We start from the raw sequence: 202837 nt of genomic DNA, 5'->3' as shown, positions 1-202837 counted from the left end.
TTTGTGCTCCGGAGCACGGTTAAATGACGCCGGCCGCTTCCGTGGGGAAGCGGCCGGCGCGCACATCAGGGAGCGGGGCTCAGGAAGGCCATTCCCCGCGGCCCACCATGGGCTTGGGCAGGCGCAGCCGGCGGAACTGCATGGAGCGCATGCTGCCGTACCAGATGACGCCGGGATCAACGGAGCCGAACTTGGCGGCGATCTGGCGCTTGAGCCTGCGCGACATCAGCCACACGTCAACGGCCACACCGGCCACCATGACCCAGAACAGGCCGAAGACGATCAGCTGGGCATCGTTGGAGGTGCCATCGGCATTGCGGGTGGGAATAACGAGCGTCAGCAGGACGATGGCAAGGGCTGCGAACATGACGTATTCGCCGACGCTGAACCGTGCGTCAACGTAGTCACGGGCGTAGCGCTTCTGCGGACCCTTGTCGCGGATAGGCAGGAAACGCTCCTCGCCTGTGTCGAGGGCGCGGCGCATGCGGGCCTGCTCCTCACGCCGGGAGTCACGGGCGGCCACCTTGGCGGCGGCGCGGTCGTTGGGCACGAGCGGGCGCTTGCGGGCCTCTTCCTGCGCCTTGCGTGAAGGCGTAGGCACGCCTTTGGCCGATTGCGGGTCCTTGGACCGGGCAATCTGCTCGTCTGAGGCAGGCGTCACCTGCGGGTCGGGGGCTTGATCTTTCTTACGTCCAAACACCCGTATAGGATACCCCGAACCGGGCGGCTCCCTTGACCGGGGACAAATGCGCGCATGTAGTCTGTCAACCATGACCGATCACCATACATCCGCCCACACCGCGGCCGACGTAAATCCAGACATTTCCGACATCGCCTCCCGCGTTCCCGCTGCCGAGTTGCGCGGCAGCGTTTCCCGCAACTTCGAGGCGACTGTCGCCGAACTGGTCGACCTTGTCGCCATCCCCGGCATTGCATGGAACGCCTTCGACGCCGAGCAGCTTGAGCGCAGCGCCGAATCCGTTGCCGAACTTGTCCGTTCCACGGGCCTCGATGACGTGCAGATCCTGCGTGTTCCCAAGGACGACGGCGGCCAGGGGGGTCCCGCCGTCGTCGCAAGGAAGGTCGCCGCGCCGGGCATGCCCACCGTGGTGCTCTATGCCCACCACGATGTGCAGCCCCCGGGCGACAGCGCGTTATGGGACAGTGCGCCTTTCGTTGCCCGGGAACGCGACGGCCGCCTGTACGGCCGCGGCGCAGCCGACGACAAAGCCGGCATCATGGCCCACATTGCATCGTTCCGGGCCATCACCGAAACGCTGGGTGACACCTTCGGCGTCGGCGTCACGTTCTTCATCGAGGGCGAGGAGGAGGCCGGTTCGCCCACCTTCGCCCGTTTCCTTGAAACGCACCGCGACCTGCTCTCGGGAGACGTGATCATCGTGGCCGACTCCGCCAACTGGCAGGTGGGCATCCCCGCCCTGACCACCAGCCTGCGCGGACTCGTCGACGGCACAGTGGAGGTCCGGGTCACCGGGCATGCCGTGCACTCTGGCATGTTCGGCGGACCCATCCTTGACGCCCCCACCCTGATGGCGCGGCTCATCGCCACCTTCCACGACGACAAAGGTTCCGTCGCCGTCGAGGGATTGCACCGGGGAGGGGAGACCGAGGTCGATTACCCCGAAGCGGCTTTCCGTGCCGACGCCGCCGTGCTCGACGGCGTACAGCTGGCCGGGCACGGCAGCATCACCTCCCGCCTGTGGACGCAGCCGGCGCTGTCGGTCATCGGCATGGACATCCCGTCCGTGGACATGAGTTCGAACACACTTCTCGCCTCGGCCCGGGCGAAGATCAGCCTGCGCCTGGCGCCCGGCCAGGATCCGGCGTCGGCCATGGCTGCCCTTGAGGCGCACGTGCTCAGGCACGCCCCCTTTGGTGCCCAGGTCAGTTTCACCGCGGGCGAGGCCGGCCAGGCCTTTGCCACCGACACGCACGCCCCGGCGGCACGGACGGCGCTCTGGGCCCTGGGTGAGTCGTGGGGAGTGCCGGCCGTCGAGACGGGCATGGGCGGTTCCATCCCGTTCATCGCAGACCTGAAGGCCACCTACCCCGACGCCCAAATCCTTGTCACAGGTGTCGAGGACCCGGATTCCAGGGCGCACAGTGCCAATGAGTCCTTGCACCTGGGCGACTTCGAAAAGGCCATCGTGGCACAGTCGCTGTTGTTGGCGGCCATCAACCAGGGCGCCCTGGGGCAGCCATCGGGCGTGTCATAGGGAACAGACCACATGACTTTCGGGTTGAGATAAGTTAACGGCCCGCCCGGGCTCGACGTAGCATGTAGTAGTACCCCCACGTAAGGAAATGCCATGACTGAAAAGGTCCACGAAGAAACCTCATCCGCCGCTGTGGCGGAGGCTGAACTGCCCTCCCACGGTGTGCTGATCAGCGACGTTGCCGCCGGCAAGGTGCGCAGCCTGCTGGAGCAGGAAGGGCGCACCGACCTGCGTTTGCGTGTTGCGGTCCAGCCGGGCGGCTGCTCAGGCCTGATCTACCAGCTCTACTTCGATGAGCGCATGCTCGACGGCGACGCCGTTCGTGACTTTGACGGCGTCGAAGTTGTCATTGACAAGATGAGCGTGCCGTACCTCGATGGTGCCAGCATTGACTTTGAAGACACCATTTCAAAGCAGGGTTTCACCATCGACAACCCCAACGCCGGCGGCTCTTGCGCCTGCGGCGATTCGTTCCACTAAGTAAAGTCTGCTGCTCGATGTGGGGCTGCCCAAAAGAGTTTCTTGAGGGACATCCGACGCACGGAGGGTTTTGTGCGCATTTTGCGTGCCGTAGCGGTAAGCTCTACATCGAGTAGTAAAACCCATTTAGTTCCCGGCGGCCCATTAACCGCTGCGGGGCGCAGTAACAAGAGGAAGGGCCGTCTGTGAGTTCGCAGGACCGAACCGGCAGCCGACGCGCAAGAGTCATCCCCATCACAGGGTTGGCTGTTGCCGGAGCGTTAGCTTTGTCAGGATGCACGGCAGAGAGTAAGAACGGCTGGTTGCCAGCCGAACGTGACACCACCAATCACACGGCGGGAATCATCGATCTATGGGTCAACTCATGGATCACCGTCTTGATCATTGGTCTGATCACCTGGGCCTTGATCATTTGGTGCATCATCGCCTACCGTCGTCGCAAGGGTGCCACAGGCTTCCCGCGTCAGACCAGCTACAACCTCCCGTTGGAGGTTTTCTATGTGTTGGTGCCGTTGTTCATGGTGCTGGTGTTCTTCCACTTCACCGACGTGGAGCAGAAGTCCATCAACGCACGCGATGCCAACCCGGACGTGACAATCGACGTCCGCGCCAAGCAGTGGTCATTCGACTTCAACTACCTGGCCGGCAACGACGTCAAGGAGTCCGTGTACTCCGTAGGCGTCCAGGCTGAACTTGACGGCAAGCCGTTCGACAAGTCGAAGCTGCCCACACTGTATTTGCCCGTGAACCGATCTGTTGAGCTGAAGCTGAACTCTCGTGACGTGATTCATTCCTTCTGGGTTCCTGCGTTCCTTGACAAGAAGGACATGCTCCCGGGCAAGACTAATTACATGACCCTGACGCCCACGGCGCTGGGCGCGTACGATGGCAAGTGTGCAGAGCTTTGCGGCGAATACCACTCGGAAATGCTGTTCAACGTCAAGGTTGTGACGCAGGCCGAGTTCGACGCACACCTGGCTTCGTTGAAGGCCAAGGGCCAGACCGGCGAGCTTGGTGCGAAGTATGACCGCAATCCCAATCTCAATTCCAACACCAATAAGGACTAGGGGGGAAGGGGAAAGTGTCTACGCTCGAGTACTCGGCAACCGAAATTAATTCGGTTGCTCCCAGGGTGGTTCCGGTATCCAAGGGACGCATTGTCGTCAACTGGATCACCTCAACCGACCACAAGACCATTGGGTACATGTACCTGATTGCATCATTCATCTTCTTCTGCCTCGGTGGCGTCATGGCGCTCATCATCCGTGCAGAACTGTTTGAGCCTGGAATGCAGATCCTGCAGACCAAGGACCAGTACAACCAGTTGTTCACCATGCACGGCACCATCATGCTGCTCATGTTTGCAACACCCCTCTTTGCCGGCTTCGCCAACGTCATCATGCCCCTGCAGATCGGTGCTCCCGACGTCGCCTTCCCGCGACTGAACGCACTGGCTTTCTGGTTCTTCCTCTTCGGCAGCACCATTGCAGTGTCAGGTTTCATCACCCCGCAGGGTGCTGCAGCCTTCGGCTGGTTCGCTTACGCGCCGCTGTCAAACACGACGTTCAGCCCCGGTGTGGGCGGCGACTTGTGGGTCTTCGGCCTGGCGCTCTCAGGCTTCGGAACCATCCTGGGTTCCGTCAACTTCATCACCACGATCATTTGCCTGCGTGCCCCCGGCATGACCATGTGGCGCATGCCGATCTTCACCTGGAACACCCTCGTTACGGCCATCTTGGTCTTGATGGCGTTCCCGCCGCTGGCAGCAGCACTGTTCGCACTCGGTGCTGATCGGCGCTTCGGAGCTCACATATTTGATGCACAGTATGGCGGTGCCATGCTGTGGCAGCACCTGTTCTGGTTCTTCGGCCACCCGGAGGTTTACATCATTGCGCTGCCATTCTTCGGCATTGTCTCTGAGATCTTCCCCGTCTTCAGCCGAAAGCCAATCTTCGGTTACAAGGGCCTTGTCTTTGCGACGATTTCCATTGCTGCGCTGTCCGTAACGGTGTGGGCCCACCACATGTACGTCACAGGCCAGGTCATGCTGCCGTTCTTCTCCTTCATGACGATGCTGATCGCCGTACCAACGGGTGTGAAGTTCTTCAACTGGATTGGCACGTTGTGGCGGGGTTCGCTGACCTTCGAAACGCCGATGCTCTGGAGCCTGGGCTTCATGATCACCTTCCTCTTTGGTGGCCTGACGGGCATCATCTTGGCGTCGCCTCCGCTGGACTTCCACGTTTCGGATACCTACTTCGTGGTTGCCCACTTCCATTACGTGGTCTTTGGCACCGTGGTGTTCGCAATGTTCGCAGGCTTCTACTTCTGGTGGCCCAAGTTCACGGGACGCATGCTCAACGAGCGTCTGGGCAAGATCCACTTCTGGCTCCTGTTCCTTGGCTTCCACGGTACGTTCCTCATTCAGCACTGGCTGGGTGTCCTGGGCATGCCGCGCCGTTACGCCGACTACTTGGTTGAAGACAACTTCACGTGGATGAACCAGTTCTCCACCATCTCCTCGTTCGTCCTTGGTGCATCCATGATTCCGTGGTTCTGGAATGTGTACATCACCTGGCGCAGTGGCAAGAAGGTCGAAGTTGACGATCCCTGGGGCTTCGGTGCCTCACTGGAATGGGCAACATCCTGCCCGCCGCCGCGTCACAACTTCACCTCCTTGCCCCGTATCCGTTCGGAGCGTCCGGCCCTGGATCTTCACCATCCTGAGCTGGCGCCGCATTACGTGCCTGCCGCACAGCCGGTGGCTGCATCCTCGAAGGGAGCTACAAAGTGAAGGTAGAAGCTTGGCTCTTCCTGCTGCTGGGAGCATTCTTCGTCCCCGTGGCCATTGTTTACGGCTTCATGACAGACTGGCACGAACACGTCGGTTACCTGGCGATCTTCCTGCTGGCCGCCCTGTGCTTGATGATTGGCGTGTACGTCTACTACACAGGCAACCGCATAGGTCCCCGTCCCGAGGACCGTTTGGATGCTGAAGTCCATGAAGGTTCCGGCGAACAGGGTCACTTTAGCCCCTGGAGCTGGTGGCCGCTGGTCCTGGGTCTTGCTTGTGCATCAGGTTTCCTGGGCTTGGCCGTTGGTTGGTGGGTCTTCTTGTTCGGCGCCGGCCTGGCCGTCATCGCACTCGTTGGCTGGGTTTATGAATACAGCCGCGGAGACCACGCACACTAGGTTTTACTGTGGTTCTCAATGGTTTGGGCGGCTGCCACGGCAGCCGGCCAAACTCATGAATAGGGGATTGTCCCCACCGTCTGGTGGGGACAACCCCTTTTTTTGTGCCATTTGTCCTGGCCTGGCTCCACGCAGGGCATCCCACGGGACCCTGCGTGGGAGCCTGCGGGGCTAGGACGCGTCCGTCAGGTCCGTGACCAGAAGTGCCGCCAATTCGTCCACAGCGGCCTGTACTGCCTGCGCGTCGGCATTGCAGGCTCCGACGCCGATCTCAATCTCCTCGCCCTGCTGGAAGTCGGCGCTCATCACTGCCAGCAGCGAACGGCCATCCACCGCCGGCTGGCCGTCCTTGGCGAGGGTTACGGGCAAGCCGGTCCGGTTGACCGCTCTCACAAATACCGCGGCGGGACGGGCGTGCAAGCCTACGCTGGCCGCCACTGTGGCTTTGCGGGTGTACATGGTGGGACTCCTAGGCAGTTGATGTTTCTGTATAGAGAGTAGTCGTGTTTTAGGCTGGTACAGGTCAACAGAGGAGTTTCATGGGCTATTTAGTGCCGCCGGCGACAGACATTCCGGGGGAGTTGGACAGGGAGTCACCTGTCTCCGTCCACATTCAGTTGCGGGACCTGCTGCGCAACTACATCCTCAAGCACAGCAAGGCGGGACGGCAGCTGCCATCCGAACGGGATATGGCCACGCACTTTGGCGTGGCCCGCATGACCCTGCGCCACGCCGTCGAGGCCCTCGTCGAGGAGGAGCTTCTGGAACGTGTTGTCGGCATAGGGACCTTCGTGGCCCGCACCAAGCTGGATGTGACCCTCAAACTCACGTCCTACTCGGAGGAAATGGTCAGGCGCGGCATGCGTCCCTCGGCCAGGGTGCTGGCCTTTGAGCAGATCCCCGCCACAGCCCGGCTGGGGCGCGAGCTGCAGCTCGAAGAGGGCCAGCCGGTCATCCGCCTGCGTCGCCTGCTGCTCGCGGACGAGGAGCCCATGAGCGTGGACGAGAACTTCATTCCCGCCTGGCGGGTGCCGGGAATCCTTGACGCGGGTCCGCCGTCGTCACTTTATAACTTTCTGGGGGAACGGTACGGGCTGGTCATCGAATGGGGCGAGGACACCATTGAGGCCAATGCGGCCACACCCTCCATTGCCAGGCTGTTGATGATCGACGTCGGCGCCCCGGTGCTGCGGACCGAGCGGCACGCCTTCGTGAACAGGTCCTCCGTGGACTACTCGGTGTCGTTCTACCGGGCCGACCGCTACAAACTCAGGGTTCCCCTGCAGCGCCCCGGAGTCCGCCCGCGCCGCATGTACTAGTCCCCGCCGAGTCAGACCCGCCCCCCAAGTGAGCGGGGGAGCGGTAGCGGGCAATAAAAAGGCCGTGAGGTGATTCCCTTGCGGGAAGCGCCTCACGGCCTTTCTAGGTAAAGCTGTTAGTGCGGGAGTGCCTTCTCGGCCACATGACTGGCGTCGATTGCCTCGTGGTGGTGGCCGGCTTCAAGTTCTGAAGGGGTGGCCGGTGCCACGCGGTCCTCGAAGAAGAAGCTGCTGAGCTTGGCACGCAGGTTTTCCTTCTTCGTGACAATCCCGTTGTCGTTCGGGATGCCGTCCTCGGGCAGCGGAGACTCGTAACCAACCAGCTTGTAGCGCTTGTAGTCATCGAGCTGTGCGTGGATCTCCTGGAACTCACCGTGCGGCAGGCGCACAATGCGTCCGGTTTCCCGGCCGTGCAGGGCGATCTCGCGGTCCTTGCGCTGCAGCGCCAGGGCCACGCGCTTGGTCACGATGAAGCCGAGGATCGGGCCGATGAAGAACAGTGCACGCAACCAGTACGTCACGTCGTTGAGGGCAACCTCAAAGTGCGTGGCGATCAAGTCGGAGCTTGCTGCTGCCCACATGACGCAGTAGAAGATGAAGCCTGCAACGCCAATGGCGGTGCGGGTCGGAGCGTTGCGCGGTCGGTCAAGCACGTGGTGCTCGCGGTTATCGCGGGTGACCCAGCGTTCGATCCACGGGTACATGAACAGCAAGGTGAACACGATACCGGCGGGGATCAGTGCCGGTGCGAGAACGTTCAGCGTCAGTGTGTTCACGCCCCAGGGGAACGGGATGTGCCATTCCATCGGGATGTTGAACAGCCAGCCCGGCATGAGGCGCAGGGCGCCATCAACCCAACCGATGTACCAGTCAGGCTGAGTGCCTGCGGAAACGGGGGAGGGGTCATACGGGCCGTAGTTCCACACCGGGTTGATCTGGATGAACGCGGAGATGGCGGCGATGATGCCAAAGACGATGAAGAAGAAGCCGCCAGCCTTCGCTGCATATACCGGGCCGAGGGGATAGCCGACGACGTTGCGGTCGTTGCGTCCCGGGCCGGGGTACTGGGTGTGCTTGTGAATGACAACCATGAACAAGTGGATGGCGATCATCAACAAGATCATCGCAGGCACCAGCATGATGTGCATCATGTAGAGCCGGCCAATGATGGCCGTTCCGGGGAATTCGCCACCAAACAGGAAGAAGGAGATGTAGGTTCCAACGATCGGAATGGACTTCACCACGCCGTCGATGATGCGCAGGCCGTTTCCTGAGAGCAGGTCATCGGGCAGTGAGTAGCCGGTGAAGCCCGCAGCCAGCGAGAGGATGAGCAGGACACCGCCAACAACCCAGTTCATTTCACGGGGCTTGCGGAACGCGCCGGTGAAGAAGACGCGCAGCATATGCACGGCTACCGAGGCGACGAAGAGCAGTGCCGACCAGTGGTGGACCTGGCGCATGAACAGGCCGCCACGAATTTCAAAGGACAGGCGGAGTGTCGAGTCATAAGCGACTGACATTTCCACGCCCTTGAGCGGCACGTACGGACCGGTGTAGTGGGTCTCGGCCATTGACGGGTCAAAGAAGAACGTCAGGAAGGTGCCCGAGAGCAGCAGGATGACGAAGGAGTACAGTGCCACTTCGCCGAACATGAAGGACCAGTGGTCGGGGAAGACCTTCCGGCCGAATTCACGCAGGATTCCCGATCCGCCAACGCGCTCATCAACAAAGTTGGTGATGCGGCCGGCAGGCGTCTTGGGTTCAAACGGTGCTTGCGTTGCAGTAGTCATGTTTAGCCACGCTCCCAGAAGCTAGGACCAACAGGTTCATGGAAGTCGCTCTGGGCGACCAGGTAGCCCTCGGCGTCAACTGTGATGGGCAGCTGCGGCAATGGGCGGACGGCAGGGCCAAAGATGACCTTGCATTCCTGCGTCAAGTCAAAGGTCGACTGGTGGCAGGGGCACAGCAGGTGGTGCGTCTGCTGCTCGTAGAGAGCAACGGGGCAGCCCACGTGGGTGCAGATCTTGGAGTACGCAACGATGCCGTTGTAGCCCCAGTTCTCCCGGCCCTTGGAGGGGCTGAGGTCTTCCGGGTTCAGGCGCATGAGCAGTACAACTGCCTTGGCCTTTTCGTTCAGCTTGCCCTCGGTGAGCTTGTTCAGTGATTCTGGAATCACGTGGAACGCTGAGCCGATGGTGACATCTGAAGCCTTAATGGGCGTTCCGTCGGGATCGCGGGCGAGACGCTCGCCTTCCTTCCAGAGCGTGTGGCGCAAGGAGTTACCGGGCAGCGGGCCGAGGTCGCGGAAGATCGCTATGGCCGGCAGCGGAGCCAGGGCCACGGCGCCGATGAGGGTGTTACGGATCAACGGACGACGCTTGATGCCGGTTTCCTCGACGATGTCGTCAATGATCTGAACGGCTGCCAGGCGGTCTTCCTCGGTGCGCAGCTCGTGGCGGTCCTCAGCCACTTCATGGTCAGGCATGAGGGCGCGGGCCCAGTGAACGATGCCTGTTCCAATGCCGAGCATGGCAAATGCCACGCCTAGGCCCAAGAAGGTGTTCTGGATACGCAAGGTTGCGATGGTGTCATCGAGCCGGACGCCAAAGTAGCCAACGAAGAACACCAGCGTGCCAACGATGGAAATGATAAACAGCCATGCCACTTGGCGCTCGGCGCGCTTTGCCGCCTTGGGGTCCGTATCAGCCAGTCGCAGACGATGTGGAGGCAGTCCCGGATCTTGGAACTTATCCACCTCGTCGTGACCAGCCTTAGCTACGGCGTCCGAGCTTGTCGGCGAGCCGTCACTATGGTTGCCCATAATCCCCTCATCCTTCTCTTATCCCGGAACGGTCCCGGGGTCGTAATGTATGTTTCTCGCGGCTGCTACTGCAGCCAATAAATCTGGGGCTTCTTGTTGTTAGGAAGTCCGGGAAGTCAGCCAGATGGTGAAGCCAATGATGACGCCCAGGACGGCGGTCCAGAGGAACAAGCCCTCGGATACCGGACCCAGTGAGCCAAGCTTGGCGCCGCCGGGCGCTCCCTGGTTTTCAATGGTGTTCAAGAAGGTGATGATGTCGCGCTTGCCCTCAGGGGTGATGTTTGCATCGTTGAAGACCGGCATGTTCTGCGGTCCCGTGATCATCGCGCTGTAGATGTGGCTGTTGGACACACCTGCCAACGGCGGTGCGAACTTTCCACGGGTCAGTGCGCCGCCTGCTGCGGCAGCGTTGTGGCACATGGCGCAGTTCACGCGGAAGAGCTCGCCGCCGACTGCTGCGTCGCCCTTGCCATCGATGTACTGCTCTTCGGGCAATGCCGGGCCGTTACCCAAAGTGGCAACATAGGCTGCCAGTTCGCGTGTCTGCTCGGTGTTGAACTGCTCGGGCTTCTTGCGCGCCTGGGGTCCTTGCATCTGCATGGGCATGCGGCCCGTGCCGACCTGGAAGTCCACGGCTGCGGCGCCGACGCCGACCAGGGGCGGTCCTGCGTTCGTGCCGCTGGCGCCCATTCCGTGACAGGTGGCGCAGTTGGCGACGAAGAGCTTCTCGCCCTCGTTCACCTGCTGCGCCGTAAAGGTGGTGGTATCGGCCTTGGCCTCATTCACGGTTGTGACAACGGCGTATAGCCCACCTGTCAGCATGAGACCCAGCACTAGCAGCGCTAGTGCGGCCAGCGGATGACGTCGCTTCTGCGAAAGTGCCTTCACTTGGTGGTTCCTTTGATCTATATCCAGCAGCCCCTGGTGAGGGCCGCAAATGCTTGCTCTTACTTGGTTGAAACGAGCTTTTTTGTGAGCTTACTTCAGGACGTAGATGACCAGGAAGAGGCCAATCCACACGACATCCACGAAGTGCCAGTAGTAAGAAGTCACGATCGCGCTGGTGGCTTCGAAGTGTCCAAACTTCTTGGCCGCGTAGGCGCGCCCGACGATGAGAAGGAATGCAATAAGGCCGCCGAGGACGTGCAGGCCGTGGAAGCCCGTAGTCATGTAGAAGGCAGAGCCATAGGGGTTTGAGTTCAGGGTTACGTGCTCGGAGGTCAACATGGCGTACTCGGTCGACTGACCGGCCACGAAGATTGAACCAAGAACGAAGGTCAACAGGAACCACTCCGTCATTCCCCACTGGGAGAACTGGAAGAGGCGTCCGGTGCGGCGAGGCCGAAGGTTCTCCGCGGCAAACACGCCCATCTGGCAGCTGAATGAGCTGGAAACCAGGATGAGGGTGTTGACCAGGGCGAACGGGAAGTTCAGCTTGGCCGATTCTTCAGCCCACATTCCACCCGTGGTGGAACGCAGCGTGAAGTACATGGCAAAAAGGCCGGCAAAGAACATCAGCTCACTGGACAACCAAACAACGGTTCCTACAGAAACCATGTTCGGTCGATTCAGCGTCGGATGCGCCGGGGTACTGGGGGCATGGGTCGCAGTTGTCACATAGACATTATGTCTATAAAACGCCAGCAAACCCAATGCGAAACTCCGATTCGTGGATCTTTTTCTACAAACTTGCGAAATTCTGGTGTATTCACAGCTTAAACCCAGATGCGTATGCACAACACGCCACACGTGTCAATGGTCACAAACGGTGTTTGGGGCCCTGTTTCGACTAATCTTTGAGAGTGAATCCTCTCCAAAGCGCGTCCGCCGACTCCCACACCTGGCCAAACCTGATCGCCGCATTGATTGCTGGCGAGGACCTGAGCCAGGACGCAACGAACTGGGCGATGAGCACGATCATGGCGGGAAACGCCACCGACGTGCAAATTGCCGGGTTCCTCGTGGCCTTGCGCGCCAAGGGGGAAACGGTTGGCGAGGTCACCGGCCTGGTGGAGGCAATGCTTTCCAACGCCCGGCCCCTGCAGGTGCCCGGGGACGCCCTTGACATCGTTGGCACCGGCGGGGACAGGCTCAATACAGTCAACATCTCCACCATGGCAGCCCTCGTCTGCGCCGGTGCCGGCGCGATTGTTGTCAAGCACGGAAACCGGGCGTCGTCGTCGTCGGCAGGTTCCGCCGACGTCCTTGAGAAGCTCGGCGTGCGGCTGGACCTTTCCCTGGAAAAGGTCGCCCAGGCAGCCGCCGACGTCGGCATCACCTTTTGCTTCGCTAACTTCTTCCACCCGTCCATGCGCCACGCAGCCGTGGCCCGAAGGCAGCTTGGCGTCGCAACCGCATTCAACCTGCTCGGGCCGCTGACAAACCCAGCCCGCGTTGCCGCATCGGCGATTGGTGTTGCCGATGCCCGCCTGGCGCCCCTGGTCGCCGGGGTCCTTGCCGCACGCAACGTGCGGGCCCTGGTGTTCCGTGGCAGTGACGGCCTGGATGAATTGACCACGACGGGCACCTCCACCATCTGGGAGGTGCGAAACGGTGCAGTCACCGAAAGCTCCTTTGACCCCCTTGACCTGGGCATTGCCCGGGCGACGATTGAAGACCTGCGAGGCAAGGATGCCGAATTCAACGCCGGCGTGGTGCGCCGCATCCTCGACGGTGAACGTTCGCCCATCCGTGACGCCGTGGTCCTGAACGCCGCTGCCGGCCTCGTGGCCTACGACAGGGCCGCTTCGGGGTCGTTGCTGGCACGCATGAAGTTTGCCATGGCCCGGGCCGAAGCCGCCATCGACAGCGGTGCCGCATCGCACGTGCTCAAGAGTTGGGTTGCCCTCAGCATCGAGGCGTAAACGGGGCAGTTAAAAAGCGCGACCCGTTCCATCGGCCATCGCCGGCGGAACGGGTCGCTTTCGTCGTTTCAGGCCAGAGCCAGTGCGGCCTGTCCGGCCCGCTCGACCAACGCCGCGTCTGTGGCGAAGTAGCTGGGATCCTCGGCCAGCGCGGCCCCTGTCAAGGGGCCAGGTGGCTGCTGGCCGACTGTGCGCTTGGCCGAAAGGTGCACGTTGCGCAGCCCGGCGGCGTGGAAGGTTGCGAAGTCGGCGATCTGGACACCGCCACCGGCCATGATCGCCAGGCGGCCCTCGGCAGCGTCGTGCATGGCGATGAGCTGGGCGAGGCCATCGCCGGCCCGGGCTGCTCCGCCGGAGCTGAGGATCCGTTGCACGCCAAGGTCCGCCAAGCGCGGCACAGCGGCAACTGCTCCTGCAAGGCCCAGGTGGTCCACGGCCCTGTGGAACGTGATGTGCAGGCCGTCGGCCGCCGCCACCAGGGTTTCCACTGTTGCGTAGTCAATGGCGTCCCCGGGCGTCAAGGCGCCGATGACAACCCCTGTCGCACCGCTGGCGCGCAGTTCCTTGATCTCGGCAACCATGAGGGCAACGGCTGCACCGTCATAGACGTAGTTTCCGGGACGGGGACGGACAAGCGTGTGGATGGGCAGGGCAGGTTCGGCGTTTCGCACGCTCTTGAGCAGTCCGTGTGACGGTGTCAGGCCGCCAAGTTGCAGGGCACAGCAAAGTTCCACCCGCGCCGCGCCATTGGCGGCTGCGAGCCGGGCACCTGGGACATCCTGGACAGCTATCTCCAGCTGCATCTCGCGGCTCAGTGGTCGAAGCCGAGGGAGAACGCCGCATCCAGGTCATGTTGGGAATAGGCGCGGAAGGAGATTTGTGTCGTGGTGGATACGACGGACTGGACCTTGGAGAGCTTGTCGGCGATGACGTCGGCCAGGTCCTCGTGCTTCTCGACGCGGGCGATCGCGATCAGGTCCCATTCGCCCGTGACGGAGTACACCTCGCTGATTCCGGCGAGTTCGGAAATTTCTTGGGCGGACTCGGGGATCCGTGTGGCATCAGTTTTGATCAAGACAAATGCGGTGATCACAGGTGTGTTCCTTCTCGTGTGGCGTTGCTAGCGGGGGGAAAGGCCTCAGGTTGATCGTAACTCAGCCGTTGCATGGTTTACGTCCGCCTGGTGCGTCGCGCCACAATTGTTGCGACGAGCCGGTGGCCCAGCAAAAACGCGCCCAGCACAAGGGTGGCGACCACAACAAAAGGCAGTTCCGCTGTGCTTCCGGAGAGGATGCGCAGGGCCATGCCACCGGCAACGGTGATCAACCACAGGCATACGCCCTGGGGCCATATCCGCAGCGGCGCCCGCCACATGCGGCACACCAGCCAGCCGATGGCCAGGGAAGCAAGGAACGGCCAGGCGGTCGCGAACACGCCTGCCGCCGTCAGTGATTCACTGTGCGAGCTGCGGCCGGACAGGGCGAAAATCGCGACGAGCACAAGGTCTGCCGCGCCGGCGTAGATAACGGGCAGGGAAAGGGGGGAGGATTTCGTTTGTGTCACCTAAGAATTTTACCCGTAAACTTGCGCCGGGCCCTTCCCGCCCGGATGAGCTGCCGGCCGGCCGCACGTCGAAAAGAACAAAATCCCCAGGAGGGCCCATGGAACAAGCAGGTGCCTGGCTGGTGCGGATGCTCTTGCTGCTGGCTGGAGTGGCGGGAGCCCTGTTGTTCTTGACCGGGACGATTTTTCTAACCAGCGGACACGCCATTGCCGGGGTGCTCCCACCCACCCTGGCCATTGTCGCGGGCGTGCTCCTGTTCCTGCTGTGGTTCGTGATCCACCTCGTGGGAAGCGGCAGCGTCACAGCCAAGCCACGACGCAGGCCACGCTAGCGGACCCGGCCCGGCTGGCATACTGATCAGGCCGGCCCTACTGGTCCCATACAAGTGTCCGGCTGCCGCAGGCCGCCTCCTCGGCCGTGGCCAGGGCGAGAGCCAGCTCGGCGACGCCCTGGCGGTAGGAGGCAACGCCGTCGAACGTGTCAGGGGACGCTGCCTTGAGGTCGGCCGCGGAGGCGACGGCACGGATCAAGGCCGATGTTTCCGGGATTCGGATGTCAGTCATGGTCGGAAAGTCGATGCTGAGGGCCGGGTCCAGCTCGTAACGGCTCCACCTGGCGATGAGGGCATCGTGGTCGACGGCGATGGCCGCGAAGGCGGCGTCCACCCCGCGTCGAAGAGCGGCTGCGGAAAGGTTGGCGTTGTGGCGCCGGGCACACCTGTCCGTAGCGGTTGCGGAGGCTGTGGCGACGGCCAGCAACGCCACGGAGGCCGAATTGCTGCCATGTGCCGGGATCAGGATCATGGGGGCAAGGATGCAAAGACCGGCAAAGGCGTACCAGAAGGCTGCGTCGGGATCCTTCCGCCTGCGGGCGCCAGTGCGGACAAGCCAAAGAGTTGCCGCGGCCGTCACCGCAACAAGAACCCCAAGTACCAAATAAACCATGTCGGCACCTCCGCTCGCCACGTCCGGCCGGCGAATCCCGGATGAAATGGCCGACCAAACAGTGTGCATGGCCCTAATCCATTTCAGGCCCAATATCGCCGAAGGTCAAGGGGTGGCGGGGCGAGCAGGTGAAAGCTGTGGACCCTCGGGCCGCGGGAATGAAACGTGATCGTGCTCAAACCGCCCTCCGGGTCTCAAGCACGGGCAGATTGATACCTGGATGACGTTTTCCCACCGCCTGTGCGCAGGGGTAACGGTTCGGCGGAATTTCCCACCCGGCCGATGTACATGCACGGGAACCGTCCTAGCGTTGAATGTGCCGGATCCTACGGCATTTGCCACTTCCCATGAGAGGGTGTTTTCCATGAAGTTCGTCAAGACCTGGCTGGCAATTGTGGGGTTGCTTGCTGCGTTTATTCTTTTCGCCCCTGCGTCGGCCCAGGCTGCACCGTATTGCGGGATCACGTGGGGTTCGCTGGCCAAGGCGGCGGGCACCGGTTCCAGCGCTCCCATCACCAATGTACGGGCCGGTCGGCACGACTGTTTCGACAGGATGGTTCTCGACATCTCGGGCCACGCCACCGGTTACAGCGCTGCCTACGTATCCACGGTTCACCGGCAGGGCAGCGGCACGGCTGTCGCGTTGCGGGGCGGCGCCTTCCTTCAGGTGACGGTCAAGGCGCCGGCCTACTATGTTTCCACCGGCGTCCCAAGCTACCTGCCGGCCAATCCGGCTGAGCTTGTCAACACCGCAGGCTTCGCCACCTTCAGGCAGCTGGCGCTGGCCGGCAGCTTTGAAGGCAGCACCACGCTTGGCGTGGGAGTGAGGGCGCGGCTGCCCTTCACCGTCTCCGTGCTTGACGGACCTGGGTCCACAACGCGGATCATCATTGACGTCGCCCACAGCTGGTAGGCGTCCACCGCCGTCGCGGTCCATTGCCGCAAGCACGACGGCGTGCTCCCCACCCAGATGGGGAGCGCGCCGTCGAGCGCTGGCTGCCGGCACAAGTTGGGGGCCAACTCCCAGCGCCACGCTTGTGATTCGGGCGTAATCTGAAAGCATGACACTCACTGTTGGGCCGTGCTGGCCATGAACCGCCGCTGGGTGCGGTGGATTCCTGCTGTGGCCATGCCCGCCGTTGTGGCCGCCGTTGTGCTGGCCGGGCCGCTGCAGGCACAGACGCCCGTCACCCTTTCCACCAAGACCGGTGAGCAGGTGCTTCAGATGCTGGCTGGCAGCCGCGTCCAGGCCCTGTCCGGCACCTTGGCGCAAACCGTTGACCTTGGCCTGCCCCAGCTGCCAAGCGTGGGTCCCGGCTCGGCCCCGGCGACAGGTTCCGGAGCCGCTGTCGACCTCGGCCAGCTGGTGGAGTTCCTGGCTGAACCCCACACCGCGCGCATTTACGTGGACGGGGCTGGCAACGAGCGCCTGCAGGTCCTTGACAGCATGGCCGAACGTGACATTGTCCGCCGGGACAACATCGTCTGGACCTATGATTCCGCCACCAACTCGGCCACGCAGCTGACACTGCCCACAACCCCTGTGCTGGGGCCGGTATCGGCGGCCGGACCGATGGAACAGACCCCGGCCGTGATGGCCGCGAACATCCTGAAGAACCTTGACCCCGCCACCACGGTCAGCGTCGGGGCCAATGTGAAGGTCGCCAACCAGCCCGCCTACAACCTCCAGCTGGTGCCAAAGTCAGCAGATACCCTGATTGCCAAGGTCTCGATCGCCGTGGATGCCAACAACGGCATGCCGCTGCGGGTCACGGTGCTGGCCAAGGGGCAGGCGAAGCCCGCCATCGAGGTCGGCTTCAGCGAACTGACGCTGGCGGCCCCGCCGGCATCGATGTTTGACTTCACGCCCCCACCGGGGGCAACCGTCACGAAGCAGGCAGTTCCGAACCCGGCAGCCGGTGGCCCCTTGCAACCCGGGGCCGCCGCGCCCGGGACTGAATCCAAGCCGGTCGCGTCCAAGGCAGCCACCTCGGGGACCGGGTGGTCCGCCATCGTTCAGGCACCTGCCGGGACCGTCCCCGCCGATATGCTTGGCGCGCCGGCACTGGCCCGGGTGCTGCAAACCGTTCAGGGCGGCAGCGCGCTCTCCACCTCCTTGTTCAATGTCCTCATCACGCCCAGCGGTGCGGTCTATGCCGGAGCCGTCCCGTTGGCGGTACTGCAGCAGGCTGCGGCCGCGAAGTGAGCGCCGGCACTGCGGGTGGCGGCAGCGGCACCCTTGGTGCGCCGGCCATTGAAACCCGCGGCCTCAGCAAAAGTTTTGGCACCCAGCACGCCGTCGCAGGCCTTGACCTGATGGTGCCCTCCGGCTCCGTCTTTGGTTTCCTTGGCCCCAACGGATCGGGCAAGACAACCACCATCCGCCTGTTGCTGGGCCTGGCCAACGCCACAAGTGGAACGGCGGACGTGCTGGGCCTGCCCATGCCGCGCAGGCTCGATGCCGTGCTGCCACGAGTTGGCGCGCTCGTGGAGGGTCCGGCGTTTTACCCTTTTCTGTCCGGCCGGGCCAACCTGCACCGTCTGGACGCGGCGGATCCACACTCGTCACCGTCAACTCGCACGTCCCGCGTGGATGACGCGCTGGACCGGGTTGGCCTGGGTGCGGCTGCAGGCAAAAAGGCCAAGGCATATTCGCTGGGGATGAAGCAGCGGCTGGGCCTGGCCAACGCCTTGTTGCGCCCCCGCGAGCTCATGGTCCTTGATGAGCCGACCAACGGCCTTGACCCCCAAGGAACCCGCGAAGTCCGCAGCCTTATCCGCTCCCTCGCGGCGGAAGGGACCACAGTGTTTGTCTCCAGCCACCTGCTGGCCGAGGTGGAACAAATCTGCACCCATGCAGCCGTCATGCGTGCCGGGACCCTGGTGGCACAGGGCACCATGGCTGAGCTCAGGGCCGACGGAACACCCCGTGTCGTGGTCCTGACGCCCGACGCCGGGGCCGCCCGCAGCGTCCTGGTGCGGCTGGGGCTGGTCCCCGGTGCCGCGGATCGAGGCCATGCCGACGGGGAACTTGTCACGGCCGCGCTTCCGGCTGCCGTTGCGGCCGAGGACATTGTGGCCGCACTGGTGCAGGCAGGCGTGCGGGTCCGCGGATTCACCCTTGACGCCGGCAGCCTCGAGGACAGGTTTGTGGAACTGACGGGGGAGGGGTTTGAGGTTGCCCGCTGACCCAGCCCAGGCGAACCGGCACGAGGCAGGCCCGCAGGCACGCCAGCCAGCCAACCGCAGCCGGACGTGGCCGCTGCTGGCCTCCGAACTGTCAGTCATGTTCCGCCGGCGCCGCACCTGGGCCATGCTGGCAGCGCTAGCTGCAATTCCGGTGTTGATTGCCGTGGCCGTCAGGCTGACGAATCACGACCATTCCGGTCACGGCCCCGCCTTTCTCGACAGGATCACCGGGAACGGCCTGTTTGTGGTGCTGACAGCGCTGGTCCTGTGCACCCCGTTGTTTCTGCCGCTCACCCTGGGTGTCGTGGCGGGCGACACCATCGCCGGGGAGGCTGGCCTGGGCACGCTGCGCTACCTGTTGGCGGCCCCGGCCGGGCGCCTGCGCCTGTTGCTTGTGAAGTATCTGGGAGCCGCCGCATTCGCCCTCGCTGCGGTGGCCGCCGTCGTGCTGGCGGGGACGGCCATTGGGCTGCTGCTGTTCCCGGTGGGGCCCGTGCCGCTACTCTCCGGGAATCTGGTGGACCCGTGGACGGCCGAGGGGCGGATCGTGCTGGTGGGCGCCTACGTTTTTGTTTCCCTCTTGGGCCTCAGCGCGATCGGGCTGTTCATTTCCACCCTGACGGACGTGCCTGTTGGCGCCATGGCGGCCACCATTGTCCTGGCCATCGCGGCCCAGGTGCTCGGCGCGCTGCCCCAGCTTGACTGGCTGCACCCCTGGCTGTTCAGCCATTGGTGGCTTGGCTTCGCCGACCTCCTGCGCGATCCCATCGAGTGGTCGTCGTTCGCAAGCAACGCCCTGCTGCAGCTTGCCTATGTGGCGGTGTTCGGTGCGCTGGCCTATGGCAGGTTCGCCACCAAGGACGTGCTGTCCTAAACCCCGGCGCTACCGTTCGGGTTCACTGCCGAGTTCGAAGCGGATGCCACGGACACTCGTCGGCACGATCTCAACGAACGTGTATTTCAGGGTCTGCAGCCACGGGAACAACGGCAGCTGGCTCACGACGTCGATCTCCGTCTGGGATTCAATGACACGGGCGGTGCCCTTCAAAACGACGCTCCAGGCCTCGGCTTCGGCCAGGCCGTCAATTTCAAAGGCCACCCTGTCATTGACCGTCAGCTCGGCCAACTTGGTCCCCGGGTTGGTCCGCATGAGCAGCTTTCGCTCATGCGCCAAAAAATTGATGGGGAAGATGTCAGGTTCGTTGCCGACGCTGAGCGCGAGCCGCCCGAAGCGTGAGTGTTCAAGGTACGTCCACGCTTCGTCGAGGGTCATGTCTTCGCCGGGGTGCTCATCGCTGCTCATGCTGTCATTATGCCTCACATTGGCCCTGCCGCAACTACCGTGGCACGCCTGCGCTTTCGCGCAGAACCACCGAGCCGGTGACGCTTGCCGACTGCTTTGCGGCGGGGGTCAGGGCCAACTGCGCGGCGATGCGCCCGATCTCCTCCAACGGAAGCCTGAAAGTTGTCAGACCCGGAAAGTGGTCGCGCAGGGTCGGAATGTCATCAAATCCCGCCACCTGCACGTCCTGGGGAATTCGCAGCCCACGAGAACGCAGGGCGGTCATGGCTCCGAGGGCCATCACGTCGTTGGCGGCAAGGAAACACAGGGGGGACCCGCCGTCGGACAGGAGGGCTGCCGTGGGGGAGTCGAGGTACTCCACGGTGGAATCGTGGCCGCCCTTGCTGGTGAACGCGCCATGCACGACGGCGACGGGCGCGCCGCCGGCTGCGGCGATCCTGTCCGTGAAGCCGGCAACACGGACGCGGGCGGTGTTGCGCTCGTGGGGCCCGGCGAGGATGACAAAGCGGTCCACGCCCTGCTCCAGCAGCGCACCGACAAGGGCTGCTGCGCCGTCGTGGTTCTCGACGTGGACCACATGGGCGTCGGCGATGGCGGACGCGCCAAGCGTCACGACCCGCCCGCCGTTGGCGACGTACTGCGACAGTGCCTTGATCAGGCGGGGGTCCTCGTCCAACAGGCGGGAGGCGGCAAGGATGATGGCGTCCGTCCGGTAGGAAATGAACGCATTGACGGCGGCGAGTTCGGCGCCTGCGGGGGAGCCGGCGTCGCCCTCGATGTCTGTGCTGGCGAGGAGCACCTGGTGGTGGGCATCGAGGGCGGCCTGCTGGACGCCGTGGGCGATCGCGGAAAAGTAGGGGTCGGCGATGTCGTGGACAACAAGCCCCACCAGCCCTGTGGTTGACCGGGCGAGGGCCTGTGCCTGGGCGTTGGCAACGTAGCCCAGCTCCGTGGCGGCGGCCTGGACGCGTTCGGCAATGCCGGCGGCGGGCTTTCTGGCGGATCCGTTGAGCACGCGCGATGCTGTGGCGAGCGAAACGCCGGCGTGTCTTGCCACTTCGGTGAGTTTGACGGGCACGGGAGGGTCCTTGTCTGGAAAATGTCTCGGGTCACGGTGTCAAATATTGGTCCTTGACCCGGCGGTCTTCACAGCATATATTGGAAAGCGCTTTCCAAACCTGGGGCCACGCCGGAACATCCAGCACCGGCCCACAACTTGATCCCGGAGAAAACAGTGAATCCAACAGCCACCAGTGAGCAGACCGCTGCACCAATTGCGCAGGCCACGGCCACGGGCGAAGGCGCCGGCAGCAAGAAGGTCATCCGCATTGCCATGAACGGCATCACCGGCCGCATGGGATACCGCCAGCACCTGCTGCGCTCCATCCTGCCCCTGCGCGATTCCGGGCTCACGCTGGAGGACGGCACCAGGATTGCCATCGAGCCCATCCTGGTGGGCCGCAATGAAGCCAAGGTGCGCGAACTGGCGCAGCTGCACAACGTTGAGCACTGGACCACCGACCTGGACGCTGTCATCGCCGACCCCGCAGTCGACGTCGTTTTCGACGCCTCCATGACGAGCCTGCGAGCCGCCACCTTGAGGAAGGCCATGGCCAACGGCAAGCACATCTTCACCGAGAAACCGACGGCCGAAACCCTGGAAGAGGCCATCGAACTGGCACGCATCGGCAAGGAAGCAGGCATCACCGCAGGCGTCGTGCACGACAAGCTGTACCTGCCCGGCCTGGTCAAGCTGCGCCGCCTGGTCGATGAAGGCTTCTTCGGCCGCATCCTCTCCATCCGCGGCGAGTTCGGCTACTGGGTCTTCGAGGGCGACCACCAGGCCGCCCAGCGCCCCTCGTGGAACTACCGCAAGGAAGACGGCGGCGGCATGACCACCGACATGTTCTGCCACTGGAACTACGTCCTGGAAGGCATCATCGGCAAGGTCAAGTCCGTCAACGCCAAGACAGCAACCCACATCCCGGCCCGTTGGGACGAGGCCGGCAATGAGTACAAGGCAACCGCGGACGACGCCGCCTACGGCATCTTCGAACTGGTTACCCCGCAGGGCGACGCCGTCATCGGCCAGATCAACTCCTCCTGGGCCGTGCGCGTCTACCGCGATGAACTTGTCGAATTCCAGATTGACGGCACCCACGGCTCGGCTGTTGCCGGCCTGAACAAGTGCGTCGCCCAGCAGCGCGCCCACACCCCCAAGCCCGTCTGGAACCCGGATCTGCCCGTCACCGAATCCTTCCGCAGCCAGTGGCAGGAAGTCCCTGCCAACGCCGACCTGGACAACGGCTTCAAGCTGCAGTGGGAAGAATTCCTGCGCGACGTCATGGCAGGACGCGAACACCGCTTCGGCCTGCTCTCGGCGGCCCGCGGAGTCCAGCTCGCCGAGCTCGGCCTGCAGTCCTCCGAGGAGCGCCGCACCCTGGACATTCCCGAAATTGAGCTGTAGCCATGCCAACTCCCAATGAATGCATCACGCTGACGCTTCCGCTGGCGGATGGCGGACTTGAAGCACTGACACTGAATGAAACCGGCCCGTGGCGCAAGCCCACAGGTCTGATCCGTTCGCGCAAGGTGTATGCGGCAGCGCATGTCACCGCCAACGTCCTGGGCAATAATGTCCCAGGCGCCCCGGCAGACATCGACTGGGACTCCACCTTGAACTTCAGGCGCGAACTGTGGAGCTGGGGCGTGGGCATTGCCGACGCCATGGACACGGCGCAGCGCGGCATGGGCCTTGACTGGTCCGCCACTCGGGAGCTCATCAACCGCTCAGCCGCCGAGGCCGCGCTTTTCGCTTCCCCGGAGCGGACCGTGCGCGACCTTCTGGCCTGCGGTGCCGGAACAGACCAGCTGAACCTGGCCGACGTCGAACCCGGCGAGGCGGGACTGGAAGCAGTGCTTGCCGCCTATCGCGAGCAGATTGCCGTCGTCGAGGCCTCAGGCGCCAAGGTCATCATTATGGCCTCCCGTGCCCTGGCCAAGGTTGCCAGCGGCCCCGCGGACTACCTTGGCCTTTACGGCACCTTGCTGTCCGAGGTCAGGGAACCTGTTGTCCTGCACTGGCTGGGCACCATGTTTGACCCGGCCCTTGCCGGCTATTGGGGCAGCGATGACGTCGCCGCCGCAACCGCAACCTTCCAGATGCTCATCGATACCCATGCAGCGAAGGTCGACGGCGTGAAGGTTTCGCTGCTCGACGCCGGACACGAGGTTGCGCTGCGGGCAAGCCTCCCTGCCGGGGTGCGCCTGTACACTGGGGATGATTTCAACTACCCGGAGCTCATTGACGGCGCGGGTTCACATTACTCCGACGCCCTGCTGGGCATCTTCGCCGCGATCGCCCCTGCCGCGTCGACCGCGCTGCAGGAGTACGACGCCGGCCGCCCCGCCGAAGCCCGCGCCATCCTGGATTCCACCCGGGATCTTGGCCTGCACATCTTCGAGGCACCGACGTATTACTACAAGACAGGCATCGCCTTCCTCGCCTGGCTCAACGGCTACCAGCCCGGCTTCCAGATGATCGGGGGCCTTCACTCGGGGCGCAGCGTGAACCACCTGGTCACGCTGTTCCGCCTCGCCAACACCGCAGGACTGCTGCTGAACCCGGAATTGGCTGCCGTGCGCATGGCAGGCTTCCTCAACACGGCGGGCTTAGAGTCGGTCGCGACCATCACTGACGGTGCGAACGCATGAGCACGTTCGAGAAGCTCTCAATCAATACGGCAACCATCAAGAAGGCCTCGCTTGCCGAGGCGCTTGAGTTGACGGCAGCCGCGGGCCTGTCCCACATCGGCTTGTGGCGGGACAAGGTGGCCGAGGTCGGGCTGGCCGCGGCCGTTGAGATGGTCAGGGCCTCTGGGTTGCAGGTTTCAAGCCTGTGCCGCGGCGGCTTCCTGACAGCAGCCGACGGCCCCGGCCAGGCTGCCGCCCTGGCGGACAACAAGGCCGCAATCCTGGAGGCCAAGGCGCTGGGCACCACTGAAATCGTCATGGTCGTTGGCGGCCTGCCCGACTTCAGCGTCTCACCGGGCGCCGTTGACGGGGGAGGAACCGCGGTTGCCGTGGCCGGGGGCAAGGACCTTGTGCTGGCCCGCCAGCGCATGGCGGACCGCATCGCCGAGCTGGTGCCCTTCGCCCTTGAGCACGGCGTCCGCCTTGTCCTTGAGCCGCTGCACCCCATGTTCGCCGCCGACCGGGCCGTCCTCTCGACGCTCGGGCAGGCGCTCGACCTGGCCGCTCCGCACCCCGTGGAGGCCGTCGGCGTCGTCGTGGACACCTTCCACGTGTGGTGGGATCCGGCGCTGCGGCAGCAGATCGCCCGCGCTGGAGAGGAGGGCCGCATCGCCTCCTACCAGGTGTGCGACTTCAACCTGCCCATCGCCGCGGACGCGCTGCTGTCGCGCGGGTTCATGGGCGACGGCGTGATCGATTTCCCTGCGATCGGCCGGTGGGTTGCCGAGGCAGGTTACGACGGCGTGGTGGAGGTGGAGATCTTCAACGAGGACATCTGGAACCTTCCCTTTGCCGAGGTCATTGAAACCGTCAAGGCGCGTTACGCCGTCTTGGTTGCCCCGCAGTTCTCGCGCCGCTAGTTCCCGTTCCTCCCCGTCTAGAGCAAGCTCTTCCGGACTCCACGGAACGGGTGCGCTGGCCGTGGTCCACCCACCGCGCTAGGAATCCTGCACGGGGTCGTCAGCGCAGACGGGGGTCGAAACAAATCCCCGGACGACATGCAGCATGAGCGGTGAATAAGCCGCCACGACCGTGGCGAAGGCTGTTTCGTCGCTGGACAGCAGCCTAGCCACGATGTTAAAGTCCGCGTCCACGCCTGCCTTGGTGCCCTGACCGTGCGCCTGACGCGACACAGGGCCCGTCATCCGGCGACCCAAATTTCGGCCTTCGTGTGACGAATGGGCGCGCAGGCCCCCTGTCCCCTTCGACCCTCACGTTGAGCCTGGTTGGCGCAGTGACAGGGCTTCCCGCCGACAACGGTTCAGGAATCGAGGGAATCGCAGTCTTCTAGGGCAGCAATGCCGGCCTCCACAAGAGGACAACACCAAAAAGCGGCCCCCAAGCAATTGGTTGGGGGCCGCTCTTTTCATGCCTTTCGGCACGGTTGGCTAGATGCTACCGGCCCTTGACCATGATGCCGTTGCGCGTCATCGACTCCGCGTAGGCCTTTGCCGATTCCAGCAGCCACTGCTCCTGGCGCTCGGGGGAGCCGGCAAAGCTGCGCCCGGAGAGCGAGCGGACTTTGTAAATGCCGAAGCCGCGCTTGTACAACATGGGGCCCTGGGCCTTGAGCAGCTGGTCTGCCAGGCGGTGCGCCTCGGTGCCGTGGGCAACCAGTGCTGACGCACGGGGGACCATCGTGAGGAACTTGACCAGCGGACGCAGGCCCTGCTCGATCTGGGGCGCCGTCAGGCGGCCGTTGGCTTCGCCCGGGGTGAACCAGGGGTGTACGTTCCACGGCATGACATAGCTGGGGCGCAGGCCAAGCTGCCAGTGAATGCCGAGCAGGCGGGTTGTTGCCTGCTCGTCGCCTGCGGTGATGAAGCCCGAGGGGTCCATCTCGCCAACATTGGAGAACAAGCTGATGATCTTGCATTCATCGACATCGTGGACCGGATCCACGTAGGCCACCTGCTGCTCGGGCCGGGCTTCGGCCAGGGTGTCGCAGAGTTCGGTGATGGGGGCAATGTTCTCGTCATAACGACGATCCCAGAGCTGGTCACGCAGTGTTTCAGTGGCCACAGATGTCATTGAGGTTTAGATCTCCTTAGAGGGATGGGGTGAATGCGGCAGCTTCCCACCTAGGGGTATGTCCGACTTTCAACCATAGCAATTTCCCTTGTCCACCGCTCTGCCGGGCGTGTGCTAAGGAGAGGGAGAAAGTTCGGATTGTGAGAAAGACAACAGGACAAAACAAGCGGATTGGAGGCCCTTCAGCGGCTGCGATGCCCTCAGTCACCGCGCCTGGCGTCCCGGCGCCTCCTGGCGCGGATCGCCGAGACCGCAACCGCCGCCGCGCCAAAGGTGGCCAGCCACTTCAGGGCACGGGCTTCTGCTGACTTCCTGACCGGCTGGTCCCCGTCTTCAGCCTCGCCCTCAAATCCGGTTCGAAGCCGACGCCCCTGCTCAACGAGCAGAAGTTCCTTCTCCTTCTTCTTCGTGCTGGCCGTCGTTTCCCTGGGAGGCAGCTGCAGTTGTTCTTCCGCCCTGATGCCTGCCTGGAGTTCGCGCACGCGCTCCAATTCGGCGTCGACCTCGGCACCCAGGAGCAGCACGAGATTGATGATCCAAAGCCAGAGGAGCAGGATGATCATGCCGGCAATTGCGCCATAGGTTTTCTCGTATTTCGAGAAATTGGCCAGATACACACCAAATCCCGCCGATGCCAGGACGAGGGCCAGCAGGGCCAACGAGGCCCCCACGCTGATCCAGCGAAACCGCGGCTGCCTGACGTTGGGTGTGAAATAGTACAAAACGGCTATGAGAACCACGGCAAGGACTGCCACAACCGGCCACTTGGCAATGGACCACACGGTGATAGCCGCATCACCGAGTCCCACGGCGTTGCCGACGGCGGCGGCAACGGGACCGGACAAAACCAGCAGGAGGGCGATGGTGGCCACCAGCAGGACGGCAGCAAGCGTGACAAGCAGCAGTGCCGGGCGCAACTTCCAAACCGGCCGGCCCTCGTCGGTGCCATAGATTTTGTTCATGGCCCGGCTGAAGGCACCCACATACCCTGACGCCGACCAAAGGGCCGTCACAATGCCCAGTGCCAGGGTCCAGCCGGCTGCCCTTGAACCTGTCAACTGTTCGACAGGTTCCCTGATGGTTTCTGTGACGGAAGGGCCCGCGACCCTGCCCACCAGGTCCAGCATGAGGGCTGAGGTGTGTTCGGCCTGGCCCACGAGTCCCACAATGGAAACCAGGGCCAAAATGGCCGGAAAGAGCGACAAGATGCCGTAATAAGTCAGTGAAGCGGCCATGTCCGTGCCGGCGTCCGTGCCGAACTTGTTCATTGAGCGTTTGGCCACGTACTTCCATGACCTGGCAGGCAGCTGAGTCGGGTTTTTCGGCTTGCGCACGTCGTCGGGGGCAGGAGCGTCAGCTTTTGCGGCAGCGCTTCCTGCTCCGGCGGTGGTGTGCACTGCCTCTGCGCGGGTGTCCACAGACAACCCCGGCTAGGCCGAGTTCTTGCTGCGGCCAGTGATGGCTCCGACAGCACCCACGTCTAAGCCCAGAACTATCCAAGCGATGAAACCCATTGCTTCTCCTAAAAATTGAAAGTGCAGCTTCTCCGGCACCTTTGTCTCCCACAATGCCATAACCGCAAAGGCGGTGAAGCATTGTTCCACGCTAGAGATCTTCCGGCGGCCTGGCTACCCCGCGCGCTGATCCTGGGTGAGCCTGGCCTCATGGACACGGACCTGCCTGAACGCGCGTATTCGACACCGATGCGGCGTTGACGGCAAAATGGAACGATGCCGAACGTAGATCCGCAATCCCTCCAGCAGCCCTGGGTCACGAACTACCAGCCGGGCGTGCCCGCCGACATTGAGCTGCCAAGGGAGTCCCTCGTGGCAATGTTCGAGCGCTCGGTGCAGGAGGCCGGCGGCCTCCCGGCTATGGAATTCTTTGGTCGCCGCACCAGCTATCGGGACCTGGGGGAGGCGGTGTCCAAGGCCGCGGAAGGTCTGCGGCGCCTTGGTGTCAAGGCGGGCGACCGTGTTGCCTTGATCCTGCCGAACTGCCCCCAGCATGTGGTGGCGTTCTACGCCGTGCTGCGGCTGGGCGCCGTCGTGGTGGAACACAATCCGCTCTATACGTCCCAAGAGCTCCGGCACCAGTTCGAGGACCACGGCGCGCGGGTTGCCATCGCCTGGGACAAGACTGTGCCTGCGCTCCAGGGGTTCGCGGACGACGTCGTCATTGACAGGATTGTCTCGGTCAGCCTCCTCTCGGAATTTCCCGCCATCAAGCGACTGGCCCTGAACCTTCCGCTGAAGCGACTGCGCGAGACGCGTGCGGCGTTGTCGGGCCCTGCTTCGGGGGCCATGCCGTGGCAGGAACTGCTGAACAGCCCCAGCCTGGACTCCGCGCATCCCCGCCCATCGGTGCACGATCTCGCCGTGATCGGCTACACCTCGGGCACCACCGGTCAGCCCAAGGGCGCCATGCTCACGCACTTCAACCTCCATGCCAATGCCCTCCAAGGCGAGGCATGGATGCAGGGCGCCGAGCTCGGCAAGGAGGTCCTGTACGCGGTCCTGCCCATGTTCCACGCGTTCGGGATGACCCTGTACCTCACGTTCGGCATCCGCAAGCAGGGACTGCTGGTCCTCTTCCCGAAGTTCGACACAGACCTGGTGCTGGCAGCCATGAAGAAATCGCCGGCAACCATCTACTGCGCCGTCCCGCCCATCTACGAACGCACAGCGGTTGCGGCCAAGGAAAAGGGCATCTCGCTTCGCTCGTGCAAGTTCTGCATTTCGGGGGCCATGAACCTGCCAGACCATGTGGTCAAGCTGTGGGAATCTGTCTCCGGCGGGCTCCTGGTTGAGGGCTACGGCATGACCGAATCGTCCCCGGTAGCCCTGGGCAACCCGTTCCACCCCACGCGCAGGGCCGGCACGATTGGCGTGCCGTTCCCGTCGACCCTGATGAAGGTTGTCGACGTCGATGACCCGGCTACGGACGTGGAGCAGGGGGAACCGGGCGAGTTGCTGCTCAAGGGGCCCCAGGTCTTTCAGGGCTACTGGAACAATGCCGCTGAGACCGCAAAGACACTCACCGAAGACGGCTGGTTGCGCACCGGCGACATCGTCACTGTTGACACCGAAGGCTTCACCACCATCGTCGACAGGGTCAAGGAATTGGTCATCACCGGCGGGTTCAACGTCTCGCCGTCGGAAGTTGAAGACGTGCTGCGCCGCCATGAATCCGTTGTCGAGGCTGCCGTGTTCGGCAAGTCGCTCGAGCGGGGAGGTGAAATGGTTGTTGCCGCTGTCCAGCTGGTGCCCGGGGTGGTACTTGATGAGGCGGCCCTGCGGGACCACTGCAAGGAACATCTGGCCCGGTACAAGGTGCCCGTGCGGATCATCGAGGTCCCGGACATGCCCCGCTCCATGCTGGGCAAGATTCTGCGCAAACAGGTCAAGGATACGTTGCTGCCGGATTTGTAGGCGTTGCCCAGCCCAGGCCCTTCCGCCCGCAAGGCGACAGGTCCAAAAGGTTCGCCAAAACGCCGGAAGTCAGCACTATCATGATCGTCGCCAACACCACCAGCACAACACCGGCGATGATCGCGAGTTTCTGGGTTTCCGTCATCACGTCAGGATACGGCTTTGGGAGAGTCCGGGTCTGTGAAGCCCGTCCTTGACGTGACCTACCGTCGAATCAAGGAGGCAGGAGCTTGCTGGCCAAACGGGGAAGCGAACCCGACGGCCGCCCGGCCTTGCTGATGGGCGCCATTGGATCCTGCAGCCAGTACCTGAGTGAAAAGCCCTGGGTACTGGCCGTCAGCCAGGTCCAAGGATAATGCCTCGTCCAAACTCAACCAGCGCACGTCGTCATGTTGATCTGGTGCCGCATTGATTATGTCGCCATGCCATTCATCGACCCGCCATAGCTCCAGTGAAGGCAAGGTTCTTGACGAGTTAATAGCGCGTCCCCGTCGGGTGGGGTGATCCAGTAGTACGCCCGGGTAACCACATGCTCCAGTGGGGAGCCGGATGCACCCTCGAAAAATCCAGCAAGCAAACGGCCTTGTGGCTCGAGAACACGTGCAATCTCGGAGGGAGCCTGAGGTAGCTCCGCGGGGACCAGATGAATCAGTGACTACCGCGCGAACACGCCGTCCAGGCCCTCATTCGCCACGGCACATGAGGAATGTAGGGACAACTCCCATGGCCCACTGCGCTATACACAGCGGTGAGGCTCCGTTGATGAACCATCAGCGCGGCGCGTCTTTGCTACCTGTGTGCCTTGCATCGACGCCATGAGCCCCTCGAAGTGAGACTCGGACTGTCGCGAGCCCGGATGGCGCACAGGCGCACGCCCGAAAGTGGAACGGGTTTCCGGGCAGTGCCTGAGGGGTGCCGGTCAAAGTAATGCGTCGGCGGTTCCTTTTCGTTGGGTTAGTGAATTCATCACGATGCGATCATCATCCCGCAGTGGGCACCCAGTGCTATTTTGGCAGGTGAGTGCAGTGGTTGGTTCAGAGCTGTGGTTCGCAACGCTGGCCTGCTTGCCGCGCTGGCGGTCGTCATGACGTCGCTTGCCACACGGGCGCTCGAGGCATGCCAACGCTCGGTGTAGGCGCAGTGCCGTCCCGCAGCGGTGGCCCCGATGGCATCCTGGCCCTGTTGCATCCCGCGCCGGAAAACTACACTTGCGGGAGGGACCCAACAAAAGGAAGTGTCAGCCAATGTTTGGAAACAGCAAGGCCTTCAGCGGATTCTCGGTCGGTGACACGGCAACTGCCCGTGCCTTCTACGGTGAAAAACTGGGGCTGGAGATCACCGAGGCGAACGGCATGCTGACCCTGCACCTGGCCGGCGGCGGGAACGTAGTGGTGTACCCGAAGGGGGAGGCCCACGAACCGGCCTCATTCACCGTTTTGAACTTTCCTGTGTCGGACATCGAACGTGCCGTCGACGCGCTGGCGGGAACCGGCGTCGAACTTGAACACTATGCGGGCACGCCGATGGAGACCGATGCCAAGGGCATCTTCCGCAAGGGCGGGCCGTTGATTGCCTGGTTCAAGGACCCCGCCGGGAACGTCCTGAGCGTCATCCAGGAATGAATGGCGCACCCCGCGACGGCACGCGGATGCCCGGAATGTGGACAATTCGGCGTTCCGCCTCTGCCGTTGTGTGAAAATGGAATGCATGCGCCCCATGCAGCACTCAAGCAAACTAGCCAACGTACGGTACGAACTTCGCGGACCGATTCTCCACGCCGCACAAAAAATGGAGGCCGAAGGGCACCGGATTTTGCGCATGAACTTGGGTGACACCGCGCCGTTTGGGCTTGAGGCGCCGGAGTCGATCGTCGTGGATGTGATCCACCACCTTCGCGGAGCGCAGGGCTACAGCGACTCCAAAGGCATCTTCTCCGCACGCACCGCCATATCGCAGTACTACCAGACCAAGGGTCTGATGAAGATCGGCGTGGACGATATCTTCATTGGCAACGGCGTCAGCGAACTCATCTCCATGACTTTGCAGGCCTTCCTTGAAAACGGCGACGAGGTTCTCATCCCCGCGCCCGACTACCCGCTCTGGACCGCGTCCGTTACCCTGACAGGCGGCGTGCCCGTCCACTACCTGTGCGAGGAAGACAACCATTGGTGGCCGGACATGGCCGACGTCGAAGCGAAGATCACGTCGAAAACCCGTGCCATTGTGCTTATCAACCCCAACAACCCCACGGGCGCCGTCTACCCGCGGGAGATCCTCGAGCAGTTCGTGGACCTGGCCCGCAAGCACGACCTCGTCATCTTTTCGGATGAGATCTACGAGAAGATCCTCTACGACGGGCGCACCCACATCCACATGGCCACGCTGGCCCAGGACGTGTGCATCCTGACCTTCAGCGGCCTCTCCAAGGCGTACAGGATGCCCGGCTACCGCGCGGGCTGGGTTGCCTTGTCGGGTCCCCGTGCGGTCATGGCCGGCTTCAAGGAAGCCTTGGAGCTCATCGCCTCGCTGCGCTTGTGCTCGAACGTGCCGGCACAGCACGCCATCCAGACATCCCTTGGCGGCTACCAAAGCATCGACGACCTGACCAAGCCCGGCGGCAGGCTGCGTGAGCAGCGCGACCGCGCCGCCGAGCTGCTGAACGCCATTCCCGGCGTTTCCTGTGTGCCCGCGGCGGGAGCCATGTACCTGTTCGTGAAGCTGGACCGAACCCTGTATCCGATCGAGTCGGATGAGAAGTTCGTCATCGACCTGTTGCAGGACCAGAAGATCCTTGTCTCGCACGGCACGGCGTTCCATTGGCCCACCCCCGACCACTTCCGTTTTGTGATCCTGCCGTCGGTCAGCGACATCGAAGAGGCCATCCGTCGAATCTCCTCGTTCCTTGCCGTCTACCGTCGCAAGGCGGAGCTGGCAATGGCGTCCGCCGGCCGGGAATAGTTCAGCCCAATCTGAAGTTCCCCAACTAGATGCAAACGCATATTCATGAGAAGTGGATGGAACTCCCGTGGCAATTGAGAACATAGAGCTGGGCCTTGACACCTTTGGCGACATTACCCTGGGTGCTGACGGCGCCCCCAAGCCCGCCGCGCAGGTGATTCGCGACGTCGTCGAACAGGCCATTCTGGCCGACAAGCTTGGACTGGACTACTTCGGCGTCGGCGAACACCACCGCGACGACTTCGCCATATCGGCACCCGACATGGTCCTGGCGGCCATCGCCGGGCAGACCGGACGCATCCGTCTCGGATCGGCCGTGACGGTGCTCAGCTCTGATGACCCCATCCGCGTCTTCCAGCGCTTTTCAACGCTCGACGCCGTTTCCAACGGCCGCGCCGAGGTCATTCTTGGCCGGGGCTCCTTCACCGAGTCCTTCCCGCTCTTCGGCTTCGACCTGGCCAACTACGAGGAACTCTTCGAGGAAAAGCTCGAGCTGTTCAGCGAGCTGCGCAAGGAGGGGCCCGTCACCTGGAGCGGCAACACCCGCCCGCCGCTGACCGATCAGATGGTCTACCCGCACACCGCCTCCGGAAACCTTTCGTCTTGGGTTGCCGTGGGTGGCAGCCCGCAGTCCGTTGTCAGGGCAGCGCACTACGGCATGCCGCTGATGCTGGCCATCATTGGCGGGGAGCCGCTGCAGTTTGCACCGTTCGCCGAGCTCTATCACCGCGCGCTGAAGGAATTTGGCCAGCCTGAACTGCCCATCGGCGTCCACTCGCCGGGCCACCTTGCAGAAACCGACCAGCAGGCGAAGGATGAGCTGTGGCCACACTACGCAGCCATGCACAACCGCATCGGCCGCGACAGGGGCTGGCCGGCCCTGAGCCGCGAAGAATTCGACGTCACGGCAGGACCAAGAGGTGCGCTCATGGTTGGTTCACCCGAAACCGTGGCCACCAAGATCACCACCGTGGCCAAGGCCCTTGGCTTGTCACGCTTCGACCTGAAGTTCAGTCACGGCACCCTGCCGCACGAGTCAATGATGAAGAGCATTGAACTCTACGCAACCGAGGTGGCCCCGCGGGTCAGGGAAAACCTGCGCAAGGGCTGACCTGCCACACTATCTGTAACGACGCCTGACCCCGGTTCTCAGCCCGGGGGATTGGCCCTGGGGCGAAGCTCTACGCTGGGCAGCCGCGGCGCCGGCAGCGGCGCATCGCTTTGCCCGTCGGGGAGGCTGAAGGATGTCACCCCGTCGGGGACAGGCTCCGGTTCACGCCCAATGGCGCCCTGCCATGCCGCGCGGAACGCCACAATCTCCTCGTGGCTGCGGCCCACAAAGTTCCACCACATGAGAATTGACTCTTTCAAAGGCGCACCCCCTATGAACAGCAGCCGCACAGGGGCGTCGCCCGCCCGAAGCTCCACGGAGCTCCGTCCGGTGCCGAGGTAGGCCAGTTCGCCAGGCTCCACCGGCGTCCCGTCAACCGAGGGGTTGCCCGCATCGACAAGGACGCCGTGCTCAAAGCCGGCGTCGACCTCCAGCGTGAGGGATGCCCCGGCGTCGAGACTGATCTCGGCACCCACCAGCGGCGTGAACGTCACGACGGGGGATTGCTGCCCGGCAACAGTTCCCAGAAACACGCTCACGGCGGCCCCCGGACGGTGGACCGGGACGGGGCTGTAGTGCTCGAAGGCCGGTTCGGTGAAGCGGGCGGAGTCGGGCAGGGCAACCCAGAGCTGGACGCCGTGCAGGATGGTGGTGCCGGGCGCGGAGTATTCAGAATGGCTGATTCCCCGCCCCGCGGTCATTAAATTGAGTTGTCCCGGGCGGACGGTGGCGTGATTTCCAGCACTGTCGGCATGGTTGATTTCACCCGCGAACAGCCAGCTGATGGTTTGCAGCCCCGTGTGCGGATGGGGCGGCACGGCCATGCCCGCCGTGGTGCGCACGTCATCGGGCCCGTAGTGGTCCAGGAAGCACCACGCCCCGATCAGCGAACGGTTGCGTTGGGGCAGCGTGCGGCGCACCGACATGGCGCGGGGGCCGCCCAGAGGGACAATCCGTGGCGTGAGGACCTCGACGCCGCCCGGCGCACCGTTCGTGGCGCCGGAACAAAGCAGTTCCTGAGGGTCGGTTTCAACGTTGCTCATGGCGTCATTTTCCCTTCACGTCGCCTGGGATATGTGAAAACTCTCTCGTTCCTTCCATGCTAGCTGTGCCCCCGCAACGGCGCAGCCGCGCGGCCCAGGGCGGGCGTTTCGGTTTTTGTTCACCCGCTGTTTGCCTTCCGTTCACCTTCGGGTCGGCATAGGGTGGCTAAAAGGTGTCGAAGGGGCAAACATTGGATGTTAAATAGTCGTAGTATCGATACTGTTGCCTTTCGACCAGTGCGCCCGCGCACGTGTTCAACCGGACTTTTCGCAGTCTCGCTTTTGACCCCTTTAGATTGGATCGCGGGTGGATCTCACCTTCATGGTCGTGCTTGTCATAGCACTGGCCCTCTTTTTTGACTTTACGAATGGCTTTCACGACACAGCCAATGCCATGGCAACCCCCATTGCCACAGGTGCCATCAAGCCCAAGACAGCAGTGGCCCTTGCCGCCGTTTTGAACCTGGTGGGCGCGTTTCTGTCCACCGAGGTGGCCAAGACCATCTCCGGTGGCATCATCAACGAAAGCGGGCCCCATGGCATCGCCATCACCCCGGAGATGATCTTTGCCGGGTTGATGGGCGCTGTTCTGTGGAACCTGTTGACGTGGCTTTTGGGCCTGCCGTCAAGTTCTTCCCATGCGCTTTTTGGCGGGTTGATCGGCGCCGCCATTGTTGGCACCTGGTCCTTCGGGGCAGTGAATTTCGCGGTGGTTGTTTCCAAGGTTCTCCTGCCAGCCATCCTGGCACCGGCCATTGCGGGCCTTGTGGCGTACCTGTGTACCAAGTTGGCCTACGGCATCACCCGCCGTTCAGATCCTGACTCCGGCGACAAGCTGACCCAAAAGCGCGGTGGTTTCCGTCGCGGCCAGGTCTTCAGCTCCTCACTGGTAGCGCTGGCCCACGGCACGAACGATGCCCAGAAGACCATGGGTGTGATCACCTTGGTCCTGGTGGCCTCCGGCTTGCAGACCGCTGGAACGGGTCCACACATCTGGGTCATCACCGCATGCGCCATCGCGATTGCAGGCGGCACCTACGCCGGTGGCTGGCGCATCATCCGCACCCTAGGTTCGGGACTCACCGACGTGAAGCCGGCCCAGGGTTTCGCCGCGGAAACAAGCACCGCAGCGGCCATCCTTGCCTCAAGCCACCTGGGCTTTGCCCTGTCCACCACACACGTTGCCTCGGGCTCCGTCATTGGTTCCGGCCTTGGCCGCAAGGGATCGACAGTCCGCTGGGGCGCCATCGGCAAGATCAGTCTCGGCTGGCTGTTCACACTGCCCGCAGCCGCCATTGTTGGTGGCCTGGCAGCACTGCTGATCCGCACCGGCGTGGTCGGCATCACCGTCGTTGCCATCCTGGGCCTTGGTGCCATCCTGTTCATGTTCTACATGTCCCAGCGGGATTCGGTCGACCACAACAACGCCATCAGCGATGTTGACGCCGTGGGCGAGGCCATGCACATTCCCAGCAAGAAGGAACGTGACAAGCTCGCTGCCAAAGCGCGCCTCGCCCAGAAGGTGGCCGAAAAGGCAGCCAAGCGTGCCGCTGAAACCGATACCGCGCGTGCAGCAGCGCAGACCGCCCTTGACCGTGCGGATACGGCGGTCCTTAGGGCCATGACCAAGGCTGCCGCGGACGCGAAGGGCCCCAAAGCCAAGGCTGGCGCCAAGAAGGGAAAGAAATGATTGACTGGTTCGGATTCGTCGTTGTCGCCCTCGTCACCTTGATCGGTGCCGGTTTTGTCGTCACGATGTACTCGCTTGGCGTTCGCCTGGGTGCCGTCAGCGACGACCCCGATGCGAGCTCACCGGGCGTCGCAAAATTCGGCTCCATCGTTTGCTACGGCTTCAGCATCCTGGCCGTTGCGTCAGGCATCGTGCTGATCGTGCCGCCGTTCTACAAGTTCGCCATGCACCTCTTCGGTGTTGACGTGTAGTTCTTTTCAACGTACGACGCCGGGCACCCGCCTTCCGCATAAAACGGAAACGTGGGTGCCCGGCGTCGAACGTTAACGAAGAAGGTGCGGCGATCAGTTGGAGAGGATCATGTTCGTGATGCGGCAGGTGGAGAGGCGGCGGCCGGCGTCGTCGGTCATGAGCACCTCGTGCGTGGTCAGGGTACGGCCCAGGTGGATGGGTGTGCACGTACCCGTGACGAGGCCGCTGGCGGCGCCCCGGTGGTGTGTGGCATTGATCTCAATACCCACCACCTTCTTGCCGGGCCCGGCATGGAATGCGGCAGCGAAGGACCCCAGTGTTTCGGCCAGGACCACGTGCGCTCCGCCGTGGAGAAGGCCGGCCACCTGGGTGTTTCCCGCTACGGGCATGGTGGCAATCATGGATTCAGTGGTCATCGTGGTGAACACGATGCCCATCTTCTCCACGAGCGGCCCCACCCCGTGCGTGGACAGCATGTTGTGAATTTCGGGCGGGATGCCTGCAGCCACCAGTTGATTCAGGTGCGGATTCGGTGTGAAATTATCGCTCATGATGACTAGGCTGGCACTTGTGAGTGAATCTGCCAAAACGGCTTCCCAGTCCACTGCAACTTCCACCCCCGGTTCAGGGGTCCCCGAAGGACAGACCCCGCGCCTTTTGGTTATTGACGGCCACTCGATGGCTTTCCGTGCTTTTTATGCACTGCCGCCTGAAAACTTCGCCACCGACACCGGCCAGCATACGAATGCCGTCCACGGCTTCACCTCGATGCTATTGACGATGATCCGCCAGCAGAAGCCCACCCACGTCGTTGTGGCCTTCGACCTTGACACGCCGACGTTCCGCTCGCTGGAATACACCGAGTACAAGGGCGGGCGCAACAAAACGCCCGAGGAGTTCTACGGGCAGATCGATTTGATCATCAAGGTCATGGAAGCCATGCAGATTCCCACCATTTCCGTTGACGGCTTCGAGGCCGACGACATCATTGCCACGCTCGCTGCCCAGGGCGAGGCCGCCGGCTGGGAGGTGCTGGTGGTGTCCGGTGATCGCGACGCCTTCCAGCTCATCACCGACAACGTCTCGGTGCTGTACCCCAAGAAGGGCATCTCCGACATTCCGCCCATGGACGCCGCCGCGGTGGAGGCCAAGTACTTCGTGCCCCCGAACCGGTATTCGGACCTTGCCGCGCTCGTCGGTGAAACGGCCGACAACCTGCCCGGCGTGCCCGGCGTCGGACCGAAGACGGCCGCGAAGTGGATCAACCTCTACGGCGGCCTCGAGGGCATTTTCGAGAACATCGACGCGATCGGCGGCAAGGTGGGCGATGCCCTGCGCGCCCATGTCGATGACGTCAAGCGCAACCGGCACCTGAACCACCTGCTGCGCGACATGGAACTTCCCGTGGCCATCGAGGACACCGTCCTGCAGGCCCCTGACCGCGAGGCCGTTGAAGAACTCTTCGACGCGCTCCAGTTCAACACTCTGCGCAAACGTCTCTTTGACCTCTTCGGCGAGGAGGAAAAGGTCGACGACGGCGCCGGCCATGAGGTGCCGGCTCACCAGGTCATCACCGAGGCCGCCGCGCTGGAAGCATGGCTTGGCGACTCTGCCGCCAAGACAGCCGTCGACGTCATGTCCCAGCAGTTGGGCCTCCTGCGCGAAGCAACGGCTGTGGCGCTGGTGCGCGCGGAGTCCGCCGTCGTCGTCGACCTTGGCACAGCCGACGCCGGGCTCGACGCCGCCCTGGGCGGCTGGCTCGCCTCGGAGGCGCCCAAGGTTGTGCACGACTACAAGGAGGCGCTCAAGGCGCTCTCCCCGCGCGGGCTGACGCTGGGCGGGGTTGTCGATGACACCTCCATCTCTGGCTACCTGATCCAGCCCGACCGCCGCAGCTACGACCTTCCCGACCTGAGCCAGGTCCACCTGAAGGTCACGTTCGCCGCGGCCGGCAAGGAATCGAACGGTCAGCTGGACCTGGGCCTCGACGGAGAATCCGGATACGCCGACGCCGTCCAGCACGGCTACGTCGCCCTGCTGCTCAGTGACTTCTTCGAACCCATGCTCGCCGAACGCGGCGCCGCGCACCTGCTCACGGAACTGGAACTGCCGTTGGCCGGCGTACTGGCGAAGATGGAGCTCACGGGCATTGACATCTCATCCGAGCGACTGGCGACGCTCCTGTCGGATTTCACCGCCATGATGGACGCCGCCCAGGCTGCAGCATTCGCCGCCATAGGGCACGAGGTCAACCTTGGCTCGCCCAAGCAGCTCCAGGAAGTGCTCTTCGAGGAATTGGGACTGCCCAAGACCAAGAAGATCAAGACCGGGTACACCACGGATGCCGCGTCCCTGAAGGCGCTGCTGGAGAAGACCGGCCACGAATTCCTGGCCCAGCTCATGGCACACCGCGAAGCCTCAAAGCTCAAGCAGATGGTGGAGACCCTGAAGAAGTCGGTCGACACCGACGGGCGCATCCACACCACCTACGCGCAGAACGTGGCAGCCACCGGGCGCCTGTCCTCGAACAACCCCAACCTGCAGAACATCCCTATCCGCAGCGAGGAAGGCCGCCGCGTCCGCGACATCTTCGTCGTCAGCGAGGGCTACGAATGCCTCCTGGCAGCCGACTACTCGCAGATCGAGATGCGCATCATGGCGCACCTCTCGGGCGATGAAGGCCTGATCCAGGCCTATGCCGAGGGCGAGGATCTGCACCGCTACGTGGGCTCCCACGTCTTTGGTGTTGCACCGGAGGAAGTCACCTCCGCCATGCGCTCCAAGGTCAAGGCCATGTCCTACGGCCTCGCCTACGGGCTGACAAGCTTCGGCCTGTCCAAGCAGCTTGAAATCTCGGTCGATGAGGCGCGCACCCTCGTGAAGGACTACTTCGATCGATTTGGCGGGGTCCGCGATTACCTGCGCGGCGTGGTTGAACAGGCCCGCGTCGACGGCTACACCTCAACCATCGAGGGCCGCCGCCGCTACCTGCCTGACTTGGCGAGCACAGACCGCCAGCTGCGCGAACTGGCAGAACGTGTTGCCCTGAACTCGCCCATCCAGGGATCCGCCGCCGACATCATCAAGCACGCCATGCTCGGTGTTGCCGCCGAACTTGCGGCCCAGGGGCTGAAGTCCCGCATGTTGCTGCAGGTCCATGACGAGCTTGTCCTTGAAGTGTGGCCGGGGGAGCGAGACGCCGTCGAGGCCCTGGTCGTGGCCCAAATGGGCGCCGCAGCAGACCTGTTGGTCCCGCTCGAGGTCCAGGTCGGCGCCGGCACCAGCTGGAACGACGCCGGGCACTAGTCCCCACTTGCCGGCCCAACACTTGTCGGGCGTGGGGCGCAACGCTTTTCCGCTTTGGTTCGTATCGACGATTAAGGAATGCCAGTGAAATCTTCGCAACAATCCGGATCCTTTCCCTACGAGTTGAAGACCTTCCCCTCACGGCTAGTGGACGGGGAACTGTCCCCGGAGATAGCTCCGTGGATCCAAGCAGTAGCCATGGGATTCCACGGGGACGCCCCCACGCCAGAAATCTCCAAGCGTTACGTGGAGAGTGAACAAATTGACGGCCGAATGGTCACCGGCGCCTATCTGAGTCACGGGACGGCACCTGCCGGTGCGTGGGGTGCGCAATACCCCGTCGCCACGTACGCGTACCACCGCAAGACCCTGAATGTCGGCGTGGGCACGTTGCTTCCCGTCCACCAGATCACCGCCGTGACAGTGCGGCCAAGCCACCGCCGTCGTGGGCTGCTCCGTGCCATGATGAGCTCCGACCTGGCCCAGGCCAAGGCCGCGGGGATCCCCATTGCGGCCCTGACGGCGTCGGAAGCCACCATCTACGGGCGGTTCGGATTCGGCGTGGCCACACATGAGAGCGAGGTGGAGATCACCGTCAAGGGCGGGATCACCTTCCACAACCCTGCGGCCGCAGCGCACGGCACGGTCGAGGTCGCCGACGCCATCGTGGTGCGGGACCTGCACAATGAAATCTTCGCCCAGGTGCACGAAGCCACCTATGGCTCAATCGGCCGGCAGGACATGTACAGGCTTGCCGCATCTGGCCAGGGCAACTACGGAGCCATGGAGCCGGTGAAAAATATCCGCGCCGCACTCCACTACAACGCAGCCGGGGCAGTCGACGGGTACGTCACCTACAAACCCGTCGATGACGCGGCCCGGTCAGTGGTGGAGGTCGTGGACCTGCTCGCCACAACAGGGGAAGCCTACCTGGGGCTGTGGAACTTCCTTGGTTCCCTTGACCTCATCGACGTCATCAAGTGGGACAAGGCGCCCCTCGTTGATCCTCTTGAATGGGCCATGGCAGCCAAGCGCAACTACAAGCGGACCGCGAGTGAGGACCTGCTGTGGCTGCGCATCCTCGACGTGCCCGCGGCCCTGGCTGCCCGCGACTACAGGAGCGAGGGATCCATCACGATCCACGTCGGCGACCCGTTGGGCCACGCCTCTGGGAGGTTCCGGATCGACGTCGTCCATGGCAAGGCAACAGTGACGCGGCTTGCGGAGGACTTCTCCGCACCCGAGTCCGAGGACACGGATGGTCCCTTGCTGGACATGGGTGTGGCTGAACTGTCCAGCCTGTACCTCGGCGGGGTGTCCGCGCAGACACTCACGAAGGCGGGCCGAGTGCGGGAACTGCGCCCGGGGGCTGCTGCGGCCTTCGACGCACTGTTTTCCCCCGCCGAGGCCCCGCACTGCCTGACAAGCTTCTAGTTGAAGGGCCCTTTCCGGCTTATCCGTACCTTGCCCGCTCATGCGTTGTCGGGATACCGCGTAGGAGCTGGGAAGGTGCGTTTTTGTCGGCTGGCGAGGTGTGCCGGGCCGTGAAGTACGACGGCGGTCGTTCCTCCACAGCCGGTGGCCGGCCATTGCGTGTGCACAGTGGCGTATCGTGGCGGTTCTGTCCAAGGGTTTCCGGTTCAGGATTGACCATGGAGACTCGAGAACTCAAGCAACGCCTGGCCGACAGATGGCCGGCCACCAGCATTCACGGGGTTGCAACGTCGGCCATGCTTTACTCAGCAGACATCAGCGAAAAGGTGATCACGGCTGCGGTTGAGCGGTGTTTGCTGATTCGCCTACACCGTGGCGCCTATATCCAGTCCGCGGTGTGGGAACGCTTGAGAGCCTGGGAGCGGGAAGACGCAGTTCTTGCCGGGCATGTGCTGGCCTCGCACAGCCAGGGCGTCTATTCCCACGCCAGCGCCGCCCGGCTCCACGGTTTGCGGACCTGGGGTTGCGGTTCCGGGATACACCTTAGCCATGAGTTTTCGCCCGGTTCCACGGGACGGAGTTCGTTCATCACCGGACACCGTCAGGCATACCCGCCGGAGAGCATCATACTGAAACCTATGGGGCCCCTTCAGGTACCTGTGACAACAGTTGCGCAGACTGTGGTGGACTGTGCCCGCTTTTATGGCCTTGAACAGTCAACCGTGATTGGCGACCATGCACTGCGCGGAAGCGTCACGATTCAGCAACTGCGGAGCCTTCTGGAGTCCAGCACCGTCAAGCGCGGATCTGCCAGGGCCTCCCGCCTCCTTGAGTTCCTGGATCCGCGCAGTGAGTCCGCAGGCGAGTCGCGCACCCGGGTGTTTATGGCCACGTCAAAATTGCCCATGCCGGAGCTGCAGCTCGAGATTGCCACCCGCAACGGCACGTACAGGGCGGATTTCGCGTGGCCCGAGTACCGCCTGGTGCTTGAATTTGACGGTTGGGGAAAATATTTCGACTACCGTCCCACGGCCCAGGCGCTTGCCATGGAGCGGCAGCGGGAGAAGGACCTTATGGAACTGGGGTGGAGTGTGGTTCGGATCAACTGGAAAGACCTGAGTGATCCGGCAGCCCTCTACGGCAGGATCAGGGCCGCGCTCAACCGGGCAGGGGCTGGATTGCCTGTCACGAGGACACCAGTATTCGCGTAACACTCGCCGCGGCACATTTTGCGCATGACAGTACCTTCCCGGCTTGAACGGGGTTGTCCACCAACGAACAAGCGGGAAACGTGCGGATGAGCAACGAAGGGCGGTCATGCAGCCTTGACCCCTGGCACGGACCATCCGTCCAAAGCGCCAATCCACAGTGCGGCGGATGCAGTGACGGAATTCACCAACAGCAGGGAAATGAGCACCAACAGCTGGATGAGCCCTGCATCCAGGGGAGTGGCGCCGCCAAGGATCATGCCGACAAACGCCCCCGGCAGCGTTACAAGGCCGGCCGTGCGGGTCTGGTCCAGCGATGGCAAGATGGCTTCGCCCGCAATAGGTTTGGCCACGAGCATGCGGGCGACCGGCCACGTAAACCCTAGGGCGACCGCTGCCTCCACCTCGCCGTTGCGCAGCGCCAGTTCGTCCCGGATGCGCCGCCCGGCCAAGGTGACGGTGGACATGGACCCGCCAATTTGCTGGCCCAGCACGGCGATGATGGCCAGGGCGTTGAAAGGCAGCACCCCCGCGGCAAACATCATGATCGCGACGGGCGCAACGCCAACAGCAATGGGTGCCGCGGCGATCCACCAACGTCCCTGCGGGGCAACCCTGCGTCCGGAGGTCCACGCACCCACCACAAACATCAGCGCCACAAAGGCAAATGCCCACGCGCCCCGGTTCGACAGCCAGCCAATGACAAGGGCGACGGCGGCCAGCTGGACCAGCGCGCGAAGCCCGGCCACAAGCATCTGGACAGGCGGGCGGCCAAGGGCGGTGCGCCACACAACGGCGGCCATCACCAGCATGACGGCAAGCAGGATCCATGCGGTCGGACCCAGGTCCAGAAGTGTTGAATTCTCCACAATCGCCATTATGGCAAGCCGACGGTGTTCTTTTGCGCTCCTAGGTCCAAACAACTAGACTAAATGGGCATGTAGTGCGTGAATTGGACTGGCTAAAACCCGAAAAATCAGCGCATTGCAGGCATGAACCATCCGCAGGAACCCCTGCACCATAATAATTCCGGACCCTGTTGAGTGAAGTTGTGACAATTCACACTTTGCTGGGGTTCGGCGAAACCAACTATCCACATCGGAGCCCCTACTACATGACCATCACGACCCCCGAGAAGACTAGTACCACTCCCGTTGTTGCCATCAACGACATTGGTACTGCTGAAGAATTCCTCGCCGCAGTAGATGCAACCATCAAGTACTTCAATGACGGCGACCTCGTCGAAGGCATTGTTGTCAAGGTTGACCGCGACGAAGTTCTGCTCGACATCGGTTACAAGACCGAAGGCGTCATCCCCTCCCGCGAGCTGTCCATCAAGCACGACGTTGATCCCGGAGACGTTGTCTCCGTTGGCGATCAGGTTGAAGCTTTGGTCCTCACGAAGGAAGACAAAGAAGGCCGTCTGATTCTGTCCAAGAAGCGCGCACAGTACGAGCGCGCCTGGGGCGACATCGAGAAGGTCAAGGAAGAAGATGGTGTCGTTACCGGTACCGTCATCGAAGTTGTCAAGGGTGGTCTTATCCTCGATATCGGCCTGCGCGGCTTCCTGCCCGCATCGCTGGTCGAGATGCGCCGTGTGCGCGACCTGGCTCCCTACATCGGTCAGCAGATCGAAGCGAAGATCATCGAGCTGGACAAGAACCGCAACAACGTTGTTCTGTCCCGCCGTGCGTGGCTCGAGCAGACCCAGTCCGAGGTTCGCTCCACGTTCCTGAACAAGCTGGAAAAGGGCCAGGTTCGTCCCGGCGTTGTTTCCTCCATCGTCAACTTCGGTGCATTCGTGGACCTTGGCGGCGTAGACGGCCTCGTTCACGTTTCCGAGCTGTCCTGGAAGCACATCGACCACCCGTCAGAGGTTGTCGAAGTTGGCCAGGAAGTCACCGTCGAGGTTCTCGAAGTGGATCTGGACCGCGAGCGTGTATCGCTCTCGCTCAAGGCTACGCAGGAAGACCCGTGGCAGACCTTCGCCCGCACCCACGCCCTCGGGCAGGTTGTACCGGGTAAGGTCACCAAGCTGGTTCCGTTCGGCGCGTTCGTTCGCGTCGAAGACGGCATCGAAGGCCTGGTCCACATCTCCGAGCTGGCAGTCCGCCACGTTGAGCTGGCCGAGCAGGTTGTCTCCGTTGGTGACGAACTGTTCGTCAAGGTCATCGACATCGACCTGGAACGCCGCCGCATCTCGCTGTCCCTCAAGCAGGCCAACGAAGGTGTCGACGTCGACTCCACCGAGTTCGATCCCGCACTCTACGGCATGGTTGCCGAGTACGACGAAGAGGGCAACTACAAGTACCCGGAGGGCTTCGATTCCGAGTCCAACGAGTGGCTTGAAGGCTACGAGTCCCAGCGCGCCGTTTGGGAGCAGCAGTACGCTGACGCCCAGACCCGCTGGGAAGCACACAAGAAGCAGGTTGCCGAGCACGCCGCAGAAGATGCAGCAGCTGACAACGCAGCCGAGGGTGGCGAGTCCGCAGGGACTTCCTACTCCTCCGAGCCTGCTGCAACCGACACCGGAGCCGGCACCTTGGCTTCCGACGAGGCACTTGCCGCTCTGCGCGAGAAGCTCACCGGAAACTAATTTCCGAATCGGTTTCACTGCAGTTCTGAACGGGTCCTCCACCTTCGGGTGGGGGACCCGTTCCCTTTAAACTTCCCTCCCGTGAAGAACGACGGCGGCCCGCACCGTGGACTTGTTCGTCACCATGTCGGGGCCGGCCGCTAGAATCAGGGACAAGAGCAATTTCAAGGGGGAATCCGCACCATGAACCATCAGGAACAACCACAGGACCCCAGGGTCCTCCCCGGCTACTTCAGCCCTGCCCAGGCTCCGCCGCAGCCCGCGCCGGCTCCTCCTCGGGTGGAGCAGTCCGCGACGTATCAGATGCGCCCGCCCGCCTTTGTCAATCTCCCGCTCAAGCCCTCCTTGCACCCAGTGCCTTTGTCGGCGCCCCTTCATGCGGCGACGTTCGGCCAGTCCGTGGGCCGGTTCTTCAGGAAGTACTCGACATTCAGCGGCAGGGCCGGCAAGGCCGAATTTTGGTGGGTAACGGTGTTCATGGCCGGAACATTCCTCGCCAGTGCGCTATTGTCCGTCCTGATAAGGGGAAACGTGGTTGCGGGGCTTTATGGGGTGTTCCTGCTCGCCAGCATTATTCCGGCCTTGGCCCTCACCGTGCGCCGGCTTCATGACGCCAACCTCAGTGGCAGCCTGTTGTTCCTGGCCCTGGTGCCTTATGTGGGTTTCCCGATTGTCTTGATCCTGTCCGCCATGCGCAGCAGCCCCGCAGGTGCCCGCTTCGACAAGCAGCAACTTCAGCCTCAGCAGCAGCACCCGCACAACAACCAGCCGCCGCGGGGCTTTTAACGTCCCGCGGTGAGAGGTGAGTCCACCCAGTCAGTGCCGGCCTCGGTCAGCGTGCTGCGCCCTGCGCTCAGTGAGGCCAGCCGTTCCTGCGCGGCGGCAATGACCATGGCGTCGTCGGCCATCGCCAGGCCCACCAGGGTGTTCGTGGCATCGTAGTGGTTGCCTGTCATGACGTAGCCGGCGCTGCGCAGGTCATTTTCCAGCCGGCCTGCCTCGGCATGCGGCACGGCGATGGTGAAGAGCCTCAACCGGTTCCGCCGCACCAGCGGCGCGAGATCCAGGGCAGTACTGGCAGATTCGGAGTATGCACGCACGAGGCCGCCAGCCCCCAGCAGGATCCCGCCAAAATAGCGGACGACGACGGCGCACACGTCGCTGAGATCTGCCGCAGCCTCCGCTTCCCCTGCGGCGGAACGGGTCACGCGCTTCAGCAGGGCCTCGAGCATGGGAATTCCCGCGGTGCCGGACGGTTCTCCGTCGTCATTGGATCGTTGCACCGAGCGGTCTGCCCCGATGACGAACGCCGAGCAATGGTGACGGGCATCGTAAAATTCGCGGCGCAGCTCCGCCACGAGCGCCCTGGCCTCTGTTTCGTCCCCGACACGTCGCAGGACGGTGATGAAGCGGGACCGCTTGATGGAAATTTCATTCCTGAAGTCCGGGCCGGGTGCCAGCGTCGTGTAGCTGTTCGGTCCCGGCGTGGCCCGCTGGGGTTCGGGTGTCTGGCTCACCAATCCAGTCTAGTGTGGAGTCATGCTTTCCTTGGGACTGACCGGCGGCATCGCTGCCGGCAAATCATTGCTCACCAATAGATTCCGGGAACTGGGCGCCGTTGTTATTGACGCGGACCAGCTGGCCCGCGACGTGGTGGCCCCCGGCACACCTGGCCTGGCCGCCGTCGTGAATAAATTCGGTCCCGCCATCCTTCTGCCCGACGGCACCTTGGACCGGCCGGCCCTTGGCGCCCGGGTGTTCGCCGACAAGGGTGAGCTGGCCGCACTGAACAGCATTGTGCATCCGCTCGTGCGCGAGGCCGCGAGCACGCTCAAGCGCAACGCCGCGCCGGACTCCATTGTCGTCCAAGACATCCCGCTGCTCGTGGAGACGGGACAAGGCGCAAATTTTCATCTTGTCCTGGTGGTGCAGGCGCCGCAGGCGGCACGCATCGACCGGATGGTGCGCGACCGCGGCATGAGCCAGGAGGACGCGATGGCGCGGATCGCGGCCCAGGCAAGCGACGAAGAACGGGCGGCCGCCGCTGATGTGATCATCACCAATGACGGCTCCCCGGAACAGGCGGCGGCTGCCCTCGATGCACTCTGGCACGGGCGGCTGCTGCCCTTTGCTGCGAACCTTGCCGCAGGGGCGTCTTCGGATCGCCGAGGCGCGGGGCCTGTGTCAGCCGCGGCAGCTGGGCGGATCATTGCGCGTGTCAGGCACGCGGCGGGGGAGTTGGCCACCGCCATTGAGCACCTCTCGACGGCGGACGGAACGGCAGGGAATGCGTCGGCCGGGGGAGTGTTGCGGTTGCGGCTGCATCCTTGTTCAGGGGCTGGCAGGGTGGAACTTGTTGCCGCCCTGGCCCGAGCCGGGTTTGTCCCCGGCACGGACACCACTGGCCCTGACGCCACCGGCCTGGATCCCGTGCTGGCTTCCGCGGATCCTGGCCTGCCTGCGGACCTTGTCCTCGTGGGAGCGGCACGGGCCTAAACACCATCAGTAAAACCTGTGGGGTCCGGACACCGTTCTGGCACGCCTCGACGGCCTGGCTCGTCAGGTCCACGACGTGTACCAGGGCGATGATGGCCATCGTCGTGTCCGGGTGATCGTGCTCCCGTACACTCAAACGGTGCAACAGGGGTAGCGTTAAGCCCATGAGTCTTGCGCAGGAAATCAACCGGGTTGTTGCACCTTTTGAAGTCATCAGTGAGTTCCAGCCGGCAGGCGACCAGCCTGCGGCCATCAAGGAGCTGACCGAGCGCATCAACAACGGTGAAAAGGACGTGGTCCTGCTCGGCGCCACAGGCACGGGAAAGTCGGCAACCACGGCCTGGCTCATCGAACAAGTGCAGCGTCCAACCCTTGTGATGGTGCAAAACAAGACCCTCGCCGCCCAACTGGCAAACGAGTTTCGGGAACTGCTGCCCAACAACGCAGTCGAGTACTTCGTCTCGTACTACGACTACTACCAGCCAGAAGCGTATGTACCCCAATCCGACACCTTCATCGAGAAGGATTCCTCCGTCAATGAGGAAGTCGAACGCCTTCGGCACTCGGCGACCAACGCGTTGCTGACCCGCCGCGACGTCATCGTTGTTGCCACCGTCTCCTGCATCTACGGCCTCGGCACCCCCGAGGAGTACGTGGCCGGCATGGTCACACTGCGTCGCGGTGAGAGCATGAACCGCGATGACCTGCTGCGCAAGTTTGTCAGCATGCAATACACGCGCAACGACATTGACTTCCACCGCGGCACGTTCCGTGTCCGCGGCGACACGGTGGAGATCATCCCCATGTACGAGGAACAGGCCCTGCGGATCGAATTTTTCGGTGATGAGATTGAGAGCATCCACACCCTGCACCCCCTGACGGGTCAAATCATCAGGGAAGAAAATGAGATGTACGTTTTCCCGGCCTCCCATTACATCGCCGGACCCGACCGAATGGCCCGCGCCATCAAGCAGATCGAGGATGAGCTCGCTGTCCGCACCAAGGAACTTGAAAGTCAAAACAAGCTTCTGGAGGCCCAGCGGCTGCGCATGCGCACCACGTATGACCTGGAAATGATGGAGCAGATGGGCTTCTGCAACGGCATTGAAAACTATTCACGCCACATCGACGGCCGTGAACAAGGCAGCGCCCCGCACTGCTTGATTGATTACTTCCCGGACGACTTCCTGCTTGTCATCGATGAGTCCCACGTGACGGTGCCGCAGATCGGCGCCATGTATGAAGGGGACATGTCCCGCAAGCGGACCCTCGTGGACCACGGCTTCCGCCTGCCCTCAGCCATGGACAACAGGCCGCTGAAGTGGGACGAATTCCTGGAGCGCATCGGCCAGACAGTCTACCTGTCGGCAACCCCCGGAAAGTACGAGCTCGGCGTGTCCGACGGCTACGTTCAACAGATCATCCGCCCCACAGGGCTCATCGACCCGGAAATCATCGTCAAGCCCTCTCAGGACCAGATCAACGACCTGCTCGGGGAAATCCGCAAGCGGACAGCCAAGAACGAGCGTGTGCTTGTCACAACGCTGACCAAGCGCATGTCCGAGGACCTGACCGACTATCTGCTTGGCAACGGCATCAAGGTGCAGTACCTCCACTCCGACGTCGACACGCTGCGCCGTGTCGAGCTGCTGCGTGAACTGCGCATGGGTGTCTTCGACGTGCTTGTTGGCATCAACCTGCTTCGGGAAGGCCTTGACCTTCCCGAAGTTTCCCTTGTCAGCATCCTCGACGCCGACAAGGAAGGCTTCCTGCGTTCCTCCACCTCCTTGATCCAGACCATCGGCCGTGCCGCCCGTAACGTGTCGGGCGAGGTGCACATGTATGCGGACAGGATAACGGCGTCCATGCAGTTTGCCATTGACGAGACAAACAGGCGCCGGGAAATCCAGGTCAGCTACAACAAGGCGCACGGCATTGATCCGCAGCCGCTGCGCAAGAAAATTGCCGACATCACCGACCAGCTGGCCCGGGAAGATGCCGACACCGCAGCACTCCTGGCGGAGGCGCGGGCGAAACGTGAAGGCACCGGCAAGAAGAAAGCCCTCCGGACCGACGGGCTGGCGTCCCGGCCTGCGGCTGAACTCGTCAGCCTAATTGAGGAGCTGACGGCACAAATGCACGGTGCCGCCGCCGAGCTGCACTTTGAGCTGGCTGCCCGCCTGCGAGATGAGGTGGGGGACCTGAAGAAGGAATTGCGCCAGATGCGCGAAGCCGGCCACGCCTGACGTTTTCCCGTCGGCCGGGGCCGGCCGGCGGCCACTCGCGGGCAGTAAGATTTCTTCGGTCGCTGGGCGACCTTTGAAATCCATCCCCGCTCCGTGGCCGTCGGCCGGCCTGACGCTTGGGGATCTGTCAGGCCCGGACCATGCGCAGCAGCCTGGCGAAGATGCCTTCGCCGTCGTCGGCGATGCCGTCGTGATGGAAGCTGGCCGTCTCCCACACCTGCAGGCCCCCGACGGCCGCGGCCGTGGCGAGGGACAGGTCCCTGTCGACGTAGATGTCCTGGGAGTAGACAGCGGCCGCAACAGGCACGGCGTTTCGCGCCAGCTGCTCCGGATCGTACAGATCACCCCAGCCTTCTGTGCGGGCGGCCAGCACATGGGCCAGTTCACGCAGAGGCACGAGCGCCGGATCCTGCTCGAAGTACCACGGGTAGATGGCCTCTCCGGTGAGCAGCGGCTCGGGCGCATCCGGGCGGAAATCGGGGTTGGCAGCCAGCACGCGCTCGGCAGCCCAGTCGCTGGCAGCACCTTGCACATAAATGGACTCGTGCATCAGCGCATACAGCGGATTCGCGGCCCGGCCGACCTGTGCCGACACGTTGGCAAGGAATGAGTCCGAGAGCCGGGCGCCGTCGGGCGTGTCAATGAACGCGTCCTCGAGCACAAAGTGCAGGGCGTCAAAGCGGGTGTTCCCGCCAAGGAAGTTGCCCAGCATTTGGAGGCGTTCGGCCGTCAACCGCTCGCCCGTGGGGAGGTGCTCGGGGACGTCGGCAACGTGACGCATGAGCCGTGTGAGAACGGAACGGTCCGCCGGGTACTTGGCAAAGTACTCCGCATTGCGGCTTCGCAAGCGCTTGAAGCTGGCTTCGTAGACCTGGTCTGCGGGACCCGTGAGCGGCCCGAGGCCGCCGGTGATCAGCGCTTCCTTCACACCCTCCGGCGCAAAAGACAGGTAGGTAAGCGCGCAAAATCCGCCGTAGCTCTGGCCAAAAATGCTCCAGGGTTCCGAGCCGAGCGCGTTTCTGATCAGTTCGGCATCGGCAACGATGTCATCGGCGCGGAAGTGCGAGAGGTAGTCAGCCTGCGCCGGCGTGTCGCCTGCCAGCGGCAGTGTCTGGCGGTTGGCCGGCGTTGACAGTCCTGTTCCACGCTGGTCGAGCATCAGGACGCGGAAGTGCTTCGCGGCTTCCTTCAGCCAACCGTTGAGCCCTGTGGGCCGGTTTCCCTTGCCGCCCGGGCCGCCCTGCAGGAACAGCAGCCACGGCAGCCCTGACAGCGCTGGATCGCTCAGTTCACGGGCGAACAGCGTGATGGCCGGCCCGTCGGGATGGGCGTGGTTAAGGGGAGCGGAAAACCAATGGTCCTGGACACGGAGTCCACGCACCACCTGCGCTTCGGCCGCCGTCACGCCAGGGCCTGGGCGGCGTCGCGGGCGGGTGTGCCAAAGTTCGACAGCTCGGCACCGTCGAGGCGGAACACGTGCCAGCCGTCCATGGGGGCGGCGCCAATTGACTTGTAGAAGTTGATGGACGGCTCGTTCCAGTCAAGGACGCTCCACTCAACCCTGGCGTAGCCGCGTTCGACGGCGATCTTCGCCAGTTCACGCAGCAGTGCCTTGCCATGGCCTCCGCCGCGGGTCTCGGGACGGACGTAGAGGTCCTCGAGGTGGATCCCGAGGGTGCCTTCCCACGTGGAGTAGTTCAGGAACCACAGAGAGTAGCCAACAATCGGTTCACCCGGCACGGGCGAATCCACCACGTGCGAAAAGATCTGCGGATTCTCGCCAAAGAGATTCGCGTGCAGCATCTCCACGGTGTTTTTGACGGCGTCGGGCTCTTTTTCGTAAACAGCCAGATCGTGGATCATGCCAAGAATGGCGGGGACATCGGCGGGCGCAGCGGTGCGAAGCAAGGTCATGATTAGAGCATATCGTGCACCCTACATGCGGCTGAATTCCTTGAAAATCACGACGGCGGCACCCGCCTCATTGGATGCCTCGAGGTCCACCGTGGCTGACATGAACCAGTCGTGGTTGCCTTCGGGGTCAACGATCGTCTGGCGTACGGTCCACGTGTCGGCGGAGGGGCTGATGTGCAGCAGTGCCGGCCCGCGGGCGGCCGGGCCCGACTCGATGAATTCGTGCTCGTCCCAATACGCATCCAAGGCGTCGGCCCAGCGGTCGGCATCCCAGCCGTGGTCGCCGTCGAGTGCGGCAAGCGCCTCAAAGTCATCATCGGCGGCCAATTCGACGCGGCGGAACATCTCGTTGCGCACCATGACCCTGAAGGCGCGTGCGTTGTCCGTGAGGTTCGGCGGGGCCGGTGGCAGCGCCGTCTCCTCAAGCGTGTCGCCGGGCTCGCCGCTTGTCATCTTTTCCCACTCGTCGAGCAGGCTGGAGTCGACCTGGCGGACAAGCTCGCCCAGCCAGGAAATGATGTCCTCGAGGTCTTCCCGCAAGGCGTCCTGGGGGACGGTTTGGCGCAGGGCCTTGTAGGCGTCTGTGAGATAGCGCAGCACGATGCCCTCGGAACGGGCTAAGGAGTAGTACTGGACATATTCGCCAAAGTTCATGGCGCGCTCGTACATGTCGCGGATGATCGACTTGGGGCTGAGCTCGAAGTCGCCCATCCACGGCGAGGCCTTGCGGTACACCTCGAAAGCGGCGAAAAGCAGCTCCGACAGCGGCATCGGGTACGTGACCTCGTCCAGGATGGCCATGCGCTCGTCATACTCGATGCCCTCACTCTTCATGGCGGCAACCTTTTCGGTGCGCTCACGCTTGAGCTGGGCCGCCAGGATCTGGCGCGGCTTCTCCAAGGTCGACTCGATCACGGAAATGACATCCAGGGCGTAGCTGGGGGACTCGATGTCCAGCAGGTCAAGGGCGGCCAGGGCAAAGGGGGAGAGCGGCTGGTTCAAGGCAAAGTTCATCTGCAAGTGCACCGTGAGACGGACCGTGCGGCCATCGGACTCCAGCTCATCCTCTGGGATGCGCTCCACGACGCCGGCACCGAGTAACTCGCGGTACATGCCGATGGCCTTGCGCATGAGGACGCGCTGCTTTGACGGTGATTCGTGGTTTTCGGTGAGCAGCGCCTTTGCGGCTTGGAAGGGGTCCCCGGGGCGCTCGAGCAGGTTCAACAGCATGGCGTGCGTGATGGTGAAGCTGGAGGTCAGCGGCTCGGGCACGGATTCGGCCAGCCGCTTGAAGGTGGGCTCGCCCCAACTGACAAAGCCTGTCATTGGCTTCTTCTTGACAACCTGGCGCAGTTTCTTCTGGTCGTCGCCGAACTTGGCCACTGCCTTCGCCATGGCCTTGGCATTTTCAACCACGTGCTCCGGGGCCTGCACAATGACTGTCCCGGCGGTGTCGTAGCCAGCACGGCCGGCACGCCCGGCAATCTGCTGGAATTCTCGCACCTGCAACACCCGGGTCTTGACGCCGTCGTACTTGCTCAAGGCGGTCAACAGCACGGTGCGGATGGGCACGTTGATGCCCACGCCCAGCGTGTCGGTGCCACAAATGACCTTCATCAGCCCGGCCTGGGCCAGCTGCTCAACGAGGCGGCGGTACTTGGGCAGCATGCCTGCGTGGTGCACGCCGATACCGTGGCGGACAAGGCGATTCAGTGTCTTGCCGAAGCCGGCCGAGAATCGGAAGCCGGCGATCAGCTCGGCAATCTTGTCCTTTTCCTCACGCGTGCACACGTTGATGCTCATCAGGGTCTGTGCCCTGTCAATGGCCTCGGCCTGGCTGAAGTGCACCACGTAGACGGGGACCTGCTTGGTGGCGAGCAGCTCTTCGAGGGACTCGTGCACACCTGTCTGCACGTAGTAGTAATGCAGCGGGATGGGACGTTCCCCCGATGAGACCGTGGTGGTTTCCCGGTTGGTTAGTTCCGTCAGTTCCTTCTCGAAACGGCTGACATCACCCAAGGTGGCGCTCATGAGCAGGAATTGCGATTGCGGGAGTTCCAGCAGCGGCAGCTGCCAGGCCCAGCCGCGCTGCGGGTCCGAGTAGTAGTGGAACTCGTCCATGATGACAACGCCGACGTCGGCGTCCTCCCCTTCGCGCAGGGCGATGTTCGCCAGGATCTCCGCGGTGCAGCAGATGATGGGGGCGTCTTGGTTGACGGAGGAATCGCCGGTGATCATGCCGACGTTTTCTGCCCCGAAGATTTCGCACAACGCAAAGAATTTCTCCGACACGAGCGCCTTGATGGGGGCCGTATAGTAGCTGGCGGCACCGCGGGCCATGGCGTTGAAGTGCGCGGCGATGGCCACCATGGACTTGCCCGAGCCCGTGGGGGTCGACAGGATCACGTTGTTGCCGCTGACGAGTTCGAGAGCAGCTTCCTCCTGTGCCGGATACAACTCGAGTCCCCGCTCAAGTGTCCACTCCAAAAATGCGTCCAGGACGTCGTCATCGGTGGATGTTTGCGGATTCAAGGTGGCGAGCTGTTCAAGAAGATTCATGGTTCACCCAGCTTAGCCGTGATCCACCACCCCCTGCTGAATGCGCTTGCCATGCTCGGTATCGGCTCCAGTATTCCTTCGCTGAGCATGCCACTGGGCGTTGGACCCTCTGGGGTGAAAGCTGCAACGACATTCTTTGGGGATCCTCCCTGAGGGCAGGGGCTGGGTGACCCATCGCTTTTTCAGCACTGCCTCCTGAATCCGCCATGCCGCCCGTACCAGCCGCCTTGTCCGGCACGGTCCCTCCGGCTACGCTCCTGATATGAACGATAGCCCGCACCACCCGGTCATTGTCGGTGTCGCACCGGGCCAACCGCCGCACGTCCTCGAACAGGCGGCCTATTTCGCCTCCCATTTTGGCACCGAACTGGTGTGCGTGTTCGTCGATCAGGCCCGCCTGCCGGTTTCCGAAGGGGACGACGGCGCGGTGGCATCGGTGTCGATTGATCCGGATTCGTCCGACGAGGCCGAGGAACCCTTTGACGCCAAGCTGGCGGCCGGCCTTGAGAGTGTCCTGCGGGATACGGGGGTACGCTGGCGGACCCTGGTGGTGGCGGGTGAGGTTTCCGCGGCCCTGAGCAGGCTCGCCGAAAGGCTCGACGCGGCCATGATCGTCGTCGGCACCCACGACAGGTCGGTGGGCGGCAGTATCCAGGAGTTTTTCAACAGATCCGTGGCAACCCATCTTGCCCACAGGCAACCCCGGCCCGTGGTGGTCATCCCCGCCCACGCGCCCGGCCTGGAGGCGCCGCTGCTGCCGTGGCACGAAGCGTGATCGATCCGACGGGGAAGCGCCCGCCGCGGCGGTGGCTCCCCTATGGGCTCCTTATTGTCGGCGGCGCAGTGGGGGCCTCATCCCGGGAGGCCATGTCCCTGGCGATCCCTGCCGTGGACGGGGTGCCAGTGGCCATAGCGTTGGTCAACGTGATCGGAGCCTTCCTGCTCGGATTCCTGTACGAGGCGCTGACCCGCCCGGGCATCTCCGGCAAGCGGGCCAGCCGGCTGAAATTGCTGCTGGGCACGGGATTCTGCGGCGGCTTTACGACCTATAGTTCCCTGGCCGTCGACACTGCCGAACTGGCCATCCACGGGCGTCACGGAACTGCGATGGTGTATGTCCTTGGCACGGTTGTTCTTGGTGCGTGCGCCACCTGGGCGGGCATCATCTCAGGTTCCCGAATTGCCGCGACGGGCCGGGCAGGCACCGCATGACACCGCTGATTTTTGTGGCGCTGTCCGTGGCCGGCGGGGCGGGCGCCGCTGCAAGGTATCTAGCAGACGGGTTTATCCGGGCCAAGGCGCCCGCCGGTTACCCCTGGGCGACGACGTTGATCAACATTTCAGGATCATTGCTTCTTGGCTTTCTGGCGGGACTGGCCATGGAATCCCTGATTCCGGCCGACCTTAAGATTGTGCTGGGCACCGGCTTCCTGGGGGGATACACCACCTTCAGCTCCAGCAGTTATGAGAGCGTGCAACTCGTGCGGGACCGCCGTTATGCGGCAGCCCTCGGCAACGGCTTGGGACTGGCACTGGCCACCGTGGCCGCCGCGTGGCTGGGGCTGTGGCTTGGCGCGTTGCTGTAGCCCAGTTCCGGGAAGTGGGCTCAGGTACCCGGTCAGCGGCGATAGAGCCGGGGCGCCAGTTGGATCAGCACCAGCCCTGCCCAGGTCGTGAGGATGTAGGGCCAGGTGTAGGTGGGACCGGGAAGCGTATGCATGATCAAGGTGACGACCGCCGTAACGGCTGAACCAATGATGGCGAACACCCAGGGCTCCCACCGCCCCTTCATGAAAACGGTGGCGAAGGCAATCGCCGTCAGGACCCCGGAATACCCGCTAAGGCCGTTGGCTGTCTCCTGCAGGCTATCATTCAGGACAAGGGCTGCAACGGAGCCTGCGACGCTGCCCAGCAGTGCCGCCAGTCCCACCTTCCAATGCGCAATAAACAATCCAAGCAGGATCAGCGCGCCTCCCCAGACGTCATCCACGAGGACAACCTGGGAAATATTGGTCAGCAGCGATTCAAGAAACGCCTCAGTGTTTGTCTCAACCACCGTCAGGGGGGCCTGAACATGCAAACCTGTCGTGGCAAAAAATATCAGGGTTGCCACGATACAAAACGGTGCCGTGGTTGAAGGCAGTGCGAACCTCTTCAGGGCCTTCGTGTTGAAGAACCAAACAACGGCCCACGTCACGGGTGCACACAGCAGGCCGCCGACGACGGCCAGCGGATACCCGGCCCATTGCCCGCCCAGGGCGGCATAGGTCGAGGCACCGATCAATGCGCCGCAGAACCCTTGCGCACCGGACCGGATGTCCGTTCCGGACGTACTCAAGAGCTGCCCTGCCACCGAGGAAGCCGAAGCGCCAAGGACAACCAGGGCGGCCATGCGCCAATCCTGGGACACGAACGCTGCAAGGATCAGCAGGCCCGTCAGGATGTTGGTCTGGAAAAAGACTTGGGACATTCCGTGCACCACGCCCACCAGCCAGGCACCTGGTCCCATGGCCGTTGCCTGCCGCCTCCGGGCTGTCGCGGCGCCCATGCTAGTTCCCCTCACCGACGACCGTGGCGGAGTCGTCCTTCCTTGCCCACCGTTCCTCGACGCTGCCGAGTTTCCAAAACGCCCTTGAACCCAGCCATGCGAGCATGAGGGCACCCACCACCAGATAGCCGATGTTCTCCAGGTCAAAGCCGGTAATCCATCGGGTCAACGGGTCTCTCAGGCCGAGTTTTTGGTTGAGCAGGCCCATCAATTCCACCCTGACGGAGGAGTCAGGGGTACCATAGGGGCTCATGCCCGAGGCAAAGATCACCGGCAGGCACAACAGCGCATACCAAGGCGGGCCCCAGGCGACGCCAGCAGCCGGCTGCTTGAGGTCCACCAGTTGGCGGGTGGTGCGCTCGATTGCGGCTATGCGGTCCGCGTCCACGGCACGGTTCACGCCAACGATGTAGGCGCTGACGGCCACGCCGACACCGACCGCGGATGATCCCCCTTGAAGGTGCTGCGGGTGGATTGCTATGACAAAGCTGCCGAGCCCCACAATGTGCAGCAGGGCAACGGGGACGAAGACCAGGACCACTTCGCGCGGATAGGACCTGGTGGCTGCCAAGGCCGTCAAGAACGCATCCACCAAGGTCAAAGCCAAGACCAGGAGCCCGACAGCAACCCATACGGTTCCCATGGGGTGAGTTTATCGGGACGAGGCCGGAAAGGCTCTGAAAATTGACAACTTCATTTGAGGAAAATGCTGCCCAATGCCGCCCGGGACTGTGACAGGATAACGCCATGGGCGATCAATCATTTCTCCGGGACCCGGCCAGATACGTCCAATTCAGCGATTTCCGTGACAGGCCCTTCTTCGACCCGACGGCAAGGATCGGTGCGGCGCCGGCGCGCGTCGTCGACCTCGGCTGCGGGCCGGGCACACTCACGGCATCACTGGCCCGGCGCTGGCCGGGTGCGCAGGTGCTGGGCATCGACAGTTCCGAGGCCATGATCACCGAAGCCGAAACGACCGGTCGGCAGCATGAACCGGGCCTGCGGTTCGCCGTCGGCGACATTGCGGGCTGGACGCCGGGGGAGACGGTCGATGTTGTTATCTCCATCGCCGCCCTGCAATGGGTGCCGGGGCACAGGGAACTGATGGCCAGCTGGCTGGCGGCCCTGCGCCCCGGTGCGTGGCTGGGTGTACAAGTGCCGGGGAACTTTGGCTCGCCGGCGCACGTGTTGATGCGCGAACTGGCGGCAAGCCAACGGTGGCGCCGGAGCCTGGAAGGGGTTTTGCGGCATGACGATGCCGTGGGGGAGCCGGCGCAATACCAGGAACTGTTCCTGCGCGCCGGGGCCAGGGTGGATGTGTGGGAGACGAGCTACAGCCAACTGCTGCAGGGCGTCAATCCCGTGCTGGACTGGGTGCGCGGCACGGCGCTAAGGCCCGTGCTCGCAGCGCTTGGGCCCGCAGACGGCGGGGATTTTGAAAAACAATATGCAGCACTCGTGGCGGAAGCCTATCCGGCCGGGGAGTTTGGAACAGTGTTCCCGTTCCGCCGGATCTTCATGGTGGGAGAAAAGCAATGACCGCACTTTTGGAATTTCCGCAGGACTGGCAGCGAGCGCTGGTGATTGTTGCGCACCCCGACGACCCCGAATACGGGATGGCGGCCGCCGTGGCCGAGTGGATTGCCGCCGGAAAACAAGTCAGCTACCTGCTGGCGACCCGCGGGGAGGCCGGGATCGCCGGGATGGCGCCGGGCGAATCGGGTCCGCTGCGAGCCATGGAGCAGGAGAATGCCTGCGCCAGGGTCGGTGTCACCGACCTCGTGTTCCTTGATTATCCCGACGGCAGGATCCAGGAGGGGACGGCGTTGCGGCGTGATTTTGCCAGGGAGATCCGCCGCGTGCGCCCCGACGTGGTGCTGACCCTGAATCACAGGGACGAATGGGGCCCGGGCCGGTGGAATTCCGCCGACCACCGGGCCGTGGGCCGCGCCGTCCTTGATGCAGTGGGCGACGCCGACAACGAGTGGATCTTTCCCGAGCTCCTCGACGAAGGTCTGACGCGGCACAAAACCCGCCTCGTGGCCATCAGCTCCCCGCAACCCACCCACGCGCAGGCCGTTTCGGCCGGCTCGCTGGAAAAGGCCGTTGCCTCGCTGGCCGAACACCGTGAATACCTCCGGGCACTGAGCCCTGACCCGGTCGAGGAGCAGGCACGCAGGCAGGTGGAGATGGTGGCCTCCGGCGGTGCCGTCGGTTTCGAACTGTACGGCTGACGCGGCGTATGGGGGCGAACGTTGGTCTCGGGCCGGCCTGGACCGCCGGCCCGGAGACGCCACAGCAAACTCACAGCCGACACCTCCCTAACAATGCCCCGCGGCTAGGAGTAAATTGTTAGCTGTTCGTACACCATGTCCGGCGCAACCACAGGAGGATGTGTGCTGTTCAAACTGATTGCCCGCAATTTGGCCCCGCACAAGGTGCCGTTGATCGCCATTGTGGTGCTGCAGTTCCTCTCGACGCTTGGCACGTTGTACCTCCCGACGCTCAACGCCGACATCATCGACGACGGCGTCGTCAAGGGCAACGTCTCCGTCATCCTAAACCTTGGCCTGTGGATGCTGCTCATAACTGCCGGGCAGGTCATCTGCGCCATTGCCGCGACCTTCCTCAGCGCCCGCCTGGCGATGGGCGTGGGCCGGCAGATCCGCCGCGACCTGTTCAACAAGGTTGAGACGTTTTCCTCCCGGGAGGTGGGCATCATTGGCGCCCCGTCGCTGATTACCCGGACCACCAATGACGTCCAGCAGGTCCAGATGCTGACCCTGATGTCCTTCACGCTCATGGTGACGGCCCCGATCATGTGCATCGGCGGGATCGTCCTTGCCATGGCGCAGGACGTGGCACTTTCCGGCCTGCTGCTGGTGATCCTGCCGATCCTGATCATAGCCATCGCGCTGATCGTTCGTGTCCTGGTCCCTACCTTCCGCAAGGTCCAGAGCCAGCTGGATGACATCAACGGCGTCCTGCGCGAGCAGATTACAGGAATCAGCGTCATCCGGGCCTTTGGCCGCAGGGACTACGAGGCGGATCGCTTCGCCACAGCCAACGGCGCCCTCACCGCATCCCAGCTGCGCGCAGGTCGCCTGCTCTCGCTCATGTTCCCCACCATCTTCTTCGTCGTGAATGTGACAAGCATCGGCGTACTCTGGTTTGGTGGGCAGCGGATCGACGCCGGCTCCATGCAAATAGGCGCCCTCACCGCCTTCCTGAGCTACATCATGCAGATCCTGATGTCGGTCATGATGGCCATGTTCATGTTCATGATGATCCCGCGCGCGGCCGTCAGCGCCGAACGCATCACCGAGGTCCTTGACACCGAGCCGAGCGTGTTTGACGCATCCAACGCCATCTCCGTTGACAAGCTCGACGGCGTGCTGCGGGTCAACAACGCGGCCTTCAGTTACCCCGGGGCCCAGGAATCTGTCCTCTCGGGGGTCAGCTTCAGCGCCGGCCCGGGAACGACGACGGCGATCATCGGTTCCACAGGCAGCGGCAAGTCAACGCTGGTGAACCTCATACCCAGGCTTCTTGACAGCACCCAGGGCACGATCGAGTTGGGCGGGCACAACGTCAAGGCGCTCACCCTCACCGCGTTGCGTGGTTCAATCGGCCTTGTCCCGCAGAAGGCGTATCTGTTTTCGGGCACCGTGGCCAGCAACGTCCGCATGGGCAACCCGCAGGCCACCGACGAGCAGCTGTGGCAGGCGCTGGAGACCGCGCAGGCCGCCGACTTTGTGCGCAGCATGCCTGAAGGCCTTGATGCCCCGATCGAACAGGGCGGATCAAACGTTTCGGGCGGGCAGCGCCAGCGGCTGTGCATTGCCCGTGCCATCGCCGCACAGCCGTCCGTCTACCTCTTTGACGACAGTTTCTCGGCCCTTGACTACGCCACCGATGCGAAGCTTCGTGCGGCCCTGAAACCCGTCACCCGCGATGCCGCCGTCCTTGTCGTCGCCCAGCGTGTGGGCACCATCAGGGATGCCGACAACATCCTGGTGCTCGATGAGGGGCGGCTCGTGGGGCAGGGCACGCACCACGAACTGCTGCAAACCTGCCCCACGTACCAGGAAATTGTCACATCCCAGCTCAATGCGCAAGACACCGAAGACTCTCAAGAATTGGGTAGCCAGGCATGAGCATGATGCGAGGCGGCCGCGGCGGCGGCCCTCCACAAAAGGCGCTGTCCTTCGGCCCCAGCATGAAACGCATCCTAAGCCTGATCGCCCCTGACAAGGTGCGCATCACGGCCGTCCTTGTCATGGCGGCAATGTCGGTGGGCCTGTCGGTTGTTGCGCCGAAGATCCTCGGAAACGCCACCGACATCATCTTCAACGGGGTCGTGGGCAAGATGCTCGGGCAGTTTCCGGCAGGAACCACCAAGGACCAGGCCGTCGCCGCACTGCGCGCCAGCGGCCAGGGGCAGCTGGCGGACATGCTCTCAGCCATGAACGTGGTGCCGGGGGAGGGTTTGGACCTGAGTGCCCTCGGCGCGGTGCTGATGATTGTCCTTGTCCTCTATGTTGCTGCCTTCTTCTTCAACTGGTCCCAGGGCTTCATCACCACAGGCATTGTCCAGCGCGCCATGTACAGGCTGCGCAAGGATATCGAGGACAAGCTCGACCGCCTGCCCATGTCGCACTTCCAGCAGGAATCCCGCGGTGACGTGCTCTCCCGCGTCACCAACGACATCGACAATTTTTCCCAAACCCTCAACCAGACCCTGACCCAGATCCTCATTGCCGTGCTGACGGTCTTTGGCGTGCTTGGCATGATGTTCTCCATCTCCCCGCTATTGGCAGGCATCTCCCTGGTGACTGTTCCCATCATTGCCTTCATGACAATCTTTATCGCCAAACGTTCACAGGTGCAGTTTGCGGCGCAGTGGAAGAGCACGGGAGACCTCAATGGGCACGTGGAGGAAATGTTCACCGGGCACGAGATCGTTAAGGCTTTCGGCCAGCAGGAAGCGGCCATCGAGAAGTTCAGGGTCAACAACGATTACCTCTATGAATCAAGCGCCAAGGCGCAGTTCATATCGGGCATCATCATGCCGGGCACCAACTTCGTCGCCAACCTGAACTACGTGGTTGTCGCGGTGCTTGGCGGCATCCAGGTGGCCCAGGGAACCCTGACGATCGGCAGCGTGCAGGCGTTCATTCAGTACTCGCGCCAGTTCAGCCAGCCCATGGCCCAGATCGCCAGCATGATCAACCTCCTGCAGTCAGGGGTGGCCTCGGCCGAACGCGTCTTTGAACTTCTTGACGCAAAGGAGCAGCGCCCCGACCACTGCCCCGCCGCACAACTGGCGGAGCCTGAAGGCCGTGTCGTTTTCAGCCACGTGAACTTTGCCTACAACCCTGACGAGCCGCTCATCCAGGACCTCTCCCTCGTGGCCGAGCCGGGCGAGACGGTGGCCATCGTTGGTCCCACCGGTGCGGGCAAGACCACGCTGGTGAACCTGCTCATGCGCTTCTATGAGATTGACTCCGGCACCATCACTGTCGACGGCGTCAACACCGCACACCTGACCCGTGATGACCTGCGCAGCCAGTTCGGCATGGTCCTCCAGGACGCGTGGCTCTTTGGCGGCACCATCAGGGAAAACCTTGCCTATGGAAAGCTGGGTGCCACCAATGAGGAAATCATGGCTGCGGCCGAGGCCACCCACGTGGACCACTTCGTGCGTTCACTCCCCGACGGCTACGACACGGTCCTGACCGACGACGGCGGCGGGCTGAGCCAGGGGCAGCGCCAGCTCATGACGATTGCCCGTGCCTGGATTGCCGACCCCGGAATCCTGATCCTGGACGAGGCAACAAGTTCGGTCGACACCCGCACGGAGGTGATGATCCGCCAGGCCATGAACAAGCTCCGGGCCAACAGGACAAGCTTTGTCATTGCCCACAGGCTCTCCACCATTCGGGACGCGGACTTGATCCTTGTCATGGACCACGGCCAAATCATTGAACAGGGCAGCCACGATGAGCTGTTGGCGCGCAAGGGTTTCTACTACGATCTTTATATGTCACAGTTCGGTGACCCGCTCGTTGAAGAGGTGAGCCAGGTATGAACGCCATGGACGTGTTGATGCGGCGATGGAACCTCGATTTACAGTCGACGGTTCCACCCTTTGAACAGATCCGCCTGCGCATCCTCGACCTCGCGGCGGCAGGGGACCTGGCCGTGGGGACCAAGCTCCCCTCGGTGCGGGCGTTGGCCGCCGATCTTGGCGTCGCTGCCAACACGGTGGCCCGCGCCTACAGGGAACTTGAGCAGGCAGGGGTTGTTGTCACGGCCGGGCGCAGCGGCACGGCCGTCGCCTCCGGCGGGGACATGATCGCCGCCCAGGTGGCCGGCGCCGCGGAGTCCTTTGCCGCCGTCGTGCGTGAACTGGGTGTGCCGCATACCCAGGCCCTGCGTATCGTGACGGCCGCGCTGGAGAGCAATTAATCGGGCACGCGTTCGAACGAACTTTCGATTATACTGATGAGTGAATGCAACGGGCGGCAGAAATGCGGCCGTTCCATTGCCACGCCGCGGACCGTTGCCGATGCATGACGGGCCGACTGCGGCGTGGCAGCCTGCGACGTGAAGGAAAAAATGGCCCAGTATTCAACCCCCGCCAACGCCGTGAAACGCCCGGACTTGTCCCGCCTGGTGGTCAAGGGGGCCCGCGAGCACAACCTGCGCAACGTGGACCTCGACCTGCCGCGCGACGCCATGATCGTGTTCACCGGCCTGTCCGGCTCGGGCAAGTCATCGCTCGCGTTCGACACCATCTTCGCCGAAGGTCAGCGCCGCTACGTTGAATCCCTGTCGGCCTACGCCCGGCAGTTCCTCGGCCAGGTCGACAAGCCCGATGTCGACTTCATCGAGGGCCTGTCCCCGGCCGTCTCCATCGACCAGAAGTCGACGTCGAAGAACCCCCGTTCAACCGTGGGCACCATCACCGAAATTTATGACTACATGCGCCTTCTGTGGGCCCGTGTGGGAACGGCGCACTGTCCCGTGTGCGGCGAGCCCATCGCGAAGCAGACGCCTCAGCAGATCGTTGACCAGCTCCTTGAAATGCCAGAGGGGACCCGCTTCCAAATCCTGGCCCCCGTGGTGCGCGACCGCAAGGGCGAGTTCGTCGACCTGTTCAGGGAACTGACGGCCAAGGGCTATTCGCGGGCCAAGGTCGACGGCGAGCAGATCCAGCTCAGCGACCCGCCCAAGCTGAAGAAGACCTTCAAGCACACCATCGAGGTTGTCGTTGACCGCCTGGTGGTCAAGGACGGCATCCAGCAGCGTCTCACCGACTCGGTGGAAACCGCGCTGGGGCTGGCCGACGGGCGCGTGCTGGCGGAACTTGTCGACCTCGAGGCAGCCGACGCCGACCGTATCCGTTCCTTCTCCGAGAACCTCGCCTGCCCCAACGAACATCCGCTGGCCATTGATGAAATCGAGCCGCGGTCGTTCTCCTTCAACAACCCGTTCGGCGCCTGCAGTGCGTGCAGCGGCATTGGCACGAAGCTTGAGGTCGACGAGGAGCTCGTTGTCCCCAATCCGTTCCTGACCCTGCGCGAGGGCGCCATTGCCCCGTGGTCGCTGGGCACGGCCACCACCGAATACTGGAACCGGCTCCTCGAGGGACTGTCAGCAGAGCTTGACTTCACGCTTGACACCGCCTGGAACAAGCTGAACGACGCGGCACGCACCTCCATCTTGTACGGCAAGGACCACAAGGTGGTTGTGCAGTACAAGAACAGATTCGGCCGCGAACGCAAGTACAGCACGGGCTTTGAAGGCGCCGTCCAGTACATCCAGCGAAAGCACCTCGAGACGGAATCCGACTCTGCCCGTGACCGCTACGAAGAGTACATGCGCCAGATTCCGTGCCCTTCCTGCGGCGGCGCACGGCTGAACCCAGCGTCCCTGTCGGTGCTGATCAACGGCAAGTCCATCGCCGAGGTTTGCGCCCTGTCGATGCGCGACTGCTTTGAGTTCCTCTCCAACCTTGTGTTGACCGGCCGCGAGGCCCAGATCGCCAGCCAAGTCCTGAAGGAAATCCAGGCCCGGCTGAGGTTCCTCCTTGACGTCGGCCTTGAATACCTCAACCTCGAACGCGCCTCCGCGACCCTGTCGGGCGGCGAGGCCCAGCGCATCCGCCTTGCCACGCAGATTGGATCAGGGCTTGTCGGTGTCCTGTACGTTTTGGATGAGCCATCCATCGGCCTGCACCAGCGCGACAACCGCCGTCTCATTGAAACGCTGACCCGCCTGCGCGACCTCGGCAACACGCTCATCGTTGTCGAGCACGACGAGGACACCATAAAGGAAGCCGACTGGATCGTTGACATCGGCCCCGGCGCCGGGGAACACGGCGGCGAGGTAGTCCACTCAGGGTCGTTGCCGGACCTGCTGGCCAACACCCGTTCACTGACAGGGGACTACCTCTCGGGCCGCAAGAGCATCGCCGTGCCGGCCGCACGGCGCAAGTACGATAAAAAGCGTGAACTGACGGTCGTGGGCGCCAAGGAGAACAACCTCCTGAACATTGACGTGAAGTTCCCGCTCGGCGTCCTGACTGCCGTCACCGGCGTCAGCGGCTCCGGCAAGTCAACCCTCGTCAACGAGATCCTGTACAAGGTCCTTGCCAACAAGCTCAATGGCGCCAAGCAGGTCGCCGGGCGCCACCTGCGCGTCGACGGCCTGGAACACCTTGACAAGGTGGTGCACGTCGACCAGAGCCCCATCGGCCGCACCCCGCGTTCCAACCCGGCCACCTACACCGGGGTGTTCGATAACATCCGCAAGCTCTTTGCCGAGACCAACGAGTCCAAGATGCGCGGCTACCAGCCTGGGCGGTTCTCCTTCAACGTCAAGGGCGGACGCTGCGAGGCGTGCACGGGTGATGGCACGTTGAAGATTGAAATGAACTTCCTGCCCGACGTGTACGTGCCCTGCGAGGTGTGCCACGGCGCACGCTACAACCGCGAAACGCTCGAGGTGCACTACAAGGGCAAGTCAATCGCCGACGTCCTGAACATGCCCATCGAGGAAGGCGCCGACTTCTTCGCCGCCTTCACCCCGATCGCCCGGCACCTGCGCACCCTTGTCGACGTCGGACTTGGCTACGTCAGGCTGGGGCAGGCCTCCACCACGCTCTCAGGAGGCGAGGCACAGCGCGTGAAGCTTGCCGCTGAACTGCAGAAGCGCTCCAACGGCCGCAGCATCTACGTCCTGGACGAGCCCACCACGGGCCTGCACTTTGAGGACATTCGCAAGCTGCTGCTCGTGCTGCAGGGGCTTGTCGACAAGGGCAACACAGTCATTGTCATCGAGCATAACCTGGACGTCATCAAGAGCTCCGACTGGATCGTTGACCTCGGACCCGACGGCGGCACCGGCGGCGGTCGCGTGATTGCCACCGGCACACCCGAAAAGGTGGCCAAGAATAGGGACAGCTACACGGCGGAATTCCTGCGCGAGGTCCTTTAGTCCCCACCAGCCGGCCGTCAAAATCGCTGCCGCGATTTTGCCGGAACCTGGCTGGCGTGGGCCCCAGCCGGCCGTCAAAATCGCTGCCGCGATTTTGCCGGAACCTGGCTGGCGTGGGCCCAAGCCGGCGCGAGCCAGCTGTACGTGAAGCCCCCCTTTATGCCCTTGCAGGCATGGATAGGGGCTGTGGGGGTCTGCTCATGAGAAACTATGGACGTGACTACTGCTTCCCCCTCCGTGCAACGTGACGGCCATGCCCATGGCGGCGCCAAGCCCGGCCGCCTCCGCGCCGCTGTCCTCTTCGACCTCGACGGGACGCTTGTCGACCCGGCCGGTGGCATCACCGGCGGCATCCAGCATGCCCTGGCCGCCATGGATTTGCCCGTTCCGGCCGACGACGTGCTCAACGCCATGATCGGGCCCAAGCTTGCCGACGCCCTGGTGAGCATCCTGGGCGTCCCCGCCGAGAAGGTCGAGGGCACCATTGCCGTGTACCGCCAGTGGTACGCCAGCCAGGGCATGGCCATGTCAAGGGTCTACCCTGGCATCACCGAACTGCTGAAGCAGCTCAAGCACGACGGCGTGTCCCTGGCAGTTGCCACGCAAAAGCCCGAGCCGCTGGCCAAGAAGCTGTTGGCCTACCACGGCCTCGACGGTTTTTTCCACGTGATCCGCGGCTCCCACGCCGATGAAACCCTCAAGCCCGGTGACGCGGAGTACCGCTCGGACAAGACGGAAATCATCGCCGCCGCCCTGGCAAACATGCCAGGGAACACCCCTCACGGCAACCGCGCCGCCATCATGGTCGGTGACAGGCACCAGGACGTCAACGGTGCCCGCAGCAACGGGCTCGACTGCATCGGCGTCGCCTGGGGCTTCGCGTCCGACGGCGAGCTTGAGGCGGCGGGAGTTGTCGCCGTCGTGCATTCAACGGACGAACTGGCGCAGGTCCTGGCCTCATCCGACGCACTGGGGGAATCCGTCCATGGCGTTGTATGACGTAACCCGCGTGCTGACCCGCGGCACCATCAGTACGCTGTGCCGGCCTACGGTCGAGGGGCTTGAGAATGTCCCCGTCGACGGGCCGTTCATCGTGGCGCCGAACCATTTGTCGTTCTTTGACTCGGTCATTGTGCAGGCGCTGACGCCGCGCCCGGTGTCCTTCTTCGCGAAGGCCGAATATTTCACCGGCAAGGGTGTCAAGGGGAAGCTGATGAAGACGTTCTTCGAATCGGTGCATTCCATTCCCGTGGAACGTGGCGAGCAGGCCGCCAGCGTGCAGGCCCTGAAGACGCTGCTTGAGATTTTGGGCCGCAACGAAGGTGTGGGCATCTACCCGGAGGGCACCCGTTCGCGCGACGGCGTGCTGTACAGGGGGCGCACAGGCGTTGGCTGGCTGGCGCTGACCACCGGCGCACCCGTGGTCCCCGTGGGGATCGTCGGCACCGAAATGCTGCAGCCGGCAGGATCAAAGGGCTTCAGGCCGGCGAAGTTCACGCTGCGTTTCGGCAAGCCGTTGTACTTTGACAGGACCGGACCAGACCATTCGCTGCCTGCGCGCCGCCATGTCACAGACACCATCATGGACGCCATCGCCGAACTGACGGGCCAGGAACGCAGCGCCAAGTACAACCAAAGCCCCAGCCTCGAGTAGCCATGGCAGATCCCGCAACATACCGGCCCGGGCCGGGCGAAATACCCACGGACCCCGGGGTTTACCGTTTCCGCGATGAACACGGCCGTATCATTTACGTGGGCAAGGCCAAGAACCTGCGGTCGCGCCTGAGCTCCTATTTCGCGAACCCCGCAACGCTGCTGCCCAAAACGCACGCCATGGTCCACCACGCGGCGAGCGTGCAATGGACCATTGTGGGCAGCGAGCTAGAGGCGCTGCAGCTTGAATACACCTGGATCAAGGAATTTGCGCCGCGCTACAACCTGGCCTTCCGGGACGACAAGACCTATCCGTACCTTGCCGTGTCCATGGGAGAGAAGTTCCCGCGGGTGCAGGTCATGCGCGGGGAACGCCGCAAGGGCACCAAGTACTTCGGGCCGTACACGGCAGGGGCCATTCGGGAAACCATGGACACGCTCCTACGCGTCTTCCCCGTGCGCAGCTGCTCACCCGGCGTGCTGCGCCGCGCCGAACGCAGCGGCAGGCCCTGCCTGCTGGGCTACATCGACAAGTGCGCCGCCCCGTGCGTGGGACGCATCAGCGTCGAGGACCACAAGGCCCTGGCCCAGGACTTCTGCGACTTCATGGGAGGCGAGGCCAAGCGCTTCATCGGCACCCTTGAAAAGAGAATGGCCGACGCCGTCGCCGAACTTGACTATGAACAGGCCGCCAGGGTGCGCGATGACATCATCGCTCTGCGGAAAGTCTTTGAACGCAACGCCGTGGTGCTCACGGAAGACACCAATGCCGACATTTTCGCCGTCGAACAGGACGACCTCGAAGCGGCCGTCCAGGTGTTTTACGTTCGTGGCGGCCGCATCAGGGGCCAGCGCGGCTGGGTCGTTGAAAAGGTCGAGGACGCCACTGACGCCGAACTGTGGGAGCACCTGATGCAGCAGGTGTACGGAGCCGAGGAATCGCAGCAGGACGCCATCCCGCGCCAGATCCTTGTGCCTGAACTTCCTGCCAACCACGAGTACCTGGCCCAGTGGCTTGGCGGTCTGCGCCAGGGCACGGTGACAATCAAGGTGCCCCAGCGCGGTGAGAAGGCTGCGCTCATGGACACCGTCCAGGCCAATGCCCGCCAGGCGATGATCCTGCACAAGTCCCGCCGCGCCGGGGACCTGACCACCAGGTCGCTGGCACTGCAGGAGCTGCAGGAAGCCCTCGAGCTACCCCTGCCGTTGCTGCGCATCGAGTGCTATGACATTTCCCATGTCCAGGGAACCAACGTGGTCGCCTCGATGGTTGTGGTTGAGGACGGGCTGGCGAAGAAGAGCGAGTACAGGAAGTTTTCCATCACGGGCGACGCCGCGATCGACGACACAGCCTCGATGTACGACGTCATCACCCGCCGCTTCCGCAACTACCTGAGCGAGAAGGAGGAACGGGCAGCAGTCGTGCAGGCCTCTGGCAGCATCCCCGTCGGGGACACCCCGGACGGCGGTGCCGGGGCCGCGGAGGCTCCCAAGTCCAAGTTCGCCTACCCGCCCAACCTCGTGGTTGTCGACGGCGGTGTGCCCCAGGTCAACGCGGCCTCGAAGGCACTGGCCGACCTTGGCATCGACGACGTTGCCGTGGTGGGCCTCGCCAAGCGCCTCGAGGAGGTGTGGGTGCCCGGCAGTGACTTCCCCGTCATCCTGCCGCGCTCCTCGGAAGGCCTGTACCTGCTCCAGCGCATCCGCGACGAGGCCCACCGCTTCGCCATCACCTTTCACCGGGCCAAGCGCGGCAAGGCCATGACGGCGTCCGTGCTGGACCAGGTGCCCGGGCTGGGCGCGGCCAAACAGAAGGCCCTGCTGGCGCACTTCGGCTCGCTCAAAAAGGTGCGAACAGCCACCGTGGAGGAGCTCGTGCAGGTCAAGGGCGTCGGTCCCGTGCTCGCCCAGGCGATTTTCGACGTCGTCAATGCCGACGGAGGCTCGGCCGGCACCACCCCCAAACCCGCCGTCAACATGACGACGGGTGAGATCCTCGACTGACGCCCTCCCCAAGACTCGCTGCGCTCGGATGGGGCCCCGTGGCCGCTAGGCTTAGAGCGTAGACGTGCCGGGGGCCAACAACGCTCCCGCGGGCAAGCCAACAACTGACAGGGAAGAGCAATGACCGAACAGCAAGACCCAACCACCACCATCGTTGGCGGCGCGGCAGCCGATGCCGCTGAAGACGGGGCCGTGGCTGAGGCCGACCTGACCCCCATCAAGCCCGTGCAACCTGAACTGCTCGTGGTCACAGGCATGTCGGGCGCAGGACGCAGCACCGCAGCCAACGCCCTTGAGGACCACGGCTGGTACGTCATTGAAAACCTCCCACCTCAGATGCTCGGCACCCTGGCCGAACTTGTCTCGCGCATGCCCGCGGCGCTGCCGAAACTGGCAGTTGTGGTTGACGTGCGTGGCAAGGCCCTCTTTGCCGACATCCGCGAGTCACTGAACGCCCTCTCAGCCGCCGGCGTGGCCTACCGCGTGCTCTTCCTCGACGCCAGCGATGACACCCTGGTGCGCCGCTTCGAGCAGGGCCGGCGCCCCCACCCCCTGCAGGCCGACGGGCGCATCCTGGACGGCATCGCCGCCGAACGCCTCCTGCTGGCGGAAATGAAGGACCAGGCCGAGATGATCCTGGACACCTCCGTCATGAACGTCCACCAGCTGGGCACGGCCGTCACCGAGCTTTTCTCCGAGTCCGGACCCGTGGTTCTGAGCCTGACAGTGATGAGCTTCGGCTTCAAATACGGCCTGCCCGTCGACGCCAACTACGTCGCCGACGTCAGGTTCATCCCGAACCCGCACTGGATCCCGCAGCTGCGCCCGCTCACAGGGCAGGACGAGGCTGTCAGCAACTTTGTGCTCAATGACAACGGTGCCGCCGACTTCGTCGAGCGGTACGTGCACGCCCTCGAGCCCGTTTTTGAAGGCTACCGCCGGGAAAACAAGCATTACGCCACCATTGCCATCGGCTGCACCGGCGGCAAGCACCGCTCCGTCGCCGTGGCGATTGAACTGGCCAAGCGCCTGAGCCAGCTGCCCCGCGTCACCACGAGCATCCGGCACCGAGACCTCGGCCGGGAGTAACCATGTACACAGGCATCCTGCCCATCCTCCCCACGGCCGCGAAACTCCCGGCCCCTGAGACCGGCGTGCGTGTCGCTGCCTTGGGAGGCGGTCACGGACTGGCCGCGTCCCTGTCCGCGTTGCGCCTGGTCACCGGCAACGTCACGGCCGTTGTCACAGTCGCTGACGACGGCGGCTCCTCCGGCCGCCTCCGTGACGAGTTGGGCGTCCTCCCACCGGGCGACCTGCGCATGGCCCTTTCGGCGCTGTGCGACGACACCGATTGGGGGAGGACCTGGCGCGACGTCATGCAGCACCGCTTCACCTCCCGCGAAGGGGTCTCCGGCTCCCTCGACAACCATGCCCTGGGGAACCTGCTCATTGTGACCCTGTGGGAACTGCTGGGCGACCCCGTGGCGGGGCTGCGCTGGGCCGGCGCCCTGCTCGGCGCCCGCGGCGAGGTCCTGCCGATGGCAAGTGTGCCGCTGACCATCGAGGGCCGGGTCCTGACCAACGGCATACCGGGGGAGCTGATCCGCGGCCAGTCCCGCCTGGCCAAGGCCGGCGAGCTGGACAACGTGGCCCTTGTTCCCCAGGACGCCCCCGCCTGTGCCGAGGCCGTTGCCGCGATCCACAATGCCGACTGGGTGGTCCTGGGCCCCGGATCCTGGTACACCTCCGTCCTGCCGCACCTGCTGCTGCCTGAAATGCGTGACGCCCTGTGCACCACCACGGCCAAGCGCCTGCTGACAATGAACCTCGACGTCAACGACGCGGAGGCCGCCGGCATGAACGCCGCAGACCACCTGCATGTGATATCCCGCTACGCGCCAGGCTTCACCGTGGACGTGGTGCTGGCCGATCCGCAGTCAATTGGCGATGTTGGTGAGTTCACGCAGGCTGCCGCAATGATAGGGGCCGAGGTGGTGTTCGGTAAGGTAGGCAGTTCCGGTGGCAACACCGTCCACGACCCCCTGCGGCTGGCGGCAGCCTACCGGGATATTTTTGGGGACCATTAATGCACGTGAAAGTGAAGGCTGAACCATGGCGCTGACCGCGGCGGTAAAAGAGGAATTGTCCCGATTGGACGTCAAAAAGTCCTCGGTGCGCAAGGCCGAGGTGTCGGCGCTGCTGCGCTTTGCCGGAGGACTTCACATCATCTCCGGACGCATCGTCATCGAGGCCGAGGTGGACACTGCGGCAACAGCGCGGCGCCTGCGTGTGGCCATCGCAGAAATGTACGGCCACCAAAGCGAGATCGTTGTCGTATCGGGCGGCGGGCTGCGCCGCGGCAGCCGCTACGTGGTGCGGGTTGTGCGTGACGGTGAGGCACTTGCCCGCCAAAGCGGGCTCCTCGACGGCCGCGGGCGCCCCGTGCGCGGGCTGCCATCCGCCGTCGTCAATGGTTCCACCGCGGATGCCGAAGCCGTGTGGCGTGGGGCCTTCCTCGCCCACGGTTCCCTGACCGAGCCAGGCCGCTCCTCCGCCCTGGAAATCACTTGCCCCGGCCCGGAGGCAGCCCTGGCCCTTGTGGGCGCCGCACGCAGGCTGGACATCCCCGCCAAGGCCCGTGACGTGCGCGGCATCGACAGGGTCGTGATCCGCGACGGCGACACGATCGGTGCGCTGCTTGTCCGCATGGGCGCCCACGACACCTTCCTCGTGTGGGAGGAACGGCGCATGCGCAAGGAAGTCCGCGCTACGGCCAACCGCCTGGCCAACTTTGACGACGCCAACCTGCGCCGCTCGGCCCAGGCCGCCGTTGCCGCCGGCGCACGCGTAGAGCGGGCACTTGAAATCCTCGGCGACGACGTCCCCGACCACCTTAAGTACGCCGGCGCATTGCGCGTTGCGCATAAACAGGCAAGTCTTGATGAGCTGGGCCGGCTCGCCGACCCGCCGCTCACCAAGGACGCCATCGCCGGACGCATCAGGCGATTGCTGGCCATGGCCGACAAAAAAGCCAAGGACCTGGGCATTCCCGGCACTGAGTCGAACGTCACCTTCGACATGCTCGATGGCTGACGCGCCTAGTATGAAAGAGTAAGAGACAGGAATACGCCCGAAAAGGCTGTCCTGACCTGCCGGACGTCCGTCACATTCGATGGCGCACCGGCAAATCCACAGAAGAATCGCAATGGAGGAACCGTGACTAAGTACACACTTCCGGAACTCAGCTATGACTACGCTGCCCTGGAACCCAATATTTCCGCCCGCATCATGGAACTGCACCACAGCAAGCACCACGCGGCCTACGTCGCAGGCGCCAACCAGGCTCTGGAGCAGCTCGCAGAGGCACGCGAAAGCAACAACTTCGCCAATGTCAACAGGTTCTCCAAGGACCTGGCATTCCACCTCGGTGGCCACACCAACCACTCCATCTTCTGGAACAACCTTTCCCCCGAGGGTGGCGACAAGCCCGAAGGTGAGCTGGCAGCGGCCATTGACGATGCGTTCGGTTCCTTCGACGCCTTCCGCGCACACTTCACCGCTGCAGCCATGGGCATCCAGGGCTCCGGCTGGGCACTGCTTTCCTACGAAGGCCTCGGCGGCAACATGGTCATCGAGCAGCTCTTCGACCAGCAGGGCAACATCCCCGTGGCCACCACCCCGCTGCTCATGCTCGATATGTGGGAGCACGCCTTCTACCTTGACTACGTCAACGTCAAGGCCGACTACGTCAAGGCATTTTGGAACATTGTGAACTGGGCCGACGTGTCCAAGCGCTTCGAGGCGGCACGCAAGAACGCTTCCTCGCTGATCCTGCCGTAACTGGCAGTCCGTACGACGCCGCGGCAGCTTCCGCGGCGTCGTTCGGGACGGCAGCCCCGAGGCTGCCCGCATGACCAATATATGGACGTCAGCTGCGTAAGATTAACGGGGCTGGCCCCAAGGAACGTAACATAGATCACGGCGCCACTTTGTCGTTGTGCGCCATGAAAGAAAATCTCTGCCCAATGTCGTGCGGGAACCCCTGGCTGAAGGTGACCTTCAGCCTGACTACGCGTGTTCAACAGAGCACCAAGGAGAAGAGAACAAGTGACTACTCGTATTGGTATCAACGGGTTCGGCCGCATCGGCCGCAACTACTTCCGCGCCGCACTTGCACAGGGCGCCGACATTGAGATTGTTGCTGTCAACGACCTCACCAGCCCGGAAACCCTGGCTCACCTGCTCAAGTACGATTCCGTCACCGGTCGGTTGGCCGTTTCGGTTGAGGTTGTCGACGGCCACCTCGTGGTTGACGGCAAGACCATCCAGGTATTCGCCGAGCGCGATCCCGCCAACCTTCCCTGGGGCGAGCTGGGTGTTGACATCGTCATCGAGTCCACGGGCTTCTTCACCAAGGCCGCAGGCGCACAGAAGCACATCGATGCAGGCGCCAAGAAGGTCCTGATCTCCGCACCGGCCTCCGATGAAGACATCACCATCGTCATGGGCGTCAACGACGAACTGTACGACCCGGCTGCGCACAACATCATCTCCAACGCATCCTGCACCACCAACTGCCTCGGCCCGCTGGCCAAGGTCCTGAACGACAACTTCGGTCTGGAGCGCGGTCTCATGACCACCATCCACGCCTACACCGCGGATCAGAACCTGCAGGACGGCCCGCACAGCGACCTCCGCCGTGCACGCGCCGCCGCCATCAACATGGTTCCCACCTCCACCGGTGCTGCCAAGGCAATCGGCCTGGTCCTGCCGGAGCTCAAGGGCAAGCTTGACGGCTTCGCCATCCGCGTACCCGTCCCCACAGGCTCCGCAACCGACTTGACCGCGACCCTGAGCCGCGAGGTCACGGTTGAGGAAGTCAACGCCGCCTACAAGGCTGCTGCAGCCGAAGGCAAGCTGGCCGGCTACCTGACGTACACCGAGGATCCCATCGTTTCCTCGGACATCGTCACCGACCCGTCCTCCTCGATCTTCGATTCCGGCCTGACCAAGGTCATCGGCAACCAGGTCAAGGTTGTTTCCTGGTACGACAACGAGTGGGGCTACTCCAACCGCCTGGTCGATTTGACCAAGCTCGTCGCTTCGAAGCTCTAAGGCATAAACTCATGACTCTTCACACCCTCAGCGAACTCATCGATGAAGGTGTCCGCGGGCGGTACGTTCTTGTCAGAAGTGACCTGAACGTGCCGCTCGACGGCTCTAACGTCAGTGACGACGGGCGCATCAAGGCCTCGATTCCCGTCATCAAGGCACTGGCCTCCGCCGGTGCCCGCGTCCTTGTCAGCGCGCACCTGGGCCGCCCCAAGGGCACCCCCGAAGCCAAGTACTCACTGGCCCCGGCCGTTGCGCGCCTGGCCGAACTCGCTCCGGAACTAAATGCCACCCTGGCGTCCGACACCACAGGTGCCGCAGCCCAGGCTGCTGCCGCCGGTTTGGCTGACGGGTCCGTCCTCGTTCTGGAAAACGTGCGCTTTGATGCGCGCGAAACATCCAAGGATGACGCCGAGCGGGCAGCTTTCGCTGCCGAGCTGGCGGCATTGACCGGCGACAACGGCGCATACGTGGATGACGCCTTCGGTGCCGTTCACCGCAAGCATGCCAGCGTCTACGACATCGCCAAGGTGCTGCCGTCCTACCAGGGCGCCCTGGTCCGGACCGAACTGGAAGTGCTGCGCAAGCTCACCACGGAATCGGAACGGCCCTACGTGGTTGTTTTGGGCGGTTCCAAGGTTTCCGACAAGCTGGCTGTCATTGAGAACCTGATTGGCAAGGCGGATTCCATCCTGGTGGGCGGCGGAATGCTGTTCACCTTCCTTGCGGCCCAGGGCCACAAGGTAGGCGCCTCGCTGCTTGAGGTCGACCAGATCCCCGTGGTCCAGGACTACCTTGCCCGCGCGGAAGCAGCCGGAACCACCTTTGTCCTGCCCACGGATGTTGTTGTTGCTGCCGGCTTCGCCGCAGATGCAGCACACGAAGTGGTCGCCGCAGACGCCATCGAAGGCAGCGCCTTCGGTGCCGGCGGACTGGGCCTGGACATTGGTCCGGATTCGGCCGCGGCCTTCGCCGCAGCCATTGCCGGAGCTAAGACGGTGTTCTGGAACGGCCCCATGGGCGTGTTTGAGTTCGCTGCCTTCGCCGAAGGGACCCGGGCCGTGGCCCAGGCCCTGAGTGTCAACAGCGGCTTCACAGTCGTCGGCGGCGGCGACTCGGCCTCCGCCGTTCGCTCACTCGGCTTTGCCGACGCCGCATTCGGCCACATCTCCACCGGTGGCGGCGCAAGCCTGGAGTACCTTGAAGGCAAGGAACTTCCCGGACTGGTTGCACTGGACCGCTAGTCGCATAAGGTGGCGGCAGGTAAACCCTGCCGCCACCTTTTTGCATAGATTTGACATAGTTGTATTTAAGTGACGCAAGAAACGAGATGACGATGACAACTTCAACCAACGGCCACTTCGACCGCACACCGCTGATTGCCGGCAACTGGAAGATGAACATGGACCATGTCCAGGGCATCACGTTGCTGCAAAAGCTCGCATGGACACTTTCCGATGCCCGCCACGACTTCAGCCGGGTGGAAGTTGCAGTCTTCCCTCCGTTCACGGACCTTCGCGGCGTGCAGACCCTCGTACAGGGCGACAAACTTAAGCTTGCCTACGGCGGACAGGATCTCTCCGACAAGGATTCCGGCGCTTACACCGGCGACATCTCCGGTGCCTTCCTGAACAAGCTCGGCTGCGCCTACGTCCTGGTGGGCCACAGCGAACGCCGTGAATTCCACAATGAGAGCGAAGAACTGCTCAACGCCAAGGTCAAGGCCGCCTACCGCCACGGCATCACCCCGGTGCTGTGCGCCGGCGAAGGCCTTGAAATCCGCCAGGCCGGCACCCACGTCGAGCACACGCTCGCCCAGGTCCGTGGCGGTGTCGCAGGCCTGAGTGCCGAAGAAGCGGCAACACTTGTCATCGCCTATGAGCCCGTCTGGGCCATCGGCACCGGCGAGGTCGCAGGACCGGAAGATGCACAGGAAATGTGTGCAGCCATCCGCGCCGAACTGGTCGAACTCTTCGACGCCGAGACGGCAGCCAAGACCCGCCTGCTGTACGGCGGATCCGTCAAGGCCAACAACGTTGCCGCCATCATGGCAGAGCGCGACGTTGACGGCGTTTTGGTGGGTGGCGCGAGCCTTGACGCAGGCGAATTCGCCAGCATCGCACGCTTCGAAAACCACCTGGTTGCCAACTAAGAGTAACCAGGCAGCTTTTACCCAGGTCACGATCCGTGTCCATTCGCAATGTGTGGGTGGACACGGATAGACTTGACTGCGGACACAATGGCCGGGCCGTCAAGGTGCGTCAGTTGTCCGGAACGCAACTATTTTGTGAGCCGCCCAACGGTTGGGCAGCCCATTCACCATGTTCGAAAGGCCACTCGTGGAAACACTACAAATCGCCCTTCAGATCCTTCTGGGTATCACCAGCTTGCTGCTGACCTTGTTGATCCTGCTGCACAAGGGCCGTGGCGGCGGTCTGTCCGACATGTTTGGCGGCGGCATGAGCTCCAATCTTGGTTCCTCCGGCGTTGCCGAGCGCAACCTCAACCGCTTCACCGTGATTCTCGGCATCACCTGGGGTCTGGTGATTATCGGCCTCGGCCTGATCATGTCCTATGGACACATCGGCGCCTAAGAACGCAGTATGACGAAAAAAGGTCCCCTCCGGCATTGCGCTGGAGGGGACCTTTTGCGTTGGGTTTCGTTGCGGCGGGGTGGGTCAGTGTTCGCGGCGCATCAGTGCCTCGGGCACCTTTGCTGCTGCTGCCTCATCCAGGAGCCACATTGTCTTGTTGATGCCGCGGGCGCCGGATGCCGGCACCTGGACCGGGCTGGCGCCTGCAAGTCCAAGGCCGACGGCGGCTGCCTTGTCCGCGCCGGCGGCAACGATCCAGATTTCCTGGGCCGAGTTAATGGTTTCCAACGTCAGTGAAACACGCTCCGGCGGCGGCTTGGGGGAGTTGCGCACTGCCACGACTGAGGCTCCCGTGGTGCGGATGCCCGCCATCTCGGGGAACAGTGAGGCAATGTGTGCGTCGGGGCCCATGCCAAGCAGGAGGACGTCGAAGCGGGGGACGGCGGGCGCCTGGGCCGGGGATGCGTCATCGTTTTCCCACTCGAGAAGGGCCGCGGCGGCAAGCTCTTGGGCATACTGGGCTGCTGCTTCATCCAGGCCGGCCACGGTGTCGGAGGCCGCCATGATGTGCACGCGCGCGGGGTCGACGGGAACGTGCTCAAGCAGCGCCTCGGCTGCTTGGCCGTAGTTCCTGTCGGGGGAACCGGTGGCAACGAACCTGTCGTCGCCGAACCAAAAATTCACCTTGCTCCAGTCAACGGCCAGGTGCGCCGGTGACTTGGCAACCTCACGCAGGGTGGCAATGCCAACGCTGCCGCCGGTCAAAACGAGAGTTGCCTCACCCCGCTCGCTTTGGACATCAAGCAACCTGGTGATGAGCCGTGCAGCCGTGGTGGCGGCAAGGACGTCAAAGGACGGGTGCACGGTGATACGGACATTGCGGTTCATAACTGAACAACCTTTTCTACTGCCAACAGCTTCTTCAGGCCCTCGGTGACAACTTCACCGAAGACCACATCGGGGTCAAGGCGGCGTAGTTCCTCCGCCAGGCAATCCTGCAGGGTGCGCCGTGGAAGCGAGATTTGTTGCACGGGCTGGCCGGGCTGTGTCAGCACGGCTTCCAGGGAGCCGGGGCGGGTGATCTGGATGTTGCCTTTTTTGCGTTCAATGACGACGGTGCGGATGCCGGTGCCGCGGGGGTCCTCGGTGACGGTGATGGGCACCCGAAGGGCGCGGTGCAGCCAGGCGGCCAGCAGCAGCGTGCTGGGTGAATCGGAGGCGCCTTCCACCTTGAGACCGAGGATCGGGTCGTTGTCATCGCACTGGTCCAGGGCCGCGGCAAGCTGGACACGCCAGGATGTCAGTCGGGTCCAGGCCAGGTCGGTGTCACCTGCGGCGTAGGTGCCGGCGATGTGTTCGAGGGCTGCGTGGGGATCGGCGGCATTGGCCGAATCCGTGATGCGCCGGTGGGCAATGCGGCCCACCGGTGACTGACTCGGTACCGGGGGTGCCTCATAGGGCCACCAGGCGACAATGGGTGCATCCGGGAGCAGCAGTGCCGAAACAAGCGACTCGTTTTCGGCAGCCAGTTCCCCGTGGCCGCGCAGCACGATGACCTCCGAGGCCCCGGCGTCACCGCCTACCCGGATTTCCCCGTCGAGGCGGGTTTCATCCTGGGCCGAGCCCGCCGCCAGGACGATGATCCGGCAGGGATGTTCGCGGCTTGCCAGGTTGGCAGCCGCGATGGCTTCCTCCTCCAGACCGTTCTTGGTGATCACCACCAGGGTCAGGACACGGCCCAGGGTGACGACGCCACCTTGTTCGCGTAGCTTGACTATCTGCTTGGTGATTTTTGACGTGGTGGTGTCAGGCAGGTCAACGATCATGGCCGGCGCCACGTCCTTCCGTCTCGTTTCAAAAGTTCATCTGCCGAAGAGGGGCCCCAGCTACCAGGTTCATAGCTTTCAGGCTGGATGCCCTCGGCTGCCCAGTATTCCTCGAACGGGTCAAGGATTTTCCACGACAACTCGACTTCCTCATGGCGTGGGAACAAGGGGGGTTCACCCAACAGCACATCAAGGATGAGCCGCTCGTAGGCTTCCGGGCTTGATTCGGTGAAGGCGTGGCCATAGCCGAAGTCCATGGTGACGTCCCGGACCTCCATTTGAGTTCCGGGTACCTTTGAGCCAAAGCGGATCGTGACACCCTCATCGGGCTGCACACGGATCACCACGGCATTTTGACCGAAGTCATCCTCGGCGTGGTCGGTGAATAGCAGATTGGGTGCGCGTTTGAAGACCACGGCGATTTCGGTGACACGGCGGCCCAGACGTTTGCCTGCACGCAGGTAGAACGGAACACCTGACCAGCGCCGGGTGTTGATGTCCAGGCGGATCGCGGCAAACGTTTCGGTGGTGGAATCGGCGGGAATGCCTTCCTCTTCCAGATAGCCCTGGACGAGTTCGCCACCCTGCCAGCCGCCAGCGAACTGGCCGCGGGCAGAATGCTTCGACAGGTCCTTGGGCAACTTGACGGCTGCGAGTACCTTTTCCTTTTCCGCGCGCAGGTGGTCGGCATTGAAGGAAATGGGCTCCTCCATGGCCGTCAGGGCCAGGAGCTGGAGCAGGTGGTTTTGGATGACGTCACGGGCTGCGCCCACGCCGTCGTAGTAGCCGGCACGGCCGCCGGTGCCGATGTCCTCGGCCATGGTGATCTGCACGTGGTCCACGTAGTTGGCGTTCCACAACGGCTCGAAGAATTGGTTGGCAAAGCGCAGTGCCAGGATGTTCTGGACGGTTTCCTTGCCCAGATAGTGGTCAATCCTAAAGACCGAGTCAGGGGGGAAGACGGATTCAACGATGTCATTGAGAGCACGGGCCGACTCCAGGTTGTGCCCAAACGGCTTTTCAATGACAACACGGCGCCAGTTCTCGTCCCCCTTCCGGGCCAGACCATGTTCGGAGAGCTGGCGGCAGACAAGTTCAAACGCCTTCGGCGGGATGGAGAGGTAGAACGCGTGGTTTCCGCGCGTTCCCCGTGTCTGATCGAGCTCGGCAAGGGTTGCCTTCAGACGTTCAAAGGCTTCGTCATCATCAAATTCGCCCTGCACAAAGCGGATGCCCTCACGCAGCTGGCTCCACACTGTTTCATCAAAGGGCGTGCGGCAGTGCTCCTGAACCGAGGCCTTCACCGTGGCGGCAAAGTCTTCGTCCGCCCAAGAGCGCCGGGCAAAGCCCACAAGTGCAAAGCTGGGGGGCAGCAGCCCGCGGTTCGCAAGGTCGTACACGGCAGGCATGAGCTTCTTGCGCGCCAGATCACCGGTCACTCCAAAAAGCACCAGTGACGACGGTCCCGCCACCCGGGACAGCCGCCGGTCGCGGCCGTCCCGAAGCGGGTTTTCATTGGGTGTTGTGGCAGAGGTGGGCATCAGTTGAGAGGTAGCCTTATGCGTCTAATTGGCGGCCGGCAAGTGCGGCAACCACGGTCTTGAGTTGAGCAACGCCGGCTGCCACGTCAGTGAAGTGCAGGCGCAGTACGGGACGTCCATGATCGGCAAGCACCGCGGCGTCACCAGCGGCCTGGGCGGCAATCAGCTCACCAAAGCTAAACGGCCTCTCAGGAATTGCCAAATCGGCAGCCTCGGTGCCCGTAACCTGCAAGAACACACCGATGGCCGGTCCGCCCTTGTGGAACTGTCCGGTTGAGTGCAGAAAGCGCGGGCCCCAGCCAAACGTGACAGGACGGTTGGTGATTTCGGCGAGTTCGTCGCGGACCTCCGCCAGGGGTGCGTTGGCCAGCCTGTCTAGGTAGACCTGGACGCTCAGGTAACTGTCGCCCCCAAGGGCTCCGAATAAGGCCTCGAGTGCCTCGGTGACCGTAGCCGCCCCCACCAGCCATGCGGCCTCGGCGTTGGCGGTGCGGACCTCGATGGCGCCGTCCGTGAACAGTGCTGCCGTCGGGGCCGGAGTTGCATCCAGGAGCCCGCGGGCGGCGACCTTTGCGGCCTCAACGTCGGGCTGGTCGAAGGGGTTGATACCCAGCAGGCGGCCGGCGACGGCAGTGGCAAATTCCCACACCATCATCTGCGCGCCCAGATCACCGGAAATGCTGACCTCGTTTTCACGAAGTTCGACGTCGGAGTCCCCGGCAACCAGCCGAACCACCAGGACGTCTTCGGCGCCGCCGGTGACCTCGGGAGAGTTGGGTCCGGCAACGACAGGCAGTACGCCTGTGCCAAGCTTGCCCGTTGATTCGGCAATGAGCTGCTCGGCCCAGTCGGCGAAGCCAACCATGCCCGAACCCTCATCAACGATCACGATCTTGTTGCGCAGCGGGCTGGTGCCGCCAAGGGCCGCACCCAATCGCAGGCCGATGTTGTCCACGTCATCGTCGCGGAGCATCTCGCCGGCTTCCTCTGCCGAATCCAGCAGCGCTGAGATATCGGCACCGGCCAGGCCCGAAGGGACCAGGCCGAACGCTGTCAGGCCCGAGTAGCGGCCGCCAACGTTGGGGTCTGCATTGAAGACCTTGCGGTAGCCGGCCTCACGCGCCGAGACGTCAAGCGGGGATCCCGGGTCGGTGACGATGATGATGCGGGACTTGGCGTCGATCCCAGCAGTGGTGAACTCCTGCTCGAAGATGCGGCGCTGTGAATCCGTCTCAAGCGTCGATCCTGACTTGGAGGAGACGACAATGGCTGTGGTTGCCAGGCGGTCGCTGACGGCGGCCCGGACCTGGTCGGGGTCGGTGCTGTCAAGGACGCTGAGCTCGACGCCGGCGGTGCCGGTGATGACCTCGGGGGCCAGAGACGAGCCGCCCATGCCGCACAGCACGATGTGGTTGACGCCTTCTGCGCGCAGTTCATCGCGCAGTGCGGCGATATCGGCCAGAAGTGCCGAGGAAACCTCGGGGGCCTCCACCCAGCCGAGACGGATGGCCGACTCGGCTTGCGCGTCGGGGCCCCACAGCGTGGCGTCCTTCGCGAAGATGCGTGAGGCGAGCTGATCGGCGACGAGCGTCATCAGGTGCTTTTCCCCGGCCAACTTGGCGGCGCCGGTCGCAGCGAATGCCAGTGATGTCATGGTCTCTAGCCTTCCGCGCCTGCGGCGTCGAGTGCTTCCTGCACATGGTTGAGCAGTTCCTGCCAGCTGGCCACGAACTTGTCCAGGCCTTCAGTCTCGAGCAGCTCGACGACGTCGTTGTAGGAGATGCCCAAGCCTTCGAGCTGGTTCAGCAGGGCGTTGGACGCCTCGTAGCTGCCCGTGATGGTGTCACCGGTGACGACGCCGTGGTCAAATGCGGCGTCGAGGGTCTTCTCCGGCATGGTGTTGACAACGTTCGGAGCAACCAATTCGGTGACATACAGGGTGTCGGGGTAGGCCGGGTTCTTGACGCCGGTGGAGGCCCACAACGGACGCTGGGGGAGTGCGCCGGCGTCGGCCAGCAGCGCCCAGCGCTCGGAAGAGAGGACCTCTTCGAAGGCCTGGTAGGCCAGGCGGGCGTTGGCCAGTCCGGCCTTGCCCTTCAGTGCGGCCGCTTCCTCGGTGCCGATGGCGTCGAGGCGCCCGTCAATCTCCAGGTCGACGCGGGAGACGAAGAAGGACGCCACGGAGTGGATGTCTGCCAGGTTGTGGCCGTTGGCCTTGGCCAGCTCAAGTCCGCTCAGGAAGGCGTTCATGACGGCCCGGTAGCGGTCCAGCGAGAAGATCAGGGTGACGTTGACGCTGATGCCTTCACCCAGTGTTGAGGTGATGGCTTCCAGGCCCTCAAGCGTGGCCGGAATCTTGATGTAGACGTTCTTCTTGTTGACCTTGGCGTACAGGCGCTTGGCCTCGGCGAAGGTGCCCTCGGTGTCCCAGGCCTTGCGCGGGTCAACTTCAATGGAGACGCGGCCGTCAACACCCTTGGTGGCTGCGGCGATGGGGGCGAACAGGTCGCAGCCGTCGGCGACGTCGGCCGTGGTGATTTCAAAAACGGCATCTTCGGCGTTGGTGCCGGCGGCGGAGAACTTCTTCAGCTCCGGCTTGTAAAGGTCGCTCTTGGTGATGGCTGCCTCAAAGATGCTCGGGTTGGTGGTCACGCCAACAACGTTCTTCTCTTCGATGAGCTTTGCCAGGCTGCCGCTGTTCAGGCGTTCGCGGGAGAGGTCGTCAAGCCAGATGGAGACGCCGGCAGCCGAGAGTGCTGCTGTGGGTGTGGAGTTAGTCATGTTGCTACTTCCTTTGGAGTAAGGACCTGCATCTTGGGAACTGTTTACATCAGCACCGCAGGCAAGGCGTTCTATTCCCGATGCCGCCGTGCTGTCCCGAAGGGTGGCCCGGCGGCAGCGGCAACGTATGTGTGAAATCTAAAGGGGCACAGGACCCGGCAGCGCTGCCGCTGCCGGGTGGCTGGAACTAGGCGCCTGCTGCGGCCAGGGAATCCTTGGCGGCTGCGGCCACGGCTTCTGAGGTGATGCCGAATTCGTTGAACAGGATCTTGTAGTCGGCGGACGCGCCGAAGTGCTCCAGGGAAATGGAGCGGCCTGCATCGCCGACGAATTCGCGCCAGCCAAGGGCCAGTCCGGCTTCAACGGAGACGCGGGCCTTTACTGCGGCGGGGAGGACCTGCTCGCGGTATTCGGCGCTTTGGGCATGGAACCACTCGACACACGGCATGGAGACGACACGGGCGGCGATGCCTTCGGCTGCGAGAGCCTCGCGGGCCTCGACGGCCAGCTGGACCTCGGAACCTGTGGCGATCAGGATCACAGCGGGGGTGACCACTGCGCCGTCGGACACTGCCTCGGCCAGGACGTAGCCGCCCTGGGCTACGCCGGCGGCGGAACCGAACTCGGTGGCCGTTGCCGCACCGGTGCCGCGGGGGTAGGTGGGAATGTTCTGGCGGGTCAGCACGATGCCGGCCGGGTTGTCGGTGGTTTCCAGGATCTTCTTCCAGGCAGCCGAAACCTCGTTGGAGTCGCCGGGGCGCACCACGTCAAGGCCCGGGATGGCGCGCAGGGTCGCAAGCTGCTCCACCGGCTGGTGAGTGGGGCCGTCCTCGCCCAGACCGATGGAGTCGTGCGTCCACACGTAGATGGACGGGACACCCATCAGTGCGCTCAGGCGGATGGCCGGGCGCTGGTAGTCGCTGAAGATCAAGAACGTGCCCGAGAATGCGCGGGTCGGTCCGCCGAGGTGGATGCCGTTCACGATGGATGCGGCGGCGTGCTCGCGGATGCCGAAGTGCAGCACCCGGCCGTAGGGGCCGCCGGACCAGGTATCGGTCTGCTTGGAGGCAGGCACGAATGAGCCGGCGCCTTCGATGGTGGTGTTGTTGGATCCGGCGAGGTCGCAGGAGCCGCCCCACAGTTCAGGCAGGACACCGCCGATAGCGTTCAGGACCTTGCCGGAGGCCACGCGGGTTGAAACGTCCTTGCCGTCTTCGAAGACGGGCAGGTTTTCTTCCCAGCCGGCCGGCAGTTCCTTCTTTTCGATGCGCTCGAGCAGGGCCGCGTTTTCCGGGTTGGCTGACTTCCAAGCCTCAAAGCCTGTCTTCCACTCGTCGTGGGCCGCTGCACCGCGGGCAACGAGCTGGCGTGCGTGCTCAAGGATGGCGGGCTCGACCTCGAAGTTCTTCGACGGGTCAAAGCCCAGGGTTTCCTTCAGGGCGGCAACCTCGGCCGCACCCAGGGCAGAGCCGTGGATTGCGCCGGTGTTCTGCTTCTTCGGTGACGGGAAGCCGATGATGGTGCGCAGGGAAATGATCGAGGGCTTGGTGGTTTCGGCCTTGGCCGCAGCAAGCGCCGCGTGCAGTTCCGCAACGTCCTCGACGTATTCGCCTGTCTTGGTCCAGTCGACGCGCTGCACGTGCCAGCCGTAGGCCTCGTAACGCTTGAGGACATCCTCGGAGTAGGCGATGTTGGTGTCATCTTCGATGGAGATGTGGTTGGAGTCGTACACAACAACCATGTTGCCCAGTTCCTGGTGCCCGGCCAGGCTGGATGCCTCGCTCGTCACGCCTTCCTGGAGGTCGCCGTCGGAGGCAATGACCCAAACGGTGTGGTCGAAGGGGCTGGTGCCGGGAGCGGCGTCGGGGTCCATCAGGCCGCGCATGCGGCGCTGGGAGTACGCGAAGCCGACGGCGGAGGCCAAGCCCTGGCCCAGGGGTCCGGTGGTGATCTCCACGCCGGCCGTGTGCTTGTATTCGGGGTGGCCGGGGGTCAGTGAACCCCAGGTGCGCAGCGCTTCGAGGTCCGAGAGTTCAAGGCCGTAGCCAGACAGGAACAGCTGCACATAGAGCGTCAGTGATGTGTGGCCGGGGGACAGGATGAAGCGGTCCCGGCCCATCCAGTCGGGATTCTTCGGGTCAATGCGCATGACCTTCTGGAAGAGCAGGTACGCGGCGGGGGCAAGGCTCATGGCAGTGCCCGGGTGGCCGTTTCCGACCTTTTCCACAGCGTCAGCAGCCAAGATGCGGGCGGTGTCCACCGCGCGCCTGTCTTCAGCTGTCCAGGTAAATGTTGGCAATTCCAGATGTGACACTGACAGGTCCCTCTCGTTATGGGCATAAATAATGCAACGTGGGGCAGGCGTGACCAACACAACAGTCGTTGGGTGCCTGGCCCCGGCATTGCTTCAGCAAGCTCAAGCCTAGTCCGCCGGGACGCGGCTGATGCCCGTTCCGGTCATGTCTGGCGTCTCTTAAGTTACACGACATGCCGCCCAAAGCGTGATTGGTTTTCATATCGTGAGAACTTGGAGGCCAACTCTTGACATTCATGTTTTTAGTGCTGCACGCGCAGGGGCGGCTAAGATAGGAAAAGGATTTTTGCGGCCGCAGGCAATCCCACCAGGCATGTGCCGGCGTGGCCGCATGAACAACAAAGCGCCGATTTCGCAATGGGCGCCGGAACAACAATGAAAACATGGTGACTTCACACGTGAGTGCAACGCATGCCCCGACTGGGGAAACTTCGCCAAAAGTTTCTGTCGGTTTTTCAGAAAAGGCCAAGGGGTATGTGGCCCTGACAAAGCCGCGGGTTGTTGAGCTGCTTTTGGTCACCACCCTGCCCACCATGTTCTACGCCCACGGATTCTCGGGCAAGGCCGGTGTTCCCAGCCTGTGGCTCATGATCGCCACCATGGTCGGCGGCGCGCTGGCGGCCGGCGCCTCGGGCGCCTTCAACTGCTACATTGACCGCGACATCGACAAGATCATGAACCGCACCTCCAAGCGGCCCCTTGTCACGGGTGTCATCACACCGCGTGAAGCGCTCGTGTTCTCGTGGGTCCTGACGATTGTTGCAATCGCACTGCTGTGGAGCGTCAACCCGCTCACTGGCATGCTGGGCATCGGCGCCATCTTCGTCTACGTGGTGGTGTACTCGCTGATCCTCAAGCGCCGCACCTCGCAGAACATCGTGTGGGGCGGCGCCGCAGGCTGCTTCCCCGTCCTCATTGCCTGGGCGGCAGTGACCAACACGATCCAGTGGCCCGCGGTCATCTTGTTCATGATCATCTTCCTGTGGACGCCCCCACATTACTGGCCGCTGTCCATGCGATACAGCGACGACTACAACGCCGTCAACGTCCCCATGCTCGGTGCCGTGGCAGGTTCACGCACCGTTGCCGTCCAGGTGGTCCTGTACACCTGGGCCATGGTCGCCTGCTCGCTGCTCATGGTTCCGCTAGGCGGCGCCGGCATCGTCTACACCGTGGTCACAGCTGCCGCCGGTGCCTGGTTCCTGTACGAGGCACATACCCTGTACAGCAACTCAAAGAAGGACCTCGTCACCAAGAAGAACGCCATGAAAGTCTTCCACGTCTCCATTACGTACCTCACGCTGGTGTTCCTGTCCCTTGCGGTTGACCCCTTTGTAGGCTCGGCCCTGATGGGTTAGCTTCACCACGTACGACGGCGGCCGGCACCTCCCACACGGGAGGCGCCGGCCGCTTTTGGTTATGGCGTGCGGCGCTCCTTGGCGCAGTGTGGCCAGCCCGCGCGTTCCTGGGCGTCGAGTGTCCACTTATCGTCGCAATGCTGGTCCCTGGGGCTCGAATAACGACATCTGCTGGACAGTGGCGGGTGGGGAGGTGCCTGAAACAGTCAGCAAAAAGCCCGGTTGGCCGCAATGGTAGCGGCCAGCCGGGCCTTAGGTTGGGGTGTTGCCTGAGGCTGTGCCGCTACTTCGCGGGGGACAGGTGCTTGCCGCGGCGCAGCGCCACGTCGAGGATGTTCGTTGCCACTGCCAGGGTCAGGGAGGCGCCGAGCATGTGGATGCCGACAAGGAGGATCGGGACTCCCGTGAAGTACTGCCAGTAGCCGATGAGCCCCTGGATAATCACGGTGGCGACGAGCAGGAATGAGGCAGTGCGGAGCATGTCGCCCCTGCCGTTGCGCCATAGCAGGAGCAGCAGGAGCAGCGAGGTGGCGACCAGGACGTACACGGGCAGCACGTGGATGCGCGTCGTCAGGTAGCCGTCGAGGTTCATGCGCGGCGACGTGGAGTCGCCCGAGTGCGGGCCGGAGCCTGTGACAAGCGTTCCCAGCACGACAGCCATGTAGCTGGCCACGGCGGCGATTACAACCAGCCCCCGGATGAGGGGACGGGGCCGTGCAAGGCCCTGTGGCGCCGTCGTGCCCGTCCTGCCGTAAGCCCTGTTGACAAGCAGCATCGACACCACGACCAGCGCGGCGGAGACAAGGAAGTGCAGGCTCACCACGTACGGGTTGAGGCCGCTCAGGACCGTAATGCCGCCAATGACCGCCTGGGCGGGGATGCTTGCCAGCAGGCCAAAGGCGAGCCAGAACAGCTCCTTGCGCTCCTTGCGCATGTTCCACAGCATGATCAGCAGGGCAAGTGCGACGGCGGCCAGCACGAAGGTGAGCGTGCGGTTGGCGAACTCGATGATGCCGTGGATGCCCATTGCTGGGGTGTTGGTCAGTGAATCGGCGGTGCACTTGGGCCAGGTGGGGCAGCCAAGGCCCGATCCGGTGACACGCACCACGCCGCCGGAGACGATCAATACGCCCTGCCCGATCAGGGTGCCGACGGCAAGGCGCTTGATCGCGGGCGTCACTACCGTGGGCAGCTTCGCTGTGACATTTTGGTATGCGGTTTTCAATGCGGTGTTGCTTTGACTCACTTCGGAGACGCCTTTCAATTCCATTTGAACCACTTGACGGCGGCAACGGAAGCAACCGCTGCCCACGCCAGCAAGATGATGAGACCCATGAGGTCAAGACGGCTGTCGATCAGGGCGGCCCGCATCAGGTTGCCCAGCGCCCCTGAAGGAAGCCACTGGACCCAGTCCGCGAGAACGCTTGAGAACTTGCCTGCGGGCAGCACGATCCCGCCCACGGCGGCGAACAGGATCCAGCCGAGGTTGGTAATGGCAAGGGTTGCCTCGGGTCGAACAGTGCCCGCGATGAGCAGGCCCAGTGCCGTGAACGCGGCCGCGCCAAGGATCAGCAGGGGGATGCCCAGCAGCACCCCTGCCACGGGCGGGCGCCAGCCTAAGAACGCGGCAACCGTGGAGATCAGCACCACCTGCAACGCCAGGGCGACCAGCACGGCGATGACTTTGCCGGCGATGAGGCCGCCCTTGCCCAGCGGCGTTGTCGACAGGAAGCGCAGCACCCCGTAGCGCCGGTCAAAGCCTGTGGCAATGCCCTGCCCGGTGAAGGCCGTCGACAATGCGCACAGCGCGAGAATGCCGGGGGTTGCGATGGCAACCCGTGAATGGCCCATGCCGTCAAGGAGCGGGGTGGCGACAAGTGCCACGAGCCCCAGTAGCGGCATGACGACCATCAGCACCAGCTGCTCGCCGTTGCGCAGCATGGTCGCTGCCTCGTACCTGCCCTGGTTCAGGATCCGGCGCGTCAGGGACGCGGCCTCGCCCGCGGGGGCGTCGTGAAAGAGTGTGCTCATGAAATCCCCATGGTTTCTGGCTTGCTGTTGGCTGCCGTGCCGTCACGGGAGATGGCAAGGAAGACGTCCTCGAGGGACTGGGAGGCAAGGTGGATGGAGGTTGGCACGGCCGTGAGCTGCGCGCACCAGGCGCCGAAGCGGCCAAGGTCGGCCGGTTCAAGTGTGCCTGAGAGCCTATAGCTGCCCGGGCGCGTTTCACTGCATTCGAGTCCCGGGCGCACCAGCGGGGCAAGGTCGAGGTGGGGTGCGGCCTCGAACGTCATGGCCCGCTTGCCCAACGCCGATGTTGACTGGGCCAACAGCTCCTGAACTGTGCCTTGGGCCACGGACTCGCCCTTGTCCACGATATAGACGTAGTCGGCCAGGCGCTGGGCATCGTCGAGCAGGTGGGTGGTGAGAATGATTGCCTTGCCGCTGTCGCGCAGTTCCCTGATCAGTTCAAAAACCATCAGGCGCGACTGCGGGTCAAGGCCGGCGCTGGGTTCATCAAGGAACAGCACGTCGGGGTTGCCCAGCAGGCTTGCGGCCAGGGATACGCGCTGCTTCTGGCCGCCGGAGAGGCGCCGGATGTTTGTGTCCGAGAACTCACCGATGCCGAGCCGTTGGACCAGCGCGTCAACACTGAGCGGGTTCCTGTACAGCCCTGCAACGTGGCGCAGCAGGGTGATGGGCCGGGCTGCCGGAGGCAGGCCGCCGTCCTGCAGCATGACGCCCACGCGCGAGCGGAGGCCGGCGTCGGCGTTTTGCGGATCCTGGCCCAGGAGCGAGATGGTGCCCCCGGTGCGGTTCTGCAGGCCCTGGGCGCACTCGATCGTGGTGGTTTTTCCGGCACCGTTGGCGCCGAGCAGCGCTGTGACTGCACCAAAGTGTGCCTGCAGGCTAATGTTGGAAACAATGCGTTTCATCCGGCCATCCAATGCCGGAAGGGGCCCCACGTCCTTGATGAGCCCGGAGATCTCCAGGGCAGGGGAAAGTGTCTTTGTCACGCGGCCATTGTACGCGACTGAAGTGGGTGTTTGGCCGGAGGGGCGGTCCCTGCCATGGTTACATAGGCTCGCCTTAGTGGCAACAGCCTGCTAATTACGGCATAATTGTGTTGTCTAATGCTTTGGGTTAATTCGAGCGTTGTTACTTTCGATAGGTGTGGAGGTGTGAATGAGTCAGCACGTAGTCCCCGGGACGATTCCCGCCGTCGACCCTGACGAACGTACCCGAGACCGTGTCCTGACGGCCGTGCTTGAACAAGGCCCCGTCAGTGCCGCCCAACTGGGCTCGGTGCTCGGGCTGACTCCGGCCGCCGTGCGCAGACACCTTGACTCACTGACCCGCGAGGGCCTCATCGAGGTCAAGCTCATCAGCAACGCCAAGAGCGGCGCGGGGCGTCCTGCCCGCCGCTACGTTGTTTCACGCCGCGGCCAGACCGAGATCGGCGATGACTACCTTGAGATCGCCAAGCTGGCCCTGACCGGGATGGCCGAGGCCCGCGGCGAGGCCGGTGTGGTCGAATTTGCCCAACGCCGCTTCGCCAAGATGGAGGCGAAGTACCAGCCGGTGGTCGACGCCGCCGGCAGCGACGTTTCCGCCAGATCCAAGGCCCTTGCCGCTGCACTGAATGCCGACCGCTTCGTAGCAAGTTCCCACTCCCTGAATTCCGGTACGGCCATGGCCGCCGAGCAGTTGTGCCAAGGCCACTGCCCCATTCAGGAACTTGCCACCTCCTTCCCCGAATTTTGCGATGCCGAGACCGAGGTTTTTGCCCGGCTCATCGGCGTTGACGTACGCAGACTCTCCACCATGGCAAGTGGCGGACACGTCTGCACCACACATGTGCCCACTGGCCGTGCAGTGGTGCGCAAACTTGCCGGCTCCGAGCCGACAACGGGTGCCACAGTGCGAATCCAAGGCCTATCAAACTCCATTTCCAACCATCAGCAAGAAAGGCCGTGATGACGGATCAATTAGCGCAGGATATTAGCGCTCATGGTGACGTGGTGGATGCCACCAACCACGACATCCTCGAAAGAAACCCTGAACTGGACGGTTTGGGCAACTATGCGTTCGGCTGGTCCGATAAAAACGCAGCCAGTGACAACGCGCGCCGCGGCCTCAGCGAAGAGGTCGTTCGTGACATTTCAGCCAAGAAGGGCGAGCCGGCGTGGATGCTGGACATGCGCCTGAAGGGCCTGAAGTACTTTGACCGCAAGCCCATGCCCACCTGGGGTGCAGACCTCTCAGGCATTGACTTCGATAACATCAAGTACTTTGTGCGCTCCACGGAGAAGCAGGCCACCACGTGGGAAGAGTTGCCGGATGACATCCGCAACACGTACGAAAAGCTTGGCATCCCCGAAGCCGAGCGCAACCGCCTCGTCGGCGGCGTCACGGCCCAGTACGAGTCAGAGGTTGTGTACCACCAGATCCGCGAGGACTTGGAAGCACAGGGCGTCATCTTCACCGACACCGACACCGCGCTGCGTGAACACCCGGAGATCTTCCAGGAGTACTTCGGCACCATGATTCCTGTGGGCGATAACAAGTTCGCCTCGCTGAACACTGCCGTATGGTCCGGCGGATCCTTCGTGTACGTCCCCAAGGGCGTTCACGTTGAGATCCCGCTGCAGGCGTACTTCCGCATCAACACCGAGAATATGGGCCAGTTTGAGCGCACGCTCATCATCGCCGATGAAGGCAGCTACGTCCACTACATCGAAGGCTGCACGGCCCCGATCTACACATCGGACTCCCTGCACTCGGCCGTCGTCGAGATTGTGGTGAAGAAGAACGCCCGCGTTCGCTACACCACCATCCAGAACTGGTCCAACAATGTGTACAACCTGGTGACCAAGCGTGCCATCGCCCACGAAGGCGCCACCATGGAGTGGGTCGATGGCAACATCGGCTCCAAGGTCACCATGAAGTACCCGGCCGTGTACCTCGTTGGCGAGCACGCCAAGGGCGAGACGCTGTCGGTTGCTTTCGCAGGAGAGGGCCAGCACCAGGACACGGGTTCAAAGATGGTCCACATTGCGCCCAACACGCAGTCCTCCATCATCTCCAAGTCCGTAGCCCGCGGTGGCGGCCGTGCCGCCTACCGCGGCCTGGTCCAGATTCGCGAAGGTGCCACGCACTCGGCCAACACCGTGCGCTGTGACGCCCTGCTCGTTGACAACTACTCCCGCTCGGATACCTACCCCTACGTTGACGTGCGAGAAGATGACGTCTCCATGGGCCACGAGGCAACCGTCTCGAAGGTCAGCGAAGAGCAGCTGTTCTACCTGCAGTCCCGCGGCATGCCCGAGGACGAGGCCATGGCCATGATCGTGCGCGGCTTCATCGAGCCGATCGCCAAGGAACTGCCCATGGAATACGCACTTGAACTGAACCGCCTGATCGAACTGCAGATGGAAGGGGCCGTCGGTTAAATGACCGAGCTCACAGAAGAAAAGACAACCGGCGAAGTCTGGACGCAGGGCTTCATCAAGGGCATGACCGAGGAAGGCGAAAGCCTCTCCGAGATCAACCCCGAAGGTGGCCCGCTCGGCGGCGCTGCAACCAAGGCACACAGCCACGGCGGCGGCATCGGCGTTCCCGATTCCTCCCGTGCAGGCAGACTCACCTCCTACAAGCTCGCTGATTTCCCGGTCATCACAGGCCGTGAAGAGGAATGGCGCTTCACCCCGCTCAAGCGCCTGCGCGGCCTTGACCGTGTAGGGGTCAAGGGCCAGGAACTCAACGGTCCCGCACCGTTGGTCGAGGTCACCAAGCCCGACGGCGTCACCGTCGAGACCGTGGGCCGAGACGATGCCCGCATCGGTTCGGCAGGCATCCCCGAGGACCGCGTTGCAGCGGCCGCCTGGGAGAACTTCGCCGAGGCCACCATTGTGACCCTGCCGCAGGAATTTGCCGGCAACGCCGAGAACGTCACCACCTTGACCCTCACGGGCCAGGGCGACACCCCGGCTGCCTCGCACATCCTGGTCCACGCGAAGAAGTTCGCCACAGGCGTTGTGGTCCTTGACCACCGCGGAACCGCAGTTCTTTCGGAAAACGTCGAGGTCCTCGTTGAGGATGGCGCCAACCTGACGGTTGTCAGCATCCAGGACTGGGACGACGACGCCGTGCATGCCAGTGCCCAGCATCTCAAGGTTGGCCGCGACGCGAAGGTCAAGCACGTCGTCATCAACCTTGGCGGCAACTTGCTGCGCACCACTCCGGCAGCCCGCTACAGCGGCACCGGCGCAGAGGTTGAGATGTACGGCCTGTACTTCGCCGACGCCGGCCAGCACCTGGAACAGCGCCTCTTCGTTGACCACTCAACGAAGAACTGCAAGTCCCGTGTCACGTACAAGGGTGCCCTGCAGGGCGACGGTGCACACGCCGTATGGATTGGCGACGTTCTCATCCGCAAGCAGGCCGAAGGCACTGACACGTATGAGATGAACCGCAACCTGATCCTGACCCAGGGTGCGCGCGCGGACTCCGTGCCGAACCTTGAAATCGAGACGGGCATGATCGAGGGTGCCGGCCACGCAAGTGCCACCGGACGCTTCGACGACGAGCAGCTGTTCTACCTGCAGACCCGAGGCATCGCAGAAGATGTTGCCCGGCGCCTGGTGGTCCGCGGCTTCCTCAACGAGGTCATCCAACAGATCAAGGTGCCAGCACTTGAAGAGCGCCTGCGCGACGCCGTCGAACGCGAATTGGCGGCGACAGCATAGTGAGTGACTCCTCCACGCCCGCCGGCGTCATCGTCTGTCAGGACGAGGACGTCCAGGTCAAGTCTTCCTTGCTCGTCGAGGTGGGGGACTATCCCATCGCCATCGTGCGTGACTCCTACGGGAAGCTTCACGCCATCGGGGACACCTGCTCCCATGCAGAGATTTCCCTCAGCGAAGGCGACGTGGAGGACGGCACCATTGAATGCTGGGCCCATGGCAGTTCCTTTGACCTGGCGACAGGCCAGCCGCTGACCCTGCCCGCATTTGAGCCCGTGCCCGTCTTTGCCCTGAGCATTCACGGCAACGACGTCTATGTGGACGTCACCAACATTCTTAACGGCGTCAGCACGCAGTAGCGTTGCGGCCCACGTACAAAAAAATTCTTAGGAGAAAATAGAGTATGTCGACTCTGGAAATCAAGGACCTGCACGTCAGCATTGCGACCGAGCAGGGCATCAAGCCGATCCTCAAAGGTGTCAGCCTGACCATCAACACCGGTGAAACCCACGCCATCATGGGCCCCAACGGCTCCGGCAAGTCCACCCTCGCCTCAACCATCGCCGGCCACCCGCGCTACACGGTTGACAGCGGCTCCATCACCCTCGACGGCGAAGACGTCCTGGCGATGAGCGTTGACGAGCGTGCCCGCGCCGGCCTGTTCCTGGCCATGCAGTACCCCGTGGAAATCCCCGGCGTCACCATGACCAACTTCCTGCGCACCGCCAAGACCGCGATCGACGGCGAAGCCCCCAAGCTGCGTACGTGGACCAAGGACGTCAAGGCCGCCATGGCCCAGCTTCGCATCGAGCCCGAGTTCGCCGAGCGCAACGTCAACGAAGGCTTCTCCGGTGGCGAGAAGAAGCGCCACGAGATCCTTCAGCTTGAGCTGCTGCACCCGAAGTTCGCCGTTTTGGACGAGACCGACTCCGGCCTTGACGTTGACGCGTTGAAGGTTGTCTCCGAGGGCGTCAACCGCGCCATCGACGCCGGCGGCCTTGGCACGCTGCTCATCACCCACTACACCCGTATCCTGCGCTACATCAAGCCGCAGTTTGTGCACGTGTTTGTTGACGGCACCATCGCAGAGCAGGGCGGCCCCGAGCTCGCCGACCGCCTGGAAGAAGAAGGCTACGACCGCTACCAGGTTGCAGAGACGGCAACGGCCTAACCGCCGCCGCGTTACCGACTGCTAGGAAGGAACCATGACTGACATCAGCGAAACAAGCGCAGCTTCAGTTGCAGGCCAAACATCCCTCGAGGACATCGAGGAAGCCCTCATGGACGTCATTGACCCGGAGTTGGGTGTCAACATTGTCGATCTGGGCCTGCTCTACGGCCTGCGCTACGGCGATGATGGCGCTGTGCTGTTGGACATGACGCTCACCACCGCGGCCTGCCCCCTGCAGGACGTCATCGAGGAACAAGTGGAAAACTCCCTTGGCCCGATTGTTGACGAATGGCGCATCAACTGGGTGTGGATGCCGCCGTGGGGTCCCGAACGGATCACCGACGACGGTCGCGACCAGATGCGCGCCCTGGGCTTCAACATCTAGGTCGCAGGGAAGACGCGCGCTACAGTTCTCTCGCGGGCAGTAAGATTTCTTCGGTCGCTGAGCGACCTCGTGAAATCCATCCCCGCTCCGGGAACCGTAGCGCGCTTCTGCCGTTAATGCGACTAGACCCTTGGCGTCGCGAACGTGTCGCAGGCGGCCAGATCGGCCTTCTGGTAGCCCGTGGAAAGCCATTTTTGCCGCTGCCCGCTTGACCCGTGGCTCCAGGATTCGGGATTCGTCCGGCCAGTTGCAGCTTGCTGGATCCTGTCGTCGCCCACAGAGGAGGCTGCCGAGAGCGCATCATTGAGGTCCTTCTGCACCAGCGGCTTCAGGAACGGCACCGAGGAACCGGGCGAGGGCTGGCTCGATGCGTACCGCATCCAGATGCCCGCGTAGCAGTCGGCCTGCAGCTCGGTTCGTACGGCGGCTGATTGCGCACCCTTGGGGTCCTGTTGCGCCTTGCCGATGGTGCCCGTCAGGTTTTGGACGTGGTGGCCGAACTCGTGCGCCACAACATATTCCTGGGCCAGCGGCCCTCCCGAGGAACCAAACTGGGTTTCCAGCTGTGAGAAGAAATCAGGGTCGAAATAGGCCTTGTTGTCGCCCGGGCAGTAGAACGGTCCCACGGCCGAGGTGGCCGCACCGCACGCCGTGCTGACGTGGTCCGTGAAGATCACCGTCTTCGGGACCGAGTACTTGACCCCGTACTTATCAAGGTATCCGGGCCAAAAGCTGTTCAGTGAATTCGCCGTGCCAAGGATGCGGCAGTCGAGGCGGTTGTTGGCGTCCTGGCCGGTTTTGCAGCTCTCAAGGGCCGCGCCCGATTGCTCGCTCGCCGCCGGCTCGTTGCCGGTATCCCCAACCAGCCCGGCCAGAAGATCCGGGTTGATGCCCAGCAGTGCGCCGATCAACACCACGATGCCGCCGCCCAGGCCCAATCCCACCTTGCCGCCGCGGCCCATGCCGCCGCGCCTGTCCTCCGCCTGCGATGGGTTCAGGCGGGCCCCCTCATTAAAAGTCATGGGACCAGACTAGTACGCCCGCCCACTGCCATTGCGAGACACCCTGCGGCCGTTGTGATTTACCATGAAGTCGATGCCTTTCACAGACCAACTCCAGCAGTGGGCCCAGCGCCGCCCGGAGCACCCCGCCGTCATCGTCGGAGGACGCACGCTCAATTATGCGCAGCTGTCCGCCGTGTGCACCCCACCGGCCGCTGCCGGACTGGGTGTCATAGACACGCCCGACGGCGCCGACCTGGCACTTGCCCTGTGCGCCGCCATATCGGGTGAAGGAACAGCGGCGGTCCTTGATGCCGGATGGCCCGCCGCCCTCAAGGATTCGGTCCGTGAGGCCGCCGGTGCGTGGGCGGCGACGCACATCCAGCCCGCCCAGGGGAGGGCCGGGTCCGAAGAAACCACGTTCCTTCTGGGCTTTTCCTCCGGAACCAGCGGTATTCCCAAAGCCTTCACCCGTTCGCGCGTCTCCTGGCGGAGCTCGATTGCCGCCAGCATCGACTACTTTGGCCTGCAACCTTCCGACGTCACCCTGGTGCCCGGTCCGCCGTCGGCGAGCATGAACCTCTATGCCCTGGCTGAATGTCTGGCCAGCGGCTCAACGTTCGTCGGCCTGGCGGGCTTTTCGGCACGTTCAGCCCTGGCGGCGATCGAGAAATACGGCGTCACACGGCTTGTCGTGGTGCCCTCCGTGCTCAAGCTCATGGCCGACGCCGGTTTGGCCGCGGAGCGCTGTTCGCGGGGCCTGCGCAGCATTGTTTGCGCAGGATCCGCGCTGTCGGGTGAAACATTGCACGCGGCACGCGCGTGGGCGCCGAACGCGACGATCCACCAGTACTACGGCGCCGCCGAACTCGGCTTCATCGCTGCCATGGAGGCGGCGCCGGGCCAGGGTGCAACCACGGTGGGGCAGCCATTTCCCGGCGTCGAGATCAGGATCATCGGCGGCGACGGGCAGGACATGCCTGCGGGACGGATCGGCAGTATTTACGTCAGGAGCCCGTATGTCAGCGACGGCTACGCGTGGGGTGAGGACCACCTGGCCTTCGGCGCCCTGGACAGCGGGGCGGGAGGATCGCGAGAGACGAACTGGCACACCGTCCGTGACCAGGGGTTTCTCGACGAAAACGGCGCTCTGATGGTCATGGGCCGCGCCTCCGAGATGATGCTGGTGGCCGGCAACAATGTCTATCCCCAGGAAATAGAAACCGTCCTTTCGGCCGGGAACCCGCACCTGGTGGTCCTGGCTGGAGGACTGACGGATGCCCACAGGGGCCAAAGAATCGTGGTGGGGGTGTTCAGTGCGTCCCTGCCGCAGAAGAATGCCGTGGACGCGCTGCGCGCACAGGCCCGCACTCTTCCGGCCGCGCACAGGCCCGGCGCCTACTACGTGTTGACGCAGATGCCCGAAACGGCGGCGGGCAAGCCAAGCCGCGTGATGCTGCTCGATTGGATTGAAAGGGGGGATCCCCGTGCCCAACGAATCCAGTGACTCCCGCACCCCGATCGTCATTGCGGCCCGGCGGCTGCCCACGGCAAAGGGCGGGGGCGCGTACAAGGACATCCGTGCCCACGATCTTGCCGTGCCGCTGTTTGCGGCAGTCCTGGGGCAGGCCCCGCTGATCCCGGCGGAGGTGGACGACGTCATCCTTGGCAACGCAACAGGAGGCGGCGGCAATGTGGCCCGGTTGGCAGCGCTGAGCGCCGGACTTCCCATCACAGTTCCCGGGCTCACGGTTGACAGGCAATGCGGGTCGGGGCTGGAAGCAATTGTCCTGGCGTGCCGACTGATCCAGGCCGGCGCCGGGGAAAACTATCTGGCCGGGGGAGTTGAGAGCATCAGCACGGCCCCGGCACGCGCGCACAAACGCCCCGACGGCGGGCTCGACTTCTTCGAACGGGCCCAGTTTTCGCCCCTTGCCATGGGTGACCCCGACGCCGGTGTGGCCGCCGAAAACGTAGCCCACCACTTCGGCGTGACACGCAGCAGGCAGGACGCCTATGCCCTCGAAAGCCACCGGCGGGCAGTCGCCGCGTCGCGGTCGGGCCGCTTTGCCGCCGAGCTGCTGCCCCTGGCGGGGTTGGCTGCCGACCAGGGACTGCGGCCCACCCTGACCGAGGGTCTGCTGGCCCGCTTCCCGGCCGCCTTTGTGGACGGCGGAACGGTGACGGCAGGCAACTCCTGCCCCTTCAGCGACGGGGCCGCCGTCGTTCTTGTGACGACGCTGGAACGTGCCAGGTCTGTGGGAATGCCCGGGCTGGTGTTTATCGACAGTGCCGTGGCGGGCAACGACCCCAAGCTGCTGGGCGTGGGTGCCGCCGCCTCGACGCGGCTCCTGACGCAGCGGATCGGGCGGGAACCCAACGGCGGCCTGGTCGAATTCAACGAGGCGTTCGCCGCGCAGGTCCTGGCCACGGCCGATGTGCTTGACTGGGACCCTGCGCGGTTCAACCTCGACGGCGGCGCACTGGCCCTGGGCCACCCGTACGGGGCGTCGGGGGCAGTGTCGGTGGTGCGGCTCTTCGCACAGGCATCGGAACGCGGGCAGGCCGGAGCGCAAGCCCTGGCCATGATCAGCATGGCCGGCGGCATGGGCATCTCAACGCTGTTCGAATGGCACGCAGCGAAGCCCAGGTGAGGCAGTCAGTCCTCGTCGGGATCGCCGAGACCTCGTGCGGCGAGTGCCTCACCCGTGGCCTTCGCATAGCCGACGGTGGCAATGACGACAGGCAGGGACAGCGCCAGCACGTTGCGCTCGAGCCCGCGGGCCCGTGCCGCGTCCCTGACATCGCCGAACGCGCCAATGATGAAGGGGATGCTGCGCAGCATCAACGCCACGGTGAGGGCGAACCTTTCGGGATCGGCGCCAACCCGCGCCAGGGGAAGCACCAGCGCCGAGAGTCCGTCCAACAGCTCGTCAACGGGGGTCGTGGCCGTCAGCACGTTGGAGGCCAGCACGGTGGCCAGGATCGACGCCACAACCTGCCACGCCGTCCAGGGTCCGTGCTGCCACCACTGGTAGGCGCCGATCAGGACAAGGAAGATCAGCATGAGCCTGACAGCCCGCCACAACCGCCGCCCGGGAAGCCCCGCGACAAAGTGGGCCGCGACAACCAGGGCGAGGACCGCCGTCGTGGTTCCGACGCCGGCAACCACCGAGACGGCGGGGGAGCCAAGGCACAGCACCGCCACAAGGAGCAGCGAAACGGCCTTGCCCCACAGCGGGGTGCGATGGACGGGCGAGGCTCCGGGGACGTAGCCGGCCACCAGATGGGCATGGCCGCGCACTAGCCCGCCAAGGCCGTGTAGTGGGCAATCGCGGCCCCGGGCTCCCCGTCGAAAACGACGGCGGCGTCATTGACCACCAGGACCCGCCCGCACCCCGCGGCCAGGGAGAGGTCGTGGGTGGCCATGATGACCTGCTGGGGGAGCGTGGCAAGTCGCTCCTTCAACAGCCGGGTGTTGCGCAGGTCAAGGAGGGTCGAGGGCTCATCGAGCACAACAATGGCCGGCTCGACGGCCAAGACGCTGGCAAGGGCCGCAAGCTGCCGCTCACCGCCTGAAAGCTCGTAAATGCTGTGCTCCGCCACGCCGTCCAGGCCGTAGCCCGCCAAAATCTCCCGTGCCTTGCTGCGCCGGTCCCGCTTGGACAGCTTGAGCCGGCGCAGGGACAGCTCCACGTCTTCCACCGGGGTGGGCATGACAAGCTGCGAGAGGGGATCGGTAAAGACAAAGCCAACCGTGCGCCGCACTGCCGAACCCTGTGTGCGAGTGTCCAGGCCGTTGATCCTGACGGTGCCAGTGCTGGGCAGGACAAGGCCGTTCAGGAGCCGCAGAAGCGTTGATTTTCCAGACCCGTTGGCTCCGATGATCGCTATGCGCTGCTCGGTCAGGGCCACGCTGGTGGGCTGCAGGATGGTCTTGGCGGCCGTCCCTGAATCGGCTGCCTCAATGGTGACAGCTGCTGATTCAAGGACGACTGAATGATTCGGTGTCACTTTTTGCGGCGCACCAACAACTCGGGGAAGGCGCGGTGCAGGCTCAGTGCGATGAGAACGGCGATGACGTTTTTGAGGATGTCACCGGGCAGGTAGAGGGCGTCGGCGCCGATGGCGACAGGCAGTGCCATGCCCTTGCTGACAAAGCCGGCAATGCCGAAGATGTGGATGACGACCATGCCGGCAAGTGAGGCGCCCAGCAGCCCGGCGACCTTGAAGCGGCGCCTGACGGCCCAGCCGGCGAGCAGGCCAACCACCGCAGCGCCAAAGATGAAGCCGACGATGTAACCGGCGGAGGGGCTCGCCAGGACGGCCGGGCCCGCACGGAAACCGCTAAAGATGGGCAGGCCGATCAGGCCCAGCAGGACGTACAAGCCAACGGCGGCAGTTCCGCGGCCAAGACCCAGTACGAGGCCGCAGAGGCTGACAACGAGTGTCTGCAAGGTGATGGCAACGCCGAGGGGCCCCACGGGGATGCCGGGAATGGCTATGGAGGCGGCCAGCAGGGCGGCAAAAACCGCGATGAGCGACAGATCCATGGCGCCCCAGCGTTGGCGGCGGCGTGCCGTGTTGCCGAAGTTACTCGGGGCCGGCTGTGCCTGTGAGGCTGCCACCTGGCGTGATGTTCGATTCATTCTCCGTGCTTTCCTCGCGTGGGGATTTTCGTTGTGCCGGAACCTCGTTAGACTAAACAGGTTGTTCAACGTTGACCGCGGCATTCATTGCCTGCGAATTGCGTGTTCGGCACCTACCCATTCTTTGAAAGGTTACTACGTTGATTACGGTCCAAGACCTTGAGTTACGCGCAGGAGCGCGGTTGCTCATGGACGAAGTATCATTCCGCATCGACAAAGGTGACAAGATCGGCCTGGTGGGTCGCAACGGTGCCGGAAAGACCACATTGACCCGTGTCCTGGCCGGTGAGGCCCTTCCTGCCGGTGGCAAGGTGACCCGCTCGGGAGAGATCGGGTACCTCCCGCAGGACCCGCGCACCCCCGACATGGAACAGCTGGCCAAGGACAGGATTTTGGCTGCCCGCGACCTGGACAAGGTCATCACCAAGCTGCGCAAGGCAGAAGCCGACATGGCCAGTGATGACAACAGCATCCGCGACAAGGCCATGCGCCGCTATGACCGCCTGGAAGCGGAGTTCCTGGCCGGCGGCGGTTACGCAGCAGAAGCCGAAGCTGCCGCCATTTCATCCAATCTGGCCCTGCCTGAGCGGATCCTGAACCAGCCGCTGAAGACCCTTTCCGGTGGCCAGCGCCGCCGCGTTGAATTGGCACGAATCCTGTTCTCGGGTGCCCAGACAATGCTCCTGGATGAGCCCACCAACCACCTCGATGCCGACTCCATCGCCTGGTTGCGGGACTTCCTCAAGAGCCACCAGGGCGGGCTGATCGTGATCAGCCACGACACGGAACTGCTTGAGGCGACAGTCAACAAGGTCTATCACCTTGATGCGAACCGCGCCACGATCGACCAGTACAACCTTGGTTGGAAGAAGTACCTGGCCCAGCGTGAAACAGATGAACGCGCCCGACGCCGGGAACGCGCCAACGCTGAAAAGAAGGCCGGCGTGCTCATGGAGCAGGCCAACAAGATGCGCGCCAAGGCCACCAAGGCCGTTGCCGCACAAAACATGGCCAAGCGCGCCGAGCGCCTGCTGGCAGGTTTGGAAGAGGTCCGCGCCCAGGACCGCGTCGCAGCGCTGCGTTTCCCGGAGCCTGCCCCCTGTGGCAAGACCCCGCTGATGGCCGAAGGCCTGAGCAAGTCCTACGGCTCCCTCGAGATCTTCACCGACGTCAGCCTTGCCATCGACAGGGGCTCAAAGGTTGTCATCCTTGGCCTCAACGGTGCCGGCAAGACCACCCTGCTGCGCATGCTGGCAGGTGTGGCCCAGCCCGACACGGGTGAGATCATTCCCGGCCACGGCCTCAAGGTGGGCTACTACGCCCAGGAACACGACACCCTTGACGTCACCCGGACAGTGCTTGAAAACATGCGTTCCTCGGCAGGGGACATGAACGACGCCGAGGTGCGCGGCATCCTTGGTTCGTTCCTCTTCACGGGCGATGACGTCAACAAGCCCGCAGGTGTCCTCTCCGGTGGTGAGAAGACGCGTCTGGCGCTGGCCACCATTGTTGCCTCAAGCGCGAACGTGCTGCTGCTCGATGAGCCCACGAACAACCTCGACCCTGCCAGCCGTGCGGAGATCCTCGGTGCCCTGAAGAACTACAGCGGCGCCGTCGTGCTCGTCAGCCACGATGAGGGCGCCGTTGAGGCGCTGGACCCCGAGCGTGTGGTCCTTCTGCCCGACGGTGACGAGGACCTCTGGAACCCGGATTATCTGGACCTCATCACCCTGGCCTGATCCCCGAGCCCTCCCTGGACATGGAGAAACTGCCGTGCGCTTGCTTAGCGCACGGCAGTTTCTTTTGCACCCGTTGCGCCAAGAAGGTCCTGGTAGCTGATCGACAGCATGGCCCGGTGGCTTCCGGCACCGGCCCACAGCACCGGGTACCGGGCGAGGTCCGTATCCAGGAAGGTGCGCAGGGGGGCCGGGTGGCCGAGCGGGGCGACGCCTCCCACAGGCTGGCCTGCATGCTCCAGGACAAAGTCGGCACTTGCCCGGCTGATCTTGGGCAGTCCGTGTTCGCGGGCCACCTTTCGTACATCAACTTTGGCAGCGCCGCTGGCAAGGATCAGCAGCGGGCGGCCGTCGCACTCAAAGACCAGGCTGTTGGCGATGGCGCCTACCTCGCAGCCTAGGACAGCCGCTGCCGTGGCAGCGGTGGCCACCGAGTCGGGAACGAGGATCACAGTGTCCGTGAGCCCGGCGGACAGCAGCGCCGTGCGCACGTTGTCCACGGTCGGATCGAATCCGGCAAGGGAGCCGGTGCGGGTGGTGTTCAGCTCAGCAGTCATGCCCCGATTCTATGACAAGTGTCACGGCGGACGGTGCGGCGCGGGGCTAGAACCCTTGGGAGTCCAGGAGTGCGTCCTCGGCCTCTTCGGCCGTGGGGCGGGCACCCGGTTTGCGGACCTTGGGGTGCCGGCGCGGATGGAAGGCGGAGCCCCGGCCATAAAGTTCCTCCACGGGAACCCCTGACTCGGCCGCATCGAGGGCGTCGAAGTCGTCATTGCGGCGCTGCATCCGTGCCGCGTAGCCAAAGCCCACAAAGGCCAGGATGCCGAAGGCGATCCACTGCATTGCATAGCTCAGGTGCGACCCTTCGTCAATTGACGGTGCGGGGAACGGCACGGGATTGCCGGCGGCTGCGGGGTTCTCCGTGGCGAGCTGCCCGTAGGCACCGGTCTTGATGGGATAGTCCAGCTGAGCCGCATAGTCCTTGAGTTCAATGGAAGCCAACTGTCCGGCGGGTGCACCGCGGTCCAGCTGCGGCTCGGCGGGCTTGAGCCGTGCCACGACGGTTACAACACCGGATTCGGGCTGCGGCACGACGTCGGGATGTCCTGCCCGCTTGTTGCCGATCGGCAGCCAGCCGCGGTCGATGATGACGGTGTCGCCGTTGTCCAGCTTCAGGGGCACCAGCACCTCATAGCCGGGCGCGCCGTTGAGGGGGCGGTTGCGCACGATGCGCTGGTCGGCAGTTTGGTACGTGCCCCGCATGCGTACCTGGGTCCATTCCTTGGCAGGATCCAGGGCCTGAAAATTTCCGGCAACATCCTTGTAATCAACGATGGTGCCGGCGTAGTTCTGCTGGATTTTAGTGATGTTCGCAACCACGGCATTGCGGCGGTTCATCTGCCAGTTTCCCAAGGCCACGCAGGCAACGGCGAAGACCAGGGCCAAGGCAAAGTAGCCCACCCACTTGCCGGAGAACAGAAACTTGTACGTCTTCATAAACTAGGCGGAATCCTTAGGGTTCATGGGCAGGGTTTCCTTCCACAGGGAGCGGCTTTGCAAGTAATCCTCAAGCCATCCAACGTGGTCGGGGCAGGCCAGCCAGATCTTACGGCGCTCGGCTGTGTGAATCTTGGGATTGTTCCACAGCAACTGCATCGTGGCGGGTTGGCGGCAACCCTTGCGGGAGCACACGGGGTTTTCCTGTGGGTCGGGTGCGGACCCCTGCGTGTCGGGGCGGGCCAAGCCTTCGCCCGCCAGCATGTCAAAGATGTTCATGGCGCTCCTCCTCCGTGGGCTCTTCCTGGTCCGGGACGATCTCCCCGGCGAGGATGTCCGCGGAGGTGGGCTCGGCGTCGAAAGTCTTCGGACCGTCTCCCGTGACCGCGTACAGGGGCGCATCGTCGAGGAGTTCCACGGTGTCCTGATGGGCGAGGTCAGCGCCGCCATTGGCGATCATCACGGCAACCCAGGGCAGGACCACTGCACCGACAACGGGGATGAGCTTGAACCAGCCGTCAAGAACAAAAATGAGGACCAGGCAGACCATGCGGATTCCCATGGCCAGCGCGTACTTGATCATCCGCCCACGCATTTCCTCGCTGTGGGGCGCTGCGGCGTTGGTAATGGCCAGGACTTCCGCGGCGGGGGCGGCATGGCCGTACCTGCTCCGCCGGGCGGCACCGATCTTCGGCGTAGCTGATTGCTCGTTCATCACACTCCAAGGGACTCCTCCATTCTCTCACCGCGGGGGTGCACAGCCAAAAGCCGACTGTGTGCCGGGGGGCCTTTCACCGTAGGATTCATTACCGCAGCTATATTCTCGGCGCGGCCTGGCCCACAGTTTCCCTGTGGCCGGGTGGCCCGGTGTTCGACGCTGTTAATTTTTGTCTGTTTCTATGGAGGAATACATGAGTGCACCGGCAGGCGACGATCGCCAGGGTCGCAGTGTTTTGGTCACCGGCGGTAACCGCGGCATTGGCCTGGCCATCGCCCAGGCGTTTTTGGCCAACGGGGACAAGGTGGCTGTGACGTACAGGAGCCCCTCGGAACTGCCCGATGGCATCCTTGGCGTCCAGGCCGACGTCACCGACGCGGCGTCCATCGATGCGGCCTTCACTGAAATCGAGGCCGCCCACGGGCCGGTCGAGGTTCTGGTGGCCAACGCCGGCATCACGAAGGACACCCTGCTGCTGCGCATGAGTGAGGATGACTTCACCTCGGTCATCGACACCAACCTGACAGGAGCCTTCCGGGTCATCAAGCGCGCCTCCAAGGGCATGATCCGCATGCGCAAGGGCCGGGTTGTGCTCATTTCATCCGTTGTGGGCCTCTACGGCTCACCGGGGCAGATCAACTACGCAGCCTCCAAGGCGGGCCTTGTCGGCATTGCCCGTTCACTGACCCGCGAGCTGGGCTCGCGCGGCATCACTGCCAACGTCGTGGCGCCGGGCTTCATCAGCACCGACATGACCGCTGCGCTGCCCGAAGAGACGCAGAAGCAGTACCTGTCGACCATTCCGGCCGCACGCTTTGCCTCGGCCGACGAGGTTGCCAAGGTGGTCCGCTGGGTGTCCAGCGACGAAGCGTCCTACATCTCAGGCGCCGTCATCCCCGTCGACGGCGGACTCGGGATGGGCCACTAGGGCTTTCCTCTATGCGTTTGGCCTGACTGCCGGGTGGTAACCATCCCCGCAGATAGAATTCGATGTAGGCCCGCGGGCGGCAGTGACTGCCCGGTTTGTGATTCATCAGTTGAAACGAAGGAAATTTTTTATGGGAAAGCTTGACGGAAAGACAGCCATTGTCACCGGTTCCTCACGGGGCGTCGGCGCAGATGTGGCCAAGTACCTCGCAGCCGAGGGTGCAGCCGTGGTGGTTAACTACCGCCAGAAGGCCCCGCGTGCCAACAAGGTGGTGGCCCAGATTGTTGAAGCCGGTGGCCGCGCAATTGCCGTGGGTGCAGACCTGACAACCCAGGAAGGCGTGCAGGCCCTGGTCAGCGCCGCGCTTGAGAACTTCGGTTCGCTCGAGTTGGTGGTCCTGAACGCGTCCGGTGGCATGGAAAGCGGCATGGCCGAAGACTATGCGCTCCAGCTCAACCGCGATGCCCAGGTCAACCTGCTGAACGCCGCCATGCCTGTCATGCCCGCGGGTTCGCGTGTGGTGTTTGTCACGAGCCACCAGGCGCACTTCATCGAAACCGTCGCCACCATGCCCGAGTACCTGCCCGTTGCCAAGAGCAAGCGTGCCGGCGAGGACGCCCTGCGCGCCTTGATCCCGAACCTGGCAGCCGAGGACATCTCGCTGGTTGTCGTATCCGGGGACATGATCGAGGGCACCGTCACGGCAACCCTGCTTGACCGCGCCAACCCCGGCGCCATCGAGGCCCGCCGCGCCGAGGCCGGCCGCCTGTTCACGGTGGCTGAATTTGCCGCCGAAATCGCGACGATGGCCACCGCGGAGGTCCCCAGCGGCCACACCGAATATGTGGGCGGCGCCGACTACTTCAAGTAGGCCCCAGCGCTGTCGACACATCAAGCCCGTGCCAAACTGCCCCAGGCGGTTCGGCACGGGCTTGAGCCGTTTAATGAGGTGTTTCAGGCGCCCTGGATGTTGGCCAGGGCCAGGGCGACGTCGAGGTTTGGCAGGTTGATCTGTGCGTCGGCCACGGCCCGCACGGCAGGCTTCGCGTTGAACGCTACGCCGAGGGCTGCGGCGGCCATCATGTCAAGGTCGTTGGCTCCGTCGCCGATGGCCATGGTGGCGGCCTGGGCAATGCCCGATGCGGCGCTCCAGGTGCGCAGCTGGAGCGCTTTGGTGGCGCGGTCCACGACAGCGCCGGACACCTTGCCGGTAAGGTGGCCGTCGATGATTTCGAGGTCATTGGCCAGTGCGTAGTCCAGGCCGAGGCGTTCGGCCAGGGGTGTCAGGATCTGTGAAAATCCGCCGGATACGGCCGCGACCACGTGCCCTGCAGCCTTGGCCTTGGCCACGAGCCGCTCGGCGCCGACAGACAGCTTGATCTGCTCGCCTACCTCGGCCAGCACGCTTTCGGGCAGGCCGGCAAGCGTCGCAACGCGGTGGTGCAGGCTCTCGGCGAAGTCGAGTTCGCCGCGCATGGCAGCCTCGGTGACCTTGGTAACCTCCGCCTCTGTGCCGGCATGGGCAGCGAGAAGTTCAATGACTTCCTGCTGGATCAGTGTTGAATCGACGTCCATGATGATGAACTTGCGGTCGGCGCTGCGCAGCGAATTGGGTACGACGGCGGTGCCTGCCCCGCCTGCCCCCGCCTCCGTCAGCGCCTTGCGCAAGGCCGCGAGGCGCTCCGCCGTCGTGTCCAGCCCCGCACCCTCGGCCGGGCAGGCAAGCTCCAGCACCACGGCTTCAAATCCGGGGTGTTTCTCACTGCGTTCAGAGGCAATGGAGCAGCCGTGGCCGGTCAGCACGGCCCTGATGGCAGCAAGGGCTTCGGGGGTGAGCGTCCGGGCGTAGCTGACTGCTGTAAATGTGGAGGGCATGCTTGCATTCTAGCGAAAGTCACGCCGCCGCCGTGCATGCAAAGGCGGGGCACCGGGAGGCCCGCCGCCGTGTGGATGGAACCGCCGGTTAGCACTGGCCGCCTTTATTGTCATAGGCTCAGTTCTTATGAGTGAAGTATTGGGTTTGGCCGGTGTCAGCGTTGTCCGCGGCACAAAGACACTGTTGGACAATGTCGATTGGCGCGTCGCCGAAGGTGAGCGCTGGGTGGTTTTGGGACCCAACGGCGCAGGCAAGAGCACGCTGCTGCAGATTGCCGGTGCCCGGATGCACCCCACCCACGGTGTTGCGGGGATTTTGGATGAGGTCATGGGCGCTGTGGACGTCTTTGAGCTTCGTCCGCGGATCGGCGTGGCCTCCGCCAGCCTCGCCCACCAGATTCCGGAGCACGAGAAAGTCCTGAATGTTGTAGTGACGGCTTCCTACGGCGTCACCGGCCGCTGGCGCGAGGACTACGAGCGCGACGACGAACGGCGCGCCTTTGGCCTGTTGGAGGAGTGGGGTGTCTCCACCTTCTTCAACCGCCCCTTCGCTTCGCTGAGCGACGGCGAACGAAAGCGTGTGCAGATTGCTCGGGCCCTGATGAGCGACCCCGAACTTCTCCTTCTGGATGAGCCCGGCGCCGGACTCGACCTGGCAGGCCGTGAAGGCCTTGTCAAGCGCCTAAGCGAACTCGCCGCCGACCCCCTGGCCCCAAGCACTGTCCTTGTCACCCACCACCTCGAGGAAATCCCGCCGGGCTTCACCCACGCCCTCTTGCTGCGCGAGGGCGGAGTCGTAGCCCAGGGCCCCATCGGCGAAGTCCTGACCGAAGAGAACCTCAGTACCACCTTCGGACTGCCCCTGGCCGTCTCAAGCAACGCCGGACGTTACACGGCAACAGCACGCCACTAACGCCGTCGAGGTTCCCGGCGGAAACCCGCCTGCCGGGAACTTTTCAACTTTCCAGCCACAGCAGAGGAATCCGCACAACTTGTGAACGCGCTTGAATCATTCTTTATCCTGCTGGGCGGCTTGTGGGCAGGAACCATCAACACCGTGGTGGGTTCCGGAACCCTTGTCACCTTTCCGATCCTGATCGCGCTCGGGATCGCGCCCGTCATGGCCGTTGTCAGCAACGCCATGGGCCTGATCGCCGGGGGAGTCTCAGGCACGTGGGGATACCGGCGCGAGCTAAAGGGCATGGGGGGCAACCTTGCCCGGCTCATGCCGGCGTCCCTGCTGGGCGGAATCACCGGCGCCTACCTGCTGCTGCACCTGCCCGAATCGGTGTTCTCCGTGGCGGCACCGCTGCTGATTGTGGTGGCGCTGCTGCTGGTGATCTTCCAGCCCCGCCTGCAGGCCGCCATCAAGAAACGCCGTGAGTCCTCGCCCGAGGCGAGTTCCCACGACGTTGCCATGGTGGCATTGGTCTTTCTTGCCGGAGTCTACGGCGGCTATTTTGTCGCAGCGCAGGGCGTGCTGCTCGTGGCCATCCTTGGCATTTTTATGGGCGGAACGCTGCAAAATGCCAACGCCGTCAAAAACGTCCTGTCCCTGACAGTGAACGTGGTGGCGGCAATTTCCTACCTTTTGTTCGCGCCGGAGAAGATCATCTGGGCAGTGGTGGGCCTGATCGCCGTCAGTTCCCTGGCTGGCGGGTTCATCGGTGCCAAGATCGGCCGTAAACTTCCCCCACTTGTCCTGCGCATCGTCATCGTGACGCTCGGGCTCGTCGCCCTGTTCTTCATGATCGAAAAATTGGTGGCCGCATGATCATCCATCTTGAAACCGCCAGCGACCCCCGGGTCAGCGACTATGTGTCCCTCACAGACGTTCAGTTGCGCAAGGTCAAGGAGCCCGCAGAGGGCCTCTATATTGCCGAAAGCCCCAAGGTGGTGCGCCGCGCCCTCGCCGCCGGACACCGTCCGCGGTCTTTCTTCCTGGCGGAAAAGCGGCTGCCCGAGGTGCGGGACGTCCTCGATGCGCACCCCGAGACCCCCGCGTTCGTGGGCACCGGCGCGATGCTCGAGGAAATCACCGGCATCAACCTTCACCGCGGGGCCATGGCCGCCATGCACCGGCCCGCACCGGCGGACGTCCCCTCGCTGCTGGCCGGGGCGCGCCGCGTGGCGGTGCTTGAGGACATCAGCGACCACACCAACATTGGTGCGATTTTCCGCTCTGCTGCGGCGCTCGGAGTTGATGCCGTCCTGATCAGCCCGCGCTGCGGGGACCCGCTCTACAGGCGCAGCATCCGTGTCAGCATGGGTGCGGTGTTCGCGATCCCGTGGGCACGCCTGCCTGACGGGCCAGGCGGCCTTGACCTGCTCCATGATGCCGGTTTTACGACGGCGGCACTCGCCCTCGTGCCGGATGCGCTCACCATCCATGAACTCGCCGCACGCGACGACGAAAAGCTGGCACTCATCCTCGGCAGCGAAGGTTACGGGCTCAGCCCGGAAACCCTGTCCGCCGTGAAACTTTCAGTCATGATCCCGATGTACGCAGGGGTTGACTCACTGAACGTTGCCGCGGCCAGTGCAGTCGCGTTTTTCGCTACGGATCCCCGCAGGCAGTAGGATTCCACGGCTGCCATGCACGAGTAGTGTGGGGGCATGAAGATTGCTGAGAATGTTCCCGACTTCGCGCTCCCTGACCAGAGTGGGGAAATGCGGAGCCTTTCGGACTTGACGGCCAACGGCCCGCTGGTTGTTTTCTTTTACCCCTTGGCCGGCAGCGGCGGATGCACGAGGCAAGCCTGCCATTTCCGTGACCTGCAGCAAGAATTCGCCGCTGCGGGGGCCTCAATCGTCGGCATCAGCACCGATTCCGAGGCGAAGCAGCTCGACTTTGCCACCAAGAACGGCTTCAACTACCCTCTCCTGAGCGACAGGCAGGGCGAAGTGGCCGACTTGTTCGGTGTCAGGCGTCATTTGTTGGCAAAATCGCTGCCCACCAAGCGGGCCACCTTCATCGTGGACAAGGAAAAGGTCCTGCGGTTCGCGGTGTCCAGTGAAACCAACATGGACCTGCACGCCAACCAGGCACTGGCTGCGCTGGCCCAAATGCAATAATTGCCTCTCAGCTTGGTGAAACGGCCTCGAGCCGGTAAAGTTTCTAGCTGGTCCTTGTGTCCATAATATTCATCAGTCTGGCAAAAACCAGGCGATACCACCCAGAGGTTTACAGTGAAGCAGAACACCCACCCGAAGTACGAAGCCATCGTTTTCAACGACCTGGCTTCAGGCACCAAGTTCCTGACGCGCTCCACCGCGACGTCCAAGAAGACCATTGAGTGGGAAGACGGCAACACCTACCCCGTCATCGACGTGGAAATCTCCTCGGAGTCACACCCGTTCTACACGGGCAAGCAGCGCATCATGGACAGCGCCGGCCGCGTCGAGCGCTTCAACGCACGCTTTGCAGGCTTCGGCGGCAAGAAGTAATACTTCTTTGTCTGATGTTGTTCAAGGCAGGCCCGTTCCTTATGGAGCGGGCCTGTTTTTTTTTGCGCCAGCCGGCATCACACTTTGCCACCACGGCGCCGTCTTGAAAGACTGGACACATGGCTCAAACATTGCATGGTGAATACAAGGTCCACGGCGGCAAATTGGTGGTGGTGGACCTTGAAGTCCACGACGGAAAGCTGGCCAACGTCAGCGTGAGCGGAGACTTCTTCCTGGAACCCGATGAGGCACTGGAGGACATTAACGGTGCCTTGAACGGGCTGGACGCCCAGGTTCCGCCCACGTCCATTGCCGCGGCAATCAGCGATGCCCTGCCGGCCGACGTCGTCCTCTTCGGCTTCTCGGCCCCAGCAGTCGCCGTCGCGGTCCGGCGGGCGCTCTCCAAGGCCAGCAGCTGGCTGGACCACTCCTGGGACATCATCGCCCCCACCGTCCTGCCTACGGCGGTCAACGTGGCACTCGATGAGGTGCTGACACGCGAGGTGGGTGCGGGCTTGCGCAATCCCACGCTGCGGTTCTGGGATTGGGACGAACCCTCGGTGGTCATCGGCTCCTTCCAGTCCGTGCGCAACGAACTTGATCCCGAAGGCGTGCAAAAGTACGGCATCAACGTGGTACGACGGATCACCGGCGGCGGCGCCATGTTCATGGAGGCCGGCAATTGCATCACCTACTCGCTGTACCTGCCCCAAAGCCTGGTTGACGGGCAGAGTTTTGAGGAGTCCTACAAGTTCCTTGACGCCTGGGTCATGGCCGCACTGGAGTCCATCGGTGTCGAGGCTTTCTACGTCCCCCTCAACGACATCGCCACGGACCAGGGCAAGATTGGCGGCGCCGCCCAAAAGCGCCTCAGCAACGGCGCCATGCTGCACCACGTCACCATGAGCTACGACATTGACGCCGACAAAATGGTGCAGGTACTGCGGATTGGCAAGGAGAAGCTGTCCGACAAGGGAACCCGCTCCGCGAAGAAGCGCGTTGACCCGCTGCGCCGACAGACAGGTTTGAGCCGGGAAGAAATTCTTGGGCGCATGATGGCCACGTTTACGCAGCGCTATGACGCGAAGTTGGCCGGGCTGACGCCAGCGGAGTTGGCCGAGGCGCGGGCGCTTGTGGCCAGTAAGTTTGGTGCGGACGAGTGGCTGCACCGGATCCCATGAGGTACCAGCCACGGATCCCCCCGCACAGGCCCACGGCATGGTAGGCAGGGCCGTGAGATGGCCCAACCAGCCACCGGCATCCTTCGCGTTTGTCATGGCCACCGGGATAGTTTCTGCTGCCCTGCTCGACGCGGGCCTGACGGGCTTCTCACGAGCGTTGCTGTGGATCGCCACCGTCGCACTGGTGGTGCTCGTGGCAGGTCTGCTGGGGCGGCTCATGGTTCACGGCCGTGATGCGGTGGCGGACTTCCGGAACCCACACAAGGGCTTCGGGTACTTGACGGTGGTGGCCGGGATGAATGTTGTCGGCATCGGCTTCCACCCAGTGGCACCGGCGGTGACGTGGGTTTTGGCCGCCCTCAGCATTCCCCTGTGGATCTTTCTGGCATACGGCGTGCCGCTGTCCATGATGCTGCGCACCGAAATCGGCGAGGGACCGCGGATGCGCCTGCTGCCCGTAGACGGGACGTGGTTTCTGTGGGTTGTCTCCTCGCAGTCACTGTCCGTGGCAGCGGCATCCCTGGCCACCGACGCAGGAGCCGTCAGCCTCATGAGCGACGCTGCCGTTGCCTTCTGGGGCGTCGGCATCATGCTCTATCTAACCCTGACAACCCTGGTCATGCTGCGCTTACTCACAGGCGGTGAAAGCCTGGGTGGGATTGTCCCCACCAACTGGATCTTCATGGGTGCCACGGCCATTACAGTCCTCGCCGGGTCCATGATTCTGCACCTACCCGCAGATGTCCCCGTCATCCACTTGGCCGGCCCCACCATTGGCGGCCTCAGCTACCTGCTGTGGGCCTTTGGGCTTTGGTGGGTTCCGTTCCTTGTCGCCTTCGGCCTGTGGCGGCACGTGGTGCGGCGGGAACCGTTGCGTTACGTTACTGCCCTGTGGTCAATCGTCTTCCCGCTGGGCATGTTTGCCGTCGCCACCTACAGGTTCGGGCGAGAGAACCAGATGCCACTCGTGGCCGTCCTTGGTCAGTGGGCAACGTGGGTGGCTGCGGCAGCCTGGGTGGCTGTGGCCGTCGCCATGGTCGCGGCGTTCCTGGCATGGCTTCGCCGCCGTCAGGCTGTTCGCAACTGACGACGGCGGACCCGCCACCTACCGTCTTTAGCGCCGGCTGCCTGCCTGTGCGCTTAGGGAACGCAGGAGCTGGTCCCGCTGCTCGAGCACAATACGGCGCAGTCCGCGGGCTGCCACGGTGTGCTGGTCCAGCCACGCGTCGGTGCGCAGCACCACCGGATGTTCCGCCGGCAGCGTCCCCGGCTTAAGGTCCTGCCGGAGCGGGAACAACCCGCGCACGATCCGGCCAGCAATTTCCAGGCTCCGTTTGTTCCACACCCGTTCGATTGCCTCGAAGTACGGTTCGATGAACGGGTCGAGCAATTCGCGCCCGCCCACGGTGAACCCGGCAATCGTGGCGCCCAGGAGCTCGTTGCTGAGCGTTTCCCCGTCAACGCCCTCGTGCCAGCGCGCCAACTTGAGGGCGGCATCGGGCAGGGCTGCCACTGCAGTGCAGTGGCTTGCACGGTATTCGGCCGTGGTGTTGGCAGCCAGTTCCGCGTCCAGTTCAGCCTGACTTGCGGCACCCCGGGCGGCGAGTTGCTGCCACAACAGCCAGCGTAGGCTGCCGTCGACACTCAGGCCCTCCGGAACGTCCTTTCCTGCCAGCAGGGACCTGCTGTAGTGCACAACCGCGTCGCTGCCACGGCCCAGTTCGGCAAGGGACCGCGCCCAAATCAGCTGTTCGTCGCCTCCGGGGGCCGCGGCGGCCAGGTGGCCTGCCACGCCGGCGATCAACCGTTCCTGTACCGCCGGGCGGTCCTCCGGGGCGCAATAGTGGCCCAAGGTGTGGAGCGCATTATCAGCCAGGGTCTGCAACACGGCGATGTCCGGCTCGCCGCCTGCATGCTCGAGGACTGCATCCAGGTAACTGGCGGCGGGCAGCAGGGCGTCCCGTGTCGCATTCCACAGGGCCGACCACACCAGGCTGCGGGACAGCGGGTCGGCGATGGTTCCCACCGCAGCTAGAGCAGTGGTGAGGGATCCGGCGTCGAGCCTGACCTTTGCATAGCTGTGGTCACCGTCGTTGACAAGGAGCAGATCGGGGACGGGCAGGCCGGTGGCGCCGGGGACCTGCGTCACCTCGCCGGCCACATCCAGGGCGACCGAGTGGGAACGGACCAGGGCCCCCGCCTCGTGCGTGAAGAAGCCGAGGTCGAGCCTGTGCGGACGCAGGGCGGGGCGGCCCGTGATGGGATCCACGGCCTCCTGACGGATGGACAGCGAGGTGATGGTGCCGTCCACCGCTTCGACGATGGGTCTCAGGACCGACATGCCTGAGGTCTGCAGCCATTTCCTGGCCCAATCGCCCAGGTCGCGGCCCGACGCTTCGCCGAGGGGGAGCAGAAGGTCGTTTAGGGTGGTGTTTGAATACTGGTGTGCGCCGAAATATCCGCGTGCGCCGGCGATGAAGGCGTCCTTGCCCACGTAGGCGACAAGCTGCTTCAGCACCGAGGCACCCTTGGCGTAGGTGATCCCGTCGAAGTTGGCCTTGGCCGCCTCGAGGTCGGGGATGTCTGCAACGATGGGGTGCGTGGTGGGCAGCTGGTCCTGGGTGTAGGCCCAGGCCTTGCGGCGGCTGGCAAACAGGGTCCAGGACTTTTCGCCCCAGCCGGTGGCCTCCGCGACAGCAAGATGGCCCATGAAATCTGCGAACGACTCCTTCAGCCACAAGTCATCCCACCACGTCATGGTCACGAGGTCGCCGAACCACATGTGCGCCATCTCGTGCATGATCGTGTTGGCGCGCTGCTGGTAGGCGGTGTCGGTGGCGCGGGAGGCATGCAGGTATGACTCGGTGAAGGTGACAAGGCCCGGGTTTTCCATGGCGCCGAGGTTGTATTCGGGCACGAACGCCTGGTCGTACTTGCCGAAGGGGTAGGGGAAATCGAAGAGCGCGTTGAAGTACTCCAGCCCGGCCTTGGTGACCTTGAAGACCTCATCAGCGTCAAAGTGCGGTGCCAGCGATGCGCGGCAGTAGGCTGCCAGCGGGATGTCCAGCGTTTCGCCGTGGTGCGCGCTGGCGGACCCGAACACCATCGAAAAGTGGTCCTCGGCCATGAAATACGGACCGGCCAGCACAGTGGTGATGTACGTGGAAATCGGCAGGGTCGGGTCGAAAACCCACCGGGTGTTGCCTGTGCCTGCCAGCTCGTCACGTTCGGCAACAGACTGGTTGGAGGCAACCTTCCACCCCGTTGGCGCTGTCACGGTGAAAGTGAAGGGTGCCTTGAGGTCGGGCTGCTCAAAGTTTGCGAAGACCCTGCGGGCATCGGCGGGTTCGTACTGCGTGTACGTGTAAGTCTGCCCGTCGGCCGGGTCCACAAACCGGTGCAGGCCCTCGCCGCTGCTTGAATACGCCGCCGTGGCGTTGACGACCACCACGTTTTCCGCTTCAAGGCAGGGCAGGTGGATGCGTTGGGCGTCGACGACGTCGGCCACGTCCAAGGAGGTGCCGTTCAGGACCACCGACTCGACGCCGAGCCCGATGAAGTCCAGGAACGTGCCCGCCGTAGTTGGGCCGGACGTGTCGGCCGCGAAGGTGATGGTGGTGCGGCTGGGGAAGCCCGGAACAGTCGGGTCGCCGGCCCTGCCCAAGTCAAGGTCGACATCATAATGGTGGACTTCGATGAGGGCTTTTCGGGCTGCCGCTTCACTGCGCAAAAGGTTATGGTTTGACACTATTTCATTCAACCACGGGTTTGCGCCAAAGCGGCATCAGTCACATACCGCTTCGAGGAGTTGCAGTCAGGGGAACCAGGTGCCTGGGTGTTGCGTCAGTGGGACATCAGGTGCACTGCGCCGAACGCCAGCGAAGCGATCAGTGCCCAGGAGCACAGGGCCATGACGGAGGCGCGCATGCCCGTGGCAAAAAGTTCCCTGACCCGAATGCTGGAGCCAAGGCCGAATAACGCAGCGCCCAGGGCGATGTCCTGCGCCGTCGAGCCGGCATCGATGACAAATCCGGGCAGCCAGCCTGTGGTGCGCAGTGCGGCCATCAGCAGGAATCCAACGACAAAGAGGGGGACCACGGGCGGGAACTTGGCCGGCAACCCGGTATTTGGTCCCGAGGCCAGGGCCCGTGCCTGGCGCTTGCGCTCCATGGCCCCGGCGACGCCAACGATCGGCGCCAACATCACCACGCGCGTCAGCTTGACCACCACGGCGGCACTGAGGGCTACGGCACCTGCGGTCTGGGCAGTGGCCACCACCTGTCCCACGTCGTGGACGCCGGCGCCCACCCATTGGCCGAATTCAAGCGGTGCGAGCCCCAGCGGCTGCATCAACAGCGGCAGGATGCCAATGGCAAGGGTCCCGCACAAGGTCACCAGGGCGACTGGCAGGACGGTGTCCTCATGCTTGGTGCCCTTAACCGCGGCCATCGCACCAATGGCCGACGCCCCGCAAATGGAAAAGCCCGTGGCGATCAGCAGCGGAGTGTCCCCGCCGAGTTTAAACAGCTTCCCGAGGGCGAGGGTCCCGGCAAAGCTGAGCAGCACCACAACAACAATCAGCAGGACGCTGACCCAGCCAAGGTCCATGATGTCACCTAGGCTCAGTTTGAGGCCAAGGAAGACAATGCCTGCCCGCATCAGGTGCTTGCCGGCAAAGTTCAAGCCGGCACGCCACGGCCCCTGGCACAGCCCGGAGATTCCCGGCAGGTTCGCGCAGACAATGCCAAGAACGACGGCGATCGTCATGGCGGGCAGTATCGGCACCATGCTGTGCACCAGCAGGGAGAGGACAACAGCGAGTAGGGCAGCAGTGATGCCAGGTGCCAGTTTGCGCGCAGTCGCACCCGTGCTGGGTTTGGCGCCGTCGAGCTTTACCAAGGGCTTGGCTTGTAATCTTTGAGGAAGACCCCGTACTGGTCCTCGCCCGACTCACCCATGACGATGGGATCGTAAACGCGGGCGGCGCCGTCGACCAGGTCAAGGGGGGCATGGAAGCCTTCCTCGGCCAGGCGCACCTTGGTGAAGTGGGGGCGCTCATCGGTGATCCAGCCCGTGTCCACCGCTGTCATCAGGATACCGTCAGCCTCGAGCATCTCACTGGCGCTCGTGCGGGTGAGCATGTTCAGCGCGGCCTTGGCCATGTTCGTGTGCGGGTGGCCCGGACCCTTGTAGGCGCGGGAGAACTGCCCCTCCATGGCCGACACGTTTACGATGTACTTGCGGTGCGCCGCGGAGGCCTTCATGGCCGGGCGCAGGCGCGAGACAAGCAGGAACGGGGCGGTGACGTTGCAGAGCTGGACTTCGAGCATTTCCAACGGGTCGACCTCGTCAATCACCTGCGTCCAGCTGTTCATGGTCGCCAGGTCGGGGACGAGGCCGCCGGCGTCAATGGCCGTGCCCGCCTCGATGCGTTCAAGGGAAGCCGATCCCATGGAGAGGGCCAGTGAGGCAATTTCATCGCCGGCGAGTTGGGGATGTTCCATCATCTGGGTGGCCAGCGCCAATGGGTGCTTGTCGTGGGCGTGGCCAAAGGTGACAAGCTCGGGCATGGGGGTGTCCGTGGGCAGCTCTTCAAGCTCGGCATCAACCAGCGGTTTGTAGGCGTTGCCCGAACGGCGGACCGTCTGCGCGGCGTTGTTGATGATGATGTCAAGGGGTCCGGCTTCGTTCAGCGAGTCGGCCAGCGCCACCACCTGGGTTGGGTCACGCAGGTCGATGCCGACGATGCGCAGCCTGTGGAGCCATGCGCCGCTGTCTTCCATTGCGGCAAAGCGGCGGGCGGCGTCCTTGGGGAAGCGCGTGGTGATGGTTGTATGTGCGCCGTCACGCAGCAACCGGAGTGCAATGTACATGCCGATCTTGGCGCGGCCGCCCGTCAGCAGCGCGCGCTTGCCAGTGAGGTCCGTGTGTGCGTCGCGTTTTGAGTGGTTGAAGGCGGCACAGTCAGGGCACAGCTGGTGGTAGAACGCATCCACCTGTGTGTAGCGCTGCTTGCAGATGTAGCACGGGCGGGAACGCAGAAGCGTTCCCGCCGTATCACCCCTCGTTGAGGGCTTGAGCTTGTTTCCCCGGGTTTCATCGTCGATCCGGTCAGGCGCCGCTGTTGCCGTTTTCGCCAGTACGGCCTTGTCGGCGTCATTGACGGCATCGCGCTTGACGTTGCGGCGATGGCGCTTGACCGACTTGAACATCTTTCCTGTGGCTCGGCGCACCAAAACATAGTCGGGATGTTCTTCGTCGTAAACATGGATTGTTTCCAAAACCTTGATGCAATTTTGGATTTCTTCGGAGGTCAAGTCAGGGGCAGTCACCCACTAATTTTAGCCTCTTCGGCAGGTGCCTGGGACGTCGTGGCCTTGATCTGGTTTTTCACCACCAGATCAACAGTTGCCTGGGCCACTTCGTCACGGCTGACGGCGAGCATCAGTGCCTCGGGCACCTCTGCTGCGGCGGCACGTGCCAGCGCCTTTTCAGCAGCATCAGGGGCAGGAACAAGCTGTCCCTTGCTCAGGACAGTCAAGCCCGATTCGGTGATGGCAAAGCCGCGGGCCCGGTCAAGAGCGGGGTCCACACCGATGGTGGCTCCTGCCGGAATCTTGACGTTCTTATCAATGATTGCCCGGCGCACCACGGCGCCGGGACCCACAATCACCTTGTCCATCAAAACGGAAGCCTGCACACGTGCACCCGATCCAACAAACACATCGTTGGAAAGTACCGAATTTTCGACGACGCCACCTGAGACCACAACGCCCGGAGCCACGATTGAATCCAGTGCTGCCCCCACTGAATTGCTTTCCCCCCTGACAAACTTTGCCGGCGGTGAAGTGGTTCCACGGGTGAAGATCGGCCATGCCCTGTTGTACAGGTTGAAGATGGGCATGGGGGAGATCAGGTCCATGTGCGCGTCGTAGTAGGAGTCTATGGTCCCCACGTCTCGCCAGTAGTTGCGGTCCCGGTCTGTTGCGTCGGGGATGTCATTGGTGGAGAAGTCGTAGACGAACGCTTCGCCGCGGTTGACGAAGTAGGGGATGATGTCCCCACCCATGTCATTCTTCGTGTCATCCTTCAGGGCATCCTGATCCAGCGCCTCAATGAGGGCGTCAGTGTCAAAGACATAGTTGCCCATGGAGGCCAGGAACTGGTCCGGCGCATCCGGCAGTCCCGGTGTGGATTGGGGCTTTTCAACGAACGCAGAAATCTTGTGCGCGCCGATGGCCCCGGGGATTTCGGCGCCGTCGATCTCGATGACGCCAAACTGGTCGGCCATTTCCAAGGGCTGGCGCACGGCGGAGACGGTGGCCCTGGCGCCTGACTTGATATGGCTTTGCACCATTTGTTCAAAGTCCATGCGGTACACGTGGTCCGCGCCAACCACAACAACAATGTCAGGCTCGGCGTCATTGATGAGGTTCATGGATTGGTAGATGGCATTGGCGCTGCCAAGGAACCAGCTCTTGCCGCGACGCTGTTGGGCCGGCACGGATGCCACATAATTGCCCAATTGCGTTGACATGCGCCATGTCTCAGAGATGTGGCGGTCCAAACTGTGCGACTTGTATTGCGTCAACACGACCATTTTGAAATAACCCGAATTCGCCAGGTTTGACAAGGCGAAATCCACCAACCGAAAACCCGCAAAGGGTACGGCCGGCTTTGCGCGGTCAGCTGTCAAGGGCATTAAGCGCTTGCCCTCACCGCCTGCTAATACGATCGCCAGAACTTTCTTGACTGACATGATCCAACCTCCGACAGCTTGAAATTATGCACTTCGCTGTGACAGTTGAGGTCACAACAACTTCACACTAGAACAAATGTGTTCCGACAGACTACCTTGAGTATGTGCGTATAGATATTGTGACAAAAGAATTCCCGCCCGAGATTTATGGAGGGGCCGGTGTGCATGTTGCCGAGCTCAGCCGCGTCCTCGCTGCGAAGGTTGATTTGCATGTCCATGCCTTTGGCAAGGCACGCGAACCGGACTTCCACGGGGCGGTGGTTGCCTCCTATGAAAACCTGCCCGAGTTGGCCGATGCCAACCCTGCCATCCAGACCCTCGGTGTGGATCTGCAGGTGGTTCCCGCGACGGCCGGGTCCGATCTGGTGCATTCCCACACCTGGTACGCGAACATGGCCGGCCACCTCGCTGCGTTGATGCACGGCATTCCGCATGTCCTCAGCGCCCACAGCCTCGAGCCGTTGCGGCCGTGGAAGGCTGAGCAGTTGGGCGGCGGATACGCGGTCTCCTCCTGGGCGGAAAAGACTGCCTATGAAGGTGCCGCGGCCATCATTGCGGTGTCCGACGGCATGCGTCAGGACATCCTTCGCAGCTACCCCGACGTCGACCCCGCCAAGGTCAAGGTCATTCACAACGGCATCGATGTTGCCTCCTGGCAGCGGGATGAGAAGGACGAAATCGTCCGTTCCCTTGGCATTGACCCCGACCGCCCCAGCGTTGTCTGGGTGGGCAGGGTGACCCGCCAGAAGGGTGTTCCTTACCTCTTGAAGGCTGCCGCGGCGCTTCCGCCGGAAGTTCAGCTGGTGTTGTGCGCCGGCGCGGCTGATACTCCCGCCCTTGGCGCCGAGGTCAATGCCCTGATTGAAGGCCTCAAGGCCGCGCGCGACGGTGTCATCGTCATTGAGCGCATGCTGCCCCGTGCCGAACTGATTCAGGTTCTCAGCCACGCCACCGTGTTTGCCTGCCCTTCAATTTATGAACCCTTGGGCATTGTGAACCTTGAGGCTATGGCGTGCGGTGCTGCCGTTGTTGCCAGTGCCACCGGCGGCATCCCTGAGGTTGTTGCCCACGGTGAGACCGGATTGCTGGTCCCGCTGGAGCAGGTTCCTGACGGTACCGGCACCCCCTTGGATCCTGAGAAGTTCGTTGCGGACTTTGCTGCGGCCATGATTGAGGTTGTCAATGATCCCTCCCGTGCACGGGCGATGGGGGAAAAGGGCCGCCAGCGCGCAAGCGATCATTTCTCTTGGGAATCGATTGTTGAACAAACATTGGACGTTTACAAGAGTGTTCTTCCAGAGGATTAAAAATATTCGTCGAATGTTTGTTTAGGCTTTGTGACTTCTTTTCGTCGTTTTTGTTGCGTTTTTGTGAATGCGTTAAAAGATTTTGCTTTGGAGGCCTCGATCCTTGGATCGGGGCCTCGCTGACTGAGGCAGAATTTCCGGGTCAGCCTCGTAGAAGCGGTCCCGGTCGATGCGCCTGGTCGCGGCGGGCCGTGAAGAACGCGCCGCCCCAACGGCGGCACCCAAGGTGGGCGCCGCCGTCGAACATCCAGAACCTAGGGGCGGAAGTCAGGCCCTGCCGGCGGCCTTCGCCCTCTGGATGAGGATCTTCTCGTCAATTGGCGCATCGGAGCTGGCGCGGAGGTGGCGGTAGTACTCGCGGGCCTCGTCCTGGCGCTCTCGCTCAATGCCCGTGGCGATGGTGGCGCGAAGGTGTTCGGGTCCATAGCCAAACGCATCCACCAGGTCCAGCGCGTGGGGCCGAAGCTTGGCCAGGACGCGGTTGATGTATGGGGCGAGGGTGCGGGCACGCTGCATGGAGATCCGCCCGTTCATCAGGTACCAGTCGAGGTGCTTTTCAATCAGGCCCAATCCGAACAGGTCGCGCACGCGGGTCAGGACGCGCTTGGTGCCGGCATCGTCAACGCGGCCAAGGGCGGCCGTGAACGCTTCCCACTGCAGCAGCTCGGCATGTGCGCGGGCGGCCTCGATGAGGGCGTTCTGGTTCTCATTGAAGATCTCGGCCCCCTTTTCCTTGGGAAGCTTTGCGGCCTCCTTCAAGGCGCTGGCAACTTCGGCCACCATGGTCTGGACCCTGTCCGCCAGCATCTGGCGCTGGGTGTCCTCATCCTTGAGGGCCTTGGCCGACTTCTGCGCGGAGCCGCTGTCGGCAACTGCCTGGGCGACGTTTCGCAGGCCTGTCTTGTTCAGGGTTAGGTCCGCTGCCTGGCCCACAACAAACCGTGCCAGCACGCCGAAGTCAAGGTTGCGGAACTCCTTGCTGTAGTCGGCCAGCAGACGCTTGGCGACCAGCTGCAGCAAAACAGTGTTGTCGCCCTCGAAGGTTGCGTAGACGTCGAGGTCGGCATGCAGCGAGGCAAAACGGTTTTCAATCATGAAACCCGAGCCGCCGCAGGCCTCCCGGCATTCCTGAAGGGTGTCCAGGGCGTGCCATGTGGTGAGCGACTTGTACGCCGCTGCCAGTGTCTCCAGGTCCTGGCGGTCCTCGTCGGTGTCGTGGGCGCCGGAGAATACGCCGTCGAACTTCACCAACAGCTCCTCGTGGGCGAACGCGGCGGCGTAGGTGGTGGCCAGCAGGGGGAGCAGTCGGCGCTGGTGGCGCTGGTAGTCCATCAGCACCACTTCCTCGGTGTCGGATGCGGCATTGAACTGGCGTCGTTCGGTGGCGTACTGGATGGCAATCTTCAGCGCCACCTTGGACGCCGCGACGGCTGCCCCGTTGAGCGAAACGCGGCCCTGGACCAGCGTTCCGAGCATGGTGAAGAAGCGGCGCCCGGGGCTGGCGATCGGTGAACTGTAGGTGCCATCCACCGCCACGTCGCCGTAGCGGTTGAGCAGGTTGGTGCGCGGAATCCGTACGTCGGCAAAGGCAAGGCGGCCATTGTCGATGCCGTTCAGTCCGCCCTTGATGTTGTCGTCAAGCCCCTGGACGCCGGGCAGGAATTCTTTTGTGTCGGGGTCGCGAAGTTCCACATAGAAGGCATGGACTCCGTGGTTGACGCCCCGGGTGATGAGCTGGGCGAACACCACCGCGGCCACGCCATCGACTGCCGCGTTGCCAATGTATTCCTTCCAGGCCGCGCGGAACGGGGTGTTGATGAGAAATTCCTGCGACGCTTCATCGTAGGTGGCTGTCGTGGCGATCGACGCCACATCGGATCCGTGGCCGATTTCGGTCATGGCAAAGCAGCCGGGAATCTCCAGGTTCATGATGCCCGGAAGCCACTTGTCCTGGTGCTCCTCACTGCCAAGGTGCATCACGGCGGATCCGAACAGGCCCCACTGGACCCCGCCCTTGATCTGCAGCGAGGGGTCGGCAATGACGAGTTCCTCAAAGCCTGCCACGTTCCCGCCGTGGTCGTTGCCGCCGCCGAGCCGGGTGGGAAAAGCGCGGTGCACGCCGTTTTGCTCCACGAGGATCCCGAGCTGCCTGAACACCCTTTCGCGGTGCTCCTTATTTGTGAGCCCTTCGATCTTGTGCAGTTCGGGGCTGCCTGCCAGCTTGCGGGCCTTCAAACGGACTTCCGCCCATCGGCCCAGCAGGAGCTCACCGAGTTTGGCGACGTCAACATTGGCGCCGTCGTGGTTGGCTGCCGGAGAAACTTGGGTCATTACGGTGGTCATGAACATCCTTCTGCTGCGGTTACTGAAGTGGAAAGGGACGTGGGGGAGAGTAGCTGCCCCACGCCGTCGAAGAGCCAGGTTGATATTTGTTCAGCCATGGCCGTGGGCTCTGGTTTTGCTGGGTCCTCGGGGGCTTGCAGCCACAATTCGCCCGCCGTGCGCACCAGCCCGATGGCGGCCGTGGGCCAGTAGCCCACAAGGGGGGATGCGGGATCGCCCATGAGGTGCCGGAGCGGTTCGGTAATCATCTCTGTCACCGATGCGAAAAATCCGCTCAGTTCCCCGGACTGGCTGGTGTCGCCATCAGTGGGAACGGTGGAGAAGAAGTACACGTTCGGTGAGGTCTGTGCCATTTGGAGGTACGCGGCAACCATGGCGGTGACGCCCTCCCTCGGTTCGGACGCTGCCTGCCGCGCCGCCGCGATGGTCTCCTGCATCTGCCGGATCACCACAGCGCCGAGGGCCTGTCGAAGTCCGGACTTGTCGCCGAAGTACCTGTAGAACACCGATTTCGACGTCCCGGCGGTGGCTGCGATGTCCTCCATCGAGGCGTCGGGGCCCAGTCTGTGGATTGCCCTGCGTGCCGCATTGATCAAGGCACGACGGCGTTCCTCGCGGTGGGCCTCCCACCTCGCCGAACGCCCGTCCACGGCGGCAATGCCGGGATTGGCGGCACTGTTGCCCTCGCCTGGCGTGGATGAGAGGGCCGGCACGGGCGGCCATGACTGTAACGTGTTCACGATACTCAGCGTATCAGGTACGCTGGGTATCAGTAACAAACGGCGTTCCCGAAGGAGAGAGCTTCATGACCACCCCCACAACACCCGGCAACGAAACAGCGGCCGGAAATTCCGCCACGTCCGCAACCGCGCCCAACGCAGCCCAGGCACGGCAGGCCAAGGTCCGGAGCCTTCGCAAGGCAGTCATTGTCGGTGGAAACCGCATCCCCTTCTCCCGATCGGGCGGCGCCTATGCCCACTCCTCCAACCAGGACATGCTGACTGCTGCCCTCGATGGCCTGGTTGCTCGTTTTGGCCTGGCCGACGAGGAAATCGGAGAGGTTGCCGCCGGCGCCGTTCTGAAGCATTCAAGGGACTTCAACCTGACAAGGGAAGCCGTCCTTGGCTCGGCACTTTCGGCCACGACGCCTGCCTACGACCTCCAGCAGGCCTGCGCGACAGGCCTGGAGGCGGTCATCGGCCTCGCCAACAAGATCAAGCTTGGGCAGATTGACTCGGCCATTGCCGGCGGTGTCGATTCTGCCTCGGATGCCCCCATCGCCGTCAGCGAAGGTCTGCGCGCGATCCTCCTTGACCTCAACCGTGCCAAGACCATGGGGGAGAAGGTGAAAATCGTCAGCCGCATCCGGCCCAAGGACCTCACGCCCGATGCACCCTCCACCGGGGAACCCCGAACGGGGCTTTCGATGGGCGAGCACCAGGCGCTGACCACCGCGCAGTGGAAGATCAGCCGCGAGGCCCAGGACGAACTTGCCCTCGCCAGCCACAAGAATCTGGCTGCTGCCTACGATCGGAATTTCTTCGACGACCTCATCACTCCGTTCCGCGGCCTGGCAAGGGACTCAAACCTGCGGGCCGACTCCACCCTTGAGAAGCTGGCGAAGCTCACGCCCGTCTTCGGCAAGTCACTGGGGGGCAACGCCACCATGACAGCCGGCAACTCGACACCTCTGACCGACGGCGCCTCAACTGTCCTGCTCGCCTCCGAAGAGTGGGCCACCGCGCGTGACCTGCCCATCTTGGCCGACGTGATCGACGGCGAAGCGGCGGCGGTTGACTTTGTCCATGGCAAGGACGGGCTGCTCATGGCCCCGGCCTTCGCCGTTCCGCGCCTGCTGGCCCGCAACGGGTTGACGCTGGATGACATTGACTATTTTGAGATCCATGAAGCCTTCGCCGGCACGGTGCTGAGCACGCTGGCGGCATGGGAGGATCCAGAATTCGGCACCACGCGCCTGGGCCTTGACGGCGCCTTCGGCTCGATTGACAGGGCCAAGCTCAACGTCAACGGATCGTCCCTGGCCGCAGGCCATCCCTTCGCCGCCACCGGAGGGCGACTCGTCGCAACCCTCGCCAAGATGCTCCATGAGCGCGGACAGGTTCACGGGCGCCCGGCCCGCGGCCTGATATCGGTCTGCGCGGCCGGCGGCCAGGGCGTCGTGGCGATCCTGGAAGCACGGTAGCCCCCATGACGTCGACCAAGAAGACTGCCGGCACACGCCACAAGGCAGACAAATACACCGAGTTCGTCAGCCGCGGCTTCGGCAAGGACGTGGCCAAGCGCCTTGGCCTGCCCCAGCCGGCGATCCTGCGCCGCTACGAGCCGAATGCCCCGCTTGTGGGTGGCCCGATCCTTGTCCTTGGAAACGGAGCAGGGTCCGACGCCGTCGCGAAAGTCCTGCTCGGCTGGCACCAGGACGTCCGCAGGCACGCAACGCCCAAGGAAAAGCTGGGCGCCGTCGTCGTGGTCCTCGATGAACTTGAACACCCGGAACAGCTCGCGAACCCCCTGCTTGCCCTCGGAGCGTCACTGCGTGACGTCAGCAAGAACGCCAGGGTCGTTAGCATCTCCCGCCCCGCGGCGGCCAGTGACAAGCCTGCCGTGGCGGCAGCCCGCAACGGTGTTGACGGCTTTATCCGCTCACTGGCCAAGGAACTGCGCTCCGGGGCCACAGCCAACGGCATCCTGCTCGCCAATGGCATCCCGGCATCCTCGCCCAGTGCCATGGCGTCACTGCGCTTCCTCCTTTCGGGCCGCTCGGCCTTCATTGACGGCCAGTTCCTCACGGCGTCGTCGGCCGGCTCCACAGCTGAGCCCGACTGGAACAAGCCGCTCGACGGCAGCATCGCCGTCGTCACCGGCGCAGCCCGGGGGATTGGCGCAGCCATCGCCCGCACCCTGGCCCGGGACGGGGCGACCGTCATTGCCGTTGACGTCCCGGCGGCAGGTGACCACTTGGCCGCCGTCGCCAATGAAATCCACGGCACGGCGCTCCAGCTTGACATCACCAACCCCGAGGCCGGCAGCCGCATCCTTGAGCATGCCATCTCACGCCATGGACGACTGGACATTCTCGTGCACAACGCCGGCATCACGCGAGATAAATTGCTGGCCAACATGGACAACGCCCGCTGGGACCCGGTCATCGCCGTCAACATTGCCTCGCAACTGCGCATGAACGAAGCCTTCCTGGCGAGCCCGGGCCTTGGTGAAAATCCGCGCATCATCAGTGTTGCCTCCACGAGCGGCATCGCCGGCAACCGCGGGCAGACCAACTATGCGGCCTCCAAGGCGGGGGTCATGGGCATGGTTCGTTCCACCGCGCCGCTGCTGGCGGAACGCGGAGGCACAGTGAACGCCGTCGCACCCGGATTCATCGAGACTGACATGACGGCCACGATCCCCTTTGCCACGCGGGAAGTTGCGCGGCGACTGAACAGCCTCCAGCAGGGCGGGCGCCCCGGAGACGTGGCCGAGGCCATCGCGTTCTTTGCCCAGCCCGCCGCGGCCGGGGTGACAGCAAACGTCCTGCGCGTGTGCGGACAGAACCTGGTGGGGCAATGACGGGCGAGACGCTGGTGACTGAGATGCCGTCCCTGTCCAAGCTGTACGTCAACGCCGCAGCCAGTGCGGCCAAGAGCCGGCTGATCCGCACGGCGCCGGTTCTCGCCCTGCCGGCCCGGGCGGTGGAGGTGCGCGGCGTGCGGGCCGACCTGGCAAAGGTGACGGAGTTTGCCCACCTCATGGGCGAGCCCGCGCGCGACGTGCTGCCATCGGGCTACCTGCATGCGCTGGTGTTCCCAGTGGCCATGAGCGTCATGGTTCAGGACGGCTTCCCGCTTCCCCTGCTCGGGATGATCCACCTGCGCAACCAGGTGGAGCACTTTGCACCCGTGCTCTTCACCGATGAACTATGTGTTCGGGCGTGGGCGCGGGAGCTGACGGGGCACAGGAGCGGAACCCAGGTGCAAATTGTGGCGGAAATCCACAACGCCGATGGAACCGAACTGCTGTGGCGCGGGGTTTCGACCTATCTTGCCAAGGGCGTATATCTGCCCGGGCTGGACAAACCCACCACGGCGGCGGTCCGGGAGGACTTTGTCCCGCCTGCGCCGACCGCGCAGTGGCGGCTGGGCATCGACACGGGGCGTGCCTACGCAGCCGTCTCGGGTGACTTCAACCCTATCCACCTCAGCGTCTTGAGCGCCAAGGCCCTCGGGCAACGACGCTCAATTGCACACGGCATGTACGCCGCCGCCCGGGTCCTGGCGACAGTGCCGCAGTCCAAGCCCAACTCGTTCAGCTGGGACATCTCCTTCGCCTCGCCGGTGTACCTGCCTGCAACAGTGTCGCTGGACGTCGTTGACCACAGGACGGCCGACGGCGTGTGGTTGAGTTCGGAGTTCACCGCCTGGAATGCACGAAGCGCGAGGAAGTACTTCAGCGGAACCGTGGCGGCAGGCTGCCCCTGAGCGGAACGCCCGATGGTGGAAGGCCTCGCCGCTTCAGTGGGAGCCGCTGTTGCGCAGGGCACTTGCGCGCAAACAACGCCACAGCACTTCACTAAGGAGCCGCGGCGGCCACTGGCCGCGTTGCCTGCAGCACGCCCCACGGTTGCGAATTGTTCGGCGCACCCGAGAAAACAGCCCCATCAACGCTCTAAAGCATGGTGTCAATACCGGTAGACGCAGACTACATGCCAGCGGCGCCAAGGCTCAGCCCGCACACCAGCAGCCGTGGGCGCATGTTTCCGGCCGGTGTGGTGTCGGGTCAAGCCGCGGCCCAGGGATGCCATCCTCCGCAATCCCCAGCGGGCACCGAAAAGATGCCCCCGGTGACTGCGGCGACGAGGGGACACGTCACGAGATCCAGGCCGTCAACGGCTGGCATGTCAACCTTCGAGTGCACGTCGTTCTGCCAGTGGATGGCCAGAATGCCAACCACTGCAACGTACACAGCCACGGCACCGGCCACTGCTGCGGGGGAGTGGGGATTCCAGCCTAGCGGCCCGGTGCACCGAGGCACCGGCGGTCGGCCGGAGCAACCTCGACGCCCACGCTCGCCATGGTCCCCGCGAGGCTTCCGGCGGCGTGGGCCCCGTGGGAACCCATGGACAGGGACTGCCGGCGGGCCAAACGAATCGCCGGATGAAGAAGTTTCACGTGTTCATCGGCCCGGTCGCTGCGGCTTGCCAGAACCAGTTCACTGCCGGTAGTTCCGGCGGCCATCTCGTTGTCGTACAGGGCCCGGATGCGTCCCGCCACGGAGTTGAGGAAGCCCACTTGGAACTGGCGCCGTTCCAGGACCTTTTCATGGGCTGAAAGGTAGGGTTTGTACGGGTATCCGAGCCACCATGCCGCCATGGCGGATTCCAGCTGAAGCCGCAATGAGGCAAAGAGCCGCAGGGCCTGGGCGACATCCGACTCGGCACCGATCAGGTAGATGATCTTTTTGCTGCTCGTGGTGGCTTGCAGTACGCGGAGGGTGTTGAAGGCCAAGGCAATTTCGGTGAATCCCCTGGCCTGGCCTACCCTTAGCTGGCCGCCAAGTTCGAAGCGTTCCTCGACCATGGGCTCCTGGGCTCTGCCGGCCTTCCCCGCTTCGGTGTCAATGCTTGCCTGCTGGATCCCGTACCTGACCATGAGCCGCTCGGCATGCTCCTGGAAGGTCTGAGCCTCCTCTGGATAGGGTGAGCCCTCCGCCTTGGCCAGCAACTTGATGATGAGCTTGAGCGTCTTCTCAGCCTTGCGGCGTGCGTCTTTTGCTGTCCCGTTGCCGCTGCCCGGCCCTTTTTCGTTGGCGGTCTCCATGCTGGTTGGTTCCTTCGCTCCGGTGCCGGCTGTCAATCAAGCCTCGCCTCGGACTATAACGTGCGGGTCCGACATGAGGCGTGCCGGGGAAACAAAGAGACCCCCAGGGAACCCGTGGTTCCCTGGGGGTCTGTCGGTGCGCGGGAGGGGACTTGAACCCCCACCCCGTTTCCAGGACTAGCACCTCAAGCTAGCGCGTCTGCCATTCCGCCACCCGCGCAGAGTGATCTCAGCGCACAGGTTCCCTCGGAGGAAAGAACCATTGTCCGCTGCAGCAGCGATGAATACTTTAGCATGACTTTAGGGAATGCCGCCCAAGCGCCGCGTCAAAGTGGGCTCAATCACAATCGTACCGTCCGCTTCATGGCCGGCAGGCGGTACGCGTTAAACAAAAAGACTCCCTGTGAACCGTGGTTCACAGGGAGTCTGTCAGTGCGCGGGAGGGGACTTGAACCCCCACCCCGTTTCCAGGACTAGCACCTCAAGCTAGCGCGTCTGCCATTCCGCCACCCGCGCAGGTGATCTCGGCGGTACGATTCTAACCTTCGATTGAATCGTTGCCCGCCGCAGCAGCGATGAAAACTTTAGCACGACTTTTAGCGGAAACAACAATCGGGCCCCGGGGTCCATATGTACAAGCCAATAAGGGCTCAATTCCGAGCCAAAGGTAGGCTTGGGGTACGCCACAACACCTAAGGAGATTTCTCGTGAACACGGTCAGGCCCGAGGACGAAGTTGCAGGTATCTGCTCCGATCTCATTCGATTCGACACCAGCAACTTTGCCAACAACGAAGGGCCGGGGGAGCGCGCGATTGCCGAGCATGTGGCGGCCTTGATGTCCGAGACCGGGCTGTCACCTGAGCTGTATGAGTCCTCGCCGGGCCGTGCCAACGTCGTGACCCGCATCGAGGGAAGCGACTCCTCGCTGCCGGCACTTGTGGTGCACGGCCACCTCGATGTTGTTCCCGCCCAGGCCCACGACTGGAGCGTTGACCCCTTTGGTGGCGAGGAACGTGAAGGTCTGATCTGGGGCCGCGGTGCTGTGGACATGAAGGACATGGACGCCATGATGCTCTCCGTCATGCGTTCCATGGGACGGGAAGGCCGCAAGCCCAAGCGTGACCTCGTGTTCGCCTTCTTTGCCGATGAAGAGGCCGGCGGGGCCTACGGGGCACGCTGGTCCGTGGACAACCGTCCCGAACTGTTTGAGGGCGCCACCGAGGCCATCTCCGAGGTTGGTGGTTTCTCCACTGACATCAACGGAAAACGCGCCTACCTGTTGCAGACCGCCGAGAAGGGCCTGGCCTGGCTGCGGCTGACGGCCCATGGTCGTGCCGGCCATGGCTCGCACATCAACACCGACAATGCCGTAACCCGGCTGGCCCGTGCCGTCACCCGCATCGGCGATCACCAGTGGCCCATCGAGTACACGGACACCACCCGCGCCTTCCTCGAAGGGGTTTCGGAGCTCACGGGCATTGAATTTGACGAATCAAATCCACAAACCCTCTTGAGCCAGCTGGGCACCGTCTCCCGTTTTGTGGGCGCCACCTTGCAAAACACGGCGAACCCCACGTTCCTCAGCGGCGGCTACAAGGCCAATGTAATCCCTGGTACGGCGGAGGCCATGATTGACATCCGCACCCTGCCGGGCCAACATGAGCAGGTTCTGGAATTGGTTCGCCAGCTGGCGGGGGAGGGCATCGACATCTCCACGATCCACAACGACGTCTCCCTGGAGACGCCCTTCGCCGGAAACCTTGTCGATGCGATGATCGATTCCCTCCACTTTGAGGATCCGGGATCCACTGTCCTGCCGTACACGCTTTCAGGTGGCACCGACAACAAGTCACTGAGCCGTCTGGGCATTACAGGCTATGGGTTCGCCCCGCTGCAGCTTCCGGCGGAACTCGACTTCACCGGCATGTTCCACGGGGTAGATGAACGCGTTCCCGTTGACTCGCTGAAATTCGGTACCCGTGTCCTGGACCGCCTGCTGAGCAATTACTAAGGATTCCCGCCATGAGCATTGAATTGAATGAGCTCCTGCCCGACGAACTGCTGGAACGCTTTCGCGCGCGTGCCAGGGGCTATGACGAGCGCAACGAATTCTTCCACGAGGACCTGGCCGAGCTGAAGGAGCAGGGCTACCTTCGCATGTTTGCTTCGACGGACGACGGCGGACTCGGCTTCGGCCTTGAACGTGCCGCCGCCGCTCAACGCAGGCTGGCGACGGCCGCCCCGGCCACCGCATTGGCGGTTAACATGCATTTGGTGTGGACCGGCGTCGCCCATCTTTTGGCTGCGCGAGGCGACGATTCACTGCACTACGTCCTGACGGAGGCCGTTGCCGGGGAAGTCTTCGCCTTCGGCAACTCCGAGGCGGGCAACGATTCGGTGCTCTTTGACTCCAACACCGTGGCCGAGCCGCAGGACGACGGCGGCTATTCATTTACCGGGACGAAGATCTTCACTTCCCTCTCCCCGGCCTGGACACGGCTGGGGATCTTTGGGAAGGACTCAACCGGTGGGCAGGAAAAGCTGGTGCACGCCTTCATCACCCGGGACACACCCGGCTACACCATCAAGGACGACTGGAACACGCTGGGCATGCGGGCGAGCCAGTCGAACACAACCGTGCTCGACGGCGTCGTGGCACCTGCCGGGCGCGTGTTCCGCAAACTTCCCGTGGGACCCAACGCAGATCCACTGATTTTCGCCATTTTTGCCTGCTTCGAGACGCTGCTCGCCGCGGTGTACACAGGTCTTGGGGAGCGGGCGTTGGACCTTGGCGTTGCCACGGTGCACCGCAGGATGTCCAAAAAGTCCGGCAGGAGCTACGCGCAGGACCCTGACATCCGGTGGCGGATCGCCGATGCAGCCCTGGCGATGGACGGGCTGTACCCGCAGCTTGAGTCCCTGGCCCGCGACGTCGACAACCTCGTGGACCATGGCGGGCAGTGGTTCCCGAAGATGGTGGGGCTGAAGGTGCGTGCCACGGAAACTGCGCGCACGGTGGTCGACCTGATCATCCGCGTCAGCGGCGGCGGCACGTATTTTGCCGGCAACGAGCTGGGCAGGCTGTACAGGGATGTGCTGGCGGGGATGTTCCACCCCTCAGACGACGAGTCGGCCCATTCGATGATTGCCAACGCCTGGCTGGGACCGATCCAGGAGTAATGCCGTCTCAGAAGAGGTCCAAGGTACGCTCGACCCGCAGGACCCTGCGCCGCATGAGGTATTTTCGTTCGCCACCCATGTACAGGGTGCTGCGTTCAAGTTCCCATTTGCCATACTCGGCGTGCTCGCGCACGCGTTGGTATGCATTCGGGACGGACTCTCCGGGGGAGACGGTAAGGGTGAGGTATTCGTATTGGCGTTGCGGTGTACCGTGGCCAGATGATGCCGGTTTCAGCGTTTCCCTCATTGACTGCCCTTTCCGCCCATGAACTTTGAGGTGTTCCTGCACTACCAACGTACAGCTTGCCGACGGCGGTGGGGATACCCCCTAAATAGGACTTTCAAGTTCGCTGACACACTGGTAGCGTCAATCGCATGAGCATTGATCCCCGCGCAGCACTGAACGCCTTGACCACAGCATTGGAAGAACATTTGGTGGCCGCCTCAGCGCGCCGTGGGGAAGAAGACCCCATTGTCGAAGCCACGTTCCTGGGCATCATCGATGCCTTTGAAGCCTACGAGGAAGCCTTGTTCGACGCGTTCGACGAAGTGACCCCGCTTGTCATTTACGGTGAGGACGCCGATGACGAATTCCAGGACGATGATTCCGAGGAAGGCGGCGACGAGGAATCCGATCAGGATCTCGAGCCGATCAACGAATAATTGACTAAACATTGAAGGCCCTCCACGGAGGGCCTTCAATGTTTAATAACGGGGCTTCACGTTTTTGATTCGCGGGAGCAATTGCTCGTCGCGGTGTACGAACATGCAGAGCGGGTCCAATCCGAACGGACAGGGCTGGCCGGGGTTGAGTCCCCGGTGAGGCTGCTGGTTGAAGCTGCGACTGAAAACGTCGCAGTTCCGGGTCTGGTGCAGTTGTAGTCAACGCTTGTGGCCGCCGCCTTGGAAGACCGCAATGATGCAAGCCAACATTCCTTTACGGCACGGTTCGACACTATGCGCCGTGAGATCACCGGCCGCATATTGCAGCTCTTTGACGTACTTCTCGCCGTCGGTCCCAAGCCGTAAAGCCGGATTTAGTGGCCCTTGAGGCGTGAGACTTCGCTGAGGACTGTGACGATTTGTTCCGGCAGCGGCTCAAGGGAAGACGCCAGAATTTCCTTGAGCTGCTCCTGGGTCCGGGGTCCCACGATGGCACCTGAGACACCCTGATGTTCAAGGAGCCAGCTCAGGGCCACATCCAGCGGGGTGCGCCCGAGCCCCTTCGCCGCTGTGAGAAGTGCTTCGGTAATGCGGGCGGGGCGCCCTTCCAGGTATTTCTCAACATAGCTGCACATGGTGGAGCTTGCCCCGCGTGAATCCTCGGGAATCTGGCCGCGGTACTTCCCTGTCAGGGCGCCCCGGCCCAGTGGCGCCCAACAGAGAATGCCTGCGCCGACGTGTTCGGCTGCCGGGATGACTTCCTGCTCGGCCATGCGGGCCAGCAGGGAATACTCGACCTGGTTGGCCACGATCGGGGCCTCGGACAGGGTCGCCGCCCGGGCCAGCTGCCACCCGTTGTAGTTCGATACGCCGGCATAACGGACACGCCCACTGCTGACGGCGTACTCAAGTGCCCCGAGGGTTTCCTCCAGGGGAACGTTTTCATCCCAGATGTGGGCCAGCCACAGATCCAGGTGGTCAGTGCCAAGGCGGGCGAGGGAAGCGTCGAGGCCTGCCAGCATGGCCCTGCGCGAGGTGTCGACCATGCGCTTGCCGTGCCTGTGGCTCACGCCCGCCTTTGAAACCAGGACCACGTCACTGCGGGGGACAACATCACCGAGCAGTTCGCCAAGAATTGCCTCGCTGCGCCCCTCGACGTAGCTGACGGCGGTGTCAAGCGTTGTTCCGCCGGCATCCACGAAGTCCCGCAGCTGTGCCCGGGCAGTCTCTGCGTCCGTCTCATTGCCCCAGGTCATTGTGCCCAGGGCCAGCGCCGACACGCGCAACCCGCTCGTCCCCATGAATCTTTGTTCCATACGTGCAAGCTTACGGGGAACATTGGGCGCACATGGCGCGTTTGCATCCCCCCTTGACCAGCATGGGCGTGCCCATGCTTTAGGCTAAAACGCGTGAACTGGTTTGAAGCAGCCTTCCTAGGCCTAATCCAGGGCCTGACGGAATTCCTCCCGATTTCCTCAAGCGCCCATCTTTTTGTCGTCGGCAAATTTCTGCCTTCAGGTGCCGACCCCGGCGCAGCCTTCACGGCTGTCAGCCAGCTCGGCACCGAAACGGCAGTGCTTGTCTTTTTCTGGCGAGACATCGTGCGCATCGTCAAGGCCTGGTGGGGCTCCCTGCGCGGTCGCGTCCCACGCACCGACCCCGATGTCCGCATGGGCTGGCTGGTGATCATCGGTAGCGTGCCGATCGTCCTGCTTGGCGTGTTGTTCCAGAGCCACATCGAATCCACCCTGCGCAATCTGTGGATTGTGGCAACAACCCTGATCGTCTTTGGCCTGATCCTGGCCGTGGCGGACCACGTGGCCCGCCAGGACCGTGAAATCAAGGACCTGAGCTACAAGCACGGCATCATTTACGGCCTCGCGCAGGCGCTGGCCCTCATTCCGGGCGTATCCAGGTCCGGCGGCACCATCACCGCGGGCCTCCTGATGGGTTACAGCCGTGAAGCGGCGGCCCGGTACTCGTTCCTGCTGGCAATCCCTGCCGTGTTCGGCAGCGGCTTCTACGAGCTCTTCAAGATCTTCGCCAAGCACGAAGGGGCCGAAAGCCAGTTCGGCATCGGGCAAACCGCCCTCGCCACCGTCGTCGCCTTCGTTGTGGGCTACTTCATCATTGGCTGGTTCCTGAAGTTCATCTCCACCAAGAGTTTCCGCCCCTTCGTCTGGTACCGCATAATACTGGGCCTGTTCCTTTACCTACTGCTGGGCACGGGCGTCATTACGCCGTAGGGATTTTGGCCTCCCAGGGAGGTTATAAGCTTGGCACTGTGAAAACTTGGAAGTCCCACGCCCTCCCTCAGCTGCCTGGCGTCATGCCGGCCATCCACTTGCATGAAACCACCGCCCAGCGCGTGGTTTCGTTGCCGGAAACCGAGCCCGCGAGCCTATACGTGTGCGGCATCACCCCGTACGACGCGACCCACATGGGCCATGCAGCCACCTACGTCGCCTTCGACCTGCTCAACAGGGCCTGGCGCGACCAGGGACGCACTGTCAGCTATGTGCAAAACGTCACAGACGTCGATGACCCCCTGCTGGAACGGGCCACGCGCGACGGCGTGGACTGGCGTGAGCTGGCAGTCTCCCAAACTGAGCTTTTCCATGCCGACATGGAAGCCCTGAACGTCCTGGCCCCCGACTACTACATTGGTGCCGTCGAGGCCATTGGCTGGATCGTTCCCGAGGTTGAAAAGCTTTTGGCGGCAGGCATTGCCTACACCGTCCCCGGCACTGAAGGGGAGCCCGACGGCGACGTCTACTTCTCCGTTACGGCCGCCTCAGCCGCTGCACGGGTCAAGGGACCCGACGCGCCGTGGTGGTTGGGCCAGATTTCGGGCCTCAGCGAGGCTGAAATGATGCCGTTCTTCGCAGAACGCGGCGGCGATCCCGGCCGCGCCGGCAAGCGCCACCCCTTGGATGCGCTGCTGTGGCGCGTTGCGCGCGACGGCGAACCCTCCTGGGACGGCGCCTCACTCGGGATCGGCCGCCCAGGCTGGCACATCGAATGCACAGTCATAGCCCAGCGGTTCCTGCCCAAGCCCTTTACCGTGCAGGGCGGCGGCAGCGACCTTGTCTTCCCGCACCACGAGATGGGTGCAGGCCACGCTTTCGCGCTTGAAAACACCCCCATGGCGCGCCACTACACCCACACGGGAATGGTTGGCCTTGACGGCGAAAAAATGAGCAAGTCCCTGGGCAACCTCGTGCTTGTTTCAAAACTTCGGGCAGAAGGAGTGGAGCCTGCTGCCATCCGCCTGGCCATCCTCGCCCACCACTACCGCACGGACTGGTTCTGGACCGAGGAACTGCTCGGCGACTCCGAATATCGTCTTGAGCGCTGGCGCAAGGCCGTGCACCACGCGCCGGCGGGATCGGGGAAACCCCTTCTTGCCGAACTCCGTTCAGCACTCTCGCAGGACCTTGACGCTCCCAGGGCGCTTGCCTCCGTCGACGCATGGGCCAATGCCACCAATGCGGCGGCAGCCGGTGCCGGGGTTGAAGCATCCGAACATGACGCAGACCTGATCTGCGATGCCATCGAGGCACTTCTGGGCATCGAGCTTTAGCCTGCGGGCCGGGGGCCTGGCCACAACCTAGCCCCCGGCCACGCGCAAGACAAACCTGGCCCGGCCAAAGCCGGCCCCGTCAGGGCTGTTCGTGCCCCCGGCGGCGCAGGTAACGCTCAAATTCCTTGGCGATTGATTCGCCCGTGGCCTCGGGCAGCTCGGCGGTGTCCTTCGCCTCCTCCAGCTGCTGCACATAGGCGGCAATCTCTGCATCGTCGGCGGCAAGAGCGTTGACGCCGCGTTCCCAGGCCTCGGCGTCGTCAACCATCTCGTCGGTCGACAGCGTCACGTTCAGGAAGTCCTCCAGACGGTTCAACAGTGCCAGCATGGCCTTGGGGGAGGGTGCCTGCGCCACATAGTGGGGCACTGCGGCCCACAGTGAAATCGTCGGGAGGCCGGCCAGCAGCGCCACCTCGTTCAGGACGCCAACAATGCCAACGGGCCCCTCATATTGGGAGGGTTCCAGGGAGAGGCGCTCGGCGAGCTCCTCGTCGTCGCACGTTGCCGTCACGGGGATGGGGCGCGAATGCGGGACGTCGGCAAGCAGGGACCCGACGAGCACTACATGGCTGACATTGAGTGCGGCGGCCTTGGCAAGGATCTCCGCCGTGTAGGCGCGCCAGCGGTAGGAGGGCTCGATGCCGTGGACAAGGACTATGTCAATGTTCGTGTTCGGGATGGTTGCCTTGGCGATCTTGGTCACCGGCCACTTGATCTTGTGGCCGCCGGTGGAGGTGAGCCTGACTTCGGGCCGGGTGAACTGGAAGTCGTAGTATTCGTCGGGCTCAATGGCGTCGACTTTTTTCGCATCCCAGAGCTTGTGCAGGTATTTGAGCATGTCACTGGCTGCCTCACCGGCGTCGTTCCATCCCTCAAACGCGGCCAGCATCACAGTCATGCGTTCCTCGCCGGGCGTCGGTTGCAGCAACCGTCCGGGTTCGCCCGATTCCCCGCTATTGAGTCTGCTCACGGCACCAGCCTACGGCGCCAAGGCGCGCATGGCACCATGCACCACGCGCACGCTGTGCATAAACAGTTGCACCGTCCACGCCACGTAGACTGGAAGCATGCTTTCACCCTCTGCCGACGCCGTGAACGGCGCGACTACGCCCCCAACCGAGCTCAAGGCCGTCCTGTGGGACATGGACGGAACCCTTGTCGACACCGAACCTTATTGGATCGCCGCCGAGATCGAGCTGGTGCTGGCCCACGGCGGGCATTGGGACGAAGAACTCGCCCATTCCCTCATCGGGGCGGCCCTGACAACCTCCGCTAGGGTGCTCCGGGAGGCCGGCGTGAAGCTGTCGGTGCGGGAGGTCATCGATCACCTCTCCCATGAGGTGATTGCGGGAATCCGCCGCGAAATTCCGTGGCGTCCGGGCGCCCGCGAGCTGCTCGATGAGCTCCACGGCCGCGGCGTGCGCTGCGCCCTTGTCACCATGAGCGAGCGGAACCTGGCCACTGAGGTGGTCAACGCCCTGGACAAGGACTACTTTGAATTTCTGGTCACCGGCGACGAGGTCGCGAACGGCAAGCCCCACCCGGAGCCATACCTGACGGCCGTGGACCGCCTCCGCGAGAGTGATCCCACCATCACTGTTGCCCACTGCGCCGCGCTGGAGGATTCAGTGCCCGGCGTCGCGTCCGCCGTCGCATCCGGTGTTGCCACGATTGCCATCCCGAACGCAGTGTCACTGCCCGAGGATCCCGGCTACACCTCCTGGCGCACCCTTGCCGGCAAGACGTACGACGACGTCGCAACAGTTGTCGCGACCCGGGCCGGCCTTGTGGGAGCTGCTTTGTGAACGGTCCAGCCGGGGCCACCAAGGAGCGCCGCGAAGGACTCGTGCTGGGCTCGCTCCGCGGCACGCCCATTATCTTGGCGAACTCCTGGTTCCTCATAGCCACAGTCACCGTCCTTGTCTTTGGCCCGCAATTGCAAGGCAACTTTGGCAGCTGGGCCTACCCTGTGGCGTTCGCCTACGCGCTCCTGCTGCTGTTCTCGGTGCTTGTCCACGAGCTGGCACATGCCATGACGGCGAAGACGTTTGGCTGGACAACCCACAAGATTGTGCTGAATCTGTGGGGCGGCCACACCGAATTTGATTTCAGCAAGGCAACCCCCGGCAAGGCCCTTGTCGTCGCCTTTGCCGGCCCCATCGCCAACTTCGTGCTGGCGGGACTTGGCTGGCTGGTCAAGCTGGCGTTGCCCGTGCCGGTTTCATCCGAGCAGCTCACCATGGGCGTCTCGATCGCCTTCCTGCTCACCAACATCTTCATCTGGGCGAACCTGCTCATCGGCCTGTTCAACGTGCTGCCCGGCCTTCCCCTTGACGGCGGACGCCTCGTTGAGTCGATCGTCTGGAAGTCAACCGGCAGCCAGGAAAAGGGCACCGTCGCCGCAGGATGGGCAGGACGGATCATTGTGGTCCTCATTGTTGGCGCGGCCCTCGGCGGGCCGTACCTGCTGAACACCCGGCCTGACCTGACAACTTCCTTTATCGTGATCCTGCTGGCCGGGTTCCTATGGATGGGGGCCTCGGCCTCGATCAAGGCCGCCAACATCCGGATGCGCCTGCCAAACATCGCTGCCGGCACCTTGGCCACTCCGGCCGTCAGCGCCTCCAGCCAATGCAGCGTGGCCCAGCTGTGGACCCTTCGCCGGGAATACCCCAGCGAGCCCATCGTGCTCTTTGGCGCCGATGGCCGGCCGGCCGCCGTCGTCGATGAGTACGCCTTGGCGCACGTTCCGCCGGAGGCCGCCGCCGCGACCCCCGCATCGGCAGTGGCCCGGGCACTTTCCAGGGGTGCCTATATTCCTGACGTGGCAGCCGGTGCCGAGCTGGTGCAATACCTCTCCCAGCTTCCGGACACGGAGTATGCGGTGATTAACCTTGACGGGAAAGTCACAGGGCTTCTCAGCCAGGCCAAGGTTGTTGCCGCCATCACCGGCAAACCACTTCAGTAACACCGGACGGGCCTTCCCTTCCACGGGGACACCCCGGCCAAACACCATATTTTTTGCGAGTACCGATATGACAGGACCATTTCATGAATCACCGTGCTTCCATCGAGGAACCCACTGCCGCAACAGCTACAGCAACCCCCGCAGTGACAACTGATGGGTCCCCGCACGGCGCAGCCGCACGCCGCGGGCCCTTCCGCGCCGGTGAGCGCGTGCAGCTGACCGACGAACGCGGCCGGATGAACACCATCACGTTGACGCCCGGGACGGCCTACCACACGCACAAGGGCTTCCTCAATCACGACCTTCTCATCGGCGCGCCCGAGGGATCCATGGTCGAGAGCAACGTTGGCCAGCAATACCAGGCCCTGCGCCCGCTGCTGTCGGACTTCGTCTTGTCGATGCCGCGCGGTGCCGCGGTGGTCTACCCCAAGGATGCCGGCCAGATCATCACCATGGGTGACATCTACCCCGGTGCACGCGTTGTGGAAGCCGGCGTCGGTTCAGGCGCCCTGTCCATCTCGCTGCTGCGTTCAGTGGGCGACAACGGCTACCTGCACTCCTTCGAACGCCGGCAGGAATTTGCCGACATTGCCCGCGGCAATGTTGAAACCATCTTCGGCGGCCCGCACCCCGCCTGGCAGATTTCCATAGGTGATTTCCAGGACGAGGTTGTTGCCAAGGAAGCCCCCGGCAGCATCGACCGTGTGGTCCTTGACATGCTCGCACCGTGGGAATGCCTGGACGCCGTGGCCACGGTCCTGGCCCCGGGCGGCGTGTGGATCAACTACGTCGCCACAGTCACCCAGCTCTCCCGCACGGCCGAGGCCATCCGCGCCGACGGCCGCTTCACCGAACCCGACGCCTGGGAATCCATGGTGCGCGGCTGGCATCTCGAGGGCCTGGCCGTCCGCCCGGACCACCGCATGGTGGCCCACACCGGCTTCTTGATGGTGACCCGCCGCCTGGCCGACGGCGTCACGGGCATGACGCCCAAGCGCCGCGCCTCAAAGACTGACTTTGCCCAGGAGGACCTTGACGCCTGGACCCCGGCATCGGTGGGGGAGCGATCGGTTTCGGATAAGAAGCTGCGCCGCGCCGCCCGCGACGCTTCCTCCACAGTGCAAACCAGGCGCAACATGAGCCAGGCAGAGGCGTCCGACGCCAAGGCCGCCGCTGACCTGGAAAATGGCATCGACGGGCAATAGCACTACTATCGGCAGTACCGGCCGGCCACGGCTGGGGAAGGATACGCTCATGAACGACTCAACGCACTCCACCCCTGACAGCGCCCTCCCGGAGGGCACCCCTGTGCCGGGTTCGCTCGGGGGCCCTTATTCGGCGGGCCCCGGGCAGCAGGCCGTCCTCGAGCGGCAGCTCAACGTGCTGCGCGAGAAGGCCCGCAACCTTGACAGGCAGCTGGCCTCGGCCACCCAAAACAACTCAAAGCTCGTGGCCATGCTTGAGACCGCCAAAGTCGAAATCATCAAGTTGCGCACTGCGTTGGAGAACGACGGCGAACCCCCCTACGGCTTCGGCACGATCCTTGCGCTGAACCCGGCACGGCATTCCTCCGCCGCCGGATCGGCTGTCGCGGTGGAGAGCGTTGACATTTACGCCTCGGGCCGCAAGATGCGCGTGGGGCTCAGCCCGCTGCTGCGCATGGGTGACCTGCAAGTGGGCCAGGAGGTGCTGCTCAACGAGGCCTTCACCATCATCGCCGGACTCGGCTTTGACCAGGTGGGCGAGCTTGTCACCGTGAAGGAACTTCTAGGCACAAGCCGGGCCCTTGTCATCGGCCGCGCCGATGAGGAACGCGTCGTACGCCTTGCCGGTGTGCTGCAGGGCGGCACCGTCAAGGTTGGCGACGCCCTCACAGTTGACGGGCGAACAGGCTACGCCCTTGAGAAGGTGCCGCGTTCGGAAGTGGAGAACCTGATCCTGGAGGAAGTCCCCGACATCTCCTACTCGGACATCGGCGGACTCGCGTCCCAGATCGAGCAGATCCGAGACGCCGTCGAACTTCCCTTCCTGCATCCTGACCTGTACCGCGAACACGGACTGAAGGCCCCCAAGGGGATCCTGCTGTACGGCCCGCCCGGCTGCGGCAAGACCCTGATCGCCAAGGCCGTGGCAAACTCGCTCGCCAAGCGGGCGCGGGAACGCTCCGGTGTGAGCGACCAAAAGAGCTACTTCTTGAACATCAAGGGCCCCGAGCTGCTAGATAAATATGTCGGCGAAACCGAGCGCCAGATCCGTCTGATCTTCAGCCGGGCCAGGGAAAAGGCGTCAGACGGCAGCGCAGTTGTGGTGTTCTTCGACGAGATGGACTCCCTGTTCCGCACCCGCGGGACAGGGGTGTCCTCCGACGTGGAAACAACCATCGTGCCGCAGCTGCTCGCCGAGATCGACGGCGTCGAACGGCTCGACAACGTCATCGTCATCGGCGCGTCAAACCGCGAGGACATGATCGATCCGGCCATCCTGCGACCGGGCCGCCTTGATGTGAAGGTCAAGATCCAGCGCCCCGACGCCGAAGCGGCCGCCGACATCTTCGCCAAGTACGTCACCACGACACTGCCCTTCCACGCCGATGACCTTCTGGCCAATGACGGCAGCCCGCGGCAGACAGTCGACGCCATGATCCAGCGCACTGTCGAGGCCATGTACGCCACCGACAAGTCCAACGAATACCTTGAGGTCACCTACGCCAACGGCGACACCGAAATGCTCTACTTCAAGGACTTCAACTCCGGCGCCGTCATCCAGAACGTGGTGGACAGGGCCAAGAAGTACGCCATCAAGGACCTGCTGACCATCGGTGAAAAGGGCATCCGGATCGAACACATGCTCCGCGCCGTCGTGGATGAATTCCGCGAGCACGAGGACATGCCCAACACCACCAACCCCGACGACTGGGCGCGGATTTCGGGCAAGAAGGGCGAACGGATCACGTACATCCGCACCATCGTGCAAAGCAAGGAGGGCCAGGTGCCGGGCAAGACGCTTGAAACCGTCCACAACACGGGGCAGTACCTGTGAGTGTCGTGCGGGTCATGGGCGCCGAAACCGAATATGGCATCCACGCACCGGGAACCGAGCAGTTCAATGCCACCTGGCTGTCCACTCAGGTGGTCAATGCGTACTCGCGTGAGACAAGCCACCGCGCCTCGGCCGGCGGGGAAACACGCTGGGACTACACCGACGAGGATCCACTGGCCGACGCCCGCGGCTGGTCAATGCCCAGGGCGGCCGCCCACCCCAGCCAGCTCACCGACGTCGAGCAGGAACTGACGGCCGCCCAAATTGCCCTTGAAGGCGGTGAAAGCGGTGACGCCACGGTTCCCCTCATGATGAACATGGTCCTTGGCAACGGTGCCCGGCTGTACGTTGACCACGCCCACCCCGAATACTCATCACCCGAGGTCACCAACCCGCTCGACGCCGTCCGCTGGGACGCCGCGGGGGACCTCGTGGCCCTGGCGGCCGTGCGCAGGATCGCGGCCACCCCCGGGCTGCCCGACATCAACCTGTACAAAAACAACACCGACAACAAGTCAGTGTCCTACGGCAGCCACGAAAACTACCTGATGCCGCGCAGCGTCCCCTTCAGGAATATCGTGTCCGGGCTGACCCCGTTCTTTGTCACCCGCGCCATCATGTGCGGCGCGGGCAGGGTTGGCATAGGGCAGGACGGTTCCGGGCTGGGATTCCAGATCAGCCAGCGCGCCGACTTCTTCGAAGCCGAGGTGGGGCTGGAAACCACCATCAGGCGCCCCATCATCAACACCCGCGACGAGCCCCACGCCGTCGCCGAGAAGTACCGCCGCCTCCACGTGATCGTTGGCGACGCGAACCTGAGCCAGGTCTCCAACTACCTCAAGTTCGGCACCACCGCGATGGTCCTTGACATGATCGAGCACGGAAGCGCGCCGGAGCTGGAATTTGCCGACCCCGTGGCCACCCTGCGCGACATCAGCCACGACTGGGAACTGCAGGGAAAGCACCGTCTGGCCGACGGCACGCAGGTCAGCGCGCTTGACGTGCAATGGCGGTACCTTGACGCGGCGAAGGCCCACGCGGCGGCCCGCGGCTCAAGCCACACCAACACCGGCGACGGCCACACTGCGGCCCTGTTGGCCAAGTGGGAGGAAGTCCTCACCGGTCTGGGACGCGACCCCATGTCCCTGGCCGGCCAGCTTGAATGGGTTGCGAAGCTGAACCTCCTGCAGCAGTACCGGGCCAGGGACTCCATGGCATGGGACGATCCCCGGATTGGCCTGATCGACCTGCAGTGGTCCGACATCCGCCCCGAAAAGGGCCTGTACTACAAGCTGCTCCAGCACGGGCGCATGCAGCGCGTTGTCAGCGACGAATCCATTGCCGCCGCCGTGCACAACCCGCCGGCCGACACACGCGCCTACTTCCGCGGCAGGTGCATCCAGGAATTCGGCGCCAACGTTGTCGGGGCCAGCTGGGACTCGGTCATCTTTGAGCTGCCCACGCTGCGCCGGCTCCAGAGGGTGTCCACCAAGGAGCCGCTGCGCGGAACCGCGGAGCTGACGGGCAGGCTGTTTGAGGAACACCACGACCTGCAAGGCTTCATGGCCGCACTGCTTGCCGGATCGGCCGAGGTCCCCTGACAGGCTGCCGGCCTGCTTGTTTTTTCGACTGTTTCATCGGGCGGACGTCATGGCTTTTTTGTACATATCCACACGGACATCCAGAGCCCTGGCTGTGGGTGCCGCGGCAGATTTTGCCCTGTCCGCGGGCAGCAGCCTGCCACACGTCAAGTACCCACACCGCAGGCACCTTCAAAGGTTCGCACCACTGCCCAGCTCGAGACCCTGCTCGTGTCGCTGGCGACATCGGGGCCCGCGGTGGGCGATGAATCAATGACAGCCCTGGCCACCCTTACAGATGAGATCCTGGCACGTTCCTAAACCGGAACGCCCACATCTGCGCACAAACCCGTGGCGTCCGTGGCAGGATGGGACCAGGTGCCGTGCAGGTGCCGGGGAACCACGCAAAGGACGCATCATGGCTTCGCAGGAACAGAAGAACACATCCTCCCGCATCGAGGAAGAGCATGGGGAGGAAGTGCCGCTGCCGGCCCCCACACCGGATTCGGCAGCAGCCCAGGCCGCCACTTCAGGCGTCGATGACCTGCTCGACGAGATTGACGGCGTGCTTGAGGTCAACGCCGAGGAGTTCGTCCGAGGCTTCGTCCAAAAGGGCGGACAGTAACCGGCCATGGACACACACAGGGGTGAATTTCCGGCGCTGGAAGCTGCGGGTTCCTCGTCGTCGTTCCTTGACCATGTGACCCGCAGCCATCCGGACCTGCTCCCCTTTGGCAAGGACCTGCCCGCCGGTGCCATGCCGGCCACCCCGCACGGCACCACGATCGTGGCCCTGACGTTCGACGGCGGCGTGCTCATGGCCGGGGACAGGCGGGCCACCATGGGCTCCATGATCGCCAACCGGCACATCGAAAAAGTCTTCCCCGCCGACAGGTTCTCGGTGCTTGGCATAGCCGGCACTGCGGGAATCGCCGTTGACATTGTGCGCCTGTTCCAGGTTGAACTCGAACACTACGAAAAGATCGAGGGCACCCTGCTGAGCCTCGAGGGCAAGGCAAACAGGCTCGGTGCCATGATCCGCGCCAACCTGTCGATGGCCCTGCAGGGGCTGTCGGTCATTCCCTTGTTTGCCGGCATCGAGGCGGGCCAGGATACCGGGCGGCTGTTTTCCTATGACGTCACCGGAGGGCGCTATGAGGAACTCGAACACCACAGCGTCGGCTCCGGATCCGTGTTTGCCCGCGGCGCCATGAAGAAGTTGTGGCGGCCGGGGATGAGCGCGAATGAGGCAGTTGCCGTTGCCGTCGAGGCCCTGATTGACGCATCGGATGACGATTCCGCCACCGGTGGTCCCGATCTCGTGCGCCAGCTGTGGCCTGTGATCTACCTCGTCACGCACGACGGCGCCTTCCGGGTCGGCCCCGACACGCTGGCTTCAGTGGTGGAAACCATCGTGGCGCGGCGAACCCTCGAGCGCAGGGAGGCCTAGCATGGCACAGCAATTTTACGTTTCCCCCGAACAGGTCATGAAGGACCGCGCCGACTTTGCCCGCAAGGGCATCGCCCGCGGCAAGTCGGTCGTGGTGCTCAGCTACCTCGACGGCATGGCCCTCGTGGCCGAAAACCCGTCGCCGACCCTGCACAAGATCGGTGAAATCTACGATCGGATCGCCTTCGCGGCCGTGGGCAAGTACAACGAATTTGAGAGCCTGCGCCAAGCCGGTGTGCGCTACGCCGATGTGCGCGGCTACTCCTATGACAGGGTTGATGTCACAGCCCGCGGCCTGGCCAGCGTCTACGCGCAAAGCCTTGGCACTGTCTTCACGGCGGAACAAAAGCCTTTTGAGGTTGAGCTGGCCGTTGCCGAGGTGGGGGAGCGGCAGGGAGAGGACCATATTTTCAGGCTGAACTTTGACGGCTCCATTTCCGATGAATCGGGATTCCTGGCCATGGGCGGCAAGGCCGAGGTTGTCCAGGCCGTATTGGCAAAGGTGTGGGCGCCGGGCGCCAGCCTTGGCCAGGCGCTGCACTGGGCGGTCGCCGCCCTCGAGGCACCACGCGGGGAAGCGGCGGCGGCCGGAAACCAGCCGGCCGTGCCTCTTGAAGCCGGTAATCTTGAGGTGGCGGTCCTTGACCGCCTCCACTCCCACAACGGCGGGCTGCACCGTGCCTTCCGCCGGCTGACCGCCGTCGACGTCGCCGCGCAACTGGCAGCGGTCTAGGCATAAGGCACCATGACAAAATGACAAGCAACTAAGGAGATAACCCAGGTGGACCGGCGGATTTTTGGCATTGAAACAGAGTTTGGCGTGACGTATTCGGCACCAGGCTCCCATCCGTTGTCCCCTGAAGAAGTCGCCAGGTACCTTTTCCGCAAGGTTGTCAGCTGGGGGCGCTCCTCCAACGTCTTCCTGCCCAATGGGTCCAGGCTCTATCTCGATGTCGGATCCCACCCCGAATACGCCACGGCCGAGTGCGACGGCATCGCCCAGCTCATCGCCCACGACAGGGCAGGGGAGTTGATCCTGCACGACCTTGTCCAGGAGGCACAGGAACGGCTGGAAATCGAGGGCTACAACGGAAAGATCTTCCTGTTCAAGAACAATGTGGATTCGGCCGGCAACTCCTATGGCAGCCATGAAAACTACCTGATCACCCGCAAGGGCGAATTCAACAGGCTCGCCGACATCCTCATTCCTTTCCTTGTTACCCGGCAGCTCATGTCCGGCGCCGGAAAAGTCCTCCCGGCGCAGCAGGGCGGAAAGTACGCCTTTTCGCAGCGGGCAGACCACATTTGGGAGGGCGTGTCATCGGCGACAACCCGGTCCCGTCCCATCATCAACACCCGCGACGAGCCCCACGCCGACGCCGAACTCTACCGGCGCCTGCACGTCATCGTGGGGGATTCGAACATGTCCGAAACCACCACAATGCTCAAGGTTGGCAGCGTCGATTTGATCTTGCGCATGGTTGAGGCAGGCACCATCATGAGCGACATGCGCCTTGAAAACCCCATCCGCAGCATCCGGGAGATCTCTCACGACATCACGGGCAAACACCCCTTGAAGATGGCTGATGGGCGCACCATGACGGCCATTGAAATCCAGCGCCAATACCTGGAAAAGGTGACTGCCTTTGTCAACGTCAACGGCGCCCACCACGATTTGGTGCCGCGCATCCTTGACCTGTGGGAGCGGACCCTGGATGCCGTCGAATCCGAAAACTACTCCGGTATCGACACCGAAATTGACTGGGCCATCAAGGCCAAGCTCATCGGAGCCTACGCCAATCGGCACGGCCTTGAATGGGTGTCCCCCGAAGTGGCCCAGCTTGACCTGCGCTACCACGACATTTCACCCGAGCGCGGGCTGTTCAACATGCTCGAACACCGCGGATCGGCGGCGAAGGTCGTCAGCGACGCGGACATCAAGGAAGCCGTCGACGCCGCACCGGCCACGACCCGCGCCTATCTGCGCGGCAAATTTGTCAGCGCTGCCAGGGACTCGGGCCGGGACTACACGGTTGATTGGGTGCACCTGAAACTCAACGACCGGACCCACCAGACAATCCTGTGCAAGGACCCGTTCCTCAACGAGGACCCGCGCGTCGAGGAGCTCATTGCCTCCCTGCGGTCCACATTTTGACCCGCCCGGCCAATCAACAGCCTTTCTCCAGTTTCACCCGTTAAGCTAAAGGCGGCCCATGGCTTTCGAATGTCCGCCCGGCCACCACTGATTCACCTGCACAGCCTGCCGCGGCGGGCCATGCGCCCATGCCCCATAGACCCGCAATCGAAAGTGTTTCTGTGCGCCGACTACTTGCACTGCTTCTCCCACTGCTGCTCCTCGTGACAGCCTGTTCCCCCGGAACATCCGAACCGGCAGCATCCGAGGCTTCCCCCAGCGCCACGGTATCAATTCCGCCGTCGAACTCTGAGGCGCTGGCATCGGTCAAGGTGGAGGACCAGGGCAAGGGCAAGGCCCCGAAGGTGACCTTCGACAAGCCGTTGGCCATCAAGGCCGAGTCGATGCGCGTTGTCACGCAGGGCGACGGCGCCCAGATCAAGGACGGCCAGATCGTCTCCTTCCAGCAGGTCATGTTCAACGCGACGGACGCCGCCGTCCTGGGTGAAACCTTCACCAAGGAACAGAACAACAACGTCACCCTTGATGCGAACTTCAAGAGCCAGTTCCCCATGGTCTACACCACGTTCGCCAGCGCCAAGGTTGGCTCCTACATCGCCTACGGCCTCCCCGGCCAGGCAGCCGTTGCCGGCAGCACCGCAGCCCCCACACAGGCAGCAACGCCCGCCCAGCTGAGCGTCTTCTTCGTGACGGCAGCCAAGGACGCCCCGCCTGCCGCCAAGGTCATGAGCAGCGATGACGTGAAGGCCCTAGTCAAGGAAGGCAAGCTTCCCGTTGCCAAGTTTGATGCCAAGGGCATCCCCAGCATCACCATCCCCAAGAATGACGCACCGGCAGATTTGGCCGTCGAGGTCCTGACCGAAGGCACCGGCGCGGTCCTGACGGCGGCCGACACCATCTCGGCTCTCTACACCGGCTGGACCTGGAACGGGAAGCAGTTCGATTCCGCCTATGACCGCGGCACGCCCAGCGAATTCCCGCTCAAGGGCGTCATCCAGGGCTGGACCTTGGGCTTGGCCGGCCAGAAAGTCGGATCCACGGTGCTACTGACCATTCCCTCCTCACTTGCTTACGGCCCAGACGCGGCAGCCCAGGGCAAGCCGGACGGACCGCTGGTATTTGTTGTTAAGATTGAATCGAAGAAGTAAAGAAACCCTGTAAGGAGCACCATGTCTTTCGCAAACAGCAACTTTGACCGCAAGAAGCCGGAAATCGATTTTCCGGAGCACGCAGTACCCACCGAGCTCGTGATTGAAGACCTCATCGAGGGTGACGGCGCAGAGGTCGTCCGTGGCAGCACGGTGTCCACCCACTACGTTGGCGTCGCCTTCTCCACCGGTGAAGAATTCGACTCCTCCTGGGGACGCGGCGCACCGCTGGACTTCAAGGCCGGCATCGGCCAGGTGATCCAGGGCTGGGACCAGGGCCTGCTGGGCATGAAGGTCGGCGGCCGCCGCCGCTTGGAAATCCCCTCGGAGCTGGCTTACGGTTCACGTGGCGCAGCAGGTGCCATCGGACCCAACGAAGCGCTGATCTTCGTCGTCGACCTGGTCGGCGTGCGCTAAGCACCCCCCCCGCTCCAACTGGCCCGCAGTAAGCGGCGAAAAACCCACGTATTTCGTGAATTTTCGCCGTTTGCTGCGGGCCAGTTGCTTTAAGGGCAGGGATGGCGGGTCCGTAACACCATGCCGCGGCTAGTACTGTGGGCCATGTGTCCACAAAAATTGATGCCACTGAACGCCTCCTGAACCTGGTGATTGCCCTTCTGGGCACCAAGGCCGGCCGTAGCAAGAGCTACCTCCGGGAGCGGATCAACGGCTACACCGGCGAGGCTGCCACGGCCGCCGAGGAAGTCAAGGTGCAGGCCGCCTTTGAACGCATGTTTGAGCGCGACAAGAAGGTCCTGCTCAAGTTGGGCATCCCCATTTCACAGTCCGAACTCCAGGGGGACGACGCCCAGGAGCAGGTGCTGTACCGCATCAACCCCGACGACTACAGGGTGCCCGCGGTCCGGCTCGATGAGGACGCCATGACGCTTCTGGCCATCGCGGCCAACCTGTGGTCAGAGGCCGCGCTGGGCGATGCGGCCCAGTCCGCCCTGCGCAAGATCGCCACGCGTGCAGGCACCGGGTGGTACGAGGACGACACCACCGCCAGGTCGCGCATCCGCACCGCCGAGCCGTCCATTGATGCGCTGTGGTCAGCCCTGCGCGGCAACCACCCCGTCACCTTCAGCTACAGGCGCTCGGGGGCGCAGGAGAGCACAACCCGAACGGTGCAGCCGTGGGGGCTGGGCAGCAAGTACGGCCAGTGGTACCTGCGATCCTTTGACCTGGACAAGTCGGCGGAACGCAATTTCCGCCTCTCCCGCATCACCTCCGACGTCGAGGTCCACACCACCGAAACCTTCGAGCGTCCCGCCGGGTTCAACATCGCCGATGTGCTTGCAGGCCTAGGCAAGGGCCGGGGGTTCACAGCACACATCGGCGTGCCGGCGGGCTCCGGCCATGCCCTGCGCGGCCGCAGCGGTGCCACAGTGGTCACTGGCACGCAGTGGGACAGGTCCGGCTGGGACGTCCTTCGCATCACCTACCGTGAGCCGGAGTTGATGGCCGAGGACGTTGCCTCCCTGGGTTCCCAGGCGTTCGTCCTGGATCCTGCCGAACTCAGGGACGCCGTTGCCTCCCAGTTGCATCTGGCAGCAGCAGCCGCCTCGGCGGCACAGTCAGAGGCACACGCGGACCTTGCCTGGAAGAGGAAACTCGCGCCACAGCCCGCGAAGAAGAAGGACTCCCGCGACAGGCTTGTCCGCCTCCTGTCCATGGTCCCGTATCTGGTGGCCAACCCCGGCGTCGACGAGGCCGAGGTCATGGCCGAATTCGGCATCAGCGCCGCCCAATGGGACAAGGACAGGGATACTCTCAATGTCACAGGCCTGCCGGGCTATTACCACGGCGACCTCATGGACGTCACCACCGAGGCCGGCCAGGTGTTCATCAGGGACGCCGAAACACTGGCCAGCCCCCTGCGCCTGACCCAGGAAGAGGCCTGCTCCGTCCTCGTCGGCCTGAAGGCCCTTGCGACACTTCCCAGCACCCACCTGAGCGGTTCGCTCAGCCAGGCCATCGAGTCAGTGGCAGCGGTGGCGGGGGAGGACGCCTGGCTGGCCGACGCCGTCGGGCTCCACCTGATCTCCGGGCAGGAGATGGACACCATTGCGGCGCTGCAGGAAGCCATCTCGCACGGCCGCGCCTGCGCCATCACTTATTTGGTGCGCACCCGTGATGAATTGAGCGAACGCACCGTCGAGCCGCTGCGGCTGTTTTCCGAGGATTCGGTCTGGTACCTGAGAGCCTGGTGTCGCAAGGCCGCAGGACTGCGCAGCTTCCGCGTGGACCACATCAAGTCACTGGCCGACGCCGGGCCACGGGAGAACGGGGGCGCAGGGTCCGCCACGTGGCGGCCAGGCACCGGCATCTATCACCCCGGAAGCGACGACGTCGCTATCCAGCTGGTCGCCGATGCCGAAACTGCCCGCAGCCTCGGCCCCGCCTACAACGCGCAGCCCTTTGACCTCGGTGCTGACAAGGTGGGGCTTCGGTTGCTCGTCGGTGACACCTCGACGCTGCCCCCGCTCATGGCCAGGCTTGGCGGCCACGCCTGGGTGGCCGGACCGGCCACGGTGCGCGATGGGACCGCTGCCTGGCTGGCCCGGGCGGTGGACAGCTATGACGCTATGGGCGAAACCTTCGGGGATGTTCCCAGCCTAGGCCGATAGAATCAGCAAATGCCTTGGTGGTCTTGGATTCTCATATGGACAGCGCTTCTAACCCTGTCCTTACTTTTCATGGTCTTTTTGGGCTGGAAACTGTGGCGCGGGGTGAGTGCAACGGCGCGCACTTTCAGTGAGGTCTCGGCCGAACGCCGAACCTATTGGGAGACAAGCCTTGAAAACGCCAAAGTGGAGCACGTCACAGAACCGCGCACGACGGTTCCGGGCAGCGCGGTTTTTGCAACACCTGAAAAAATGAAGGATGATTACCTAGCTGCCAAAGAGGAACGGCGTTTCGCCCGCCTTCAGCGGCGCGTCGCCCGCAGGAAAGAACGCGGACAGCTCCAATCCTTGCGCGACATCGAAGCATTACAAGACGTAGGATGAACCAAAAGGAAAGGCGTTACCGTGGGAAGACTTTTTGAGAGCCCCTGGGCTATCACCATTATCATCATTGTTGTTCTCTTGCTCTTCGCAGCACCGAAGCTGCCCGGCATGGCGCGAAGCCTTGGCCAGTCCATGCGGATTATCAAGTCCGAGGTCAAGGAAATGAAGAACGACGGCAAGGCAGAAACCCCTTCGCCGACACCGACGGCCACCCCTGCGCCGACGGCCTCCGAGGTTCCCTTTGAGGGCAAGATCGTGAACAACCCGGCACATGGCAATGCTTCGGGCGAGGGTACCGGAACCGGTACCGGCGCTCAGTCATAGAAACGCTTGCAGAGCCGGTGGGCGCACCAAAGGGCCGCAAGGCCAATCCTGAAGGGCGGATGCCGCTCAAGGCGCACCTGATTGAGGCGCGCAACAGGCTATTCAAGAGTGCCCTGGCCATGCTTCCCGGCATTGTCATTGGCTGGATCCTGTACGACCCGCTCATGTATGCGCTGACCGAGCCGCTGCGCGAGATCAGCCTGACAAGGAACATCAACGCCTCCTTGAACTTTGAGGGCGTGACAACGTCCTTTGACCTGAAGATCCAGATCTCGTTGATCCTTGGCCTGATCATCGCCTCACCGGTGTGGATCTACCAGCTGTGGGCGTTCATCACGCCCGGGCTGACCAAGCGGGAACGCCGTTACACGCTGTCGTACATGTTTGCCTCGGTGCCGTTGTTCCTTGCGGGCATCTTTGCCGGCTGGATCATCTGGCCGAACATCGTCAGGGCGCTGACGTCGTTTACGCCCACTGGTGGCAGCAACATCATGAAGGCCGTCGAGTACCTGCAGTTCGCGCTGCAGCTGATGCTCTTCATGGGTGTGGCGTTCCTGGTTCCCGTGCTGCTCTTCGCGCTGAATGCCGTCGGCCTGATCCGTGGAAAGACGTACCTGAAGGCCTGGCGCTTCACAATTCTCGGCGTCACCATTGTTTCGGCGATGGCCGCACCGGGCTCGGATGTCATGAGCATGTTCTTCCTGGCCACGCCCTTGCTTGTGCTGTACTTCGGTGCCATTGGCCTGTGCCTGCTCAACGACAAACGCCGTGACCGGCGGGATGCCAAGAAGGCCAGGGAGTCCGAGGCCACCGCCGACGTCCCAACACCTTCGACAGACCTCGAGATCCTTTAGGCCGACCTGGGCAGGCTCCACGCTGACGTAGGCTTGAAGCATGCCAACCTCTGAAACACCGAGCCCTTCCGAACGTTACCTGGCCGCCAAAAACCGGGCCCGGGACCTGGGAACGGGCTTGGCCGATTTCAAGTCCGGCCTGTCCTTTGAGCTGGATGATTTTCAAGACACCGCGTGCCGGGCCGTCCAGGCCGGCAGCGGTGTTTTGGTTGCCGCCCCTACGGGCGCCGGCAAGACCATCGTGGGTGAGTTCGCCGTTTACATGGCCCTCCAACGCGGGGCAAAGGCGTTCTACACCACCCCCATCAAGGCCCTGAGCAACCAAAAGTTCCAGGAACTCGCCGCCAAGTACGGCCAGGAAAACGTGGGCCTCCTGACGGGCGACACCAGCATCAACTCCGAAGCCCCCGTGGTTGTCATGACCACCGAAGTGCTCCGCAACATGCTCTACGCCGACTCCCACACCCTCGCGGGACTCGCCTACGTGGTGATGGATGAGGTCCACTACCTGGCCGACCGCTTCCGCGGCGCCGTCTGGGAGGAAGTGATCATCCACCTTCCCAGTGAGGTCGCCGTCGTATCGCTCAGCGCCACGGTCTCAAACGCGGAGGAATTCGGCGCCTGGCTGGGCACCGTCAGGGGCGACACCGCCGTCGTCGTCTCCGAACACCGCCCGGTTCCCCTGTGGCAGCACGTCATGGTGCGCAAGGACCTCGTTGACCTGTTCGCCGATTACGTCCCCTTCGATGAGACCGCACAGGATCCCGACGGCGCGGCATCCACCGGCGCCGGTACAGACAAGGCCGGTTCGGCCGCCCGAACCCCCAAGATCAACCCCGAACTACTCAAGCTTGCACGCACGGAGTCCGTCAGCACGGGCCGCGGCACTGTGCATGGACGCCGCGGCGGCGGCGGTTCCCGAGGGCGAGGCTATCAAAACAGCAGCCTGTACGAGGAAAAGGATGCCCAGCACGGAGGTCAAAAATTCGGCCAAGGCGGCAACCAGGTTAGCCAGGGTTGGGCCAAGGCGGCGTCCCGCCCCCAGGTGATCCGGGCCCTTGAGAGTCAGAATCTCCTGCCCGCCATCACCTTCATCTTTTCCCGGGCGGCCTGCGACGCAGCCGTGCAGCAGTGCGCAGCGGCCGGGCTGTGGCTGACAACGCCTGAGCAACAGGACGAAATTGCCCGCCGCGTCGACGACGCCTGTGCCGAGCTGCCCGACTCCGACAGGGACGTTCTGGGCTTTTGGGGCTGGCACGACGGCCTGCTGCGCGGACTCGCCGCCCACCACGCCGGCATGCTGCCCAGCTTCAAGGAAGTGGTCGAGGACTTGTTCGCCGACGGCCTGGTCCGCGCCGTCTTTGCCACCGAAACACTGGCATTGGGCATCAACATGCCCGCCCGCACTGTGGTCCTTGAGAAGCTTGAAAAGTACAACGGGGAAGCACACGTTGGCATCACCGCAGGGGAATACACCCAGCTGACGGGCCGGGCCGGGCGGCGCGGGATCGACGTCGAGGGCCACGCCGTGGTGCTGTGGCAACCGGGCACCGATCCCGCGGCAGTTGGCGGCCTGGCCTCCAAGCGCACCTATCCTTTGAACTCAAGCTTCCGCCCCACCTATAACATGAGCATCAACCTGGTGGCCCAGTTCGGCCGGGAACGCACGCGCGACATCCTCGAATCCTCCTTCGCCCAGTTCCAGGCCGACCGTTCGGTGGTCGATTTGGCCCGGCAGGTCAGGTCAAGGGAGGAATCGCTGACCGGCTACGAAAAGGCCATGACCTGCCACTTGGGCGACTTCAACGAGTATGCCAAGCTGCGCCGGGAACTCTCCGACCACGAGTCGGGCGCCTCCAAATCCAAGGCTAAGCAGCGCCGCGACGCGATCGCCGGCTCGGTGGCCAGTCTGCGGACCGGGGATGTGATCATGGTGCCCGGCGGGCGCAACGCGGGGTACGCCGTCGTGCTTGACGCCGACCCTGACGCCAGGGTTCCCCGCCCCGGCGTGCTCGGCATGGACAAGGAATACCGCAGGCTTGGCCTGCACGACCTCCCCGGGCCGGTGGAAGCCCTGGCCCAGGTGCGTGTGCCGAAGGGATTCAACCCGAAGGTGCCCAAGGACAAGCGGAACCTGCTGGCGGCGGTTCAGGCCCGGCTGGCCGACACGACCGGGCTGCGGCCCACCCGGGACGCCGCCTTCCACTACAAGGATTCAGCTGCGGAGGAGAACGAGGCCATTGCCGCGTTGCGCCGTACGCTGCGCACCCACCCCTGCCACGGCTGCAGCGACAGGGAGGAACACGCCCGCTGGTCCGAACGCTGGTGGGCGCTGCGCCGCGAAACCGATGGGATCGTCCGCGCCATTCAGGCGCGCACCAATACCATCGCACGCACCTTCGACCGCGTCATCGATCTCCTGGCGGGCTATGGCTTCGTCACCGCGGACGACGCCGGGAACCTGCGTCCAAGCGCCGACGGCCAGCGCCTGCGCCGTGTGTATGGCGAAAAGGATCTGCTGATTGCCCTCGCCCTGCGCCAAGGCGCCTTCGGGGACCTTGACGCGCCGGAGCTTGCGGCGTTCGTGACAACCCTGGTGTACCAGGCCAAGCGCGACGCCGAAGGCTCACGTCCACGGATGCCAAGCGTCAGCCTGGAGCAGGCAGTGGAGGACGTCATCGTACAGTGGTCGCGCCTGCAGGACGCCGAGGAGTCGCATAAGCTGCCGTTGACAAGTGAGCCCGAGCTCGGCCTTGTCTGGCCCATGTACAAGTGGGCCAGGGGCCGGAGCCTGCAGGATTCGCTCAAGGGCACGGAGCTTGCCGCCGGTGACTTCGTGCGCTGGACGAAGCAGGTCATCGACCTGCTGGGCCAGCTGTCCCAGGTGCCCTCGATTCCTGCCGACTTTGCCTCCGTGTGCCGGCAGTCCATCGTGCTGTTGCGCCGCGGTGTGGTGTCATACACCACAGTGGTTGACTGAGGATTTTTTCCCGGTCCTGCGGTGTTGCGCCCAGCGGGACTCTAGTATTTTTGTGAAGATTTTGTTGAGAGGACAGCTTTTCCCATGTCATTGACCTTGTACCGCAACGGCTCCGTCTACAGTGCCGCCGACCCTTTTGCCACAGCCATGCTGGTCGACGGCGATGTGGTGGCCTGGGTGGGCTCCGAACACGCAGCCACGTCGCTGCTTGACTCGCGGATGCGTGAAATCGACCTCCGCGGAGCACTCGTGGCTCCCGGGTTTGTTGATTCGCATGTCCACGTGACCGAGACAGGGCTGGCCCTGGATTCGGTGGACCTTGCCGGTGCACGCTCCGCCACGGAACTCCTTGACCTGGTTGCCGCGGCCGCAGCATCCACCTCGGGCCTGTTGCTGGGCCATGGCTGGGACAACTCGCTGTGGGCCGACACCCGGCTGCCTGACGCCGAGGCCCTTGACCGGGCCGCCGGCGGCCGCGACGTCTACCTTGCGCGCGTTGACGTGCATTCCGGGCTTGTTTCAGGGTCCCTCGCAGCACGCCTGGGGCTTGCCGGGCTGCCTGGCTGGGATGGAGCAGGCATTGTCAGCGGTGTAGCCCACCAAACGGCCCGCTCCGCAGCCCGGTCACTCGACCCCGAACAGCGCACGGCCGCCCAGCGGCGCGCGCTGCGCCACGCCGCCTCCAACGGCTACGTGGCGCTGGCGGAGATGAGTGCCCCGCACGTGGGCTCCGCCGAGGACCTCGCCGGGTTGATGGCCCTTGCGGCCGTTGACGCCGCTGACGCGATGCCGCAGATCCTGCCCTATTGGGGCCAGCTTGTGTCAAGCACCGAGGAAGCCAGTGAAGTTCTTGCCGGCCTGTCCTCACTGGGCGTTGACATCCTGGGGCTCGCCGGCGACATCAACATCGACGGCTCGCTCGGCTCCGGCTCGGCGTTCCTGCGCAAGCCCTACGCAGACGGTTCATTCGGTACGGCGCAGCTGAGCGTCGAGGAGGTTGCCAACCACCTGGCCGCGACCTCCGAGCTGGGCCTGACAGGTGGTTTCCACGTGATTGGTGACGGCGCCATGGAGATTGCCGTGGCTGGCCTGGAGCAGGCCACGAAGATGGTGGGTATTGACAAGATCAGGGCCGCCGGGCACCGCTTCGAACATGCCGAGATGGTAGACGAGGCCGCCATGGCAGCCCTGGCCCACCACGCCGTCGGCGTTTCGGTGCAGCCCGTCTTCGATGCGCTGTGGGGTGGGCGTGAGGGAATGTATGCACAGCGCCTGGGCGCGGAACGTGCGCTTGAACTCAATCCGCTGGCACGGTTCTACGAGGCCGGAGTTCCGCTGTTCTTCGGTTCCGACGCCCCTGTCACCCCGCTGGACCCCTGGGCCAGTGTGCGTGCGGCACTGAACCACCACGAACCCAGCTCGAGGATTTCGGCGCGCGCGGCCTTCATCGGGCACACCCGTGCAGGGTGGCGTGCGGCCAAGTCCGAGAACCCGTTCCAGGGGCAGTTGGGTGCAGGCGCACCTGCCAGCTTCGCCATTTGGGATGTTGAGCAGCTCATGGTGCAGGTGGCCGACGAGAGGGTGCAGTCCTGGTCGACTGATCCCCGCGCCCGCACTCCACTGCTTCCGGCCCTTGACAATGACAATGATCCGCGGTGCCTGCAGACTGTCCATCTGGGCCGCGAACTGTACTCCAGCGACGACTTCTCCTAGGCCGGGCGCGGGCCCTGACACCGCCGGATACCATGCGAAAAGCCGCTTCCGCCGCGAACTGAGAACACTTGCCAATAGTGCCGCTGACCTGCGCCGATACGCATCGATGCAGGTCAGCACCGTGTTGACAGCCGGGCTGGTGGCAATTAGTTTTAGGGGAGCGGAGAACCTCCGGAAGGAGGGCCCCGGTCGGTGCGGGTGAGAGCCCTGCCGATGCTAGGGAGATGGGTTCGCGCACCAGTAGAAAACAATCTGGCCTTGTGCTTTTGCATGAGACTTTTTTGGTCCGAAGGTGCGTGGACTTATCTTTTTACGTGCCCGCTCCCATATACTTGTATTTTGGCTTTGCCTGCCTGGCCGCTGTGAGTGTCACGCCACTATTTTGGCGCCGGCGGACGCGGTGTGAAGCCACCACCTTTACTTTCACCACGGAAAGGCACCAATTGTTGCGTGTCCTGACGATTATTCCCACATACAACGAGATTGAGTCGCTGCCCAAGACGCTGGCCCGGCTGCGTGCTGCCGTACCCCACTCCGACGTGCTCATCGCGGATGACAACAGCCCGGATGGCACGGGCCAGCTGGCCGACGAATTTGCCGCCAGTGACCCCCAGGTCCATGTCCTGCACCGCGCGGGGAAGGAAGGCCTGGGCGCTGCCTACCTGGCCGGTTTTACCTGGGGCCTTGACGCTGGCTACGACGTCCTTGTTGAAATGGATGCCGACGGCTCACACCAGCCCGAGCAGCTGCCGCTGCTGCTGGACGCCATCGACCAGGGCGCGGACCTGGTGCTCGGCTCACGCTGGGTTCCCGGCGGCAAGGTGGTCAACTGGCCCCTGCACCGAAAGCTCATCTCCACGTGCGGAAGCCTCTACTCCCGGGTGCTGCTGGGCGTCTCCATCCGCGACGTCACAGGGGGCTACCGTGCGTTCCGCCGCAGCACCCTGGAGGCGCTTGACTTCAACTCCGTCGAATCCGTGGGCTACGGATTCCAGGTCGACATGCTGTGGCGGGTGTGCCAAAAGGGCATGAACGTTGTTGAGGTTCCCATCACGTTCGTCGAGCGGGAGTTTGGTGCCTCCAAGATGAGCGGCAACATCGTCCAGGAAGCCATGCTTAACGTCACCAAGTGGGGCCTGAGTGCTCGCTGGAACAAGCTGACCGGCCGCAACAAATAATCCTGCTGTCCGAAGGCCCCGTTCACCGTCATTTACGACGGCGGACGGGGCCTTTCGCCTCCCCGAGCCCCACGCCGTGACTGCCATTTCTAAGGAATCAGGCACCCGGCTACGCTGGGGCCCGGACGTCATCGCGACGGGTTGCATCAAGGCAAAAAAGTGGACGCCCACCAGGGCGTCCACTTTTTTGATTCGGGCAGCGCCCGGGCCTTCACACGGCTAGACCTTTTCGCCGCGCTTTTCGCGCAGGATGGACAGGCGGTCTGCGAGGATGGTCTCCAGCTCGGGAAGCGTGCGGCGCTCAAGGAGCATGTCCCAGTGGGTGCGCACGGGCTTGTCGTTGGAGGTGTCGGGGGCCTCGCCGTTGACAAGCAGGGCCTCCTTGCCGGTCTTGGAGACCCAGGTAGCAGGAATCTCTGCCTCGGAGGAGAACATGACAAACACCTGCTCGCCGTCGGCGCAGCGGTATTCCACGCGCTGGCGGGGAGCCGGCTCCACACCGGATTCGGTTTCCATGCTCTGTGCGCCCAAGCGCATGCCACGCAGGCTGCGATCGCTCATGACTTCTCCCTCAAGTTGTTCCCTGCCCCACATCATTAATGGGGCAAATCTGTAGTGACCCTGATTTCAGCGTCTGGCGCTGAATTCCGGGCCTGTTACGACATTGGTATCAACGCATCACTGAGTGCAATTGTTCCTGCACGGCCGGGATGCGTAGAAGCAGCCGGGCAAAACGCCACGCGGCCAAGCACCCATTATACGTGCTTGGCCGCGTCCAACATGGCGTTGACGGTTGTTCTGTGACCCGGGTTACGGAACCGTGTCTGCGGAGGGTTCAGAAGCTTCCTCGGTATCAGCTGAGGTGGTCCCCAACACGTTGCCGATGCCCTTCAGCGCCTCGCCCACTTCACTGGGGATGATCCACAGCTTGTTGGAGGTTCCTTGTGCAATCTTCGGCAGTGTCTGCAGATACTGGTACGCCAGCAGCTTCTGGGTGGGGTTGCCCTTGTGGATGGCACTGAAGACCTTCTGGATGGCCTGTGACTCACCGTCGGCGCGCAGGATTGCTGCCTTGGCGTCACCCTCGGCCTTCAGGATCGAGGACTGGCGCTCACCTTCTGCGGTCAAAATGGCAGACTGCTTGGTTCCCTCGGCTGTAAGGATCGCGGCACGGCGGTCACGCTCGGCACGCATCTGCTTCTCCATGGAGTCTTGGATCGACAGTGGCGGGTCAATGGCCTTGAGCTCAACGCGGCTGACGCGGATGCCCCAGCGGCCCGTGGCCTCATCGAGCACGCCGCGCAGCTGGCCATTGATCTGGTCGCGCGAGGTCAGTGCCTCTTCAAGGTTCAAGCCACCGACGACGTTACGCAGGGTGGTGGTGGTGAGCTGCTCCACGGCCTGGATGTAGTTGGCGATCTCGTATGTTGCCGCGCGCGGGTCCGTTACCTGAAAGTAGACAACCGTGTCGATGGAGACCACAAGGTTGTCCTCGGTGATGACTGGCTGCGGCGGGAAGGATACAACCTGCTCGCGAAGGTCCAGCAGCGGCAGCAGACGGTCAACAAACGGGATCAGCACCGTCAAGCCGGGATTGAGTGTGCGTTGGTACTTTCCCAGCCTTTCAACAACGCCCGCGCGGGCCTGTGGAATGATGCGCACCGACCGAACAAGGACTATCACTACAAATATCAACAGGACTAATACAACAAATAGCCACACAAGTGTGCCGGCACCGTCTCCCATGAAATCCCCTCTTTTCCGTGTAAAGAATCGTTGCACCGCTGTGTACTGGCGCCCGGGCATCGGCCCATGGCGCCGCAGCGGCGCCTAGGCTGTTGTGGTGGCTGTGCCTGCCGGATTGTTGTGCGCGGCAGGGTGGTTGACGATGGCGGTTGCGCCCTCGATGGCCGATACTTCCACGGCTGCGCCGACGGGAATCTCGCTTCCTCCTGCGATCCGTGCGGTCCAGATGTCTCCGCCGATCTTCACCAGGCCTCCGCCCATGCCGACCGTCTCCAGGACAACTGCATTGTGGCCGATCAGCCTGTCAATGTTGGAGAGCTGGTCTGCGGGGCCGCGGTGCAAGTGGGCCAGGGCCAGCGGCCTGATCAGAACCGTGGTGGCGAGGGCAACAACGCAGAAGATCACGATCTGCAGCCACAACTCGGCATGGAACAGGTACGCCACGAGGGCGGCCAACGCTCCAACCGACATCAGGATGAAATACAGGTTCAACGTCAGCATTTCAGCAACGGCCAACAGCAGGAACACTGTCAGCCAGATGATCCAGCCAAAGTCATTAATCCAGTCAATCATTGCGTCCCCCTTAGGACTTATTACCGTATCTATGACCCTACTACGCGGGGCTGGGAAAATGCGGCTAGATTACAGCCTGAAGCGGCATTCTTAGCGGGTCCGATCCCACGTGTGCGGCAATGCGGCCCAGGATCTCGATGCCGTCGTGCAATTGCCCGTCGGTGTAGCAAAAGGGCAGGCGCAGATAGCGCTCAAAGGCGCCGTCGACCCCGAATCGGGGACCCGGCACAAGCCCGAGTCCCTCGGCCCGTGCGGCGAGGGCAAGTGCCGAGCTGGAGACCGTCTCGGTGTTGATCCACAGGGACAGTCCGCCGTCGGGCACCTTGACCTGCCATTGGGGAAGGTGCTCGCGCATGAGCCGCACTGCCGTGTCCCGGCCGCGGCGCAGGTCAAGGCTGCGGCTGGCCACCATGGAGGGCATGTCGTTGATCAGCTTCGTGGCGACAAGCTGCTCCATGAGCGGCGTGCCAAGGTCGACGGCGGGCCGGTTGCGCAGGAGCTGGGCCAAGATCTCCCGGGAGCCCCGGATCCAGCCGACTCGCAAGCCGCCCCACGCAATCTTCCCCAGGGATCCCAGTGTCAGGATGCTGGCGGAAAAGGACGCCATGGGTGGCATGGGGCCGCGGTCGATGTCGAGGAAGGCGGTTGTTTCATCGACAACCAGCACCGTGCCTTCGCGCGCCGCGGCTGCTGCGAGGTATTCGCGTTCGTGAACCGACATGCTCATGCCGGTGGGGTTGTGGAAGTCTGGCATGAGGAACGCCATGCTGGGTGCGGCGCGCCTGATTTGCAGGAGGGCCTCGGACAGGTCCCAGCCGCCGTCCTGGCGGACGGGAAATGCCAGTACCCGGGCGCCGGCCTGGGCGAAGGTGTCCAGGGCGTGCGGGTAGGTGGGTTGCTCCACCAGGATCCGTTCACCGGGGGAGTACAGGGAGCGGGTGACAAGGTTTAGTGCGTGCTGTGCGCCGATCGTGACCATGATCTGCTCGGCCGATGTTGGCAGGCCCCTGTCGCGGTAGCTCTGGGCGATTGCTTCGCGCAGGTCCGGCAGGCCCACAAGGTCAAAGCCGTCGTGGACCAGGTTGGCCGGAAGCTCCTCCAGTGCCGCGGCGTAGGCTGCCTGAATGCCCGGATAGGCCGGCGCCGTGGCCTTGGTGAAATCAAGGGCCAGTCCGGGATGCAGTGCATGTTCGCCGCGTTCCCTGCCGGGAAGCTGCAGGGTGCTTCCGGATCCGCGCACGCTGGCGAGGAATCCGTCCTCGCGCAGCTTCGAATAGGCCGCGGCAACGGTTGTACGGCTCAGATCCAGTGCCTGGCTGAGTTCGCGTTCAGCGGGCAGGCGGGCTCCGCTGGATAGGCGGCCATCCATCAGCAGGACACGGATCCGCTCCGCCAGGGCCTTGTACGCAGGGGCGCCGCTGCGCCATTCGCCAAGTTCACGGGCAAGCCGTCGGCCGGTGACTAAAGTGTTCATGGAGCCACCTTAGTGGAATTGGCTCTGTTGCGTAAGGCCAGTTTGCCTAGACTTGAACCATGCGCTTGTTCCTTACGACCCAAAACCTCTCCGTCCGCATGGTCCGGCTCTTTCTTGGCCTGGCCCTCTATGGCCTGGCCATCGCCCTGATGGTGCGCGGAAACATTGGCCTGTCGCCATGGGACGTCTTTTCCCAGGGGATATCCCGCAGCACGGGATTGACCTTCGGTCTGTGCACCATCATCATCAGCGGCGTGGTCCTGCTGTTCTGGATTCCCCTGAAGCAGTGGCCCGGGTTTGGCACCATCGCCAACGCGATCCTGGTTGGCGCCTTCGCCGATGCGGGATTGGCCCTTATTCCGCAGGCCAATCACCTGCCCCTGCAGATTGGCACCTTTGCCGCCGGCCTGTTCCTTTTGGCCTTCGCCACGGCGCTGTACATCGGCGCGGGACTGGGGCCTGGCCCGCGCGATGGATTGATGACCGGCCTTGTCAGGGTCACCGGCAGGCCCGTCTGGCTGATCCGGACGGCCATTGAGCTCAGCGTTGTGGTGATGGGCTTTTTCCTCGGCGGGGTGGTGGGCGCGGGAACGGCCGCCTTCACCTTCGGGGTGGGGCCGCTGACCGAGCTGACTATGCGCTGGTTGCGCGTCGACCTTCATGCCAGGCGACCGGGCGCAACCAACGCAACCGCCAAAAATGCCGAGGCAAACGGGCCTATGGACGCCCTGAAGCCTGCGCAGGGGCTATGTCGGGACTAGGGGTGTGTGGAGAGAGCCCGAAAGACTGAGATCCGGAAGGCGGCAGTCGCGGACGTCAGTGCCGGAAGCTTGGCGAGTCGTTGCCCCAGCTCCACGGGGTCCAGGTGGTGCCCGGCAGGCCCCATAAGTGCCACGTTGCCGACGTCGGACGGGGTAAGCCGCAGCGGGATGAGCAGTTCACGGCTGCCGGCCGGCTCAAATTCCGCGGCCAGGGAATGCACCAGCGCCGATTCCTTGTCCTCCTGGATGCCAAGCATCCCCGCATCCCGCGCAATTTCGGCCAGGTGCTGCGGCAGGGGCGTGACAACCACCAGGACCCCGCCAGGCTTGAGGATGCGCGCAAACTCGCCCGCATTGCGCGGGGCGAAGACAACGAGCACGACGTCGGCCGTGTTCGCTCCCAGGGGCAGGTCACGCCACAGGTCCCAGACAATGTTCACCGCCTCCGGGTTGCGCCGGGCCGCCCTGCGCAGGGCGAACTTGGATATGTCCAGTCCCACTGCTGCCACCGTGCCATCGGTGTTCTCTTCCCCGATGGCTGAAAGGACCTGTTGCAGGTACCAGCCGGTGCCCGTGCCCGCATCCACGATGAGGGAGGGCTCGTCACCTGGAGTGCAGAGATGATCCTTCACAGCGTCCGCGAGCGCTTCACCGAGCCGCTGGTAGTGGCCGGCGTCAAGGAACGCATCCCTCGCGCCGACCATCGCTGCCGTGTCGGGGACGAACTTCGTGCCGTGGCCGGTGAGCAGGTTCAGGTATCCCTGGCGCGCAATGTCGAAGCTGTGGCCGCCCTCGCAGACGAGTGAGCCTGCCTCGGGTAGGGGTGCGGCGAAGCCCAATCCGCAATGGGGGCACAGGAGGGCGTCGACAGCAGAGATTTCCATGCAATCATCTTAGAGCGCCGCAGGGTTTGCGGCCCACGGGGTTAGAACCCCAGGCCTGCCTTGGCGGCCGCAATGCCGGGGTTGGCCCAATGCTGGCTGTACTGGGCATTGCTTGCCAGCGAGCGCGTGACTGCCTTGTCTATGTACAGGGCGCCTGCAAGATGGTCGCTCTCGTGCTGAACGATCCTTGCCTGCCACCCGGAGAATCGGCGGATGCGCGCGGTGCCATGGTCGTCGTCGTACGCCAGGTCAACGGTGGAGGGACGCTCAACGACTGCCTGCCAACCAGACATGGACAGGCAGCCCTCGTAGTGGGAGGCGGTATCGCTGCCCACAGGCGTGTAGCGGGGGTTGAGGATGGTGAGGAGTTCAAGTGGTTCGCGACTGCGCGCGGCGGCGTTTTCAACACTGACTTCGAACATATCTTCGAGCACGGCCAATTGCAGCGGAATGCCGATCTGCGGCGCGGCAAGGCCCACACCCGGCGCTGCACGCATTGTCTCGGTCATGATCTGCACCAGACGGGCAAGTTCGGCTCCAGTCAGCTGTCCGGTGAAGGGGAACGCGGGCATACGAAGCACGGGATGCCCCGCCTGCACGATCGCGGGGAGGCTTTCCGCCGCAAGGACGGCTGCAACCGCCTGCCTGAGGTAGGCATCATCAATCACGGGCGTCATTGCCGTCCTTGACGGCGCTCGATTCCACGTCCAAGGTAAAATTCATGTGTTGTCCCTCCCGGGGATGGTGTTGAAACCCATTGCACGGGCGCGGACTTCAAGGGGAAAATTCTTGGGCATATTCACCATTTTTCTCAAAAAACGCAGCGGCATCAAACCCGGGATGCTGTAGGGAGCATTAAATTCGCTTCCGGGGGTTGTAGGAAGGGGAAGTGTTGTGTCGTTTAAACGGGGCCAAGGGTCCCAGTGACGCGAGTCTGAATAGTAAGGTTGTTGAATGAATATTGAGGCTGGTCCCGGCATTGGTGCCCTTTTGGCTGGTAGGTACCGTGTTAAAGAACGAATCGGTTCGGGTGCAATGGCCACGGTCTATCGCGCCACAGACGAATTCCTACTGCGCGAGGTAGCCGTCAAGATTATCTCCCGGCACTCTGTCGACGCGACGGCAGCCGGCATGGATGACGGCGAAACGAAAGTCATGGCAGGACTGCAACATCATGGGCTGATCTCGCTCTTAGACGCCGGTCGGGAACGTGGCGCATCCGGTGAATGGCACCTCTATCTGGTGATGGAGCTGATCGATGGGCCGGACCTGAAGCAGCATCTGCGCCAGGGCCCCCTCAGTCAACGCCACACGGCACAGATTGGAAATGACCTCGCGGATGCCCTCGCCTATATCCATAGCCAAGGTGTCATCCATCGGGACGTCAAACCTGCCAACATCTTGGTTTTTGATTACCATCAGGACGCGGCGCGCATGCGCGCCAAACTGACCGATTTCGGTGTTGCCCTTATCGCCACGAGTCCTGAAGACCCCGCCGTCGGCCTCGTGGGGACTGCGGCGTATCTGAGCCCCGAGCAGGCTCGGGGCGAACCTGTGACGGGGGCCAGTGATGTGTATTCCCTTGGACTCGTGCTACTTGAGAGCCTTACAGGAAAACTCGCTTTTCCTGGGGATCGGCTCCAAAGCGCGTTGGCTAGACTCATCCAAGACCCTCCAATCTCCGAAGAACTTGATCAGGAATGGAAAACACTTCTCACTGCCATGACAGCAGCCGACCCTCTCGAGCGGCCCACCGCTCGTGAGGTGTCCTTGGCGCTCTTCGACAAAGCCGCCGCAGAGCGCGGCCGACGCAAAGTCGATCCTTTCATCATTCCTGATAATGAACCCGCACGCATGGACGCTGTTCACGAGTACCGGATCCTCGACACCCCTCCTGATGGATCCTTTGACAAAATCACTGCCTTGGCAGCGAAACTCTTCAACGTTCCGATAGCCATAGTGAGTATCGTTGACCATGACCGTATTTGGTTTAAATCTCGCTATGGCATCGACGTCGAACAAGTGGACAGAGATCCGGGGCTTTGTGCGTCAGCCATCCTGCAGGACGAGGTCTGGGTGGTGGAAAACGCCCCCGTCGATCCGCGGACCCTGTCCAACCCACTCGTCGCCGGAGAATTGGGGCTTGAATTCTATGCCGGCGCACCGCTGCGGACCAGGCAAGGTCACAACCTGGGAACCTTGTGTGTAATCGGCGTCGAACCTCGAACCATGACACCTACTGAGACGAAGACTTTGAAGGACCTTGCCGGGTTGGTCATGCAGGATCTTGAGCTCCGTCTCGAATTTAGGAGCGCGGGGTATCCTGTCGGGACACGTGATAGCTGACCTCCATTTCCTGTGGTTGCTCCACTTGGGACACACGAGGTTGGCCTCGGAAGCGCACCAGGATTCAAGGGAATATCTCTTGGCTTAATGGCTTGGCTCGGGAAGGCCAAAGTGTTGAGGCTCGAGGGCATCGGGAACCGGCGCAATGAAACCTCCTGCATCGAGATGGCGATGATCACGGGGCGTGGGGTTGCTTGTGGGTGGTGCTGCCGCGGTTGGAGTTACGCGGCTTTCGCCAGCTTGACACCGACATTCAGTCCAGGCACGACCACCCGCCATATGAATGATTCGTACGTTCCGGAGTGGTGGTCTTGCGATCCGCAGGTAACCATGGCACCCGCGTGCCAGCTGCCAGGCCTCCACCTGCAGGGAGCAAAAAGAAGCCGGGGCCGTTACCGTCCTTGGTGCCGAGCGCACGGCCGCCTCAATTTCATGCCCTGACAGCGGCAACTGAGGCACCCACCGCATGGTCATCTCAGAACAAGACGAAATCCCACCCTGACACGTCCAGAGTGGGATTACGTTGAGAACAAAGCGCTACTGCTTAAAGGGGTACAGCTTGAGGGGCTACGCCTTGTTGCGCACTTGGCGCATGACCCCCATGACGGCACCAACAACCAAGAGGATGATGCCAATCCAGAGCAGGAACATTGCAGCCTTCACCGCAATGCCGAGCACGAGTAGGACGATTCCGACAACGATAAGTGCTATTACGATTCCCATTTCTGTAATCTACCGTTCGGTGGCGTAGAGGGCAAGGGGCGCCTGGGAATCGGTGCCCTCACCCCGCCTGGACCACGCCTTGATGTCCGCGTGTCTTGGTTCGTGTGAACGGTTTTCAGGGTCACAGCCGGGCGAGGCGGGCGCGGGCGAAGCTGTAGAGCCCGTAAGCAATGAGGCCGACCCCGACTACGATGAGGATTACCTCGCCGAAGGGTAGTGCGGCCAGGGACTTCACGGCTCCGTCGAGGCCGGAGGCATCTTGGGGATCGACCTTGATGGCCGCGATGACGAAGAGAACACCGAGGGTGAGGATCGCGATGCCTTTGGCGATATATCCTGTCATGGCCAGCACCGTGATGGCTGTTTGGGAGTGGCCTGAGGGGAGAGCGATGTCTTCGCAGTACTTTTTCCGGGCTCCCTTATAGATCAAGTAGCCTCCGATGCCGGCCGTAACGATTCCCAGGACAATGAGCAGGATTTGACCGCCGGGAAGGGCGAGCAGGGTCGCGGTGGCGTGGCGGGTGGAGGCCGTGGAACTGGTTGGGCGCCGGAGTGCGATGGACAGGGCGGTGAAGGCCAGGGCAAGATAGGCGACCCCCTTCCCCAGGGACACCAGGCTCCGGACCCAACGTTTTTTGGACGAGGAGCCGATGCCGAGCCCGGCCTGGAGCAGGAGCCACAATCCCAGGGCCGCGAGCCCCACAACGGCGACCCAGATGACAATCATCCCGCCTGGAAACTTGATCAGTTCGGCGAACGCGCCGGACTGGTCTGATTCCCCGCTTTGGTGGAAGGCAATGCGGATGGCGATGTAGCCCATGAGCAGGTGCATGAGTCCGCTGGCCGCGAACCCGATCCGGGCAATCAGGGTCAGGGCACGGCTGTTTCCGGCGCGGCTGGCCGCCCGGCGCGCTTCCCGTCCGGGTCTCAAGTCCCGTCCACCTGGGGCTGTGAATGCTCACCCTTGACGTGTTCACCGTTGACGCGAACCGTTCTGGCGGTGTCGATGGCCATCACGGCCCCGAGAATCACCAAGGAGAGTGCCATCGAAGCGGTCGTGTCCGTGATCCAGTGGTAGCCCAGGTAGAGCCGGCTTGCCACTTGGGCCAGGATCACGGCAGTGGCGATGCTAAACAAGAGCACCGTCAGGGACGTTTTTTGGCGTCGACTGGCGATCAAAAATGCCAGAATCAGCAGGAAATCCGAGGTCCCCAAGACATGGCCGGAAGGAAAAGAGAAGGTGCTGTCTGCGCCAATGAGCATCAGATCGACGGGTGGTCGCGGGTGCCGGACCAGGGGCGCGAGAACTTGGGCCAGGATGACGCCGGTGATCATGCCGGCGGCCAACAGGAACGGACGCCAGGCGTGCTTGGTCAGAAAGGTCCAGATCACGACAACAACAAGGACGATGATCGGCAGCGCTATGGGTCCGAAGATGAAGGCCAGCGCGACCATGAATCCAGTCAGCGCAGGGGAGCGCAGAGACATGAACCAGGTATTGACCGGCTCGTCCAGGCGTTGAAAGCCCGTGTGGGTCTGTACTCCCTGAAGAAGGATGAGGAATACGGTCAAACCGACAACGACCAACACTAGCGAGGTGGCGTAGAGCCGCGTGCGTACGGCAGCCGGGACAAACCGCTCTTCAACGATGAACTTTTGATGCCAACCGGCGTGTTTATGACCATCCTGGGCTGGGGGGTTCTGCGTTGATGCGCCCTGGGGGCTCATGAGTTCTTCCTTCCGGGCTGGACTTCGCGCCAATCCACCGTTGAGCGGGTGACTGAATAAAGTATGACGCGCTTGTGTTTCTTGGGGAAGATCTGCCACGGCACCAGCATGCAGCAGGGCTGGGGCCCGTGAGCACAGATCCTTAGCTTGGGAGTGTGGTCATTCTGATGGTTAGTACCTGGGGAGCTACGGTGACACGCAGGTGTGTTGCGGGGCCCAGATGGTCGCCGTCGAGCTGGAATTCCTGTGGGCGGTCGAGGCTGATTTCTGCTGTCGTTCCGGAAAGGCTTTGTACCGCCTGATTTCTCTTGCTGTTTTTTCCGAAGACGCCAAGGATGACGGCTAGCCAGCCAAATTTTCCTTGGGGGGCCAGCGTGAGTATGTCCATGAGGCCATCGGTGACGGACGCGTCAGGGAAGATTTCCACGCCGCCCATCAATTTTCCACAATTGCCCACCATGACACCCCGGACCTTGCGGTGGGCTTCGTCCCTGCCGTCGACGGTGATTTTGGCAGTGACTGGTTTTCCGGGGAGGTTCCGGAGGCCGGATTCGATATAGGCGAGCCAACCCACCCGGTCCTTGAGCCCGTCGATGGTGTCCGCCATGATGGATGCGTCGTATCCGAGCCCGGCAGCAACCAAGAAAATCTGTTCCTGTCCCGAGTGGTCGATCATGGCCTTCATGACGTCGATTTTGGTTTCGGCTCCACTTAGCACCTCCCGGACCGCGGCCACCGGATCTGTGACGGGAATGCCGAGGTTACGGGCCAACAGGTTCCCCGTTCCCAGTGGCACCACCCCCAGGGCGGTCGCCGTGTCGGTGAGAACCTCAGCGACATACCGCACGGTACCGTCTCCGCCGGCCGCAATAACGACGTCGACCCCCGCGGCAAGCGCCTCCTTGGCCTGGCCGCGGCCAGGATCCTCTTCTGTCGTTTCCAGCCAGAGTGGCTCGGCCCAGCCAGCATCCGTGCAGAGCTGGAAGACCGTGCGCTTAAACTCCTCGTCGGGGGACTTGAGTGGATTGATGACCACGGCGGAACGCCTGGCCTGCGGGAAGGGGTTCTCTGCCATGACGTCCTTTGTCGTGGGGGGATATTTTTGACCTGTAGTGAATAGTAACCCGGCGTGATGCGCACCCCGCCCTAATTCGTGATGGTTTTCGGGGGTGTTGGCAAGAATGGGGCGTGATGGGGCATGATGAGACCAAGACACGCTCGAACAGGCGATTTGCGACGACCGTGTGCGGTGAACGCAATGGTGACTGAACTGACCGTTGTCTAAGGCAAGCGTGATGACGACAAGGTTGCTGCAGCCTTTGCGGCGACGGATGGAGGCTGCTTCGTATGGACACATCAGTGTGGATCTGGATTATTCTCGTCATCATTGTGCTGTTGGTCATTGTCGGTGGCTTGGCGGCCGTCGGGCGCAAGCGCCGGCGCGTCCTAGCCGAACAACAGTCGCAGGAAGATCGGGAAAAAGCCGACAGGTTGCGGGCACAGGCCAAGGATCAGGACCTGGACGCCCGTGAGAAGCACGCAGCGGCGTTACGAACGGCAGCGGATGCCGAACAGGCTGCAGTAGCAGCCGAACGGCTCAGGGTCCAGGCGGAACAACAGCGAGCCGCCGCAGCCGAGGATGCTGACCGGTCCAAGGCGACCTACTTGGAAGCGGCTACCGTAGACCCTGACACTGACCCCACCGCACATGCGAGAAACGACCCCGCAGTCGAGACTCCAGGCGTTCACTCCGACGGCCCAGTGTTGGCACCGGTTGACGAGCCCGTGAGCAGGCGCGAGGATAGAGCCGACGCCGGTGCAGGTGCGGAGGCTGGCGATGAAAAGCGGCATGGCAGGCGCAGGGAAGATCTTTAACGCTGTGCCCGTTGCGATAGCGTGACGGGGAATCCCCAAGAGAAGAGGAAAACATCGTGAGTATTGGTGCTGGAATAGTGCTGTTCGTTATTGGTGCCGTCCTTAGGTTCGCCCTGACCCTCCAGTTATCGTGGGTGGATGTTCCTTTGGTCGGGAACATCCTCATGGGCGCCGGGGTGGTCGTCTTTATCCTTGGACTGATCTTCACATTCCGCAGGCGCCGCTCCACCTCCACACGGCGAACCATTGCCGGAGCGGCCGACGGCGATACTGTCGTCCGACGCACAGAGCGGACTGACGACACCGGGTTCTAGCAGGGCGGCTATAAACCGCCGACCGTCACTGAGGCGCAACGTGAACTCAGGGAGAATTCCGAACAATGCGACCGGAGTAAAGCCTAGGTGGGCTTGATCCGCCGGAGCCGTCCCAGGGCGGTATCGGGAGTTTCGGCTGCCGGTCAGGCCCGGCAAGGGGGGCCAGTGGTCCACATCCCATCGCGGCGGAGTGTGCCACATCGTAGGGGGAGTAATGTCTGTCGTTAAGGCACCAAGAGTACTGCTTTCAGGCCGGCTCGTTGATCGCTGACTGAGCGGCAGTGGGGTTGCCCACGCACGGTATCGACGGTGCCGTAGTGCACGCTGGCCGGGGTGTACTTCCTGTTCCCAGAATGTCGGTGTCCATGGTCGTGATCTGGGCCTCTGAGTTTTTCCCAAAACGGAATAAATCAGAAAAGCAATCCAGAAGCATGTGCGCGGGGAACCTGATTCCCGTGGCCTGACCACGCATTTTCGTTGAATCCCATGCGTCGCATGGTTTTGTGGACATCAACCAATAGTGTCCTTCATCCACCACCCCGGCATAGACCTGGGTCGGTGAAAGTATCGCCTCCTCGGGGCGGTTGAATATGGCCAGGACATCGGCGGGTTCAAGGGGGTGAAAGCCCGGCCGGGTGTTGTGCCGTGGGCTAGGGCCCGTGAATTCGGTACTTGGGCTGGCCTGTAGGTGAGGGGTGGCCCGGGAGTGCCCCCAAGAGCGCGACTCCGTTTCCCAAAATGTCCAGCGCTGCGTCCAAGGAGGCCAGCTGCCGGCGGCTTCGAGCTGGCCACGGGGTGCCGCCGGTCCCTTTATGAATGACCCGAAATTCAATGAGGTTCGGGACTGCATCGCATTCCTGGACGATCGCACGTTTGAACTCGGCGGTGAACGACAGAGGATGGTGCTCGGTTGGCAGGGGGACCGGGGGCAGCCTCCATCCTCTCACCTGACCGATGACCACTTACAGGCTAGAGGTGGTGCTTCACCGGTGGACTTCGAGTCAGCACCTTGGCCCAGTGGGAGAGGGAATCAACTGGCGTAGTTAGTCAGTGTGGTGCGGTCCGGCCACCATTTCTGCCAACTTTCCCAGCGATCCCTCCAACTGGTGCGCGTGGACTAGGGGGAAGGAGATGCGTCCCAGCACGTCCTTGTCCCTGACCTGGCTCCAATCATAGGTGAGGGTGACTCGGGTGCAATCCGGGGATTCAGCCACCAGCTCCCAGACCCATTGCCAGCCAGCCGGCTCCTGGCCGGAATCCGCCGTTTTCCAAGCCAGCAGTTTATTCACGTCATATCCGACCACGTGATTGTCCGTCTGATAATCCCCGCCGAGCTTCTCCAGAAACATGTTCATCGTAAACACTTGGCCCACACCAGTGATCCTGTCCGATTTTTCGTCGGCCCGCACCATGCCGGAGCCGTCCAGCCTTGCATGGTTTGCCGGATTGCTCAAGACCTTGAAGACCTCCTTCGCCGGGGCATCGAACAAGCGGGAAACAGTAACTTTTCCTTCTTTATCAGTCATGGCCCTAGCATGACGCAGCATGCATATGAATGACAAGCCACCGCACGCCGATGCCCGTCGGTGGGGACCAGCCCGCCAAAACCAGCGCCACTTGTCAACTCCGCGGTGGGTGTGCCCCGAAACCATGCCCTGACTGTCAATGGTCCATGGACAACTAAGACGTGAAAATTCGTTCCCTCGACAGCAGCTGGGGTGTTTTGGAGACCGATCATGTTCGACCAGAAATTCATCGGGCCTGCCGTTGCCCGGTGCAAGCTTCGGCGCCGCCGCCTTCCTGGCCGCCACTGCCAGCGTGGCAGAGGCATCGAGCACCTCCACCGGCAACCGCCGAGGTGTCAGCGGATACCCACGCGGTTGCCGTCAAGACATGGCGAATCCGCCAGATAGCCACCGAAATCGCTACCAACGTCACATCCCACGTCGCATTCCTGCGCGGGGCACTGGGCACCGTGGCAGTCGCACGCCCCAGCATCAGCGCAGGGACCAGGTAACAATCCCGGTCCCTGCGTTTTGAGTGGCGGACGCGGGACGGCTTGGCGCGCAGCGGGTTTCGCTTGTGGGCACGTAACCGCCGTTCTAACGACTTATGACATTTGTGCTGCCGCCCTCTGACCCGTCCACGCTTCGCGTCAAGCCGTGAGCGTTTGTAGTTTACTGAATAGTTCTCGGGCGATAGATCGCTTGAGGCACCGCCGGATCCCGCTGGGGGCCTTACCCTCAGCGGTGCGCTTTTGAACGTATTCCTTCGTTGAGGCGGTGCCGGATGGTTTTGCCCGGAGAGGCGGGGAGGGGGCCGACTCCGGCGATGGCCGCAAATAACGCAACCATGACAACAGTTCCCCACATTGCCGGACTGAAGCGGGGGTCCGAGGCGCAGCTCGCGAGGCAGGGTAGATAGCCGGACACAAACCAAACCGGTTGGGACTATCAAGGATTAGCCCCGGGACAAACGATGACGCCGCCAGCCCGCCCAACCTTGTTGTTGCTCCCGATGGGTTCCGCGCGTCCCCAACCGTCACTGCGATTTTTGGAGGTCGTTGACTGGATGAACCGCGGACCTTCGACGGGGCGGTATTTGGACCCCGGGCTGGATGGTGGCCAAATTCGAAGCCCGCCTCACCCGAAGGCGCACCTCCTGGCCCTTACGGACGCGACATCCGGCGTCGCAAAAAGTGCATCTTTGCACAGCGAAAGCCACAGATAACAGAAGAAACGTGCATAATGATGCAATGACAGAAGTAATTAGCACCGAGCGCCTTGCCCTGCGTCCATGGGAAGATTCCGACGTCGACTTTGTCTTTGACCTCTACTCCCGATGGGTGGTGCAGCGTTTCATCGGCACGCAACCGGCCGTCATGGACAGCCGCACACAGGCCATCGAGCGGGTCCAGCGATTCAAGGATCTTGACCACCCCGTACACGGCATCTGGGCTATCACCCGCAAGGAAGACAGTCAGCCGGTGGGCACGCTGCTGCTCAAGCCGATCCCGGCTTCGGGCGAGGAACCGCTGCAGCCCTCCAACGACGTGGAGATCGGCTGGCACCTGCACCCCGACCACTGGGGAAACGGCTATGCGTCAGAGGCGGCAACGGCAGTCCTCGAGCACGCCTTCGCCGCAGGACTTGAGCACGTGGTTGCCGTGACAAACCCGGCTAATGAGGCGTCCCAGAGCGTCTGTCGACGGATTGGCATGGAACACCAGGGCCAGTCGGAAAAGTACTACAACGACAAGTGCGAGCTCTTCCTGGTGAAAAACCCGGCCGCGACCTCCTGACGGCCCACACGAAATGTTACCCTGGGGCAACACAAACGCCGTCGAAAGTGATGGCGATTCAGTGCTGGGCAAAACAGGGCCATGGACCCCCACAGTCCACCGATACCTGCGGTAGATTGCCCGCGAAGGCGTCGACTGCATCCCGCAGCCCTTCGGAATTGACGCCAGCGGGGAGCGCCTGAACGATGCCGCGGGCGGGGGCGCGCAGAGGACATCTGCGGCAACAACTTTGCCCCGTACAACCTGGCCGAGTTCTCCCGCAGGTAAGCGCCGGGGCTGCCATCAAGGACGTCCCGTACGACGTCGGCGGCGGACGGCTCGTTGCAACGTTCACCGATCCCGAAGGCAATGTCCTTGGCATCATGGCGGACCCGCAGAACTGACGCCCGCCGGCGGCCAATACGACGCCGTTGACCAGAAACGAGAAGCAATGCCCACGGACACCGGACACGAAGCGCAGGCTCCGGCCCACGCAGCCGACAGCCACGACCTGATCCGGGTCCGGGGTGCACGGGTGAACAACCTCAAGGACATCAGCGTCGAGATCCCCAAGCGCCGGTTGACGGTGTTCACGGGTATTTCCGGTTCGGGCAAGAGCTCCCTCGTGTTCGGCACCATCGCCGCCGAATCGCAGCGCATGATCAACGAAACCTACAGCGCGTTCGTGCAGGGCTTCATGCCCACCTTGGCACGTCCCGACGTCGACGTCCTTGAAGGTCTCACCACGGCCATCCTTGTTGACCAGGAACGCATGGGCGCCAACCCGCGCTCAACCGTCGGCACCGTGACCGACGCGAACGCCATGCTGCGCATCGTCTTCAGCAGGCTCGCTCAGCCGCACATCGGCTCACCGCAGGCGTACTCCTTCAATGTCGCCTCAATCTCCGGCGCCGGAGCCGTTACGATGGAACGCGGCGGGGAGACGGTCGAGGAACGCCGCAGCTTCTCGGTCACCGGCGGCATGTGCCCGCGGTGCGAGGGCATGGGCAAGGTCAACGACTTCAACTTCGAAGCAATCTACGACGCCGGAAAGTCCCTGGCCGAGGGAGCCATCCTGATCCCGGGCTACAGCATGGACGGCTGGTACGGACGCATCTTCGCCGGTTCCGGCTTTTTCGACATGGACAAGAAGCTCGGCAAATTCACCAAGAAGGAACTCAACGACCTGCTCCGCAAGGAGCCGACAAAGATCAAGGTTGAAGGCATCAACCTGACCTATGAGGGCCTCATCCCGAAGATGCAAAAATCCATGCTCGCCAAGGACCTCGACGCTTTGCAGCCGCACATCCGCGCATTCGTGGAGCGCGCCGTCGTCTTCACCACCTGCCCGGAATGCAACGGCACCCGGCTGGCGGAGCACGCGCGTTCCTCAAAGATCGACGGCGTAAGCATCGCCGATGCCTGTGCCATGCAGATCAGCGACCTTGCAGCCTGGGTGCGCAGCCTTGAGGAGCCGTCCCTTGCGCCATTGCTTGAGGCACTGGGGGACACCCTGGCCTCTTTCGTGGAGATCGGGCTCGGCTACCTTTCCCTTGACCGCCCGTCAGGAACCCTTTCAGGCGGGGAGTCGCAGCGGACCAAGATGATCCGCCACCTGGGTTCCTCGCTGACCGACGTCACCTATGTTTTTGATGAGCCGACAATCGGACTCCACCCGCACGACATCGCCCGCATGAACCAGCTCCTGCTGCGCCTGCGCGACAAGGGAAACACCGTCCTTGTGGTTGAGCACAAGCCGGAGGCCATCGCGATTGCCGACCACGTGATTGACCTTGGTCCGCTGGCCGGATCCGCCGGCGGCCAGGTCGTCTATGAGGGCACGATCGAGGGGCTCCGGGCCAGCGGCACGCTCACCGGCCGGCACCTGGATGACCGTGTTTCACTCAAGGGCACGTTCCGCAAGGCGTCGGGGGCGCTTGAGGTGCGCGGCGCCAGCGCCAACAACCTCAAGGACGTCGACGTCGACATTCCGCTGGGCGTGCTGACAGTCGTTACGGGTGTGGCCGGATCGGGCAAGAGCTCTCTCATCCACGGCTCGGTGTCGGGCCGCGAGGATGTCGTCACCGTTGACCAGGGCGCCATCCGTGGCTCACGCCGCAGCAATCCGGCAACGTACACGGGGCTGCTGGAGCCGATCCGCAAGGCGTTCGCCAAGGCCAACGGCGTGAAGCCGGCCCTGTTTAGCGCCAACTCCGAAGGTGCCTGCCCCACCTGCAACGGCGCCGGCGTCATCTACACCGACCTTGGCATGATGGCAGGGGTCGCCACGATGTGCGAGGAGTGCGAGGGCAGGCGCTTCCAGGCAGCGGTCCTTGAATACCACCTTGGCGGGCGGAACATCAGCGAGGTCCTGAGCATGTCGGTGGATGCGGCCGAGGAGTTCTTCCGCGATGGTGAGGCCAGGCTTCCCGCGGCGCACAAGATACTGGGCCGGCTGTCCGACGTCGGACTTGGTTACCTCACGCTTGGGCAGCCGTTGACCACCCTGTCAGGTGGCGAGCGGCAGCGCATCAAGCTGGCAACCCACCTGGGGGAGAAGGGCGGAATCTACGTCCTCGACGAGCCCACCACCGGACTGCACCTGGCCGACGTCGAACGGCTCCTTGGGCTGCTTGACAAGCTGGTGGCGTCAGGAAAGTCCGTCATCGTGATCGAGCACCACCAGGCCGTCATGGCCCACGCCGATTGGATCATCGACATCGGTCCCGGGGCAGGGCACGACGGCGGCGCCATTGTTTTCGAGGGGACGCCGGCCGATCTGGTGGCTGCCAGGTCAACGCTGACGGGGGAGTACCTTGCGGCGTACGTCGGCGCATGACGCCGGGGCGGTTTACAGCTCGGCGGCGATGATTTTCTTCATGCCGAGCATCCTTTGATAGGCGCCGGGGTGCTGCATCAGCTCACCCATGTTCGCGGGCACGATCTGCCAGCTCACCCCGAACCTGTCAACCAGCCAGCCGCACTGCTCGGCCTCCGGCACGGCAGAGAGCGCCTCCCACAGCTTGTCGATCTCGCCCTGGTCCGCGCAGTCGACTTCAAGGGATAGGCCAGGCGTAAAGGTGAAGTCGTGGTCCGTTCCTCCATCCATGGCCGAGAAGGATTGGCCCGCGAGGGTGAAGGCGGCGAAGGCGACGCCCTCGGTATCTCCCTGGTGGGGCATGAGCATCCTTCCCGAATCCGGGAACAGGGATGTGTAGAGCTCGATTGCCGCCTGTGCGCGGGCGGCCGCGCCCGTGAACAGGAACTGGGGGACCAGCACCTGTTGAGGCCCACGGGCCGGATCGGTAAGCATCAGCTGCCAGTTGACGCCAAACTTGTCCTCAACCCAGCCGTACAGCTGGCTGTGCGGATACTCGCCCAGCGGCATGCGAGCCACTCCGCCGTCCGAGAAGGACTCCCACATGGCGTGAAGCCAGGCGCGGGCCTCGTCCTCACCGGAGCCAAAGGAGGACGGATCCACGTTCACGATGAATGACAGGGCAGGCGTTGGGCTGAACTCACCCCCGGCATTGATGAGGCGGAGCCGATATCCGCCCACTGACACGTCAACGACAAGGGGCTGTCCGGCAAGTTCACGTTGAAAATCCGGCAGGTCCTCCGTGGGGTAGGAGGCAACCACCTCCGCGGACGTATCCGGAAGTACTGCGGCATAGAAGTCGCCGACGCCGGCCGCGTTGCCCTGGCACCAAATGTTGGGCACAATCTTTTGCATGATTCCTCCTGGTGGGATATCTAAGCATTTCATGGGCCGCGGACCACATCAAGGGTGGTGAACCGGAAACGAACATACCGCGGGGGAGTCCGAGCGCTGTATGGTTGTCACCAGCCGGGTGCACTGGGAATTGCTCCTGACTCCGCCGCCTCGACACGTTGGCCGTGTTCAACTGCCGTCTGGCCGGCGTCGGCCACGGCTTTCATGTCACGGAATGGCCTCACGTAGAAGTCGAAGCCCTGGCCGTTGGACCAGCTGACAAAGATGTCAGTGGCACTTTGGCTTAGCCGCTGGCCGTGGTTGGGCTGGGCGGGTCGTGTGCTGGCAAAAGCATAGGGAAAAACGAAGTTGTCATGCATGAAAATCCATTCATGTGTATATGTATGCCAAATCACACTATTTATGTGAGACACGTCACATTTAGGTGATTAATTCCTAAATGGCGAAAATGCGTAAGTTGAGTGCTTTTTGGCGTGCTGAATCGAATGACCTGCCCATGGGCCGCGCCTCGAGGGCTCCCGTCGGGTCCGCGGCAATCTGAAGCTGCGACCTAGGCGATCCCGCCAAGGTCGCCCAGATCGATCGGGAGAATTGAACTCCCATACCGATGCCGCACTGTCGGAGATCATTGGCGCTGTGGGATGCCTAAACATCAAATTCACATGAAATGACCGTAAAATCAAGGTTCTTAGCCAACCCCCGCAAGCGCCGATAATCTACATTATGTCAAGTAAAGGTAAATGACGCTCTGGAGGACATCCTCTGCACAGCCGTTGTCCCTAGTCATGAGCATTGATGCATGTGCACCCTTGGCGGTGTCCGAGGCCAACCCCGGGCATTCCGTTCTGGCCGGCGCTTTGAACTTCAAGGTGCCGTGTTTTTCTGCTCCCACGGTCGCTGCTAAAGGTCGGCACTCAAGGATTTTCTCCCAGAGTCGCTCCCCCCGGTCATCTCACGTGCCAGACTTCGTTGTCAGGCACGTCGATGGCGCCGTGGCGGTGCTGACCGGAGTTGGCGAAGCTGCACTGACGTTGATGGTTGTGCCACTTGGTGCTGACAAAACATTGAACTAGCCCAAGCGTCTGCTTGTTCCCCGTGGTGCCTCATGTCAATATGCTCGCGAAATGGGTCCCGCGTGCCTCATCTATTGTGCTCGCGAAATAGTCAGGCTGCGTGGGGTGCTTGGGAGTAGGTCTTGGCTGCAGCCAGCCGGATAAGTCGCTGCTGGATCTCGTTGATTCGGTTCGTCAGGCCGGCGAGGTCCAGACTGGCGTAGAGCTCCTCCATGTGACGGCGTTGGGGCTGGAGCATGATCCCGGTGTCCTTGACCCGCTGGGCCGGGGTGCGTGGATCGTCGTAGCTGCGCACCGATTTTCCCTTGCCACTAAGGTGATATCCGGTGACTTTCTTGGTGGGCAGGAACAGGTTCTTGCGCAAGTTCACTAACGGCCAGAGTTCGTTGAGCAGGCGGAGTTCAGTATCGGTGTCGAAGCGATAACTGAACGCCGAGCGGCGCACGATGGCGCCGTTCTTTTGCTCGACAAACGGGTTGTCGTTCGAGTGGTGCGGCCGGGACCGGGTCATGCGAATGTTATGTGTATTGCACCAGGTAGTCACTGGTTCGTTGAGGAATTCAGACCCATTATCGCTATGGCAGTGGTCGATCGGGTACGGGAAATCGTTCTGGATTTCTTCCATCGCGGCGACGATCCATTTAGCGGCTTTATTCTTGATCGCCCGGTTGATCGTCCATCCGGTGAAGGGATCGGTGACGGTCAGCGTGAACGCGTACTGGCCCTTGGCACTGTTGCCGCAGTGAGCGACGGTATCGATGGCGACCAGGCCAGGCTGCCAGTCTATGGCCGGGATGCGGGACATGATCGGTATCGCCTCGGTGTACTGGTTCCGCCGGGACCGGGTCGTTGATTTCCCGTCCGGATACATCGACAGTTTGAAAGGTGCCAGCAGCCGGTCGATCGTGGCCGCACTCCTCGCCAGCAACTGTGCGTGCACCTGAGGGCTGTACCGGGGCCGGGCCCGTCCGAAGGCTCCGGAACCTATATGTGATTCCATGTTGGCCAGCGTGGCGCCCATGACCGCGGCCAGGTATTTCCCGCAGGGCTTCCCCGCCACGACCCAGACCTGCTGGAGGACCTTCACCGTGTCATAGCCATACGTTGGCGGCCTCGGCCTGCGCGCCACGATACGCGCGGGCCCGCGCCGCCTGAAGGCCCGCCCGAGCTGACGGCGGGCGTTCGCCCGGGACCACCCGATCTCAATGACTAACCGGTCCAGGATCTCGCCCTTGACCTTCTTCGAAGCCCGAAAATACTCCCCGGCTTCCTTTTTCGTAATCTCCCTGCGCGCAGACAACGACATCCCATAGTCCATCCCTCCAGCACACCAAAGCACCCGAACATGCACCAGAGATTTCGCGAGCACATTCCAAATGAGGCACGCACCCCATTTCGCGAGCACTTTAGATGAGTCTCGTCGCCCCCTTCGCAATATGAGCAGACCGCGATAAAATTGCCTGCTGGGATCTGGCGGCCCGAAATATCTCCATCGTCCATAGGGCCTTATTTCGTAGGTTCGCTGTATCAGGGGTGCCACCGTCGCCTACCTATGGGCCCCGCATACTGCGGGCCGACACCTCAGGCCCTGAGGCGAAAAACGCGCCATGCCCGGCTGGCGGTGATGAAGGCCAGAACTGCCAGCGCCAGCGGGAACCACAGTGCCGCGCTTCCCGTCCACCCAATTCCCACGGCCTCATCCCCCGAGAACGCAACAACTTCCACGGGGAAGAAATGCGTATGGAACTCGCCACCGGCCTGCGTGGCCACACCAAGCATTCCCCGGGCGTAGGTGAAGAAGAACAGCCAGTAGGCCACGAGCATGATCACGGCTGCCATGACCCCCGCGGCCCACAAGGGGCGGGATCGGTCCCTTTCCTCGAGGTAGCTTGCCGCCAGGTCTTGGGGTCTGCCCAGCCCGTCTAATGCCTCTCGCAGCCCGTTATATTCCGCATCAGCGTCAATACTTTCGCGCAGGTCCGCCAGGATCCGTTTGCGTTGCCGGCCTGGAATCCGGCCGTCCAAGCAAAGGTCGACCTGGAAGATGTACCACTCCCTGGAAGCCGCGTGGCGCAAGCCGAATTTCCGGTTACTGGTGGCCCCGGCACTTTTCCGGCCCTCGATCATGAGATTCCCCGTTCTGATTCGTACTGTTCGACGCCTGCATTCAGTGCCATGCCGCGTTCTGCCACAGCCGCAACGTCCCGCCATTTCCGTGCTGAATCCAATCTGGCCTGCTCCCCCGTTGCGGTGAGTGCGTAGTACTTCCTGGCCGGGCCCGACGCCGACGCCCGGGTATGGCTGGTGAGCCAACCATCGCGCTCAAACCGGCTGAGTACGGGGTATACGGCGCCGGTGGCCAGATCTACCAAGCCCAGCATGCGCAGGCGTTCGACAAGGTCGTAGCCGTACGACTCACGCTCGCGGAGCAACACAAGGATCAGCATCGGCAGGAGACCCCGGAGCAGCTGGGGGTCGTGGGGCTGGGAACGTTGGTCCATGCCTGCTATTATTCCTTAGCTAATAGTTAATGGCTAGTAGACAAGGGTGACTAGTCCTGACGCGGGCTCAATGAACATGGTGCCCGTCCTGCTGAGGCGAGCATGACGTTGACGACGGCGATGTAGTCACGGTCCTGGTGGGCGGACTGGGTGGGTGCACTGCGCAGCAGCCAACGCTGCCCACGGCAAGCAAATCCCCGTAATCAGTCCTAGAACCAGCCGTCAGGTACTGCCTCCACACGCGGAGAATGCCGTGACTGACGGTCAAGAGTTTCTAGGGCGCTTTGAACTACTGAAGGAAATCGCCTCCAGTGCAACAGAGACCGGAACGTTCCTGAAATTTGATGCCATCTACCGTCCTGCCCCGGCACGCCAGCGGATCCGGCGGGCGCACGGCGTTGGCGTACGATTTTGCGCCTGGCTAGGAGCCGAATTCCACATCATGTGTGTTGGTGACGGCGGCGGTGCGCCCGGGCGCACGCTGGAAGCGCCAGTACAGGTTGGTATGTGCAATGACGCCTTCCGGTGGCGGGGCGCCCCACTGGCTGCGGTCGGATGCGGTGTGCGCATCGCCCACAAGCGTGACGTCGTAGCCGCGTGTGAAGGCGCCGTGGATGGTGGATCTGACGCACGCGTCGGACTCCGCACCGGCCACGACAAGCCGCCCAACCCCTGCAGCCGCCAGGACTTCCTCCAGATCGGTGGCTTCGAATGAATCACCATAGCTCTTGTGCACCAGGGGCTCTGAGTCGCCGCGCTGCAGTTCCCGGACGTATTCCCATCCTGGGGAGCCCTTCGGCAGGCCGTCGTCGGAATGCTGGACCCACACCACGGGGGTCCCTGTGCGGCGGGCCTTCTCCACCAATGCCTGGATATTGGCCACAACGGGCCCCGGCCGATGGGCCTCCGCCATGACATCGTTTTGAACGTCGATCACAAGCAGTGCTGTGTTTGGCCTGCCCTGGAGCGTGGTCATGGGTTTCCTGTCGCCGGTAGTGGATTTATCGCAATCACACTACGCCGATCAGGCCCGCGGCGAAATGCCCGGTTTTACCGACTTAAGGGGCATCAGGGGAACAATGGGCTGGCGGTTTGCCGTCAGGTCGATCCCGAAGTCCTTCGCGAAGACCGGCCAGGCCGTAGGCGCCGAAGCCGGTGCCGGGGGCGTAGCCCAATTGAACCCCGTAGTAGTTGCCGCAGTAGGTGTTGACGTGGTCGTGGCCCACGAAGTACCCGAGCACGTCCGCGCGCTCAAGGAAGGCACTGAACAGCCCCGAGTTGATGGGGCCCGGGCACTCAGACTCGTTGCGCTCCCCCGACAATGGTGTGTTTGGCGACCGCCCGGGTGTGATCGGCTGCGGTGCATGAATCCATGCTGGCAAACCACATGTTACGGTGCTCGTGAAGGGCGATGTGTCCCCACATGAGCTAAGGGACTTTCCTGCCGTACTTGGCCTCGGTGGCCTTGGACATGTCGCGGTACCAGCTGATCTGGTCCATGCGCACCCAGTCCCAGGTCGGGTAGCCCGCAAAGTTTTGGCCGGCAATGCTCGACGGCGCATGCCGGCCAGTGTCAATGAGCCAGAGCCCAAAGGCGGGGTACTTCGAACGGGCGGACTTGATAAGGAGCTGCGTGTTCGAGGTGCCTGTGAGGCCCGGCTTCGAATCGGCGTTGACATTGAAATCGTAGGTCTGCAGGAAGGCCAGCATCTTCGCTTCGGTCATCCCTGTGCGCTGAACCGAGTCCTCATCGTGGTTTCCGAACGTCACCGCCCAGGGATTTTGCGGTTTTCCATGGCCTAGACCACGTGGTTCAGGCCTGCTTCACCTCGAGCTCGTTGTCGCAGTCGCCATTGACGACGTCTCCGTTGATGACAACGAAGTCAGGCTCTTCCGCATCGAGGGTCCGTTCGATGAGCTCGACGGTGCGGCGGTCGGTCTGCTCGTCGTCCTGCTGAGCTTTACCGGGCTTGTTTCTTCAGTCATTGCTGCCTCCCATAGCTGTCGCATTCCCGCAGCGGGCACAAACGCCCCGGCCGCGAGCGCGCCTGCGGAATCTTGAAGGAGCAGTCATCCGGTCCGGCTGCGAGCGCAGGCAATTCCCGGAGACATCAGTCATGGCGGCAGGGGTCGACTTGCCCTTGACTGAGGAACATCCTGCCAACCTTGCACCTGTCGGCTAGTCTGCTGTTGCCTATGGTGGAGCGCAGCCACTGCCCTCTGTCGTTGCGGTAATGGAGGCTGTGTCGCCGTCGTCGTTGGATCCGCTCACGGTGTGCCAGCGGCGGACTTCGGCCACCCGTGGATGTGGCCTGGCGTTCGAGCAGTTCCTCCAGCCGTCGCTGGGGAATGGGCATGGCGCTCGGTTCATCCCGGCTTTCGAGCACCACTGATTGGATGCCGAGCCTGCCCAGTTCGTAGGCGAGCATCAGGCCATGGGTCAGGCTCCGGCAATGGCCACCATTGCATCGTTGCCGTTTACCGGGTGCTCAACCATCGTGATGCCCTGACGCCCCGTGAAGGTGGGCCCGTTCGCCGTCGTGGTTGAAGATGGTGAGGATCTCCACCGGGCCCTCATGGGCGCATATGGCATGCGGGACCATGGTGGAGAACTCGGCGACCTCCCCGGGATGGACGAGAATGCTCCGCTCCCCCAGTTCGAGCCTTGCGATGCCTGCCAGCACTGTGAACCAGTCCCGTCCCGGGTGGGTGCCGAGTTCCTCCTGACGGTCGGGGGTGATGCGCATTTTCGCGACGGTCTTGCCGTAAATGCCCTCCTCACTGGAGAGGACCCATGTTGTCAGGCCCCGTGAGTGTCCGGGTTGCGGGCGGATGACCACGTCCTGGTCACTCTGTGACTGGACGATGGCATCGAGGGTTGTGCCGAACGCCCGGGCTATAGGCACCAACTGGTCCAGGGCTATTCTGCGGTGCCCGGTTTCGATGCGGCTCAGTGTCGAGGGGCTCAGCCCGCAGCGTGCTGCGAGGTTCTCCAGGGACCAGCCCCGGGCGAGGCGGAGGCTGCGGATGCGCCGGCGAATGACGGCATCCACGTCGGGTTCTTGCGTCATGCGCAAAAGCATATGCCATCGACGCAATGGGCCGCTAGCGTGGAACCATGAGCGAATCCACACACGACAACACATCTTCGAACATAAATTCGAACGACCATTCCGGCGGGCACTCCCCTGAGGATGGATTGGTGGAAATGCTCGACCTCGACGCCCTGACCCTCGGCTCCTACCTTGACCAGGCCACGGAATGGGCCGCCAGCCTTTCCCCCGCGAATCCCGGCACCATCATTGACGTAGGCGCGGGATCGGGGGCAGGCACACTCGCCCTGGCCCGCCGCTTCCCGGGCACGACCATTGTTGCCCTCGACAAGTCCCCCAGCATGCTTGCCGCCACGCTCAAGGCCGCCGCGGATCACGGGCTGGCCGGGAGGGTCACTGCCACCGAAGCGGACCTCGACCAGGCGTGGCCCACCCTCGCCCCCGCGGATCTCCTCTGGGCATCCTCCTCACTCCATGAAGTCGCAGACCCCGGGCACACCATGCGCGAAATGTTCAGCGGACTCGTCCATGGCGGCCTGTTGGTCGTCGTCGAAATGGACGCCCTCCCCACCTTCCTACCCCCCGGCGCCATGCCCGGCCTCGAAGCCAGGCTGCACCGGGCACTCGCCGACCAGGGCTGGAACCACCACCCCGACTGGACCCAGGGACTGGTGGAAGCCGGATTCACCGTCCAGCAACGCGCCTTCCCCACCATTGGGCATTCGACGCCGGAACTCACCGCCCGCTACGCCCGCACCTTCCTGGGCCGGATCCGCACCGCGCTCGCAGGCATTGCCTCCCCTGCGGACCTCGCGTCCCTGGAAGTGCTGCTGGCGGACGGTTCGGAATCGCTGGAACGCAGGGGCGGCCTCGAAGTTCAGTGCAGTCGCACGGCCTGGGCCGCCCGCAAGCCGTAGGCTCCGGCCGGGAGCGGCGGTGGCGTTCCTGCCGGTGCGTTCACCCGGCTGGATTCTCCGCACCAACGGAACTGGCTACCTCAAACGTGCGGTCTGCCCCGGACCATGAGCCGAGGGTCCCAAGCAGGGGCGCCTTGCTCGTGTCCCTGCTGGTCAGGGCACTCTGGGAAGGGCAAAGATCTGGAGCAACGGGCCAGTCGTCTTGAATCGCGGGACCAGCGCTAAGCCGCCTAGGACAGCTCCAGGTTATCGGCGGTTCGTCCCCCTTCGATCACCCTGGGGCGCCAGGCCCCTGCTCAGCATGGCAGCCGTGGTCAGTGGTAGAGATAAGGTCCGGTTGCGCGGTACTGAAGACCCCGCCACGGTGGCTGGGGTTGTAACCGCGTCCTGTGAGGTAGGCGGTGTCGACCGCGCTGACGCCATGGACGGTCAGGCCGGAGCTCAGGGTAGCCGGCAGGGTTCGGGCCAGGCGCGTGATCATGAGGGAGAAGAAGATGCCGATCGAAAGGACCATGGCCAATTTTGGAAGGTGGCGCTCATGCCTGCACCCACGCTGCGGCGGTTCGGCGGCAGGGCATTCATGATGCCAGCACGGTTGGGCGCGGCGATAAGACCCATGCCGATGCTGTTAAGAAGGAGGGGCGTGTCGGCGAAACTGTAGCCGTGCCGCGGAAGCCAGATAATCAGGATGAACATCAGCCCGCCGCGGCCGAGGCCCGAGAGGAGGCTCGCCACATGGCCCGCCGTGACGGCGCGGATGCAGAACAGGGAGAGCTCGAACATGGGTTCCGCCACCGCGTTTTCCACCACCACAAAAATACACAGCACCACGGCACCGCCCACCAGTGCCGAAAGGACCCACTGGATCACCCCGCCCAGGTGTATCCCGCGTAGGGTTGGATGCCGTAGATGATACCCACTAGCAGGGAGATCAGGCCGAGAGCGAAGGTGTTGATGCCCCTGCCGCGGAAGATATGAATATGATCGAAGCGTTGATGGAAGCCATGAGGACGCCGAGGGTGGTGTTGGAGAGGGCTATCCATTAGATAGTGCTCTGACTATCAGCCCCAAACTTTGCCCGGATGCCGCGTCCGCGGACTGGATCTCGGGGTCAACCCTTCCCTGGAACCAACTGGTCAGTTTCGGTCCCGGCGGGTTCTTGGCCCAAGCACGCGTATGTGTTATGCCGGATCCCGACTATTAGTGCCAGAGCGAGAATGAGGGACACCGCGACCAGGCCGCGGCGTCTGACGCCGACATGATCCGCGCTGCGCTGGAAATCATGAGGGAATACGCCTCCCCCCGATGAGCTCTATTTCTGCTTCTGGGACGGATTTGGCTTTGCCATGCCCGCACCCGGTTTCGATGTTCCCACCCGCTCCTTCTTCCTCTCTTGCGGCGGCGCCTCCGGGGCTGGCAGCTCGGACGTTGCCGCACAGGATGAGGCATAGGGTCAGAACCGGAGCCCATCGTGGCGCTCATGGCCGACGGACGTCTGGACATCGTTCCGGCTATTTCCGTTGAACGCCAGCACTTCTACCGGTAGGAACACCATGATCTTTGGCCAAGCACCGGTCCGCCAGATTCTGCGGGACGGGCTGGACTTGGGCCGTGCCACAGTCTTCGTCGGAGGGAACGGCTCCGACAGGTTCCGCGGTGGCGGCCTGTGGATCCTTGGCGAATCCGAATCGGTGCTCTACCTTTCGCTGCTCAGCATCCTGAAGCACTTGATGGACGACGGCGACTCCCGAGTCATCCTCTCCACCCACTCGCCGCTGTTGGCTTCCCTGCCTGGTGCGCAGCTGGCGTTCGTTCATGGAAGCTCCGCAGCGTTTTTTGAAATATATTTAGGGCCGAGTTTTGCGGACCACCAGAAACGGTTGCCGGAGTCACAGGTCCAGGACGGAACAATCAGGGGTACTGTGGCAAGGGGTGCCGGGGAAACCAAACACGTGGTTAAACACCCAGACTGAAACGCCCATCGTGGCGGCATGGGACAGCACTACGGGCACCAAACTGCCCGGGGTACTCTTATCTGACCACGAGCACAGGCACCGGCGACTGGTTGACCACGGCCGCGCTGACCGAGCCAAGAAGAAGGCCTCTCAACCCGCCGTGGCCCCGCCGCCCAACCACCAGCATGCGGGCGCCTTCGGAAACCCGGACCAGGCCAGCCGCAGGGCTTCCCTGGACCAGACGGGCCGATACTGACACGGGAACCTGATCCCCAAATGCCTGAAACAATGAGTCGGCGAGCCAGTTCCGTGCGCCCTCCTCAAAATTGCCAATGCCAACGGCTTCGTAGCTTGCGTGATTGGCGGGTAGCTCCCACACCGCCACGGCATCGACAACTCCGCCGAGCTCCGCGGCCAGCCTAGCGCCTTCCTTGAGGGCGTTAGCCGACGCAGTTGAACCGTCGACTCCAACAACAATGCGTACTGCTGATGCAGACTTAGACACGGGATCCCCCTTTGCGCAACGGGCCGTTCCCGTTGCTCCCCATTCTCCGACACACAAGTGAAAGGAGCGAATTTGGGAAGGACGGGAACGGCCATGTCAGCAGGCTTGGGAAGCTAGTTACCCTTGCTGGATTGCGGGGTGGGTGGCGTGACCTGTTGGGGTTCCGCTGGTTGCTGCGTTTGTTGCGGCACCTGCGGCTGCACCGGAACCGGCGCCTGCTGTTGTTGCTGGGGAACCGGCACCTGCTGTTGTTGCTGGGGAACCGGCACCTGCGGCTGCACCGGAACGGGCGCATCGCCTGGCTTGGGGTCGTTCCTCCCGGCCAAGAGGGGCGCGGTGGTCTGCAACATCGACGCCGGCGGCTGGACGAAGGGCTTCCCCTCATAGGCCGGGTTGGTGGCCGCCGCGTTCAAGACGGCAGCCCACTGTCCACCAGCGAGATCGGCGCCGTCAACGCCAGCATAGAACCGGCCGTTGATCGTGATGTCCTGGTTCCACCATTGCTGGGCGTTGCCCTGATAGCTGCCGAACCAGGAGGCCGTGACAATGCCGCTCGTCCCGCCAATCGTCCAGGTGTCGATATTCCTGTCCGTGGTGCCCGTCTTCGCGAACGCCAGCGACTTGTTGTCGAGGGGAATGTTATACCCAGAGCCTTTGACCAGGACGGTCTGCAGCGCATGTGTCACACCGGCAGCCACGTCGGCGCTGATGGCGCGCTTGCAATTGGCGCCCGGCACGGGGTACTTGGTGCCGGTTGTGTCGGTGATGGAGCTGATGGCGATCGGGTCGCAGTGGATGCCACCGCTGGCGAACGTTGCGAACGCGGTTGCCATGTCCATCGGTGCCACGTTCTGGGTGCCGATCAGGTTGGCAATGCTTGAGAGGTCATAAGGCTTGTTGGTGCGCCCGTCCTTGACCCCGGCGGCAGTCGCCATCTTTTGGATATTGCAGAAGTCCAGGGCCGTGGCCGTCTGGAAGGTGATGGTGTTGATGGAGTTGTACAGGCCCTCGTACGCGCTCATGGGGTAGTAGTGGTTCGGGTCATCGTTCGGGAGGGGCTGGTCCCCCACCGCCGGGTCGTAGTTGCCGGTAGTCGTCCCGCAGCTGTTCTTCCACGGGTAGCCCACGGGGTAAATCTGCACGGCACCGTTGATGGTCGTCATCATTGAGTGCCCGCTGTTGAGCCATTCGGCAAACACGAACGGCTTGAACGTCGAACCGATCTGGAAGCCGCCGGCACCGTGGAGCGGCAGCCCGTTGGCATCATTGACAGGAAGGGCAAAGTTGCCCATATAGTTTCCGGGGGCTGGCGCAGGATTGAACACGGTGTTTTGCGCCATGGCAACAACCTTGCCGGTACCAGGCTCTACACTGACGATGGCGGCTCCGCGCTGCAACGGGTCGGTCGGGCTCATCGTGGCGTCGGCCTGCTCCTTGGCCACCTTTTGCAGGGCGGGGTCAAGGGTGGTTTGAATGGTCAGGCCACCCTGGTACAGGACCTTGGTCCGCTCCTCGGGAGTCGCACCAAAAGTGTTGTCATTGAGAATCAACTGCTGGATGTAGTCACAGAAGTAGGGTGCCGTATTGGCTGCGGCGCAACCCTGGGCGGTCTTTGTGACATGGAGCGTCAGGGGCGTCTTGATGGCGGCGTCGTAGTCGTTTTGGCTGATCTTCTGCCGGGCCAGCATCTTGGCCAGCACTTCATTACGCCGGTTGACCACGTTGGCCGGCTCGGCTATCGGATCGTAGAAGCTGGGGCTGTTGACGACGCCGGCCAGCGCAGCGGCCTGGGGAAGCGTGAGGTTCTTGGCCGTGGTGTTGAAGTACAGTTTCGACGCGGCCTCAATGCCGTAGGTGCCGTTGCCAAAGTAAATGATGTTCAGGTAACCGGCGAGGATCTCGTCCTTGGACATCTTCTTCTCCAGGCCGATGGCGAGCTGGATTTCCTTGACCTTGTCGGCCAGGGTCTTCGCCGCACCCAACTTTGCCTGGTCGGAATTCCCGTTGGAAACCAGTTGTTCAATCAGCATGTTGTTGACGTATTGCTGCGTGATCGTCGAAGCTCCCTGGCGGCCACCATTCAGGGTGGCAACCAAGGCGCGGGCTATGCCTGTGGGGTCCACTCCCCCGTGCTCATAGAATCTGGCATCCTCGATGGATACAATGCCGTCGCGCACATAGGGTGACATGTCGGCCAGGGGAACGACCTGCCGGTCCTGCGCATACAGCGTGGCGATGGTGGATCCGTCGGAGGCCAGGACAGTCGTTGCCTGGGCCGGCGCCTTAAAGTCCAAACCCTGAGGAACAACCGACAGGAAGTCGTCCGCGCCGCTCACGGCGGCCGTCGCCACGGCTCCGATCGGCACAAACAAGCCGGCCACAACTACGCCGACAATGCCGCACACCAAGAACAACCGTGCCAGGTTCGACAACGCGCCACCAGGTCCCAGCTGCCCGCCACGTACAGATTTTTTGGTATTGCCTGGCTGCTGAGCTGATCCTGTGGCCATGTGCCAACGTCCCTTAATTCTCGTCAAATCCTTGTCCCGCTGCTTCCGGACTGTGCGTGGCGGCAGTTTGCCGCAGGGCACCGGTCCTTATCCAGACTCCTCCAGAAAAATGGGAGATTGCTGAACAGAGCCAGGAAAATCCCCCCGGCCGGCCGAAATTGCAGGTCCGAAAAATCGGCGACGGGTCCGGCACTGGAGCCAAATATGCGCAGGGGTCGTATGCTCGGGACATGGCTAAATTCTTTGACATCCATCCCCACGACCCGCAGCCGCGATCGGTCAGCCAGATCGTGGCCATCCTGCAATCGGGTGGGCTGATCGCCTACCCTACGGATTCCTGTTACGCCCTGGGGGCGCAGCTCGGAAACAGGGAGGCACTTGACAGGATCCGCAGCATCCGCCAGCTGGACAGCAAGCACCACTTCACCCTGGTGTGCAAGGACTTTGCGCAGCTGGGGCAACTAGTGATGGTGGACAACGACAATTTCCGCAGCATCAAGGCGGTCACGCCGGGTCCCTACACGTTCATTCTGCCGGCCACCAAGGAGGTGCCCAAGCGTCTGGCCCACCCCAAGAAGAAGACCGTCGGTGTGCGCATCCCCGACAGCCGCCTGATCCATGCCATTTTGGAGGAACTGGGTGAACCCATGCTCTCCAGCACCCTGCTTCTGCCCAATGAGGAGGCGCCCCTCACCCAGGGATGGGAGATCAAGGAAGCGCTGGACAACGTGGTAGAGGCCGTCATTGACTCGGGCGACGTCGGTGCCGAGCCCACCACTGTCATTGACTTCTCTAGCGGCTACCCAGAGGTGGTGCGCCGCGGCATGGGAGATCCCTCCCGGTTCGAATAAGCATTGTCCAACCAGTAGTTCCGCGTGGATATCCCTGATCGGGGCTGAGATCAGGGGGTGGCATGATTGCTGCCGCCATCGGACAGAGCATGTCATTGGATCAGACCGACTCCGACAAGCTGATGCGCAGCTGCCCCGGCTTGAAACGACTGCACGTTCGGTACCAACGCTGTGGGGGCAGGGAGTAGCGGGCCATCCCCGCCGCCAATGCGATCTTTGCCGGAATGACGGAACAGGCGGTGGCTGAAAGGGCAGCCAGCATGGCAATTCGCTAGCTAATTCGGCCCATACAGGAGAACTCCTTATTGGTGCATGATGGGGTGGAGCCGACGAGACGCCCGCCGGCGACCTATGCGCCGGGTCACAGCCTGACGACAACGCTAGAAATTTGCTTGATGTGTGGCAATTGGACACGAACTGCGATCATGAACAATCGTTTTGTGACGTCGGCCAAATTCCTCGGACACGATTATTTGACAAATTCCCGCACTGACGCGCCCGCTGACTCTGGAACTTCGGCCCCCTTGTCGCTAGCGTGGTAACAGGCCGGGACTCAGGTACCGGATTGAAAACCGTCAGAGCATCAGACTTGAAGGAGTTTCAATGGTCGTCAAGAGAACAGCCCACGCAGGTTACACGGTTCCCGGACTGTCGCTGCAGAACGGACACAAGGTCGCCGAGCTGCTGCAGTCCCGGCTCCACGCACTGAACGACCTCCAGCTCACGCTCAAGCACGCGCACTGGAACGTGGTGGGACGGGACTTTATCAGCGTCCATGAAATGCTTGACCCGCAGATTGACCTTGTCCGTGCCATGGTCGATGCAACGGCGGAGCGGATCGCAACCCTCGGCGTCTCCCCCAACGGACTCCCCGGCGCGTTGGTGGCGACCCGATCCTGGGACGACTACTCCATTGGCCGGGCCCACACATCCGCTCACCTTGGCGCACTCGACGTGGTGTACACGGGGTTCCTGAAGAGCCACCGCAAGACCCTTGCCGAGGTCGGACCGCTGGATGCCATCACCGAGGACATGATCATCAGCCAGTGCGCGCAGTTGGAATTGTTCCAGTGGTTCATGCGTGCGCATCTCGAGGACGACGCCGGTGACCTCGCCACCGCGGGCAGCAAGACCGAACGATCCGCCGCCAACAAAGTCAAGGAATAGTGCCCGAGCCGGCGCCCGTTTCCGGCGCCCCTGCCGGCTATCCCCGCACGGCGATCGTCACAGGCGCTGACCGGGGTATTGGCAAGGCGACGGCCACCGCATTGGCCCGTGACGGTTTTGACGTCGGCTTTACCTGGCACGACGATGAAGCCGGCGCCGCCGACACCGCCAAGTCCATTGAGGACCTCGGCCAGTGCGCCTCGTCTCTGTGGCTCGACACGACCGACCTGCCCAGTTGCGCCCCGGCGGTAAACGAGCTGGCGGGGGCGCTCGGCTCGCTTGGCGTTTTCGTCAACAATGTCGGCATCGGTCTTGTCAGTTCTGTCGTTGACACCGACTATGCCCACTGGCAGCGCATCCTTGACACCAATCTGAACGGGGCGTTCCTCTGCCTTCAGGCGGCGTCCAAACTGCTCATTGCCGGGGAGTCCGGCGGACGCATAGTGGTGGTCACAAGCATTCACGCACACCAGCCGCGGTTCGGCTTCGGGGCGTATTGCGCCTCAAAGTTTGGCCTTGACGGGCTGGCCAAGACCCTTGCGCTTGAGCTTTCGGGGCATGGCATCACCGTCAACACCATAGCTCCGGGTGAAATTGCCACGCACCTTGCCCCCGATGAAACACGCCATCCGCACGATATTCCCAGGCCAGGACTCCCCCTCGGTCACGCCGGCACCGCGGAGGAGGTGGCCGGCGTCGTTGCTTTCCTTGCTTCACCGGCGGCCAGTTATGTCACCGGTGCCAGCTGGGAGGTCGACGGCGGGATGGCCCAGATGGGTGCGCAGGCAAGTTCGCACCTCCCTGACAACGGTTGGCGCCGGGCAACGCGTCAGGGCACCAGTCAGGAGCGCTGACCACTCCCGCGACCCCAAGCTAATGGGTGCCAGGGAGAGCGAGATGGGCGTGTTATTGCCAGGCCGTAAGCACCTGGGTGGCGATTGGTTGGCCGCCGGACGGGAAGAAATCTGTGGCTGATTCATCCTCACTGCGGCGGCAGTGAGGCGCTCCCCGGTGTTCATTGTGTTGACGTTCCTGTTGATGTCGAGGACAAGGAGCTACGATGAACGGGGAGCATCCGGCAATCGTCAGAACAGCCACACCCAGGGGCGCCAATTACATCCGGCTCTTCACTTTCGATGTGGCCGGTGCGCTCCATGGATCTTCGGGCCAGGGGTGCTTGGGGTAGCGCCCACGCATCTCGGCCCTGACCTGGGCGTAGGGCCCGCTCCAGAAGGAGGCGAGGTCGTCGGTGACTGCCAGCGGCCGCCGCGCGGGTGACAGCAGGTGGAACAGCACCCGGACTCGACCCTTGACCAGCATCGGCGTAGAGGCCAGCCCAAAGCATTCCTGCAATTTGACAGCCACGACCGGAGGGCCGGCGTCGGACACGTCAGGGTAATCGATCCTGATGTGGGAGCCGCTGGGCACGACCAACGTCTCAGGGGCAAGTTCACCAAGTTTCGAGGCCTCGGGCCAGGGCAGCAGGCGCCGCAGCGGGTCAGTTAGCTTGAGGGCGGACAGCGCCCGGCCCGCGGCAACCGCCTCAAGCTCGGGACCCAGCCAATCGGGCAACCGATCGAGCAAAGCCGTGTCACTGACGTCGGGCCACGGCTCCCCCAGCTCACGCTGCAAAATCGCCATTCTGCGCCGCAACGCATCCGCCGAACCGCTCCATGGAAGTATCCCGAGGCCATCCCGGGCAAGCGCCTCGGCGACGGCGTCACGTCCCTGCGCAGCGGTTGCCTTGACCGGCGTCGAGGCAAGCACCACGGCGCCGAGCCGACGCTCCCTGCGAGCGGTGACCTTGCCGTTCCTGAACTGCGCAGACACCTCATCGGCCACCATGGACGCCGCAACGACCATGGCATTGTCCTCATCCAGGGGCGCTGCGGAACGGATGAGGGCACCTGTCCCGGCAGCATCACGGCCCTGGGCGCGCGCAACTTCCGCAACGGCCAGCCACTGGTGACCGGCCAGCGAACTTCCAGCAGGAAGCCCGGCCCGGGTGCCGGATGAAAGCAGGTACTGCTGACCGGCAGCGCCGGGCACCAGCCGCGCAACCCTGTCGGGGAAGGCAAGTCCGACGACGAACCCCACCACCTCTGACGCGTCGACTGCCGCCGTGGCCGCCTTGGCAGTGTGGCCCACCAGCTTTTCGAGCCTGCGAACTTCCTGCGCCCAGCGCTTAGCGCCCGGATCGCGCCCGGATCGCATGGCCGAGAGCAGCGCCGTGAGGTCGGCCCCCGGCGCGCGGCCCTCGCCCGAAACCAGGGCGACCACTTCCGCCGCGACCTTGGCGCCCACCACCGGTGCACCGTCAAGGAGGGCGCGGGCAAGCCGGGGGTCCGCCGGAATTTCTGCGAGGGTCCGGCCAAGGGATGTCGCGTGGCCACGCGCATCGACGGCACCCAATTCGCCAAGCACAGCCACGGCGGCCGCCATCGCCGGGGCTGGAGGCTTGTCGGGCAGCCGCAGCCCTGCCCCGCCCGGCGAACCCCAACAGGCCAGGGTCAGTGCCGCCGAGCTCAGGTCGGCAACGGCAATTTCCGGCATGGGATGGGCCGGGGCTGCGGCAAAAGTCTTCTGGTCGTAGCAGCGAACCACTGTACCCGGGCCAAGGCGCGCGGCACGTCCCGCCCGCTGCTCGGCTGACGCCCGCGACGTCGAAACAGTCACCAAACCTGTCATGCCGCGCGCTGCGTCACGGCGCGGTTCACGCGAGAGCCCCGAGTCAACCACCAAACGCACGCCCGGAACCGTCAGCGACGACTCGGCCAACGACGTCGAAACGATGATGCGTGGGAGTCCCCCGCGTTCCCGGGCCGACACTGCCCGGTCTTGCTCGCGCGCAGGCACCTGGCCATGCAGTTCAAGCACGTCAACGCCGGGTGCCCGCGAACGAAGCCGGGCGGCAATGTGCCCGACCTCCCACGCGCCCGGGGCAAAAACGAGCGCGTCAACGTCCGGGCTTTCCCCGACTGCATCCGCGTGGGCGGCCGCAGCGGTGTCGGCAACATGGTCGAGGAAGGCGCGGGAGATTCCGCGTTCGTCCATGCGCGGCAGGGCTGACGGTGCCCACCGGATCTCAAGGGGGAAAAGCGCCGAGGGGCACTCGACCACGGGGGCCGGGGACGCGCCGTCGTCCGTGCCAAGCAATTGCGCAAAGCGGGCGGCGTCAAGGGTGGCCGACATCGCCAGCAGCACCAGGTCCCCGCGCAGTTCGCGGACCTCGCCGAGCATGCCGAGCAGGAGGTCGGTGTCCAGGCCGCGTTCGTGGACCTCATCAAGCACGACGGCGGCCACCCCTTCCAGCCCCGGGTCCCGGAGCAGGCGGCGCAGCAGGATGCCGGGGGTGAGGAATTCGAGGACAGTGTGGGGGCCTGTGTGGCTTTCACCGCGCACGGTGTAGCCGACCCTTCCGCCAAGCGGCGTGCCGTCGAGCACCGACAAGCGGCGGGCGGCTGACCTCACGGCGACGCGGCGCGGCTGGGTGACGAGCACCTTGCGCACCGTGCTGCCGTGGGGATTGAGAACATTCGCCACCAGCGGTGGCACGAGCGTTGTTTTGCCTGTGCCGGGCGGTGCCTGGACGACGGCGGCACCACCCCCGGGGTGCGTGAGGTCGTGGTCCGGATCGGTCAGGATGCCCGCAAGGAGGGGCAGGGATTGGGCAAAGACCAGTCCCCGTCCAATCAGGGCGAGGTCAAAGAGCCCGTGCGGGAGGTCCCCCGAAGTCGGTGTTGGCACGCGGATCAGCCGATCTGCAGTTCACCCATTTCTCCCCAGGAGCTGCCGTCCACCTTGCGGGAAACAATCTTGGGCGTGGAGACCAGCGCCGGGCGCATGGATTCCAGTCCAGCTTTGAAGTGCGCACTGTTCACGTGGGAGCCGGCGGCATCGTCGTCAAGGAAGGCCTCGATGAGGACAAACTCGTTGGGGTCCTCAACGCTGCGCGACCAGTCGAACCACAGGTTGCCGGGCTCGGCGCGGGTCGCCTCGGTGAAGGGCGTCACCAGGCCCATGAACTGCTCGGTGAACTCGGGCTTTACCTGGAATTTAACAACAATAAAGTACATGTAGCCAGCTTACCCGGTGGTTGAAAAGCCCTACCAGCCACGTTCGCGCCACTGGGGCAGTGACGGACGTTCAGCGCCGAGGGTTGTTGCATCGCCGTGGCCGGGAAGGACAAGGGTGTCGTCGGCGTACACGCGAAAGAGGCGTTCCTCGACGTCGTCCAACAACTGGGTGAAGCGCTCCGGGTCCTTTTCGGTGTTGCCAACTCCCCCGGGGAACAGCGAATCGCCGCTGAAAATGACAGCGGGCCCGGTGCCGGATTCCAGCACGTAGGCGATGGAGCCTGGTGTGTGGCCTCGCAAATGCACACAGGCGAGAGTGATGCCGTCCACGTTGAGCGTGTCACCGTGGTCCAGCGCCTGGTTGGCGAGCACCCCGGCACCTGCGTCAATGCCCGCAACATCCTCGGCCCCTGCCGCCGTCGGCGCACCTGTTTGGCCTGTCAGGGCCGCCAGCGCACGGATATGGTCCCAATGCTGGTGGGTCGTGGCAATCATGGCGATCGATGGTGGAACTGCCGCGTCACCGCCGGCGGTTTCGAAGAGCTCATTGATGGCGGGCAGGTCGTCCGCCGCGTCGATGAGCACCTGGACCCCTGTGGCCTTGGAAGTGATGAGGTAAACGTTGTTGTACATGCCGGAGACAACGGCGCGGCGCACCGTGTGGCCGGGAAGGTCAACGACCAGCGAGGGATCAACAGTCATGGTGACAGCCTAGCGGTCCGGGGCATGGGTTCGCCGATAGGGCCGAGTACGCGGCGTCCCTGGTTCTGGAAGCCATTGCGTACCAAGTGGGCGGAAACGTTCGCGGCCAAGACCCGCTGACGGCGCACAGAGGCCTCGTGTCAGGCCAGCGCCGTCACCTTCTTGATGAAGGACTGCAGCCGCCCGTACACCTCCTGGGATTCCGGATACCTGTAGTTCTGCTGCCAGGTGTGCTGTGTGTTGACGCTGCGCCATCCGTAGACAAGCGATTCGACGGGAACGCCGTGCTGGTACAGCTGCCGGATCAATTTCATGTTCGAGGCGTAGAAGAAGTCACGCTCGGAGGTGGTGATGAAGACCGGCGGGCACCGTGAGTCAAGCCACTCAATGGGCGACATGTAGTGGGATTCCTCGCGCAGCCTGTGCCTGTCCTTGCGGATGGCCTTGTCGCCATGGGGAAGCAGCATCCGCACGAAGTTCAGGCTAAGCACAAACCCCCTGTCGAAGAACTCCGACAGGTCAACGATGCTGCAATGCTGAACCAATCCTTTGAGGTCATCCGCAGCCATTGCGGGAATGAACGCATAGTGCTCGGCAAGTTCGGGCCGAAAAGTTGCCGCCGCCATCAACGCCGAAATCTGGCCGCCCGCGGAGTCCCCGCCCAGGACCACCCGATGTGCGTCCCCGCCAAAGACGTTGATGTTGTCCGTCACCCAGCTCAGGGCCTCGTTTGCATCCGCAAGGACGTGGCCGAGGTGAAAGTGCGGTGCCATCCGGTAGTTGACGTTGACCACCACAAGGCCACAGGCCGCCTGCCCCGCACAGTACTTTGTCAGTGATGCTTTATCGCCTGAGGTCCATCCGCCGCCGTGAAAGTAGACGTAGACCGGAAGTGGACTCTGCGCCGTGGTGCCGTTCCTGGGAACCAGGACGTCCAGTCTGTGCGAGCGGATATGGTCTCCCACGAAGTCGATGTCATGCCATTGCCTGACACCCGCAACGGGATCCACATTGAGGTCCCTCAGTTCACGTTGGCTGATGGAGTGCATGAAAAGCCGCCATACCCACACTGGCACGCGGCGCAGTGATCCCCGGACGCTGCGGCCAGCCGCAAGCGAGCTTTCGGGGTCGTCACGAGCTGCATTGGCCATGGCTTAACGCTACGCCTGCGGGCCGCAACGGGAGTTGTTCAGGAGTAAGGAAACTCCACGGAATCCAGGGTACCGACGTCCATGTTCAAATCCTGGTGATTTTTTACTCGCTTTTTGGGTTTGCAGCGTCCACGCTGGAGTGATGAGCACACCACGTACATCAGTACCCGTTCTGGACTTCTCCTCCGCCCGCAATCCGGACGGGTTCTTCAACGCGGAGTTCATCGACTCCCTGCGCGACGCCGCGCACAATGTGGGGTTCTTCCAGGTCATCAATTACGGTGCGGCAGACGGGCAGGTCCAGGAGCTTCTTGACACCGTCGCGGGGTTCTTCCGGCTGCCGCTGGAGCAGCGGCTGGAACTGGACAACCGCACCTCCCCCCAGTTCCGCGGGTACACGCGCCTGGGCACGGAGATTACCCGCGGCCGGGCCGACTCCCGGGAGCAGATCGACTTTGGCCCCGACCGCGAGCCCTTCATCGACATCCCTGATGACCAGCTGTTCCTGCGCTTGCAGGGACACAACCAATGGCCAGCCGGATACCCAGAGCTTCAGCGCACGGCCCTACAGTGGACGACCCTGATGGCGCGCATCGGTGCGGAACTGTTGGAGGGCATCAGTGTGGCGCTCGGACTGCCTGAGGACTACTTTGCCGAACCGTTTACCTGGTCCCCCGCATGGATGGGCAAGCTGGTCCACTATGTCGGAGGCCAGGTGCCGGAGGCTGGCACCCAGGGAGTTGGTGCGCACGCCGACTACGGCTTTGTCACGCTTTTGCTGCAGGATCAGGTGGGCGGGCTGGAGGTCCAGCCGCACGGGCAACAGGAATGGATTCCCGTAGAGCCCATCCCCGGCGCACTTGTGGTGAACCTGGGGGAGATGCTCGAGGTGGCCACCAACGGCTACCTCATGGCCACCATCCACCGAGTCACCGCTCCCCCGCCCGGCGTGGACCGGTACTCAGTGCCGTTTTTCTGGTCGCCGCGCCTGGACGCCGTGATCGATACAGTGCCGCTGCCCCCGGCACTGGCGGCCGAGGCCCGCGGCGTCAGCGACGACCCGGAGAACCCAATGCTGTCATCTTACGGATCTAACGTGCTCAAGGGCTGGGTGCGCGCCCACCCACAGACGGCTGCCATCCACTACCCGGAACTCGGATAGTGGATGGCAGCCGTCGTGTTTTCTAGTTGTTCTCCAGCTCAAGCTCCGGCGCTTCAGCTGCGGATTTGGACTTGGATCCCCCATTGAACACGGTGCTTGTGATTCCGTTTGAGGCTTCCTTGGATGTGCCGCCGATCATGTCCTGCAGCAGGCCGATGATGTCAAGACCGGTTGAGTCCTTGATCAGCTGCGTTGTCTGCTGAACGCCGTTGGACACGTTCTTGCTCAGCTGGCTGGCGCCGTCGTTGGAAATCACGGTCATGTCCTTGATGGCAGCCATCGGTGCTGCCACTTCCCGTGCCATGGCCGGCAGGACCTCAAGGACCTTGCTGAGGATGGCCGCCTCGTTGAACTTCTCGTAGGCTTCGGCCTGGGCCGCAATGCTGGCGGCCTCTGCTACACCCTTGGCCTCGGTGGATTCGGCTTCGGCCTGGCCGAGCGACTTGATGACGGTGGCATCTGCGCTGCCCCAGGCTTCGATGACGGCAGCCTCGGCATTGCCCCTGGCCGTAGCGGCGGCAGCGTCTGCCTCTGCGGCCACCCTGTCACCCTCAGCTGTGAGCTTGCGCTTGGCGAGTTCGACGGTGGCCTCGATTTCAGCGGCCTCCGACGCCCGACGTCGTTCCTCCAGCTTGGCGTCAGCCTGCTGGATCAGGCGGTACTTCTCGGCATCTGCGGGCTTGCGGACCTCGGTGTCGAGCTCCTTCTCACGCAGTTCGGCACGGCGCAGGGCGACCTGCTGGTCGCGGATGATGACCTGTTCCTGCTGCTCGGCGGCGGCAAGCGGACCGGCAGCGTCGGCGCGGGCCTGGCGGGCATCGGCCTCTTCCTTCAGTTCGGCTCGCTTGATGATCAGCTGCTGCTGGGCCAGGGCGACCTGCTCGTCGGCAATGGCCTTGGCCTGCTCGGCTTCCTGCAGGAACTGCGCCTCGGCGATCTTGGCGTTCTTCTCGGCCAGGGCAGCCTCGGGACGGCCAAGATTGAGCAGGTAGCCGGAATCGTCATCCACCGACTGGATCTGGAAAGTGTCGATCTCCAGGCCCTGGTTATGCATGGAATGCTCGGCCTCCTCCTTCACGCTCTTGGCGAACGTTGCGCGGTCCTTGATGATGGACTCTACGGTTAACGTGCCCACGATTGAACGCAGTGAACCCGAGAGTGTTTCCTGCGTGTAGTGGTCGATGGCATCCTGCTGGTTGAGGAAGCGCTGGGCCGCCTTGCGGACGGAATCGGCGTCTCCGCCGACTTTGACCTGGGCCACACCGGTGAGATGGAGCTTGATGCCGTTCTTGGAGATGCCCTCAATCTTCAGCGTCACCTGACGTGACGCGAGCGAGAGCGGGTAGGCCCGCTGGGTGAACGGGTTGATGAAGATCCGCCCGAATACGACGCGCTGGCTGTTGGGGTCCGGCTGGCTCTTATTGTCCTTGGAAGAGATGACCAGGGCCTGGTCCGGGCTGGCAATGTGCAATGCCATGCGGGAGATGATCGCGGCGGCAATTATCAGCACCACCAGCACAGCAAGTCCGATGAACAGGGGAATGAGCGTCAAAATCGACAAGATGAGACCTTTCGAGTTTCACGGCAGGCCCTGCTGGAAGTCACGGCCCGCCTCCTGCGTTTGATCCTACGGAACCCGAACATATTCTCCATATGGTGGAGTAACCTCCGCGCTTATTCGCCCACCGGGACGACTACCTGGATCTGGCCTCGTGGTGACCGGCGAACGCGTCTACTCTCCCGTGCGTGAACGGGAACTCAGGTGTTGGTGGTGTCAGGTTGCGTCGGGGTGGTTGGTGTGGAAGTCTGCGATGGCTTGTTGGGTCAGGATGGTGTTGTCTTCGGCGTTGGGGATGGCCCAGGCGGGTTCTTGGGGGAGGTTTTCGGGGTCCCAGTCTTGTTCCTGATCGATGGTGGCTGCGGCTTGGGTGTAGTAGGCGTCATCGGGCCAGTTGCCGCTGGTTTGGATGTCTTCGAGGGTGGTGTTGATGAGGTTTTTCAGGAATGCGGGGTAGAGCGGTGGTTGCCCGTCCCTGGAATCTGGCGGGTAGTAGTAGCCTGCTGGTGAGGTCCAGGCGATCCCTGTTTCTGTCATGGTCGGGGTCCAGCCGCGCAGGGTGATGGCGGCCCGGTCCGGGGACTGGTCGGTGCGGTACGCGCCGGTGCGGGTCCTATCGTCCTTGAAGTGCTTGAACCGGGC

General features: G+C 63.3%; 191 protein-coding genes, 2 tRNA genes and 1 pseudogene. 108 read left to right on the top strand and 86 right to left on the bottom strand.

Annotated elements, in window-relative coordinates:
• Positions 1-79: 79 nt before the first annotated feature.
• A complete protein-coding gene (locus AAGW05_RS09765) occupies positions 80-700 on the bottom strand; it encodes a DUF3043 domain-containing protein (RefSeq protein ID WP_411804315.1) in 621 nt (206 codons plus the stop codon).
• Between the two features lie 70 nt (positions 701-770).
• Between AAGW05_RS09765 and AAGW05_RS09760 the strand changes: the two genes are divergently transcribed.
• From AAGW05_RS09760 to AAGW05_RS09740, 5 genes are all read left to right on the top strand, one after another.
• Positions 771-2237, top strand: a complete 1467-nt coding sequence (locus AAGW05_RS09760) for a dipeptidase (RefSeq protein WP_411804314.1) — start codon at positions 771-773, stop codon at positions 2235-2237.
• A 93-nt stretch (positions 2238-2330) separates the two neighbouring features.
• Positions 2331-2717 carry a HesB/IscA family protein gene (locus AAGW05_RS09755; RefSeq protein ID WP_411804313.1) on the top strand — a complete coding sequence of 129 codons (387 nt, stop codon included), beginning with the start codon at positions 2331-2333 and terminating at the stop codon, positions 2715-2717.
• A gap of 185 nt (positions 2718-2902) precedes the next feature.
• Positions 2903-3784 (top strand): cytochrome c oxidase subunit II, encoded by an 882-nt coding sequence (coxB, locus tag AAGW05_RS09750; protein WP_411804312.1) that lies wholly within the window; start codon positions 2903-2905, stop codon positions 3782-3784.
• A 14-nt stretch (positions 3785-3798) separates the two neighbouring features.
• Entirely contained in the window at positions 3799-5511 is a 1713-nt protein-coding gene (ctaD, locus tag AAGW05_RS09745) for a cytochrome c oxidase subunit I (RefSeq protein ID WP_411804311.1), read from the top strand.
• Positions 5508-5909 carry a cytochrome c oxidase subunit 4 gene (locus AAGW05_RS09740; protein WP_411804310.1) on the top strand — a complete coding sequence of 134 codons (402 nt, stop codon included), beginning with the start codon at positions 5508-5510 and terminating at the stop codon, positions 5907-5909. The genes ctaD and AAGW05_RS09740 overlap by 4 nt, the downstream gene beginning before the upstream one ends.
• Before the next feature lie 171 nt (positions 5910-6080).
• Here AAGW05_RS09740 and AAGW05_RS09735 read toward each other — a convergent pair whose 3' ends face one another.
• Complete coding sequence (locus AAGW05_RS09735) at positions 6081-6368, bottom strand: HPr family phosphocarrier protein (RefSeq protein ID WP_411804309.1); 288 nt, start codon at positions 6366-6368, stop codon at positions 6081-6083.
• A gap of 80 nt (positions 6369-6448) precedes the next feature.
• Here AAGW05_RS09735 and AAGW05_RS09730 point away from each other — a divergent pair, with 80 nt between their 5' ends.
• Positions 6449-7228, top strand: a complete 780-nt coding sequence (locus AAGW05_RS09730; protein WP_411804308.1) for a GntR family transcriptional regulator — start codon at positions 6449-6451, stop codon at positions 7226-7228.
• A gap of 116 nt (positions 7229-7344) precedes the next feature.
• On the opposite strand, the gene AAGW05_RS09725 is transcribed toward AAGW05_RS09730, so the two are convergent.
• The 4 genes from AAGW05_RS09725 to AAGW05_RS09710 all read right to left on the bottom strand — a co-directional run bounded on the left by AAGW05_RS09725 (position 7345) and on the right by AAGW05_RS09710 (position 11606).
• Positions 7345-9018 (bottom strand): cytochrome b, encoded by a 1674-nt coding sequence (locus AAGW05_RS09725; RefSeq protein ID WP_411804307.1) that lies wholly within the window; start codon positions 9016-9018, stop codon positions 7345-7347.
• 2 nt (positions 9019-9020) lie between these two features.
• On the bottom strand, positions 9021-10049 hold the full coding sequence (locus AAGW05_RS09720) for a Rieske 2Fe-2S domain-containing protein (RefSeq protein ID WP_411804306.1): 1029 nt from the start codon (positions 10047-10049) through the stop codon (positions 9021-9023).
• A 99-nt stretch (positions 10050-10148) separates the two neighbouring features.
• Positions 10149-10937, bottom strand: a complete 789-nt coding sequence (locus tag AAGW05_RS09715; RefSeq protein WP_411804305.1) for a c-type cytochrome — start codon at positions 10935-10937, stop codon at positions 10149-10151.
• A 90-nt stretch (positions 10938-11027) separates the two neighbouring features.
• Positions 11028-11606 (bottom strand): heme-copper oxidase subunit III, encoded by a 579-nt coding sequence (locus tag AAGW05_RS09710; protein WP_411804304.1) that lies wholly within the window; start codon positions 11604-11606, stop codon positions 11028-11030.
• A gap of 245 nt (positions 11607-11851) precedes the next feature.
• Here AAGW05_RS09710 and trpD point away from each other — a divergent pair, with 245 nt between their 5' ends.
• Positions 11852-12913 carry an anthranilate phosphoribosyltransferase gene (gene trpD, locus AAGW05_RS09705; RefSeq protein ID WP_411804303.1) on the top strand — a complete coding sequence of 354 codons (1062 nt, stop codon included), beginning with the start codon at positions 11852-11854 and terminating at the stop codon, positions 12911-12913.
• Between the two features lie 68 nt (positions 12914-12981).
• On the opposite strand, the gene AAGW05_RS09700 is transcribed toward trpD, so the two are convergent.
• The 3 genes from AAGW05_RS09700 to AAGW05_RS09690 all read right to left on the bottom strand — a co-directional run bounded on the left by AAGW05_RS09700 (position 12982) and on the right by AAGW05_RS09690 (position 14476).
• The gene (locus AAGW05_RS09700; RefSeq protein WP_411804302.1) at positions 12982-13716 is read right to left on the bottom strand and encodes a copper homeostasis protein CutC; all 735 of its coding nucleotides are present in this window, start codon (positions 13714-13716) and stop codon (positions 12982-12984) included.
• Positions 13717-13724: 8 nt separating this feature from the next.
• On the bottom strand, positions 13725-14006 hold the full coding sequence (locus tag AAGW05_RS09695; protein ID WP_411804301.1) for an Lrp/AsnC family transcriptional regulator: 282 nt from the start codon (positions 14004-14006) through the stop codon (positions 13725-13727).
• A gap of 77 nt (positions 14007-14083) precedes the next feature.
• Positions 14084-14476 carry a DUF3054 domain-containing protein gene (locus AAGW05_RS09690; protein WP_411804300.1) on the bottom strand — a complete coding sequence of 131 codons (393 nt, stop codon included), beginning with the start codon at positions 14474-14476 and terminating at the stop codon, positions 14084-14086.
• 98 nt (positions 14477-14574) lie between these two features.
• On the opposite strand from AAGW05_RS09690, the gene AAGW05_RS09685 reads away from it, so the two are divergent.
• Positions 14575-14808: a hypothetical protein gene (locus tag AAGW05_RS09685; protein ID WP_411804299.1), complete on the top strand. Its 234-nt coding sequence runs from the start codon at positions 14575-14577 to the stop codon at positions 14806-14808.
• A gap of 37 nt (positions 14809-14845) precedes the next feature.
• Here the strand turns inward: AAGW05_RS09685 and AAGW05_RS09680 are convergent, their stop codons facing one another.
• A complete protein-coding gene (locus AAGW05_RS09680; protein WP_411804298.1) occupies positions 14846-15421 on the bottom strand; it encodes a hypothetical protein in 576 nt (191 codons plus the stop codon).
• A gap of 364 nt (positions 15422-15785) precedes the next feature.
• Here AAGW05_RS09680 and AAGW05_RS09675 point away from each other — a divergent pair, with 364 nt between their 5' ends.
• The 4 genes from AAGW05_RS09675 to AAGW05_RS09660 all read left to right on the top strand — a co-directional run bounded on the left by AAGW05_RS09675 (position 15786) and on the right by AAGW05_RS09660 (position 19484).
• Entirely contained in the window at positions 15786-16334 is a 549-nt protein-coding gene (locus tag AAGW05_RS09675; RefSeq protein WP_411804297.1) for a hypothetical protein, read from the top strand.
• A 168-nt stretch (positions 16335-16502) separates the two neighbouring features.
• A complete protein-coding gene (locus AAGW05_RS09670; RefSeq protein ID WP_411804296.1) occupies positions 16503-17627 on the top strand; it encodes a LolA family protein in 1125 nt (374 codons plus the stop codon).
• Positions 17624-18610, top strand: a complete 987-nt coding sequence (locus AAGW05_RS09665; RefSeq protein ID WP_411804295.1) for an ABC transporter ATP-binding protein — start codon at positions 17624-17626, stop codon at positions 18608-18610. The genes AAGW05_RS09670 and AAGW05_RS09665 overlap by 4 nt, the downstream gene beginning before the upstream one ends.
• Complete coding sequence (locus AAGW05_RS09660) at positions 18600-19484, top strand: ABC transporter permease (RefSeq protein WP_411804294.1); 885 nt, start codon at positions 18600-18602, stop codon at positions 19482-19484. Before AAGW05_RS09665 ends, AAGW05_RS09660 begins: the two co-directional genes overlap by 11 nt.
• A gap of 9 nt (positions 19485-19493) precedes the next feature.
• Here the strand turns inward: AAGW05_RS09660 and AAGW05_RS09655 are convergent, their stop codons facing one another.
• Positions 19494-19913, bottom strand: coding sequence for a pyridoxamine 5'-phosphate oxidase family protein (locus tag AAGW05_RS09655; protein WP_411804293.1), 420 nt, complete (start codon positions 19911-19913; stop codon positions 19494-19496).
• Between the two features lie 34 nt (positions 19914-19947).
• Positions 19948-20991: a LacI family DNA-binding transcriptional regulator gene (locus AAGW05_RS09650; protein ID WP_411804292.1), complete on the bottom strand. Its 1044-nt coding sequence runs from the start codon at positions 20989-20991 to the stop codon at positions 19948-19950.
• Between the two features lie 255 nt (positions 20992-21246).
• Between AAGW05_RS09650 and AAGW05_RS09645 the strand changes: the two genes are divergently transcribed.
• Genes AAGW05_RS09645 through AAGW05_RS09635 form a run of 3 tightly spaced genes read left to right on the top strand, consistent with a single transcriptional unit; the run spans position 21247 to position 24526 of the window.
• Complete coding sequence (locus tag AAGW05_RS09645; RefSeq protein WP_411804323.1) at positions 21247-22380, top strand: Gfo/Idh/MocA family protein; 1134 nt, start codon at positions 21247-21249, stop codon at positions 22378-22380.
• 2 nt (positions 22381-22382) lie between these two features.
• Entirely contained in the window at positions 22383-23627 is a 1245-nt protein-coding gene (locus AAGW05_RS09640; RefSeq protein WP_411804291.1) for a dihydrodipicolinate synthase family protein, read from the top strand.
• Complete coding sequence (locus AAGW05_RS09635) at positions 23624-24526, top strand: sugar phosphate isomerase/epimerase family protein (RefSeq protein ID WP_411804290.1); 903 nt, start codon at positions 23624-23626, stop codon at positions 24524-24526. Before AAGW05_RS09640 ends, AAGW05_RS09635 begins: the two co-directional genes overlap by 4 nt.
• A gap of 78 nt (positions 24527-24604) precedes the next feature.
• Here AAGW05_RS09635 and AAGW05_RS09630 read toward each other — a convergent pair whose 3' ends face one another.
• From AAGW05_RS09630 to AAGW05_RS09620, 3 genes are all read right to left on the bottom strand, one after another.
• Positions 24605-24811, bottom strand: coding sequence for a hypothetical protein (locus tag AAGW05_RS09630; protein ID WP_411804289.1), 207 nt, complete (start codon positions 24809-24811; stop codon positions 24605-24607).
• A gap of 250 nt (positions 24812-25061) precedes the next feature.
• The gene (locus AAGW05_RS09625; protein ID WP_411804288.1) at positions 25062-25697 is read right to left on the bottom strand and encodes a uracil-DNA glycosylase; all 636 of its coding nucleotides are present in this window, start codon (positions 25695-25697) and stop codon (positions 25062-25064) included.
• A gap of 200 nt (positions 25698-25897) precedes the next feature.
• Complete coding sequence (locus tag AAGW05_RS09620; protein ID WP_411804287.1) at positions 25898-27115, bottom strand: YihY/virulence factor BrkB family protein; 1218 nt, start codon at positions 27113-27115, stop codon at positions 25898-25900.
• A 312-nt stretch (positions 27116-27427) separates the two neighbouring features.
• Between AAGW05_RS09620 and AAGW05_RS09615 the strand changes: the two genes are divergently transcribed.
• Positions 27428-29128: a long-chain-fatty-acid--CoA ligase gene (locus tag AAGW05_RS09615; protein ID WP_411804286.1), complete on the top strand. Its 1701-nt coding sequence runs from the start codon at positions 27428-27430 to the stop codon at positions 29126-29128.
• Here the strand turns inward: AAGW05_RS09615 and AAGW05_RS09610 are convergent.
• Entirely contained in the window at positions 29100-29273 is a 174-nt protein-coding gene (locus AAGW05_RS09610) for a hypothetical protein (protein ID WP_411804285.1), read from the bottom strand. The two genes, AAGW05_RS09615 and AAGW05_RS09610, sit on opposite strands and share 29 nt — an antisense overlap.
• A gap of 85 nt (positions 29274-29358) precedes the next feature.
• Here AAGW05_RS09610 and AAGW05_RS09605 point away from each other — a divergent pair, with 85 nt between their 5' ends.
• The 4 genes from AAGW05_RS09605 to AAGW05_RS09590 all read left to right on the top strand — a co-directional run bounded on the left by AAGW05_RS09605 (position 29359) and on the right by AAGW05_RS09590 (position 33197).
• On the top strand, positions 29359-29484 hold the full coding sequence (locus AAGW05_RS09605) for a hypothetical protein (RefSeq protein ID WP_411804284.1): 126 nt from the start codon (positions 29359-29361) through the stop codon (positions 29482-29484).
• An 888-nt stretch (positions 29485-30372) separates the two neighbouring features.
• Complete coding sequence (locus tag AAGW05_RS09600; protein WP_411804283.1) at positions 30373-30750, top strand: VOC family protein; 378 nt, start codon at positions 30373-30375, stop codon at positions 30748-30750.
• Between the two features lie 85 nt (positions 30751-30835).
• Positions 30836-32086 carry a pyridoxal phosphate-dependent aminotransferase gene (locus AAGW05_RS09595; RefSeq protein ID WP_411804282.1) on the top strand — a complete coding sequence of 417 codons (1251 nt, stop codon included), beginning with the start codon at positions 30836-30838 and terminating at the stop codon, positions 32084-32086.
• A gap of 67 nt (positions 32087-32153) precedes the next feature.
• Positions 32154-33197, top strand: coding sequence for an LLM class flavin-dependent oxidoreductase (locus AAGW05_RS09590; RefSeq protein WP_411804281.1), 1044 nt, complete (start codon positions 32154-32156; stop codon positions 33195-33197).
• Positions 33198-33235: 38 nt separating this feature from the next.
• Here the strand turns inward: AAGW05_RS09590 and AAGW05_RS09585 are convergent, their stop codons facing one another.
• Entirely contained in the window at positions 33236-34240 is a 1005-nt protein-coding gene (locus AAGW05_RS09585; RefSeq protein ID WP_411804280.1) for a pirin family protein, read from the bottom strand.
• Positions 34241-34547: 307 nt separating this feature from the next.
• Here AAGW05_RS09585 and AAGW05_RS09580 point away from each other — a divergent pair, with 307 nt between their 5' ends.
• Both AAGW05_RS09580 and AAGW05_RS09575 read left to right on the top strand, forming a co-directional pair.
• Positions 34548-35930 carry an anion permease gene (locus AAGW05_RS09580; RefSeq protein WP_411804279.1) on the top strand — a complete coding sequence of 461 codons (1383 nt, stop codon included), beginning with the start codon at positions 34548-34550 and terminating at the stop codon, positions 35928-35930.
• Positions 35927-36181 (top strand): hypothetical protein, encoded by a 255-nt coding sequence (locus tag AAGW05_RS09575; protein WP_411804278.1) that lies wholly within the window; start codon positions 35927-35929, stop codon positions 36179-36181. Before AAGW05_RS09580 ends, AAGW05_RS09575 begins: the two co-directional genes overlap by 4 nt.
• Before the next feature lie 93 nt (positions 36182-36274).
• Here AAGW05_RS09575 and AAGW05_RS09570 read toward each other — a convergent pair whose 3' ends face one another.
• Complete coding sequence (locus tag AAGW05_RS09570) at positions 36275-36733, bottom strand: hotdog fold thioesterase (RefSeq protein ID WP_411804277.1); 459 nt, start codon at positions 36731-36733, stop codon at positions 36275-36277.
• Between the two features lie 127 nt (positions 36734-36860).
• Between AAGW05_RS09570 and polA the strand changes: the two genes are divergently transcribed.
• From polA to AAGW05_RS09555, 3 genes are all read left to right on the top strand, one after another.
• Positions 36861-39488 (top strand): DNA polymerase I, encoded by a 2628-nt coding sequence (polA, locus tag AAGW05_RS09565; RefSeq protein ID WP_411804322.1) that lies wholly within the window; start codon positions 36861-36863, stop codon positions 39486-39488.
• Positions 39489-39572: 84 nt separating this feature from the next.
• Entirely contained in the window at positions 39573-40922 is a 1350-nt protein-coding gene (locus AAGW05_RS09560) for a GNAT family N-acetyltransferase (RefSeq protein ID WP_411804276.1), read from the top strand.
• A 218-nt stretch (positions 40923-41140) separates the two neighbouring features.
• On the top strand, positions 41141-42133 hold the full coding sequence (locus tag AAGW05_RS09555) for a hypothetical protein (protein WP_411804275.1): 993 nt from the start codon (positions 41141-41143) through the stop codon (positions 42131-42133).
• A 104-nt stretch (positions 42134-42237) separates the two neighbouring features.
• On the opposite strand, the gene AAGW05_RS09550 is transcribed toward AAGW05_RS09555, so the two are convergent.
• Entirely contained in the window at positions 42238-42999 is a 762-nt protein-coding gene (locus AAGW05_RS09550) for an ABC transporter permease (protein ID WP_411804274.1), read from the bottom strand.
• Between the two features lie 245 nt (positions 43000-43244).
• Here AAGW05_RS09550 and rpsA point away from each other — a divergent pair, with 245 nt between their 5' ends.
• Both rpsA and AAGW05_RS09540 read left to right on the top strand, forming a co-directional pair.
• A complete protein-coding gene (rpsA, locus tag AAGW05_RS09545; protein WP_411804321.1) occupies positions 43245-44726 on the top strand; it encodes a 30S ribosomal protein S1 in 1482 nt (493 codons plus the stop codon).
• A gap of 183 nt (positions 44727-44909) precedes the next feature.
• The gene (locus tag AAGW05_RS09540; protein ID WP_411804273.1) at positions 44910-45512 is read left to right on the top strand and encodes a DUF805 domain-containing protein; all 603 of its coding nucleotides are present in this window, start codon (positions 44910-44912) and stop codon (positions 45510-45512) included.
• Here AAGW05_RS09540 and AAGW05_RS09535 read toward each other — a convergent pair.
• Complete coding sequence (locus AAGW05_RS09535) at positions 45509-46243, bottom strand: IMPACT family protein (RefSeq protein WP_411804272.1); 735 nt, start codon at positions 46241-46243, stop codon at positions 45509-45511. The two genes, AAGW05_RS09540 and AAGW05_RS09535, sit on opposite strands and share 4 nt — an antisense overlap.
• 22 nt (positions 46244-46265) lie before the next feature.
• Between AAGW05_RS09535 and coaE the strand changes: the two genes are divergently transcribed.
• Positions 46266-47222: a dephospho-CoA kinase gene (coaE, locus tag AAGW05_RS09530; RefSeq protein WP_411804271.1), complete on the top strand. Its 957-nt coding sequence runs from the start codon at positions 46266-46268 to the stop codon at positions 47220-47222.
• A 164-nt stretch (positions 47223-47386) separates the two neighbouring features.
• Positions 47387-49468, top strand: a complete 2082-nt coding sequence (gene uvrB, locus AAGW05_RS09525; RefSeq protein ID WP_411804270.1) for an excinuclease ABC subunit UvrB — start codon at positions 47387-47389, stop codon at positions 49466-49468.
• 127 nt (positions 49469-49595) lie between these two features.
• On the opposite strand, the gene AAGW05_RS09520 is transcribed toward uvrB, so the two are convergent.
• From AAGW05_RS09520 to AAGW05_RS09510, 3 genes are read right to left on the bottom strand one after another with little or no spacing between them, the layout of a single operon-like run.
• Complete coding sequence (locus tag AAGW05_RS09520) at positions 49596-50873, bottom strand: alpha/beta fold hydrolase (protein WP_411804269.1); 1278 nt, start codon at positions 50871-50873, stop codon at positions 49596-49598.
• Positions 50870-51382, bottom strand: a complete 513-nt coding sequence (locus AAGW05_RS09515) for an N-acetyltransferase family protein (protein ID WP_411804268.1) — start codon at positions 51380-51382, stop codon at positions 50870-50872. The genes AAGW05_RS09520 and AAGW05_RS09515 overlap by 4 nt, the downstream gene beginning before the upstream one ends.
• A gap of 21 nt (positions 51383-51403) precedes the next feature.
• Positions 51404-53941, bottom strand: coding sequence for a DEAD/DEAH box helicase (locus tag AAGW05_RS09510; RefSeq protein ID WP_411804267.1), 2538 nt, complete (start codon positions 53939-53941; stop codon positions 51404-51406).
• A 262-nt stretch (positions 53942-54203) separates the two neighbouring features.
• Here AAGW05_RS09510 and AAGW05_RS09505 point away from each other — a divergent pair, with 262 nt between their 5' ends.
• From AAGW05_RS09505 to crcB, 3 genes are read left to right on the top strand one after another with little or no spacing between them, the layout of a single operon-like run.
• Complete coding sequence (locus tag AAGW05_RS09505) at positions 54204-54716, top strand: universal stress protein (RefSeq protein WP_411804266.1); 513 nt, start codon at positions 54204-54206, stop codon at positions 54714-54716.
• Positions 54701-55153: a fluoride efflux transporter FluC gene (locus AAGW05_RS09500; protein ID WP_411804265.1), complete on the top strand. Its 453-nt coding sequence runs from the start codon at positions 54701-54703 to the stop codon at positions 55151-55153. The genes AAGW05_RS09505 and AAGW05_RS09500 overlap by 16 nt, the downstream gene beginning before the upstream one ends.
• Positions 55150-55527: a fluoride efflux transporter CrcB gene (crcB, locus tag AAGW05_RS09495; RefSeq protein ID WP_411804264.1), complete on the top strand. Its 378-nt coding sequence runs from the start codon at positions 55150-55152 to the stop codon at positions 55525-55527. Before AAGW05_RS09500 ends, crcB begins: the two co-directional genes overlap by 4 nt.
• A gap of 32 nt (positions 55528-55559) precedes the next feature.
• Here the strand turns inward: crcB and AAGW05_RS09490 are convergent, their stop codons facing one another.
• Positions 55560-56489, bottom strand: a complete 930-nt coding sequence (locus tag AAGW05_RS09490) for an urea transporter (RefSeq protein ID WP_411804263.1) — start codon at positions 56487-56489, stop codon at positions 55560-55562.
• Position 56490: 1 nt separating this feature from the next.
• Positions 56491-57132, bottom strand: coding sequence for a hypothetical protein (locus tag AAGW05_RS09485; RefSeq protein ID WP_411804262.1), 642 nt, complete (start codon positions 57130-57132; stop codon positions 56491-56493).
• Between the two features lie 104 nt (positions 57133-57236).
• On the opposite strand from AAGW05_RS09485, the gene AAGW05_RS09480 reads away from it, so the two are divergent.
• From AAGW05_RS09480 to secG, 17 genes are all read left to right on the top strand, one after another.
• Positions 57237-58028 (top strand): trans-aconitate 2-methyltransferase, encoded by a 792-nt coding sequence (locus AAGW05_RS09480; RefSeq protein WP_411804261.1) that lies wholly within the window; start codon positions 57237-57239, stop codon positions 58026-58028.
• Positions 58025-58723: a PIG-L deacetylase family protein gene (locus AAGW05_RS09475; protein WP_411804260.1), complete on the top strand. Its 699-nt coding sequence runs from the start codon at positions 58025-58027 to the stop codon at positions 58721-58723. The genes AAGW05_RS09480 and AAGW05_RS09475 overlap by 4 nt, the downstream gene beginning before the upstream one ends.
• A gap of 162 nt (positions 58724-58885) precedes the next feature.
• Positions 58886-60646 carry an ABC transporter ATP-binding protein gene (locus AAGW05_RS09470; RefSeq protein WP_411804259.1) on the top strand — a complete coding sequence of 587 codons (1761 nt, stop codon included), beginning with the start codon at positions 58886-58888 and terminating at the stop codon, positions 60644-60646.
• A complete protein-coding gene (locus AAGW05_RS09465; protein ID WP_411804258.1) occupies positions 60643-62580 on the top strand; it encodes an ABC transporter ATP-binding protein in 1938 nt (645 codons plus the stop codon). The genes AAGW05_RS09470 and AAGW05_RS09465 overlap by 4 nt, the downstream gene beginning before the upstream one ends.
• Positions 62577-62960: a GntR family transcriptional regulator gene (locus AAGW05_RS09460; protein WP_411804257.1), complete on the top strand. Its 384-nt coding sequence runs from the start codon at positions 62577-62579 to the stop codon at positions 62958-62960. Before AAGW05_RS09465 ends, AAGW05_RS09460 begins: the two co-directional genes overlap by 4 nt.
• Positions 62961-63110: 150 nt before the next feature.
• Complete coding sequence (gene uvrA, locus AAGW05_RS09455) at positions 63111-65993, top strand: excinuclease ABC subunit UvrA (RefSeq protein ID WP_411804256.1); 2883 nt, start codon at positions 63111-63113, stop codon at positions 65991-65993.
• Positions 65994-66209: 216 nt separating this feature from the next.
• Positions 66210-66992, top strand: a complete 783-nt coding sequence (locus AAGW05_RS09450) for an HAD hydrolase-like protein (RefSeq protein WP_411804255.1) — start codon at positions 66210-66212, stop codon at positions 66990-66992.
• Positions 66979-67647 carry a lysophospholipid acyltransferase family protein gene (locus AAGW05_RS09445; RefSeq protein ID WP_411804254.1) on the top strand — a complete coding sequence of 223 codons (669 nt, stop codon included), beginning with the start codon at positions 66979-66981 and terminating at the stop codon, positions 67645-67647. The genes AAGW05_RS09450 and AAGW05_RS09445 overlap by 14 nt, the downstream gene beginning before the upstream one ends.
• A 2-nt stretch (positions 67648-67649) precedes the next feature.
• The gene (gene uvrC / locus AAGW05_RS09440; RefSeq protein ID WP_411804253.1) at positions 67650-69650 is read left to right on the top strand and encodes an excinuclease ABC subunit UvrC; all 2001 of its coding nucleotides are present in this window, start codon (positions 67650-67652) and stop codon (positions 69648-69650) included.
• Positions 69651-69770: 120 nt separating this feature from the next.
• On the top strand, positions 69771-70739 hold the full coding sequence (gene rapZ / locus AAGW05_RS09435; RefSeq protein ID WP_411804252.1) for an RNase adapter RapZ: 969 nt from the start codon (positions 69771-69773) through the stop codon (positions 70737-70739).
• 2 nt (positions 70740-70741) lie between these two features.
• Positions 70742-71737, top strand: coding sequence for a gluconeogenesis factor YvcK family protein (locus AAGW05_RS09430; RefSeq protein ID WP_411804251.1), 996 nt, complete (start codon positions 70742-70744; stop codon positions 71735-71737).
• Between the two features lie 25 nt (positions 71738-71762).
• The gene (whiA, locus tag AAGW05_RS09425; protein WP_411804250.1) at positions 71763-72743 is read left to right on the top strand and encodes a DNA-binding protein WhiA; all 981 of its coding nucleotides are present in this window, start codon (positions 71763-71765) and stop codon (positions 72741-72743) included.
• A gap of 123 nt (positions 72744-72866) precedes the next feature.
• Positions 72867-73490: a superoxide dismutase gene (locus AAGW05_RS09420; RefSeq protein WP_411804249.1), complete on the top strand. Its 624-nt coding sequence runs from the start codon at positions 72867-72869 to the stop codon at positions 73488-73490.
• A gap of 267 nt (positions 73491-73757) precedes the next feature.
• Positions 73758-74765: a type I glyceraldehyde-3-phosphate dehydrogenase gene (gene gap / locus AAGW05_RS09415; protein WP_411804248.1), complete on the top strand. Its 1008-nt coding sequence runs from the start codon at positions 73758-73760 to the stop codon at positions 74763-74765.
• 11 nt (positions 74766-74776) lie between these two features.
• Positions 74777-76006, top strand: coding sequence for a phosphoglycerate kinase (locus AAGW05_RS09410; RefSeq protein WP_411804247.1), 1230 nt, complete (start codon positions 74777-74779; stop codon positions 76004-76006).
• Between the two features lie 92 nt (positions 76007-76098).
• Positions 76099-76914 carry a triose-phosphate isomerase gene (tpiA, locus tag AAGW05_RS09405; protein ID WP_411804246.1) on the top strand — a complete coding sequence of 272 codons (816 nt, stop codon included), beginning with the start codon at positions 76099-76101 and terminating at the stop codon, positions 76912-76914.
• Between the two features lie 169 nt (positions 76915-77083).
• A complete protein-coding gene (gene secG, locus AAGW05_RS09400) occupies positions 77084-77356 on the top strand; it encodes a preprotein translocase subunit SecG (RefSeq protein ID WP_411804245.1) in 273 nt (90 codons plus the stop codon).
• An 84-nt stretch (positions 77357-77440) separates the two neighbouring features.
• Here secG and pgl read toward each other — a convergent pair whose 3' ends face one another.
• The 6 genes from pgl to tkt all read right to left on the bottom strand — a co-directional run bounded on the left by pgl (position 77441) and on the right by tkt (position 85818).
• The gene (gene pgl, locus AAGW05_RS09395; RefSeq protein WP_411804244.1) at positions 77441-78244 is read right to left on the bottom strand and encodes a 6-phosphogluconolactonase; all 804 of its coding nucleotides are present in this window, start codon (positions 78242-78244) and stop codon (positions 77441-77443) included.
• Positions 78241-79182 carry a glucose-6-phosphate dehydrogenase assembly protein OpcA gene (locus AAGW05_RS09390; RefSeq protein ID WP_411804243.1) on the bottom strand — a complete coding sequence of 314 codons (942 nt, stop codon included), beginning with the start codon at positions 79180-79182 and terminating at the stop codon, positions 78241-78243. The genes pgl and AAGW05_RS09390 overlap by 4 nt, the downstream gene beginning before the upstream one ends.
• Entirely contained in the window at positions 79179-80723 is a 1545-nt protein-coding gene (gene zwf / locus AAGW05_RS09385) for a glucose-6-phosphate dehydrogenase (protein WP_411804242.1), read from the bottom strand. Before zwf ends, AAGW05_RS09390 begins: the two co-directional genes overlap by 4 nt.
• 16 nt (positions 80724-80739) lie before the next feature.
• Positions 80740-82377 (bottom strand): glucose-6-phosphate isomerase, encoded by a 1638-nt coding sequence (locus AAGW05_RS09380; RefSeq protein WP_411804241.1) that lies wholly within the window; start codon positions 82375-82377, stop codon positions 80740-80742.
• A gap of 5 nt (positions 82378-82382) precedes the next feature.
• Complete coding sequence (gene tal / locus AAGW05_RS09375) at positions 82383-83504, bottom strand: transaldolase (protein ID WP_411804240.1); 1122 nt, start codon at positions 83502-83504, stop codon at positions 82383-82385.
• Positions 83505-83691: 187 nt separating this feature from the next.
• Complete coding sequence (gene tkt / locus AAGW05_RS09370) at positions 83692-85818, bottom strand: transketolase (protein ID WP_411804239.1); 2127 nt, start codon at positions 85816-85818, stop codon at positions 83692-83694.
• A gap of 386 nt (positions 85819-86204) precedes the next feature.
• Here tkt and AAGW05_RS09365 point away from each other — a divergent pair, with 386 nt between their 5' ends.
• Positions 86205-87176: a heme o synthase gene (locus AAGW05_RS09365; RefSeq protein WP_411804320.1), complete on the top strand. Its 972-nt coding sequence runs from the start codon at positions 86205-86207 to the stop codon at positions 87174-87176.
• Between the two features lie 283 nt (positions 87177-87459).
• Here the strand turns inward: AAGW05_RS09365 and AAGW05_RS09360 are convergent, their stop codons facing one another.
• From AAGW05_RS09360 to AAGW05_RS09350, 3 genes are read right to left on the bottom strand one after another with little or no spacing between them, the layout of a single operon-like run.
• Positions 87460-88422 carry a COX15/CtaA family protein gene (locus AAGW05_RS09360; protein WP_411804238.1) on the bottom strand — a complete coding sequence of 321 codons (963 nt, stop codon included), beginning with the start codon at positions 88420-88422 and terminating at the stop codon, positions 87460-87462.
• 14 nt (positions 88423-88436) lie between these two features.
• The gene (locus AAGW05_RS09355; protein WP_411804237.1) at positions 88437-89207 is read right to left on the bottom strand and encodes an ABC transporter permease; all 771 of its coding nucleotides are present in this window, start codon (positions 89205-89207) and stop codon (positions 88437-88439) included.
• The gene (locus AAGW05_RS09350; RefSeq protein WP_411804236.1) at positions 89204-90193 is read right to left on the bottom strand and encodes an ABC transporter ATP-binding protein; all 990 of its coding nucleotides are present in this window, start codon (positions 90191-90193) and stop codon (positions 89204-89206) included. The genes AAGW05_RS09355 and AAGW05_RS09350 overlap by 4 nt, the downstream gene beginning before the upstream one ends.
• A 169-nt stretch (positions 90194-90362) precedes the next feature.
• Here AAGW05_RS09350 and AAGW05_RS09345 point away from each other — a divergent pair, with 169 nt between their 5' ends.
• The 6 genes from AAGW05_RS09345 to AAGW05_RS09320 are packed head-to-tail and all read left to right on the top strand — an operon-like array spanning position 90363 to position 95478.
• Positions 90363-91154 (top strand): helix-turn-helix transcriptional regulator, encoded by a 792-nt coding sequence (locus AAGW05_RS09345; RefSeq protein ID WP_411804235.1) that lies wholly within the window; start codon positions 90363-90365, stop codon positions 91152-91154.
• Positions 91154-92629 (top strand): Fe-S cluster assembly protein SufB, encoded by a 1476-nt coding sequence (sufB, locus tag AAGW05_RS09340; RefSeq protein ID WP_411804234.1) that lies wholly within the window; start codon positions 91154-91156, stop codon positions 92627-92629. The genes AAGW05_RS09345 and sufB overlap by 1 nt, the downstream gene beginning before the upstream one ends.
• Complete coding sequence (sufD, locus tag AAGW05_RS09335; RefSeq protein WP_411804233.1) at positions 92630-93925, top strand: Fe-S cluster assembly protein SufD; 1296 nt, start codon at positions 92630-92632, stop codon at positions 93923-93925.
• Complete coding sequence (locus tag AAGW05_RS09330; protein WP_411804232.1) at positions 93925-94281, top strand: non-heme iron oxygenase ferredoxin subunit; 357 nt, start codon at positions 93925-93927, stop codon at positions 94279-94281. The genes sufD and AAGW05_RS09330 overlap by 1 nt, the downstream gene beginning before the upstream one ends.
• Before the next feature lie 44 nt (positions 94282-94325).
• The gene (gene sufC / locus AAGW05_RS09325) at positions 94326-95093 is read left to right on the top strand and encodes a Fe-S cluster assembly ATPase SufC (RefSeq protein ID WP_411804231.1); all 768 of its coding nucleotides are present in this window, start codon (positions 94326-94328) and stop codon (positions 95091-95093) included.
• Between the two features lie 34 nt (positions 95094-95127).
• Complete coding sequence (locus AAGW05_RS09320; RefSeq protein WP_411804230.1) at positions 95128-95478, top strand: metal-sulfur cluster assembly factor; 351 nt, start codon at positions 95128-95130, stop codon at positions 95476-95478.
• A gap of 122 nt (positions 95479-95600) precedes the next feature.
• On the opposite strand, the gene AAGW05_RS09315 is transcribed toward AAGW05_RS09320, so the two are convergent.
• A complete protein-coding gene (locus AAGW05_RS09315; protein ID WP_411804229.1) occupies positions 95601-96500 on the bottom strand; it encodes a neutral zinc metallopeptidase in 900 nt (299 codons plus the stop codon).
• 73 nt (positions 96501-96573) lie between these two features.
• Between AAGW05_RS09315 and AAGW05_RS09310 the strand changes: the two genes are divergently transcribed.
• Positions 96574-97986, top strand: a complete 1413-nt coding sequence (locus AAGW05_RS09310) for a class I adenylate-forming enzyme family protein (RefSeq protein ID WP_411804228.1) — start codon at positions 96574-96576, stop codon at positions 97984-97986.
• Complete coding sequence (locus AAGW05_RS09305) at positions 97967-99133, top strand: thiolase family protein (protein WP_411804227.1); 1167 nt, start codon at positions 97967-97969, stop codon at positions 99131-99133. The genes AAGW05_RS09310 and AAGW05_RS09305 overlap by 20 nt, the downstream gene beginning before the upstream one ends.
• A 5-nt stretch (positions 99134-99138) precedes the next feature.
• On the opposite strand, the gene AAGW05_RS09300 is transcribed toward AAGW05_RS09305, so the two are convergent.
• The 3 genes from AAGW05_RS09300 to AAGW05_RS09290 are packed head-to-tail and all read right to left on the bottom strand — an operon-like array spanning position 99139 to position 101128.
• A complete protein-coding gene (locus AAGW05_RS09300; RefSeq protein WP_411804226.1) occupies positions 99139-99783 on the bottom strand; it encodes an energy-coupling factor transporter transmembrane component T family protein in 645 nt (214 codons plus the stop codon).
• The gene (locus AAGW05_RS09295) at positions 99783-100493 is read right to left on the bottom strand and encodes an energy-coupling factor ABC transporter ATP-binding protein (RefSeq protein ID WP_411804225.1); all 711 of its coding nucleotides are present in this window, start codon (positions 100491-100493) and stop codon (positions 99783-99785) included. The genes AAGW05_RS09300 and AAGW05_RS09295 overlap by 1 nt, the downstream gene beginning before the upstream one ends.
• Positions 100490-101128 carry a biotin transporter BioY gene (locus tag AAGW05_RS09290; RefSeq protein WP_411804224.1) on the bottom strand — a complete coding sequence of 213 codons (639 nt, stop codon included), beginning with the start codon at positions 101126-101128 and terminating at the stop codon, positions 100490-100492. The genes AAGW05_RS09295 and AAGW05_RS09290 overlap by 4 nt, the downstream gene beginning before the upstream one ends.
• A 140-nt stretch (positions 101129-101268) precedes the next feature.
• On the opposite strand from AAGW05_RS09290, the gene AAGW05_RS09285 reads away from it, so the two are divergent.
• The gene (locus AAGW05_RS09285; protein ID WP_411804223.1) at positions 101269-102867 is read left to right on the top strand and encodes an ABC-F family ATP-binding cassette domain-containing protein; all 1599 of its coding nucleotides are present in this window, start codon (positions 101269-101271) and stop codon (positions 102865-102867) included.
• Between the two features lie 44 nt (positions 102868-102911).
• On the opposite strand, the gene AAGW05_RS09280 is transcribed toward AAGW05_RS09285, so the two are convergent.
• The 4 genes from AAGW05_RS09280 to AAGW05_RS09265 are packed head-to-tail and all read right to left on the bottom strand — an operon-like array spanning position 102912 to position 105076.
• Entirely contained in the window at positions 102912-103421 is a 510-nt protein-coding gene (locus AAGW05_RS09280) for a YbaK/EbsC family protein (protein WP_411804222.1), read from the bottom strand.
• Between the two features lie 46 nt (positions 103422-103467).
• Positions 103468-104361, bottom strand: a complete 894-nt coding sequence (locus AAGW05_RS09275; RefSeq protein ID WP_411804221.1) for an SURF1 family protein — start codon at positions 104359-104361, stop codon at positions 103468-103470.
• Positions 104362-104364: 3 nt separating this feature from the next.
• Positions 104365-104640, bottom strand: coding sequence for a hypothetical protein (locus tag AAGW05_RS09270; RefSeq protein ID WP_411804220.1), 276 nt, complete (start codon positions 104638-104640; stop codon positions 104365-104367).
• Complete coding sequence (locus tag AAGW05_RS09265; protein ID WP_411804219.1) at positions 104627-105076, bottom strand: DUF3099 domain-containing protein; 450 nt, start codon at positions 105074-105076, stop codon at positions 104627-104629. Before AAGW05_RS09265 ends, AAGW05_RS09270 begins: the two co-directional genes overlap by 14 nt.
• 196 nt (positions 105077-105272) lie before the next feature.
• On the opposite strand from AAGW05_RS09265, the gene AAGW05_RS09260 reads away from it, so the two are divergent.
• Both AAGW05_RS09260 and AAGW05_RS09255 read left to right on the top strand, forming a co-directional pair.
• Positions 105273-106007 (top strand): beta-ketoacyl-ACP reductase, encoded by a 735-nt coding sequence (locus AAGW05_RS09260; protein WP_411804218.1) that lies wholly within the window; start codon positions 105273-105275, stop codon positions 106005-106007.
• Between the two features lie 130 nt (positions 106008-106137).
• On the top strand, positions 106138-106878 hold the full coding sequence (locus AAGW05_RS09255; RefSeq protein WP_411804217.1) for an SDR family oxidoreductase: 741 nt from the start codon (positions 106138-106140) through the stop codon (positions 106876-106878).
• A gap of 83 nt (positions 106879-106961) precedes the next feature.
• Here the strand turns inward: AAGW05_RS09255 and serB are convergent, their stop codons facing one another.
• Positions 106962-107882, bottom strand: a complete 921-nt coding sequence (gene serB / locus AAGW05_RS09250; RefSeq protein ID WP_411804216.1) for a phosphoserine phosphatase SerB — start codon at positions 107880-107882, stop codon at positions 106962-106964.
• A gap of 127 nt (positions 107883-108009) precedes the next feature.
• On the opposite strand from serB, the gene AAGW05_RS09245 reads away from it, so the two are divergent.
• The 7 genes from AAGW05_RS09245 to AAGW05_RS09215 all read left to right on the top strand — a co-directional run bounded on the left by AAGW05_RS09245 (position 108010) and on the right by AAGW05_RS09215 (position 113597).
• Complete coding sequence (locus AAGW05_RS09245; protein ID WP_411804215.1) at positions 108010-108795, top strand: ABC transporter ATP-binding protein; 786 nt, start codon at positions 108010-108012, stop codon at positions 108793-108795.
• Between the two features lie 81 nt (positions 108796-108876).
• On the top strand, positions 108877-109656 hold the full coding sequence (locus AAGW05_RS09240) for a sulfite exporter TauE/SafE family protein (RefSeq protein ID WP_411804214.1): 780 nt from the start codon (positions 108877-108879) through the stop codon (positions 109654-109656).
• Positions 109653-110462 (top strand): TrmH family RNA methyltransferase, encoded by an 810-nt coding sequence (locus AAGW05_RS09235; protein ID WP_411804213.1) that lies wholly within the window; start codon positions 109653-109655, stop codon positions 110460-110462. The genes AAGW05_RS09240 and AAGW05_RS09235 overlap by 4 nt, the downstream gene beginning before the upstream one ends.
• 36 nt (positions 110463-110498) lie before the next feature.
• Complete coding sequence (locus AAGW05_RS09230) at positions 110499-110957, top strand: peroxiredoxin (RefSeq protein WP_411804212.1); 459 nt, start codon at positions 110499-110501, stop codon at positions 110955-110957.
• Positions 110958-111071: 114 nt separating this feature from the next.
• Positions 111072-111329: a type B 50S ribosomal protein L31 gene (locus tag AAGW05_RS09225; RefSeq protein ID WP_411804211.1), complete on the top strand. Its 258-nt coding sequence runs from the start codon at positions 111072-111074 to the stop codon at positions 111327-111329.
• A 119-nt stretch (positions 111330-111448) separates the two neighbouring features.
• The gene (locus tag AAGW05_RS09220) at positions 111449-112510 is read left to right on the top strand and encodes a biotin/lipoate A/B protein ligase family protein (protein WP_411804210.1); all 1062 of its coding nucleotides are present in this window, start codon (positions 111449-111451) and stop codon (positions 112508-112510) included.
• A 52-nt stretch (positions 112511-112562) separates the two neighbouring features.
• On the top strand, positions 112563-113597 hold the full coding sequence (locus AAGW05_RS09215) for a tellurite resistance/C4-dicarboxylate transporter family protein (RefSeq protein ID WP_411804209.1): 1035 nt from the start codon (positions 112563-112565) through the stop codon (positions 113595-113597).
• A 27-nt stretch (positions 113598-113624) separates the two neighbouring features.
• Here the strand turns inward: AAGW05_RS09215 and pepN are convergent, their stop codons facing one another.
• The 4 genes from pepN to glgC form a co-directional block, all read right to left on the bottom strand.
• On the bottom strand, positions 113625-116258 hold the full coding sequence (gene pepN, locus AAGW05_RS09210; RefSeq protein WP_411804208.1) for an aminopeptidase N: 2634 nt from the start codon (positions 116256-116258) through the stop codon (positions 113625-113627).
• Between the two features lie 95 nt (positions 116259-116353).
• Complete coding sequence (locus tag AAGW05_RS09205) at positions 116354-117409, bottom strand: YeiH family protein (protein ID WP_411804207.1); 1056 nt, start codon at positions 117407-117409, stop codon at positions 116354-116356.
• Entirely contained in the window at positions 117403-118842 is a 1440-nt protein-coding gene (locus AAGW05_RS09200; protein WP_411804206.1) for an SDR family NAD(P)-dependent oxidoreductase, read from the bottom strand. Before AAGW05_RS09200 ends, AAGW05_RS09205 begins: the two co-directional genes overlap by 7 nt.
• A complete protein-coding gene (gene glgC, locus AAGW05_RS09195) occupies positions 118839-120269 on the bottom strand; it encodes a glucose-1-phosphate adenylyltransferase (protein ID WP_411804205.1) in 1431 nt (476 codons plus the stop codon). The genes AAGW05_RS09200 and glgC overlap by 4 nt, the downstream gene beginning before the upstream one ends.
• A gap of 104 nt (positions 120270-120373) precedes the next feature.
• Here glgC and glgA point away from each other — a divergent pair, with 104 nt between their 5' ends.
• Positions 120374-121576 (top strand): glycogen synthase, encoded by a 1203-nt coding sequence (glgA, locus tag AAGW05_RS09190; RefSeq protein ID WP_411804204.1) that lies wholly within the window; start codon positions 120374-120376, stop codon positions 121574-121576.
• Between the two features lie 267 nt (positions 121577-121843).
• Here glgA and AAGW05_RS09185 read toward each other — a convergent pair whose 3' ends face one another.
• Both AAGW05_RS09185 and AAGW05_RS09180 read right to left on the bottom strand, forming a co-directional pair.
• Positions 121844-123919, bottom strand: coding sequence for an acyl-CoA dehydrogenase (locus AAGW05_RS09185; protein ID WP_411804203.1), 2076 nt, complete (start codon positions 123917-123919; stop codon positions 121844-121846).
• On the bottom strand, positions 123916-124659 hold the full coding sequence (locus AAGW05_RS09180; protein ID WP_411804202.1) for a TetR/AcrR family transcriptional regulator: 744 nt from the start codon (positions 124657-124659) through the stop codon (positions 123916-123918). The genes AAGW05_RS09185 and AAGW05_RS09180 overlap by 4 nt, the downstream gene beginning before the upstream one ends.
• A gap of 65 nt (positions 124660-124724) precedes the next feature.
• On the opposite strand from AAGW05_RS09180, the gene AAGW05_RS09175 reads away from it, so the two are divergent.
• The 3 genes from AAGW05_RS09175 to AAGW05_RS09165 are packed head-to-tail and all read left to right on the top strand — an operon-like array spanning position 124725 to position 128412.
• Positions 124725-126122, top strand: a complete 1398-nt coding sequence (locus tag AAGW05_RS09175) for an acetyl-CoA C-acetyltransferase (protein WP_411804201.1) — start codon at positions 124725-124727, stop codon at positions 126120-126122.
• 5 nt (positions 126123-126127) lie between these two features.
• On the top strand, positions 126128-127504 hold the full coding sequence (locus tag AAGW05_RS09170; protein ID WP_411804200.1) for a 3-oxoacyl-ACP reductase: 1377 nt from the start codon (positions 126128-126130) through the stop codon (positions 127502-127504).
• Positions 127501-128412 (top strand): MaoC family dehydratase, encoded by a 912-nt coding sequence (locus AAGW05_RS09165; protein ID WP_411804199.1) that lies wholly within the window; start codon positions 127501-127503, stop codon positions 128410-128412. Before AAGW05_RS09170 ends, AAGW05_RS09165 begins: the two co-directional genes overlap by 4 nt.
• A gap of 298 nt (positions 128413-128710) precedes the next feature.
• On the opposite strand, the gene AAGW05_RS09160 is transcribed toward AAGW05_RS09165, so the two are convergent.
• The 4 genes from AAGW05_RS09160 to AAGW05_RS09145 form a co-directional block, all read right to left on the bottom strand.
• Complete coding sequence (locus AAGW05_RS09160) at positions 128711-128902, bottom strand: hypothetical protein (RefSeq protein ID WP_411804198.1); 192 nt, start codon at positions 128900-128902, stop codon at positions 128711-128713.
• Positions 128903-128940: 38 nt separating this feature from the next.
• A complete protein-coding gene (locus AAGW05_RS09155; protein WP_411804197.1) occupies positions 128941-129750 on the bottom strand; it encodes a DUF2786 domain-containing protein in 810 nt (269 codons plus the stop codon).
• A 137-nt stretch (positions 129751-129887) separates the two neighbouring features.
• Positions 129888-129970, bottom strand: a tRNA-Leu gene (locus AAGW05_RS09150).
• Between the two features lie 213 nt (positions 129971-130183).
• Positions 130184-130266: transfer RNA gene (locus tag AAGW05_RS09145), tRNA-Leu, on the bottom strand.
• Positions 130267-130457: 191 nt separating this feature from the next.
• Here AAGW05_RS09145 and AAGW05_RS09140 point away from each other — a divergent pair.
• Together AAGW05_RS09140 and AAGW05_RS09135 are read left to right on the top strand one after the other, a co-directional pair.
• Positions 130458-131762, top strand: coding sequence for a M20/M25/M40 family metallo-hydrolase (locus AAGW05_RS09140; protein WP_411804196.1), 1305 nt, complete (start codon positions 130458-130460; stop codon positions 131760-131762).
• Between the two features lie 11 nt (positions 131763-131773).
• Positions 131774-132931 carry an acyl-CoA dehydrogenase family protein gene (locus AAGW05_RS09135; RefSeq protein ID WP_411804195.1) on the top strand — a complete coding sequence of 386 codons (1158 nt, stop codon included), beginning with the start codon at positions 131774-131776 and terminating at the stop codon, positions 132929-132931.
• 7 nt (positions 132932-132938) lie between these two features.
• On the opposite strand, the gene AAGW05_RS09130 is transcribed toward AAGW05_RS09135, so the two are convergent.
• Positions 132939-133178, bottom strand: coding sequence for a DUF5703 family protein (locus AAGW05_RS09130; RefSeq protein WP_411804194.1), 240 nt, complete (start codon positions 133176-133178; stop codon positions 132939-132941).
• A 128-nt stretch (positions 133179-133306) separates the two neighbouring features.
• Here AAGW05_RS09130 and AAGW05_RS09125 point away from each other — a divergent pair, with 128 nt between their 5' ends.
• On the top strand, positions 133307-133594 hold the full coding sequence (locus AAGW05_RS09125) for a hypothetical protein (protein WP_411804193.1): 288 nt from the start codon (positions 133307-133309) through the stop codon (positions 133592-133594).
• Between the two features lie 374 nt (positions 133595-133968).
• Here AAGW05_RS09125 and AAGW05_RS09120 read toward each other — a convergent pair whose 3' ends face one another.
• Positions 133969-134910, bottom strand: coding sequence for an aldo/keto reductase (locus AAGW05_RS09120; protein WP_411804192.1), 942 nt, complete (start codon positions 134908-134910; stop codon positions 133969-133971).
• A 93-nt stretch (positions 134911-135003) separates the two neighbouring features.
• Here AAGW05_RS09120 and AAGW05_RS09115 point away from each other — a divergent pair, with 93 nt between their 5' ends.
• Both AAGW05_RS09115 and mshC read left to right on the top strand, forming a co-directional pair.
• On the top strand, positions 135004-135840 hold the full coding sequence (locus tag AAGW05_RS09115; protein WP_411804191.1) for an undecaprenyl-diphosphate phosphatase: 837 nt from the start codon (positions 135004-135006) through the stop codon (positions 135838-135840).
• Positions 135841-135878: 38 nt separating this feature from the next.
• A complete protein-coding gene (gene mshC, locus AAGW05_RS09110) occupies positions 135879-137177 on the top strand; it encodes a cysteine--1-D-myo-inosityl 2-amino-2-deoxy-alpha-D-glucopyranoside ligase (protein ID WP_411804190.1) in 1299 nt (432 codons plus the stop codon).
• A 79-nt stretch (positions 137178-137256) separates the two neighbouring features.
• Here mshC and AAGW05_RS09105 read toward each other — a convergent pair whose 3' ends face one another.
• A complete protein-coding gene (locus AAGW05_RS09105; protein ID WP_411804189.1) occupies positions 137257-138147 on the bottom strand; it encodes a PAC2 family protein in 891 nt (296 codons plus the stop codon).
• A gap of 97 nt (positions 138148-138244) precedes the next feature.
• On the opposite strand from AAGW05_RS09105, the gene AAGW05_RS09100 reads away from it, so the two are divergent.
• From AAGW05_RS09100 to AAGW05_RS09015, 18 genes are all read left to right on the top strand, one after another.
• Positions 138245-138982 carry an HAD family hydrolase gene (locus AAGW05_RS09100; protein ID WP_411804188.1) on the top strand — a complete coding sequence of 246 codons (738 nt, stop codon included), beginning with the start codon at positions 138245-138247 and terminating at the stop codon, positions 138980-138982.
• Positions 138979-140145 carry a site-2 protease family protein gene (locus tag AAGW05_RS09095; protein WP_411804187.1) on the top strand — a complete coding sequence of 389 codons (1167 nt, stop codon included), beginning with the start codon at positions 138979-138981 and terminating at the stop codon, positions 140143-140145. Before AAGW05_RS09100 ends, AAGW05_RS09095 begins: the two co-directional genes overlap by 4 nt.
• 83 nt (positions 140146-140228) lie before the next feature.
• A complete protein-coding gene (locus AAGW05_RS09090; RefSeq protein ID WP_411804186.1) occupies positions 140229-141350 on the top strand; it encodes a tRNA (adenine-N1)-methyltransferase in 1122 nt (373 codons plus the stop codon).
• 49 nt (positions 141351-141399) lie between these two features.
• A complete protein-coding gene (arc, locus tag AAGW05_RS09085; protein ID WP_411804185.1) occupies positions 141400-143184 on the top strand; it encodes a proteasome ATPase in 1785 nt (594 codons plus the stop codon).
• Positions 143185-143198: 14 nt separating this feature from the next.
• Complete coding sequence (dop, locus tag AAGW05_RS09080; RefSeq protein WP_411804319.1) at positions 143199-144785, top strand: depupylase/deamidase Dop; 1587 nt, start codon at positions 143199-143201, stop codon at positions 144783-144785.
• Positions 144786-145182: 397 nt separating this feature from the next.
• Positions 145183-145389, top strand: coding sequence for a ubiquitin-like protein Pup (locus AAGW05_RS09075; protein ID WP_411804184.1), 207 nt, complete (start codon positions 145183-145185; stop codon positions 145387-145389).
• Positions 145390-145395: 6 nt separating this feature from the next.
• Entirely contained in the window at positions 145396-146214 is an 819-nt protein-coding gene (gene prcB / locus AAGW05_RS09070) for a proteasome subunit beta (protein WP_411804183.1), read from the top strand.
• A 1-nt stretch (position 146215) separates the two neighbouring features.
• Positions 146216-146947 carry a proteasome subunit alpha gene (gene prcA, locus AAGW05_RS09065; RefSeq protein WP_411804182.1) on the top strand — a complete coding sequence of 244 codons (732 nt, stop codon included), beginning with the start codon at positions 146216-146218 and terminating at the stop codon, positions 146945-146947.
• A 48-nt stretch (positions 146948-146995) separates the two neighbouring features.
• Entirely contained in the window at positions 146996-148369 is a 1374-nt protein-coding gene (pafA, locus tag AAGW05_RS09060; protein WP_411804181.1) for a Pup--protein ligase, read from the top strand.
• A 161-nt stretch (positions 148370-148530) separates the two neighbouring features.
• Positions 148531-149517 carry an FKBP-type peptidyl-prolyl cis-trans isomerase gene (locus AAGW05_RS09055; protein WP_411804180.1) on the top strand — a complete coding sequence of 329 codons (987 nt, stop codon included), beginning with the start codon at positions 148531-148533 and terminating at the stop codon, positions 149515-149517.
• Positions 149518-149538: 21 nt separating this feature from the next.
• Positions 149539-149934 carry an FKBP-type peptidyl-prolyl cis-trans isomerase gene (locus tag AAGW05_RS09050; RefSeq protein ID WP_411804179.1) on the top strand — a complete coding sequence of 132 codons (396 nt, stop codon included), beginning with the start codon at positions 149539-149541 and terminating at the stop codon, positions 149932-149934.
• Positions 149935-150080: 146 nt separating this feature from the next.
• Entirely contained in the window at positions 150081-152147 is a 2067-nt protein-coding gene (locus AAGW05_RS09045) for a helix-turn-helix transcriptional regulator (protein WP_411804178.1), read from the top strand.
• 69 nt (positions 152148-152216) lie between these two features.
• A complete protein-coding gene (locus AAGW05_RS09040) occupies positions 152217-152528 on the top strand; it encodes a hypothetical protein (protein WP_411804177.1) in 312 nt (103 codons plus the stop codon).
• 21 nt (positions 152529-152549) lie between these two features.
• Positions 152550-152852, top strand: coding sequence for a Sec-independent protein translocase subunit TatA (tatA, locus tag AAGW05_RS09035; protein ID WP_411804176.1), 303 nt, complete (start codon positions 152550-152552; stop codon positions 152850-152852).
• Positions 152853-152911: 59 nt separating this feature from the next.
• On the top strand, positions 152912-153706 hold the full coding sequence (gene tatC / locus AAGW05_RS09030) for a twin-arginine translocase subunit TatC (RefSeq protein WP_411804318.1): 795 nt from the start codon (positions 152912-152914) through the stop codon (positions 153704-153706).
• Between the two features lie 40 nt (positions 153707-153746).
• Positions 153747-156686, top strand: a complete 2940-nt coding sequence (locus AAGW05_RS09025) for a DEAD/DEAH box helicase (protein WP_411804175.1) — start codon at positions 153747-153749, stop codon at positions 156684-156686.
• Positions 156687-156770: 84 nt separating this feature from the next.
• Entirely contained in the window at positions 156771-158399 is a 1629-nt protein-coding gene (locus AAGW05_RS09020) for an amidohydrolase (protein ID WP_411804174.1), read from the top strand.
• A gap of 446 nt (positions 158400-158845) precedes the next feature.
• Positions 158846-159577 (top strand): polyprenol monophosphomannose synthase, encoded by a 732-nt coding sequence (locus tag AAGW05_RS09015; protein ID WP_411804317.1) that lies wholly within the window; start codon positions 158846-158848, stop codon positions 159575-159577.
• 219 nt (positions 159578-159796) lie between these two features.
• On the opposite strand, the gene AAGW05_RS09010 is transcribed toward AAGW05_RS09015, so the two are convergent.
• The 4 genes from AAGW05_RS09010 to AAGW05_RS08995 all read right to left on the bottom strand — a co-directional run bounded on the left by AAGW05_RS09010 (position 159797) and on the right by AAGW05_RS08995 (position 163370).
• The gene (locus AAGW05_RS09010; protein ID WP_411804173.1) at positions 159797-160138 is read right to left on the bottom strand and encodes an RNA polymerase-binding protein RbpA; all 342 of its coding nucleotides are present in this window, start codon (positions 160136-160138) and stop codon (positions 159797-159799) included.
• A 249-nt stretch (positions 160139-160387) separates the two neighbouring features.
• Positions 160388-161323 (bottom strand): SPFH domain-containing protein, encoded by a 936-nt coding sequence (locus AAGW05_RS09005; RefSeq protein WP_411804172.1) that lies wholly within the window; start codon positions 161321-161323, stop codon positions 160388-160390.
• A gap of 84 nt (positions 161324-161407) precedes the next feature.
• On the bottom strand, positions 161408-161896 hold the full coding sequence (locus tag AAGW05_RS09000; protein WP_411804171.1) for an NfeD family protein: 489 nt from the start codon (positions 161894-161896) through the stop codon (positions 161408-161410).
• Between the two features lie 64 nt (positions 161897-161960).
• Positions 161961-163370: a PLP-dependent aminotransferase family protein gene (locus tag AAGW05_RS08995; RefSeq protein ID WP_411804170.1), complete on the bottom strand. Its 1410-nt coding sequence runs from the start codon at positions 163368-163370 to the stop codon at positions 161961-161963.
• A gap of 59 nt (positions 163371-163429) precedes the next feature.
• Here AAGW05_RS08995 and AAGW05_RS08990 point away from each other — a divergent pair, with 59 nt between their 5' ends.
• Positions 163430-164131 (top strand): YczE/YyaS/YitT family protein, encoded by a 702-nt coding sequence (locus AAGW05_RS08990; RefSeq protein ID WP_411804169.1) that lies wholly within the window; start codon positions 163430-163432, stop codon positions 164129-164131.
• Here AAGW05_RS08990 and AAGW05_RS08985 read toward each other — a convergent pair.
• Both AAGW05_RS08985 and AAGW05_RS08980 read right to left on the bottom strand, forming a co-directional pair.
• Positions 164128-165015: a putative RNA methyltransferase gene (locus AAGW05_RS08985; protein ID WP_411804168.1), complete on the bottom strand. Its 888-nt coding sequence runs from the start codon at positions 165013-165015 to the stop codon at positions 164128-164130. The two genes, AAGW05_RS08990 and AAGW05_RS08985, sit on opposite strands and share 4 nt — an antisense overlap.
• Before the next feature lie 41 nt (positions 165016-165056).
• Entirely contained in the window at positions 165057-165692 is a 636-nt protein-coding gene (locus AAGW05_RS08980; RefSeq protein WP_411804167.1) for a peptide deformylase, read from the bottom strand.
• A gap of 277 nt (positions 165693-165969) precedes the next feature.
• Between AAGW05_RS08980 and AAGW05_RS08975 the strand changes: the two genes are divergently transcribed.
• Entirely contained in the window at positions 165970-167361 is a 1392-nt protein-coding gene (locus AAGW05_RS08975; RefSeq protein ID WP_411804166.1) for a protein kinase domain-containing protein, read from the top strand.
• A gap of 567 nt (positions 167362-167928) precedes the next feature.
• Here AAGW05_RS08975 and AAGW05_RS08970 read toward each other — a convergent pair.
• From AAGW05_RS08970 to AAGW05_RS08955, 4 genes are all read right to left on the bottom strand, one after another.
• Positions 167929-168084, bottom strand: a complete 156-nt coding sequence (locus AAGW05_RS08970) for a hypothetical protein (protein WP_411804165.1) — start codon at positions 168082-168084, stop codon at positions 167929-167931.
• Between the two features lie 121 nt (positions 168085-168205).
• Complete coding sequence (locus AAGW05_RS08965; protein WP_411804164.1) at positions 168206-169015, bottom strand: DUF1206 domain-containing protein; 810 nt, start codon at positions 169013-169015, stop codon at positions 168206-168208.
• Complete coding sequence (locus AAGW05_RS08960; protein ID WP_411804163.1) at positions 169012-169911, bottom strand: phosphatase PAP2 family protein; 900 nt, start codon at positions 169909-169911, stop codon at positions 169012-169014. Before AAGW05_RS08960 ends, AAGW05_RS08965 begins: the two co-directional genes overlap by 4 nt.
• A 43-nt stretch (positions 169912-169954) precedes the next feature.
• Positions 169955-170887, bottom strand: a complete 933-nt coding sequence (locus tag AAGW05_RS08955; RefSeq protein WP_411804162.1) for a diacylglycerol/lipid kinase family protein — start codon at positions 170885-170887, stop codon at positions 169955-169957.
• Positions 170888-171159: 272 nt separating this feature from the next.
• Here AAGW05_RS08955 and AAGW05_RS08950 point away from each other — a divergent pair, with 272 nt between their 5' ends.
• The gene (locus tag AAGW05_RS08950) at positions 171160-171687 is read left to right on the top strand and encodes a hypothetical protein (RefSeq protein ID WP_411804161.1); all 528 of its coding nucleotides are present in this window, start codon (positions 171160-171162) and stop codon (positions 171685-171687) included.
• 56 nt (positions 171688-171743) lie between these two features.
• On the top strand, positions 171744-172001 hold the full coding sequence (locus AAGW05_RS08945) for a DUF6458 family protein (protein WP_411804160.1): 258 nt from the start codon (positions 171744-171746) through the stop codon (positions 171999-172001).
• 1043 nt (positions 172002-173044) lie between these two features.
• Here the strand turns inward: AAGW05_RS08945 and AAGW05_RS08940 are convergent.
• Positions 173045-173527 carry an SRPBCC family protein gene (locus AAGW05_RS08940; RefSeq protein WP_411804159.1) on the bottom strand — a complete coding sequence of 161 codons (483 nt, stop codon included), beginning with the start codon at positions 173525-173527 and terminating at the stop codon, positions 173045-173047.
• 332 nt (positions 173528-173859) lie between these two features.
• Between AAGW05_RS08940 and AAGW05_RS08935 the strand changes: the two genes are divergently transcribed.
• The 3 genes from AAGW05_RS08935 to AAGW05_RS08925 all read left to right on the top strand — a co-directional run bounded on the left by AAGW05_RS08935 (position 173860) and on the right by AAGW05_RS08925 (position 178120).
• A complete protein-coding gene (locus AAGW05_RS08935) occupies positions 173860-174018 on the top strand; it encodes a hypothetical protein (protein WP_411804158.1) in 159 nt (52 codons plus the stop codon).
• A gap of 738 nt (positions 174019-174756) precedes the next feature.
• A complete protein-coding gene (locus tag AAGW05_RS08930) occupies positions 174757-175302 on the top strand; it encodes a GNAT family N-acetyltransferase (RefSeq protein WP_411804157.1) in 546 nt (181 codons plus the stop codon).
• Positions 175303-175732: 430 nt separating this feature from the next.
• A complete protein-coding gene (locus AAGW05_RS08925; protein WP_411804156.1) occupies positions 175733-178120 on the top strand; it encodes an ATP-binding cassette domain-containing protein in 2388 nt (795 codons plus the stop codon).
• Between the two features lie 12 nt (positions 178121-178132).
• On the opposite strand, the gene AAGW05_RS08920 is transcribed toward AAGW05_RS08925, so the two are convergent.
• The 9 genes from AAGW05_RS08920 to AAGW05_RS08880 all read right to left on the bottom strand — a co-directional run bounded on the left by AAGW05_RS08920 (position 178133) and on the right by AAGW05_RS08880 (position 185659).
• Positions 178133-179014 carry a VOC family protein gene (locus AAGW05_RS08920; protein ID WP_411804155.1) on the bottom strand — a complete coding sequence of 294 codons (882 nt, stop codon included), beginning with the start codon at positions 179012-179014 and terminating at the stop codon, positions 178133-178135.
• Positions 179015-179121: 107 nt separating this feature from the next.
• Positions 179122-179373: a DUF2252 family protein gene (locus AAGW05_RS08915; RefSeq protein ID WP_411804154.1), complete on the bottom strand. Its 252-nt coding sequence runs from the start codon at positions 179371-179373 to the stop codon at positions 179122-179124.
• Between the two features lie 805 nt (positions 179374-180178).
• On the bottom strand, positions 180179-181393 hold the full coding sequence (locus tag AAGW05_RS08910) for an integrase catalytic domain-containing protein (protein ID WP_411804153.1): 1215 nt from the start codon (positions 181391-181393) through the stop codon (positions 180179-180181).
• A 275-nt stretch (positions 181394-181668) separates the two neighbouring features.
• Positions 181669-182214: a hypothetical protein gene (locus AAGW05_RS08905; RefSeq protein WP_411804152.1), complete on the bottom strand. Its 546-nt coding sequence runs from the start codon at positions 182212-182214 to the stop codon at positions 181669-181671.
• Complete coding sequence (locus tag AAGW05_RS08900) at positions 182211-182588, bottom strand: PadR family transcriptional regulator (RefSeq protein ID WP_411804151.1); 378 nt, start codon at positions 182586-182588, stop codon at positions 182211-182213. Before AAGW05_RS08900 ends, AAGW05_RS08905 begins: the two co-directional genes overlap by 4 nt.
• A gap of 421 nt (positions 182589-183009) precedes the next feature.
• Entirely contained in the window at positions 183010-183564 is a 555-nt protein-coding gene (locus AAGW05_RS08895) for an isochorismatase family protein (RefSeq protein WP_411804150.1), read from the bottom strand.
• 82 nt (positions 183565-183646) lie between these two features.
• Complete coding sequence (locus AAGW05_RS08890; protein WP_411804149.1) at positions 183647-183970, bottom strand: hypothetical protein; 324 nt, start codon at positions 183968-183970, stop codon at positions 183647-183649.
• Between the two features lie 46 nt (positions 183971-184016).
• Complete coding sequence (locus tag AAGW05_RS08885; RefSeq protein ID WP_411804148.1) at positions 184017-184358, bottom strand: hypothetical protein; 342 nt, start codon at positions 184356-184358, stop codon at positions 184017-184019.
• Positions 184359-185077: 719 nt separating this feature from the next.
• On the bottom strand, positions 185078-185659 hold the full coding sequence (locus tag AAGW05_RS08880; RefSeq protein WP_411804147.1) for a helix-turn-helix domain-containing protein: 582 nt from the start codon (positions 185657-185659) through the stop codon (positions 185078-185080).
• A 47-nt stretch (positions 185660-185706) separates the two neighbouring features.
• Here AAGW05_RS08880 and AAGW05_RS08875 point away from each other — a divergent pair, with 47 nt between their 5' ends.
• On the top strand, positions 185707-186558 hold the full coding sequence (locus AAGW05_RS08875) for a class I SAM-dependent methyltransferase (RefSeq protein WP_411804146.1): 852 nt from the start codon (positions 185707-185709) through the stop codon (positions 186556-186558).
• A gap of 271 nt (positions 186559-186829) precedes the next feature.
• On the opposite strand, the gene AAGW05_RS08870 is transcribed toward AAGW05_RS08875, so the two are convergent.
• Both AAGW05_RS08870 and AAGW05_RS08865 read right to left on the bottom strand, forming a co-directional pair.
• A complete protein-coding gene (locus tag AAGW05_RS08870) occupies positions 186830-187072 on the bottom strand; it encodes a hypothetical protein (RefSeq protein ID WP_411804145.1) in 243 nt (80 codons plus the stop codon).
• Positions 187036-187428: a hypothetical protein gene (locus AAGW05_RS08865; protein WP_411804144.1), complete on the bottom strand. Its 393-nt coding sequence runs from the start codon at positions 187426-187428 to the stop codon at positions 187036-187038. The genes AAGW05_RS08870 and AAGW05_RS08865 overlap by 37 nt, the downstream gene beginning before the upstream one ends.
• 683 nt (positions 187429-188111) lie before the next feature.
• Between AAGW05_RS08865 and AAGW05_RS08860 the strand changes: the two genes are divergently transcribed.
• The gene (locus AAGW05_RS08860) at positions 188112-188531 is read left to right on the top strand and encodes a hypothetical protein (RefSeq protein ID WP_411804143.1); all 420 of its coding nucleotides are present in this window, start codon (positions 188112-188114) and stop codon (positions 188529-188531) included.
• A gap of 58 nt (positions 188532-188589) precedes the next feature.
• Here the strand turns inward: AAGW05_RS08860 and AAGW05_RS08855 are convergent, their stop codons facing one another.
• Complete coding sequence (locus AAGW05_RS08855) at positions 188590-189018, bottom strand: universal stress protein (RefSeq protein ID WP_411804142.1); 429 nt, start codon at positions 189016-189018, stop codon at positions 188590-188592.
• A gap of 113 nt (positions 189019-189131) precedes the next feature.
• Positions 189132-191528 (bottom strand): transglycosylase domain-containing protein, encoded by a 2397-nt coding sequence (locus AAGW05_RS08850; protein ID WP_411804141.1) that lies wholly within the window; start codon positions 191526-191528, stop codon positions 189132-189134.
• Positions 191529-191758: 230 nt separating this feature from the next.
• Between AAGW05_RS08850 and AAGW05_RS08845 the strand changes: the two genes are divergently transcribed.
• The 3 genes from AAGW05_RS08845 (at position 191759) to AAGW05_RS08835 (ending at position 194400) form a co-directional block, all read left to right on the top strand.
• Positions 191759-192379, top strand: a complete 621-nt coding sequence (locus AAGW05_RS08845; RefSeq protein WP_411804140.1) for an L-threonylcarbamoyladenylate synthase — start codon at positions 191759-191761, stop codon at positions 192377-192379.
• Between the two features lie 603 nt (positions 192380-192982).
• Positions 192983-193546 (top strand): Dps family protein, encoded by a 564-nt coding sequence (locus tag AAGW05_RS08840; RefSeq protein WP_411804139.1) that lies wholly within the window; start codon positions 192983-192985, stop codon positions 193544-193546.
• A complete protein-coding gene (locus AAGW05_RS08835) occupies positions 193546-194400 on the top strand; it encodes an SDR family oxidoreductase (protein ID WP_411804138.1) in 855 nt (284 codons plus the stop codon). Before AAGW05_RS08840 ends, AAGW05_RS08835 begins: the two co-directional genes overlap by 1 nt.
• Positions 194401-194659: 259 nt before the next feature.
• Here the strand turns inward: AAGW05_RS08835 and hrpB are convergent, their stop codons facing one another.
• From hrpB to AAGW05_RS08815, 4 genes are all read right to left on the bottom strand, one after another.
• Positions 194660-197299, bottom strand: coding sequence for an ATP-dependent helicase HrpB (hrpB, locus tag AAGW05_RS08830; protein WP_411804316.1), 2640 nt, complete (start codon positions 197297-197299; stop codon positions 194660-194662).
• Positions 197299-197622, bottom strand: coding sequence for a putative quinol monooxygenase (locus AAGW05_RS08825; protein ID WP_411804137.1), 324 nt, complete (start codon positions 197620-197622; stop codon positions 197299-197301). The genes hrpB and AAGW05_RS08825 overlap by 1 nt, the downstream gene beginning before the upstream one ends.
• Before the next feature lie 30 nt (positions 197623-197652).
• Positions 197653-198324, bottom strand: a complete 672-nt coding sequence (locus tag AAGW05_RS08820) for an MBL fold metallo-hydrolase (protein WP_411804136.1) — start codon at positions 198322-198324, stop codon at positions 197653-197655.
• Between the two features lie 140 nt (positions 198325-198464).
• Positions 198465-199475 carry an alpha/beta hydrolase gene (locus AAGW05_RS08815; protein ID WP_411804135.1) on the bottom strand — a complete coding sequence of 337 codons (1011 nt, stop codon included), beginning with the start codon at positions 199473-199475 and terminating at the stop codon, positions 198465-198467.
• Between the two features lie 142 nt (positions 199476-199617).
• Between AAGW05_RS08815 and AAGW05_RS08810 the strand changes: the two genes are divergently transcribed.
• On the top strand, positions 199618-200637 hold the full coding sequence (locus AAGW05_RS08810) for an isopenicillin N synthase family dioxygenase (protein ID WP_411804134.1): 1020 nt from the start codon (positions 199618-199620) through the stop codon (positions 200635-200637).
• A 22-nt stretch (positions 200638-200659) separates the two neighbouring features.
• Here AAGW05_RS08810 and AAGW05_RS08805 read toward each other — a convergent pair whose 3' ends face one another.
• Both AAGW05_RS08805 and AAGW05_RS08800 read right to left on the bottom strand, forming a co-directional pair.
• The gene (locus AAGW05_RS08805; protein ID WP_411804133.1) at positions 200660-202198 is read right to left on the bottom strand and encodes a flotillin family protein; all 1539 of its coding nucleotides are present in this window, start codon (positions 202196-202198) and stop codon (positions 200660-200662) included.
• Between the two features lie 213 nt (positions 202199-202411).
• Positions 202412-202837, bottom strand: a pseudogene (locus tag AAGW05_RS08800) (hypothetical protein); the annotation flags it as partial.

Source organism: Arthrobacter sp. LAPM80 (genome assembly GCF_046736435.1).
Lineage (GTDB): Bacteria > Actinomycetota > Actinomycetes > Actinomycetales > Micrococcaceae > Specibacter.
The sequence above is the reverse complement of the archived record's forward strand: the minus strand, read 5'-3'. Positions and strand labels throughout refer to the sequence as shown.

Excerpts from the sequence above, each read along its gene's own strand:
- AAGW05_RS08850 (WP_411804141.1), bottom strand. The coding sequence starts at position 191,528 with ATGGCCACAGGATCAGCTCAGCAGCCAGGCAATACCAAAAAATCTGTA.
- AAGW05_RS09730 (WP_411804308.1), top strand. The coding sequence starts at position 6,449 with ATGGGCTATTTAGTGCCGCCGGCGACAGACATTCCGGGGGAGTTGGAC.
- AAGW05_RS09700 (WP_411804302.1), bottom strand. The coding sequence starts at position 13,716 with ATGCAGCTGGAGATAGCTGTCCAGGATGTCCCAGGTGCCCGGCTCGCA.
- AAGW05_RS08955 (WP_411804162.1), bottom strand. The coding sequence starts at position 170,887 with ATGGCAGAGAACCCCTTCCCGCAGGCCAGGCGTTCCGCCGTGGTCATC.
- coaE (WP_411804271.1), top strand. The coding sequence starts at position 46,266 with ATGCTTTCCTTGGGACTGACCGGCGGCATCGCTGCCGGCAAATCATTG.
- AAGW05_RS09485 (WP_411804262.1), bottom strand. The coding sequence starts at position 57,132 with ATGGGAACCGTATGGGTTGCTGTCGGGCTCCTGGTCTTGGCTTTGACC.
- AAGW05_RS08905 (WP_411804152.1), bottom strand. The coding sequence starts at position 182,214 with ATGATCGAGGGCCGGAAAAGTGCCGGGGCCACCAGTAACCGGAAATTC.
- AAGW05_RS08970 (WP_411804165.1), bottom strand. The coding sequence starts at position 168,084 with ATGGGAATCGTAATAGCACTTATCGTTGTCGGAATCGTCCTACTCGTG.
- AAGW05_RS09510 (WP_411804267.1), bottom strand. The coding sequence starts at position 53,941 with ATGAATCTTCTTGAACAGCTCGCCACCTTGAATCCGCAAACATCCACC.
- tpiA (WP_411804246.1), top strand. The coding sequence starts at position 76,099 with ATGACAACTTCAACCAACGGCCACTTCGACCGCACACCGCTGATTGCC.
- AAGW05_RS09310 (WP_411804228.1), top strand. The coding sequence starts at position 96,574 with ATGCCTTTCACAGACCAACTCCAGCAGTGGGCCCAGCGCCGCCCGGAG.
- AAGW05_RS09635 (WP_411804290.1), top strand. The coding sequence starts at position 23,624 with ATGAGCACGTTCGAGAAGCTCTCAATCAATACGGCAACCATCAAGAAG.
- AAGW05_RS09315 (WP_411804229.1), bottom strand. The coding sequence starts at position 96,500 with ATGACTTTTAATGAGGGGGCCCGCCTGAACCCATCGCAGGCGGAGGAC.
- AAGW05_RS09755 (WP_411804313.1), top strand. The coding sequence starts at position 2,331 with ATGACTGAAAAGGTCCACGAAGAAACCTCATCCGCCGCTGTGGCGGAG.
- AAGW05_RS09290 (WP_411804224.1), bottom strand. The coding sequence starts at position 101,128 with ATGAATCGAACATCACGCCAGGTGGCAGCCTCACAGGCACAGCCGGCC.
- AAGW05_RS08845 (WP_411804140.1), top strand. The coding sequence starts at position 191,759 with ATGGCTAAATTCTTTGACATCCATCCCCACGACCCGCAGCCGCGATCG.
- AAGW05_RS09020 (WP_411804174.1), top strand. The coding sequence starts at position 156,771 with ATGTCATTGACCTTGTACCGCAACGGCTCCGTCTACAGTGCCGCCGAC.
- AAGW05_RS09600 (WP_411804283.1), top strand. The coding sequence starts at position 30,373 with ATGTTTGGAAACAGCAAGGCCTTCAGCGGATTCTCGGTCGGTGACACG.
- AAGW05_RS08995 (WP_411804170.1), bottom strand. The coding sequence starts at position 163,370 with ATGAACACTTTAGTCACCGGCCGACGGCTTGCCCGTGAACTTGGCGAA.
- AAGW05_RS08920 (WP_411804155.1), bottom strand. The coding sequence starts at position 179,014 with ATGCAAAAGATTGTGCCCAACATTTGGTGCCAGGGCAACGCGGCCGGC.
- secG (WP_411804245.1), top strand. The coding sequence starts at position 77,084 with ATGTTCGAAAGGCCACTCGTGGAAACACTACAAATCGCCCTTCAGATC.
- prcA (WP_411804182.1), top strand. The coding sequence starts at position 146,216 with ATGGCACAGCAATTTTACGTTTCCCCCGAACAGGTCATGAAGGACCGC.
- AAGW05_RS08875 (WP_411804146.1), top strand. The coding sequence starts at position 185,707 with ATGAGCGAATCCACACACGACAACACATCTTCGAACATAAATTCGAAC.
- tal (WP_411804240.1), bottom strand. The coding sequence starts at position 83,504 with ATGACTAACTCCACACCCACAGCAGCACTCTCGGCTGCCGGCGTCTCC.
- AAGW05_RS09100 (WP_411804188.1), top strand. The coding sequence starts at position 138,245 with ATGCTTTCACCCTCTGCCGACGCCGTGAACGGCGCGACTACGCCCCCA.
- AAGW05_RS09050 (WP_411804179.1), top strand. The coding sequence starts at position 149,539 with ATGTCTTTCGCAAACAGCAACTTTGACCGCAAGAAGCCGGAAATCGAT.
- crcB (WP_411804264.1), top strand. The coding sequence starts at position 55,150 with ATGACACCGCTGATTTTTGTGGCGCTGTCCGTGGCCGGCGGGGCGGGC.
- uvrC (WP_411804253.1), top strand. The coding sequence starts at position 67,650 with ATGGCAGATCCCGCAACATACCGGCCCGGGCCGGGCGAAATACCCACG.
- AAGW05_RS09725 (WP_411804307.1), bottom strand. The coding sequence starts at position 9,018 with ATGACTACTGCAACGCAAGCACCGTTTGAACCCAAGACGCCTGCCGGC.
- AAGW05_RS09270 (WP_411804220.1), bottom strand. The coding sequence starts at position 104,640 with ATGAACATCTTTGACATGCTGGCGGGCGAAGGCTTGGCCCGCCCCGAC.
- AAGW05_RS09320 (WP_411804230.1), top strand. The coding sequence starts at position 95,128 with ATGACTGACATCAGCGAAACAAGCGCAGCTTCAGTTGCAGGCCAAACA.
- AAGW05_RS09410 (WP_411804247.1), top strand. The coding sequence starts at position 74,777 with ATGACTCTTCACACCCTCAGCGAACTCATCGATGAAGGTGTCCGCGGG.
- whiA (WP_411804250.1), top strand. The coding sequence starts at position 71,763 with ATGGCGCTGACCGCGGCGGTAAAAGAGGAATTGTCCCGATTGGACGTC.
- AAGW05_RS09465 (WP_411804258.1), top strand. The coding sequence starts at position 60,643 with ATGAGCATGATGCGAGGCGGCCGCGGCGGCGGCCCTCCACAAAAGGCG.
- prcB (WP_411804183.1), top strand. The coding sequence starts at position 145,396 with ATGGACACACACAGGGGTGAATTTCCGGCGCTGGAAGCTGCGGGTTCC.
- AAGW05_RS08810 (WP_411804134.1), top strand. The coding sequence starts at position 199,618 with ATGAGCACACCACGTACATCAGTACCCGTTCTGGACTTCTCCTCCGCC.
- sufD (WP_411804233.1), top strand. The coding sequence starts at position 92,630 with ATGACCGAGCTCACAGAAGAAAAGACAACCGGCGAAGTCTGGACGCAG.
- AAGW05_RS09235 (WP_411804213.1), top strand. The coding sequence starts at position 109,653 with ATGATCATCCATCTTGAAACCGCCAGCGACCCCCGGGTCAGCGACTAT.
- AAGW05_RS09595 (WP_411804282.1), top strand. The coding sequence starts at position 30,836 with ATGCGCCCCATGCAGCACTCAAGCAAACTAGCCAACGTACGGTACGAA.
- AAGW05_RS08940 (WP_411804159.1), bottom strand. The coding sequence starts at position 173,527 with ATGACTGATAAAGAAGGAAAAGTTACTGTTTCCCGCTTGTTCGATGCC.
- AAGW05_RS09090 (WP_411804186.1), top strand. The coding sequence starts at position 140,229 with ATGAATCACCGTGCTTCCATCGAGGAACCCACTGCCGCAACAGCTACA.
- AAGW05_RS09245 (WP_411804215.1), top strand. The coding sequence starts at position 108,010 with ATGAGTGAAGTATTGGGTTTGGCCGGTGTCAGCGTTGTCCGCGGCACA.
- glgC (WP_411804205.1), bottom strand. The coding sequence starts at position 120,269 with ATGTCAGTCAAGAAAGTTCTGGCGATCGTATTAGCAGGCGGTGAGGGC.
- sufB (WP_411804234.1), top strand. The coding sequence starts at position 91,154 with ATGACGGATCAATTAGCGCAGGATATTAGCGCTCATGGTGACGTGGTG.
- AAGW05_RS08910 (WP_411804153.1), bottom strand. The coding sequence starts at position 181,393 with ATGTCGTTGTCTGCGCGCAGGGAGATTACGAAAAAGGAAGCCGGGGAG.
- dop (WP_411804319.1), top strand. The coding sequence starts at position 143,199 with ATGGGCGCCGAAACCGAATATGGCATCCACGCACCGGGAACCGAGCAG.
- uvrA (WP_411804256.1), top strand. The coding sequence starts at position 63,111 with ATGGCCCAGTATTCAACCCCCGCCAACGCCGTGAAACGCCCGGACTTG.
- AAGW05_RS08915 (WP_411804154.1), bottom strand. The coding sequence starts at position 179,373 with ATGCATGACAACTTCGTTTTTCCCTATGCTTTTGCCAGCACACGACCC.
- AAGW05_RS09490 (WP_411804263.1), bottom strand. The coding sequence starts at position 56,489 with ATGGGCGCCGCGACAGCCCGGAGGCGGCAGGCAACGGCCATGGGACCA.
- AAGW05_RS09460 (WP_411804257.1), top strand. The coding sequence starts at position 62,577 with ATGAACGCCATGGACGTGTTGATGCGGCGATGGAACCTCGATTTACAG.
- AAGW05_RS09445 (WP_411804254.1), top strand. The coding sequence starts at position 66,979 with ATGGCGTTGTATGACGTAACCCGCGTGCTGACCCGCGGCACCATCAGT.
- AAGW05_RS08815 (WP_411804135.1), bottom strand. The coding sequence starts at position 199,475 with ATGGCCAATGCAGCTCGTGACGACCCCGAAAGCTCGCTTGCGGCTGGC.
- AAGW05_RS09475 (WP_411804260.1), top strand. The coding sequence starts at position 58,025 with ATGACCGCACTTTTGGAATTTCCGCAGGACTGGCAGCGAGCGCTGGTG.
- AAGW05_RS09380 (WP_411804241.1), bottom strand. The coding sequence starts at position 82,377 with ATGACATCACTGGCATTCGCTGCGACCGGCGCCGCCAAGTTGGCCGGG.
- sufC (WP_411804231.1), top strand. The coding sequence starts at position 94,326 with ATGTCGACTCTGGAAATCAAGGACCTGCACGTCAGCATTGCGACCGAG.
- pgl (WP_411804244.1), bottom strand. The coding sequence starts at position 78,244 with ATGAACCGCAATGTCCGTATCACCGTGCACCCGTCCTTTGACGTCCTT.
- AAGW05_RS08990 (WP_411804169.1), top strand. The coding sequence starts at position 163,430 with ATGCGCTTGTTCCTTACGACCCAAAACCTCTCCGTCCGCATGGTCCGG.
- AAGW05_RS08880 (WP_411804147.1), bottom strand. The coding sequence starts at position 185,659 with ATGACGCAAGAACCCGACGTGGATGCCGTCATTCGCCGGCGCATCCGC.
- zwf (WP_411804242.1), bottom strand. The coding sequence starts at position 80,723 with ATGCCCACCTCTGCCACAACACCCAATGAAAACCCGCTTCGGGACGGC.
- AAGW05_RS09175 (WP_411804201.1), top strand. The coding sequence starts at position 124,725 with ATGACCACCCCCACAACACCCGGCAACGAAACAGCGGCCGGAAATTCC.
- AAGW05_RS09040 (WP_411804177.1), top strand. The coding sequence starts at position 152,217 with ATGGTCTTTTTGGGCTGGAAACTGTGGCGCGGGGTGAGTGCAACGGCG.
- rapZ (WP_411804252.1), top strand. The coding sequence starts at position 69,771 with ATGACCGAACAGCAAGACCCAACCACCACCATCGTTGGCGGCGCGGCA.
- tatC (WP_411804318.1), top strand. The coding sequence starts at position 152,912 with ATGCCGCTCAAGGCGCACCTGATTGAGGCGCGCAACAGGCTATTCAAG.
- AAGW05_RS09265 (WP_411804219.1), bottom strand. The coding sequence starts at position 105,076 with ATGAACGAGCAATCAGCTACGCCGAAGATCGGTGCCGCCCGGCGGAGC.
- AAGW05_RS09155 (WP_411804197.1), bottom strand. The coding sequence starts at position 129,750 with ATGGAGACCGCCAACGAAAAAGGGCCGGGCAGCGGCAACGGGACAGCA.
- AAGW05_RS09640 (WP_411804291.1), top strand. The coding sequence starts at position 22,383 with ATGCCAACTCCCAATGAATGCATCACGCTGACGCTTCCGCTGGCGGAT.
- AAGW05_RS08840 (WP_411804139.1), top strand. The coding sequence starts at position 192,983 with ATGGTCGTCAAGAGAACAGCCCACGCAGGTTACACGGTTCCCGGACTG.
- AAGW05_RS09120 (WP_411804192.1), bottom strand. The coding sequence starts at position 134,910 with ATGGAACAAAGATTCATGGGGACGAGCGGGTTGCGCGTGTCGGCGCTG.
- AAGW05_RS09010 (WP_411804173.1), bottom strand. The coding sequence starts at position 160,138 with ATGAGCGATCGCAGCCTGCGTGGCATGCGCTTGGGCGCACAGAGCATG.
- AAGW05_RS08930 (WP_411804157.1), top strand. The coding sequence starts at position 174,757 with ATGACAGAAGTAATTAGCACCGAGCGCCTTGCCCTGCGTCCATGGGAA.
- AAGW05_RS09675 (WP_411804297.1), top strand. The coding sequence starts at position 15,786 with ATGAAGTTCGTCAAGACCTGGCTGGCAATTGTGGGGTTGCTTGCTGCG.
- AAGW05_RS08985 (WP_411804168.1), bottom strand. The coding sequence starts at position 165,015 with ATGGAAATCTCTGCTGTCGACGCCCTCCTGTGCCCCCATTGCGGATTG.
- AAGW05_RS09760 (WP_411804314.1), top strand. The coding sequence starts at position 771 with ATGACCGATCACCATACATCCGCCCACACCGCGGCCGACGTAAATCCA.
- AAGW05_RS08900 (WP_411804151.1), bottom strand. The coding sequence starts at position 182,588 with ATGGACCAACGTTCCCAGCCCCACGACCCCCAGCTGCTCCGGGGTCTC.
- AAGW05_RS09165 (WP_411804199.1), top strand. The coding sequence starts at position 127,501 with ATGACGGGCGAGACGCTGGTGACTGAGATGCCGTCCCTGTCCAAGCTG.
- AAGW05_RS09430 (WP_411804251.1), top strand. The coding sequence starts at position 70,742 with ATGTACACAGGCATCCTGCCCATCCTCCCCACGGCCGCGAAACTCCCG.
- AAGW05_RS09355 (WP_411804237.1), bottom strand. The coding sequence starts at position 89,207 with ATGAGCACACTCTTTCACGACGCCCCCGCGGGCGAGGCCGCGTCCCTG.
- AAGW05_RS08975 (WP_411804166.1), top strand. The coding sequence starts at position 165,970 with ATGAATATTGAGGCTGGTCCCGGCATTGGTGCCCTTTTGGCTGGTAGG.
- AAGW05_RS09505 (WP_411804266.1), top strand. The coding sequence starts at position 54,204 with ATGAACGATAGCCCGCACCACCCGGTCATTGTCGGTGTCGCACCGGGC.
- rpsA (WP_411804321.1), top strand. The coding sequence starts at position 43,245 with ATGACCATCACGACCCCCGAGAAGACTAGTACCACTCCCGTTGTTGCC.
- AAGW05_RS09255 (WP_411804217.1), top strand. The coding sequence starts at position 106,138 with ATGGGAAAGCTTGACGGAAAGACAGCCATTGTCACCGGTTCCTCACGG.
- AAGW05_RS08980 (WP_411804167.1), bottom strand. The coding sequence starts at position 165,692 with ATGACGCCCGTGATTGATGATGCCTACCTCAGGCAGGCGGTTGCAGCC.
- AAGW05_RS09645 (WP_411804323.1), top strand. The coding sequence starts at position 21,247 with ATGAACGGCATCACCGGCCGCATGGGATACCGCCAGCACCTGCTGCGC.
- serB (WP_411804216.1), bottom strand. The coding sequence starts at position 107,882 with ATGCCCTCCACATTTACAGCAGTCAGCTACGCCCGGACGCTCACCCCC.
- AAGW05_RS09260 (WP_411804218.1), top strand. The coding sequence starts at position 105,273 with ATGAGTGCACCGGCAGGCGACGATCGCCAGGGTCGCAGTGTTTTGGTC.
- AAGW05_RS08820 (WP_411804136.1), bottom strand. The coding sequence starts at position 198,324 with ATGACTGTTGATCCCTCGCTGGTCGTTGACCTTCCCGGCCACACGGTG.
- AAGW05_RS09610 (WP_411804285.1), bottom strand. The coding sequence starts at position 29,273 with ATGACGGAAACCCAGAAACTCGCGATCATCGCCGGTGTTGTGCTGGTG.
- AAGW05_RS09555 (WP_411804275.1), top strand. The coding sequence starts at position 41,141 with ATGGAGACTCGAGAACTCAAGCAACGCCTGGCCGACAGATGGCCGGCC.
- AAGW05_RS08925 (WP_411804156.1), top strand. The coding sequence starts at position 175,733 with ATGCCCACGGACACCGGACACGAAGCGCAGGCTCCGGCCCACGCAGCC.
- AAGW05_RS09480 (WP_411804261.1), top strand. The coding sequence starts at position 57,237 with ATGGGCGATCAATCATTTCTCCGGGACCCGGCCAGATACGTCCAATTC.
- AAGW05_RS09280 (WP_411804222.1), bottom strand. The coding sequence starts at position 103,421 with ATGACTGCTGAGCTGAACACCACCCGCACCGGCTCCCTTGCCGGATTC.
- AAGW05_RS09735 (WP_411804309.1), bottom strand. The coding sequence starts at position 6,368 with ATGTACACCCGCAAAGCCACAGTGGCGGCCAGCGTAGGCTTGCACGCC.
- AAGW05_RS09540 (WP_411804273.1), top strand. The coding sequence starts at position 44,910 with ATGAACCATCAGGAACAACCACAGGACCCCAGGGTCCTCCCCGGCTAC.
- AAGW05_RS09005 (WP_411804172.1), bottom strand. The coding sequence starts at position 161,323 with ATGGGAGACGGTGCCGGCACACTTGTGTGGCTATTTGTTGTATTAGTC.
- uvrB (WP_411804270.1), top strand. The coding sequence starts at position 47,387 with ATGAGTCTTGCGCAGGAAATCAACCGGGTTGTTGCACCTTTTGAAGTC.
- AAGW05_RS09680 (WP_411804298.1), bottom strand. The coding sequence starts at position 15,421 with ATGGTTTATTTGGTACTTGGGGTTCTTGTTGCGGTGACGGCCGCGGCA.
- arc (WP_411804185.1), top strand. The coding sequence starts at position 141,400 with ATGAACGACTCAACGCACTCCACCCCTGACAGCGCCCTCCCGGAGGGC.
- AAGW05_RS09230 (WP_411804212.1), top strand. The coding sequence starts at position 110,499 with ATGAAGATTGCTGAGAATGTTCCCGACTTCGCGCTCCCTGACCAGAGT.
- AAGW05_RS09710 (WP_411804304.1), bottom strand. The coding sequence starts at position 11,606 with ATGGTTTCTGTAGGAACCGTTGTTTGGTTGTCCAGTGAGCTGATGTTC.
- AAGW05_RS09135 (WP_411804195.1), top strand. The coding sequence starts at position 131,774 with ATGAGCATTGAATTGAATGAGCTCCTGCCCGACGAACTGCTGGAACGC.
- AAGW05_RS09185 (WP_411804203.1), bottom strand. The coding sequence starts at position 123,919 with ATGACCACCGTAATGACCCAAGTTTCTCCGGCAGCCAACCACGACGGC.
- AAGW05_RS09570 (WP_411804277.1), bottom strand. The coding sequence starts at position 36,733 with ATGAGCGATAATTTCACACCGAATCCGCACCTGAATCAACTGGTGGCT.
- AAGW05_RS09585 (WP_411804280.1), bottom strand. The coding sequence starts at position 34,240 with ATGAGCAACGTTGAAACCGACCCTCAGGAACTGCTTTGTTCCGGCGCC.
- AAGW05_RS09515 (WP_411804268.1), bottom strand. The coding sequence starts at position 51,382 with ATGACCTTGCTTCGCACCGCTGCGCCCGCCGATGTCCCCGCCATTCTT.
- AAGW05_RS08860 (WP_411804143.1), top strand. The coding sequence starts at position 188,112 with ATGATCTTTGGCCAAGCACCGGTCCGCCAGATTCTGCGGGACGGGCTG.
- AAGW05_RS09655 (WP_411804293.1), bottom strand. The coding sequence starts at position 19,913 with ATGAGCAGCGATGAGCACCCCGGCGAAGACATGACCCTCGACGAAGCG.
- AAGW05_RS09000 (WP_411804171.1), bottom strand. The coding sequence starts at position 161,896 with ATGATTGACTGGATTAATGACTTTGGCTGGATCATCTGGCTGACAGTG.
- AAGW05_RS09130 (WP_411804194.1), bottom strand. The coding sequence starts at position 133,178 with ATGAGGGAAACGCTGAAACCGGCATCATCTGGCCACGGTACACCGCAA.
- AAGW05_RS09575 (WP_411804278.1), top strand. The coding sequence starts at position 35,927 with ATGATTGACTGGTTCGGATTCGTCGTTGTCGCCCTCGTCACCTTGATC.
- AAGW05_RS09125 (WP_411804193.1), top strand. The coding sequence starts at position 133,307 with ATGAGCATTGATCCCCGCGCAGCACTGAACGCCTTGACCACAGCATTG.
- polA (WP_411804322.1), top strand. The coding sequence starts at position 36,861 with ATGGCTTTCCGTGCTTTTTATGCACTGCCGCCTGAAAACTTCGCCACC.
- AAGW05_RS09390 (WP_411804243.1), bottom strand. The coding sequence starts at position 79,182 with ATGATCGTTGACCTGCCTGACACCACCACGTCAAAAATCACCAAGCAG.
- AAGW05_RS09685 (WP_411804299.1), top strand. The coding sequence starts at position 14,575 with ATGGAACAAGCAGGTGCCTGGCTGGTGCGGATGCTCTTGCTGCTGGCT.
- AAGW05_RS09630 (WP_411804289.1), bottom strand. The coding sequence starts at position 24,811 with ATGACGGGCCCTGTGTCGCGTCAGGCGCACGGTCAGGGCACCAAGGCA.
- AAGW05_RS09025 (WP_411804175.1), top strand. The coding sequence starts at position 153,747 with ATGCCAACCTCTGAAACACCGAGCCCTTCCGAACGTTACCTGGCCGCC.
- AAGW05_RS08870 (WP_411804145.1), bottom strand. The coding sequence starts at position 187,072 with ATGGTCCTTTCGATCGGCATCTTCTTCTCCCTCATGATCACGCGCCTG.
- AAGW05_RS08950 (WP_411804161.1), top strand. The coding sequence starts at position 171,160 with ATGGACACATCAGTGTGGATCTGGATTATTCTCGTCATCATTGTGCTG.
- AAGW05_RS09345 (WP_411804235.1), top strand. The coding sequence starts at position 90,363 with ATGAGTCAGCACGTAGTCCCCGGGACGATTCCCGCCGTCGACCCTGAC.
- AAGW05_RS09625 (WP_411804288.1), bottom strand. The coding sequence starts at position 25,697 with ATGACATCTGTGGCCACTGAAACACTGCGTGACCAGCTCTGGGATCGT.
- AAGW05_RS08825 (WP_411804137.1), bottom strand. The coding sequence starts at position 197,622 with ATGTACTTTATTGTTGTTAAATTCCAGGTAAAGCCCGAGTTCACCGAG.
- AAGW05_RS09220 (WP_411804210.1), top strand. The coding sequence starts at position 111,449 with ATGGCTCAAACATTGCATGGTGAATACAAGGTCCACGGCGGCAAATTG.
- AAGW05_RS09275 (WP_411804221.1), bottom strand. The coding sequence starts at position 104,361 with ATGAAGACGTACAAGTTTCTGTTCTCCGGCAAGTGGGTGGGCTACTTT.
- AAGW05_RS09075 (WP_411804184.1), top strand. The coding sequence starts at position 145,183 with ATGGCTTCGCAGGAACAGAAGAACACATCCTCCCGCATCGAGGAAGAG.
- AAGW05_RS09720 (WP_411804306.1), bottom strand. The coding sequence starts at position 10,049 with ATGGGCAACCATAGTGACGGCTCGCCGACAAGCTCGGACGCCGTAGCT.
- AAGW05_RS09170 (WP_411804200.1), top strand. The coding sequence starts at position 126,128 with ATGACGTCGACCAAGAAGACTGCCGGCACACGCCACAAGGCAGACAAA.
- AAGW05_RS08895 (WP_411804150.1), bottom strand. The coding sequence starts at position 183,564 with ATGACCACGCTCCAGGGCAGGCCAAACACAGCACTGCTTGTGATCGAC.
- AAGW05_RS09615 (WP_411804286.1), top strand. The coding sequence starts at position 27,428 with ATGCCGAACGTAGATCCGCAATCCCTCCAGCAGCCCTGGGTCACGAAC.